At 41.6% G+C, this 230686-nt stretch carries 244 protein-coding genes, 1 tRNA gene, 1 other RNA gene, 1 pseudogene, 2 riboswitches and 7 other annotated features (2 of these 256 only partly in view); of the genes and pseudogenes, 29 read left to right on the forward strand and 218 right to left on the reverse strand.

The window, feature by feature from the left end:
• The 12 genes from NSU11_RS12285 to NSU11_RS12340 all read right to left on the reverse strand — a co-directional run.
• Positions 1-819: the 5' portion of a U32 family peptidase gene (locus tag NSU11_RS12285; RefSeq protein ID WP_056767949.1), read on the reverse strand. 450 nt of this gene lie to the left of the window's left edge; only the first 819 of its 1269 coding nucleotides appear in the window; it begins with the start codon at positions 817-819; its stop codon lies off the left edge, out of view.
• A 20-nt stretch (positions 820-839) separates the two neighbouring features.
• Complete coding sequence (locus NSU11_RS12290) at positions 840-1769, reverse strand: peptidase U32 family protein (RefSeq protein WP_056767952.1); 930 nt, start codon at positions 1767-1769, stop codon at positions 840-842.
• A complete protein-coding gene (locus NSU11_RS12295) occupies positions 1766-2431 on the reverse strand; it encodes an O-methyltransferase (protein ID WP_024423109.1) in 666 nt (221 codons plus the stop codon). The genes NSU11_RS12290 and NSU11_RS12295 overlap by 4 nt, the downstream gene beginning before the upstream one ends.
• Before the next feature lie 211 nt (positions 2432-2642).
• The gene (mltG, locus tag NSU11_RS12300) at positions 2643-3725 is read right to left on the reverse strand and encodes an endolytic transglycosylase MltG (RefSeq protein ID WP_025092416.1); all 1083 of its coding nucleotides are present in this window, start codon (positions 3723-3725) and stop codon (positions 2643-2645) included.
• 73 nt (positions 3726-3798) lie between these two features.
• The gene (locus NSU11_RS12305; RefSeq protein ID WP_149126436.1) at positions 3799-4887 is read right to left on the reverse strand and encodes an acetyl-CoA C-acyltransferase; all 1089 of its coding nucleotides are present in this window, start codon (positions 4885-4887) and stop codon (positions 3799-3801) included.
• Positions 4875-6338 carry an acyl-CoA synthetase gene (locus tag NSU11_RS12310; protein ID WP_149126435.1) on the reverse strand — a complete coding sequence of 488 codons (1464 nt, stop codon included), beginning with the start codon at positions 6336-6338 and terminating at the stop codon, positions 4875-4877. Before NSU11_RS12310 ends, NSU11_RS12305 begins: the two co-directional genes overlap by 13 nt.
• Complete coding sequence (locus NSU11_RS12315; protein WP_149126434.1) at positions 6335-6901, reverse strand: biotin transporter BioY; 567 nt, start codon at positions 6899-6901, stop codon at positions 6335-6337. The genes NSU11_RS12310 and NSU11_RS12315 overlap by 4 nt, the downstream gene beginning before the upstream one ends.
• A 154-nt stretch (positions 6902-7055) precedes the next feature.
• Complete coding sequence (locus NSU11_RS12320) at positions 7056-7337, reverse strand: DUF1292 domain-containing protein (protein WP_024423112.1); 282 nt, start codon at positions 7335-7337, stop codon at positions 7056-7058.
• 15 nt (positions 7338-7352) lie between these two features.
• Entirely contained in the window at positions 7353-7769 is a 417-nt protein-coding gene (gene ruvX, locus NSU11_RS12325; RefSeq protein ID WP_024423113.1) for a Holliday junction resolvase RuvX, read from the reverse strand.
• Between the two features lie 3 nt (positions 7770-7772).
• Positions 7773-8039, reverse strand: a complete 267-nt coding sequence (locus NSU11_RS12330; protein WP_008358522.1) for an IreB family regulatory phosphoprotein — start codon at positions 8037-8039, stop codon at positions 7773-7775.
• Positions 8040-8128: 89 nt separating this feature from the next.
• A complete protein-coding gene (gene alaS, locus NSU11_RS12335) occupies positions 8129-10765 on the reverse strand; it encodes an alanine--tRNA ligase (RefSeq protein WP_025092421.1) in 2637 nt (878 codons plus the stop codon).
• An 80-nt stretch (positions 10766-10845) separates the two neighbouring features.
• Positions 10846-11053, reverse strand: a binding site (T-box leader).
• A gap of 44 nt (positions 11054-11097) precedes the next feature.
• The gene (locus tag NSU11_RS12340) at positions 11098-12162 is read right to left on the reverse strand and encodes an AI-2E family transporter (protein ID WP_149126433.1); all 1065 of its coding nucleotides are present in this window, start codon (positions 12160-12162) and stop codon (positions 11098-11100) included.
• A gap of 230 nt (positions 12163-12392) precedes the next feature.
• Here NSU11_RS12340 and NSU11_RS12345 point away from each other — a divergent pair, with 230 nt between their 5' ends.
• The 4 genes from NSU11_RS12345 (at position 12393) to NSU11_RS12360 (ending at position 15341) form a co-directional block, all read left to right on the forward strand.
• On the forward strand, positions 12393-13121 hold the full coding sequence (locus NSU11_RS12345) for an amino acid ABC transporter ATP-binding protein (RefSeq protein ID WP_024423116.1): 729 nt from the start codon (positions 12393-12395) through the stop codon (positions 13119-13121).
• A gap of 13 nt (positions 13122-13134) precedes the next feature.
• Positions 13135-13944 carry a transporter substrate-binding domain-containing protein gene (locus tag NSU11_RS12350; protein ID WP_126681537.1) on the forward strand — a complete coding sequence of 270 codons (810 nt, stop codon included), beginning with the start codon at positions 13135-13137 and terminating at the stop codon, positions 13942-13944.
• Between the two features lie 77 nt (positions 13945-14021).
• Positions 14022-14675: an amino acid ABC transporter permease gene (locus NSU11_RS12355; RefSeq protein ID WP_024423118.1), complete on the forward strand. Its 654-nt coding sequence runs from the start codon at positions 14022-14024 to the stop codon at positions 14673-14675.
• Between the two features lie 15 nt (positions 14676-14690).
• A complete protein-coding gene (locus NSU11_RS12360; protein ID WP_056767967.1) occupies positions 14691-15341 on the forward strand; it encodes an amino acid ABC transporter permease in 651 nt (216 codons plus the stop codon).
• 110 nt (positions 15342-15451) lie between these two features.
• Here the strand turns inward: NSU11_RS12360 and NSU11_RS12365 are convergent, their stop codons facing one another.
• The 8 genes from NSU11_RS12365 to NSU11_RS12400 all read right to left on the reverse strand — a co-directional run bounded on the left by NSU11_RS12365 (position 15452) and on the right by NSU11_RS12400 (position 22349).
• Positions 15452-15583, reverse strand: a complete 132-nt coding sequence (locus tag NSU11_RS12365; RefSeq protein ID WP_003216198.1) for a YrzQ family protein — start codon at positions 15581-15583, stop codon at positions 15452-15454.
• 20 nt (positions 15584-15603) lie between these two features.
• Complete coding sequence (locus NSU11_RS12370) at positions 15604-15795, reverse strand: hypothetical protein (RefSeq protein WP_003216308.1); 192 nt, start codon at positions 15793-15795, stop codon at positions 15604-15606.
• A 13-nt stretch (positions 15796-15808) separates the two neighbouring features.
• Entirely contained in the window at positions 15809-16267 is a 459-nt protein-coding gene (locus tag NSU11_RS12375; RefSeq protein ID WP_244948480.1) for a PRC-barrel domain-containing protein, read from the reverse strand.
• 171 nt (positions 16268-16438) lie between these two features.
• A complete protein-coding gene (locus tag NSU11_RS12380) occupies positions 16439-18823 on the reverse strand; it encodes an ATP-dependent RecD-like DNA helicase (protein WP_024423121.1) in 2385 nt (794 codons plus the stop codon).
• A gap of 19 nt (positions 18824-18842) precedes the next feature.
• Positions 18843-19496, reverse strand: a complete 654-nt coding sequence (locus tag NSU11_RS12385) for a tetratricopeptide repeat protein (protein WP_025092425.1) — start codon at positions 19494-19496, stop codon at positions 18843-18845.
• 59 nt (positions 19497-19555) lie between these two features.
• The gene (mnmA, locus tag NSU11_RS12390; protein ID WP_149126430.1) at positions 19556-20674 is read right to left on the reverse strand and encodes a tRNA 2-thiouridine(34) synthase MnmA; all 1119 of its coding nucleotides are present in this window, start codon (positions 20672-20674) and stop codon (positions 19556-19558) included.
• 94 nt (positions 20675-20768) lie between these two features.
• Positions 20769-21911 (reverse strand): cysteine desulfurase family protein, encoded by a 1143-nt coding sequence (locus NSU11_RS12395; protein ID WP_044331688.1) that lies wholly within the window; start codon positions 21909-21911, stop codon positions 20769-20771.
• Between the two features lie 18 nt (positions 21912-21929).
• Positions 21930-22349 (reverse strand): Rrf2 family transcriptional regulator, encoded by a 420-nt coding sequence (locus NSU11_RS12400; protein WP_024423125.1) that lies wholly within the window; start codon positions 22347-22349, stop codon positions 21930-21932.
• Positions 22350-22557: 208 nt separating this feature from the next.
• Here NSU11_RS12400 and NSU11_RS12405 point away from each other — a divergent pair, with 208 nt between their 5' ends.
• A complete protein-coding gene (locus NSU11_RS12405; protein WP_025092426.1) occupies positions 22558-23823 on the forward strand; it encodes a replication-associated recombination protein A in 1266 nt (421 codons plus the stop codon).
• A 33-nt stretch (positions 23824-23856) separates the two neighbouring features.
• Here NSU11_RS12405 and NSU11_RS12410 read toward each other — a convergent pair whose 3' ends face one another.
• From NSU11_RS12410 to NSU11_RS12430, 5 genes are all read right to left on the reverse strand, one after another.
• A complete protein-coding gene (locus tag NSU11_RS12410; protein WP_039180291.1) occupies positions 23857-24621 on the reverse strand; it encodes a tRNA threonylcarbamoyladenosine dehydratase in 765 nt (254 codons plus the stop codon).
• A 92-nt stretch (positions 24622-24713) separates the two neighbouring features.
• A non-coding RNA gene (gene ssrS / locus NSU11_RS12415) (6S RNA) lies at positions 24714-24894 on the reverse strand.
• 77 nt (positions 24895-24971) lie between these two features.
• On the reverse strand, positions 24972-26750 hold the full coding sequence (gene aspS / locus NSU11_RS12420) for an aspartate--tRNA ligase (protein ID WP_099663571.1): 1779 nt from the start codon (positions 26748-26750) through the stop codon (positions 24972-24974).
• 18 nt (positions 26751-26768) lie between these two features.
• Entirely contained in the window at positions 26769-28043 is a 1275-nt protein-coding gene (hisS, locus tag NSU11_RS12425) for a histidine--tRNA ligase (protein WP_342493597.1), read from the reverse strand.
• Positions 28044-28116: 73 nt separating this feature from the next.
• Positions 28117-28355: a binding site (T-box leader), on the reverse strand.
• Positions 28356-28413: 58 nt separating this feature from the next.
• Positions 28414-28584 (reverse strand): YrzK family protein, encoded by a 171-nt coding sequence (locus NSU11_RS12430; RefSeq protein ID WP_003216250.1) that lies wholly within the window; start codon positions 28582-28584, stop codon positions 28414-28416.
• A 137-nt stretch (positions 28585-28721) separates the two neighbouring features.
• On the opposite strand from NSU11_RS12430, the gene NSU11_RS12435 reads away from it, so the two are divergent.
• Complete coding sequence (locus tag NSU11_RS12435) at positions 28722-30302, forward strand: SH3 domain-containing protein (protein WP_268503159.1); 1581 nt, start codon at positions 28722-28724, stop codon at positions 30300-30302.
• A 98-nt stretch (positions 30303-30400) separates the two neighbouring features.
• Here the strand turns inward: NSU11_RS12435 and dtd are convergent, their stop codons facing one another.
• From dtd to NSU11_RS12475, 8 genes are all read right to left on the reverse strand, one after another.
• Complete coding sequence (dtd, locus tag NSU11_RS12440; RefSeq protein ID WP_024423131.1) at positions 30401-30844, reverse strand: D-aminoacyl-tRNA deacylase; 444 nt, start codon at positions 30842-30844, stop codon at positions 30401-30403.
• A gap of 18 nt (positions 30845-30862) precedes the next feature.
• A complete protein-coding gene (locus tag NSU11_RS12445) occupies positions 30863-33073 on the reverse strand; it encodes a bifunctional (p)ppGpp synthetase/guanosine-3',5'-bis(diphosphate) 3'-pyrophosphohydrolase (RefSeq protein ID WP_342493598.1) in 2211 nt (736 codons plus the stop codon).
• A gap of 142 nt (positions 33074-33215) precedes the next feature.
• Positions 33216-33728, reverse strand: a complete 513-nt coding sequence (locus tag NSU11_RS12450; RefSeq protein ID WP_024423133.1) for an adenine phosphoribosyltransferase — start codon at positions 33726-33728, stop codon at positions 33216-33218.
• A 23-nt stretch (positions 33729-33751) separates the two neighbouring features.
• Entirely contained in the window at positions 33752-36076 is a 2325-nt protein-coding gene (gene recJ / locus NSU11_RS12455; protein WP_099663492.1) for a single-stranded-DNA-specific exonuclease RecJ, read from the reverse strand.
• A gap of 81 nt (positions 36077-36157) precedes the next feature.
• Positions 36158-36508 carry a lipopolysaccharide assembly protein LapA domain-containing protein gene (locus tag NSU11_RS12460; RefSeq protein WP_039180309.1) on the reverse strand — a complete coding sequence of 117 codons (351 nt, stop codon included), beginning with the start codon at positions 36506-36508 and terminating at the stop codon, positions 36158-36160.
• A gap of 101 nt (positions 36509-36609) precedes the next feature.
• Positions 36610-37098, reverse strand: a complete 489-nt coding sequence (locus tag NSU11_RS12465; protein WP_058838998.1) for a cation:proton antiporter regulatory subunit — start codon at positions 37096-37098, stop codon at positions 36610-36612.
• A 357-nt stretch (positions 37099-37455) separates the two neighbouring features.
• On the reverse strand, positions 37456-39684 hold the full coding sequence (gene secDF, locus NSU11_RS12470) for a protein translocase subunit SecDF (protein ID WP_342493599.1): 2229 nt from the start codon (positions 39682-39684) through the stop codon (positions 37456-37458).
• A 41-nt stretch (positions 39685-39725) separates the two neighbouring features.
• Complete coding sequence (locus NSU11_RS12475) at positions 39726-40022, reverse strand: post-transcriptional regulator (RefSeq protein ID WP_003216788.1); 297 nt, start codon at positions 40020-40022, stop codon at positions 39726-39728.
• A gap of 116 nt (positions 40023-40138) precedes the next feature.
• Between NSU11_RS12475 and spoVB the strand changes: the two genes are divergently transcribed.
• Positions 40139-41689, forward strand: a complete 1551-nt coding sequence (gene spoVB / locus NSU11_RS12480; RefSeq protein WP_056767987.1) for a stage V sporulation protein B — start codon at positions 40139-40141, stop codon at positions 41687-41689.
• Between the two features lies 1 nt (position 41690).
• On the opposite strand, the gene NSU11_RS12485 is transcribed toward spoVB, so the two are convergent.
• The gene (locus tag NSU11_RS12485; protein ID WP_024423139.1) at positions 41691-42353 is read right to left on the reverse strand and encodes a DUF421 domain-containing protein; all 663 of its coding nucleotides are present in this window, start codon (positions 42351-42353) and stop codon (positions 41691-41693) included.
• A 152-nt stretch (positions 42354-42505) separates the two neighbouring features.
• Here NSU11_RS12485 and NSU11_RS12490 point away from each other — a divergent pair, with 152 nt between their 5' ends.
• Entirely contained in the window at positions 42506-42883 is a 378-nt protein-coding gene (locus tag NSU11_RS12490) for a TIGR04086 family membrane protein (protein WP_024423140.1), read from the forward strand.
• Positions 42884-42931: 48 nt separating this feature from the next.
• Here the strand turns inward: NSU11_RS12490 and yajC are convergent, their stop codons facing one another.
• The 7 genes from yajC to NSU11_RS12525 all read right to left on the reverse strand — a co-directional run bounded on the left by yajC (position 42932) and on the right by NSU11_RS12525 (position 47949).
• The gene (gene yajC, locus NSU11_RS12495) at positions 42932-43198 is read right to left on the reverse strand and encodes a preprotein translocase subunit YajC (protein ID WP_008360993.1); all 267 of its coding nucleotides are present in this window, start codon (positions 43196-43198) and stop codon (positions 42932-42934) included.
• Positions 43199-43245: 47 nt separating this feature from the next.
• The gene (gene tgt / locus NSU11_RS12500) at positions 43246-44391 is read right to left on the reverse strand and encodes a tRNA guanosine(34) transglycosylase Tgt (RefSeq protein WP_025092430.1); all 1146 of its coding nucleotides are present in this window, start codon (positions 44389-44391) and stop codon (positions 43246-43248) included.
• 31 nt (positions 44392-44422) lie between these two features.
• Complete coding sequence (gene queA, locus NSU11_RS12505; RefSeq protein WP_198457059.1) at positions 44423-45451, reverse strand: tRNA preQ1(34) S-adenosylmethionine ribosyltransferase-isomerase QueA; 1029 nt, start codon at positions 45449-45451, stop codon at positions 44423-44425.
• Positions 45452-45485: 34 nt separating this feature from the next.
• Entirely contained in the window at positions 45486-45686 is a 201-nt protein-coding gene (locus NSU11_RS12510; protein WP_012010741.1) for a DUF2905 domain-containing protein, read from the reverse strand.
• The gene (ruvB, locus tag NSU11_RS12515) at positions 45679-46683 is read right to left on the reverse strand and encodes a Holliday junction branch migration DNA helicase RuvB (protein ID WP_024423143.1); all 1005 of its coding nucleotides are present in this window, start codon (positions 46681-46683) and stop codon (positions 45679-45681) included. Before ruvB ends, NSU11_RS12510 begins: the two co-directional genes overlap by 8 nt.
• A gap of 11 nt (positions 46684-46694) precedes the next feature.
• Positions 46695-47300 (reverse strand): Holliday junction branch migration protein RuvA, encoded by a 606-nt coding sequence (ruvA, locus tag NSU11_RS12520; RefSeq protein WP_024423144.1) that lies wholly within the window; start codon positions 47298-47300, stop codon positions 46695-46697.
• A 148-nt stretch (positions 47301-47448) separates the two neighbouring features.
• Positions 47449-47949 (reverse strand): intercompartmental signaling factor BofC, encoded by a 501-nt coding sequence (locus tag NSU11_RS12525; RefSeq protein WP_073979823.1) that lies wholly within the window; start codon positions 47947-47949, stop codon positions 47449-47451.
• Between the two features lie 239 nt (positions 47950-48188).
• On the opposite strand from NSU11_RS12525, the gene NSU11_RS12530 reads away from it, so the two are divergent.
• Entirely contained in the window at positions 48189-48833 is a 645-nt protein-coding gene (locus NSU11_RS12530; protein ID WP_149126424.1) for a protein kinase family protein, read from the forward strand.
• A 32-nt stretch (positions 48834-48865) separates the two neighbouring features.
• Here NSU11_RS12530 and NSU11_RS12535 read toward each other — a convergent pair whose 3' ends face one another.
• Positions 48866-49048, reverse strand: a complete 183-nt coding sequence (locus tag NSU11_RS12535; protein WP_008342761.1) for a hypothetical protein — start codon at positions 49046-49048, stop codon at positions 48866-48868.
• A 191-nt stretch (positions 49049-49239) separates the two neighbouring features.
• Here NSU11_RS12535 and NSU11_RS12540 point away from each other — a divergent pair, with 191 nt between their 5' ends.
• Positions 49240-49386, forward strand: coding sequence for a hypothetical protein (locus NSU11_RS12540; RefSeq protein WP_167364625.1), 147 nt, complete (start codon positions 49240-49242; stop codon positions 49384-49386).
• Positions 49387-49421: 35 nt separating this feature from the next.
• Here the strand turns inward: NSU11_RS12540 and thiC are convergent, their stop codons facing one another.
• A complete protein-coding gene (gene thiC, locus NSU11_RS12545; protein WP_149126423.1) occupies positions 49422-51182 on the reverse strand; it encodes a phosphomethylpyrimidine synthase ThiC in 1761 nt (586 codons plus the stop codon).
• A gap of 125 nt (positions 51183-51307) precedes the next feature.
• A riboswitch (TPP riboswitch) is annotated at positions 51308-51416 on the reverse strand.
• Positions 51417-51651: 235 nt separating this feature from the next.
• On the opposite strand from thiC, the gene NSU11_RS12550 reads away from it, so the two are divergent.
• A complete protein-coding gene (locus tag NSU11_RS12550; RefSeq protein WP_024423148.1) occupies positions 51652-52284 on the forward strand; it encodes a LysE family transporter in 633 nt (210 codons plus the stop codon).
• A 45-nt stretch (positions 52285-52329) separates the two neighbouring features.
• On the opposite strand, the gene NSU11_RS12555 is transcribed toward NSU11_RS12550, so the two are convergent.
• The 5 genes from NSU11_RS12555 to nadB form a co-directional block, all read right to left on the reverse strand.
• A complete protein-coding gene (locus NSU11_RS12555; RefSeq protein WP_024423149.1) occupies positions 52330-52947 on the reverse strand; it encodes a YhcN/YlaJ family sporulation lipoprotein in 618 nt (205 codons plus the stop codon).
• Positions 52948-53281: 334 nt separating this feature from the next.
• Positions 53282-54553: a SafA/ExsA family spore coat assembly protein gene (gene safA, locus NSU11_RS12560; RefSeq protein ID WP_149126422.1), complete on the reverse strand. Its 1272-nt coding sequence runs from the start codon at positions 54551-54553 to the stop codon at positions 53282-53284.
• A 131-nt stretch (positions 54554-54684) separates the two neighbouring features.
• Entirely contained in the window at positions 54685-55794 is a 1110-nt protein-coding gene (gene nadA, locus NSU11_RS12565) for a quinolinate synthase NadA (RefSeq protein ID WP_025092436.1), read from the reverse strand.
• Complete coding sequence (gene nadC, locus NSU11_RS12570; RefSeq protein ID WP_025092437.1) at positions 55781-56644, reverse strand: carboxylating nicotinate-nucleotide diphosphorylase; 864 nt, start codon at positions 56642-56644, stop codon at positions 55781-55783. The genes nadA and nadC overlap by 14 nt, the downstream gene beginning before the upstream one ends.
• Positions 56626-58200, reverse strand: a complete 1575-nt coding sequence (gene nadB, locus NSU11_RS12575) for an L-aspartate oxidase (RefSeq protein ID WP_149126421.1) — start codon at positions 58198-58200, stop codon at positions 56626-56628. Before nadB ends, nadC begins: the two co-directional genes overlap by 19 nt.
• Before the next feature lie 85 nt (positions 58201-58285).
• Here nadB and NSU11_RS12580 point away from each other — a divergent pair, with 85 nt between their 5' ends.
• Positions 58286-59437: an IscS subfamily cysteine desulfurase gene (locus tag NSU11_RS12580; protein ID WP_342493600.1), complete on the forward strand. Its 1152-nt coding sequence runs from the start codon at positions 58286-58288 to the stop codon at positions 59435-59437.
• A 3-nt stretch (positions 59438-59440) separates the two neighbouring features.
• Positions 59441-59983: a transcription repressor NadR gene (locus NSU11_RS12585; RefSeq protein ID WP_024423154.1), complete on the forward strand. Its 543-nt coding sequence runs from the start codon at positions 59441-59443 to the stop codon at positions 59981-59983.
• 24 nt (positions 59984-60007) lie between these two features.
• On the opposite strand, the gene pheA is transcribed toward NSU11_RS12585, so the two are convergent.
• The 20 genes from pheA to NSU11_RS12685 all read right to left on the reverse strand — a co-directional run bounded on the left by pheA (position 60008) and on the right by NSU11_RS12685 (position 78174).
• Entirely contained in the window at positions 60008-60886 is an 879-nt protein-coding gene (gene pheA / locus NSU11_RS12590) for a prephenate dehydratase (RefSeq protein ID WP_024423155.1), read from the reverse strand.
• A gap of 18 nt (positions 60887-60904) precedes the next feature.
• Complete coding sequence (locus NSU11_RS12595; protein ID WP_008342790.1) at positions 60905-61348, reverse strand: ACT domain-containing protein; 444 nt, start codon at positions 61346-61348, stop codon at positions 60905-60907.
• Between the two features lie 55 nt (positions 61349-61403).
• Entirely contained in the window at positions 61404-62690 is a 1287-nt protein-coding gene (obgE, locus tag NSU11_RS12600) for a GTPase ObgE (RefSeq protein ID WP_024423156.1), read from the reverse strand.
• A gap of 21 nt (positions 62691-62711) precedes the next feature.
• The gene (locus tag NSU11_RS12605) at positions 62712-63305 is read right to left on the reverse strand and encodes a sporulation initiation phosphotransferase B (RefSeq protein ID WP_024423157.1); all 594 of its coding nucleotides are present in this window, start codon (positions 63303-63305) and stop codon (positions 62712-62714) included.
• Positions 63306-63561: 256 nt separating this feature from the next.
• Positions 63562-63846: a 50S ribosomal protein L27 gene (gene rpmA, locus NSU11_RS12610; RefSeq protein ID WP_003216586.1), complete on the reverse strand. Its 285-nt coding sequence runs from the start codon at positions 63844-63846 to the stop codon at positions 63562-63564.
• A 12-nt stretch (positions 63847-63858) separates the two neighbouring features.
• Complete coding sequence (locus NSU11_RS12615; protein WP_034621123.1) at positions 63859-64197, reverse strand: ribosomal-processing cysteine protease Prp; 339 nt, start codon at positions 64195-64197, stop codon at positions 63859-63861.
• A gap of 14 nt (positions 64198-64211) precedes the next feature.
• Positions 64212-64520, reverse strand: coding sequence for a 50S ribosomal protein L21 (gene rplU, locus NSU11_RS12620; protein WP_003216781.1), 309 nt, complete (start codon positions 64518-64520; stop codon positions 64212-64214).
• 12 nt (positions 64521-64532) lie between these two features.
• Positions 64533-64605 (reverse strand) — a sequence feature (ribosomal protein L21 leader region).
• A gap of 66 nt (positions 64606-64671) precedes the next feature.
• Positions 64672-65541 (reverse strand): M50 family metallopeptidase, encoded by an 870-nt coding sequence (locus NSU11_RS12625; protein WP_044331558.1) that lies wholly within the window; start codon positions 65539-65541, stop codon positions 64672-64674.
• Positions 65534-66325 (reverse strand): M23 family metallopeptidase, encoded by a 792-nt coding sequence (locus NSU11_RS12630; protein ID WP_044331557.1) that lies wholly within the window; start codon positions 66323-66325, stop codon positions 65534-65536. The genes NSU11_RS12625 and NSU11_RS12630 overlap by 8 nt, the downstream gene beginning before the upstream one ends.
• Before the next feature lie 219 nt (positions 66326-66544).
• Entirely contained in the window at positions 66545-67348 is an 804-nt protein-coding gene (gene minD / locus NSU11_RS12635) for a septum site-determining protein MinD (protein ID WP_017358134.1), read from the reverse strand.
• A 2-nt stretch (positions 67349-67350) separates the two neighbouring features.
• Complete coding sequence (minC, locus tag NSU11_RS12640; protein WP_254806155.1) at positions 67351-68034, reverse strand: septum site-determining protein MinC; 684 nt, start codon at positions 68032-68034, stop codon at positions 67351-67353.
• A 54-nt stretch (positions 68035-68088) separates the two neighbouring features.
• Positions 68089-68607 (reverse strand): rod shape-determining protein MreD, encoded by a 519-nt coding sequence (gene mreD / locus NSU11_RS12645; protein ID WP_024423162.1) that lies wholly within the window; start codon positions 68605-68607, stop codon positions 68089-68091.
• On the reverse strand, positions 68604-69503 hold the full coding sequence (mreC, locus tag NSU11_RS12650; protein WP_024423163.1) for a rod shape-determining protein MreC: 900 nt from the start codon (positions 69501-69503) through the stop codon (positions 68604-68606). The genes mreD and mreC overlap by 4 nt, the downstream gene beginning before the upstream one ends.
• A 27-nt stretch (positions 69504-69530) precedes the next feature.
• Positions 69531-70550: a rod shape-determining protein gene (locus NSU11_RS12655; RefSeq protein ID WP_007501538.1), complete on the reverse strand. Its 1020-nt coding sequence runs from the start codon at positions 70548-70550 to the stop codon at positions 69531-69533.
• 89 nt (positions 70551-70639) lie between these two features.
• Entirely contained in the window at positions 70640-71314 is a 675-nt protein-coding gene (radC, locus tag NSU11_RS12660; RefSeq protein WP_044331749.1) for a DNA repair protein RadC, read from the reverse strand.
• A 47-nt stretch (positions 71315-71361) separates the two neighbouring features.
• Positions 71362-71931, reverse strand: a complete 570-nt coding sequence (locus NSU11_RS12665; RefSeq protein WP_342493601.1) for a Maf family protein — start codon at positions 71929-71931, stop codon at positions 71362-71364.
• Positions 71932-72108: 177 nt separating this feature from the next.
• A complete protein-coding gene (locus NSU11_RS12670; RefSeq protein WP_029706176.1) occupies positions 72109-73125 on the reverse strand; it encodes an SPOR domain-containing protein in 1017 nt (338 codons plus the stop codon).
• A 157-nt stretch (positions 73126-73282) separates the two neighbouring features.
• Complete coding sequence (locus NSU11_RS12675; protein WP_257802672.1) at positions 73283-74014, reverse strand: A24 family peptidase; 732 nt, start codon at positions 74012-74014, stop codon at positions 73283-73285.
• Between the two features lie 147 nt (positions 74015-74161).
• Entirely contained in the window at positions 74162-75466 is a 1305-nt protein-coding gene (locus tag NSU11_RS12680; protein WP_281237019.1) for a folylpolyglutamate synthase/dihydrofolate synthase family protein, read from the reverse strand.
• A 65-nt stretch (positions 75467-75531) separates the two neighbouring features.
• Complete coding sequence (locus NSU11_RS12685; protein WP_073206700.1) at positions 75532-78174, reverse strand: valine--tRNA ligase; 2643 nt, start codon at positions 78172-78174, stop codon at positions 75532-75534.
• A 59-nt stretch (positions 78175-78233) separates the two neighbouring features.
• Positions 78234-78463 (reverse strand) — a binding site (T-box leader).
• 168 nt (positions 78464-78631) lie between these two features.
• Between NSU11_RS12685 and NSU11_RS12690 the strand changes: the two genes are divergently transcribed.
• Positions 78632-78820: a hypothetical protein gene (locus NSU11_RS12690; RefSeq protein WP_003216497.1), complete on the forward strand. Its 189-nt coding sequence runs from the start codon at positions 78632-78634 to the stop codon at positions 78818-78820.
• A gap of 51 nt (positions 78821-78871) precedes the next feature.
• Here the strand turns inward: NSU11_RS12690 and ysxE are convergent, their stop codons facing one another.
• The 8 genes from ysxE to hemA all read right to left on the reverse strand — a co-directional run bounded on the left by ysxE (position 78872) and on the right by hemA (position 87658).
• Complete coding sequence (gene ysxE / locus NSU11_RS12695; protein ID WP_034621137.1) at positions 78872-79903, reverse strand: spore coat protein YsxE; 1032 nt, start codon at positions 79901-79903, stop codon at positions 78872-78874.
• A 37-nt stretch (positions 79904-79940) separates the two neighbouring features.
• Positions 79941-81272, reverse strand: coding sequence for a LysM peptidoglycan-binding domain-containing protein (locus tag NSU11_RS12700; RefSeq protein WP_342493602.1), 1332 nt, complete (start codon positions 81270-81272; stop codon positions 79941-79943).
• 134 nt (positions 81273-81406) lie between these two features.
• Positions 81407-82699 (reverse strand): glutamate-1-semialdehyde 2,1-aminomutase, encoded by a 1293-nt coding sequence (hemL, locus tag NSU11_RS12705; RefSeq protein ID WP_039180405.1) that lies wholly within the window; start codon positions 82697-82699, stop codon positions 81407-81409.
• Positions 82700-82726: 27 nt separating this feature from the next.
• Positions 82727-83695: a porphobilinogen synthase gene (gene hemB, locus NSU11_RS12710; RefSeq protein WP_029706177.1), complete on the reverse strand. Its 969-nt coding sequence runs from the start codon at positions 83693-83695 to the stop codon at positions 82727-82729.
• Positions 83695-84486, reverse strand: coding sequence for a uroporphyrinogen-III synthase (locus tag NSU11_RS12715; protein WP_268414792.1), 792 nt, complete (start codon positions 84484-84486; stop codon positions 83695-83697). Before NSU11_RS12715 ends, hemB begins: the two co-directional genes overlap by 1 nt.
• Positions 84483-85415: a hydroxymethylbilane synthase gene (gene hemC, locus NSU11_RS12720; RefSeq protein WP_268414794.1), complete on the reverse strand. Its 933-nt coding sequence runs from the start codon at positions 85413-85415 to the stop codon at positions 84483-84485. The genes NSU11_RS12715 and hemC overlap by 4 nt, the downstream gene beginning before the upstream one ends.
• A 37-nt stretch (positions 85416-85452) precedes the next feature.
• Positions 85453-86283: a cytochrome c biogenesis protein gene (locus NSU11_RS12725; RefSeq protein ID WP_122631802.1), complete on the reverse strand. Its 831-nt coding sequence runs from the start codon at positions 86281-86283 to the stop codon at positions 85453-85455.
• Positions 86284-86290: 7 nt separating this feature from the next.
• Positions 86291-87658 (reverse strand): glutamyl-tRNA reductase, encoded by a 1368-nt coding sequence (gene hemA, locus NSU11_RS12730; RefSeq protein WP_024427831.1) that lies wholly within the window; start codon positions 87656-87658, stop codon positions 86291-86293.
• A gap of 242 nt (positions 87659-87900) precedes the next feature.
• Here hemA and NSU11_RS12735 point away from each other — a divergent pair, with 242 nt between their 5' ends.
• Complete coding sequence (locus tag NSU11_RS12735; protein ID WP_206534411.1) at positions 87901-88386, forward strand: hypothetical protein; 486 nt, start codon at positions 87901-87903, stop codon at positions 88384-88386.
• Positions 88387-88597: 211 nt separating this feature from the next.
• Here NSU11_RS12735 and yihA read toward each other — a convergent pair whose 3' ends face one another.
• From yihA to ilvE, 14 genes are all read right to left on the reverse strand, one after another.
• Positions 88598-89185, reverse strand: a complete 588-nt coding sequence (gene yihA / locus NSU11_RS12740) for a ribosome biogenesis GTP-binding protein YihA/YsxC (protein ID WP_024423177.1) — start codon at positions 89183-89185, stop codon at positions 88598-88600.
• Positions 89182-91506, reverse strand: a complete 2325-nt coding sequence (lon, locus tag NSU11_RS12745; protein WP_044331485.1) for an endopeptidase La — start codon at positions 91504-91506, stop codon at positions 89182-89184. Before lon ends, yihA begins: the two co-directional genes overlap by 4 nt.
• Before the next feature lie 171 nt (positions 91507-91677).
• Entirely contained in the window at positions 91678-93339 is a 1662-nt protein-coding gene (gene lonB, locus NSU11_RS12750; RefSeq protein WP_073206715.1) for an ATP-dependent protease LonB, read from the reverse strand.
• A 136-nt stretch (positions 93340-93475) separates the two neighbouring features.
• Positions 93476-94741, reverse strand: a complete 1266-nt coding sequence (clpX, locus tag NSU11_RS12755; protein WP_024423180.1) for an ATP-dependent protease ATP-binding subunit ClpX — start codon at positions 94739-94741, stop codon at positions 93476-93478.
• 251 nt (positions 94742-94992) lie between these two features.
• Positions 94993-96267 carry a trigger factor gene (gene tig, locus NSU11_RS12760; protein WP_024423181.1) on the reverse strand — a complete coding sequence of 425 codons (1275 nt, stop codon included), beginning with the start codon at positions 96265-96267 and terminating at the stop codon, positions 94993-94995.
• A 240-nt stretch (positions 96268-96507) separates the two neighbouring features.
• Positions 96508-97515: a DNA damage checkpoint antagonist DdcA gene (ddcA, locus tag NSU11_RS12765; RefSeq protein WP_283859531.1), complete on the reverse strand. Its 1008-nt coding sequence runs from the start codon at positions 97513-97515 to the stop codon at positions 96508-96510.
• A 125-nt stretch (positions 97516-97640) separates the two neighbouring features.
• Positions 97641-98240, reverse strand: a complete 600-nt coding sequence (leuD, locus tag NSU11_RS12770) for a 3-isopropylmalate dehydratase small subunit (RefSeq protein ID WP_024423183.1) — start codon at positions 98238-98240, stop codon at positions 97641-97643.
• Positions 98241-98253: 13 nt separating this feature from the next.
• Positions 98254-99669 (reverse strand): 3-isopropylmalate dehydratase large subunit, encoded by a 1416-nt coding sequence (gene leuC, locus NSU11_RS12775; RefSeq protein ID WP_234107266.1) that lies wholly within the window; start codon positions 99667-99669, stop codon positions 98254-98256.
• 40 nt (positions 99670-99709) lie between these two features.
• The gene (leuB, locus tag NSU11_RS12780; RefSeq protein WP_257802677.1) at positions 99710-100807 is read right to left on the reverse strand and encodes a 3-isopropylmalate dehydrogenase; all 1098 of its coding nucleotides are present in this window, start codon (positions 100805-100807) and stop codon (positions 99710-99712) included.
• Positions 100808-100825: 18 nt separating this feature from the next.
• The gene (locus NSU11_RS12785) at positions 100826-102379 is read right to left on the reverse strand and encodes a 2-isopropylmalate synthase (RefSeq protein ID WP_024423186.1); all 1554 of its coding nucleotides are present in this window, start codon (positions 102377-102379) and stop codon (positions 100826-100828) included.
• Positions 102366-103394, reverse strand: a complete 1029-nt coding sequence (gene ilvC / locus NSU11_RS12790) for a ketol-acid reductoisomerase (protein WP_024423187.1) — start codon at positions 103392-103394, stop codon at positions 102366-102368. The genes NSU11_RS12785 and ilvC overlap by 14 nt, the downstream gene beginning before the upstream one ends.
• Before the next feature lie 18 nt (positions 103395-103412).
• On the reverse strand, positions 103413-103931 hold the full coding sequence (gene ilvN / locus NSU11_RS12795) for an acetolactate synthase small subunit (protein ID WP_007501584.1): 519 nt from the start codon (positions 103929-103931) through the stop codon (positions 103413-103415).
• Positions 103928-105652: an acetolactate synthase large subunit gene (gene ilvB / locus NSU11_RS12800; protein ID WP_339240071.1), complete on the reverse strand. Its 1725-nt coding sequence runs from the start codon at positions 105650-105652 to the stop codon at positions 103928-103930. The genes ilvN and ilvB overlap by 4 nt, the downstream gene beginning before the upstream one ends.
• A gap of 122 nt (positions 105653-105774) precedes the next feature.
• Positions 105775-106020, reverse strand: a binding site (T-box leader).
• An 8-nt stretch (positions 106021-106028) separates the two neighbouring features.
• Complete coding sequence (ilvE, locus tag NSU11_RS12805; protein ID WP_122631800.1) at positions 106029-106943, reverse strand: branched-chain-amino-acid transaminase; 915 nt, start codon at positions 106941-106943, stop codon at positions 106029-106031.
• A gap of 432 nt (positions 106944-107375) precedes the next feature.
• Here ilvE and NSU11_RS12810 point away from each other — a divergent pair, with 432 nt between their 5' ends.
• On the forward strand, positions 107376-108419 hold the full coding sequence (locus NSU11_RS12810) for a lactonase family protein (protein ID WP_095409219.1): 1044 nt from the start codon (positions 107376-107378) through the stop codon (positions 108417-108419).
• A 33-nt stretch (positions 108420-108452) separates the two neighbouring features.
• Here the strand turns inward: NSU11_RS12810 and NSU11_RS12815 are convergent, their stop codons facing one another.
• The 7 genes from NSU11_RS12815 to NSU11_RS12845 form a co-directional block, all read right to left on the reverse strand.
• The gene (locus NSU11_RS12815; RefSeq protein ID WP_339240073.1) at positions 108453-108872 is read right to left on the reverse strand and encodes a YkvA family protein; all 420 of its coding nucleotides are present in this window, start codon (positions 108870-108872) and stop codon (positions 108453-108455) included.
• A gap of 95 nt (positions 108873-108967) precedes the next feature.
• On the reverse strand, positions 108968-110134 hold the full coding sequence (gene dltD, locus NSU11_RS12820; protein ID WP_025092477.1) for a D-alanyl-lipoteichoic acid biosynthesis protein DltD: 1167 nt from the start codon (positions 110132-110134) through the stop codon (positions 108968-108970).
• The gene (gene dltC, locus NSU11_RS12825; RefSeq protein WP_024423191.1) at positions 110134-110370 is read right to left on the reverse strand and encodes a D-alanine--poly(phosphoribitol) ligase subunit 2; all 237 of its coding nucleotides are present in this window, start codon (positions 110368-110370) and stop codon (positions 110134-110136) included. The genes dltD and dltC overlap by 1 nt, the downstream gene beginning before the upstream one ends.
• A gap of 21 nt (positions 110371-110391) precedes the next feature.
• On the reverse strand, positions 110392-111576 hold the full coding sequence (dltB, locus tag NSU11_RS12830) for a D-alanyl-lipoteichoic acid biosynthesis protein DltB (RefSeq protein ID WP_024427822.1): 1185 nt from the start codon (positions 111574-111576) through the stop codon (positions 110392-110394).
• Entirely contained in the window at positions 111573-113078 is a 1506-nt protein-coding gene (gene dltA / locus NSU11_RS12835) for a D-alanine--poly(phosphoribitol) ligase subunit DltA (RefSeq protein ID WP_339240076.1), read from the reverse strand. The genes dltB and dltA overlap by 4 nt, the downstream gene beginning before the upstream one ends.
• A gap of 14 nt (positions 113079-113092) precedes the next feature.
• Positions 113093-113242 carry a teichoic acid D-Ala incorporation-associated protein DltX gene (locus NSU11_RS12840; protein WP_024427820.1) on the reverse strand — a complete coding sequence of 50 codons (150 nt, stop codon included), beginning with the start codon at positions 113240-113242 and terminating at the stop codon, positions 113093-113095.
• A 252-nt stretch (positions 113243-113494) separates the two neighbouring features.
• Complete coding sequence (locus NSU11_RS12845; RefSeq protein WP_339240078.1) at positions 113495-114787, reverse strand: kelch repeat-containing protein; 1293 nt, start codon at positions 114785-114787, stop codon at positions 113495-113497.
• A gap of 201 nt (positions 114788-114988) precedes the next feature.
• Between NSU11_RS12845 and NSU11_RS12850 the strand changes: the two genes are divergently transcribed.
• Positions 114989-116599 carry a T7SS effector LXG polymorphic toxin gene (locus NSU11_RS12850; RefSeq protein WP_339241673.1) on the forward strand — a complete coding sequence of 537 codons (1611 nt, stop codon included), beginning with the start codon at positions 114989-114991 and terminating at the stop codon, positions 116597-116599.
• A gap of 20 nt (positions 116600-116619) precedes the next feature.
• Positions 116620-117009 carry an immunity 50 family protein gene (locus NSU11_RS12855; protein ID WP_339240080.1) on the forward strand — a complete coding sequence of 130 codons (390 nt, stop codon included), beginning with the start codon at positions 116620-116622 and terminating at the stop codon, positions 117007-117009.
• A 902-nt stretch (positions 117010-117911) separates the two neighbouring features.
• On the opposite strand, the gene NSU11_RS12860 is transcribed toward NSU11_RS12855, so the two are convergent.
• From NSU11_RS12860 to NSU11_RS12875, 4 genes are all read right to left on the reverse strand, one after another.
• Positions 117912-119444: a restriction endonuclease subunit S gene (locus tag NSU11_RS12860; RefSeq protein ID WP_339240082.1), complete on the reverse strand. Its 1533-nt coding sequence runs from the start codon at positions 119442-119444 to the stop codon at positions 117912-117914.
• On the reverse strand, positions 119441-120871 hold the full coding sequence (locus NSU11_RS12865; protein WP_339240084.1) for an N-6 DNA methylase: 1431 nt from the start codon (positions 120869-120871) through the stop codon (positions 119441-119443). The genes NSU11_RS12860 and NSU11_RS12865 overlap by 4 nt, the downstream gene beginning before the upstream one ends.
• A 114-nt stretch (positions 120872-120985) precedes the next feature.
• Positions 120986-124192, reverse strand: a complete 3207-nt coding sequence (hsdR, locus tag NSU11_RS12870) for a type I restriction-modification system endonuclease (protein ID WP_339241676.1) — start codon at positions 124190-124192, stop codon at positions 120986-120988.
• A gap of 329 nt (positions 124193-124521) precedes the next feature.
• Positions 124522-124953, reverse strand: coding sequence for a DUF4241 domain-containing protein (locus NSU11_RS12875; RefSeq protein ID WP_339241678.1), 432 nt, complete (start codon positions 124951-124953; stop codon positions 124522-124524).
• 292 nt (positions 124954-125245) lie between these two features.
• Here NSU11_RS12875 and NSU11_RS12880 point away from each other — a divergent pair, with 292 nt between their 5' ends.
• Both NSU11_RS12880 and NSU11_RS12885 read left to right on the forward strand, forming a co-directional pair.
• Positions 125246-126226, forward strand: coding sequence for an SDR family oxidoreductase (locus NSU11_RS12880; RefSeq protein WP_339240086.1), 981 nt, complete (start codon positions 125246-125248; stop codon positions 126224-126226).
• An 18-nt stretch (positions 126227-126244) separates the two neighbouring features.
• Positions 126245-126409: a hypothetical protein gene (locus tag NSU11_RS12885; protein WP_186315111.1), complete on the forward strand. Its 165-nt coding sequence runs from the start codon at positions 126245-126247 to the stop codon at positions 126407-126409.
• 214 nt (positions 126410-126623) lie between these two features.
• Here NSU11_RS12885 and NSU11_RS12890 read toward each other — a convergent pair.
• The 9 genes and pseudogenes from NSU11_RS12890 to NSU11_RS12930 all read right to left on the reverse strand — a co-directional run bounded on the left by NSU11_RS12890 (position 126624) and on the right by NSU11_RS12930 (position 133073).
• Positions 126624-126697: transfer RNA gene (locus NSU11_RS12890), tRNA-Arg, on the reverse strand.
• A gap of 120 nt (positions 126698-126817) precedes the next feature.
• Entirely contained in the window at positions 126818-127342 is a 525-nt protein-coding gene (locus tag NSU11_RS12895) for a metallophosphoesterase (protein ID WP_024423201.1), read from the reverse strand.
• A gap of 14 nt (positions 127343-127356) precedes the next feature.
• On the reverse strand, positions 127357-127959 hold the full coding sequence (locus NSU11_RS12900) for an XTP/dITP diphosphatase (RefSeq protein WP_162860205.1): 603 nt from the start codon (positions 127957-127959) through the stop codon (positions 127357-127359).
• Between the two features lie 10 nt (positions 127960-127969).
• Positions 127970-128698 (reverse strand): ribonuclease PH, encoded by a 729-nt coding sequence (gene rph / locus NSU11_RS12905; RefSeq protein ID WP_024423203.1) that lies wholly within the window; start codon positions 128696-128698, stop codon positions 127970-127972.
• Positions 128699-128849: 151 nt separating this feature from the next.
• A complete protein-coding gene (locus NSU11_RS12910) occupies positions 128850-129911 on the reverse strand; it encodes a GerMN domain-containing protein (protein ID WP_024423204.1) in 1062 nt (353 codons plus the stop codon).
• A gap of 101 nt (positions 129912-130012) precedes the next feature.
• Complete coding sequence (gene racE / locus NSU11_RS12915; protein ID WP_024423205.1) at positions 130013-130828, reverse strand: glutamate racemase; 816 nt, start codon at positions 130826-130828, stop codon at positions 130013-130015.
• A 10-nt stretch (positions 130829-130838) separates the two neighbouring features.
• Positions 130839-131279 (reverse strand): MarR family transcriptional regulator, encoded by a 441-nt coding sequence (locus NSU11_RS12920; protein ID WP_024423206.1) that lies wholly within the window; start codon positions 131277-131279, stop codon positions 130839-130841.
• Positions 131280-131428: 149 nt separating this feature from the next.
• A pseudogene (gerE, locus tag NSU11_RS12925) lies at positions 131429-131515 on the reverse strand (spore germination transcription factor GerE); the annotation flags it as partial.
• 34 nt (positions 131516-131549) lie between these two features.
• Complete coding sequence (locus tag NSU11_RS12930) at positions 131550-133073, reverse strand: recombinase family protein (RefSeq protein WP_342493603.1); 1524 nt, start codon at positions 133071-133073, stop codon at positions 131550-131552.
• A gap of 147 nt (positions 133074-133220) precedes the next feature.
• Between NSU11_RS12930 and NSU11_RS12935 the strand changes: the two genes are divergently transcribed.
• Positions 133221-134195: a hypothetical protein gene (locus NSU11_RS12935; RefSeq protein ID WP_265785277.1), complete on the forward strand. Its 975-nt coding sequence runs from the start codon at positions 133221-133223 to the stop codon at positions 134193-134195.
• 75 nt (positions 134196-134270) lie between these two features.
• Positions 134271-134462 carry a hypothetical protein gene (locus NSU11_RS12940; protein ID WP_265785276.1) on the forward strand — a complete coding sequence of 64 codons (192 nt, stop codon included), beginning with the start codon at positions 134271-134273 and terminating at the stop codon, positions 134460-134462.
• 172 nt (positions 134463-134634) lie between these two features.
• On the opposite strand, the gene NSU11_RS12945 is transcribed toward NSU11_RS12940, so the two are convergent.
• From NSU11_RS12945 to NSU11_RS13215, 55 genes are all read right to left on the reverse strand, one after another.
• On the reverse strand, positions 134635-135099 hold the full coding sequence (locus tag NSU11_RS12945; protein WP_265785274.1) for a hypothetical protein: 465 nt from the start codon (positions 135097-135099) through the stop codon (positions 134635-134637).
• A 158-nt stretch (positions 135100-135257) separates the two neighbouring features.
• Entirely contained in the window at positions 135258-136079 is an 822-nt protein-coding gene (locus NSU11_RS12950) for an N-acetylmuramoyl-L-alanine amidase (protein WP_265785272.1), read from the reverse strand.
• A gap of 46 nt (positions 136080-136125) precedes the next feature.
• Positions 136126-136545 carry a phage holin family protein gene (locus tag NSU11_RS12955; RefSeq protein WP_265785270.1) on the reverse strand — a complete coding sequence of 140 codons (420 nt, stop codon included), beginning with the start codon at positions 136543-136545 and terminating at the stop codon, positions 136126-136128.
• A gap of 43 nt (positions 136546-136588) precedes the next feature.
• Positions 136589-136768 (reverse strand): XkdX family protein, encoded by a 180-nt coding sequence (locus NSU11_RS12960; RefSeq protein ID WP_059375570.1) that lies wholly within the window; start codon positions 136766-136768, stop codon positions 136589-136591.
• Complete coding sequence (locus NSU11_RS12965) at positions 136765-137064, reverse strand: hypothetical protein (RefSeq protein ID WP_265785266.1); 300 nt, start codon at positions 137062-137064, stop codon at positions 136765-136767. The genes NSU11_RS12960 and NSU11_RS12965 overlap by 4 nt, the downstream gene beginning before the upstream one ends.
• Before the next feature lie 17 nt (positions 137065-137081).
• A complete protein-coding gene (locus NSU11_RS12970) occupies positions 137082-138440 on the reverse strand; it encodes a BppU family phage baseplate upper protein (protein ID WP_342493604.1) in 1359 nt (452 codons plus the stop codon).
• Between the two features lie 13 nt (positions 138441-138453).
• Positions 138454-140328 carry a right-handed parallel beta-helix repeat-containing protein gene (locus NSU11_RS12975; RefSeq protein ID WP_342493605.1) on the reverse strand — a complete coding sequence of 625 codons (1875 nt, stop codon included), beginning with the start codon at positions 140326-140328 and terminating at the stop codon, positions 138454-138456.
• Positions 140329-140366: 38 nt separating this feature from the next.
• Entirely contained in the window at positions 140367-142106 is a 1740-nt protein-coding gene (locus NSU11_RS12980; protein ID WP_342493606.1) for a phage tail protein, read from the reverse strand.
• Positions 142107-142118: 12 nt separating this feature from the next.
• Positions 142119-142952, reverse strand: a complete 834-nt coding sequence (locus tag NSU11_RS12985; protein ID WP_265785259.1) for a phage tail domain-containing protein — start codon at positions 142950-142952, stop codon at positions 142119-142121.
• Entirely contained in the window at positions 142953-146912 is a 3960-nt protein-coding gene (locus NSU11_RS12990) for a phage tail tape measure protein (RefSeq protein WP_342493607.1), read from the reverse strand. It abuts the gene before it with no gap.
• Positions 146913-146984: 72 nt separating this feature from the next.
• On the reverse strand, positions 146985-147179 hold the full coding sequence (locus NSU11_RS12995; protein WP_060832508.1) for a hypothetical protein: 195 nt from the start codon (positions 147177-147179) through the stop codon (positions 146985-146987).
• A 2-nt stretch (positions 147180-147181) separates the two neighbouring features.
• The gene (locus NSU11_RS13000) at positions 147182-147517 is read right to left on the reverse strand and encodes a hypothetical protein (RefSeq protein ID WP_059375584.1); all 336 of its coding nucleotides are present in this window, start codon (positions 147515-147517) and stop codon (positions 147182-147184) included.
• 38 nt (positions 147518-147555) lie between these two features.
• On the reverse strand, positions 147556-148182 hold the full coding sequence (locus NSU11_RS13005) for a major tail protein (RefSeq protein ID WP_075622175.1): 627 nt from the start codon (positions 148180-148182) through the stop codon (positions 147556-147558).
• A gap of 11 nt (positions 148183-148193) precedes the next feature.
• Positions 148194-148562: a DUF3168 domain-containing protein gene (locus NSU11_RS13010; RefSeq protein WP_060832510.1), complete on the reverse strand. Its 369-nt coding sequence runs from the start codon at positions 148560-148562 to the stop codon at positions 148194-148196.
• Positions 148559-148942, reverse strand: a complete 384-nt coding sequence (locus NSU11_RS13015; protein ID WP_060832511.1) for an HK97-gp10 family putative phage morphogenesis protein — start codon at positions 148940-148942, stop codon at positions 148559-148561. The genes NSU11_RS13010 and NSU11_RS13015 overlap by 4 nt, the downstream gene beginning before the upstream one ends.
• Positions 148935-149300, reverse strand: coding sequence for a phage head closure protein (locus NSU11_RS13020; protein ID WP_265785252.1), 366 nt, complete (start codon positions 149298-149300; stop codon positions 148935-148937). The genes NSU11_RS13015 and NSU11_RS13020 overlap by 8 nt, the downstream gene beginning before the upstream one ends.
• On the reverse strand, positions 149236-149577 hold the full coding sequence (locus NSU11_RS13025; protein ID WP_322535923.1) for a head-tail connector protein: 342 nt from the start codon (positions 149575-149577) through the stop codon (positions 149236-149238). Before NSU11_RS13025 ends, NSU11_RS13020 begins: the two co-directional genes overlap by 65 nt.
• Positions 149578-149591: 14 nt before the next feature.
• Complete coding sequence (locus NSU11_RS13030) at positions 149592-149990, reverse strand: collagen-like protein (protein WP_108611788.1); 399 nt, start codon at positions 149988-149990, stop codon at positions 149592-149594.
• 24 nt (positions 149991-150014) lie between these two features.
• A complete protein-coding gene (locus NSU11_RS13035) occupies positions 150015-150311 on the reverse strand; it encodes a hypothetical protein (RefSeq protein WP_342493608.1) in 297 nt (98 codons plus the stop codon).
• Between the two features lie 20 nt (positions 150312-150331).
• Positions 150332-151519, reverse strand: a complete 1188-nt coding sequence (locus NSU11_RS13040) for a phage major capsid protein (protein WP_342493609.1) — start codon at positions 151517-151519, stop codon at positions 150332-150334.
• A gap of 40 nt (positions 151520-151559) precedes the next feature.
• A complete protein-coding gene (locus NSU11_RS13045; protein ID WP_342493610.1) occupies positions 151560-152192 on the reverse strand; it encodes an HK97 family phage prohead protease in 633 nt (210 codons plus the stop codon).
• Positions 152185-153426, reverse strand: a complete 1242-nt coding sequence (locus NSU11_RS13050; RefSeq protein ID WP_342493611.1) for a phage portal protein — start codon at positions 153424-153426, stop codon at positions 152185-152187. The genes NSU11_RS13045 and NSU11_RS13050 overlap by 8 nt, the downstream gene beginning before the upstream one ends.
• Before the next feature lie 6 nt (positions 153427-153432).
• Positions 153433-153615, reverse strand: a complete 183-nt coding sequence (locus NSU11_RS13055) for a hypothetical protein (RefSeq protein ID WP_342493612.1) — start codon at positions 153613-153615, stop codon at positions 153433-153435.
• Between the two features lie 11 nt (positions 153616-153626).
• Positions 153627-155324, reverse strand: a complete 1698-nt coding sequence (locus NSU11_RS13060; protein WP_342493613.1) for a terminase TerL endonuclease subunit — start codon at positions 155322-155324, stop codon at positions 153627-153629.
• 14 nt (positions 155325-155338) lie between these two features.
• Complete coding sequence (locus NSU11_RS13065; protein ID WP_105926201.1) at positions 155339-155845, reverse strand: phage terminase small subunit P27 family; 507 nt, start codon at positions 155843-155845, stop codon at positions 155339-155341.
• A gap of 86 nt (positions 155846-155931) precedes the next feature.
• Positions 155932-156252, reverse strand: a complete 321-nt coding sequence (locus NSU11_RS13070; protein WP_284366427.1) for a transglycosylase — start codon at positions 156250-156252, stop codon at positions 155932-155934.
• Positions 156245-156601, reverse strand: coding sequence for an HNH endonuclease signature motif containing protein (locus tag NSU11_RS13075; RefSeq protein ID WP_342493614.1), 357 nt, complete (start codon positions 156599-156601; stop codon positions 156245-156247). Before NSU11_RS13075 ends, NSU11_RS13070 begins: the two co-directional genes overlap by 8 nt.
• Complete coding sequence (locus tag NSU11_RS13080) at positions 156576-156785, reverse strand: hypothetical protein (protein WP_197202963.1); 210 nt, start codon at positions 156783-156785, stop codon at positions 156576-156578. The genes NSU11_RS13075 and NSU11_RS13080 overlap by 26 nt, the downstream gene beginning before the upstream one ends.
• Complete coding sequence (locus tag NSU11_RS13085) at positions 156782-157081, reverse strand: hypothetical protein (protein ID WP_342493615.1); 300 nt, start codon at positions 157079-157081, stop codon at positions 156782-156784. The genes NSU11_RS13080 and NSU11_RS13085 overlap by 4 nt, the downstream gene beginning before the upstream one ends.
• Positions 157082-157140: 59 nt before the next feature.
• A complete protein-coding gene (locus NSU11_RS13090; RefSeq protein WP_342493616.1) occupies positions 157141-157743 on the reverse strand; it encodes a hypothetical protein in 603 nt (200 codons plus the stop codon).
• Positions 157744-157763: 20 nt separating this feature from the next.
• Positions 157764-158198 carry a HEAT repeat domain-containing protein gene (locus NSU11_RS13095; protein ID WP_342493617.1) on the reverse strand — a complete coding sequence of 145 codons (435 nt, stop codon included), beginning with the start codon at positions 158196-158198 and terminating at the stop codon, positions 157764-157766.
• A gap of 179 nt (positions 158199-158377) precedes the next feature.
• Positions 158378-158659 (reverse strand): hypothetical protein, encoded by a 282-nt coding sequence (locus NSU11_RS13100; RefSeq protein ID WP_342493618.1) that lies wholly within the window; start codon positions 158657-158659, stop codon positions 158378-158380.
• Between the two features lie 230 nt (positions 158660-158889).
• On the reverse strand, positions 158890-159432 hold the full coding sequence (locus NSU11_RS13105) for a site-specific integrase (protein WP_111292423.1): 543 nt from the start codon (positions 159430-159432) through the stop codon (positions 158890-158892).
• A complete protein-coding gene (locus NSU11_RS13110) occupies positions 159429-159878 on the reverse strand; it encodes an ArpU family phage packaging/lysis transcriptional regulator (RefSeq protein ID WP_156060352.1) in 450 nt (149 codons plus the stop codon). Before NSU11_RS13110 ends, NSU11_RS13105 begins: the two co-directional genes overlap by 4 nt.
• Before the next feature lie 13 nt (positions 159879-159891).
• Positions 159892-160014: a hypothetical protein gene (locus NSU11_RS13115; RefSeq protein WP_260857579.1), complete on the reverse strand. Its 123-nt coding sequence runs from the start codon at positions 160012-160014 to the stop codon at positions 159892-159894.
• A gap of 123 nt (positions 160015-160137) precedes the next feature.
• Positions 160138-160671, reverse strand: a complete 534-nt coding sequence (locus tag NSU11_RS13120; RefSeq protein WP_265785218.1) for a type II toxin-antitoxin system VapC family toxin — start codon at positions 160669-160671, stop codon at positions 160138-160140.
• Positions 160664-161008 carry an STAS-like domain-containing protein gene (locus tag NSU11_RS13125; protein WP_087975740.1) on the reverse strand — a complete coding sequence of 115 codons (345 nt, stop codon included), beginning with the start codon at positions 161006-161008 and terminating at the stop codon, positions 160664-160666. Before NSU11_RS13125 ends, NSU11_RS13120 begins: the two co-directional genes overlap by 8 nt.
• Positions 161009-161031: 23 nt before the next feature.
• Positions 161032-161895: a hypothetical protein gene (locus NSU11_RS13130; protein WP_087975739.1), complete on the reverse strand. Its 864-nt coding sequence runs from the start codon at positions 161893-161895 to the stop codon at positions 161032-161034.
• Positions 161896-161913: 18 nt separating this feature from the next.
• Complete coding sequence (locus tag NSU11_RS13135; RefSeq protein WP_229137039.1) at positions 161914-162147, reverse strand: DNA-binding protein; 234 nt, start codon at positions 162145-162147, stop codon at positions 161914-161916.
• A gap of 337 nt (positions 162148-162484) precedes the next feature.
• Complete coding sequence (locus NSU11_RS13140; RefSeq protein ID WP_342493619.1) at positions 162485-163243, reverse strand: hypothetical protein; 759 nt, start codon at positions 163241-163243, stop codon at positions 162485-162487.
• Between the two features lie 196 nt (positions 163244-163439).
• Positions 163440-164135, reverse strand: coding sequence for a DNA adenine methylase (locus NSU11_RS13145; RefSeq protein WP_342493620.1), 696 nt, complete (start codon positions 164133-164135; stop codon positions 163440-163442).
• Complete coding sequence (locus tag NSU11_RS13150) at positions 164080-164247, reverse strand: DNA adenine methylase (RefSeq protein WP_342493621.1); 168 nt, start codon at positions 164245-164247, stop codon at positions 164080-164082. The genes NSU11_RS13145 and NSU11_RS13150 overlap by 56 nt, the downstream gene beginning before the upstream one ends.
• A 22-nt stretch (positions 164248-164269) precedes the next feature.
• Positions 164270-165529 (reverse strand): DNA cytosine methyltransferase, encoded by a 1260-nt coding sequence (locus NSU11_RS13155; RefSeq protein WP_342493622.1) that lies wholly within the window; start codon positions 165527-165529, stop codon positions 164270-164272.
• Complete coding sequence (locus NSU11_RS13160) at positions 165526-165774, reverse strand: hypothetical protein (RefSeq protein WP_265785209.1); 249 nt, start codon at positions 165772-165774, stop codon at positions 165526-165528. The genes NSU11_RS13155 and NSU11_RS13160 overlap by 4 nt, the downstream gene beginning before the upstream one ends.
• A 33-nt stretch (positions 165775-165807) precedes the next feature.
• On the reverse strand, positions 165808-166017 hold the full coding sequence (locus NSU11_RS13165; RefSeq protein ID WP_035701916.1) for an XtrA/YqaO family protein: 210 nt from the start codon (positions 166015-166017) through the stop codon (positions 165808-165810).
• Positions 166018-166087: 70 nt separating this feature from the next.
• Positions 166088-166261, reverse strand: a complete 174-nt coding sequence (locus NSU11_RS13170; protein WP_189310180.1) for a hypothetical protein — start codon at positions 166259-166261, stop codon at positions 166088-166090.
• Between the two features lie 15 nt (positions 166262-166276).
• A complete protein-coding gene (locus NSU11_RS13175; RefSeq protein WP_140352787.1) occupies positions 166277-166411 on the reverse strand; it encodes a BH0509 family protein in 135 nt (44 codons plus the stop codon).
• A complete protein-coding gene (locus NSU11_RS13180; RefSeq protein ID WP_189318363.1) occupies positions 166411-166551 on the reverse strand; it encodes a hypothetical protein in 141 nt (46 codons plus the stop codon). Before NSU11_RS13180 ends, NSU11_RS13175 begins: the two co-directional genes overlap by 1 nt.
• Positions 166520-167047, reverse strand: a complete 528-nt coding sequence (locus NSU11_RS13185) for a hypothetical protein (protein ID WP_087975733.1) — start codon at positions 167045-167047, stop codon at positions 166520-166522. The genes NSU11_RS13180 and NSU11_RS13185 overlap by 32 nt, the downstream gene beginning before the upstream one ends.
• Positions 167044-167199: a hypothetical protein gene (locus NSU11_RS13190; protein WP_342493623.1), complete on the reverse strand. Its 156-nt coding sequence runs from the start codon at positions 167197-167199 to the stop codon at positions 167044-167046. Before NSU11_RS13190 ends, NSU11_RS13185 begins: the two co-directional genes overlap by 4 nt.
• 84 nt (positions 167200-167283) lie before the next feature.
• Positions 167284-168147 (reverse strand): AAA family ATPase, encoded by an 864-nt coding sequence (locus tag NSU11_RS13195; protein ID WP_265785197.1) that lies wholly within the window; start codon positions 168145-168147, stop codon positions 167284-167286.
• Positions 168089-168937, reverse strand: coding sequence for a phage replisome organizer N-terminal domain-containing protein (locus NSU11_RS13200; RefSeq protein WP_265785196.1), 849 nt, complete (start codon positions 168935-168937; stop codon positions 168089-168091). The genes NSU11_RS13195 and NSU11_RS13200 overlap by 59 nt, the downstream gene beginning before the upstream one ends.
• Entirely contained in the window at positions 168930-169256 is a 327-nt protein-coding gene (locus tag NSU11_RS13205; RefSeq protein WP_106037556.1) for a hypothetical protein, read from the reverse strand. The genes NSU11_RS13200 and NSU11_RS13205 overlap by 8 nt, the downstream gene beginning before the upstream one ends.
• Before the next feature lie 67 nt (positions 169257-169323).
• Entirely contained in the window at positions 169324-169476 is a 153-nt protein-coding gene (locus tag NSU11_RS13210; RefSeq protein WP_169738191.1) for a hypothetical protein, read from the reverse strand.
• 81 nt (positions 169477-169557) lie between these two features.
• Positions 169558-169761 (reverse strand): helix-turn-helix transcriptional regulator, encoded by a 204-nt coding sequence (locus NSU11_RS13215; RefSeq protein WP_059375651.1) that lies wholly within the window; start codon positions 169759-169761, stop codon positions 169558-169560.
• Between the two features lie 192 nt (positions 169762-169953).
• On the opposite strand from NSU11_RS13215, the gene NSU11_RS13220 reads away from it, so the two are divergent.
• Positions 169954-170379 (forward strand): helix-turn-helix transcriptional regulator, encoded by a 426-nt coding sequence (locus NSU11_RS13220; RefSeq protein WP_144484897.1) that lies wholly within the window; start codon positions 169954-169956, stop codon positions 170377-170379.
• Positions 170380-170604: 225 nt separating this feature from the next.
• Here the strand turns inward: NSU11_RS13220 and NSU11_RS13225 are convergent, their stop codons facing one another.
• The 5 genes from NSU11_RS13225 to NSU11_RS13245 all read right to left on the reverse strand — a co-directional run bounded on the left by NSU11_RS13225 (position 170605) and on the right by NSU11_RS13245 (position 174736).
• On the reverse strand, positions 170605-170739 hold the full coding sequence (locus NSU11_RS13225; RefSeq protein WP_260852374.1) for a hypothetical protein: 135 nt from the start codon (positions 170737-170739) through the stop codon (positions 170605-170607).
• Positions 170740-170758: 19 nt separating this feature from the next.
• Positions 170759-171862 (reverse strand): AimR family lysis-lysogeny pheromone receptor, encoded by a 1104-nt coding sequence (locus tag NSU11_RS13230; protein ID WP_265785185.1) that lies wholly within the window; start codon positions 171860-171862, stop codon positions 170759-170761.
• A 158-nt stretch (positions 171863-172020) separates the two neighbouring features.
• Entirely contained in the window at positions 172021-172200 is a 180-nt protein-coding gene (locus tag NSU11_RS13235; protein ID WP_059374661.1) for a LuxR C-terminal-related transcriptional regulator, read from the reverse strand.
• Between the two features lie 205 nt (positions 172201-172405).
• Positions 172406-173722, reverse strand: a complete 1317-nt coding sequence (locus NSU11_RS13240; protein WP_024423207.1) for a citrate:proton symporter — start codon at positions 173720-173722, stop codon at positions 172406-172408.
• Between the two features lie 153 nt (positions 173723-173875).
• A complete protein-coding gene (locus NSU11_RS13245) occupies positions 173876-174736 on the reverse strand; it encodes a LysR family transcriptional regulator (protein WP_024423208.1) in 861 nt (286 codons plus the stop codon).
• A gap of 135 nt (positions 174737-174871) precedes the next feature.
• Here NSU11_RS13245 and NSU11_RS13250 point away from each other — a divergent pair, with 135 nt between their 5' ends.
• Positions 174872-176002 carry a PrpF domain-containing protein gene (locus tag NSU11_RS13250; protein WP_149126406.1) on the forward strand — a complete coding sequence of 377 codons (1131 nt, stop codon included), beginning with the start codon at positions 174872-174874 and terminating at the stop codon, positions 176000-176002.
• A gap of 27 nt (positions 176003-176029) precedes the next feature.
• Here NSU11_RS13250 and NSU11_RS13255 read toward each other — a convergent pair whose 3' ends face one another.
• The 5 genes from NSU11_RS13255 to NSU11_RS13275 all read right to left on the reverse strand — a co-directional run bounded on the left by NSU11_RS13255 (position 176030) and on the right by NSU11_RS13275 (position 180582).
• Complete coding sequence (locus NSU11_RS13255) at positions 176030-176749, reverse strand: biotin--[acetyl-CoA-carboxylase] ligase (RefSeq protein WP_342493624.1); 720 nt, start codon at positions 176747-176749, stop codon at positions 176030-176032.
• Positions 176750-176826: 77 nt separating this feature from the next.
• Positions 176827-177288: a thioesterase family protein gene (locus NSU11_RS13260; protein ID WP_024423210.1), complete on the reverse strand. Its 462-nt coding sequence runs from the start codon at positions 177286-177288 to the stop codon at positions 176827-176829.
• A gap of 121 nt (positions 177289-177409) precedes the next feature.
• Complete coding sequence (gene sdhB / locus NSU11_RS13265) at positions 177410-178174, reverse strand: succinate dehydrogenase iron-sulfur subunit (RefSeq protein ID WP_060596956.1); 765 nt, start codon at positions 178172-178174, stop codon at positions 177410-177412.
• Between the two features lies 1 nt (position 178175).
• Entirely contained in the window at positions 178176-179936 is a 1761-nt protein-coding gene (sdhA, locus tag NSU11_RS13270; RefSeq protein ID WP_122631787.1) for a succinate dehydrogenase flavoprotein subunit, read from the reverse strand.
• A 37-nt stretch (positions 179937-179973) separates the two neighbouring features.
• Positions 179974-180582, reverse strand: a complete 609-nt coding sequence (locus NSU11_RS13275) for a succinate dehydrogenase cytochrome b558 subunit (protein WP_024423213.1) — start codon at positions 180580-180582, stop codon at positions 179974-179976.
• 283 nt (positions 180583-180865) lie between these two features.
• Between NSU11_RS13275 and NSU11_RS13280 the strand changes: the two genes are divergently transcribed.
• On the forward strand, positions 180866-181309 hold the full coding sequence (locus NSU11_RS13280; RefSeq protein WP_024423214.1) for a YslB family protein: 444 nt from the start codon (positions 180866-180868) through the stop codon (positions 181307-181309).
• A gap of 154 nt (positions 181310-181463) precedes the next feature.
• Here NSU11_RS13280 and NSU11_RS13285 read toward each other — a convergent pair whose 3' ends face one another.
• The 15 genes from NSU11_RS13285 to zapA form a co-directional block, all read right to left on the reverse strand.
• Complete coding sequence (locus NSU11_RS13285; RefSeq protein ID WP_149126404.1) at positions 181464-182699, reverse strand: aspartate kinase; 1236 nt, start codon at positions 182697-182699, stop codon at positions 181464-181466.
• A gap of 133 nt (positions 182700-182832) precedes the next feature.
• A riboswitch (Lysine riboswitch) is annotated at positions 182833-183010 on the reverse strand.
• 61 nt (positions 183011-183071) lie between these two features.
• Positions 183072-184844 (reverse strand): excinuclease ABC subunit UvrC, encoded by a 1773-nt coding sequence (gene uvrC / locus NSU11_RS13290; RefSeq protein WP_024423216.1) that lies wholly within the window; start codon positions 184842-184844, stop codon positions 183072-183074.
• A gap of 139 nt (positions 184845-184983) precedes the next feature.
• Positions 184984-185298 (reverse strand): thioredoxin, encoded by a 315-nt coding sequence (gene trxA / locus NSU11_RS13295; RefSeq protein ID WP_007501629.1) that lies wholly within the window; start codon positions 185296-185298, stop codon positions 184984-184986.
• Between the two features lie 246 nt (positions 185299-185544).
• Entirely contained in the window at positions 185545-187023 is a 1479-nt protein-coding gene (locus tag NSU11_RS13300; RefSeq protein WP_342493625.1) for an alpha-N-arabinofuranosidase, read from the reverse strand.
• Positions 187024-187098: 75 nt separating this feature from the next.
• Positions 187099-188076, reverse strand: a complete 978-nt coding sequence (locus NSU11_RS13305; RefSeq protein WP_024423218.1) for an electron transfer flavoprotein subunit alpha/FixB family protein — start codon at positions 188074-188076, stop codon at positions 187099-187101.
• Positions 188077-188119: 43 nt separating this feature from the next.
• Positions 188120-188893, reverse strand: coding sequence for an electron transfer flavoprotein subunit beta/FixA family protein (locus tag NSU11_RS13310; RefSeq protein ID WP_024423219.1), 774 nt, complete (start codon positions 188891-188893; stop codon positions 188120-188122).
• Between the two features lie 31 nt (positions 188894-188924).
• Entirely contained in the window at positions 188925-189704 is a 780-nt protein-coding gene (locus tag NSU11_RS13315; protein ID WP_024423220.1) for an enoyl-CoA hydratase, read from the reverse strand.
• A gap of 26 nt (positions 189705-189730) precedes the next feature.
• Positions 189731-190315 carry a TetR/AcrR family transcriptional regulator gene (locus NSU11_RS13320; protein ID WP_024423221.1) on the reverse strand — a complete coding sequence of 195 codons (585 nt, stop codon included), beginning with the start codon at positions 190313-190315 and terminating at the stop codon, positions 189731-189733.
• Between the two features lie 168 nt (positions 190316-190483).
• Positions 190484-192202 carry an AMP-binding protein gene (locus tag NSU11_RS13325; RefSeq protein WP_342493626.1) on the reverse strand — a complete coding sequence of 573 codons (1719 nt, stop codon included), beginning with the start codon at positions 192200-192202 and terminating at the stop codon, positions 190484-190486.
• A gap of 99 nt (positions 192203-192301) precedes the next feature.
• Positions 192302-192757 (reverse strand): immunity 63 family protein, encoded by a 456-nt coding sequence (locus tag NSU11_RS13330; protein WP_342493627.1) that lies wholly within the window; start codon positions 192755-192757, stop codon positions 192302-192304.
• 162 nt (positions 192758-192919) lie between these two features.
• Positions 192920-193324 (reverse strand): DUF350 domain-containing protein, encoded by a 405-nt coding sequence (locus NSU11_RS13335; protein ID WP_007501637.1) that lies wholly within the window; start codon positions 193322-193324, stop codon positions 192920-192922.
• A 14-nt stretch (positions 193325-193338) separates the two neighbouring features.
• Positions 193339-195696 carry an endonuclease MutS2 gene (locus NSU11_RS13340; protein ID WP_024423224.1) on the reverse strand — a complete coding sequence of 786 codons (2358 nt, stop codon included), beginning with the start codon at positions 195694-195696 and terminating at the stop codon, positions 193339-193341.
• A gap of 21 nt (positions 195697-195717) precedes the next feature.
• Positions 195718-197430, reverse strand: coding sequence for a DNA polymerase/3'-5' exonuclease PolX (gene polX, locus NSU11_RS13345; protein WP_024423225.1), 1713 nt, complete (start codon positions 197428-197430; stop codon positions 195718-195720).
• Positions 197431-197544: 114 nt separating this feature from the next.
• Positions 197545-198078: a CvpA family protein gene (locus NSU11_RS13350; protein ID WP_024423226.1), complete on the reverse strand. Its 534-nt coding sequence runs from the start codon at positions 198076-198078 to the stop codon at positions 197545-197547.
• A 7-nt stretch (positions 198079-198085) separates the two neighbouring features.
• Positions 198086-198343, reverse strand: coding sequence for a cell division protein ZapA (gene zapA, locus NSU11_RS13355; RefSeq protein ID WP_012010831.1), 258 nt, complete (start codon positions 198341-198343; stop codon positions 198086-198088).
• A 134-nt stretch (positions 198344-198477) separates the two neighbouring features.
• On the opposite strand from zapA, the gene rnhC reads away from it, so the two are divergent.
• On the forward strand, positions 198478-199401 hold the full coding sequence (gene rnhC, locus NSU11_RS13360) for a ribonuclease HIII (protein WP_024427179.1): 924 nt from the start codon (positions 198478-198480) through the stop codon (positions 199399-199401).
• Positions 199402-199437: 36 nt separating this feature from the next.
• Here the strand turns inward: rnhC and pheT are convergent, their stop codons facing one another.
• From pheT to NSU11_RS13375, 3 genes are all read right to left on the reverse strand, one after another.
• Complete coding sequence (pheT, locus tag NSU11_RS13365; protein ID WP_025092245.1) at positions 199438-201852, reverse strand: phenylalanine--tRNA ligase subunit beta; 2415 nt, start codon at positions 201850-201852, stop codon at positions 199438-199440.
• A gap of 15 nt (positions 201853-201867) precedes the next feature.
• Complete coding sequence (gene pheS, locus NSU11_RS13370) at positions 201868-202902, reverse strand: phenylalanine--tRNA ligase subunit alpha (RefSeq protein ID WP_024426124.1); 1035 nt, start codon at positions 202900-202902, stop codon at positions 201868-201870.
• Between the two features lie 376 nt (positions 202903-203278).
• On the reverse strand, positions 203279-204022 hold the full coding sequence (locus NSU11_RS13375) for an RNA methyltransferase (protein WP_149126400.1): 744 nt from the start codon (positions 204020-204022) through the stop codon (positions 203279-203281).
• Between the two features lie 113 nt (positions 204023-204135).
• Between NSU11_RS13375 and sspI the strand changes: the two genes are divergently transcribed.
• On the forward strand, positions 204136-204357 hold the full coding sequence (sspI, locus tag NSU11_RS13380; RefSeq protein ID WP_024425725.1) for a small acid-soluble spore protein SspI: 222 nt from the start codon (positions 204136-204138) through the stop codon (positions 204355-204357).
• Between the two features lie 43 nt (positions 204358-204400).
• On the opposite strand, the gene cstA is transcribed toward sspI, so the two are convergent.
• Positions 204401-206197, reverse strand: coding sequence for a carbon starvation protein CstA (gene cstA, locus NSU11_RS13385; RefSeq protein ID WP_149126399.1), 1797 nt, complete (start codon positions 206195-206197; stop codon positions 204401-204403).
• A gap of 344 nt (positions 206198-206541) precedes the next feature.
• Complete coding sequence (locus NSU11_RS13390) at positions 206542-207627, reverse strand: M42 family metallopeptidase (protein ID WP_149126398.1); 1086 nt, start codon at positions 207625-207627, stop codon at positions 206542-206544.
• A 179-nt stretch (positions 207628-207806) separates the two neighbouring features.
• Between NSU11_RS13390 and NSU11_RS13395 the strand changes: the two genes are divergently transcribed.
• On the forward strand, positions 207807-208211 hold the full coding sequence (locus NSU11_RS13395; protein WP_024426127.1) for a hypothetical protein: 405 nt from the start codon (positions 207807-207809) through the stop codon (positions 208209-208211).
• A 17-nt stretch (positions 208212-208228) separates the two neighbouring features.
• On the opposite strand, the gene NSU11_RS13400 is transcribed toward NSU11_RS13395, so the two are convergent.
• The 8 genes from NSU11_RS13400 to NSU11_RS13435 form a co-directional block, all read right to left on the reverse strand.
• Entirely contained in the window at positions 208229-208495 is a 267-nt protein-coding gene (locus NSU11_RS13400) for a DUF1294 domain-containing protein (protein ID WP_024426128.1), read from the reverse strand.
• Positions 208496-208558: 63 nt separating this feature from the next.
• Positions 208559-208918 carry a 50S ribosomal protein L20 gene (rplT, locus tag NSU11_RS13405; RefSeq protein ID WP_007501659.1) on the reverse strand — a complete coding sequence of 120 codons (360 nt, stop codon included), beginning with the start codon at positions 208916-208918 and terminating at the stop codon, positions 208559-208561.
• 31 nt (positions 208919-208949) lie between these two features.
• The gene (gene rpmI, locus NSU11_RS13410; RefSeq protein ID WP_003216324.1) at positions 208950-209150 is read right to left on the reverse strand and encodes a 50S ribosomal protein L35; all 201 of its coding nucleotides are present in this window, start codon (positions 209148-209150) and stop codon (positions 208950-208952) included.
• A gap of 24 nt (positions 209151-209174) precedes the next feature.
• Positions 209175-209690: a translation initiation factor IF-3 gene (gene infC, locus NSU11_RS13415; RefSeq protein ID WP_024425720.1), complete on the reverse strand. Its 516-nt coding sequence runs from the start codon at positions 209688-209690 to the stop codon at positions 209175-209177.
• A 71-nt stretch (positions 209691-209761) separates the two neighbouring features.
• Positions 209762-209893, reverse strand: a sequence feature (ribosomal protein L20 leader region).
• Between the two features lie 128 nt (positions 209894-210021).
• A complete protein-coding gene (lrgB, locus tag NSU11_RS13420; protein WP_024425719.1) occupies positions 210022-210717 on the reverse strand; it encodes an antiholin-like protein LrgB in 696 nt (231 codons plus the stop codon).
• Positions 210718-210731: 14 nt separating this feature from the next.
• A complete protein-coding gene (lrgA, locus tag NSU11_RS13425; RefSeq protein WP_024425718.1) occupies positions 210732-211175 on the reverse strand; it encodes an antiholin-like murein hydrolase modulator LrgA in 444 nt (147 codons plus the stop codon).
• Positions 211176-211312: 137 nt separating this feature from the next.
• Positions 211313-212050: a LytTR family transcriptional regulator DNA-binding domain-containing protein gene (locus tag NSU11_RS13430; RefSeq protein WP_149126397.1), complete on the reverse strand. Its 738-nt coding sequence runs from the start codon at positions 212048-212050 to the stop codon at positions 211313-211315.
• Positions 212047-213804: a sensor histidine kinase gene (locus NSU11_RS13435; protein ID WP_125587147.1), complete on the reverse strand. Its 1758-nt coding sequence runs from the start codon at positions 213802-213804 to the stop codon at positions 212047-212049. The genes NSU11_RS13430 and NSU11_RS13435 overlap by 4 nt, the downstream gene beginning before the upstream one ends.
• A gap of 176 nt (positions 213805-213980) precedes the next feature.
• Between NSU11_RS13435 and NSU11_RS13440 the strand changes: the two genes are divergently transcribed.
• Positions 213981-214760 carry an HAD family hydrolase gene (locus NSU11_RS13440; protein ID WP_024426132.1) on the forward strand — a complete coding sequence of 260 codons (780 nt, stop codon included), beginning with the start codon at positions 213981-213983 and terminating at the stop codon, positions 214758-214760.
• Between the two features lie 53 nt (positions 214761-214813).
• On the opposite strand, the gene NSU11_RS13445 is transcribed toward NSU11_RS13440, so the two are convergent.
• From NSU11_RS13445 to NSU11_RS13515, 15 genes are all read right to left on the reverse strand, one after another.
• The gene (locus NSU11_RS13445; protein ID WP_149126396.1) at positions 214814-215734 is read right to left on the reverse strand and encodes a methyl-accepting chemotaxis protein; all 921 of its coding nucleotides are present in this window, start codon (positions 215732-215734) and stop codon (positions 214814-214816) included.
• A 156-nt stretch (positions 215735-215890) separates the two neighbouring features.
• Positions 215891-217831, reverse strand: coding sequence for a threonine--tRNA ligase (gene thrS, locus NSU11_RS13450; RefSeq protein WP_024426134.1), 1941 nt, complete (start codon positions 217829-217831; stop codon positions 215891-215893).
• Between the two features lie 45 nt (positions 217832-217876).
• Positions 217877-218124: a binding site (T-box leader), on the reverse strand.
• A 43-nt stretch (positions 218125-218167) separates the two neighbouring features.
• Complete coding sequence (ytxC, locus tag NSU11_RS13455; protein ID WP_024425712.1) at positions 218168-219037, reverse strand: putative sporulation protein YtxC; 870 nt, start codon at positions 219035-219037, stop codon at positions 218168-218170.
• Positions 219038-219097: 60 nt separating this feature from the next.
• Complete coding sequence (locus NSU11_RS13460) at positions 219098-219736, reverse strand: TVP38/TMEM64 family protein (protein WP_025092250.1); 639 nt, start codon at positions 219734-219736, stop codon at positions 219098-219100.
• 33 nt (positions 219737-219769) lie between these two features.
• Positions 219770-220699, reverse strand: a complete 930-nt coding sequence (dnaI, locus tag NSU11_RS13465) for a primosomal protein DnaI (RefSeq protein WP_056768137.1) — start codon at positions 220697-220699, stop codon at positions 219770-219772.
• Between the two features lie 16 nt (positions 220700-220715).
• Positions 220716-222140 carry a replication initiation and membrane attachment family protein gene (locus tag NSU11_RS13470; protein WP_024426137.1) on the reverse strand — a complete coding sequence of 475 codons (1425 nt, stop codon included), beginning with the start codon at positions 222138-222140 and terminating at the stop codon, positions 220716-220718.
• 101 nt (positions 222141-222241) lie between these two features.
• The gene (gene nrdR / locus NSU11_RS13475) at positions 222242-222700 is read right to left on the reverse strand and encodes a transcriptional regulator NrdR (protein ID WP_003216720.1); all 459 of its coding nucleotides are present in this window, start codon (positions 222698-222700) and stop codon (positions 222242-222244) included.
• 4 nt (positions 222701-222704) lie between these two features.
• Positions 222705-223091, reverse strand: a complete 387-nt coding sequence (locus NSU11_RS13480; RefSeq protein ID WP_024425708.1) for a hypothetical protein — start codon at positions 223089-223091, stop codon at positions 222705-222707.
• A gap of 183 nt (positions 223092-223274) precedes the next feature.
• Positions 223275-223655 (reverse strand): adenosylmethionine decarboxylase, encoded by a 381-nt coding sequence (gene speD / locus NSU11_RS13485; protein ID WP_003216492.1) that lies wholly within the window; start codon positions 223653-223655, stop codon positions 223275-223277.
• A 235-nt stretch (positions 223656-223890) separates the two neighbouring features.
• Complete coding sequence (locus NSU11_RS13490; RefSeq protein WP_024425707.1) at positions 223891-224913, reverse strand: glyceraldehyde-3-phosphate dehydrogenase; 1023 nt, start codon at positions 224911-224913, stop codon at positions 223891-223893.
• Between the two features lie 172 nt (positions 224914-225085).
• On the reverse strand, positions 225086-225691 hold the full coding sequence (gene coaE, locus NSU11_RS13495; RefSeq protein WP_149126395.1) for a dephospho-CoA kinase: 606 nt from the start codon (positions 225689-225691) through the stop codon (positions 225086-225088).
• A 13-nt stretch (positions 225692-225704) separates the two neighbouring features.
• Positions 225705-226337 (reverse strand): sporulation membrane protein YtaF, encoded by a 633-nt coding sequence (gene ytaF, locus NSU11_RS13500; protein WP_024425705.1) that lies wholly within the window; start codon positions 226335-226337, stop codon positions 225705-225707.
• A 174-nt stretch (positions 226338-226511) separates the two neighbouring features.
• Complete coding sequence (mutM, locus tag NSU11_RS13505) at positions 226512-227345, reverse strand: DNA-formamidopyrimidine glycosylase (RefSeq protein WP_342493628.1); 834 nt, start codon at positions 227343-227345, stop codon at positions 226512-226514.
• Positions 227346-227372: 27 nt separating this feature from the next.
• The gene (polA, locus tag NSU11_RS13510; protein ID WP_024424786.1) at positions 227373-230012 is read right to left on the reverse strand and encodes a DNA polymerase I; all 2640 of its coding nucleotides are present in this window, start codon (positions 230010-230012) and stop codon (positions 227373-227375) included.
• A 255-nt stretch (positions 230013-230267) separates the two neighbouring features.
• A protein-coding gene (locus NSU11_RS13515) for an ATP-binding protein (RefSeq protein ID WP_024424787.1) crosses the window boundary here: on the reverse strand, positions 230268-230686 show its 3' end. 1324 nt of this gene lie beyond the right edge of the window; only the last 419 of its 1743 coding nucleotides appear in the window; its start codon lies off the right edge, out of view; it ends in the stop codon at positions 230268-230270.

Genomic DNA, 230686 nt, shown 5'->3' on the forward strand with positions numbered 1-230686 from the left:
ATGAATGGATTTCATCCGTCCTTCGATTTTTAAGCTGTCAATTCCCATTTCGATCATTTGAGGAATGGATTCGACAAGCTTCAAATCTTTTGGACTCATTGCAAATGGCGCATCTTCCTCACCAAATAAAGGCGCTTCCTCAGAACCTTCTAGTTTATAAAGATCATAATCCCAGCGGCAGGACTGGCAGCAGCCTCCGCGGTTAGAATCTCTTGCCGTCATATGGTTACTGAGCACGCAGCGGCCAGAGTATGCGATACACATCGCACCGTGAATAAATGTTTCGATTTCAATATCGACCTTTTCTTTCATTTCTCTAATTTCTAACGCACTAGTTTCACGTGCGAGCACCACACGCTCAAGCCCTTCTTCCTTCCAAAACTGAACAGCTTTCCAATTTGAAAGAGACTGCTGTGTGCTTAAATGGACTTCAAGCTTCGGTGCAACACGTTTACATGTTTCAATGATCAGTGGATCAGCTACGATAATGCCTGCTACTCCAGCGCCTTCGATCCCTTGAAGGTATTCCTCCAGCCCGTCCATGTTTTCATTGTGGGCGAAGATATTTGTTGTCACATAAATGCGTGCGCCATATTTGTTTGCAAATGCGACACCTTCTGCCATTTCTTCAATTGAAAAGTTATCTGCATTTGAGCGAAGTCCAAATTCTTTCCCGCCAATAAAAACAGCGTCAGCTCCGTAATGTACAGCAATTTTCAGTTTTTCCAAGTTTCCTGCGGGTGCAAGCAGTTCTGGTTTTTTTGTAATGACACGTTTCCCATCAATCATTTCAGAAATACCATCTTTCAATAATGCCATTTCCTCTGCCTCCTCTTATCTTAATAAACCGTTTCTTTAAAGAAGAACCCTGTATCAATCGAACGATTCACTGGCTGAATCTCTTCAATCCGCTTCACCCAGTCCTCTTTCTGATCTTCATACGCGTCTTTGTCAGTCGTTAGTAAATCAATTGCTTTTCTATAAAGTGATGTCACCTCTGTCATATAAGAAAGTGACTTTAAAATTCCGTCAATTTTAAATGAGTCAATGCCTGCGTCAACAAACTCTTCTAATTCGTCAATCATACACACATCATTTGGACTCATAATATGTGTTCCGTTTGCATCCTCGAAAATAGGATATTTGTTTTGACGCTCTTGGTCATGCAGGAATAGCCCTTCCTCCATATTTCTGCCTTCGACGTCCATTTGTTTGCCCTGGTATTCAAAGTAGTTGCCGATGAGCGTACGTTTCGATTGAAACATACATGTCATGCCATGGACTTGAATTTCAATCTCCACCTCAGCATTTTCTTTGATGTCGATCACACTGTCCATATTCAGCTCTTTTGCAAGAACAGCACGCGATGCGCCTTTTCTGCCCCAGTAGTTACAAGTGTAATAGTTTGTCCCAGTCGTTTCTGTACTCCAGTGAAGATTCAGGTTCACTCCTGTTTCCTTTGCGGCCATGATCACGGCTGGGTCTCCAAAGACGACGCCGTCCACGCTTAATGAATCGAGAAAGGTTAAATAATCTCCAAGCAGCTGAACGCGGTCATTATGAAAAATCGCATTCATCGCTACATACACTTTTTTGTGATGGGCATGTGCAAGCAGAGCCGTTTGTTTCACATCTTCTCTTGAAAACTCACCTGCAAGACGAATACCGTATGTTTGTTCGCCTATTAAGAATGCATCAGCTCCTGCCTCAATTAATGGCAGTACGTCTGACACGCTGCTTGGCGTCACAAGCAATTCTGGTTTCTTCATGATTGGTCACCTCTTTTTGTACTAATGGCGATCCCGTCTCCAACTGGAATAATGCACGTTTGGAAATCAGGGTTTGACATGAGCCATTGATTGTATCGATCAATTTTTCCAATTAATTGTTTTTTTCGTTTATCTTCAATTTCTTCTTCATAATTCGTTGCCACTAAGCCTTTGAATAAGACATTGTCTGTGATAATCATTCCGTCGTGAGCGAGCATCGGTTCAAACAATTCAAAGAAACGCTTGTACTGCCCTTTTGCGGCATCAATAAAGATCACATCATAGGGCGCCATCGTTTGGACCGTTTTAGCCGATTCCATCGCATCACCAAAAAACACGTGTATTCTTTCTTTTAACTTTAATTCCTCAATGTTCCGTGTTGCTTCTTCATAGCGCTTTGCATTTCGCTCAATCGTATAAATCTCAGCGTCTGGAAGAGCTGTTGCCATTCGAATAGCGGAATAGCCAATCGCTGTCCCAACCTCCAGAATTTTCTTCGGCTGTTTCATCGAAAGCAGCTGCAATAAAAGCTCGATGCTCACCTTTTCCATAATTGGCACATGATGCTCTTTTGCATAGATCTCTAATTGAGCGATTGCATCAGGACTTGGGTGAATTAAATGTTCAATATAATCATTTATTCGATCATCTTCGATAGTCATTATTTGTCTAGCTCCTTCATGACCTGAAAAAGAAGAGTCCTGCCTATTGCAGCTCTCTTTCTCGTCAATCTTTCGTTCATCTAAGTAAAAACAACCCGATATATTTTACCACAAAGAAGGGGCAATTGCGAACCTATAAAATGGAGATTCCAACGAAAAAAACTGCAGGCAATCTCGTATTGTCTACAGTCTTTTTCGATTCACTTGTCCATTAATTGCTGCCTGTGATGTATTTCGCTTTTGCTTTATTATGCTCATTTAACGTTTTCGTAAATACGACTTCTCCATTTTTCTTCGCAAGGAAGTAAACGTAATCCGTTTTCTCTGGATGCAGTGCGGCTTTCCAAGAGGATTCACCCGCATTTGCAATAGGTCCAGGCGGCAGCCCTTTGTTGTTATACGTGTTATAAGGAGATTTCACTTTTAGGTCTTTGTAATACACACGGGATTTATGCTCACCAAGTGCATAAAGAACGGTTGGATCAGTTTGAAGCGGCATGTCTTTTTTCAACCGGTTATAGAATACACTTGAGATTTTTGCCCGATCTGTCTTTTCTGTTGCTTCCATTTCAATCAGTGAAGCCATCGTTAACACATCATGTATGGACATGTTTCTCTTTTTCATGTCTTTTTCATACGTTTTCACGTATTGATCTGTTTGTTTAATCATCGTTTCAATGATCGTTTCGAGCGATTCATCCTCACGATAAAATGGATACGTAGCAGGGAATAAATAACCCTCCAACGGATGTTTCACCTGTTTTCCATTCACTTGTGATGTCACGGTTTTCGGATATTTTTTCATTAACGTTTGAATAAAAGCAGGGTCATCCAGCTTCGCTTCAACTTCCTTCGCTGAAAAATTCGTCTGATTTGCAATAATGGCTGCAATATCAGACAGCTGTCTTCCCTCTGGAATCACAAGCTGAAAGGCGTAATCTGTCCCGCCAGATGTCAGCTTTTTGATCAGTGTGTCTGCGTCCATTGTTTGTTTTAAATGGAAATATCCCGCTTTAAAGCCGGACGCCTTTTTGTATTTTGCATAATAAGTGAAAATCGTGTCATTCGAAATGAGCCCATTTTCTTTTAAAATGCCTGCAATTTCGCGGACAGATGTCCCATTTGGAATATGAATATTAATGGTTTGTTTGCTTTTTTGATCGACCGGTCCGAGTGCTGATTTAACATATAAAAAGCCTGATAATGCTGCAATGATGATGACAGCAAGGACAGATAACAGGACGATCCCCATTTTTCTTTTGAAGAATGGTCGTTTCTTTTGTTCTGAAAACATGCATGGCCCTCCTCACATCTAGCTTTTATAGTACATGATTCGACGGAGTTCGGCAATTCCTTGCTTATGCATGTCATGACAGAACTTGACATAACACGGCTAAACCAATGCCGCCACCACTTCCAATAGCAGCCATGACATAGCTTCCATTCGGTAAGGCGCGCCCTTCATACAATAATCTCACCATCATAGCAGCTCCTGACGCGCTGTAAGGATGCCCAAGGCAAAGTGCACCGCCTCTTCTATTGATTCGATCATATGGTATCCCCAGCGTCCGGGCAATAAGTGCAGCTTTCAGCGCAAACGCTTCATTGATTTCAAATAGCGCCACTTCCTCTGCCTTGATGTTCTCTTGATGTAAAAGCTTCTTGATCGCATCAATTGGTGAAGCAGCTGGAAAATGAGGATGTATCGCTGTCACAGCACTTCCGGCATACCGTAGCATCACCTTATATCCACTTGCTTCCGCTAGCGATCTTTCCATCACAGCGACGGCGGCTGCTCCGTCTGCTTCCTTACAGCTATTGGCGGCGGTCACAGTTCCTTTTCCCGGTAAAAATACAGGCTTTGCCCGCTTGATCAGCTTTGCCATCGGTCTTATTTTAGCAGCCGCTTCATCTATGTTCATCCCGTCAATCGAAACGATTTCTTCTGAATATGTACCATGTGTGAATGCCGCTAAACTTCTTTCCCAGCTTAAAAGGGCATAGTCATCTTGTTCTTTTCTCGTGACAGAAAATGCCGACGCGGTCAGCTCTGCTGCTTCTCCCATATGCGGATCTCCTATCCGCTCCGGTGAAAAGCGTGCTCTCTCTTTCATTGGTGAGCTGGAAATGCTCTCAGTCCCGCCAGCGATATACATCGTGCCCTCCCCCGATTGAACCATGACGCAAGCTGTTCGGATCGCTTCAAGACCAGAGGCACACTGCCTGTCAATTGTCATACCAGGAACGTGTAAAGGAAGACCTGCTTCTAATGAGGACAGACGGGCCATATTTCCACCGCCTCCGACGACATTGCCTAATATGACGTCATCCGGTGTCAATATCTGAGACAAATGCTGAATAAGGGGAGCGGCTAATTGCTCTGGGCGATAATTTTTCAGCATCCCATTTTTGTCACCGAAGGGTGTTCGTTTTGCTTCTACGATCACTGCTTGCATGACAATTGCTCCTCCGCCCACTTTTTCATGCTCGCGCGGGCTATTTTTCCGCCGGATGTTTCAATCATTTGATCAATCACAAGCCATTTTTTTGGTACCTTGTAGGCCGCCAGCTTTTCTTTAACAGCTTGTCGAACCGCCTTTATTTGCGGCTCTTGCTCCAGTATGGCAACAGGGATTTCACCCCAATATGGGTCAGGAACGCCAACCACAATCGACCGTTTTACCTCTGGCTGTTCATTTAGCACACGCTCAATTTCCTCTGGGAAAATATTCAGTCCTCCATAGACAATCATGCCATTCTCACGACCGCTCATATACAGATAACCGTCTTCATCCAGCCATCCCATATCGTAAACTGTCAGCCACTCCTCCGGCGGTTTCTGCTCATGCAAGTAACCTGAAAACGTCATTGGGCTCTTTACATAAATTCTCCCTGTTTCATTTGGCTGGCAGACAGATTGATCGGGCCGCCTTACTTCTACTTGAATGGAGGAGAAAGGCCGTCCAACAGAAGAAGGTTTTTGCATAAAGTCATTTGAAGACAAATAAGAGACAAAACTTAACTCTGATGTGCCATAAAAATCAAAAAAAGTGACATGTGGATAGTTGGTGACGAGCTGTTCTTTTGAAGAGATGCTCCAATCTGCTCCCGATGACATGACAAGAAGCGGATTGTCTTCTCTAAAAGCTTCGATTTGCAGTAACGTTTCTGTCATTGTTGGGACAGTATACATCACAGTGATATCACCTGTCTCTAAGGCTTTCTTCGCTTTTACTGGCACAAATTTTTCTAAAAGCGTCACTGTGCCGCCAAAGTATAATGTACTGATGGCCCCATATAAAAAGTGAGAGGATAAGAGTGTACCTAATATAAGAGCATGATCTTGATGAGTGATTCCAAATGAAGCGGTGGTCATTCGAAAGCTCTCGATCCAAGACTGCTGACGCCTAATAAACGCTTTCGGTGAGCCTGTTGATCCTGACGTAAATCCCATATAAAAGACAGGATCCTTCTCGGTTTCGCAGCTGTTATCTGGACTGTCTGTGAGAAGGCTCATTCTTTCCTTCCATTCAGATAAAGAAAGAAACGGTATGTCTACGCTGCTTTGTTCAAATCTTTTCATCAATCGATCCTCTATAATGGCAAGATCCGCCTCACTTAACAAGAGCTTTTCAACACATTCTTCATGACTCCATCTCGGATCAAGCGGAACGGCTGTCCATCCTGCACAAGCAGCGCCCGCAAATATTTGCAAAAAAGAAGCACCATTTGATAATAAAAAAGCGATTCTTTTTTGCTGATGAGCCGTTCCTTGTAACCACTGCGCTGATCTCTGTACACGTTCGTACCAATCTTGATATGTAATGCTTTCTTGCTCATCTATGATGGCAATCTGATCTGGTTTCATTTCTGCATGTACTGCATAGCTTTCCGTTATTCTGTTCAAACTGCACGCCTCCCTTTATGCAGATCCCTTTTTCGATATGACATGGCCTGTATGATTTTGACCGTAAAGACAGCACACATTCCCGCTTTGATGAGATCACCTGGAAGATAAATCAAACTAAGGAAAGCGGCCTGCGACACCTTAATATGCATCATCATGGCTTGAAAGGGGATGCCGCACATATACAAAATCACAATACTGCAAACCACATAGATCACAAAAAGACGCAGTGCGGTTACTTTTTTCAGCCGGTTCACCCATAAGCTGATCATGAAGGCAGCAACAGGATAAGCAAGAAGAAAACCACCGCTTGGACCAAAGAAAACCCCTATCCCGCCTCTCCCGCCTGACAAAAGAGGTGCGCCTGCTGCCACAACCAAAAGAAAAAGACATAAACTGATCAGTGCTTGTTTTGGCTTTAACAGCCCCCCAGCAAGCAAAAGACCTGCGGTTTGCAATGTAATCGGTACAGGTGTAAATGTAAGTAAAATCGGCGGGATCAAGCCTAACATCCCGATGACCGCTGTCATTAACGCTATTTGCATCATATCTTGTATTTTCAATCTCCATGCCCCTCACTCAATTTATTGTTAAAAACAGAGTAAAAGGTACAATTCATTATGTCAACATAAAATAAAATTAAGTTAACATAGTGATCGTAAAAAAAGACCTGTGAAGAAAGATCAAGAAGATCTGTTCACAGGCCTTTTATTTGTTCTATTCTTCGTCTTCTTGATCTAAGAACGTATTTAACGTTTCTTCAATCATGTCCCATTCTTCATCCGTTTCAATCGGCTCTAGCTCGCCATCTTCACCGTCTTCGTTCGGTGTAAAGCTTGATGCATGAATTTCAATTTCCTCATTGTCTTGTTCAGAAATTGGGTAGTAAAGGACATAAGATTTGTTAAAATGGTCGCTTTCAAAAGTAAATAGTACTTCGCAAAGCTGTTCATTTCCATTATCATCAACGATTGTAATTTGCTTTTCTCCGTGTTCCATTTGATTCACCTCATTTTAATTTAAGCTGTCTAAATATCCTTGCAGGATCATGACAGCCGCCATTTTATCAATGACTTTTTTACGCTTTTGTCTGCTCACATCTGCAGAGATGAGCATTTTTTCCGCTGCCATTGTTGACAGACGCTCGTCCCAAAGCACAACAGGAACATTGTACGTGTTTTCTAGCACTTTCGCAAATGATTGGCTGGCTTCGCCTCTAGGACCGACCGTACCGTTCATATTTTTTGGAAAGCCAAGTACAATTTTATCCGCTCCGTATTCCGCTATGATCTCAGACAGGCGGCTGAGACCAAAGTCTCCGCCTGCTTCATCAATTTTAATTGTTTCAATCCCTTGCGCTGTCCATCCCATTTCATCACTGATCGCAACACCAAGGGTTTTCGTGCCTAAATCTAAGCCCAAAATTCTCATGTTTTACGCCTCTTTATGTGTCTCTAAGTACGATTTAACCAATTCCTCAATTAATTCGTCTCGTTCTAGTTTACGAATTAGGTTGCGTGCATCCTGATGTCTTGGAATATAAGCAGGGTCGCCTGACAGCAAGTATCCGACAATTTGATTGATCGGGTTGTATCCTTTTTCTTGGAGTGCGTCATGAACTGTAATGAGCACTTCATTCACATTGGTTTCAGCTGAATCATCAGAGAAGTTAAACTTCATTGTCTTATCAAATGAACTCACTGCTTCTTGCACCTCTCTTCCAACATTCTACTAGCAAGCTTTTTTCTAACCGCTCATCTAATACCATTATTCTACACTACATTGCCTGATTATAAAACGGATTTGACAGATTCTTCGACAGTTGCCAGTGCTTCTTCAAGCTTTTCTGGTTGTTTTCCGCCTGCTTGTGCCATGTCTGGACGTCCGCCTCCGCCTCCGCCGCAGATTTCAGCTGCTTGCTTCACAAGCTTCCCTGCATGCAGACCTTTTTCGATCACGTCTTTTGTTACTCCTGCTGAAATGTTTACTTTTCCGTTTTGAACGGCTCCAAGGACGATGACAGCTGATCCTAATTTAGCTTTTAAGTCATCAACCATTGTTCTTAAATGGTTCATGTCTTTAGCATTTACTTTTTCAGTTAATACTTTCACTCCGCCAACTTCTGTCACTTTCTCTAAAATAGAGCCAGCTTCTGCTTGGCTTAATTTCGCAAGGAGAGATTCGTTTTCTCTTTGAGCCTCTTTTAAATCTGCCTGTAATGAAGCAATCCGTTTTGGTACATCCTTCGTATTTGACTTCAGCTCACTTGCTGCCTGTTCTAAAATCGCCAGCTGGTCATTTAATTCTTCATAAGCGCCTTTACCAGTCACAGCTTCAATACGGCGTGTTCCAGCACCAATACCCGACTCAGATGCAATTTTAAACAAACCGATTTCCGCAGTGTTTTGCACGTGACAGCCGCCGCATAGCTCGATGCTGTAATCGCCCACTTGGACAACACGGACAATATCGCCATACTTCTCGCCAAAGAGCGCCATTGCACCCATTTCTTTTGCTTCAGCAATTGGTTTCAGGTCAATGGCAACAGAGATGCCTTCCCAAATTTTTTCGTTGACGATTTTTTCAATTTGAGACAATTCTTCTTTCGTCACTTGTCCAAAGTGAGAGAAATCAAAGCGAAGTCTGTTTTCATTTACCAATGAACCTGCTTGGTTTACGTGGCTTCCTAATACATCTTTGAGCGCCTGATGCAGAAGGTGTGTCGCTGTATGGTTTTTGACAATCCCTTTTCGAAGAGCTGATTCCACTTCAGCAGTGACCTCGAGACCTTTTTGAGCCGTACCGCTTACAACGACTCCTTCATGGACATGCTGACCGTTTGGCGCTTTTTTCACATCTTTGATCTCAATGATGGCTTCTGCACTTTTTAGTGTTCCTTTATCCGCTACTTGTCCGCCGCTTTCCGCATAGAAAGGTGTTTCATCTAACAAGATTTGCACCGTGTCTCCTTCATGTGCTTCCGAGACAATTTCACCATTTTGAAGCAATTCGATAATGCGAGTATCCGCAGTTAAATTTTCGTAGCCAACAAAGGTACTTTCCACTTTAATATCGCCTAATGCGCCGCCTTGAACCTGCATACTGCCGACATCTTGTCTCGCATTTCTTGCCCGTTCACGCTGCTTCTCCATTTCCGCTTGGAAGCCTTCTCGATCAACTGTCATGTTTTCATCTTCTGCGTATTCTTCTGTCAGCTCGACAGGGAATCCATACGTGTCATACAGCTTAAATACATCTTCACCTGAAATCTGTGAGCTGCCTTTGTCTCTTTCTTTTTTGATCACTTCTGACAAAATAGCTAACCCTTCGTTCAGTGTTTCGTGGAAACGTTCTTCTTCGTTTTTGATGACTTTCGCAATAAATTCTTCTTTTGCTTGTACATCTGGGTAGAAATCCTTCATGATCTCAGCAACAACTGGCACTAGATCATACATAAACGGACGGTGGATATGGATCGTTTTTGCATAACGCACAGCGCGGCGCAGCAAACGTCTTAATACATATCCGCGGCCTTCATTGGAAGGAAGCGCACCGTCACTTACAGCAAAGGCAACTGTCCGGATATGGTCAGCAATGACTTTAAATGCTGTATCTTTTTCCTTCGCCAAACCATAGCTTTCTCCAGAAATGGTTTCGACTGCACGAATAATCGGCATGAAAAGGTCTGTATCGAAGTTCGTTGGCACATTTTGAATGACAGATACCATTCGTTCAAGGCCCATCCCTGTATCAATGTTTTTCTTCGGCAGTGGAGTGTATGATCCATCTGGATTATGGTTGAATTCAGAGAACACGAGATTCCATACTTCTAGATAACGCTCGTTTTCTCCGCCTGGATATAATTCTGGATCGTTCATGTCGTCACCGTATGATTCACCGCGGTCATAGAAAATTTCTGTATTCGGTCCGCTTGGGCCCTCGCCAATATCCCAGAAGTTGCCTTCAAGACGGATAATACGTTCTTCAGGCACACCAATTTTATCTCTCCAAAGGATATATGCTTCTTCGTCCTCTGGGTGGACTGTCACAGATAACAAATTCGGATCAAAGCCAATCCACTCTTCACTTGTGAGGAATTCCCACGCCCATTCAATGGCCTCTTCTTTAAAATAATCACCAATAGAGAAGTTGCCAAGCATTTCAAAGAACGTGTGATGACGTGCTGTCTTCCCTACATTTTCAATATCATTCGTACGAATCGATTTTTGCGCGTTGCAAATACGCGGATTGTCAGGTACGACGCGGCCATCAAAGTATTTTTTTAATGTTGCCACCCCACTGTTGATCCATAAAAGTGTCGGATCGTCATGCGGTACAAGTGACGCACTCGGTTCTACAGCATGTCCTTTTTCTTTAAAAAAGTCTAAAAACATTTGACGTACTTGAGCTGAAGTTAAAGTTTTCATTCAAAAGTCCTCCCTTATCATTCATCAATCTCCACACAAACGAAAAAACATCCCGCCCTATGCAAGCACAAAACGACTTACACAGGGACGAGATGTTCTCGCGGTACCACCCTGATTATAGACAAATTCGTCTATCACCTTCACATCCGATAACGCCGGAAGAGAGCGGCAGTGTTTATCTGCACTCGGGACTAGCTTCCGTTAAAGGTCTGATAAGGCTTTTCTCAGCAAATAAAGCCTCTCTCTGCAACAGCTTTTTAACGTACTCGGGTCCGTCATTGAATTTCAATATGTATGAATCGAAATTATTATAGACAACTCGGCTCGTCTTGTCAATGAACGCTTCGTCTCATCAGGATATATTGCACAATGATCACCCTGATAATCGCAGCTGCTGGTACAGCTAAAATCATCCCAATTAAGCCAAACAGCTCCCCTCCTGCAAGCAAGACAAGCATAATGACGACAGGATGCATATGAAGACTTCGCCCTACAATGATAGGGCTGAGGACATTGCTCTCTAAAAATTGCAGCACCGCTACTGTGATCAATACGATGATGACCGATTTCACTGAGATGGTAAACGCAATAAAGATGGCAGGCACTGCGCCAATTATCGGTCCAAAATACGGAATCACGTTCGTTGCTCCTATCAGCATGCCAAGAACGAGCGGATACGGGATATGAAAAAGCCAAAGCACAATGGCTGCTGCACCCCCGATTAAAGAACAGACAAGCAGCTGCCCTCGAATATAATCACCAAGCGATTCATCCACTGCTTTCACAAAGGCATGCCCCCTTTTCCTAAATGACGGCGGCGTTAAATACCATGCCGCCCGTTTCATCGTATTCATGTCTTTTACCATATAAAAAACAAGAAAAGGAATAAGTGCTGCAACTAATGCGTAATCAAATAAAACTTTACAGCTAAGAATCATCCGCTCAGCGCTATTGGCTGCATATGTCTCCGATTGAACAATGAAGCGGTCCAAACGGTCATGAAGTCCGTCAGGCCAGTGGCTCGTATGATGATGAATATGTGATAATGCGCCATTATACGTTTCAGCGATGACAGGAATTTGTTCTGACAGCTCATTTAACTGTGCGATCATAATAGGCGCTCCTTTATATACCGCAAAACCAATCCCGCCAAAAAACAGGACATAGATGAGTAAGAGACTGACTGTTCTCGGCAGCCCTCGTGCATGCAGTCTTTCCACAATCGGATAAAGCAGATAAGAAATAAAAATAGCGATGAGAAGCGGAATGAGAACCGCCTTCAGCAATAAAAAAACAGGCATCCATAACTCGTCGAGCTGCAGAAAAATGAGCAAGGATGCAAGGACAAGCAGGACCCCTGCAGCATATATTAGAAATTGGATCGGACGTTTCTTCACCTTTTTCACCTCTTTTCTTATTGTTTAACCATCTTCTGCAATTATCCACGTAAATAAAATTTGTCCTAACTTTGTTAAAAATGAATACACATGAAACATACAGCTCCATCCAAAGTCACTGTTAGCTGTAAAATCTCGTCAGAAAATATTCCATCATTTACTTCTTTTTACACAAGTTGTGCTAGAATCCACTTTAGCTTTAGCCAATGAAACACAAGAGGAGGTTCTTCATGATCACATTCGAAGAAGTCAACAAGCATTATGGCCAGTTCCATGTACTTAAGGACATTAACCTACATATTCAAAAAGGGGAGGTTGTTGTGATCATCGGTCCTTCAGGGTCTGGTAAAAGCACGATGCTCAGGTGTATCAATCGTCTTGAAAGCATTGATGCGGGAAAAGTTCTCGTCAACCAAGTGTCTGTTCAGCATCCGAAGACCAACATCAATCTTGTCAGGCAAAATATCGGAATGGTCTTTCAGCATTTTCACCTCTATCCGCATAAGACGGTGCTTGAAAACATTATGCTTGCGCCGATGAAGGTCAAAAAAGTGAGCAAAGAAGAAGCAAAGGAAACAGCTGAATTTTATTTAAATAAAGTCGGCATTCCTGAAAAGGCAGATACCTACCCTTCACGACTCTCGGGCGGACAGCAGCAGCGCGTTGCCATTGCAAGAGGGCTTGCGATGAAGCCAGAGGTGATGCTTTTCGACGAACCGACATCTGCACTTGATCCAGAGATGATCGGCGAGGTATTAGATGTGATGAAGCAGCTGGCTCGTGAAGGCATGACCATGGTTGTCGTCACACATGAGATGGGCTTTGCCCGCGAAGTGGCTGACCGTATTGTCTTTATTGATGAAGGCAGAATTCTTGAAGAATCAACACCGGCTGCATTTTATGAAAAACCGCAAGAGAAACGTGCTCAATTATTTTTAAGCCGTATATTAAATCACTAGGGGGAATGGTTTGATGAAAAAAATGAAACGCTTTGGCCTGCTGCTCTTTATGACTTGCTGCATCGCCGCTTTGGCTGCTTGTGGATCTACTGAAAAAGGGTCAACTGATGCAAAACAAGGAAGTTCTTTAGAAACCATTAAGAAAGACAAAAAAATCATTTTCGGTGTAAAAAATGACACACGTTTATTCGGTCTAAAAAATCCGAGCAGCGGTGATATTGAAGGATTTGATATTGACATTGCAAAAGCCATCACAAAGGAAATACTCGGCGATGAAGGAAAAGCAGAATTTAAGGAAGTGACATCTAAAACAAGAATTCCTTTGCTTCAAAAAGGGGATATACATGCAATTGTTGCGACCATGACAATCACAGAAGAGCGTAAAAAAGAAGTCAATTTCTCAGATGTTTACTTTGAAGCAGGACAATCACTGCTTGTGAAAAAAGGAAGCGACATTCAATCCATTGATGATCTTAAAAAAGGAACGAAGGTGCTGGCCGTGAAAGGATCTACTTCTTCTCAAAATATCCGCGAGAAAGCACCTGAAGCATCCGTATTAGAATTTGAGAACTATCAGGAGGCTTTTACAGCATTAAAATCAAACCAAGGGCAAGTGCTGACAACTGATAATGCGATCTTATTTGGTATGGCAGATGAAGATTCAAATTATGAAGTGGTCGGCGGCACCTTTACAGATGAGCCTTATGGCATTGCTGTGAAAAAAGGAGATCAAGAATTAACAGATGCGATCAATAAAGCCTTAAAAACGTTAAAAGACAATGGAGAGTATGACAAGATTCTTAAAAAATGGATCAAAGAATAGCATTTGATTCGTCAAGATCAATGCCTCAGGTGAGCCGCTCAAAGGCTCCCCTGTTGATCAGGAAGGAAGTGAACTGATTGCTGCGGTTTTCCATTCTCACTGAAAATGTTCATCTTTATTTAGAAGGCTTTAAATATACCATTGGTGCAAGTGTCATTGCTCTGATTGGAAGCTTTTTGATCGGTACACTCATTGCCATTATGAGAATTGCGCCATTTAGGCCGCTCAACTGGTTCGGAACGGCTTATGTTGAATTTATTCGGAATATTCCGTTATTATTGATCACCTTTGTTTTCTTCTTTGGTTTACCGGTGCTGGGTATTGTAGCAGATGGCTTTACTGCCGGTACGATTGCTCTTGCCATTTATACGTCTGCCTTTATTGCTGAAGCCATTCGTGCAGGGATACAAGCTGTACCGCTTGGACAAATGGAAGCAGCCCGCGCCTCAGGTCTGTCATATGGCGGGACGATGCGGTATATCATTTTGCCGCAGGCGATTAAAATCGTCATTCCCCCTCTTGGAAATCAATTTATTAACCTTGTCAAAAACTCCTCGATTTTAGGTGTCATTGCAGGGTTTGATCTCATGTATCAAGGAGACCTCATTGCGTCTAGAACATTTGTGACGTTTGATGTCTACATCTTTGTTGCGATGTTCTATCTGCTATTAACCATTCCGCTCAGTCTAGGCGTCGGTTATTTAGAAAGAAGATTAGCAAGAAGCCACTAGAAAGGAGGAAACATCATGGATTTTATAGGTGCCTACCAGCCTGATCATCTCGCCTTTTTATTTGAAGGATTTGCTGTCACCTTAAAAGTGGCTTTTATCTCCATCATTTTGAGCTTTATCATTGGATTAGTCGTTGGCACATTACGGTTCGCTCAAATACCACTTTTATCGAAGGTACTTGCGGTAGTTGTAGAGACCATTCGAAACCTGCCGCTTTTGCTGATCATCTTTTTCACGTATTTTGCATTGCCTGAAATCGGCATCAAGCTAAGCATCACAGCCTCTGCCATTGCAGCTTTAACCGTGTTTGAATCCGCGATGCTGTCAGAAATTATTCGGAGCGGCCTTAAATCAATTGATAAGGGCCAGATTGAAGCAGCCAGATCTTCTGGTTTAACCTATATTCAAACACTGAAAATGATTATTATGCCGCAGGCTCTGCGCCGAATGGTGCCGCCAATTGTCAGTCAGTTCATATCTCTTTTGAAAGATACGTCGCTTGCCGTTGTCATTGCGCTTCCAGAATTATTACATCACGCTCAAATATTAAACGGTCAAAGTCAATCCTATTTACTGCCGATTTTCTTATTGGCAGCTATGATGTATTTTGTCGTCAATTTCAGCTTATCCATTCTTGCAAGACGATTAGAATACAGGCAGGCATAAAAAGGACATCCGCTCTTGGCGGATACCTCAGCGTATAGACCGGCTGGCTATCACGCTGAAAAAAATAAAAAACAAAGGGCTAAAATGTAGATCATTTTAGCCCTTTTTGTTTACATCATTCTCATAACACGTTTTCTTAGCTTTTTCATATCCCGCTTTGATGGCATATCATATCGGCTTGCAAAGTGATATGCGAGTGCACCTGCACCAAGCGTTAATAGTGAAGAAGTCATTTTGCCCATTCGAAATTCCCCCTTAACACTTATAGTTGAATTGAACGTTCATCGTCACTAAACAGATCATCTAAGCTGCTTAGTGTCCCGTCTTCCTCCACTTGGTGTGTAGATATTTTGCCTTTTGACAGCGTCAATTCAATAAAACAGCCCCAGCAATAATATTGATTGACCCCAATTTTTCCGATGTCTTTACATTTGCAATTTGGGCAAATGAGCATAATCAGCACCTCTTTACGTTCGGTTTAGAACCAGTGCTTCCTTTTGAACGTTCATCAAGGTTCCGGCAGCCTGCAGCTGTTTCCGAATCCCTGATAGCTCTGTAAAGAAGCCGTCCGAGAGTTCATATGCTACGATTGTGCCCGAATTTGAGCAAAAGTATACATCTTCCAAAATGCCTAAATTTTCACCATCAGGCGACTGCATCATTTTCTTCTTTAATTTCGAAAATAACAAGAATGGAGCAGAGGAATCCATGCCCACTCCCTCCTGGCGGCTGACACACAAACCTTTGTCTGTCAGCTGATCAAAAGCAGAAAATGGAACGAGTGCACAGTCTTTCTTTTTCCCCTCTAACACATATCCTCCGCAGCTGCCTCCGGCTAAAAAGCAAATATCTTTTATGGAACCAAGCGATTGGGACAGCTCATCTGTATAGATCGTCATTCCTTCAAGTTCTCGACATGTTCTCAAAATGTGCTCAACCACCTTTTGCGGAACAGTCTTATCGTGTGCGTTTGCTTCATGACTCATACGAAGAAATGGCTTCCATGAACGGAATGGGTGAAGTTCTTTTCAAGCTGAAAAGAAGACAAAGGGCTAAAATAAAAATCATTTTAGCCCTTTGTCAACAATCTGAACCTTTTACTCATGCATAAAATCAAATGGAGTGATTCCCTCCATGCCAATATTTGCGTCATGTACGCTAAACGGAAGCTCTTTTTGGAGCGCTTCAAGTTCTGCATCCATGATTTGTTCGGTTTGCACTAGCCGCATCGTTAAGGACGTTTGTCTGAGGGAATCCTCATTGTTTTTCACGCCCCACTCCAGCGCTGATTCCTCGCCGCACAGTATTAAAAACTTTTTACTGCGTGTAATGGCTGTGTACAGTAGATTCCGCCGAAGCATTCGGTAGTAGCTCCTCACGACTGGCAGCACAACAATCGGGAATTCACTTCCTTGTGATTTGTGAATGGAGCAGCAATAAGCATGTGTAAATTGATGAAAATCTTTTTTTGTAAAGGTGATTTCATTTCCATCAAAGGAGATCACAGCCATGTCTTCTTTTTCTGTATTTTCTTTTGCATAAAAAATCGAGACAATTTCACCGATATCGCCGTTAAAAATGTTGTTCTCCGGCTGATTCACAAGCTGAAGCACCTTATCACCTGTCCGGTACACCACATCACCAAACGGGATTTCCCTGCCCTTTGGTTTTTTAGGATTCAAAATGTGCTGCAGCATTTTGTTGAGCTCATTGATGCCTGCTTTTCCTTTATACATCGGTGCCAGCACTTGAATATCCTTTGCCGAAAACCCTTTTTGAGCAGCATTGCTGACAACTTTCTCAATGACTTCTTTCATTTGATCAGCTGAACACTGAATGAAGGACCGATCCTTTGAGCGTGCAGTGATATCCTTTGGCAGCACACCATTTTTCATATCATGTGCAAGTTCAACAATGGTTGAGCCGTCTGCCTGCCGGTAAATATCTGTCAGGGTAACAGCCGGCACGGCTTTTGAGGCAAGCAAATCCCGTAAAACTTGGCCTGGTCCGACAGATGGCAGCTGATGTTCATCCCCTACCATAATCACTTGGATATGATCAGGAATCGCTTTAAACAAATGATTCGCCAGCCAAATATCCAGCATACTTGATTCATCAATAATGACAAGCTTGCCTTCAATCGGCTGTTCCTCATCATGAGAGAAGCCCTCCGAACCATTCCAGCCTAGCAGCCGGTGAATGGTGACAGCTGGAAGCCCTGTTGATTCTGTCATCCGTTTAGCCGCCCGTCCAGTTGGTGCCGCAAGCACAAATGGGAAGGATTCATCTTTTTTATAATCACTCGGATCAAGAGAAACACCGTGAAGATCACTGTAAAGCTCGACAATTCCTTTAATGACCGTCGTCTTCCCTGTTCCAGGCCCGCCTGTTAAAAGCAGCATCGGGGACATGAGTGCCTTTTGAATCGCTTCCTTTTGTGTCGGTGCATATTGGACGCCTAACCGCTCCTCCAGCTCGCCAAGTGCCAGCAGGAATTCTGATTCAGGAAATTGATCTGCATATTCTGTTTGGGAGACGATTTTTTGAATGCGTTTGGCGACACTTTGCTCCGCATAAAATAAGGATGGATGATAGCAGCGGTCATCTTCAATGATCATTTCTTTTCCTTCGCCAAGTGCAATGATCTGATTGGCAACATCCATTTCAGTCACTTTGTAATCATTGCCGGTTTGGTTGAGCAGCTTGCGGGTTTCGACGATCAAATCTTTCGTTTGTATGTACGTATGACCGTCTTGTAGACTGGCTGTCTCCACTGTATATAGCAAGGCGGCGCGAATCCGTTCTGGGTCATTTCCTGAGATGCCTGTTCTAGCGCCAAGCTCATCCGCCTTAATAAACCCGATTCCCTCAACATCCTTAACGAGCTGATAGGGATTTTCCTCGATTTTCTGCAGTGTTTCACTCTCGTATACTTGGTAAATCTTCATGCTGAGCTGCGGACCAAAGCCATACTGATTCAGGCTGATCATGATTTGTTCCAGCCCTTGATGCTCCTGAAGCGCTGCGGCAAGCTTATCCGCCTTCTTTTTTGATAAGCGCGGTACATCATACAAAACAGCTGGGTCACGCATAATCTTATGAAGCGTCTGATTGCCAAGCTGTCCCACAATTTCTTCCGCCGTCTTTTTTCCTATCCCCTCAAATAAATCACTTGAGAGATAATGTATGATGCCTTGCTTCGTTGTCGGCACTTCCTTTTGAAAATGAGTGGCCTGAAACTGTTCACCAAATTTCGGATGGCTTGTCACTTTGCCATAGAAAGTGTAGGTTTCCTCCTCATGAAGTGCTGGGAAGTAGCCTGTGACAGATGCTGTTTTTTCCTCTAAGTTTTCCGATGTTTCAATGACTTTTACCTTTAACACCGAGTATAAATTACTTTCATTATGGAAAATAACGGCTTGAATGGTCCCCTTTAAAAACGGTTCGTCCTCAAGCTTCATTTGATCTGGATGTTCCTGCACAGGTCTTCCCTCCTTCCATCTATTCTGCCTCTTGAATCAGCTTTTGCGCATGTAGTGCCAGCATATGGTCAGGCTGCACGTCAATGGCTTTACCCAGCATTTCAAGTGCTTCGTCTTTTTTCTCTAAGTACGCATACGCAACCCCTAAATTATAAAAAGCATCTGCATGCTGCGGATCACGCGTGATGACTTCAGTAAAAGTTGTCACCGCTTCTTCCAGCATGTGTTCATTGGCTAAACACATGCCAAATTGGAATCTTGCTTCATTATCCTCTTCGTTTAGTTCAACGGCACGCTGAAGATATGGCATCGCAAGCTTTGGCTGCTCTAATTTGATGAGCGTCTGCCCGAGCATATAAAACAAATCACTATTTTCCATGCCGGCTTTTAGTGCTTGTTCAAAATAGTCTTTCGCTTTCATAAAGTCTTCTTTTAATGTATATACATTTCCTGCTCCATAATAGGCTGCAGCTGCGGTATGATCAAGTTCAATTGCTTTTTGAAAAAAGTTTAAAGCACGTTCAAATTCATTGATACTTGAAAGTAAGTTCGCAAAGTTAATATATGGAACCGGATCCTTCGGGCTTTCTTCGATCGCTTTTGTAAAAGCTTCAGCTGCTTTTTCGATATTCCCTTGATTCAAGGCTTCTATGCCGATTTCGTTATGATTCATTCGCTCTCTCATCCTTTCATTAAAAAACCTCAACAGCGACGTTGAGGTTTTGAAACATGCTACACATACGACAGCTTTTGACCATCTTTCAAGACATCGTCAATTGTACCGCCGCCAAGACATTCGTCGCCATCATAAAAAACAACCGCTTGTCCCGGGGTAACAGCACGAACAGGTTCATCAAAGATAACCAACGCTTCTTGCTCACCTGTCATTTTGACCTTCACATGGTGATCTTCTTGACGGTATCTGAATTTTGCTGTGCAGGTTAATTCACCGTTTTCTCCGACAATATGAGGACGAGTCCAGCTGATATTAACGGCTGAAATGCTTTCAGAGTATAAAAGTGGATTGTGGAAGCCTTGTTCAACAAACAAGATGTTTTTCTCCAAGTCTTTTCCAACGACAAACCAAGGATCACCGCTGCCGCCAATGCCAAGTCCTTGGCGCTGACCGATCGTGTAATACATCAGTCCATCGTGCTCCCCTTTTACTTCTCCGTCCATTGTCTGCATCACACCAGGCTGTGCAGGCAAATATTGACTAAGGAACGTTTTAAAGTTTCTTTCTCCGATAAAGCAGATACCAGTTGAATCTTTTTTCGCTGCTGTTGCGAGCTCTGCTTCTTTAGCTAATTCACGAACCCTTTTTTTCTCTAAATCACCAATTGGGAACATGACTTTATCAAGTTGTTCCTGAGTCAGCTGATTTAAGAAATACGTTTGGTCTTTGTTTGCATCAAGACCTCGCAGCATTTTGACTTCATCGCCTGTTCTGTCAACACGGGCATAGTGTCCTGTTGCCAAGTAATCCGCACCAAGTGAAAGTGCATGCTCAAGGAATGCCTTGAACTTAATTTCTTTGTTACACATGACATCTGGGTTTGGCGTTCTGCCCGCTTTATATTCATCAAGAAAATATTGAAACACTTTGTCCCAATATTGCTTCTCGAAATTCACTGCATAATAAGGGATTCCAATTTGGTTACATACGCGGATGACATCCTCATAGTCTTCCGTTGCTGTGCAAACACCATTTTCATCAGTGTCATCCCAGTTTTTCATAAATATGCCGATGACATCATAGCCTTGCTCCTTTAACATAAGAGCGGCAACTGATGAATCGACTCCTCCGGACATACCGACCACAACTCTTGTATCTTCTGGTCTTTTTGTCATCTTCATCAACTCCAATTTCAATGAAACAACATGCGCGTTTCGTTCTTCAGGTGCTTCGCTGTTTCATTTTTCACACACGAACAAAAGGAAGCATTTATTTGGCTAGGCGTTTGACAACAGCCGCTATCTTACGTGCCGCCTGCTTCACATGATCCTCTTCATTCCCAAGACCGAAGCTTATTCTGACTGAGGACGTCAGCTCTTTTGCTTCTTCGCCATACATGGCGCTTAACACGTGCGAAGGAAGGACAGATCCAGCCGTACATGCCGATCCGCTTGAAACAGCAATTCCTTCCATATCTAAATTCACAAGCAGCGATTCAATGGAGACGCCCGGGAAATGAACATTTAAAATGTGCGGCAATGTCTCTTTCGGATGTCCATTGATAGAGAAATTGAGAGATTCCTCTTCGAATACTTGCAGCATGGTTTCTTTGAGCTTACCATAATGCATCGCTTTTTCTCTTCTATTTTGCTTCGTTAATTGAACAGCTTCTGCAAGCCCAACAATTCCTGCCACATTTTCAGTGCCAGCACGGCGCTTTCTTTCTTGTTCGCCTCCGAATATTTGCGGAGAAAGCTTCACGCCTTCGTTTACATATAAAAAACCTGTTCCCATCGGACCATTCAGCTTATGGCCAGAAGCAGATAAAAGATCAATATGGAGATCTGCTGCATCAATGGGCACTGTGCCAAACGCCTGTACTGCGTCTGTATGAAAATGAGCCGTGTGATCACGCAGAAGTTCGCCAATGGCTTTGATTGGCTGAATCACACCTGTTTCATTATTGCCGTACATGACGGTCACAAGAATCGTATCTTCTCTCAATGCTTGTTTTAATTGATCAAGATGAATCAATCCTGTTTCGTCCACATCTAAATATGTCACTTCAAATCCTAGTTTTTCTAGGCGTTCACATGTATGCAGCACCGCATGATGCTCTGTTTTCACTGTGATGATATGTTTTCCTTCATGCTGTCTTGCCATGGCAACACCTGTAATTGCTAGGTTGTCCGCCTCGGTTCCACCGCTTGTGAGGATGATCTCCTGCGGTTTACAGTGTAATTCTCCTGCAATGACTTCTCTTGCTTCATCGAGCCACTTTCTTGCCTCGCGCCCATATGAATGAATACTAGAGGGATTGCCAAATATCTCTGTAAAGTACGGCATCATCTTGTCCACAATACGCTGATCCATCGGCGTTGTGGCCGCATGATCTAAATAGATTCGTTCCATTTCCGGTACACCTCTGATCTAAATATAGAACATATACGAGTCTTGATCCCCGTCATCTGTGTAGCTTGCCAAGTCTTCAAGAGTTGTATTGTCTAGTACGTCTTTTACTGCATCACGAATACGAATCCATAGTTCACGCTTTGCTGGTTCTTCGTTTTCGATGACTTCAACAGGACTAATGGGTCCTTCTAATACACGAATAATATCACCTGCTGTGATCTCGTTTGGTTCATGTGCAAGAACATAGCCGCCATACGCTCCGCGGATACTTTTTACAAGACGGGCATTGCGGAGTGGTGATACAAGCTGCTCTAAATAATGCTCAGACAAATCATTGTTTTGAGCGATTGATTTTAATGATGTAGGGCCTTCGCCATGTTTTTTGGCTAATTCGATCATGATCGTCAGACCGTATCTGCCTTTAGTTGATATTTTCAAGTTAAACACCTCTGCGTTTTCTATTCTATGTCATCAATTATTTTTCTGATTTCATATACGCTGATATATAGACCAAAAGCAATTATATCATACTTTCAGCCAACTTTCATTTACGGGTTCTGAGCATGATAGAAGGACGAATCCCTTTTCTATTTGAAGAAATTTCGGTACTCTATACAAACAAGACATTGCTATAGGAGAGATAATTATGAAACCTTTAGCGTACCGGATGCGCCCAAGTCATATTGAAGACATTATTGGGCAGGAGCATCTTGTTGGAGAAGGTCAAATTATTAGGCGAATGGTCGAGGCAAAACATTTATCCTCGATGATTTTATATGGACCGCCGGGCATCGGCAAAACATCGATTGCAACCGCGATTGCTGGCAGTACAAGCATTGCTTTTCGAACGCTGAATGCGGTCATTCATAACAAAAAGGATATGGAAGCTGTTGCCGCTGAAGCGAAAATGAGCGGCCAGGTGATCCTTATTTTAGACGAAGTCCACCGGCTTGATAAAGGAAAGCAGGATTTTCTTCTTCCTTATTTAGAAAATGGCATGATCATTTTAATTGGGGCAACAACGGCTAATCCCTATCATGCGATCAATCCTGCCATTCGAAGCCGGACACAAATATTCGAGCTAAAGCCGCTTGAAACAGAGCAAATCAAAGCTGCGTTAACAAGAGCCTTACAGGATGAGCATCGCGGGCTTGGCGGCTATGAGGTGACAGTGGACGATGAAGCGATGAATCATTTTGCCAATGGATGCGGAGGAGATGTGCGTTCTGCTTTAAATGCACTCGAGCTCGCTGTCTTATCGACAAAAGCTGATGAGACAGGGCATATCACAATCACTCTTGCCGCAGCAGAAGAATGTTTACAAAAAAAGAGCTTCTCACATGACAAGAATGGTGATGCTCATTATGATGTCCTCTCGGCTTTTCAAAAATCCATTAGAGGATCTGATACAGATGCGGCGCTGCATTACCTTGCCAGACTGATCGAAGCAGGAGACCTTGAAAGCATTACAAGGAGATTACTCGTGATGGCTTACGAGGACATTGGCTTAGCCAGTCCGCAGGCAGGCCCCCGCGTGTTAAGCGCAGTGCAAACAGCAGAAAGAATCGGTTTCCCAGAAGCACGAATTCCGCTGGCGAACGCAGTGATTGAGCTGTGTCTTTCTCCTAAGTCTAATTCGGCATATAAGGCGATTGATGCGGCACTTGGTGACATTCGTACAGGGAAAATTGGAGAAGTTCCAGTTCATTTAAAGGATGCTCACTACAAAGGCGCCACAGCACTCGGAAGAGGTGTCGATTACTTATACCCACATGATTACGAGAACGGCTGGGTGAAGCAGCAATATTTACCTGATCCGCTGAAAAACAAGCAATACTATGTACCGAAGCAAACCGGAAAATTTGAAGGTGCATTGAAACAGGTCTATGAAAATTTAAAACGCCAGAAATAAAAAAAGCCCCCTGCATATTAGCAGGCGGGCTGTTTATTTATCCTTCACACGTGTAATCGGAATATCCTTTAAAAGCTTCATAATGACATGACCACCCATGATCAGTCCGGCAACAGACGGAACGAACGCATTGGATGATGGCGGCATTTGCGCCTTGCGAATCTTCGCTTCATCATTTCCAACTTCTTTTCTGACATCTTCGCGAATGACAATTGGACTTTCATCAGAGAAAATGACTTCAATTCCTTTACGAATCCCTTCCTTACGCAAACGTGTTCTCACAACTTTTGCAATAGGATCGGTATGTGTTTTTGAAATATCATCAATTTTGAAGCGTGTCGGATCTGTTTTGTTCGCAGCTCCCATACTTGAAATGATGTTCACACCGCGGTTCAGACACTCTTTCATTAAATGAATTTTATAGTGAATGGTATCTGAGGCATCAATGACATAATCAAGCGGATACTCAAAAAATTGTTCGTATGTTTCCTCTGTATAAAACATTTTAAGCGCAACAACTTCACATTCTGGATTAATATCAGCGATTCTCGCCTGCATTAAGTCAACCTTTGGCTGGCCAACTGTTGATAGCAATGCTGGAAGCTGACGGTTTACATTTGTAATATCAATATCATCTTTATCAACAAGAACAATACGGCCAACGCCTGAACGAGCGAGTGCCTCTACTGCGAATGAACCAACGCCGCCCACACCAAGCACTGCAACTGTACTGTTTTTTAGTATATTTAAGCCTTCCTTGCCAATGGCAAGCTCGTTTCTTGAAAACTGATGTAACAAGTGCCTCACTCCACCTTTATTTAAAATGAATCGAAAGAATCATATCATATTCAGACTTCTCCGTCATCCTTCTCTAAAAGAAAAAAACACAAAAAAGTCCCGATGACGCCGCCAGCATTTCCTTCGTTTTGAACCCCGCACCATGCAGGTGGGTGCTTTCTTCCTGACTTTATAAGTCCTCTAATGAGGCATTTATGCAGAAAGGAAAGGCAAGCTCCCGTATAAAAAAATGTTCGGTCAAAACTAGGTAACCACCGTACGTATCAGGACTTTATTTATTGATTGATGAAAGCATATCATAGGCATATTTCTTTTTCAAGCGTTTACATACCTATAAACATGCGCCTATTTTACTGTTTTACTTTTGTTTTAATCGCTAAACTCAGCTCATCAAGCTGCGCCTCGCTCACATGGCCAGGGGCATCTGTGAGAACGCAGCTCGCACTTGCCGTTTTCGGGAATGCAATCGTATCCCTTAAGTTAGAACGGCCTGCAAGCAGCATCACTAAACGATCAAGCCCAAGCGCGATTCCGCCATGCGGAGGAACACCATGCTCGAACGCATCCAGAAGGAAGCCGAATTGTTCGTAGGCCTCTTCTTTTGAAAAACCAAGTAAGCCAAACATTTTTTCTTGAATGTCCTTTTCAAAAATACGAATAGAACCTCCGCCAAGCTCGTAGCCATTTAGCACAAGATCGTAAGCCTGTGCCTTCATATCTTCTGGGCTTGTTTCAATTAATTCAAGATCATCGCGAACCGGCATTGTGAATGGATGATGGGCAGCATAGAAGCGGCCTTCTTCTTCATCCTTTTCAAGCAGCGGCCAATCGACAACCCATAAGAAATTGAATACAGACTCATCGATCAGTTCAAGCTCTTTACCAAGTTTTAAGCGAAGTGCACCAAGTGCATCATGAACAACAGACGTCTTATCTGCGACAAAGAGTAAAAGGTCGCCTTCTTCAACTTGCAGCTGTTCTTTTAATTCAGCTTGCTTTGCATCATCAAAGAATTTAGCGATCGGACCTTTTAATTCAGTCCCTTCTGCTTTTAGCCAAGCTAGACCTTTTGCACCGTAGTTCGCTGCAAATGCACCAAGTGCATCAATGTCTTTTCTTGAATAGTTCGATGCAGCCCCTTTGACATTGATGGCTTTCACAGCTCCACCATTTTTCACAGCGCCACTAAACACTTTGAAATCGGAGTCTTTTACCGTATCTGAAATGTTAACCAGCTTCATCTCAAAACGTGTATCCGGTTTATCAGATCCATAGGAATTCATCGCTTCATCGTATGTCATACGAGGTAATGGCAATGTAAGGTCTACACCTTTGACATCTTTCATTACCTTCGCCATCATCTCTTCAGCAAGCGTCATGATGTCCTCTTGACTCATAAAGGACATTTCAATATCGACTTGTGTGAATTCCGGCTGACGGTCAGCACGCAAGTCTTCATCTCTAAAGCAGCGGGCAATTTGATAATAACGGTCCATCCCAGAAACCATCAGCAATTGTTTAAATAATTGCGGAGACTGAGGCAGTGCATAAAATTCTCCCTCGTGTACACGGCTTGGAACAAGATAGTCACGCGCACCTTCTGGCGTACTTTTCGTTAAAATTGGGGTTTCAATGTCTAGAAAGCCGTTGTCGTCTAAGAAATGGCGGAATGCTTTTGTGACTTCATGTCGCATTTTCATTGTTTCAAACATTGCAGGGCGGCGAAGATCTAGGTAACGATATTTTAAACGAACATCTTCTGATACCTCGTCTGCTTGATCTGAAATCACAAATGGAGGAGTCTTCGCTTCATTTAAAACGGTGACCGTTTCGACTTGAATTTCAATTTTGCCCGTTTTTAAATTTGGGTTGATCGTTGCTTCTTCTCTTGCGACAACCGTTCCTTTAATATCAAGGACATATTCGTTACGAATTGATTCTGCTGTCTCAAGCGCCTCTTTTGATAAGTCTGGATTGAAGACAACTTGTACAATCCCTGAACGGTCGCGCAAATCAATAAAGATTAAACCGCCTAGGTCACGCCTTTTTTGAACCCATCCTTTTAATACAACTGACTGACCGATTTGGTCTTCTGTTACTTCTCCACAATAAAAAGTTCTACCAAACACAAACATTCCACTCCTTCTTTACGCTTTCTGGTGGGCCTTCAACATTTGAATCAGCTCATCAAGCTTCACTTCAATTTGTTCACCCGTAGTTGTATCTTTCACATTCACAATTTGCTGTGCAAGTTCATCTTCACCAAGAACTGCAATAAATTTGGCTTTTAAACGATCAGCTGCTTTAAATTGTCCTTTTAGTTTCTTCCCTGTATAGTCCATTTCACTTGAGATACCTTCTTTTCTCAGACGGTTTAATAATGAAACAGAATAATCCTTCGCTTCATCTCCGAGAGCAGCAATGTATAAATCAATACCATCTTGCAGAGGAAGCTCAATTCCTTCAGCATCGATCGCTGATAGGAAACGCTCAATACTCATCGCAAATCCCATCCCTGGTGATTCAGGACCGCCAATTCCTTCAACGAGTCCATCATAACGGCCGCCGCCGGCTAATGTTGTAATCGCACCAAAGCCTTCTGCATTACTCATGATCTCAAATGCTGTGTGATTGTAGTAATCAAGACCGCGCACTAAATTTGGATCGACGACATACTCAATGCCTATATCTGATAAGTATTGTTTGACCTTTTCAAAATACGTCCGTGATTCTTCATTTAAGTAATCTTGAATGGATGGAGCTGTTGTCATCAGTTCATGATCACGATCCTTTTTACAATCAAGAATACGCAGCGGATTTTGGTGTAAACGAGTTTGACAGTCGTGACAGAATTCCTCAATTCTTGGCTCAAAGTGCTTGACCAGTGCTGTGCGGTAGTCTGCACGGCTCTCTTTGTCACCAAGGCTGTTAATGACGAGTTTTAAGTTAGAAAGGCCTGCTTTCTCATACACACTCATCGCAAGTGAAATGACCTCTGCATCAATGGCAGGATCTTTGGAACCAATCGCTTCGATTCCAAATTGATAAAATTGACGATATCTTCCTGTTTGCGGACGTTCATAGCGGAACATTGGTCCGATGTAATACAGCTTAGTTGGCTGAGCCGGCTGTGCAAACAATTTATTTTCAACATAAGAACGGACGGTTGAAGCTGTTCCCTCTGGACGGAGTGTGATGCTACGTCCTTTTTTATCTTCAAATGTGTACATCTCTTTTTGAACGATATCAGTTGATTCGCCTACTCCCCGTGCAAACAGCTCTGTATGCTCAAAAATCGGTGTGCGGATTTCTTTGTATTGAAAGGCTGCACATGTATCTCTCGCAATTTGTTCAACATACTGCCAGCGTTCTGACTCTCCAGGTAAAATATCCTGTGTGCCTCTTGGAATATTAAAACTCATTTTTCGTCCTCCTACGACCATCATTCATTTTTTATGTGGACATATAAAAAACCCCCGCCTCTACTATGTGTATAGTAGGGACGAGAGTTATACCCGTGGTGCCACCCTAGTTGGAACATGATCAAGCATGTTCCCGCTCAAATCCTTAACGCAGATTCACGTTCTCCGCCTATTGACTCATTTTTCGAGCGTTCAGCAGGAAACCTACAGAGTGTTCTTTCGTGATAAATGCCATGCGGATTCGCTTTCAGCCTAAGGCGAGTCCTCTCTGCTCACGCAATTTACCCTACTATTCTCTATCATCAGTTCCACATTTTAAATTTTCAAGTGTGTTGATTTATATTATAATAAGGTCGGTGCTGCCACTCTGTCAACCCTTGCCGTGCCTCTTTTTCTTTTCCAGCTCTTCTTTTGAGGTACATCCGTATTCAGATGCGGTTTCTTCAAGGAAGCCCGGCTGATCCATTTCGTCATGCTGCCAGCGGTCGATATCACGATGTCCATTATATTGCACTCGTCCTAATTTTCTGCTTAATCTCATGTTTGTACATCCTTTTATCACATTTTTATTTAGTATAAACAGATTGATTCATTTTTATTAGGGAAACTGCAAGGAATTCATCCACTACATAACGAATTAACATTCATCGGTTTTACAAGGGAGGGGAAAACACCGTTTTGAATCTGAAAAAACACAATCAAATGATGATGCTGCTTACTTGTTTTGTTCTCATCGCGAGTTCTTTGCCTATGACACATGCTACAGCACAAACAGATCAAGCTGTGGTCGCAACAGATGAAATCAATGTGAGAACGGGCCCTGGTTTAAGCTATGGAATCGCAGCTGTAGTAAAACGCGGCGAAAGTTATCCTATTCTCACTGAACAAGGAGAATGGGTGCAGATCCAATTATCAAACGGACAAAAAGGCTGGGTCGTCTCATGGCTGATCACCACATCATCCGGCGCTCAAAAAACAGAGAAACCAAAGGCGCAAGGTCAAAGCACGGCAGGAGACAGTACCATTACATCGACAGCTTCCGACCTTCGCATCCGGACAGGCCCTGGGACTTCCTATCAAGTGATTGGTACTTTCCCGCAAGGCGCTTCCGCTAAAAAGCTCGAGACAAGCGGCGAATGGACGAAAATTTCTTATAAACAAGCAGAAGGCTGGGTTCACTCTGATTATGTTTCAGGGGGGCAGAAAACTTCTCAATCAAGCTCCGGTGGGTCTTCTCGCTCTAACCAGACAGGCACAGTTGGCGTATCGAGCTTGAATGTGAGGCAATCCGCGGCACCAAATGCACAAGTCATCGCTTCACTTGCCCGCAACACACAGATCACCATTTTGCGAGAGCAGAACGGCTGGTATGAAATTGAGGGGAAAGGCGTAAAAGGCTGGGTTGCAAGCTATTACATTGTCACAGGCAAAGGAGCAGGCTCTGCACCTGAAAAGAGTTCATCCTCTTCGGCTTCTGAGCAAAAAGCGTACATTGTCTATGACGGCACCAACATTCGAAAAAGCGCTTCTACCTCTGCTGGGATTGCAGAAAGAGCAACAAAAGGAGCTGCCTATCACATTGTTCGGACGCAAGGTGACTGGTACGAGGTGACACTATCGAACGGCGGAACTGGCTATGTAGCGAGCTGGGTCGTTCAAACGAAGAAAAATAGCAGCGAAGCGCCAAGACCTCAGCAGGATTCATCGTCTGGGACTGGTTCTTTAAAAGGAAAAACGATTGTTCTTGACCCTGGTCACGGCGGAAAAGACAGCGGCACAATTGGCGCAGACGGTGCTTTTGAAAAGAACATCACCATCAAAACCGCCAATTTACTAGCAGGCAAATTAAGAGCTTCTGGTGCAAATGTGTATTTAACTAGAAGTGACGATACATTTATCAGCCTTCAATCGAGGGTGGCGACATCTCATTACCGAAATGCAGATGCATTTATTAGTCTTCATTATGATAGTTTTATGGACCAAAGTGTTAGAGGAAGTACTGCGTATTATTATCACGCAGCAAAAGATCAGCAATTAGCGTCAAGCGTTCATTCCGAAGTCGCAAAACGCTCTCAAATCCCTGATAAGGGTGTCAAATTCGGAGATTACTTTGTTTTAAGAGAAAATAAACGCCCTTCCCTTTTATATGAACTCGGGTATTTAAGCAATCCTCAGGAGGAAGCGATCATTTATAGCGCCTCTTACCAGGAACGAGTCACAGAAGGAATGACTGAAGGATTAAAACAATATTTCCGTTAAAAAGAAAGAGGCCTCAGCGCCTCTTTTTTTGTTTGGCCACAAAAGAAAAAGACTCTAAACAAACTCCCGCATGAGTTCATCTACAGTCTAAAGAGAATCTATTCTTTGCTGTCCATCAAGATCGTGACTGGTCCTGAATTGGTCAATGACACGTCCATCATCGCACCAAAACGGCCAGTTTCAACATGGATACCTTTTTCTCTAAGGGTTTTATTGAAACATTCGTAAAGCGAATTGGCTGCATCCGGCTTGGCGGCTTTCATAAAATTCGGCCGTCTGCCCTTTCTCGTATCACCATAAAGGGTAAATTGCGACACAGACAGAACGCTTCCTTTTATGTCCAATAATGAACGATTCATTTTCCCATTTTCATCTTCAAAAATACGTAAATGTGCAAGCTTTTCAGCTAAGTAAAGCACATCTTCTTCTGTATCTTCGTGTGTGACACCAACAAGCACCATATATCCTTCGCTTATGGCACCTGTGATCTCTTCTTCTACCTTCACAGATGCATTTGTCACACGCTGCACAACAAGCCTCATAGACGATATACTTCCTTTCTAATTCATGAATCGGCGAACAGAGTAAATGTCTTTGATTTGTTTAATGCGTTCGACTACTTTGTGCAAATGATTAATATTTTGGATAAAGATCGCCATATGGATCGTCGCCACTTTGTTACGATCAGACTTCCCAGAAACAGAGGAGATGTTCGTTTTGGTTTCGTTAACTGCTTGAAGCACCTCATTGAGTAAGCCGCGTCTATCATATCCTAATATTTCAATTTCCACATTGTATTCTTTACGATTTTGAGCAGGCTGCTCATGCTCCCACTCGACCGGAATTAACCGCTCCTGCGCTTCTCCTGTCTTCACGTTCGGACAGTCCTCACGGTGAACAGATACGCCTCGGCCCTTCGTAATAAAGCCGACAATGCTATCGCCAGGAACAGGGTTACAGCACTTAGATAAGCGGACAAGCAGGTTATCAATCCCTTTGACCCTTACGCCAGCTTCCCGTTTTTTCCCGTGATACGTCTTTGGTTCCACCGTCACTTCTTGAACGGTTTTCTCTTGCTCTTCTTGATCTCTTTGTTTTCTTTCTTTTTCCGTTAAACGATTGGCGACTTGTAGTGCAGTAATGCCGTTATATCCAACAGCTGCATACATGTCCTCTTCGTTTGAAAAATTAAATTTGTCAGCCACTTTTTGCAGGTTTTCAGCGGTCAGAATGTCTTTGACATCAAACTCAAGGTTTTTGATTTCTTTTTCCACGAGCTCTCGGCCTTTTTCGACATTTTCTTCACGGCGCTGTTTTTTGAAAAACTGTCTGATCTTGTGCTTCGCTTGGGAGGTTTGGGCAAGCTTGACCCAATCCTGACTTGGTCCATAGCTGTGCTTTGATGTCAGAATTTCAATAATGTCACCTGTTTTTAGTTTGTGATCGAGTGTGACCATTTTGCCATTGACCTTGGCACCGATCGTTTTATTCCCAATTTCCGAGTGAATCCGGTAAGAGAAGTCAATCGGAACTGAGCCTGACGGCAGTTCAATGACGTCTCCTTTTGGTGTAAACACAAACACCATATCAGAGAAGAGATCGATTTTTAATGATTCCATAAATTCTTCTGCATCTGTGGATTCGTTTTGGAATTCAAGAATTTCTCTAAACCAAGAAAGCTTCTTCTGGAAGACCGCTTCTTCCGTTGATTCTGCTGGCTCTTTACCTTCTTTATATGCCCAGTGTGCCGCAATCCCATATTCTGCAATTTCATGCATTTCCACTGTACGGATCTGAACTTCAAGCGGATCACCTTTTGGCCCAATCACCGTTGTATGAAGAGATTGGTACATGTTTGGCTTTGGCATAGCAATATAATCCTTAAATCTGCCTGGCATCGGTTTCCAGCATGTATGGATAATACCGAGCACCGCATAACAGTCTTTAATGCTGTCGACCAAAATACGAACGGCAAGCAGATCATAAATTTCATTAAACTGCTTATTTTGCAAGACCATTTTGCGATAAATGCTATAAATATGTTTTGGTCTTCCGGAAAATTCAGCCTTGATGTTCACCTCAGACACGCGGTCTTTCACTTCATTGACAACCTCGTCCAAGTATTCCTCACGTTCCGCTCGTTTACGCTTCATCAGATTCACAATTCGGTAATATTGCTGCGGATTTAAATAGCGGAGTGCCGTATCTTCAAGCTCCCACTTAATCTTTGAAATCCCTAATCTGTGCGCAAGCGGTGCAAAGATTTCAAGCGTTTCATTTGAAATTCTCCGCTGCTTTTCCTGCGGAAGATGTTTGAGCGTTCTCATGTTATGAAGACGGTCTGCCAGCTTAATCAAAATCACGCGGATATCCTGCGCCATTGCAACAAACATTTTTCGATGGTTTTCGGCCTGCTGTTCTTCTTGTGATTTATATTTAATCTTCCCGAGCTTTGTGACACCATCAACAAGCATTGCTACTTCTTCGTTAAAATGCTCTTTTAAATCCTGTAATGTCACATCTGTATCCTCAACTACATCGTGCAGGAAACCGCCTGCAATGGTTGATGGATCCATTTCAAGGTCAACAAGAATGCCCGCCACTTGAATTGGATGGATAATATAGGGCTCACCAGATTTCCGGTATTGCTCCTTGTGTGCATTTTCAGCATATTCATATGCTCGCTCTATAAATTGAATATGTTCAGCGGACAGGTATTCTCTTGCCTTGTCAATGACCTGCTGCGCCGTTAAAACTTGTTCGTTCGCCATGGAATCACCTTTTTAAATGAAAACTGTATTGTAGTTTATTATCAAGAAAAATTCGATAGATGTAAAGAGAAGAAGTCCGCTAAAAGATTTTTGATAGGAAAAAAGCACCCTTCTTACTGAGTGCTTTTTACGAAAAACTCCATTAGTATTGCATTAACGTCATGATGTCGTAGCCGTCAAGCTTCTTTCTGCCGTCCAGATACGTCAGCTCAATCAAAAATGCAATCCCTGCCACAACGCCGCCTAATTCCTCTACAAGCTTAATGGACGCTTCAATTGTTCCACCAGTTGCCAGTAAGTCATCAGTAATCAGGACACGCTGACCAGGACGAATCGCATCTTTATGAATCGTTAATACATCTTTACCATATTCCAAGCCGTAATCGACTTTAATGACTTCACGAGGAAGCTTTCCTTCTTTACGAACCGGTGCAAAACCTACACCAAGTGCGTATGCTACAGGGCAGCCAATAATGAATCCACGCGCTTCAGGTCCAACAATGAGATCAATGTCTCTTTCCTTCGCGTATTCAACGATCTGATCCGTTGCATAACGGTACACCTCGCCTTTATCCATTAACGTTGTAATATCTTTAAATTGTACACCTTCCTTTGGGTAGTCAGGTACAACTGTCACATATTGTTTTAAATCCATCTTTTCCTTTTCCTCCTCGTACGTCAAAGCACAGGTGAGACTTCGCTCATCATGCTATTCAGCCATTCCTTCAGCTCTTTAGCTGAGGAATATGTTAGTGTTTGATCGAGTTCCATCAATCGTTGTTTTGCTGTATAGGACGCTGATGCCGTTAAATCTTTTTTAGGGGCATCAAGTACTATTGACAGCACACCATTCTCTATTTTAACAAAACCGAGTTCAAAAAACACCTTTGTCATAAAAATGATTGTATCTTTTGTCCAGCCTCTATGTTTGGCAAGCTCCATTCCTTGTTCTTTGATAGGAAAACTTCCCCGTTTAAACAAGAACCCATAAAACCATTTGAATTGATCACGGCTTGGGAAAGAGGACATAAAATGATCTTCTTCTCTTTGAAAAACCGTATAAATTCTGGCAGGCTTTTGATTTTCTAAAAGCTGCTTCAGCAATTGCTCATCTGCCGGAACATCTGCAAAGACCACATACTTTCCGTGTACATCAAATGTTGATACATTTTCTGCATGAACATGATGAATGGGGATATCGACGTTTTGTTTTGTTGCTTCATCAAAACAGACAACCAAAGATTTTTCTGAATCAAGCGTCGAAACTTTCTTCTCCCAATCCTTTTTCCCGCGCAGATCAAACAGCTGCCATTCATCAACTCGTGCATCTTTTAGCATCAGCTGGGGCTTTTTCCGGTTATTCCATTCATTGACGGACATTTCTCCAATCACGGAAATGCGGCTTCCTGGAACAATTTCTTCTTTTAATTTCCCTTGGTGAAAGCCGACACAGTCAAGCAGCTTGTCTTCGTCTTTCAGAGACATTTTAATATGGTTGTGATTTGCCCCAATTGTTCGGATATCTTCAAGCTTCGCATCTTCAATCATAATGAACGGTTTTGGGTTTGACATACCAAATGGTGACAGCATCCCTGCTTCTTCAATCGCTTGAACCGTCAATTCGTCTACCTTACACACAGCATCGACCCGCTGAATGGGAATAAAATCTTCTTCCGTCAATGTTTCATTGGCATATTGATTTAATCTTTCCCTTAGTAAAGCGACATCATCCGCTCGAAGTGTCATCCCTGCTGCCATCGGATGCCCGCCGAAATGCGGCAGGATGTCGCGGCATTTGCTTAGATGGAAGAATAGATCGAAGCCAGGAATGCTCCGGGCTGATCCTTTTGCCATTTGCGTTTCTTCATCTATTCCAAGCACAATCGCCGGACGAGAAAAAGTATCCGTCAATTTAGAGGCAACAATTCCGACAACGCCCGGATTCCAGCCAGCTTTCGCTACAACGATCGCAGACTGGTCATCGCCTGCCTCTTCCACCATTTGAATGGCTTCTTCTGTGATCGTACTGACAATCTTTTGTCGTTCTTTATTCAGTTCCTGTACAAAACGAGCGAGCTCTTCTGCTTCATCCTTATCCTCAGTCATAAGAAGGTGAACAGCTGGATCTGCCTGTTCAATTCGTCCTACAGCATTCAGCCTTGGCGCAATTTGAAAGCCGACCGTTTCCTCGTTCGCTTCTTCTAAAGTGGCTCCCGCTTCTTTCAATAACGCTTTCAGCCCCGGTCTATTCGACTGACGAAGCTGCATAAGCCCTTTTTTGGCGAGCCATCTATTCTCATCATGAAGCGGTACAAGATCCGCGATTGTCCCGATTGCTGCAAGATCTAACAGCTGAACTGGCAGCTCCCCAAGAAGTGCATGCGCCACTTTAAACGCTACACCTACACCAGCAAGTTCTTTAAAGGGATACTCACAGCCTGGCTGCTTAGGATGGACAATGGCAAGTGCCTCAGGCAGCTCCTCACTTGGTTCATGGTGATCTGTAATGATCAGGTCTAGCCCTATTTCTTTTGCAATACGTGCTTCATTTACAGCAGCAATGCCTGTATCAACCGTGATGACAAGCGATGCTCCTTGCTCCTTGATATATCGAAAAGCCTGTTCATTAGGCCCATAGCCTTCTTTAAACCGATCTGGAATATAAAAGTCTACTATCGCAGACCGCTCTTTTAATGTATGTAAAAGTACAGACGTACTTGTCACACCATCTGCATCATAGTCTCCGAAGATCACAATCGATTCCTGCTCTTCGATCGCTTTGTTGATGCGCTCTACTGCTTCTTTCATTCCTTTTAATAAGAATGGATCATGAAATTCGGCTTTTTGATCAAATAAAAAAGACCTCGCCTCTTCTACTTCTTCAAGTCCTCTTTTTACGAGAAGCGATGCAGTCAGCGCTGAAATATTCAGATTTTCAGAGAGTGATTTCACTTTTTCTTCGCTTGGATGTTCATATTCCCAGCGCATTTTGGATAATAACATAAATTCACCCCTCAACCACACTATTATACTAGAGTGGCCTGAGGGGTTTCAATTTTTATTTTATGAAATTGTGCTGGAAGATTATTTTTCCTTCCGGTCAAATGATGCTGGCTGTTCTTTTAAAGGCGTAACATGCGATTTTTTTTGAAGATCTTTGTCTGCCTTTTTCGTCGAAGCAGCAGGTGCAGCAGCTGCACGCTCAGCTTTTAATGCCTTTAGTTCACGTTTCAGTTTCACAATTTGGAAGATCCCTGCAAATGCCACAATCAGTCCGCCCATTAAAACAGAACCGATAATGACGAGGATCAGCGGCCATTCAGCCGTTCCAAATAAGTAGTCTACCTCGACAGGCCGTACATTAATCACGGCAAATACTGAGACAATTAATACGAAAATAAATGCGAGTATGATGGTCCATTGTTGTTTGTTCATCTACATATCCCCCAAGCTTTTTCTTTTATTCTTCCCTTTTCACTGCCTTTTTTAAACACAGAAAAAAAGCAGCGGAAGAAAACCTATCAGCATGGGCATCATCAGCTGCTGAGTTTTTCTTTAATCAGGTTCTTTAATTCTTTTCTTTCTCCAGAAATAACAAGGGTATCCCCTTCTTCGATGATGGTATCTGGTCCTGGATTTAAAATCTTCTCGTGTGATTTTCTCATAATGGCGATGACTGTTACTTGATAGTTTTGGCGAACATTGAGTTCACCGATGCTTCTTTGAACAGCTGGTGCATTCTTTTCAATTTTAAACCATTCAATCACTAGATCATCAATGGCTACCTCTACGGTTTCAAGCGCTTTCGGCTTATAGACCATGCCGCCTAAAATAGCCGCAATTTGTCTTGCTTCTTCATCGTTTAGCAGGATACCAGAAATCGTTTCTTCGTGGTCGTCCTCCTGAAAATGATACATTTCTCTTCTGCCGTCATTATGTGTAATGATGGCAAGCTTCTCATTATTTCTTGTGATCATTTCGGCTTTATGACCGATACCTGGCAGTTCAGTTTCCCGAACCTTCATCACAGCCCCTCCAATGAATAAAGCAAAATGTCTTAAACAGACACCCGCTTTCTATACTGATCTAAACGTAAGTCATTATAGCAAAAGACCATTTTAAGATCAATGAAACCCGAAATGTTTTTTCAATAGAAAAAGACTGCCGATAAGGCAGTCTCAGATTGTTGAAAAAGGGCTAAAATGATATTTATTTTAGCCCTTTTTCTTCTTTTCAGCGTGATAGAAAACCTTTGCAGTCTAGGAAGGACGAGTACCGGAGCGGAGCGAATTTGACATTCGTGAGCACCGGCACGCAGGACTGACAAAGAATGCGAGGGTTTGTCTACACGCTGAGACTGCCGAGAAGGCAGTTTTTCTAGATTAAATATCTTGATCTGTATCTATCTTAGCTGGTTTTTTCAGCTCACGGCCTTTCCACATCAGCCAAATTTGTGCCGCGATATAAAGGGATGAATACACCCCTGTTAATAAGCCGACAAGTAAGGCGATGGAGAAGTTTGTAATCGACGCCGATCCGAAGATAAGCAGTGCGACAACAACGACAAGTACAGTCAGCACCGTATTGACAGATCGCGTAAAGGTTTGCTGTAAGCTTAAGTTCACAATGTACGATAGATCTTCAATGGTTTTCGGTTTGCGTTTCTTCATTTGCTCACGAACCCTGTCGAAGGTAACGATCGTATCGTTGATCGAGTACCCGATGACCGTGAGGATCGCGGCAATGAAGGTGACATCCACCTCTAGGCGCGTAATACTAAAGAAGGCCACGATAAAGAATGCATCATATAGCAGTGAAATAATTGCCGCAATCGCCATCTTATACTCAAATCGGACAGATACATATAAAATGATCCCGATGGAGGCAATGATGACGGCATATAGCGCATTACGTGCAAGTTCTTTTCCTACAGTCGGAGACACTGTACTTACGTTTGGCTCCGTTCCGTATTTATCTTTGAAGTAATCTTTCACTTCAGCAATCTTTTCTTTGTTCGGCACACCGACAAATCTCGCTGCTGCCTGATTCTCTTTTTGACCCGATAACACGACACTGTCTGTCTCAAGGTCAAGCTTTTTAAAGTCTTGCTCGACTTGTTCAGTTGACAGCTTGTGATCACTTTGAATATCAATTCTAGTTCCACTTGTAAAGTCAATTCCCGCATTCAGCTTGAAGATGGAAAGAACGATGATTCCCGCAATGGTGATAGTAGCTGAGAAAATCATAAATCCTTTACGTTTGCTGACGAAATCCCACTTATCAAATGGTGTTTTTGGCTCGGTGGTTTCTGTTGTCTCATGGATGTTCATAATGTCTTTTTGACGAACACCAAACCAGCCTTTTCTCCGGTCAAGATAGCGGCTTTCAACAAGAAGACCGAGAAGGAATCTTGATAGGAAAACAGCTGTGATAAAGCTTGTTAAAATCGAGAGGATGAGCATTGTTGCAAATCCTTTTACAGAGCTTGTCCCGAAGAAGAACAGCACTCCGCCGGCAATAATACTTGTTAAGTTAGCATCAAAGATCGTCGCAAATGATCTGCGGTTCCCTGATCTGAAAGCAGAACGGACTGATTTGCCGAGCTTCAGCTCTTCCTTGATCCGCTCATAAGTAATAATGTTGGCATCGACAGCCATCCCTACCCCTAAAATGAGTGCGGCAATTCCAGGCAGTGTCATAACCGCGCCCATCCAGTCAAACACTTGCAGCGTAATGTAGATATAAGCTGAAAGTGTGATGACAGCTATAAGACCAGGTAATCGGTAATAAAACAGCATGAATAAGAAGATAAATGCGATTCCTACTATTCCTGCGAACACTGTTTCGTTCAGTGCTTGTTCACCAAACTGTGCACTCACAGATGTGGAATATTTTTCTGTTAATTTCACTGGCAATGCCCCGGCATTTAAAATACTCGCAAGGTCTTTTGCCTCTTGGACAGTAAACTTTCCTTCTATTTGTACGTCACTGCTGTTAATCTCTTGATTCACATTTGGTGCAGATACATACTTGTGGTTTGATTTTGAGACTTCTTTTTTGAAGGAATCTCCTTTGTGGTAATCAAGCCAAATGACAAGCTGATTATTTGGTGCCATCGCTGCTACTTTTCTTGTGACGTCACCAAATTTTTTCGCATCCTTTAGTTTAACCGTCACAATTGGCTCATTCGTTTGACTGAATGTTTGTTTTGCACTGTTTTCGACTAGGTCAGCCCCGTTAAGGAGTTCTTTATCATTCGTATCTCTGAAGGATAGCTGCGCTTCAGTGGAAAGAATTTCCCTTGCTCTGTTTTGATCTTTTACCCCCGCAAGCTGCACGCGGATACGGTTGTTGCCTTCAATCGAGATGTTCGGCTCACTTACACCAAGCACGTTCGCTCTTCGGTTAAGAGCCTCCACAGTACTAACGAGAACACTATTTGTGATCTTGTCCTCTTTTTTCACTGGATGTACTTCATACAGGACTTCAAATCCACCCTGTAAATCCAGCCCTAGCGTCATATCTTTCGCAACAGGCTTTGTCAGTAAGCCCACGCCAGTTCCGATTAACAGAACCACTAAGAAAAACGCAAGAATGCGCCCTTTTTTCATTATGTATTTCCTCCTTAAACACCTAAATCCATTAAGATGGCTTATTTCAACAGTTCATCAAGCATATTCTTGCCATCTTCACTGTCCAAAAAAGCAGACGTTTTAAACGACTGAACGGTTGCATAGTTCATAAATTCGCCTATTTTCACAGATAAAATATCTGCAACCATTTCATGAATCGGATACTCTTGTTTTTTCTTCCACTTCTTATTCTCTAAGTATGACCATAATTCCTCTAAATCTACATCTTTATAGCCCAAAACGATGAATTCTTCAAGCTTACTGAACAGAAAAGGCTTTAAATGGTCTTTGTAAATAGCAGCTGGGTGTTGTGTCATTGCGTAGCTCCCCCTTTTCAGTTTTTTATCGAGAGACTTGTCATGCTTGGACGATATACACGCATATCTTATTGTATATGATTCTATGTCGTTTGAGAAGGCAGGTGATCTGTGATTTGACGAAGCAAACGTTTTTAAAGGGGACCATTATTTTAATTTTAGCAGGTTTTATCACGAGAATATTGGGTTTTGTCAATCGAATTGTCATTGCGAGGTTCATTGGCGAAGAAGGGGTCGGGCTTTATATGATGGCTGCACCAACCTTTTTTCTCGCCGTGACGCTCACACAATTCGGACTGCCTGTCGCCATTAGTAAGCTTGTCGCAGAAGCAGAAGCCAGGGGTGACAAACAGAAAACAAAACGTATTCTGGTCATGTCCCTTGCGATAACAGGAACACTCAGTCTGATTTTCACGCCGCTCTTTTTATGGTTTGCGCCCATCATGGCAGAAAATATGCTGACAGACCCTAGAACGGTCTATCCACTGCTGGCTATTACACCTGTCGTACCAGTCATCGCCATTTCCAGTGTGTTAAGAGGCTATTTCCAGGGCAGACAGCAAATGAGTCCGCTTGCGATGTCTCAAGTTCTGGAGCAGGTCGCAAGAATTTCTCTAGTGGCGGTATGTACAACGGCTTTCCTTCCTTACGGGATTGAATTTGCGGCAGCAGGTGCGATGGTGTCATCTGTGATTGGAGAGATGATTTCCCTTGCTTACTTACTGATCGCCTTTCGCTATAAAAAGACCATTCGTATTCGAAAACGATTTTTTAAAGCGATTCATGACGGGAAGGACACATTTAAACAGCTGATGAGCATTGCCCTGCCAACAACAGGCAGCCGTTTTATCGGGAATATTTCGTGGTTTTTAGAGCCGATCGTTGTCGCGCAAAGTCTTGCTATTGCTGGTTATGCGGCTGTAGAGGCGACAAGACAGTACGGGGAGTTGACCGGGCTTGCTCTGACCCTTTTGACACTGCCTAGTTTTATTACGTATTCACTCTCCACTGCATTAGTTCCGGCGATCAGTGAAGGAATGGAGCAAAACAAACGTAAAACGGTCGAATACCGCCTGAAGCAGGCGATGCGCCTATGTTTACTCAGCGGAGGCATTTCATGTATTATTCTTTTCGTTTACGCCGAAGATTTAACGCTCTTTATGTATGGTTCATCGCACGCGGCCATTTATGTGAAATTCATGGCGCCATTTTTCCTTCTATATTATTTTCAGGGGCCCCTTCAAGCCGTGCTTCAAGCACTCAATTTAGCTGGTGCGGCGATGACCAACAGCCTGATTGGCGCTATTGTAAAAACAGGGATGATTTTTGTTCTTGCTTCACAGCCAGGCTTTGGCATTATGGGCGCTGCACTTGCGATATTAATCGGTATCATCCTTGTCACACTGCTCCATGCGGCAACTGTTGGAAAGGTGCTGCCTATTCATTTACCATTAAAGGAATATGGACTATGCGTCCTTGTGATTATCGGTACAGGTGCTGTCAGCCTTTGGCTGAAATCTCAAGTAAATGGACTCTTTTCTGCTCCTATTGAACTTGTGACGCTCATTTTTGTTACGTGCACGCTGTATGTCATTCTATTAATCTGCCTAGGTCTAGTGAAACGAGAAGAGCTGCGCCGCATCCCGTTCATTGGGAAGCTGTTTTAGCTCATCTCTTTTTGATCACTTCATCTTTCAAATCAATATAAAATGTTTTTTGATTAAAGCTGCAGTAAGAGATTTGTTCGATATCATGATAGCCTCTTTTAGCAAGCTCATCTTTCAGCCACTGTTCATTTTGATTGATTTGCTTTAGGTGGTCATGCTGCACCACACCATCCGCAACAAGTGGAAGCTCAAGCGCTGCATGTTTGCGCTTGTTTTCTTTTTCGACGACGGCGAGCTTTCCAGACGGCTCTAAAATGGCGTAAGAGACATCCTGAATGCTGTCGATGTTATTTTCTCTTAATTGAATGAGCAGGTCATCAAAATTGTATCGCTGTTTTCTCATTGCACCTTCGTCTATTTTCCCATTGATGATAAGCAGGGCCGGTTTTCCGTCAAGAAAGCGCCGGACACCTTGAAATTTTAATGAGAGGTAGGCAAGTGTGATTTGAATGAAGGTTAACAGCAGGATTGGCCATACCGTATGTAACATGTTATCCTCTACTTCTTCTATGGCGAGAACCGCAATTTCTGCGATCATCATAAAAATGACTAGATCTAAAATGCTCAGCTCGCCAATTTCCCTTTTGCCCATTAAGCGAAATATAAACCAGATAAGAAAATATAAGATGATGGTTCTCATGGAAATGATCAAGATGTCCTGCATGTGATGTAAACCCTCCTTCTCCAACATAGCTTGTGTCAAAACACTTTATTTATGTAGAAAAGAAACGTCTGAAACATGTCTATTTTTTCTTCACTGTGAATACATTTTAGTAAAAGACAAGCTTCGTTCAATTGGAGAGGAGACGAATCTACATGCAGGAAACGAAACAAATTGGAAAAGGCATTTTATCCGGCTTAATTGCCATTTTTATCGTGATGGTTGTCACCAGTTTACTTGTGTCGCTCATGCTTACATTCACAAGTATGCAGGAATCATCATTTAAATGGATGATTATGATTTTGTCCTTTGCTGCCCTTTTATTAGGAGGCATCATTTCTGGCGGGAAAGCAAAGGAGCGCGGCTGGCTGATTGGTGCGGTCACATCTATCATTTTTTCTCTCACTGTATTTTTATTTCAATATTTGGGGTTTGGAAAAACGTTTTCACCAGAGCAGTTTATCTATCATGGAGCATTTTTAGGCATTTGTATGCTGGGGGGAATGATTGGCGTCAATCTTCGAGGCAAATAAAAAAAGAGCGGTCATATCGCTCTTTTTTTATGGCTATGTATCAGAGGATTAGCCTTTGTCAGCTAATTCTCTAATAGCACGACGATCGAAAGTTAAACGGTTGTTTTCGCTTGTTTTGATGACCACTTTTGATTCATCAATTGAGTCGATTTCACCGTGTAAACCACCGATTGTGACGATTTTATCGCCTTTTGATAAAGATTGCTGCATCTGACGCACAGCTTTCTGTTGCTTTTGCTGTGGACGGATTAACAAGAAGTAAAGCACAGCAAACATGACAACAATCATAATGATTGAACCCATACCACCATCCATTCTATTTCACCCCTTTCTAAAGCATTGTAAAGCCTTTCGTTTATGCGTTAAAAGTTTTTCGCATTCGGTTTGTTAAAGCCGTAACGCTCAAAAAACTCTTCTTTAAAATCACCTAAACGATCCTCACGGATAGCTTCTCTCACTTGCTCCATTAATTTTAACAGAAAATGAAGATTATGATAAGTTGTTAATCGAATTCCGAACGTTTCATTTGTTCGAATTAAATGTCTAATATAGGCGCGTGTATAGTTTTTACATGTATAGCAGTCGCAGTTTTCATCGATTGGTCTAAAGTCACGCTCATATTTTGCATTTTTCACAACAAGACGGCCTTCACTTGTCATTAAGGTACCGTTTCTTGCAATTCGCGTCGGCAGTACGCAATCAAACATATCTACACCGCGAATGGCGCCGTCAATTAAGGAATCTGGTGAGCCGACACCCATTAAGTACCTCGGTTTGTCTGCTGGTAAGAATGGTGTTGTAAATTCAAGTACACGATTCATCACATCTTTTGGTTCCCCTACAGATAAGCCTCCGATGGCGTAGCCTGGGAAATCAAGTGAAACAAGGTCTTTTGCACTTTGTTTTCGAAGCTCTTCGTATTCTCCGCCTTGGACAATTCCAAACAGCCCTTGATCTTCAGGACGCTGGTGCGCTGTTAGACAGCGCTCTGCCCACCTGCTTGTCCGCTCCACAGAACGTTTCATGTAATCGTACTCTGCAGGATACGGCGGGCATTCATCAAATGCCATCATAATATCAGAGCCAAGTGCATTTTGGATGTCCATCGCTTTTTCAGGAGATAGGAACAGCTTGTCTCCGTTTAAATGATTACGGAAGTGAACGCCTTCTTCTTCAATTTTTCTAAATTCACTCAATGAAAAAACTTGGAATCCGCCTGAATCAGTTAGAATGGCTCGATCCCAGTTCATAAATTTGTGCAGACCGCCTGCTTCTTTTACGATATCGTGACCTGGACGGAGCCATAAGTGGTACGTATTGCTTAAGATGATGCCTGCATCCATTGCCTTTAATTCTTCAGGCGCCATTGTCTTGACTGTAGCCAGTGTACCTACTGGCATAAATACAGGTGTTTCAAAGGAGCCGTGCGGTGTATGAACGCGGCCAAGACGTGCACCTGTTTGTTTGCATGATTTAATGAACTCATAACGTATCGGTGATTGCGACAAAAATGAGCCCTCCTGTCTTCGTTGTATAATGTTATTGAATCAGCATGGCATCGCCAAAGCTGAAGAATCGGTATTCCTCTTTCACAGCCTCATTGTACGCTTTTAGTACGTGCTCTCGTCCAGCTAATGCGCTGACAAGCATAATTAACGAGGATTTTGGCAGATGGAAATTCGTGATCATGCCATCAATTGCCTTGAATGTGTAGCCAGGGTAAATAAAGATCGACGTCCAGCCGCTTGAGGCTTTGAACGCACCATCATGTGCACTTGCAATGGTTTCAAGCGTTCTTGTCGACGTTGTGCCGACTGAAATAATCCGTCCGCCTTCATTGCGAACGCGATTAAGCGCATCAGCTGTTTCTTCATTCATTTCATAAAACTCTGCGTGCATTTCGTGTTCTTCAATACGTTCTGCACTTACCGGACGAAACGTGCCAAGCCCTACGTGCAGCGTAATGAAAGCAATGTGTACACCTTTCGCTTTCAGCGCATCCAGCAGCTCGGTTGTAAAGTGGAGACCGGCAGTTGGCGCAGCAGCGGAGCCAACCTCTTTTGAATAAACGGTTTGATAGCGTTCACGGTCGTCAAGCTGCTCTTTAATATATGGAGGCAGCGGCATTTCACCAAGGGATTCAAGCACTTCATAAAAAATGCCTGTATATTGAAACTCGACTTTTCTTCCGCCATGTTCCATTTCCTCTGTACATACAGCTTGGAGCCGTCCATCACCAAACGTGATAACCGTCCCTTTTTTCACCCGTTTGGCTGGTTTGACAAGTGTTTCCCATTTGTCTCCTTCTTCTTGTTTCAATAGAAGAAGTTCAACTTTGGCACCTGTATCCTCTTTCATCCCAAACAGACGTGCAGGCAGAACGCGCGTGTTGTTTAGAACGAGACAATCACCCTTTTGAAAATAATCGATGATTTGTGAGAATGTATCATGTGTAATCGCACCCGTTTGTTTGTTTAAGACCATCAGTCTTGATGCATCTCTTTTTTCAAGCGGCACTTGTGCAATTAATCTTTCTGGTAAATCAAAATCAAATAGTTCTAGCTTCATTTCCTTCACCTATTCTGTAGTTAACTAGTTAACGTTATTTCATCCGTCCAAAGATATTCAGTAATATGGTCAGTACGATACTAATGACAATGCATGTAATGACAGGAAAAAAGAACGTTACATTCCCTTTTTTCACAAAAATATCACCTGGAAGCTTACCAACCAATTGAAACACTAATCCTGCGGCAAAAAGGACACCACCTAAAATCATTAATATTTTAGGGAATTCAGTCACGAATCGGAACCTCCATTTGAAAATGTTCATACGCTTCTCTTGTGACGACCCGTCCTCTTGGCGTTCTTTGCAGGAAACCAATTTGCAGTAAGTACGGTTCGTACACATCTTCAATCGTATGTGATTCTTCTCCAATTGTCGCTGAGATCGTATCAAGCCCAACAGGACCGCCTCTAAATTTTTCGATCATACTTAAAAGGAGCTTATGGTCTATATGATCGAGGCCTAGCCTGTCGACTTGAAGACGCTCAAGGGCATCTTCCGCAATGTCCTGCGTAATGGCATGGTTCCCAAGCACCTGCGCAAAATCTCTTACTCTTCTGAGCAAACGATTGGCAACCCTCGGTGTTCCCCGGGAACGTCTCGCAATCTCTTCGGCAGAGCGAATGTCGATCCCAATCTCAAACAGCTCGGCTGTTCTTGCCACAATGTGAGCCAAATCTCTTTGCTCATAGTATTCCAATCTTGCATGTACCCCAAACCTATCACGAAGCGGCGCTGTTAACAGCCCGACACGAGTCGTTGCACCTACAAGCGTAAATGGCGGTAAATCAAGCCGTACAGAGCGTGCTGTATCTCCTTTTCCAATAACAATATCTAAACAAAAATCCTCCATTGCCGGGTACAGCACTTCTTCTATTGAGCGCTGCAAGCGGTGAATTTCATCAATAAACAATACATCACCTGGCTCAAGAGATGTTAAGATGGCCGCCAAATCACCAGGACGCTCAATCGCTGGTCCTGACGTTGTACGCAGCTGAACATTCATTTCATTGGCAATGATCGACGCAAGCGTTGTTTTCCCAAGTCCAGGAGGCCCATATAAAAGGACGTGATCAAGCGTTTCCTGCCGCATGCGGGCAGCTTCAATAAATACGCTGAGGTTATCCTTTACTTTTTGCTGACCGATATATTGGCTAAGTGTCTGTGGCCGCAGACTTTGCTCAATGGCTGATTCATGGTTGTCTGCTTCAGTTGAGACGAGCCGTTCATCCATGAGACATCACCCTATTTCAACATTTTTTGTAATGCTTTTTTCACATATTGATCGGTTGTAAGATTCTTTTCTTCTTTTAATAATGGAAGAACCTTTTTGATTTCACGATCACCGTATCCAAGGACACTTAAGGCTTCAAGCGCTTCATCTAATGCAGTTTGCTGCGTTTCGACCTGAATGTGGTCCTCGTGATTAAATAAGTTGCCAATCATTTCTGGCACCACATCTGCCAGTTTTCCTTTTAGATCCAGAATGATTTGACGTGCTGTTTTTTTGCCCACACCAGGGAATTTAATCAGGAAGGCTTCATCTTCACGCTCTATCGCTGAAATGACAGCGCCAGGATCACCGGAAGCAAGAATCGCGAGTGCACCCTTTGGCCCAATTCCTGTGACATTTAACAGTTTTGTGAACAGCGCTTTTTCTTCTCGTGTTTGAAAACCGTATAACGAAAAGGCGTCTTCCTTTATGTAATGATACGTATAAATCGTTTCTTGTTTATTTACTCGATAGATAAACGGGTTTGGGGTATAGACTTGATATCCCACTCCGCCGTTTTCAATGACAACATATTGCGGGCACACATAATCAATGGTCCCTTTTACAAACTCTATCACCGTTTTCACCTCTTTGACTGTTCTTCATTGTAACATAAATCGAAGAGAAAACCGCAATAAAAGTTAACATACGTTCGCTCAGTACATTTTTATGATGAAACCACGAAAAACAGCTTGCGGTCTTCACACCAGCAAGCTGTTACACGCTTTAAAACGATATTTCATTTCGATAAGGCTTCATGACTTCAAGCACATGCTCAAATTCATCCTTTGTTCGAAAAGGAATGCCTTGCTCAAGCTGCTTTTCCACATGGCTTTCTAAACGGGACGTATCAATTTGAAAAAAGAGATGAATAGGCTCCGCCCAGCCGTCAGGCCTTCCATGAAACGTAGAAATCACACCGTCCTCTGATAATCCGATATATCCATTTGCTTTACTTAATGGAGAAATATCATCAATTTGCTTTCTAAAAAGGGCAAAATCCTCTTTTTGTTCTACCAGCGTCCAGCCTTTATACTGCGCCCAGAATGTGTCTTTATCTTCTAATGATGCCCGGTGTCTTTCAATACTCACATCGCCGTCTAGATAGACTTTTTCAAGCTGGACGGTAATAGAGTTTGACTGCTTTTGCAAGTGTTCTTTTCCTTCCATATCCGCAGCGAAAAAAAGCACACTTGTCATGATAAGTCCTGTAACGAAACATTTCATCTTCACTTTCACTATTTACACCTCTTTAGAACATGAGATCGATGCATGACATATGTAGTTTGACCCATTTTTCTAAACATTAACCAAATCGATGATTCAAATGTATGTTAAGAGTCTTTCGTTGTATCCTTCATTCGTAAATGTTATGTTTTATACAATCCATTGCTTTATCGAATGACACGGTTTTTTCATCATTCGTTTTTCAGCCGCATAAACTGAAACCAAAGAAGGTGAAGTCAATGTCAGATGTCAAAAGATTAGCCGAATCGATTCAGTATCATGAAGAGAAACGTTTTCATAAGCTTTCCTATAAACCGGCAGAGCTTGAACTGTGCGGCAAAGGAAGAAGTGCCTATGTCTTTTTATACAAAAAAGACGGCAAGAAAATGGCACTAAAAGTCTTTTTCCCTTCTTATCAGCATATTGCCCGCAAAGAGGCTGCCATTTACGAAAAACTTTCTGGTTCGTCTTACTACCCTGAGATTTATGAGTCTGGGGATCAGTATATTTTAATGGAATATATTAAAGGCTACACATTCTATGAATGCCTTACAAAAGGAATTCCTATTAAAAAACAAATGATTGAACAAGTCGATGATGCGCTGGAGGAAGCGCGTGAGAAAGGATTGAATCCTTCTGATATTCATCTGCGCAATCTGATCTTAACAAAAGAAGGGCGGATCAGGGTCATTGACGTTGCCAGGTTCACGCAAACGAAAGCATGTCATCAATGGGATGATTTAAAAGCCGCTTATGCCTATTACCAAAAACCTTTTTTCCCTAAAAAAGCACCGCGTCTGTGGCTTGAAGTCATTGCTTATTTGTATAAAAAGAACTGGCTGTCCCGCGGGCAGCTTAATAATCGAAATGATTTTTCTGCATAACGAAAGCCGCTCTATCTGAGCGGCTTTCTGCGTTATTCTGTTTCTACATGGATACTATTGACGTTTAATAGGTTAATGATTTCATTATTCAGCTTAAACCAATGATTGGCTTCTTCAATTTTTTTATACACATCATAGGTAGCTGGACGTTTGAGCTCGAAATCAAGCACTTCCCCATTGTTCATATGAAATGTTACCTTAAATACTTTCATCATAAGATCACCTTCCACTCTTCTTGTTCGCTGGTCAAATAGATCAGCTCTTTTCATTCATTCTCTATTGAACTCGTTTCCCCTCCTTGTTTCCATTCAAACCCAAGAAGTTTAAATTTTGTTTAAATTCATACAAAACATCTATCTCTCAAATCTGCAAAGAAGTATATTGGTTAAAAAGGAGGCTGCCCTTGATGAAGCAGAAAAAGAAACGAACATCTCCAGAAAGAAAAACAGTCTTTTTTCATTTAACAGATGCCCTCATTCCGAGTGTGGACATGATGGCATATGCAGCAAAGGCATTTTTTCACCTTTTAAGAAAAGCCTTCTCAGCCGTTTGATAAAACCCCGCACAGCATCGTGCGAGGTTCTTTTTTTAGGGCTGATAAATTTGACTTCCCTGGCTGACAAACTCCTTCGCCTTCTTTTCCATCTCTCTTTTCACTTCTTCAGATTGATTGCGGATATCATGAGAAATTTTCATACTGCAAAACTTCGGTCCGCACATCGAGCAAAAGTGAGCGGTCTTAGCGCCTTCGGCAGGCAATGTTTCATCATGGAACGCCAAGGCTCTTTCAGGATCAAGTGACAGGTTAAATTGGTCCCGCCACCTAAATTCAAATCTCGCTTTCGATAAAGCATCATCGCGCTTTTGAGCCGCAGGATGTCCTTTTGCTAGATCAGCCGCATGTGCGGCAATTTTATAGGCGATCACGCCTTCTCTCACATCTTCTTTATTCGGCAGACCTAAATGCTCTTTTGGCGTTACATAGCATAGCATGGCTGTTCCGTACCAGCCGATCATGGCCGCACCGATGGCGGATGTAATGTGATCATACCCCGGCGCAATATCTGTTGTAAGAGGCCCTAATGTATAAAATGGGGCTTCCTTGCAAATGTCCATTTGCTTGTCCACATTCTCTTTAATTTTATCCATTGGCACATGACCGGGCCCTTCAATCATCACCTGCACATCATGTTTCCAAGCGATCTCTGTTAACTCACCTAACGTTTCCAGCTCTGCAAACTGCGCCTCATCATTGGCATCAGCAATCGAACCTGGTCTAAGTCCATCTCCAAGAGAAAAGGCGATATCATACGTTTTCATAATTTCACAAATGTCTTCAAAGTGTGTGTAAAGGAAATTCTCTTGATGATGAGCAAGACACCATCTTGCCATAATCGCACCGCCTCTTGAAACAATTCCGGTTACCCGATCGACTGTCAGCGGAATATATCTTAATAGCACGCCCGCATGAATCGTGAAATAGTCTACACCTTGCTCTGCTTGTTCAATTAATGTGTCTCTATACACTTCCCACGTCAAATCTTCTGCGACTCCATTCACTTTTTCAAGGGCCTGATAGATAGGAACGGTTCCTACTGGGACTGGGCAATTCCGAATGATCCATTCTCTCGTTGTATGAATATCCTTTCCAGTAGACAGATCCATCATTGTGTCTGCCCCCCATCTGATTGCCCACGTCATCTTTTCTACCTCTTCATTAATGGATGATGTTACAGCTGAATTGCCAATATTCGCATTGATTTTGACATGAAAATTCCTTCCGATAATCATTGGTTCACTTTCTGGATGGTTAATATTCGAAGGAATGACGGCTCTTCCGCTCGCTACTTCCTCTCTAACGAACTCAGGGCTTAGCTCTTCTCTTATTGCGATAAACTCCATTTCAGGCGTAATGATGCCTTTTTTGGCATAATGCATTTGCGTCACGCACGCTCCTTGTTTCGCGCGGAGCGGCTTATGATGAAAATCAGTTTGGACAGAATGGAAGGACTCCTTCTCCCTTGACCGATATCCGTTATCTTCCGGTTTTACATGACGCCCTTCATAGCTTTCTGTATCTCCTCTTTCTTCTATCCATGCTGCTCTAAGACGCTTTAATCCTTTTGTGACGTCAATATGAACGTTCTCATCAGTGTACGGTCCACTCGTATCGTATACACGGACTGGTTCATTTTTTATGTCGCCCGCCTCTGTCACAGTATGTGAGAGTGCAATCTCTCTTTTCGGCACTAAGATATCGGGCCTTGATCCTTTCTCATACACCTTTCGGCTGCCGTCAAAGCTGGATAATAATGATTGGTTGGATGGGACACTTTTCTTTTCCTTCATTTGCTGTTCTCTCCTTTTCTTCTTGTCACCGGACAGGATGGAATCAGCACCAGCAAAAAACCAGGCTCTATTTAAAGAACCTGGTTTCGTCGTCAGAAATAACATGCATATCATTGATAGGATACATGCATCATCTTTAACTTCCCCACGCTGGTACGAGCCAGATCAGGTCCAAAGGGTTAAGAAGTTTATGCTTCTCTCTCAGCCCATTTACGGGCACCCCTAGTCACTTTTATTGATTTCCACATCAGTGTAGCATAGAGACATCATGAAGAAAAGAAGATCCAGGAAAATAGTTCCTTTCCCCTACAAGCGTTATGGATCATGTTGATATACAGTCTTCTATACATCATCTATCTCTATCATTTCAATAAAATCTGAAATAAACATTGATCCTTTTCTCCTATTATGTATAATTAATCTAAACGGAGAATTTTTATACAATTTGTTCAAAGGAAGTTCTAGTCGATTGCAAACATTTCTCACATTTATCGTCGTAGGATTCTCAATTGCTCTGCCTGTTGGAGCAATCACGGTTGAAATGACAAAACAGGGACTCAAAAACGGATTCTTTCATGGTTTAACTGTCGGAGCAGGCGGTATGACCATAGACTTATTACTTATTTTAGCTTTATATGCTGGATTTGCTCAGTTTTTATCTTTGCCGTTTGTTCAAATCCCGCTCTGGCTGATCGGAGCTGTATTTTTAATGATTCTCGCATACGATTCCATTAAAAATGCGGATCAAGATATCCATTTAGCAGGAGAAAAGGTCAATAAATCATTCGCAAAAACATATCGAAACGGCTTGCTCGTGGCGGTATCTCCTGGAAATCTTGTGTTCTGGGTTTCTGTTTTTGGTGCTGTACTTGCGGATGCGTATACAAAAACAGATTCATCTGAATTTATGCTGGCTGCCGGCGGTATTTTGGCAGGGATTCTCCTTCATGACATCGGTCTTCTCACACTTGTATCCTTAACAAGAAAAGTGATGAATCGAACGATGATCAAGTGGACATCCATTATTGCTGGTATTTTATTACTAGGGTTTGGCTGTTATTTCTTTTACGAATTTTATATAGGCATCAAGGTTTATTTTTAAGAAAAGGCTAAAGTTCGTAATGAACTTTAGCCTTTTTGTGTCAAACTATCGGGTCATGCCTGTTTGGCCTGTTTCAAATTGCGTTCTTCTCATGTCTCTAAAGCGTGTGAATGCACCTTCATCTTTTATGACTTGGACTGCTCTTCCATCCGCATAACGAGTCGCTGCTTCTTCTACTTGTGATACGCCTTCTGACGTCAGGCGGCCATCTGATTTAATGGCAATATACACATTCTCATCCGTCACCATGACTTGAGAGTCTGCCACGTGATTCATTTTATTGATGCGGTTGGCAATTTTTCTTGAACGCTGGATGTTCTCTTGTTTATCGTAGCCTGAGAACGACATTTGGTTATGATAGTTCATATCTCCATGACTGTAGCGTCCATCTCCACCTGTGAGAGGCATTCGATCATCAGCTTGAGGACGTGTACGGTAATCAACATTTGTTGTATTTCTCCCGTTCATTCCCTCCATGAGTTCAGAAACTGGTCCTTGATGATCTTGGTTGTTGTCTTCCGCTCGTTGATTCGAATGATAACCAACCGGCTGGCCTGATTGATTATGACGTGTATCGACACCTGCGTTATTATTTGCACCACATGCCGTTAAACCAATAGGAAGAAGCACTAATGCGATTGTTTTTTGCCATTTTTGTCTCAAACGAAAAACCCCCTGTACAAATTCAATCTCATGAGCGCGAAACAGGCTCTGTTTTAGCATGTACAGTTAGGAAAAAAATCAAGCTGTCAGTTATAAACAAAAAAAGGAACGATTGAGATCGTTCCTTCTGATTGGTGACAAATGGCTAAAATGTTTTTGATTTTAGCCATTTGTCTTCTTTTCAGCGTAATAGAAAACCTTTGCAGCCCTAGGAAGGGCGAGCACCGGAACGGAGCGAATTTGACATTCGTGAGTACCGGCGCGCAGACCTGACACCGAATGCGAGGGTTTGTCTACACGCTGAAAGGAACGATTGAGATCGTTCCTTCTGTCATTAATCTTCTTCTTCTTCCTCCGGCCTTGCAAAAACGGATTGACCTGGATATGGCTGCATGTAAGGCTGAGCTGGATAAGCCCCCATTTGGCCATAAGGAACAGGATTCGGATAATGTCCCGGCCAAGGCTGATGATGCTTCATGCCATCATCGCATCCGCAATCTTCCTTGCCATATGCTGCATTTGAAACGTTTGGAAAAAAGCCTTGATTTGCGTTGGCATTTGCATTGGCGTTTGGATGCGTATGGTGATGCCAGTGATGTCCGTCGTTTGCATGGTGCTCATGATTTTCTCCGTAGTAAGCAGGCGCTTGATACGCAGGATAATAAGGATGAGCCGGGTATGGATATGGCATCATATGATGGTGATAATATGGATGGATAGGATAACATAAGCCCGATCCAGGTAAAATTGGCGATGCCGGCACCATTTGCTGCGGATATGGATATATCGCCGGCATGTAATGACCATGACCATAACCAAAATAAGGATCATATGGTTCATGATGATGATGCTGGTGATGATGCTCGTTATTTTCAGCCACTCCCCCTACCGCTGCCCCTCCCACATTTGGCATTTGCGGGAAGTTAGGAAGGTTCGGATAATTGCCATGCTCCATGTCTTTTCCCTCCTCTTTTTGATGCGGAATATGAATAAACGGATCATACCCCTTTGCCACTTCATCTTTTAGATGACCTTTATTTTCATGATGAAAATGGTCCTTGTGATCTTTATGTTCCTTATTTTCATGATGGACATGACCCTTTTGATCTTTGTGGTCTTTATTTTCATGATGAAAATGATCCTTGTGATCCTTTTTGTCATGAACATGATCTTTCTTCTCCTGAACGTGATCTTTTTTCTCGTGATGATCTTTTTTGGGAGGAGGTGTGAATGGCTGGTAGAGATTGGTCTGATAATAGTTCACATCCACTTGCGGAAAAACTGGCTGCTCGATTTTTGGCACTGGCGGTACATATGGTACCGGTTCATTTGGCTTTTCCTTCGGTTTCGTATCTTGCACTTGCACGACATCTTTTGGCTTTTCTTTCACATACGGATGTTCTTTCGTTTTTGGCATTTCTTTTGCTTTGTGATGATCTGTTTTCACAGGAACACCACTAGATGGAATTTTAATCTTCATACCCGGCATGATTAAATCAGGATTACTGAGCTGTGAATTTAGTTTTTTCAATTCTTGAAAGTCGACTCCGTATTTCTTTGAAATTTTCCAAAGGGAGTCTCCTTTTTGCACAATATGAATTTTCAACGTTTTCCCCTCCTATGCAAAACGTGAACGTAACGGTTATGTCAGAAGTACAATATGTTTCAACATAAATTTATGCCTATTTACAAGCCGATATGATAAAAACTTGTTTTCTGATAGGAGGGGCTGATTCATTATTTAATGGCGAGCATTTTCTCGAGTGCAAGCAAAGCGTCTTTCGTGATGTCTTCATTGACCTGTATCAACCCGGCCGGCTGACCCTTCTCAATGCTTTCCAGTGACCATAACAAATGAGGCAAATCAATCCGGTTCATAGTCAAACATGGACACATATCTGGGTTAAGGGATTCAATTTGTTTATCTGGGTGCTGCGCTATGATCCGTTTGACTAAATTCATCTCTGTACCAATCGCCCATTTGCTTCCTGCTGGCGCCTGTTTGATCGTATCAATAATAAATTTCGTTGAACCTGCTAGGTCAGAAGCCCTTACGACCTCATGCGTGCATTCAGGATGGACAAGAATTTGAATGTCACGGTCTTTTTTTCTCATTTCTTCTATATTCCGAACGGTAAACTTCTCATGTACGGAGCAATGGCCTTTCCATAAAATCATCTTGATCCGGGAAAGCGGCTGATCGGTGATAAGCTTTTCTTCTATCTGATCCCACACAGCCATTTCTTCTAGAGGAATCCCTAAATCAAATGCTGTATTACGCCCTAGGTGCTGATCAGGGAGAAATAGAATCCGCTCTTTTTGTGTCAGCGCCCACTCGAGTACTTTTTTAGCATTTGATGAAGTCACTGTTGCCCCGCCATGTTTGCCAACAAATGCTTTAATGTCTGCTGTTGAATTGACATACGTAAGCGGAAGTATTGTATCCCCAAACAAATTAGTGAGCTGCTCCCATGCTCTGTCTGTTTGTTTCATATTTGCCATATCTGCCATGGAACAGCCTGCCCTCATATCTGGCAATACAACGCTCTGATTCTTGTTTGACAGCATATCTGCCGTTTCTGCCATAAAATGAACACCGCAGAATACAATGTATTCAGCCTCATGATTGTCAGCCGCTATTTGTGCCAGCTGCAATGAATCTCCTGTTGCATCTGCAAATTCAATGACCTCATCCTTTTGATAATGGTGGCCTGGTATAAAAAGCTTTGAACCAAAAGCCCGCTTAATGTCTAACACTCGCTGCTTCATCTCATCATCAGAGCGGTGTTTATATTCATCTGGCATCATGACTGCATGTTGATTGGCTAATACATTAAGCATGGACATGAGTTGTTCCCCCTTTATGACTGAATTCCATATTCATACTAAAATCAAATGCTGGAGCAGAATGTGTCAGAAAACCAAGTGAAATAAGGTCGACTCCTGTCCCCCTGTAGCTTGGCAATGTCTCTAGCGTGATGCCTCCTGAAGCCTCTGTCAGAATGGACTCTGGCGTCATTTGTTTAAAACGTTTTACCTCTTCTGGAGAGCAGTTATCAAACATGATGACATCCGCTTTTGCATCAATGGCTTCTATAAGCTGCGTTTCTGATTCAATTTCCACTTCAATTTTCACCATATGACCGGCATATGCTCTTGCTTTCTCTACAGCTTCACGAATAGAACCGCATGCGGCAATATGATTATCTTTAATCATCACCCCATCCGATAAGCCAAAGCGATGATTCTTTCCTCCGCCTGTCTTCACTGCGTATTTCTCTAACATACGCAGGCCGGGTGTCGTTTTTCTCGTATCACAAATCGTAATAGACGGGTCGCCTAATCGCTGCACCGCCTCATGTGTTAAGGTTGCGATACCTGTCATTCGCTGCAAAAGATTTAAAATGACCCTCTCTCCCTTTAATAAGTCGTTGACTGGGCCCTTTATTTTCGCCAGTACAGCGCCTGAATGAATCCAATCACCTTCTTGAAAATACAGCTCCGTTTGAATCTGTTCATTCAACAGGCGGTACCCTAGATCAATCACTTGTGATCCTGCCAATACACCAGATTGTTTCGCAATGATAAAAGCTGTTCCCTTCTTGTCTCCAAAGATGGCATCTGCTGATACATCTCCAAAGCCAATATCTTCTGTGAAAAAATGAGTGAGCATTTGTTTTAACTGTAAACGTTCCATTTGGCACCGATCCTTTCATTTTTCATAATATGAATGTGACCTTTTTCATGAACAATCTGCCTGCCCCGCCACAACGCATCGCTCCGCTCTGGATAATCCATTCGATAATGGCCGCCTCTGCTTTCTGTACGGAGTAATGCAGATTTGGCAAGGCAAACCGCTAATGCCCATTGATTGCTTAATTCGATCTGTTCATTTGTGATATCCTTCACATTAATTTGCTGAAAATTGACACGCTGTAACGAATGGAGTAAAGTCTGCAAGCCTTTTTCATCTCTCACAATGGCCGCAAATGTGGTCATCCATTGTCTCAGCTGAGATGTTGAAATCATTGGGACCATCCATATTTCTTGAATTGAAAAAGGGGGACTTGTTTCTTTCTGTTTAGGCAGTTGTTCAATTCTCTGTGCCGCTTTGCTGCCTAACACGAGACCTTCCAGAAGAGAATTACTCGCCAATCGATTCGCACCGTGTAAGCCAGTACAGGCCGCTTCTCCAATGGCAAATAGCGCTGGAACAGTCGTTTCTCCATATTCATTGACGCTGATGCCGCCCATTAAAAAGTGCATACCGGGGGAAATTGGCAGCCTGCCGCTTTCCATATCGACGCCTGCACGCTGGCACATCTGAGCTATGGCCGGAAAACGAGCTGAAAAATGCGGGATATCATGGATGTTAAGATACAATTGATGACCTAATTGCTGCTCATGAAAAATAGCTCTAGCGACCACATCTCTAGGTGCTAAATCAGCTTGTGGGTGAATACCTTTCATGATCCGTCTGCCTGTTTCATCTTCTAAATAAGCTCCCTCTCCCCGTACTGCCTCTGAAATGAGGCCAACTGCTTTTCCAGCGATTGTTAAAAGAGTTGGATGGAATTGAACAAATTCGAGATCCACTAATTGTGCCCCGGCTCGATAGGCCATCATCAGTCCGTCTCCTGTTATAGAAGGATCATTTGTGTTTGTCTCATATAGGGAGCCGCAGCCGCCAGTTGATAAAACAACGGCATCTGCGGTCATCGTATGTACGTGTCCTGTCTCGTCTTTCCATACAACACCCGTACATGTCCCTTCATGAATCAATAGATCAATGACATGATGATATTCGTATAAATGAATATGTGAGCCGAGCTGACTTTTCAGAAACTGTACAAGGGTTTTACCTGATTGATCTCCTCCTGCATGCAAGATGCGATGAGTGGTATGTGCTCCCTCTTTGCCTAATTGCGGCTCTCCTGCCTCATCTTGATCAAATGGACAGCCTTCTGCTACGAGCTGCTCCACAAGGTGTTTTCCAAGTCTCACGATTTCTTGTACCGCTCTTTCATCATTGTGATCACAGCCGGCAGCTAGTGTATCTTGCACATGCTGCTCAGCTGAATCATGTGCTGAAAAGGCAGCAGCGATTCCTCCTTGTGCCAGCATGGAATTACTAGATGAACATTGTTTTTTTGTCATCATAATGACCTGGCAGCTTTTCGAAATGGTTTTTGCAAAGGAAAGCGCTGCAATGCCTGATCCCACCACAATGACTTTTTTGATTGATGACACCATTGCCCCTCCTGTCATTTACACCTGTCTTGACACATATCATTACACAACACTAAAATAAATACAAGAAAAAATTTTCACACGGGAGATGGATGGGTTGGTTTATTTAGATTACGCAGCTTCTACACCTGTTTCAGAGGAAGCGCTGCATGTTTTTGAGCAGCTAAGCAAAAATTTCTACGGAAATGCAAGCAGCCTTCATGATGCTGGGGGAAAAGCAAATGACATATTGACTTACAGCAGACAATCACTCGCTGCCATGATCGAGGGTGAACCGGATGGGATCTATTTTACAAGCGGTGGAACTGAATCCAATCTCCTTGCGATTCAATCGATCATCAATGGACTGCCAGCACATCAACAGCATGTCATCACAACTTCAGTTGAGCATCCTTCTGTTCATTATGCAGTTAGCAGCTTAGAGCGTCTTGGCGTAAAAGTCACGATCATTGAACCGAATCAGGATGGAATCATAACAAAGGACATTCTCAAAAAAGCATTATTGCCTGAAACAGGACTAGTATCTATTCAGCATGCTAATTCAGAAACAGGAATTATCCAGCCACTTGCTGAATTAGCGCCTCTTTTAAAAGAAAGGAACATTCTTTTTCATACAGATGCTGTGCAAACATTTGGAAAGATTCGTGTGTCCATCAAAGAACTTGGAGTCGATGCTGTGTCCATCTCAAGTCATAAAGTGTATGCTCCTAAAGGTGCTGGTGCCGTTTATATGGGCGCACATGTTCCTTGGAAACCTTTATATAGAGGTGCAGTTCAGGAAAATGGCTTACGTCCAGGGACAGTGAACGTTCCGTGTATCGGTGCTTTTACTGCCGCAAGTGAACAAACGATGCTTAGGCTGGATGAACAGCAAAAATTAGATAAGCAGCTGCGTGATTATTTTCTTCAGCAGTTAAAAATAAGACAGCTGCCAGTTCGTACGCTTCAGGACAATGACAATCGCCGCACGCTGCCTCATATTATTGGTTGTTTTTTTGAAGGGTTTGAAGGACAATATGTAATGTTAGCATGTAACCGGCATGGGATTTGTCTATCTACTGGAAGCGCATGTGCTTCCGGTTATCACCATCCTTCCCCTGCTGTGAAGGCATTGCGTGTATCAGATCGTGATGCCCTACAATTTATTCGACTATCATTTGGATATCAGTCATCAAAAGATGACATCGATCAGCTTTTGCATACATTTGAGCATTTGCAAAAGGAGAAGAAGGGAGCTTAGGACGTGGAGCAAGAGAGGAAACTCATTGGTGAAGAAAGAAGAAACGCCATTTTAGAGTGGCTGAAAGAAACAGACACACCGCTTACTGGAAGCTTTTTAGCTAAAAAGGCGGCTGTCTCTCGGCAAGTCATTGTACAAGATATTTCATTATTAAAAGCAAAAAACGAACCCATTATTGCCACAAGCCAAGGCTATGTGTATATGGCAGCGCAGCATGCGCCAGAAAGAGAAATTGAACAAATCATCGCCTGCAAACATGATCCTGCTCGAACAGAAGAGGAACTGACCTTGATTGTAGACTTTGGAGTGACGGTGAAAGATGTGATCATTGAGCACCCTGTTTATGGTGAACTGACGGCCTCTATTCGCGTCAGCACACGGAAACAAGTCGCTGATTTTGTCCATCATATTTCTAACACCGGCGCGTCCTACTTGTCAGAACTAACAGACGGCGTGCACCTGCATACTCTCACTTCTTACAGCCAAAAACAGCTTGACCAAGCCATTCAAGCGCTGGATGATGCTGGGTTTTTAATAAAAGACTAAAAAAATAGTGTCCTGCACGGGACACTATTTTTCATTGGTTAATTCATATGTTTGATAGCTGCCAAGCAGCTTGACCTCACAGCCAATCGCTTCTAATTCTTGAATCGCACCAGGGACGAGGACATCATCCATTTCTTTTTCAATGTCAATAATAAATAAATAATGTCCAAGGCCTGTTTTTGTCGGACGAGATTCAATTTTTGACAAGTTGAGATTCCGCCAAGAAAAAGCAGACAGCACGCGGTGCAATGCGCCTGATTGGTCATCCTTAGGCAGACTGACCACAATGGTCGTTTTTGGCTTTGATGAGAAACCAGAATTCATTGGGAACGATGCGTTAGGATCTTTATGTAAAATCACAAAGCGTGTATGGTTGTGCGGATAATCATGAATGTCTTTTTTCGCAATCGTCAAACCATACGTTTTTGCGGCAATTTCATTGGCAATAGCCCCGACAGCTTCATCTGGATGCTCACTGATGTATTTTGCTGCATAGCCTGTTGACTCCACTGGCCGATGAGGAATATGAGGATACTGCTTTTTCAGAAATTGATGACACTGGGCAATCGCGTGAGGATGCGATTGAATGACATCTAACGTCTCCCAGCTCTCCGCTCTTGATGGGTGGACAAGCAAATGCTGCCGAATTGGTGCTGTCATCTCCCCCACAATGGACAGCGCTTCTTCATGAATTAAATAATCAATCGTTAAGTTCACAGAGCCTTCGAGTGCATTTTCAAGTGGAACGACCGCCAGATCGACTTCGCCCTTTGACACAGCATCCATACATTGCGGAATCGTTGCATAGGCACGCTGCACCGCATCTTTTGGAAAACAAGAGCATACGGCCAAATGAGTAAATGTTGCCTCTGGTCCAAAATAACCTACAGTTAATTGCTTCATCTGCTATGATCTCTCCTTTTACGCCCCAGAACCTAGAATTTCGACTTTTTCGACAAATTCAAGCTTTCTTAATTGATTCATGACGGTGTTGATATCATCTGCCATACCAGCTGTACTAATCGATAGGGTAACATTCGCTCTTCCTTGCAGCGGAATCGTTTGGTGAATGGATAACACATTACAGCCAGAGTCAGCCACAATTTGAAGCAGTCTTGACAGAGCCCCAGACCGGTCTTCAAGGTGGAAAAACAATGTGATGATCTGCTCTTTCACCATTGTATAAAATGGAAAAACAGCATCTCGGTATTTATAAAAAGCACTGCGGCTTAAATCCGCTTTTTGAACAGCATCGGCAACTGAATCCGCTTTTTTGCGATCGAGAAGCTTTTTGACTTCAAGCGTTTTTCGCATCGCATCTGGAAGTACATCCTCTCTTACTAAATAGAACGTTTCTTCTTTCACCTGTTTTCTCCCCTTTTAAAAACGGGAGAGCCCATGGTCTGGACCCTCCTGTTGATCAATCAATAAATTCGAATTCAAATTCAAGCAGACGAATGATGTCGCCATCTTTTGCACCGCGCTCACGCAACGCATCATCGACACCCATTCCGCGCAGCTGTCTAGAGAATCGTTTAACAGATTCATCTCTTGAGAAGTCTGTCATCTTAAAGAGACGCTCAAGTGCTTTACCCGTTAAGACAAATGTGCCATCAGGATCTCTAGAGATCTCAAATGGTGCATCGCCTTCATCAAACCTGTACATCACGCGATTATCCGACAGCTCCTCTTCATTATAGAGCGGGAATTCCGGTGTTGTTTCAAGCTGATTGGCGATTTCAAATAAGAGCTCACGAAGCCCTTCTCTTGTGATCGCACTAATCGGGAACACTTTATAGTCATCCGTTAATTTTTCTTTAAATGCCTCTAGATTGTCAGCTGCATCTGGCATGTCCATTTTGTTCGCAACAATGATTTGCGGACGCTCAGTCAATCTCATATTGTACTGCTCAAGCTCTTCATTAATCGTCACATAGTCTTCGTATGGGTCACGCCCTTCAAGTCCAGACATATCAATGACATGGACAATGACACGTGTACGCTCAATATGACGTAAAAATTGATGACCTAAGCCAACGCCTTCGTGCGCTCCTTCGATCAGTCCTGGCAGATCCGCCATAACAAAGCTTCGGTTATCGTCTGTTTCAACAACCCCGAGGTTCGGTACAAGCGTTGTAAAATGATAATCCGCAATTTTTGGTTTCGCAGAAGAGACAATCGAGAGCAGCGTTGACTTCCCGACACTTGGGAAACCAACAAGTCCAACATCTGCAAGTACTTTTAATTCTAAGATGACGTCACGTTCTTTACCTGGCTCACCGTTTTCAGACAGCTGTGGTGCAGGGTTTGCTGGTGTTGCGAAGCGTGAATTCCCACGTCCGCCACGTCCGCCTTTGGCAATGACAGCCCGCTGCCCATGCTCTGTCAAGTCAGCTAGTACTTGTTCCGTCTCTGCATCTGTCACAACCGTACCCGGCGGAACTTTGACAATCATTTCTTCCGCATTTCGGCCATGCTGGTTTTTACTCATTCCGTGCTCGCCGCGGTCAGCCTTGAAATGGCGCTTATAACGAAAGTCCATTAACGTTCTAAGTCCTTCGTCTACTTCAAATACAACATCTGCACCATTTCCGCCGTCACCGCCTGCTGGACCGCCCTTTGGTACATATTTTTCACGACGGAACGCCACCATACCGTTTCCGCCGTCACCGCCTTTAACATACACTTTAACCTGATCTACAAACATAACTTCCTCCGTTTCTCTGCATCACATATCTCGTTCTTGCCTCAAACAAAGCTCAATCATGGACTCATGAGGCGTCACATGAAATTGCGTTATACTCATACATGGATAGTTTGCGTCATGAAACGCATTTAACGCATCCAAACTTGTTAATTTTCCTTTGAAATCAAAATATAAGATCACATCATTTTCTTCATGATCTGTTTGGAAAGTGACCGTTAAATGATTTTCAGTTTTTTGACAAACTGATTGATCGAATATCGAAAACAACTCCTGTGATACCGTTAGCAGCTGCGATTCATATGCTGATAAGTCTCGGGTTTCACCAAGCACTTCATATTCTAAGGTGATAAAATGCGACTCCCAATTAAATGTTAGAAAGTAATAGGCCAATTGGGGAATTTTTAAATTTGAGAGTTTGGATTCATGCTGTGCTTCAATGACCATTTCTTCTATAATTTCAAACACGCGGTCATATTTTTCTAATGTCAAGTTGCCTTTGATCAGCTGTAATTTATTCATCCAGTCGTGTCTTGAACGACTGAGCAGATAGATCAATTCATTTGTTAATGCAACGTGAGTTAATTTTTCATTTTCTTTACTTGGTATCTCTTCCATTATCGCACTCCCAATCGTTTGGTCTCTCTTTTAGGAGTCTTATCATCAATATGTCTCCCTGAATTATAACAGAGAAGACAGCATAGAAAAACACTAGTTATGTGAGGAAAGGTTGTTTTTTCTGATCGTATAGGAGAAAATGAGGCAAAGTCAGCAAACGTTCTTTGATATTTATGGAGTGCATCTTCTTTTATCATCTTCGGTACTGCTTGTAAAAAGTGAAAAAACTCCAGTCAATGACCGGAGTTTTTAGCAATTATTGTGCCGCAGGATATACGCTCACTTTTTTACGGTCACGACCGAAACGTTCGAATTTAACCGTTCCGTCGATTTTAGCGAAAAGAGTGTCGTCGCCTCCGCGTCCAACGTTTTCACCTGGATAGATTTTCGTTCCACGTTGACGATAAAGGATAGAACCACCAGTTACGAATTGACCATCAGCACGTTTAGCGCCTAAACGTTTAGACTCAGAGTCACGTCCGTTCTTTGTAGAACCTACCCCTTTTTTAGATGCGAAAAATTGAAGATCTAATCTAAGCATGAAGTTCACCTCCTATTTTTTTGTTGATATTCTCACATAATCGTGATAATCTCGTTCAATTGTCTCTAAGGAAACGACCATGCCTTCTAAAAGCAGCTGGGCTTTTTCAAAGGATACTGGATCTGTATCAGCCGGCAGTTCAAAAGAGAAGTAGCCGCCATCTTCACCAATATCAAGCAGTGGGTCCAATCCTGTCAGTGCAATAATTGAATTGACTGAGCCGAAAACAACAGCAGATACACCTGCACAAACGAGATCCTGACCTTTTTCAGCAAACTCGGCATGTCCAGTCATCTGAAAAGACGTAATGCTTTCATCTGCTGAAGACCGAGTAATGGTTGCTTTGATCATATCACTCACACGCCTTAAGCGTTGATTTTTTCGATAACAACTTTAGTGTAAGGTTGACGATGACCTTGTTTCTTGTGGTTGTTTTTCTTCGGTTTGTACTTGAACACAGTAATTTTCTTACCGCGACCTTGTTTTTCAACTTTAGCCGTTACTGTTGCTCCAGCAACTGAAGGGTTACCCACTTTGACAGTGTCTCCGCCGACAAACAATACGTTTTCGAAAGTTACTGTTTCACCTGCTTCAGCAGCTAGTTTTTCAACATAAACAGTTTGACCTTCTTCAACTTTTACTTGTTTACCACCAGTTTCGATAATTGCGTACATCTCTGCACCTCCTAATAAACTCAGACTCGCCGAATACAGGGGGCCATAGGCACTTTACACCTGCTCCGCGCGGTTGTAGCACGGGTGCTACATATCCATAACATTAAAAAATATATCAAACTAGACGCAGAATGTCAATGTATTTTCACCATTAGTACGGTAAAAGAAGCTCTTCCATTGAGGAAGTGGTTCTGCGATCAGAAAAATACGCATGGAGCAGTTCATTTTCATCAAGCTGGCTCATCTTCACGCCATCTCTTTCAATAATAATTGGATGCTTACAGCCCCTTTGAAATCGTGCCATCACTTCGTATACTTTCTCCTCTGCACTTGCTCTCAGCGGAATCAGTTTTTCTACCTTTTGCTCTTTTTTACCGTAATACCGTTCTAGTAAAAAGCGAACCCTGACGTAATGCCGCTGCCTATGCTCCATCACGAGTGAATAAGCTAAAAAAGTAAGCAGCACCCAGCCATTGAATTGCAGCGGTGCAAACAAAAGTAACCCTCCTGTCAATAGACCGAAAAAGACAAGTGAGCCTTTTATTGCTAGGGCATGTGCACGTTGGAAAGGGTAAAAAACAGATAAGAGCAAAAAGAATAATTTTCCGCCATCAAGCGGCCAAACGGGCAAAAGATTCACAAGGAAAATCGCCATATTATAAAAGGTAAACATCGTAAAGACGTCGTGCGATATAAGAGAAGCCTCCATGAAAAGCCATGCGATGAGCTGGAGCGGTACATGCTGAAGCGGCCCGCACAAAATGACCGCCAGCTCTTCTTTTAACGGACGGTTCCCATGTTCCTCTACTTCCACCGTTCCGCCAAATGGCAGTAAAAAAATCCGCCGAATGCGCCAATGATAATAGCAGGCAGCCGCTGCATGTCCAAGTTCATGGACACAGACGATCACGAGCAGACAAAGCAGCGGCTTGATTTGACCTGACAGAATCGCAAACGCCATCACAACCCACAGCAGCGGATGGATGTGAATTTTCGTCAGCATGAGCAGCCATCTATTCAAAGGTCATCACCTGAATAGGATCGATAAATTGTTCATTTTGCTTAATGGCAAAGTAATACGTGCCCTTCCCTTGATCATCAAGCGAAATCTGGCCAATTTTTTCACCCTTATCGACAAAATCGTATAAGGCCACATCGGCTTTCTTTAATTGACCGTACCAGCTATAGCTGTTATCTGCATGCTGCACTACAACGGTAAGCCCTGTATCGCTTTGCTTTTTCACCTCGACCACGTAGCCTTCCTTCATACTATCAATGGCTTCAGCGGATGTCTCCACTTTGACACCTGCTCCATTTTGTGTAAAGGATTCCTGCACTTTACCAGAGGCAGGAACAGCGAGTTCTTGATTCGCTTGTACGTCCTTTTGGCCATTTTTTTTCTCTGTTAAAAAAGCCAGCGGATGTCCAACTGTTTTTTCAAACCAGCGGTTAGCAGCAGCAAATTGAAAATCTTTCTCAAAAGTCTGAGTAATCATTGGCTTCAGCTGCTGAAACGGACCTGTCTGACCTTTAAATGAAATGGCTGCAATCAAAACAAGGGACGCTGATAATAAGCATTTAAGCACAAAGGTATTCGGATTAAATAAGGGATGACGGTATTTCTTTGTCTGATGAGTCGCCGGTTCATAGGAGGTCGAGCCAGAATGCTTTTCTTCCTCTGTCAGCATAACCCATGGCGGGATATCTTCTTTTTTCTTGAAAGCCGTCTTCTTAGGGGGAGCAGCTGGCTGCATCGTTTTGCGGCGCTGCGCAATTTTCTTTCGGTACTCGTCCACTCTTTTCATGAGATCACCCTTTACATACAAACAGTTTGTACATTTTATGTGACAACCCCATCTGATATGCAACAAAAAGACCGATTCTCATCGAATCGGTCTCAGCATGCAGACAAACCCTTGCATTCAGTGTCAGGTCTGCGCTCCGGTACTCACGAATGTCAAATTCGCTTCGCAAAGGCAGCCGCCTTTCCTAGACTGCAAAGGTTTTCTATCACGGTTCAGTGATTATGCTCTTACACCAAAAAATGCTTTGAGCTTTGCAAACATTCCCTTGTTTTCTTCTTCAAAAGATTGAAGCGGAACAGATTCGCCTAGTACGCGGCGGGCAATATTGCGATAGGCAATCGATACTTTGTTTTTAGCATCCATTACAATCGGTTCACCATTGTTTGAAGCCTTAATCACATCATCATCATCTGCTACAATGCCAAGTAGATCAATTGATAAATGATGTACCACTTCATCTACATCCATTGAATCGCCATTTTTCGCCATGTGTGTACGAATACGGTTGACAATCAAACGAGGCGGTTCGATATCTTCTTGTTCTAACAAACCGATGATTCGGTCCGCATCTCTTACAGCTGAGATTTCAGGCGTCGTCACGACAATGGCCTTGTCTGCACCGGATACAGCATTTTTAAAGCCTTGCTCAATTCCAGCAGGGCAATCAATGACAACATAATCAAAGTCTTGTTTCAATGATTGAATTAATTCTTTGATCTGTTCCGGCTCTACAGCCGTTTTATCACTTGTTTGAGCAGCAGGTAAAAGATACAAAAGATCCTCGAAACGCTTATCTTTTACAAGCGCTTGATGAATTTTGCATCTTCCTTCTACTACATCGACTAGATCATAAATAATGCGGTTTTCTAGCCCCATCACGACATCCAGATTCCGAAGGCCGATATCGGTATCAACTAGACACACTTTTTTCCCTTGAATTGCTAGTGCTGTGCCTAAGTTTGCAGATGTTGTTGTTTTGCCAACGCCGCCTTTTCCTGAGGTAATCACAATAGCCTCGCCCAATTTCACATTCCTCCCTCAAGCCTTGTCAGATTAGGTCTTATATGAGCCAATTGCTGCAGGCGTTCAATGATCATATTGCCATCTATATCTAAATAAGCACATTCCATTTCATTTCCATCTTCTTTTTGGTCTGGTGCACGGTTAAAAACTTGTGCGATGCGAAGCTGTGTTGGAATCATATGAGATGCCGCAATAACAGCCTGTTTGTTGCCATTACATCCAGCATGCGCCACACCTTTTAATGCGCCAAGCACAAAAATATTTCCTCCTGCGCGAATCGTTCCGCCAGGATTGACATCTCCTATTAATAAAAGATCTCCTTCGACATGCAGCACCTGTCCAGAGCGTACAATTTTTGCTACAGAAGTAATTTCAGCCTCTGCTTTTAATCGTCTCGCCTCTTCAGTTGACATGACGTCACTTTCAATGGAGTGGATGACGAGATGTTCATTTTCAGACACCGCTTCAGTCAAACGTGTCTCCTGATCCTCTGTTAAATACCGAAAACCAAGCTTAATATGCACATTGACCTTATGTCCTTCTCTTCCATCTGTATATTGCTCAAGTAATAGAACCTCTCGCAAGCCGGAAAGAAGGTCATCAAACGAACAGTCATCATTCAACTGTAATGTTAATCCGTTTTTTGTACCTTTTATCGTCACATATTGCTGTTTTTGAGTTTTCAAGATGCTCACCTCAACAACATACTCATTTCGCCGTAATTGGACAAACTCCTGCTTTTATTCGTCGATCAGTCCTTGTTTCACATGGGTGAAAAAGAGCCTAAACGGCACAACAAGTATGAGAGACGCAGCAGTATTTAAAAGAATCGTTGGAATAAAGCGTTCGATGACATACGTATTAAACGGCATAATCCCTGGTTGAATTGTCGCTTGAACGCCGTATACATAAAACTCCATCACGGAAACAGCAATAATCGACAGAAAGACAACGACTAACATATTCGTTTGCAGAACTTTAAAGGCTTTTGCTAACAAATAGCAAAGCGCCCCAAAGCCAAACATATGAACACCAAGTATGCCTGTATATGAAATATCATATAAAAGTCCAAAGATAAATCCGTAAATCACACCATATTTTTGATTCACAAAAGCAGTCATAAATACAAGTGCGAGTAAAATGAAATGAGGAGCTAAAATTTGATTCTCTGAAACAAATGGGAGCTTCACTAAATCAACAAAAATGCTGTCAAATACGAAGATAAACAACATGACGAAAGCAAGAAGGACACGTTTCACGATCCTTCCTCCTTCGTCAATTCAGATGCATCTGCTGTACTTGTGCTGCGATTCACCACAATCACGCGGTCTAAATTGTTAAGTTCAGCCGCTGGTTCTACGTAAATGATCTTTGTCAGGCCGTAATGGTCTGGCTCGATTTCACTTACCTTACCAATCGTTAAGCCTTGCGGGAATACGCCCCCTGCTCCAGATGTTTCAACAAGATCTCCTTTTTTGACATCCCCATCTGCATCAGATTTCAGAATATTCATAGTCAGCATTTTTTTCTTGCTGTCATAACCGTTAATGATTCCATTGAGTTCTTCTTTGCCCTTTTTCGCAAAAATTTTCGTTGAAATTCTATTATTTTGGTCAGTAGAGCTTAGCAATCTTACAGTCGAAGTAAAATTGTTGAGCTTATCACTTTCAATCTTCCCAATTAATGCGCCACTCTCATTAGTGACTGCCATATCTTTTTCCACGCCTTGTTTTTTCCCTTTATCAATCATCACAAAGCTATCCCAAAGAGAAGGGTTTCTTGCGATAACAGTTGATAGAATTGGCGTGTAGTCACGAATAGAGTTCACATAGCCAAGCTGTTTGCGAAGCTTTTTGTTCTCATCTTCTAGTTCTTGAAGTTTCGCCTCATACTGAGTTTGTCCATCAAGTTTTTTTCGAAGACGCTCGTTTTCATCATATGTGTTCTTTAAATCTTGTACGTTCCCATAAATACCGGCAATAAATTGTGATGGTTTATGAAAGACACCTTGAAAAAAGCCTGTCGTATCCCCCACTAATTTTTCCGGCCATGAAGCACCTCTGCCGCTTTTCACTGAAAAACCAATCATGGCCACCAGTACGATGACACAGACAAGGAGCAACATTAATCTTTTATTCATAAAAAACTGCGGCATGTCTTACACCTCTTTAATTACGCCCGATTATCGATTATCTTTTGATTTTCCTTTGAACAAATGAATATGTTCTAGTGCTTTCCCTGTCCCGATTGCCACACAGTCAAGCGGGTCTTCTGCAATAATGACTGGCATTTTCGTTTCATCGCTAATGACTTTGTCAAGATTACGCAGCAGTGCACCGCCTCCTGTTAAAACAATTCCGCGGTCCATAATATCTGCTGCGAGCTCAGGCGGGGTTTTTTCAAGAGTCATTTTCACTGCATCGACAATTGTTTCCACCGTATCGCGAAGCGCTTTTGCAATCTCTTCTGCCGTAATAGAGATTGTTTTTGGCAGACCTGTTAAAAGGTCACGTCCGCGAATGTCCATCTCATCATGTACGTCAGGCTGCGCAGAACCGATTTCCATTTTAATCGCTTCTGATGTACGATCACCGATCATTAGGTTATACGTTTTACGGATGTAGCTGCTGATCGCATCATCCATCTCATCTCCTGCCACGCGGATTGATTGTGATGTCACAATACCGCCAAGAGAAATAATCGCTACTTCTGTTGTACCGCCGCCAATATCCACAACCATACTTCCTGTTGGTTCCCATACAGGAAGGTTAGCACCGATTGCCGCAGCAAATGGTTCTTCAATAGGGTATGCGTCACGTGCACCAGCTTGTCTTGTTGCATCAATGACTGCACGCTCTTCTACAGCTGTAATACCAGATGGTACACATACCATGACGTAAGGTTTACGAGCAAAAAGCCCTTTGCCTTTTAATGCTTGATTAATGTAATATTTCATCATTGTTGCTGTCGTCTCGTAATCTGCAATGACACCGTCTTTCATTGGGCGTAGTGCCACAACATTACCAGGTGTACGGCCAATCATGTTTCTAGCATCATTTCCGACTGCCACTATAGACTTCGTATCAGTTTCCAAGGCTACGACCGAAGGTTCTCTTACAACAATGCCTTTTCCTTTAATAAAAACAAGCGTATTCGCTGTGCCAAGATCTATTCCAAGGTCTTTTGTACCAATTCCAAACATATGTATGTATCTTCCTTTCTTAAACCAAAATTCCCTTAGGGAAAAACTCATAAACTCTATTATATCGTAAAACATTGAAAAAAAAAGTGTTACAAATACCCTTTTTCCTTCAAACTCACAAATTTTTGATCACCTATGACAAGATGATCAAGCAGCTGTATTCCAATCAGCTGTCCACATTCAAAAAGTCGCTGTGTGACTTCAATATCTTCCCTGCTCGGCGTCGGATCTCCAGATGGATGGTTGTGCACACATATAAATGAAGCAGCGGACCGTTTAAAGGCCTCTTTGAAAATTTCACGCGGGTGAACGATGGATGAGTTCAAACTTCCAATAAACACGGTATGTTTATGAAGGACTTGATTTTTAGTATTGAGATAAAGACAAACGAAATTTTCCTGTTGTAAAAACCTCATATCTTCCATCACAAAGTTTGCCCCATCCTCTGGTGTGCGGATCACATAGCGGTTGTCCGTCGTTTGATGGTGTAATCTAGTGCCGAGTTCTAAAGCAGCTAAAAGAGAGACCGCCTTCGCCTTTCCAACTCCTCGAATCTTCGACATTTCTTCAATTGAGGCTTCTCTTATAGTGCGAAGACCGCCAAATGTTTGCAGAAGTCTTGCCGAAATTTGAAGAACTGATTCCTTTTTTGTGCCTGTCCTTAAAAGAATCGCAACAAGTTCATGGTTTGACAGACTGCCGGGACCATATTTAATCAATCGTTCTCTCGGCTTTTCATCTTGAGGAAAATGCTTTAGCAACATAGGGAAATCGTTCATGATGCCCACTCCTTTTAGATTCCTTCCTGTCATCAAAAAGGGGTGATTCCAAATGTTTCGAGCACTCTAACTGTTTTGGCAATAGGGAGACCTACAACGGAAAAATAATCACCATCTATTTTTTGAACAAACAGTGCACCTTTTCCTTGAATGCCATAGCTTCCCGCTTTATCAAGCGGTTCTCCCGTTTCGATATAGCGGTCTATTTCATTTTGCGTAAGTGTCCAAAACGTCACTTCTGTCTGTTCATAAAATGTTTCTTTTCTATTCTCTGATTGAACCGTGACACCCGTCAAGACTTGATGTGTCTTTCCTGACAATAATTGAAGCATTGAGGCCGCTTCTTCCTTGTCTTTTGGTTTCCCAAGACATTTGCCGTCAATTGCAACAATCGTATCTGCACCAATAATCACAGCTTCGGGATATAATCTTTGAATATCATTTGCTTTTTGTTCTGCCAACCATTGGACGTTCTCAGCAGGAGAAAGGTTTCGATTTATTTCTTCTTTTAAATCACTTGCTTGAATGTCATAAGAAAACCCTGCTAAATCAAGCAATTCTTTTCTTCTAGGTGATTGAGATGCGAGTATTAACTGGTTCATGTTTGTTCATCCTTTCAGGGTTTAGCCTAAGAAGTAAGATACCCATTCATCCTATCAAATGAACATCTTACCGACAATTGACGAAAATGCCATTTTCATGTTCCTCCATCATTATGTTGGAAGCAAAAGAAAAAAACTAGTCATTTTTTGACTAGTTTGGTTTCTTAAAATATGATTTTACGTATTTAATTGATCAAGCAGTGCCTGCTGGGATTTCCACCCGTTTTCAGCAGTAGGTTCATTTAACAGCTGCACCGCTTTCAGCAAACTGCTTTTAGCTGGTGCGTCCGTTGTTTTGGCACTTTCAAGCTCAGAGATCAGCTGCGCAACGTCCTTTTGATCCACATCATCCCCTGCAATGACCTTAGAGGATAAAACAGATGCCTTTTCTATTAAACTAGTCAGCTCCTCCGGTACTTGAAATGAGAGCTCCTTGCCTCCCCACGCCTCAAAGTGCTGATCAATCAGCTTCTTCCCAACAGCACTTGTCATGCCCTGTTCTGTCGCAAGCCCAGCAATGACATAATAGCCATCATCCATCGAGACCTTTTTCCCCGCATATCCTGCTTCTTTTAAACTGCCAACTAATTCATCTGCTCCTTTTTCAGAGGAAAACTTTCCAGCCTGTACGACATAGGTTGAAAAACTGCCAGAGGCGCTTTTTTCATCCTTATTCTCTTTTGATTCATCAGCAGTATCTGCTGGCGGCGCATCCCCGCCCGCTTTCATTGATGATTGATTTCCGGACGCTGAAACGCTGATATCTCCCCCTGATGGATTCTGAGTACCATCTTGACTTAAGCTAAGTGCAAACACACCAAGGCCTGTCCCAAGAACCACTGCAAACACAATCGTTGTCATCACTCTCTTAAACGGGCCGCGGTTTTTACCGAACTTCTGGTCAAAGGAGCCTTTTTTCTTTTGATAAGGTGTGACGACCTTTGGGTCAGAATGATAAATATGATCAGCTGCGTCATCCCACTGGAAGTCTTCTTCTTTCGGTTTAGCCGGTTCTTCCTCGGAAGCAGCTGTCTCCTGTTCTGACTGCCTTTTTTCCTCCCAATTCGAAAACGTCACTTGATCATCCTCTTGCTGTTTTGGCGGCTGGTGGTCATCTTCATGAAGCATTTCTTCTTTGCCATTAATATTGACTTTTAACCCTTGTTTTTTTGCCTGCCTTTTTTTCACTGTCATTCCCCGCTTTCTGACATTGTTTGTAAGAAAGACCTTTTTGTCCAATGAATCAGCGCGAATGTAACCCGTCCTTCTTTCTGTTTCACACTTTAACATAGCGGATAAAAAAAAGAACAAGACTTTTGTCGGCACGGAAAAAAAGTGTTCGCCAATTTTTTCAACCGATCGACCCGGCCAACGGGAGCATGACATGAGCGCCATAGAGATACAGCCAAAAAGAAAAAGAGATCGCAGGAACAAAGGGAAATGGCTCATCTAATCGAAAAGAAAAAACCTTCGCATAGACGATTCCAGCGATACACGAGAGAAAAAGAATGAGAAGGAATGGCTTTAAGCCAAAGCAAAATGCAAGCACACTGAACAGCTTCATATCAGCTCCACCCATGCTATTTGGCTTGAAACGATCTAAACTATAAAACAAGAGAAAGCAAAAAAGAAGCGAAGCCGCTCCTTCCCACCAAATAAGAAGAGGTTCAAGCGTGCGGTATATGACGAAAAGAGGGAAAAAGAAGAGAAACAGCTCGTTTGGCACCCTCATATAAAGGAGATCGCTCACGACAGCAATCACAAATAAACTACAAAGAATCACAAGAAAAAGACCTTCAAACGAAATACCAGCGATTCTATACATGAGCAAAAAAAGACTGCCTGACAGCAGCTCAATCAGTGGATATAGCATTGGCAACCGAGTGCCGCAATGTTTACAAGTCCCCCTCAATAATGCATACGAAACTAGCGGAATCATCTCGCGCAAGGAAAGCGGCTGTTTACAGGCTGTGCAGTGAGAACGAGGAAAAAGAATAGACCGCTTCAGTGGCAGCCTTTCACCGACTAGATGAAAGAATGACCCCATGGTGATGCCCGCAAGAAACACAAAAATGCCTATCATATATCGTGACCCCTTCCGAGAATAAGATAGACCGGATTTTACCATGACCGTATTCATTGTGCACATAGCAAAAATATGATTTTACTTCTCTTCTGCGTATCAAAATAAAAAAACGCAAGAGGCATTGAAGCCATTTGCGTTTTTTTGTTATCCGATCATACGATTTCTTATATCTGAAATAAAATAAAGAGAGCCAGTCACAAGAATCACCGCTGAAGGATCATCACTTTTATTCTGAATGAACTCAAGCACTGTACGAGGGTCATCATCATACGACTTTGCGTCTAACTGACTGCATACATAAAGCTTTTCAGCTGATTCGGCTCTTGGAAAATCAAATGAAACAAAATGAATAGAAGAACTGACAGCTTCAAGCTTTTGAATCATTTTCTTGTACGGCTTATCTTTTAAAGCACTAAAACATATATGCACCTGTTTACTAGAAAAATGAGCTTGTACGGTTTCAATTAAACGGTCGATCCCTTCTTCATTATGAGCGCCGTCTAAATACACTGGAGGCTGATCTTTAATCTTTTCAAATCTCCCAGCCCAAACTGCCTGCCGAATGCCTTCATATATTTGCTCTTCTGTCACGCTAATATAGCCTTCTTGCTCCAGCCATTCAATGAGTAAAACAGCAAGGGAAGCATTTTGCCTTTGATGCGTTCCAATTAATCCTGTTTCAAGCTGAGGATACTGCCTTTTTGATGTGCGTAATGTGAAACGTTCACCTGTTTCTGTCGGCTGCTGCTCATCAAAGCTGCAAGTATCATGTAAGGAAATACATTCGGCATTCTTTTCTTTTGCTGTGTTTTGAATGACAGCAAGAGCTTCAGGCTGGTGAACTGCCGTGATCATCGGAATACCCTTTTTGATAATGCCCGCTTTTTCAGCTGCAATCTGTTCAAGTGTGTCACCTAAAATGGCCATATGATCATGACCAATCGACGTAATCGCTGTTAAGATAGGCACAGCAATATTTGTAGAATCAAGCCTTCCGCCAAGCCCTGTTTCCAAGAGGACAAAGTCTACTTGGTGCACTTGAGCAAAATAAGCAAATGCACATGCTGTAATGATTTCAAATTCTGTTGCTGCGCCAAGCTCTGTTTGATCTAATTCATCAACAAGAGGCTTGATTTCATTCACCAAACTCAGCCATTCTTCATCCTCTATAGGCGCTCCGTTCACGCTGATTCTTTCATTGAACGTTAGTATAAATGGGGAGGTGAAAGTTCCGACTGAATAGCCGGCTGCCTGTAAAACAGAACGCGTAAACGCAATGGTTGATCCTTTGCCATTTGTACCTGCAACATGTACTGCTTTTATGCTTTGTTCCGGATTTCCTAGTCTGTTCATCAGCCATTTCATTCGTTCAAGACCCGGTTTTACGCCAAAGGCCAGTCTGCTGTGAATCCACTCAATCGCTTCATGGTAGGTTGTAAACAATGTCATCTCTCATTTCATACGAAATTTTCAAAAAAGACGACTCCATTTCATTAGGAGCCGTCTTTTCACTCTTATGCTTTCAGCTCTTCAATACGCTTTTGAACAGCTTCGCGTTTTGCGACATAATCACGTTCTTTCGCACGCTCTTCTTCTACGACACTTTCAGGCGCTTTTTTCATAAAGCCTTCATTGCCAAGCTTTTTCTGAACTCGTTCCACTTCTTTTGTCAGTTTATCAAGCTCTTTTTGCAGACGAGCAATTTCTTCATCTAAGTTGATTAAGCCTTCAAGCGGCAGAATGAGTTCTGCTCCAGAAATAACAGCCGTCATCGCTTTATCACTAGCTGGGACATCTGTGCCAATTTCAAGAACACTTGGGTTCGTGAATCGCTCAATATATGAACGATTTTTCTCTAAACGTTCCTGAACATCAGACGTAGATGCTTTAATGTAAAGCTCAACTTGTTTGCTCATTGGCGTGTTCACTTCACTGCGAATGTTACGAACAGAACGAATGAGTTCAACAAGCAGCTTCATATCAGCAGAAGCTTGTTCGTTGGAAAGCTCCGGCTTCACTTCAGGCCATGCCGCTACAGTAATAGACTCACCTTCATGCGGTAGATGCTGCCAGATTTCTTCTGTTAAGAACGGCATAAACGGATGTAAAAGTCTCATTGTTTGATCTAATACATACGCAAGGATCGAACGAGTCGTTTTCTTTGCTGCTTCGTCTTCACCATAAAGCGGAAGCTTCGCCATTTCAATGTACCAATCACAGAAATCATCCCAAATGAAGTTGTATAAATGTCTGCCCACTTCACCGAATTCATATTTGTCAGCAAGCTGTGTGACACTTTCAATTGTTTCATTTAAGCGTGTTAAAATCCATTGATCAGCAACTGATTTTTCTCCTGATAAATCAAGCTCATCATACGTTAAACCATCCATATTCATTAAAGCAAAACGGGATGCGTTCCAAATTTTGTTCGCAAAGTTCCAAGTGGATTCAACCTTTTCAAAGCTAAAACGAAGATCCTGGCCTGGTGAGCTTCCAGTCGCTAAGAAATATCTTAATGAATCCGCACCGTATTTGTCGATGACCTCCATTGGATCAATTCCGTTGCCAAGCGACTTACTCATTTTACGTCCTTGTTCGTCGCGGATGAGCCCATGAATGAGGACATCTTTAAACGGTTTTTCTCCTGTGAATTCAAGACCTTGGAAGATCATGCGGGATACCCAGAAGAAAATGATGTCATAGCCTGTTACAAGCAGATTGGTTGGGTAGTAGCGCTTGAAGTCTTCACTGTCTGCATCTGGCCAGCCCATTGTAGAAAACGGCCACAGCGCTGAACTAAACCATGTATCAAGTACATCGTTATCCTGTTCCCAGTTCTCAATATCTTCTGGTGCTTCAAGTCCAACGTATACTTCTTTCGTTTCTTTATGATACCAAGCCGGAATGCGGTGTCCCCACCATAGCTGACGAGAAATACACCAGTCACGGATATTTTCCATCCAATGTAAATATGTCTTTTCAAATCGGTCTGGAACAAATTGAACTTGGTCGTCCCCTTTTTGCAGATGAATGGCTTCGTCTGCCAGCGGCTGCATTTTCACAAACCATTGTGTCGATAAATACGGTTCAACGACAGCTCCACTTCGCTCACTATGACCAACTGAATGCATGTGGTCTTCAATTTTGAACAAAATGCCTTCCTCTTGTAAATCCTTCACAAGCTGTTTGCGGCATTCGAAACGGTCCATTCCTTTGTATTTCAGGGCATTCGCATTCATTGTGCCATCTTCATTCATGACAAGAATACGCTCTAGCCCGTGGCGGTTTCCAAGCTCAAAGTCATTCGGATCGTGAGCAGGTGTAATTTTCACAGCACCTGAGCCAAACTCCATATCGACATAGTCATCACCGACGATTGGGATTTCACGGCCTGTAATTGGTAAAACCACTGTTTTTCCAATCAAATGCTGATAGCGTTCGTCATCAGGGTGTACGGCTACGGCTGTATCCCCCAGCATAGTTTCAGGTCTTGTTGTCGCAATTTCAATTGAACCTGTTCCATCTGAAAGCGGATATCTCAAGTGATAAAACGCACCTTGAACATCCTTATAAATCACTTCAATATCAGAAAGTGCCGTTTTCGTTGCTGGATCCCAGTTAATGATGTACTCTCCGCGATAAATAAGCCCTTTTTCATACAATTGAACAAACACTTGGCGAACGGCTTTATTCAGACCTTCATCTAAAGTAAAACGTTCACGGGAGTAATCGAGGCCAAGTCCCATTTTCGCCCACTGGCTGCGAATAAAATCTGCATATTCTTCTTTCCACTTCCACGTTTCTTCCACAAATTTCTCCCGGCCAAGGTCATACCGGCTTACGCCTTCTTCGCGAAGCTTTGCCTCGACTTTTGCTTGAGTCGCAATACCGGCATGGTCCATACCTGGAAGCCAAAGAACGTCATAGCCCTGCATCCGTTTCATACGTGTCACGATGTCTTGGAGTGTAGAATCCCATGCATGCCCAAGGTGCAGTTTTCCTGTCACGTTTGGTGGAGGAATGACGACTGTATATGGATCTTTCGTTTTATCATTTTGTGCTTCGAAGAATTTCCCTTCAAGCCAGTACGTATAGCGGTCTTTTTCAATCGCATTCGGATCGTACTTTGTTGGCATTTCTTGATTATTTGTTCCCATTTGTGTAACCTCCACATTTTTTCGGCTGATGAAACATAAAAAAAGCCTTTCCATCCTTATAAAAGGACGAAAAAGCTTTTTCGCGGTACCACCTTTTTTCATGAGACACATACACGTGTCCCATACACTCTAAAGGATAACGGGGTTCTCCCGAATTTCTCTACTTGTTCATTCAAGAAATTAAGCTCACAGGCGACCTTCCAAACAAGTACATCCTAGGAAACCTTTCAGCTCTTGGCTTCCCTCTCTTTAGGGTCTTGCTCGTACTCTTCCTGATCCACGCTTACGATATATCACGTTCATCAGCACATACTCATCTTTTATTAATATTACTAAATGCCTTTTGTTTTCGTCAATCATCTTTTCCGCTTTTCTTCTTCTTTATACAAATTGGGCAGGCACCCTTCGCCCTTTTGCCCATATGATAATAACAAAATGAAGAAGGAGGGCGTTTGATTTGAAGAAGATCAATCCTTACACACTTCCCCCCTGGCTGAGACAAATTCGGGCAGTTGCTTCCCAAGTCGTTCTCCCGATTGCTATATTTCAAGGATTTCGTACGATCATTTTCCCTACGACATTTGACGTCCTCATTCTAGGTATTCTTATTTTTCTCGCCTGTGCCTTTCATCTTGATTGGTTTTAAAAACTCATCATTATGTACCTGCCCATATAAAGCCAACGCAGTATAACCTCGTCATTCCGCCGATGACGAGGCACTTTGTTCTTCTTCAAGCCGTCTAGCCTGCTCAATTTCGTGAATTTTCATGACGGTCGGCTCAGAATTTTTCATCTGCCAATACGCTCTTAACAGCTGCTGGCAGCTTTCCATTTCATCCTGCCCGCCTGCTTCATAGGCTTTTACTGTATCAAACAGCCCTTGCGGATAAGCGAGGTAGCTTAGGAACAAATGCAGTTCTTCCTCCCGAAGAGGGTTTCCTTTTTGATACGTATAAAACAAAGAAGTACATTCAGGACAAGACGTAGGATAGGTTTTGAAAGTCCGAAAGTAAAAGGTCAGAAGATCATAAATGGGGGAGGCTTTTTTAGACCGCTCGAAATTGGTGAAATGTCCTGTCCCTACATCATTATACAAAAAGTGATGGATCGATAGCTGCCCATGATTTAGCACAACACGCGTTGTCTCTTTGTCTTTCATTTCTTCATGCCAATCTTCTAAACGTTCAAGCGCAAATTCACTGGCAGACATCGCCTCTGAAAAATACATAGCAGCGGCCAGCTCAAATGGCGACATATACCACGTTTGTTCTGCCCGCTCTATGAATCGTTCATACATGTCTTTCTCTGTTTCCCATTTGGTCTTGATTTGTGTGTAATGCGCTTCGATCTCTTGCTCTGTGATATCCATCATGACTTCAGTCCGCTTATGAAGTCTTGCAATCTCTTGAAATAAATATTCGTGCTTATCGTCCTGCTCTTCTCTCTTTTCATTCGTCAGCCACGGCATCAGATAGTATGCATACTGGCTTTCCCGATGACTTGAGAAAAAGGAACCGCTCGTCGTCCGATAAATCGGCACAAAGGAGCGATAGCCCTTTGATTCCAGTTCAAGCATTTGTTCTGTAAATTGCATATGCCGGCTGGCTTTTACTCGCTTTAGAGCAAATACACCCTGCTTTGTATATACCTTGATGACAGCAGGACTGACAGGTTCAATATATTCAGCCTCAAGTCCGTATTCGTATAAGACAGATTGGATTTCATCCACGTTCACTCACCACATTTTCTCGGTCAGTCATCGCTTGCTATGCATTGCTTTTTTGATATTCAGGAATATAAAGAATCTGCCCTTCCTCAAGCTCCGCATCAATCGATAATGAGTTTGTGCGAAGAAGCTGCTGCACATTCAACTGATATCTCTCACAAATACGATCGACCGTATCTTCTTGCTGAACTATACATATTTTCATGCGGGAAAAATCTTCCTCCTCCTGCTTAGCGAACAGCTTTGTTAAATAAAGAGAGTTCTCACTGCCAGACGTTTCTCTCACGTCTTCTTCAAGCTCCTCTTCTTCTTGAGCTGACTCATATATTTTAGGTGCTTCCCGTTCATATAACCGCCCGAGCTGATATTCATCATCGTGCGCCTCATGCTCAGGCTCCACTTGATCAGCAGGTGATTCAAAAGCCGGATACGACTGTACCGTTTCTTCCTGCTCTTCAGCAGCTTCCGGATCCTTTCTTACTTCCACTTCAAAGAACGGCTCTTCCCGCTCCTCTTCTTCTAATAGCTTTGGCGGTTCAAAAAATGGCGGTTCCTGCACCTGAGCTTCAGGGATGGATCGATAACCAAGCGCCACAGCTTCTTCTTGATTATTCGGCTGTTCTGGCTGTTCTGGCTGTTCTGGCTCTTCAGGTTCTTCTAATTCTTCAGTTTCGTCGGACGCTTCCTCTACTTCCCTGTTCACCAATTCTATCTTAATTTCTTCTTCCTCTTCTTCTTGTACTTCCTGCACTTCCTGTTCCTCCTGCTCCGCGCGCGTATCATGTTGGAATACAGGCTGATTCTCATCATGCTCACGTTCTTCGCCTTGCAGCTCTTCTTGTTCTTCATGTTCCGGCTGCAACTGATAATCGTAGGCCATATCGCCATAATCCACTTCAGAACGATGGACAAATTCATACGGCTCCTCTACAGGCGCCGGAGGCGTTTCCTCGTTTAATAAGCCCTCAATGGCTAAATCAGCCTGAATGGTAAGCAAACGATTCTCTGTCAGCTGGTAATCAAACGCATCAATAAACACAAACACATCATTTAAATGACTAATTTTGTTCTTCGGAATGGTGATATCGACTGGAAATTGATGCAGAAGCTCCGCCGTTCCGTCTTCTCTGACCTTTACCTCATCTGCTTCCCTGTATGTTGGAAAGGAACTCAATTCACCCAATAGCTCCTCTTGATTTATGTTGTATTCTCCTGTTAGCTCGAGTGAACCTCTAATAGAAACATAATCATTCACTTCTTGAACGAGAATGTCAGGGTCGAGAGAAATTGACAGCAGCTCACTGACTTCCTGTCCGCTTTTGAAATAAATGGATTCTTCTACCGAAAACTGTAATCGATTGTTTTGAGACAAGTCGGTGTCCTCCTTTCATCTAATCCTTAAAAAATAAAATTAGATGTCAATACAGTTGTATGTGGGAGGAAGTGAAAATATGATTGGTTTTCTCCAATGCAAAAAGCCGATATGTCTCCATATCGGCTTTTGTTTTATCGACGTAGTTTTTGAAAAACCTTTTCCACTGTCTCAATCGTATATTCGATGTCTTCATCTGTATGAGCTGTTGACAGGAATAGTCCTTCAAATTGAGAAGGCGGGAGGAAGATGCCGTGATCGGCCATTTCTTTGTAAAATTCAGCGAATAAAGCAAGATCAGCTGTTTTCGCTTTGTCATAATTGATCACTTCTTCATTTGTAAAGAAGAATCCGATCATGGAACCCGCACGGTTAAACGTTAATGGAATTCCGTATGCTTTCGCCGCTTTCGAAATACCTTCTTCTAAACGGTCACCTTTTCGTTTAAACTCTTCATAAGACTCAGGTGTCAGCTGTTTTAGGGTTTCTAAGCCTGCTGTCATCGCAAGAGGGTTACCAGATAACGTTCCTGCTTGATATATTGGACCGCTTGGCGCAATTTGTCTCATAATATCCGCTCTTCCGCCATAAGCACCGACCGGAAGACCGCCGCCAATGACTTTACCAAGGCACGTCAGATCAGGTGTGATGCCAAAATAGCCTTGCGCGCAGTGATAATCCACACGGAAGCCTGTCATGACCTCATCAAAAATAAGCAATGATCCGTATTGCTCCGTGATGTCTCTTAGTCCTTGCAAGAAACCTTCTTGCGGAGGGACAACCCCCATATTTCCTGCGACCGGCTCTACAATAACACCAGCGATATCATCTCCGAATTCTTGAAAAGCAACTTGAATACTTTCTAAATCATTGTACGGCACTGTGATTGTGTTACTTGCAGTCCCTTCAGGAACACCAGGACTATCAGGCAGTCCAAGCGTTGCTACTCCAGAACCCGCTTTAATGAGCAAAGAATCACCGTGGCCATGATAGCAGCCTTCAAATTTCACAATTTTATTTCTGCCCGTAAAACCACGAGCTAGACGAAGTGCACTCATCGTCGCCTCTGTACCAGAGCTGACCATGCGAATAACTTCGATGGAAGGAACCCGTTCTGATACAAGTTTAGCTAATTCATTTTCAACTAACGTAGAAGCACCGAAGCTTGTCCCATTTTCCGCTACTCGCTGAATGCTTTCAACGACACGGTCATTCGTATGTCCTAAAATAAGCGGTCCCCATGATAAGACATAATCGATGTATTCATTTCCATCAATATCATAGATCTTGGCGCCTTTGCCTCGTTCCATAAAAATTGGGTCTGTGTTGACTGATTTAAATGCACGCACAGGGCTGTTGACACCACCAGGCATTAAATGCTGTGCTTCTTCAAATGCTTGCTTTGATTTTTCATAGCTACGTCCCATTTCAACGTCCTCCTGTCTATCCGTTCTTTATTCTGAGAGCCATTTTGCTGCATCTTTTGCATGATACGTAATGATGAGTTCTGCTCCTGCACGTTTCATGCTTGTCAGCATTTCAAGAACAAGCTCTTTTTCAGAAATCCAGCCATTTTGAGCAGCGGCTTTCACCATTGCATACTCTCCGCTCACATTGTAAGCAACAACAGGGAGTGTAAATTCATTTTTCACATCACGCATAATGTCTAAGTAAGAAAGGGATGGTTTGACAATTAAGAAGTCAGCTCCCTCTTCTACATCAGATTGCGCTTCTCTTAGTGCTTCTAAACGGTTTGCAGGGTCCATTTGATATGTTTTACGATCTCCAAACTGCGGTGTACTATGTGCCGCATCACGGAACGGACCGTAAAAAGCACTTGCATATTTCACCGCATATGACATGACAGGTACATGAATAAAGCCTGCTTCATCAAGTGCCTCACGAATGGCAACAACAAATCCGTCCATCATATTTGAAGGCGCGATGATATCTGCACCTGCACGCGCTTGGCTGACAGCAGTTTTCGCTAATAGCTGAAGAGATTCATCATTTAAGATTTCTCCATCTTCAACGATTCCGCAATGTCCGTGATCTGTATATTGGCATAAGCAAGTGTCTGCAATAACCACGAGCTCTGGGAAATGCTTTTTGATCTCAAGCGTTGCTCTTTGAACAATGCCATGATCGTGATACGCCTCACTACCTACATGATCTTTATGATCTGGCACACCAAATACAATGATTGATTTGATGCCAAGGTCCACAAGCTCTTGGACTTCTTCTTTCACAAGATCTACAGAAATGTGATATACACCTGGCATTGAAGAGACTTCTTTTCGGACATTTTCTCCCTCTACAAAAAAGATCGGGTAAATGAAATCAGATGGTCTTAAAAAGGTTTCTCTGACTAATTCTCTCATTCCTGCGCTTGTCCGCAATCTGCGGTGTCTGTTAAATTTCATCAATGGTTCAACTTCCTTTCAGATAAACGGCACATTAAATCAAGCATTCCGTCTATCGTATAAGTTTCTGGGGTTTCAGATGAAATCCCGTATTGAAGCAGTGCCTCTTTTGTCAGAGGACCGATCGTCACAAAACTGGTGTCAGATGCAGCAAGCATCGCTGCGTCTGGTTCCATCACATGCATAAAAGAATGAACAGTGGATGAGCTCGTAAATGTAATAAAATCAAATGATTGCTTCGTCATTGCCGATTTAAGAGCAGCAATTCCTTCCTCATCCTTAACTGTTTCATATAAAATCCATTCTTTTACCTCTATGCCGAGCGGAATGAGGGTCTCTTTGACCACATCTCGTGACAGATGCCCTTTTGCTACAAACACACGCTCTCCTGGGCGTACATGGTCAAGTAATGCATCTGCCAGTTCCTCCGCTATAAATCGTTCTGGCACCACATCCACCTTCAAGCCGTGCTGCTCAAGATAGGCAGAGGTTTTCTCTCCTACAGCAGCCACTTTCAAATGGGTTAAGCTCTTATGTAAATGATGGTCTTTTATGTAATTCAGAAAAAAAGACGCACCATTCACACTCGTGAAAACAAGCCAGTGGCTATTTTGTAAGTCCTTTAAAAAGGCCTGCGCTTTTTCTTTTGTGAGCGTAGCCTCAAACCGAATAAGAGAGGTTAAAACCGCATGGCCGTTCAGCGCTTCGATCTTTTGCTGAAACACGCCCGCTTGACGTTCATTTCGAGTGACAAGCACCGTCTGTCCGTGAAGCGATTTGCCTATGCTCATTGAGACAGATCCTTTTTCACCTTGTCGATCAAATCCTTTGCTCCCTTATCGGCCATCTGCTTCGCACACGCTGTTCCAATGGCTTCAGGGTCAGTGCCTGTGACGGTTTCTCGAATAATCGTGTGTCCATCAGCAGAAGCAACAAGACCTGTTAGTTCAATTTCATTATGCTCATTCATTGTTGCATAGCCAGCGATCGGCACCTGACAGCTTCCATCCATTTGTTTGAGGAAGGCTCTTTCTGCAAGGACCGTTTTCTTCGTATATTCATTCGTAAATTGGGCGAGAAGCTTAAGCAGTTCTTCATCATCCCCGCGGCACTCAATCGATAGCGCGCCTTGTCCAACGGCAGGAAGGCAAGTCTCAGGAGATAAAAATTCCGACACGACCTTTTTGCTCCATCCCATTCTGGACAGACCGGCAGCCGCTAGAATAATGGCATCATACTCTTCATTTTTCAGCTTTTCCAATCTTGTATCAATGTTTCCTCGAATCCATTTAATCTCAAGATCTGGTCTTTCCTGAAGAAGCTGGGCGCTGCGCCGTAAGCTGCTTGTTCCCACAATTGCGCCCTTAGGCAGTTCGCTGAGACTTAGATGATCCTTCGAAATAAGTGCATCCCGCACATCTTCACGCTCAGGAATACAGCCAATAACTAAACCTTCTGGAAGAGCAGCGGGCATATCCTTCATGCTGTGCACCGCCATATCGATGTCATGATTCAGCATCGCCTGCTCAATCTCTTTAACAAACAGTCCTTTTCCGCCAACCTTAGATAAAGTCACATCTAAAATTTGATCACCCTTTGTCACAATTTCTTTTATTTCAAAAGAATAAGAAGGGTTTAATTCAGACAGCTTTTGAATGACCCATTTTGTTTGTGTAATTGCCAGCTTACTTCGTCTAGAACCTACTTTAATTGTACGCAATACGTCTTCCTCCCGACAATGCCTTTAAGACTCATCATTATTGAAACCAATGAAAGGTTGATAAGCTACCAAGCAGAAAATAATTAATCATCAGCACAAGAAATGAAGCGACATTCCATAGTGCCACGATTTTGCCCTGCATATTTCTCACCAATCTGATATATAAGTAAAAGCCGTATAAAAACAGCATAATAAACGAACCAAGCACCTTTGCATCTGTCCAGTACAACGTATCATACGAAATATATGCCCATATGATGCCAAGAATTAAACTAAGCAAGAGCATAGGCACACCAATAATGTTTAATACGTACGCCATATGATCCAGCTTTGATAAGTCTTCAATTCTCAAAAGCCATTTTCCCCATTTTTTCTTTTTCAGCAAACGATATTGAAAGAGATAAAGCAGTGAAAACGCAAATGAAAGTGAAAAGGCACCGTAGGATAAAATTGCCATCGTAATATGAATCACGAGCAGTTCACTCGTCAGCTTCCCCGTTAGTTCTGCTGAATGGAGGTCAGATGGTGTAAAGGTGTGAATCGCCATCATGGAAAAACCGATCACATTTGTAAAAAAGACAATAAATTCAACGCGCAATATCTTTGTGAGCACAAGCGAAAGTGTCACAAGCACCCACGTATAAAAATATAACCCCTCTGCTACATTCAACACAGGGAATCGGTCTGTTTCCATCATAATATAGAACATGTAGACTGTTTGCAGCAGCCAGACAATAGAAAGCAACCAGAAAGCCATTTTTCCAGCCTTCCGGTTGTGTTGAAGAAAATCTATGAAATAGAACAAGACACTTAGTGCATAGATTAAGATCGTTGCTTCATTGAGTCTCGCTACAATGGATTCCATCATCGCTTAATCACTCACTGGCAACTGTAGCAAAGCCTTGTGCCATATTTGGTTTGAACAGCTGAAATGATCCTTGCTCCACCTGCATCGGCTCGACCTTTTGCTCTTCATCTTCAACCTGTAGATCAAAGATTTCTTTAAAGAGTAAAAGCTTTTCCTCTGCATTCGGCTCCGCGGCAATTTCTTTTGCCTTTAAGATAGGATCTTTCAGCATTTGGTTGATGATGCTTTTCGTATGTTTATTTAACAGCTTCATTTCACGATTTGTGAGGTTTGGAAGCTTCCGCTCAATACTCTGCATCGTATCAGCTTGAATTGTGAGTGCCTTTTCTCTAAGTGCAGAAATGACCGGAACAACACCTAACGTATTCAGCCATTGCTTAAATTCCACAATTTCTGCTTCAATCAGGAGCTCAACCTGCTCAGCCACTGCACGGCGCTCTTTTAAGTTAGCAGCCACGATGCCTTCAAGGTCATCAATGTCATACAAAAAAGCACCTTCTACTTCAGAAATAGCTGGATCTAAATCACGGGGTACAGCAATATCCACCATAAATAGAGGTCTGCCCTTCCGTTTTTTATTCGCACTTTCGACCATTTCTTTTGTAATGACAAATTGTTTCGCTCCCGTTGAGCTGATTAAAATGTCCGCTTCGGATAATGTTTTTTCTAATTGATTTAAGCTTTTAGGCTCTCCTGAAAAACGACCCGCCAATTCCTTTGCCTTCTCAAACGTTCGGTTGATGACCGTTACTTGGCCAATTCCTTGACCTTGAAGGTTTTGAGCCGCCAGTTCGCCCATTTTGCCCGCACCAAGAATCAGGACATGCTTATCAGAAAGACGTCCAAATATTTTTTTGGCAAGCTCAACAGCTGCATAGCTGACAGACACGGCATTAGACGCAATATCCGTTTCCGCATGAGAGCGCTTCGCAACGGTTACCGCCTGTTTAAATAAATAATTGAAAACGGTACCAATGGTCTTCTCCTCTTGAGCTACTTTAAAGCTGGAACGTACTTGACCGAGTATTTGCGTTTCACCAATGACCATGGAATCAAGTCCACAAGCCACACGGAATAAATGCTCAACCGCTCCATCGTTTTCATAAAACTTCAAATATGGAGAGACATCTTCCTTTTCTAAACCGAACCAATCGGCTAAAAATCTTTTTATATAAAACCGTCCAGTATGAAGCTGATCTACTACTGCGTAGATCTCTGTTCGATTACATGTTGAGATGACGATATTCTCTAGAATGCTTTTTTCTTCTTTAAGCTTGGACATCGCTGTTCCGAGCTCACTCGGTTCAAAGCTCAGCTGTTCCCGTATCTCAACAGGGGCTGTTTTATAATCTAAACCCACAACAAGAATATGCATAACTTCAGCTTGCACCCCCAACGCCCTGTCTAATTTATAATAATTACAATATAGAATTTATTATTTATAATGATTATAACATATATTCATTTTTAACTGGATAAAAATTGTGAACAGATTTCAAAAATGTTGTGATATAGTAGAAAAATGTTCGACACCAATTATGCCAGATCATCACTTCAAGCAATTTACCAGATTTGGCGCGTGCGGACAAATGATCTGCTTAAAAGAAGGTGACATCTTTGAAGAAGAAATCCATTTTGCTGCCGCTCACTTTATTGGCTGTAGCGCTATATGCCATTCTCTCAGGAGGTCAATTTGACATTTGGAAGGATCAAGAGAAATGGTATACACTTATACTGCTTTTTGGCCTCGCGTTCTTATATCAAGGAAAAAAGGAGCAAGAAAGCGCTCATGTGTTTATCGGTATGCTCATGACAGGCCTTTCGCTACACTTTATTCTACAGCCTAAATTGGACCACTGGCCAGACACATTTACAATGATTGTGTTCATCGTAGGACTTGCACTCTTTGTGAAATCATCTCAGAAAAAAGAATATCGAATTGAAAGTGTTGTGCTGATCGCACTCGGTTTGTTCCTTTATTTCTTTCAGCAAATTACAAAACAGCTAAGTTCCCTTTCGATCCCTACTTCCGGCTTTGAATTGTACTGGCCTTATGTACTGATTGCTATCAGTCTCCTCTTATTATTTTTAAAAAGGAAATAACTTATACAATAAAAAAGGCATCTGCTCATGGCAGATGCCTTCAGCGTAAAGACAAACCCTCGCATTCGGTGTCAGTCCTGCGTGCTGGTGCTCACGAATAGCAAATTCGCTCCGCGCCAGTACTCGTCCTTTCTAGACTTCAAGGGTTTTCTTATCACGCCGAAAAGAAGACAAAGATAAAAAAGCATCTGCTCATCGCAGATGCCTTTTTTTAGCCGTTTACCTTCGCAAGGATCGCATTCCAGGCTTCATCTTTTCCCTTTTTTGTTTCAGAAGAGAATAAGATGAGTTCATCTGATGGGTCAATGTCGAGCGTCTGTTTGACGACTTTCGCATGTTTTTCCCATTTACCTTTTGGAATTTTATCCGCTTTTGTTGCGATGACGATCACGGGAACTCCGTAATATTTAAGGAATTCATACATGTTCACATCATCTACTGATGGCTTATGGCGCAGGTCCACAATTTGGACGACTGCTTTTAATTCTTCACGCATTGTAATATACGTTTCGATCATTCTACCCCAGGCTTCGCGCTCTGTTTTTGATACTTTGGCAAAACCGTAGCCCGGAACGTCCACAAAATGGAGCATATCATTAATAATGTAGAAATTAAGCGTCTGGGTCTTACCTGGTTTAGAAGACGTACGCGCTAAATTTTTACGATTAATCAATGAGTTGATGAACGAGGACTTTCCAACATTTGATCGTCCAGCAAGCGCGATTTCAGGCAGTCCGCCGCTCGGGTACTGCTCTGGTTTCACCGCACTAATGACGATATCTGATTTTGTTACTTTCATCTTCCCTCTCCTACCAACGCTTTCTCAAGCACCTCATCTAAATGTGAGACCGGAATAAAGGTTAGTCCTTCTCTCACACTTTCAGGAATATCATCAATATCCTTCTCATTGTCCTTTGGAAGAATGATGGTTTTCAATCCTGCACGATGTGCGCCTAATGCTTTTTCTTTTAGTCCGCCAATCGGAAGCACTCTTCCTCTTAACGTTATCTCTCCTGTCATACCAACCTCTTTTGATACAGGACGTCCTGTGAGTGCTGATACAAGAGCCGTCGCAATGGTGATACCAGCTGATGGCCCGTCCTTTGGAACCGCACCCTCTGGAACATGGATATGAATATCGTGCTTTTCATTAAAATTAGGATCAATGTTCAGTTCATCTGCTTTGGAACGAATATAACTGAATGCCGCCTGTGCAGATTCTCTCATGACATCACCAAGCTTACCTGTTAACAAGAGCTTGCCTTTACCAGGAGAAAGTGATACCTCAATGGATAAGGTGTCTCCGCCAACTGTCGTATACGCAAGTCCTGTGACAACCCCGACTTGGTCTGTCGTTTCAGCCTGACCATAACGGTAAAGTCTTTTTCCGAGAAATTCAGATAAGTTCTTTTCCGTCACTGTGATGCGCTTGCGGTCTTCAGCCACAATCGCTCTTGCCGCTTTTCGGCAAATGGCTGCAAGCTGACGCTCTAATCCACGAACTCCTGCTTCTCTTGTGTAATAGCGAATCATATCATAAATCGCTGCTTCACGAAGCTGCAAGTTCCCTTTCTTTAATCCGTGCTCCTTTAGCTGCTTCGGCAGAAGATGATCTTTCACAATCTCTGCTTTTTCAACCTCTGTATACCCTGCAATCGTGATAATCTCCATTCTATCACGAAGTGGACCTGGAATGGTTGCTAAATTGTTGGCAGTGGCAATAAATAACACCTGTGATAAATCAAATGTCTCTTCAATATAGTGATCGCTAAAGTTGTGATTTTGCTCTGGATCCAGCACTTCAAGCATCGCAGAAGACGGATCACCTCTAAAATCAGAGGACATCTTATCGATTTCATCTAAAAGAAACACTGGATTCATTGTGCCTGCCTTACTCATCCCACGAATGATACGGCCTGGCATCGCCCCTACATATGTTCTTCTATGTCCGCGAATTTCAGATTCATCACGCACCCCGCCAAGAGAGATACGGATAAACTTTCGGTCAAGTGATTTAGCAATCGATTTGGCAAGTGACGTTTTCCCTACCCCAGGAGGTCCTGCTAAGCAAAGAATCGGTCCTTTTAATGAATTGGTCAGCTTCTGTACAGCAAGGTATTCAAGTACACGTTCTTTGACTTTTTCCAGTCCATGATGCTCATCATCTAAAATTTCACTTGCAAGCTTTAAATCTAGACGATCTTCTGTATAGATGCCCCATGGAAGATTAATCAGCCAATCAATATAATTTCGAATGACAGAGCTCTCCGCAGAGCTTGAAGGAATTTTTTCATAACGGTTCAATTCTTTTAGCGCCGTTTCACGAACAGAATCCGGCATGCTGGACTCTTCGATTTTAGACATTAATGAACTGACTTCGCCTGTTTTTCCTTCCTTGTCTCCAAGCTCCTTTTGAATGGCTTTCATTTGTTCACGCAAATAATATTCTTTTTGCGTTCGTTCCATTGAACGTTTGACGCGCTGGCCAATTTTCTTTTCAATTTCCAGCACTTCTTTTTCATTGTGGATTAAGCTGATGACACGATTCAGACGTTTTTTGACATCCACTGTTTCCAGTACTTCTTGTTTGTCCTTTAATTTGAGCGGCAGGTGAGAAGCGACGATATCTGCCATTCTCCCCGGTTCCTCAATATCCGTCACCGTTGCATATGTTTCAGCTGAGATTTTTTTTGAAATTTTTATGTACTGATCAAAGTGATCTAACAAAGTGCGCATGAGTGCTTCTGCTTCTGCGTCCTTTAACTCTTCTTCTGCCAATTCTTTAATATCGACGGACGTATAGTCCTCAAGCTCCACATATGACTCGATCTGCGCTCGATTTAAGCCTTCAACGAGTACACGAATCGTTCCATTCGGCAGCTTCAGCATTTGTTTGATTTTTGTGTAGGTGCCGACTTTGAAAATTTCCTCTTCACCTGGTTCATCTATTGAAATTTCCCGCTGTGTTGCTAGAAAAATCATATGATCGTTCATCATCGCCTGTTCTAATGCTTGAACAGACTTCTCGCGTCCAACGTCCAAATGCAAGACCATTGTTGGATAAACAAGCAAGCCTCGCAATGGGAGGAGCGGAACATTCTTTTTGATTTCATCTGCCATGTTGATTGACACCTCCGTCACTAGTATGAATCATTATAATATACCTGTTTCAGTCTTGTACAATGTAAAAGACTTGAGAAATGATGATCTTACCGTAGTATACCCTTTCTTTTTATCTTGAAAAAGAAAAAAAGATCTATTTCACTAAAAAATCCCCATATGTGATGGGGATTAAACAGATTTTCTTTTCATTTCCTCTTCTAGTCCATCTTTCTTCTCGTCTGGAGGGTTGACCAAACAGTGATCCAGCACCTCTTGGAAGTGCTTCACAGGCACAATGGTGACGCCTTCAATCTCTTTTAAGATCGACTGCTGGTTGTCATAAGGAATAATCACAGTTGTGGCACCAGCTTGTTTCGCCGCCTTAATCTTCGGTATTACACCGCCGATCGGCTTCACCTGACCCTGCAATCCGATTTCACCTGTCATTGCTGTCAGATGATCAATCGGGATTTGATGAATGGCAGAGAAAATCGCTGCCGCCATGGCAATCCCAGCAGACGGTCCATCAATAGGGGCACCGCCTGGAAAATTAATATGGATGTCATATTCATTTGTCCGTATCCCTAAGTTTCTCAGCACTGTTAATACATTTTCAACAGATCCTTTTGCCATACTTTTTCGTCGAATAGATTTAGACTGACTGCCAATGCTTTCTTCTTCTGCAATGCCTGTAATGTTGATACTTCCTTTTTCGAGTGCCTTACATATATTCACTTCAATCTCGAGCAAGGCACCGCTGTTTGGTCCGTAGACTGCCAGACCATTCACTACACCGACTTTTGGCTTTTCCGGTACTTTTTGTTCATATCTTGGTGTCAGCTGGCTTGAGTGAATGACCCACTCGACATCGGCGATCGTGATGTCTTTTCTGTTTTCCGTGACGGCCATTCCAGCGGCGATCTGCACCATATTGACTGCTTCACGGCCATTTTTCACATAAGAGGTTAACAAGTTCAGCCCTTCATCACATAATTCCTTTTGGATTTTCTGGACAGCCTTAGCAGCGACAATTTTCAGTTCATGCTGGTCAAGGTCCTTAAAGAAAATTTCTAAGCACCTCGATCGAATCGCTGGTGGAATTTCTTCAGGTGTTCTTGTCGTAGCACCAATCAATCGAAAATCAGCCGGAAGCCCATTTTGAAAAATATCATGAATGTGATTCGGAATTTGGGTGTTTTCCTCACTATAGTAAGCACTGTCTAAAAATACTTTCCGATCTTCAAGGACTTTCAGCATTTTGTTCATTTGGATCGGATGCAGTTCACCAATTTCATCGATAAACAGAACCCCGCCATGAGCATGCGTAACGGCTCCTTGTTTTGGCTGCGGAATACCTGCCTGTCCCATTGCTCCCGCCCCTTGGTAAATCGGGTCATGCACGGAGCCAATGAGTGGGTCTGCAATGCCACGTTCATCGAATCTTGCGGTTGTGGCATCGAGCTCCACAAATACCGCATCTTTCTTAAACGGTGAATCAGCATGACGTTTCGCTTCTTCCATAACAAGACGGGCAGCGGCTGTTTTTCCAACCCCCGGGGGTCCGTAGACTATGACATGCTGAGGATTTGGACCGCACAGCGCTGCTTTTAGAGCACGAATGCCGTCTTCCTGCCCTACAATATCTTGAAATCCCTTTGGCCGGACTCTCTCTGATAAAGGCTCACTCAGCTTGATTGACCGCATCTTTCTGAGCGCTTCCATTTCTTTCTTTGATTCTTTGTCTATCGTCACCTTTTGTGTACGCTGATTTCGCAGTAAGTTCCAAAAGTACAGCCCGATGACGATACCAAAGAACAGCTGTATGAATAATACGATTCCTGTCCAGCTCAATCGGTGCTCCCTCCTTCATCTATCTTATGTATTGGTTTCTGTCTGCTAGTATTTCCTAGAGCTGGACGGAATAAACACGTCTTCCACGATAAATAAAAAACTCCTGAATCAAAATGATTCAGGAGCGAGACTTCTCTTATGCAGATGTTTTAGTATCCTTGTTGACGACTGTGCCATCCTTTAACACAAGACGCGGCGGCTCACCATCAGCAACCGTTGCACCAGTGATGACACATTTTTCAATATCATCACGAGATGGAAGGTCAAACATGACATCAAGCATGATGCCTTCAATGATCGAGCGAAGACCACGAGCTCCTGTTTTACGCTCAATTGCCTTTTTCGCAATTTCGCTAAGAGCATCTTCTTCAAATTCAAGCTCTACATCGTCAAGCTCAAGCATTTTTGTATATTGCTTAACAAGCGCATTTTTAGGCTTCGTCAAGATTTCTACAAGTGCTTTTTCATCTAACGGCTCTAGGCTTGCAATAACCGGCAGACGACCGATGAATTCTGGAATTAAACCGAAGCGAAGCAAGTCTTCTGGCAGTACTTTTGATAGAAGGACTTCTTTTTCAAGATCTTCGACTTTATTTTCCGCACCGAATCCAATTACTTTTTGACCTAAGCGGCGTTTGATGATTTGCTCAATCCCGTCAAAGGCTCCTCCACAAATGAAGAGGATGTTCGTCGTATCAATTTGAATGAATTCTTGATGCGGATGCTTACGTCCACCTTGAGGCGGTACACTAGCGACTGTTCCTTCAAGAATTTTCAAAAGGGCTTGCTGGACGCCTTCCCCAGATACATCGCGAGTGATAGAAGGGTTTTCTGATTTTCTTGCTACTTTATCGATCTCATCGATGTAGATAATGCCTTTTTCCGCTTTTTCTACATCATAATCCGCTGCCTGGATCAGCTTTAGTAAAATATTCTCTACGTCTTCACCAACATAACCCGCTTCAGTTAATGATGTTGCATCTGCGATCGCAAATGGAACATTTAAAATACGTGCAAGTGTTTGAGCAAGTAATGTTTTACCGCTTCCTGTTGGTCCAATCATAGAAATATTACTTTTCGAAAGCTCAACATCATCAATCTTGCTGTTGGAATTGATCCGTTTGTAGTGGTTATACACCGCTACAGCTAAGGATTTTTTCGCATTGTCTTGTCCGATGACATATTCATCAAGAATCTCCCGAATTTCATGAGGCTTCGGAACATCCTTGAATTCAACTTCTTCCTCTGTGCCGAGCTCTTCTTCAACTATTTCCGTGCAAAGCTCGATACATTCATCACATATATATACGCCAGGTCCTGCGACCAGTTTACGCACTTGATCTTGCGTTTTTCCGCAAAACGAGCATTTTAATTGACCTTTTTCCTCGTTGAATTTAAACATTCTTTCACCCCTTATTCTTCTTCACTTGCCTGTAGCTAACAGTCAGCTACCTTTCTGGGTCCAGTATGTATGCATTTTACCATACTTTCCTAAAAGACGGTAACGATGTGTTTCTAACACTGCACATTGAGATATGTATGACAGAAAGATGCGACTTACACTATCGTTTCCAAAAGAAGCGATGATAAGTCAAAAATTGTACAAAACAAGGCACGAGTCACTCGCGCCCTGTTTTATTATTATGCACCATATTAACGGTTTTCTACAAGAAAATCAATTGCTTTACGAACTTTTAGATCTTCTTTCATTGCTTCAGTAGATCCGATCGCTTGTTTGATATTTTCAATTGGCATGTTGTATGCTTCAGCCATTTTTGAAAGTTCTTCTTCCACTTCTTCGTCAGACACTTGTAAGTTTTCTGCAGCAGCAATTGCTTCAAGTGTTAGGTTAGATTTTACGCGTTTAGCAGCATCTTCTTTCATTTGCTCTTTCAGCGCATCTTCATCTTGTCCAGAGAATTGGAAGTAAAGCTCAAGGTTCATTCCTTGCATTTGAAGACGTTGTTCGAATTCTTTCATCATGCGGTCTAGCTCAGTGTCAACCATCGCTTGTGGGATGTCAACTTCCGCATTTTCAGAAGCTTTCGCAACTAGCTCTTCACGAAGTTTTCCTTCTGCTTCGTTTTCTTTTGCTTCTTCAAGACGTTTCTTCGTTTTTTCAGTTAACTCAGCAAGCGTTTCTACTTCTTCATCAACATCTTTAGCGAACTCATCGTCAAGTGCTGGAAGTTCTTTTGCTTTGATTTCATGAATTTTCACTTTGAATACAGCTGGTTTACCTGCAAGGTCTTCAGCATGGTATTCTTCTGGGAATGTAACTTCTACGTCTTTTTCAGCGCCAGCTTCAAGACCAACTAATTGCTCTTCGAAACCAGGAATGAATGAACCAGAACCTACTTCAAGAGAGTAGTTCTCAGCTTTTCCGCCTTCGAATGCTTCTCCATCAACGAATCCTTCGAAATCAAGAACAACTGTATCGCCGTTTTCGATTGCGCCTTCTTCTTTGACAACAAGCTCAGCTTGACGGTTTTGCATGCCTTTAAGCTCTTCTTGTACATCTTCATCAGTAACAGCTGTGTCGTCTTTTTCTACGTTAAGACCTTTGTAGTCACCAAGTTTTACTTCAGGCTTCACTGTTACTTTTGCAGTGAAGATTAAGTTTTCGCCTTTTTCGATTTTCTCAACATCGATTTCAGGGCGGTCAACTGGCTCGATACCAGCTTCGTCGATTGCTTTTGGATATTCAACCGGAAGAAGAATATCTAATGCATCTTGATAAAGAGATTCTACACCAAAACGCTGCTCGAAAAGACCACGTGGTACTTTCCCTTTACGGAATCCAGGGATCGATACTTGCTTAACCACTTTCTTAAATGCATCATCAAGTGCTTTGTTAAATGTTTCAGCGTCAACTTCTACAGTTAGTACGCCTTCGTTACCTTCTTGTTTTTCCCATTTTACTGACATGTGTGTTTCCCTCCAAAAATCTATTCAGATTGTGCGTTGCTCCATTCTAAAGCATCATAAAGACTTCGTCCAATCAAAAACCACGCACTCCGCTAAGAAGCTTGCATTATGTATACAACATTTGACTTGATTATACATATCGTCTTTCAACCGTTGGAATCTGACAACTGCACTATATATGCACAAATACAACCATTATATTATAACATAACAAGTCCGTCTTTCAACTAAATCGACAAATTACAAATAAGAAATTTCTTCAATATCTTTCAGCATTGTGCAAGCTTCTCTCAGCTCTCGTTCGTTAAATTCATACAATAGATGCAATTCTTCGAGTTCAATCTCAATTCCATGCATTTCATAGCCTACTTTATGAAGTGCCGCTGCCCAAAGACTCGGATCTGTGTATTTAGGAAGAAATGGATACAACACAAATAAGTGCCGGCGCCATAACTCTTCCACGGCTTGGTAAAGGGTCGGATTCTCATTGCCGAGCGTGTCATCAAGCATACGAAGGACTTGCTGAAGGAGCGGCATCTGCTCTGGCTTTACAGCCTCAGAAGGAATAAGGGTTAAAGAATCACCGAATTTTGTCACATGAACCGGTTTTGCCACATCATGATCTGCCAGAAGCTGCAGGATCATTGATTTGACCAAAGGGTTCCCATCAGGATTTTGTAAGATTGTATTTAATAGACCCATATGCGGTGTAATATTCCGGTCTTTCAATGAATGAATGAACTGGACCTGTTCTTCCGGACGCTTCAGCATATCATCTATGTTGACCTCACTTCCGGCGTCCTCATCTTCATCTAAAATCTCTTCAGGTGAGTCGATCATTTTTCTGCTAAATTCGAGCAGCTTGTAAAAATGCTCCGCGCTTTCTGCCGGAAGATGGTTTTCCTCGAGCACAGCCTCAATCGTCTGTTTGACTTCTTCATATTCTTTCAGCTGAATGAGGATCGTCATATACACTTGGAGCACAGTGAAATAGTGGCCATATCCTTCATGCAACATTTTTTCACAAACACGCTTTGCATCCTGCAGCTCACCCAGCTCCAGAAAACAAATGGCCATTCCGAGGTGAATATCGGATTCTTCATCGTCATCGTACGATTTAGCTTCTGAAAACAAGTGAAGCGCCTCTTGATACTGCTTATCTTTTAATGCTGCCATTCCTTTTTCAATCAGTCTTTCTTTCAGACCAGGAAACAAAATGACATTATCTTTCTTCTTGTCATGCTTCATGCTTACGTTCCTTTCGGGCGCATATTTTTTATCAGTTTACCAACGAAGATTAGTAAACACAAGTAACGAGAGGTTTTCATGCAAAAAAGAAGCCGTCACACCTCGGGCGGACAGCTTCTCGTTGCTTAAGCGCGCAGCCAGCTGCTGCGCTTTTCTTCAAATGCTTGAATGTCATCTTCTAGAAGTAATGTTAATGAAATCTCATCATAACCATTTAGGAGCATTTCTCTCCAGTGAGGGTCGACTTGAAAAGGGGTGATATTCCCTTCATGATCTTCTATCTGCTGTTTTTCAAGATCAACCGTCATCTCATACCCTTTGTTCTCATATGACGCAGCGAAGGTTTTCCACACATCATAATCAAGGCGAATCGGAAGCATCCCATTTTTAAAGCAGTTTTGATGAAATATATCTGCGAATGATGGTGCGATGACAATTTTAAAGCCATAATCATCAAGCGCCCAAGGAGCATGTTCCCTAGATGATCCGCAGCCAAAGTTCTCCCCTGCGATCAAAATGGATGCTCCTTCATAGATCGGCTGATTTAGTTCGAAATCTGGATTTGGGCTGCCATCGGCTAAATAACGCCAGTCGAAAAAGGCAAAGCGGCCATATCCTGTTCGTTCGATTCTTTTTAAAAATTGTTTCGGAATAATTTGATCTGTATCTACATTGATACGGTTAAGCACAGCGGCTTTTCCTTTATGAGTGACTAAAGGCTCCATCTATGACAACTCCTTACACGACTGTTTTCTCTTGATTAAACTTCCTGACATCGACAAAGCGGCCATGTATCGCAGCCATTGCAGCCATTGCCGGGCTGACAAGATGCGTTCTCGCACCCTTCCCTTGACGCCCTTCAAAGTTACGGTTTGATGTGGACGCGCAGCGTTCGCCCTCCGGTACCACATCGTTATTCATACTAAGACACATACTGCAGCCAGATTCTCTCCATTCAAATCCTGCTTCAAGGAAGATTTCATGAAGACCTTCTTCTTCTGCTTGCAATTTGACACTTTGAGAGCCAGGCACCACAATCGCTCTGACATGATCTGCTACTTTTTGTCCTTCAATCATAGAAGCAGCTTGGCGTAAATCAGTCATTCTTGAGTTCGTACATGAGCCGATAAAGACATGCTCAATCGTAATATCTTCTATACGCTGATGCGGGTGGACACCCATGTATTCGTAAGCACGAATTGCTTCTTTTTGATCATCTTCTTGTGCAAAGTCCTCAGGTCCTGGGATTGATGCATCCACAGGCAGTACCATTCCTGGGTTAATTCCCCACGTAACCATTGGTGAAATCTTATTTCCATCTAACACAATGGTTTTATCGTAGGTTGCACCTGGATCTGTTCTAAGTTCTTCCCATTCTTTAATAGCTGCTTCGAAATCCTCGCCCTGCGGTGCATATTTGCGGCCGCGGCAATATTCAAAGGTGACTTCATCAGGTGCAATCAATCCTGCTCTCGCGCCTGCTTCAATCGACATATTACAAACAGTCATCCGCTCATCCATTGTCATGTTTCTGAATACTTCCCCAGTGTATTCAATGACATAACCTGAACCGAACTTCACGCCGTGTGCACCAATGACGGCTAAAATGACATCTTTGGCGGTTACCCCTTTTTGAAGCTTTCCGTCTACTCTAATTTCTAGCGTTTTCGGACGCTGCTGCCAAAGTGTTTGTGTAGAAAGTACATGTTCAACCTCACTTGTACCGATCCCAAAGGCAAGTGCACCAAACGCGCCGTGAGTTGATGTATGACTATCTCCACAAACGATTGTTTTCCCCGGAAGTGTCAATCCAAGCTCCGGTCCAACGACATGGACGATCCCCTGGTCAACACTGTGGAGATCAGCAAGACGAACGCCAAATTCCGCACAGTTGCGCTCTAAGGCACTCACTTGCTTTTTAGCAATCTCATCTTTAATCACAAATCGATTCACAGTTGGGATGTTGTGATCCATCGTCGCAAACGTGTTTTGAGGTCTTCTCACCTTGCGCCCTTTTTGTCTTAATCCTTCAAATGCTTGAGGTGATGTCACTTCATGCACCAAGTGCAGATCAATATATAAAAGGTCTGGTTTCCCCTCGCCGCTTTTGACTACATGCTGATCCCATATTTTTTCGATGATTGTTCGAGGCATAACCCTTTTCCTCCCTCTATCTAATTCCACAAGATTCTATTTACACAATGGTTTGCACGCGCTGCTTGAGTGCGTCTACAACCGCATTAGTGATTTCTTCAGTCGTTTGATAAGTTCCCTCTTTTGCTGCTAAATCTTTTGTTCGTTTGCCAGAGGCAAGAACAGCTTCGACAGCTTCTTCTATTGCAGCCGCTTCTTCTTCTAATGCAAAGGATGTTCTAAGCAAGCTTGCTGCTGATAAAATGGTTGCCAGAGGGTTTGCAACGTTTTGCCCCGCAATATCGGGTGCTGAACCATGAATTGGCTCATATAAATGAAGGCCAGTGCTTGATAAACTAGCAGATGGCAGCATGCCGAGTGATCCAGTAATCATAGAAGCTTCGTCACTTAAAATATCACCGAACATATTCTCCGTCACAATGACATCAAATTGAGCGGGCTTGTAAATCAGCTGCATGGCAGCATTGTCGACGAGCATATGCTCAAATTCAACTTCTGGATATTGAGCAGCAACTTCTTCTACTGCATCCCGCCATAGTTTACTAGAAGCAAGGACATTCGCTTTATCCACAGACGTCACTTTTTTCCGTCTTGTTAAGGCCATGTCGAACGCTTCTTTTAATACGCGGACAATTTCTTCCTTTGTATAAAGGAGCGTATCAACGGCAGCTTCTTTTCCTTCATCATCCGTATAGCGTTCGCTTGGTTCACCAAAATAGAGACCGCCTGTTAATTCACGAACGATGACGAAATCGACTCCATTAATATGATCCTGTTTTAACGGAGATGCCTCGCTTAAGCTATCGAACACCTTTACAGGCCGGATGTTGGCAAATAAGTCCAACTGCTTACGAATGGCGAGCAGGCCTTTTTCTGGACGAAGCTCTGGCGGGTTTTGATCCCACTTTGGTCCACCGACTGCTCCTAATAAAATCGCATCAGAGCCTTTGCATACATCTACTGTTTCCTTTGGAAGCGGGTTGTTTTTTTCATCTATTGCGATACCGCCAATAAGCGCAGTTTCGAATTCGAATTCGTGCTTAAATTGAGCCGCTGTCTCTTGAAGGACTGCGACTGCAGATGTCACGACTTCCGGTCCGATTCCATCGCCGGGCAAAAGTGCAATTTTCTTTTTCATGAGAACCTTCCTCCTTTCCTATGAAATCGCGTGATGTTTCTCAATTTCAATCAGATTTGATTTGAAGATTAAATGTCTGTTCACTGCATTGACGTAAGCTTTTGCCGATGCTTCAAGTACATCTTGCGCTACACCGCGTCCTGCTGTTTCTTTTCCTTCTATTGAAACAGTGACATATACTTCTGCTAGTGCATCTCTGCCTTTTCCATTTGATTGAATGCGGTAGTCCAGCAAATGAATTCTTTCTTCCATACAGCGCTCAAGCGTATTGTACACAGCCTCTACACTGCCTGCACCTGTAGCTGCTTCTTGGATGACTTCCTGTGTTTCTTGATTTTTCAGAGAAACCGTTGCTGTTGGCATTTGTTCTGTTCCATAGTGCACTTGCAGACTTTCAAATTCATAGCCAATTTTCCGATCTGCTACTTTTTCTTCTAATATAATAGAGATCAAGTCATCATCTGTAATTTCTTTCTTCTTCTCTGTCAAGTTCTTAAAAGTCTCAAAGAATTTATTGATTTCGTCTTCCGTTAGTTTAAAGCCTAGTGTTTTCATGCGGTCTTTAAACGCGTGTCTTCCGGAGTGTTTTCCAAGGACAAGCACATCTGTTGTCACGCCGACAAGCTCTGGAGAAATAATTTCATAGGTTGTTTTTTCTTTGAGGAAACCATCTTGGTGAATACCTGATTCATGTGCAAATGCGTTGTTTCCAACGACTGCTTTATTACGCGGCACAATCATTCCTGAGTATTTGCTCACTACATCACTTGTACGCTTAATTTCATTCAATTGAATCGTTGATTCGACCTGGTAAAAGTCTTTTCGAATATGAAGAGCTACTGCAATTTCTTCTAACGCGGCATTTCCAGCGCGCTCGCCAATTCCGTTGACAGCCGTTTCAATTTGATCTGCTCCATTTTCAATAGCAGCAAGTGAGTTTGCTACAGCCATTCCTAAATCATCGTGACAGTGAGCAGACAAGTTGACGCGGTCGATATTTGGAACGTGTTCCTTCATATATTTAAAGATGTTTCCGTACTCTTTTGGCGCTAGGTATCCAACTGTATCTGGCAAGTTAATGACACTCGCCCCAGCGTCAATGACCTTTTCTACAATTTCTGCTAAGAAAGCAAGATCTGTACGGCACGCATCTTCTGCTGACCATTGGACAACTGGAAAACGTTCTTTCGCATATTTCACCATTGCGACAGCCTGTTCTACGACTTCTTCACGTGTTTTCTTTAGTTTATGCTTCAGGTGAATATCAGAAGTGGCAATAAAGACATGAAGCCTTGGCTCCACTCCATCTTTTAATGCTTCCCATGCAGCATCAATGTCACCTTTCACACATCGTGCAAGACCAGCAACAGAACAGTTTTTAATCGTTCTTGCAATTTCTTGTACGCCTAAGAAATCCCCTCGGGATGAAGCGGGAAATCCCGCTTCAATGATATTAACCCCAAGGCGCTCAAGCTGCTTTGCAATGATTAGCTTTTCTTGTGCATTTAAGTTCACTCCTGGTGATTGCTCTCCATCCCGAAGTGTTGTGTCAAAAAAATTAATTTTCCGCACCGACGCTCACCGCTTCCTTTTTCTTTCCTTGTTTAACGAAAGGCATCATTTCACGAAGCTTTCTACCAACGATTTCAATTTGGTGCTCATTTTCATTTGCATTGATCGCATTGAAACGTGGACGATTCACTTGGTTTTCAACAATCCATTCTTTTGCAAATGTTCCGTTTTGGATATCAGTCAAAACAGCTTTCATTGATTCTTTTACTTTTGCATCCACAACGCGTGGTCCTGATACGAAGTCACCCCATTGTGCTGTATCAGAGATTGAATATCTCATGCCTTCTAATCCTTCTTCATACATAAGGTCAACGATCAATTTTAGTTCATGCAGACACTCGAAGTATGCAAGCTCTGGCTGATAACCAGCTTCTGTTAACGTTTCGAATCCTGCTTTTACTAGTGAAGTAAGGCCTCCACAAAGAACTGCCTGCTCACCGAATAGATCCGTTTCTGTTTCTTCTTTAAATGTTGTTTCAAGAACGCCCGCTCTTGCTCCGCCGATCGCTTTCGCATAAGCAAGTGCTTTGTCTTTCGCTTGGCCAGATACATCTTGATAGATAGCAAATAGGGCAGGTACACCAGCGCCTTGCTCATATGTTCTTCTCACAAGATGTCCTGGACCTTTTGGAGCTACAAGATACACATCTACGTCACTTGGAGGAACAATTTGATGGAAGTGAACGTTGAATCCGTGTGCGAATACAAGTGAGTTGCCAGCTTCTAATTGATCTTTGATTTCTTCATCATATACTTTCTTTTGCTGCTCATCTGGAAGTAGTACCATCACGACGTCTGCTTGTGCTGCTGCTTCTTTTACTGTGAATACTTGATGGCCGTCTTCTTGTGCTTTTGTATAAGATCCGCCTTTTCTTACGCCGACGATCACATCTACGCCGCTTTCTTTTAAGTTCAATGCATGTGCATGACCTTGTGAACCGTAACCAATGATTGCTACCTTTTGACCATTTAATACGTTTTCTTGAATATCACCGTTATAATATACTTTTACCATTTGACTCTCTCCTTTTGTTTAGACAATTGAAATTGTTTTATTTGTTTGCGGCTTTTGCTGATTATCTCTCGCAAAGGCCGTGGTGCCAGTTCTGGCGACTTCTTTAATGCCGTATGGCTTAAGTAATTCAATGAGTGCTTCAATTTTTGAAGACTCACCTGTCACCTGAATGACGACACTCTCTCTGCTCACATCTACAATAGAAGCTCTAAACGGTTCAATGACCCCCGTGATCTCCATTCTAGATGCTGGTGCAGATACGACTTTTATCAAAGCCAGCTCTCGCTGAACGATTGATTGGTTTGTAATGTCTGTTACTTTCAGAACATCGATTTGTTTGTTCAGCTGTTTTGTCAGCTGCTCGATGTCTTTCTCCTGGTCTACATGGACGACGAACGTGATGCGTGATACATCTTGAATCTCAGAATGGCCGACCGTAATGCTTTCAATGTTGTAGTGTCTTTTAGTAAAGAGGCCTGTGATTCTGTTCAGTACGCCTGATCGATTTAATACAGTCAACACAATAATTCTTTTCAAGGTTTCACCCCCACCATCTCATGAAGTCCTTTCCCCGGTGCTACCATCGGGAATACTTTTTCATCTCGCGCTACATTGACATCGATGAAAACAGGCTCTCTAGAGGTTAAGGCTTCTTCAAGCTTTTCTTTCGCCTCTTCGTCTGATGAGATTCTGATTCCTTTAATGCCATAAGCTTCAGATAATTTGACGAAGTCTGGCTGCTCTGAAAATTTAGAATGTGAGTAGCGTTCTTCGTAGAAAATTTCTTGCCATTGTCTTACCATTCCAAGGCTGTGATTATTGAGTACAATCACTTTGACTGGAAGGTTCAGCTCACGGATAACGGCAAGTTCTTGCAGGGTCATTTGGAAACCTCCGTCTCCTAAAATCGCCACAACAGTTGCCTCTTGATCAGCCAGCTGAGCGCCGATGGCTGCTGGTAATCCGAAGCCCATTGTGCCAAGACCTCCAGATGTGACCCACTTATCTGCATTTTCAAATGGATAGAACTGTGCCGCCCACATTTGATGCTGTCCGACATCAGTTGCGACAATGGCTTCACCTTTTGTGAATTGATGAATGTATTCAATCAGCTTTTGAGGCTTAAAGCCTTCTGCTTCGTTTTCAACGTACCAGAGTGGATATTCTTCCTTCCACTGATCTAATTGGTTTTTCCATTCGTCTGCATCTGCTTGTTTCCCGTCTTGCTTGATCAGTTCTTCAAGAACGAGCTTACTGTCGCCAACAACTGGGATATGGGTATGAATGTTCTTGCCGATTTCCGCTGGGTCAATGTCAATATGAGCGACCTTCGCATGCTTCGCAAAATGATTGAGGTTGCCTGTTACCCTGTCATCAAATCTTGCTCCGATTGAAATGAGCAGATCACATTGATGAAGAGCCATGTTCGCTGCATATGTGCCATGCATACCAGCCATCCCTAGGAAAAGAGGGTGCTTTGCCGGGAATCCGCCAAGTCCAAGCAGTGTATGAGCGACTGGGATTTGCTGCTGCTCTACATACTGTCTTAATTCTTCAGATGCTTTGCCATGAAGTACGCCAGCTCCTGCTAGAATGACTGGTTTCTTCGCTCTGCTGACAGCTTCTACTAATTTGCGAATTTGCAAATAGTTCGGCTCTACTTTTGGCTGATAACCAGGTAAATCAATTGGCTGATCATATTCAAACGTTCCTTCAATGCCTGCGACATCTTTTGGAATATCAATCAAAACTGGACCAGGTCTGCCTGTTGTTGCGATATGGAATGCCTCTTTAATGACACCCGGTAATTCCTCTGGATTTCTTACCTGGTAGCTGTGCTTTGTAATTGGCATTGTGATGCCGAGTACATCCGCTTCTTGGAATGCATCCGATCCAATGACTGACGTTGCCACCTGCCCTGTGAATACAACAAGGGGAAGTGAATCAATCATCGCATCTGCAATTCCTGTGACAAGGTTTGTCGCTCCAGGTCCTGATGTGGCAATGACCACACCCGGTTTACCAGATACTCTTGCGTATCCTTCTGCTGCGTGAATCGCTCCCTGCTCATGTCTTGGCAGGACATGAAATAAACCAGAATCGTAAATTTTATCGTAGATTGGCAAAACTGCTCCGCCCGGATAGCCGAAAATGACTTCTACTTTTTCTCTTTTGAGTGCTTCAATTAACATGAGTGCACCGTTCATCGTTTGTGGTGCTTTTGATTTTTCCGTCTCCATTTGTACATTTGTCCCCATTTGATTTCCTCCTCTTCGTCTTGCTTCAGTCAAGTCCTTTCACCCTTTTCCATTCAAGATAGAGATATGAGACCATATAAAAAAGCCTTCTCACCCCACAATGACACTACTTTTCACTAGGTCAAAGGGGCGAAAAAGCTTTGTTTTTCGCGGTACCACCCTTGTTCACGGCAATCCTGCTGCCGTCTCATGGACATCTTTCGTCCATTTTGGTAACGAGTGAGCAATGTCACTCGGTCTGCCCTACTATCATTTCAAGCAGACACTCAGAGGTGAGTTCACTTTAGAAAGTAACACCGGTTTCCAGCTAGCACCGGCTCTCTGTAGATACTGACTCTAAAGCTACTAGTCCTCTTCAACGTTTATCGATATCTATTTAACTTGCATGAATGTTTTCATCTGCAAAAACGACTTTTTCTCCCTCTTCAACTACTCGCTTACGGAATTGTTCAAGAAGTTTGTTTGTGTGGAACCCAGGTTTTCCTTCACCGATTGTACGGCCGTCAACTTTTACAACGGCGATAACTTCGGCTGCGGTTCCTGTTAGAAATACTTCTTCAGCTGTATACACATCATGTCTTGTGAATGGTTCTTCTTTCACTTCGTAGCCTAAGTCTTCTGCAATCTCCATGATGGCATTTCTTGTAATGCCTTCAAGTGCGCCAATATAACCTGGCGGTGTAAAAAGCTTACCTTTTTTATAAATAAACACATTGTCTGCAGAACCTTCCGCCACGTACCCTTGATCGTTCAGCATCAGCGCTTCACTCACACCGGCCATATGGGCTTCGATTCGGACAAGAATGTTATTCAAATAATTTAATGATTTCACTTTTGGGCTAAGGACATCTGGACGATTTCGTCTTGTTGGAACCGTCACAATATCAATACCCGTTTCATATAGGTGCTTTGGAAAAATGGCCAGCGGCTCTACAATGATCACTGTATTGGCTCTCCCGCAGTTGTTAGGATCTAACCCAAGATCACCTGCTCCTCTTGAGACGACAAGGCGGATATAGGCATCCTTTAAGCCATTCCTTTCAACTGTATGAATCATTTTTTCCGTGAGTTCCTCAAGTGAATATGGAATGTTCAGCATAATGGATCTAGCGGAATCATACAGGCGGTCTAAATGTTCTTTCATTCGAAAGATATTTCCGTTATACACGCGAATCCCTTCGAAAACACCGTCGCCATATAAGAAGCCATGATCGTAAACTGAAATTTTCGCATCCTCTTTTTTCACGAGTTCATCGTTTAAAAAGATCCACTGTTCCTTTTGGTCTTCCATTTTCAGTGAGCACCCTCTCTTTCAAACAAAAAGTAGTTGAATTTTCAGACACTTTATATTGAAGTGTCTTTCGCTTGCACTGCGTGTTTGTTTAGCTTTTGTTGAACCCATCTTACGCCGCTTTCCATACAGTGTCAACAGCATTTTTAAAATTATTAGACAATTTAGACTAATCAAAATTAAATGTATACGCTTACACCTTTGCTAGACAAGGAATGAAAAAACTTAAAATTTTTTGTATTTTTTCTTCAATTTATTTACTTTACATGAACGGTTTTCTTTTGAGAAAACTTTTGTGATATTTTTTCACAACATTTTTGATGAATATTGTGAGATTTCTTTGACTTTGTTTTTCTTTTGGCATGCCTTTCTAAAGCGTTTTCCTATGAATTTATGATAGAATGAGAGCATCTAATAGAAGGAGGGCAATACATGGCTAACATCAGAGGTTATATCGGTACGTATACAAAGGGAGACAGTAAAGGTGTTTATACGTTTACATTAAATACGGACAAGCAGCAGATTGAGCAAGTAGAAGTTGCTGCTGAACTTGAAAATCCTACATATTTAACCGTGTCAGAGGATCAAAAGTTTGTTTATGCTGTTGTGAAAAAAGGATCACAGGGCGGCCTTGCTGCGTATCAAATTGATTCAACAACAGGCAGACTTCACTTCATCAACCAAGAGCTTGCCGATGGAGCTTCTCCTTGCCACGTCAGCGTGGACAGTCAAACGAAAACGGCGTATACAGCGAACTATCATAAAGGGACAGCAGAGATGTATGAAATCGATGCTGAAAACGGCTCAGTGATCCGCACGCTCTCACAAGCGCAGCATGAAGGAACTGGCCCTAACGAAGATCGTCAGGAAAAGCCACACACCCACTTTATGGGTCTCACGCCAGATGAACAATTTGCAGTGGCTGTTGACCTTGGAACAGATGGAATTTATACGTATAAGAAAGAAGACGGCAAACTTGAGCTTGCTCATACATTCGAAACAAAGCCAGGCAGCGGACCTCGTCATATTACATTCCACCCAACGAAACCTGTGGCATATGTAATGACTGAGCTAAGCTCCGAGGTCATTGTGCTTCGTTACTTTGAGGATGGTCATTTTGAAGAGATCCAAACAATCGCGACCATTCCAAGCGATTTTACAGAGAACAATCAAGGCAGTGCCATTCATGTCTCTTCAGACGGCCAATTTGTTTATGCAGGAAATCGCGGTCATGACAGCATTGCGATTTTTAAAGCAGACGCTGACGGCCAACTAAGCCTTGTCGAGATTGCTTCTTCTGAAGGAAACTGGCCTAGAGATTTTGTGCTTGATCCAACAGAAGAATTCCTCGTCGGTTCAAACCAAGAATCTAGCAACCTTGTGTTATACAAACGCGACAAAGAAACAGGACGACTCACTGTCTTACAATCAGACATTACCGTCCCTCATCCAGTTTGCGTGAAATTTTTAGGGTAAAGAAAAAAAGCCTCCAATAACGGAGGCTTTTCTTTATGCAGATGGCATACCGCCATCCTCGAGCTTTTGATCAATCAAAGACGTATCGGTTTTTTCGCCGAACCATTTTGACAGTCTGTCTTTTGCTTTCCCTTTCACATCATCATCAATGTACATCGATACTTGAAGCAGAGCAAATGTGATGGCTCCTAAATCATCTGTATAGCCGACACCAATCAATGTATCAGGAATGAGATCAAGTGGAAGGATAAAGTAGCCGAGTGCTCCAATAATCAAGGTCTTTGCTTTGACCGGCACTTCGGGTTTTTGCAATGTATAGTAAAGTAATAGCACAGCATAGACAAGAGAGACACCAGCTTTTTGTGCCGTCTTTTTTAACTTTTCCCAAAAGGCATGATCATTAAAATGCTTCTTCGAACGCTTTAATAGTTCTTTTTTCTCAGAACGATTCATCATATCGCCTCCATCTACAGCATAGCCCTTTTCCCTTAGTTATACAAGATATCCGCTGATTCGACAAACAAAAAGCAGCAGAAAGCTGCTGCATTCTACTGCTCTTTGTAAAACTTTTCAATTGCTTTATCGATGTAAACCCATCCTTTATAAGACACATGAATCGTATCTTTAAAGAAATATGGATCGTACTCATGCTTAGTCAAATCTGCGACTTCATACCCATTATCTCGAATTTGACGATTGATTTTTTCATAATAACCTGTACGGCCTTCTTTCGGAAAACCGGTGTAATCATACCATTTTCCGTTGACAGGAATTGTCACAAACAAAGGCTTCGCCCCTGCCTGTTTTAAAATATCCAGCATGATCTGAAAATCTTTGTATTCTGGTGATTCCGCATAAGAATGGCCTTCACGGGAATCCTTCATCTTTTTCATGATCGGTTTCAGCTTGTGGTCAAACAGTTTTTGATTAATATAAAACGGGTTGTCCCCTGCTCTTTTCGCACCAAAAATGCTCGCTTCTTTTTCAAGCTCAGCCCATGTTTTTCCTTTGACTGAAGGAGACGGTTGAAGCTTGCGCTCATGCCCCGATCCAATCGTATAGTACATGTCTTTCTTTTGAAGCATGCCATAGTACATTTTCGCAATAGGAGAAATCGCGCCATAAGCGAACTTGTTCCCAGATAACTCTGCTTTAAAAAGCTCTGTAATCACCATGTCATTTTTGACTGCTTTAAACTTCATGATTCTTTTGATGAGCTCTTTTTTCACAGTTGGATCAATTTCTTTATTATAGGCGAGATTAAGTGCTTGAAGCGCTGAATAGTTAGGTGCAAAGTGATTCTCGTCAGATCCCCATTTCACAAACCACTGCGGGGACACGATAAATACAAGCTTCTTCCCTTTTAATTCATCCATATGCGCTGCAAAGTTCATCGCATGAATTAATGATTGCGATCCACCTTTTCCAATAAGATAAGGTGTAAACCCTTGAGGATTCTCATGAAAGAAATTCGAAGGGTGATATGGATCAAAACGTGATAGTTCAGAAGATCCATAGATCGGCAAATAAGTTGGATCTTTTAGCATTTCATCTTGTAAATAGAGCCCTTGGAACATCCCTGGATCTAATTCTGTGGCTGACTTTTGTAATTTGTCTTTTGGGATCAGGTGTGAGAGCCATGCATTTGGTACAAGAAGAACACCAATGAATAGAACAGCCGCTAAAATAAGCGGCCCAAAAAAACGCTTTTTCATTACTTCATCTCTGCCAGCTGCTCAGCAATATGATTCGGCGTATCCCACACATCACGATCGAATTCTGTAATCGGAACAGTAATTCCGAGTTGACTTTCAATTGCCATAAGCAGTTCTACTGTACCAAATGAATCAAGAAGACCTTCTTCAAAAATCGCAATCTCTGGATTTTCTTTCACAACGTCGTCCTGACAAACCTCTGCAATAATACCGTATACTTGATTTTTAAATTCCATAATTTTCTACTCCCTTAATCATTAATGATGAAATGGTTTTCCTGAAAAAATATAAAATCCGAAACAAATCACATGGAATGTAATAATGATCGACACAACCATTGTGACCTTATTATCCGGCCACCACTTGTGCTTTTTATTCCATTTCTCAAATAAATTGTAACCGGACATGACAACTGCATGATATAGTCCGTAAATAATATATTGAAGGGCAAGACCATGCCAAGCACCCATCAATAGAAAGAGGACAAAGTACCCAATATTTGATACAGCCATTCGGTTCTTGATCCACTTCTTTTTAGTCATAAAGAACACAAATCTCATAAACACGTAGTCTCTGAACCAGAAGGACAGGGACATATGCCAGCGATTCCAGAAGTCTTTAATGTTTCGGCTGATAAACGGTTTATTAAAGTTCTCTGGTGATTTAATGCCCATAATATAACTCACACCTACAGCAAATGCTGTATATCCAGCAAAGTCAAAGAACAAATACATGCTGTAAGCATACATATACGTTAACTGCTGAACAAAGTGACTGCTGCTAATATGATGAATATTCATCAGAATATATGTGTGAATTAGATAACCAATAATGAACTTATATAAGAAGCCAATGAAAATTTTATGAATACCGGCATATAGAAGATCACTGTATGCTTCCTTTTCAGGCGGTGTATCCATATCTTTTTCAAATCGGCGGTAACGGTCAATCGGACCTGATGAAATCGTCGGGAAAAAGACAATGAAATAGACCAAACGGTGAATCGGAATTTTCTTCTTAATCAAGCCGTCTCTTGTCTCGATAATTAACTGAACACCTTTAAATGTTAAGTACGAGATCCCCAAAAAGCTCAGCCAGTTCATTGGCGGCGGCTGGTGCGGCTGATGAGTTAAAAAGAACGGTAAAATCTTAGACAGCACAAGCGGCAAAATAGATGCCACCACTGCTGCATAGAAAACAGATGCCTGATTCGCCTTTAACCTGTATGCAAGGTACAGGCGGATGATGAAGACTTGCCACACCGTGAACAAGAAGAGCAGCAGCGCGCCATGGGCATCCTTTGAGAAAATAAGTGCCAGCGCCACAACCGTTGCAAACATGTTGTAGCCCTGCATTCTTTTGCCGCGAAGACCAAGAATGATCGTCGGCAAAAGAAGAATACCAATTAGAATGAAGAAAAAGAATGAACTAAACGGAATCATAGAAGAACCTCTTTCGCGATTCTCTTACGGTCAACCTTCCCGTTTGGCGTCATGTACAGCTGCTCAAGATAGACAAACTTTCTTGGGATCATGTACGCTGGCAGTGAATCCGCCATTTCTTTCTTAATCGCGCTTGTCAGCTGATACTCTTTTTCAAATGAATGAGCTGCTGGAACAATCGCTGCAATCAAGTACTCAACATGACCGTTTGGCTGGAATGGCACAATCACACAAGCATTGACATAGGTTGTCTCGCTTACATGATATTCAATTTCTTCAAGCTCCATCCGGTATCCATGAAGCTTAATTTGATAGTCGAGACGGCCATGGCACGTAATTAAACCATCCTGCGCCACACCTGCGTCACCTGTACGGTAAGCAGGACGTCCTTCGTATTCAAAGAACACTTTATCTGTCAAGGCTTGTTCACCTAAGTAGCCTCTCGTGACGCTTGGCCCCACGATGACAATTTCTCCTTTTTCACCATCAGGAAGTGTCTTGCCTTCTTCATCTAAAATGACGATGTCTGTATCAGGTTTGGCATAGCCGACTGGTAAAGAATCGTGCTGATCAAGAATCTCCTGCGTGACTTCAATCGATGTGATCGCAACAGTTGCTTCAGTTGGACCATACGTATTAAAGACCTGCGCCTTTGGAAAACGCTCCAGAAGTGCACTTGCTACAGCTACAGGAAGCGCCTCACCGCAGAACAAGAAAACTTTCAGCTCTGGTAAAAGCTCTCCTGTAAAGGAAGGGTCCATTAAGCACATTTGCACAAAGGATGGTGTTGATGTCCACACTTCAACGTCAGATTGACCAAGTGCTGCAAACATATCCTTTGGCTTATTGACAAGATCTTTTACTAAACAGTAAAGCGTGCCGCCTGATTGAAGCGCTGGATAGAGATCCATCACTGATAAGTCAAAAGAAAATGGTGCTTGATTTAAGAATGTGCGTCCCTCACCAATTGGGAAATCCCGGCACATCCACTCTGTAAAGCTTTCTAAATTATTGGCGGTTACCTGAACGCCCTTCGGTTTTCCGGTACTGCCAGACGTATAAATAATGTAGAAAACATCATCTTGTTGAACCCACTGCGTGGATGGCGGTGCTTCTTTTTCAAGTGCTAAAAGCGATGCCGCACTCTTCACTTCAATGTGCTCTTCTACATCTAATACATTCTGCTCATTTGCACATATCAATAGACTGGCTTTTGAGCTTTCAATGATTGAGACGATGCGCTCGACAGGTATCGAGATGTCGACCGGAATATAAGGTCTGCCTGATTTTACACTGCCTAAGAAAGAAATCAGCATCTCTGGCTCCATATGACCGTATACAATGACAGGTTCACTGCCAGTTGCAATTGCATCGATCGCACCAGCCATTTGGTCTGATAAATGCCAAAGCTCATCATATGTGATCGACGCATGTTGAGAAACAAATGCTGGCTGTGTTGGTTTCGTTTGCTGGTATTCATGAATCGTTTGTAATAGTTTCATAATTTAATCTCCAATTAAAAATCGTTGTAAATGAATGATCCCGTATTTGCTGTGTGGAATCCGTAAATAAAGAACAATAATAGCAAAATAAGTAAGTAAAAGCTTGTATATCCTATCCATTTTACAGACTTATTTTCTGATAGCTTTTTGAATAGCATATTGATAACCTCTTTTCTTTTGACACTTATAGAGACGCATGACTCAATCAAAGAGTTTCATATCAAACCATAAAATTTTTAAGAAATACTAAAAAAATGTCGAACCTTGGAACGTCTCTTTTGAGCAAAGCTGTCTTATTGTAACAAAGATTTAATACATTTGAAATGAAATCCGATCTTAAATTTGCCTTAAAATTGCTGAAAGCTGTCGAACTAACGCAAAAGCCACCTAGTTGGACTAGATGGCTTTGATGTCATTTACTTCTTATATTTATTGACTTCGAACATGAGAATGTTTTTAAACACCACATAATCCTTTTTACTTTCAAAAGGACCTTTGTTATTGTCATGCTCATCAATTTCATAAAAACCTGGTCCTTCTCCGGCATCACGCTTTTTGTACCAGGATAGGAAGGAGTTGACTTCTTTCATTGAGAGGTCATACTCTTTCTGTAAGCCATTGACCATTGTGATGATGAGAAGGGCATCGCCGTCTTCATCTGTTGTATCGTCTTTAGGCGGTGTGGTTGGTTCTGGGTCTTTGTCTCCTGGATTTGTAGAATCATCTTTTGGTGGTGTTGTCGGTTCTGGATCTTTGTCACCGGGTGTTTCTGTGTTGTTTGGAAGTTCCAGGTCTTTTAAGGAGATAGAGATGACCGATTTATAGTTTCTATCAGCTAATTGAGTAAAGTTATTGTTGGGTATTCTACCTCCTATGATATATAAAGTATCATCTATAATCACAGAAGAATGAGCAATACGCATATCGCTTTGCGGCGTATTCACATAAGATTTCTGTTCTGTATTAACGTCATAAAGATATTGATATTTTGGAGCAACTGCCGTAACTAATATATTTTCTTTATAATTAACAGCAGACAAATACTCCCCTTTAAATCCGTCTTTTTTTTCTGTCCACTTATTATTAGAAGGGTTGTATTCATAGATTATAGATTTTGTATTACCGGAAACTGCATAAAACTTCCCTTTCGAAACCACACTTGTAGCATTTTTAATTATTACACTTGGTTGTGGTTCTTTTACCCATTCGTGTGTGGTTACATTATAACTATAAAATTCATCTCCCCCACCTAGAACATAAATTTTGTTATCAATAGCTCCAGCCTGTACATTATATGCTCCTTTTAATGACTTAAACGGAACATTTTCTAACTTAGTCCATTCATCTTTTTTTGCATCATAAACTTCAAAGCTATTAAACTTTCTATCTTCAGATCCCCCTGCTATAACATAAATTTTGTTGCCAATTGTTACTGTTGCCGCCCCTCCCCTAGCAGTTGGCATTACACTTTTTTCAAACCATTTGTTCATGCTGGGATCATACATATAAGTTTGATCTGAATATCCTTTATTATAAGAACCTCCCCCTATAATATAGATGTTTCCGTCTACTACTCCTGTACTAGCACCAATTCTTGCCTCCGGTAAGTCCGCAAGCTTTTTCCATTCTGCAGTTGCAGCTTGTGCTACTTGATGTGATTGCAGAATAGCAAGTACAAACAAGATCATTACTAATAACCATTTTTTCAAGAATATCACTCCTTCAGATAGTCTTACTCTATATGTATCGGATTAAACTGTACATTTTCTACCACAAAATAGAAGTGAATTTAGAATAGTAGTGTTCTTCTCTAATTCACTTTCATATCACTCGCTACTTTTTACCTATTCATTACCTATTTTTATATTGTTAAAATAAAACATAATTATTTGAGAAGGGAGTGACTTCTTCTGGGCAAGATACTTGATGCAAAAGCACTAACCAGTGCCATGGACACAAGGGCAAAACACTACCAGGAACTCCGCGAACAAATGGTAGATTTAAAAAAGGCATTACAAGGTGTGGCCAACCTCGGTGACGACTTCACTGGGAAAGGTGCCGATAACATTAAAAGCTTTTATAAAGAGCTCGCCAGAAATGTAGACATGTTTATCAGCTTCATTGATAAGCAAAAAGCCTTTCATGAAGGTGTTTCTGGGACACTGGATGATACGAGCTTTGGCGGCGATACCTTTGTAGAAGAACACTTTTTAGACAACGCAGTACATATGGGCATCAAGAATGCCAAAAGCATTGTGAAAGATCAAAAAAAGGCACTCAAAACGATTTTTCAAGACATTGATGACCTCATTTCCCTAGAGGTATTTGATAGCCAAACCTTTGATGAAAAAATAGAAGATGCGGAAGATGAACGAAAAAAGACGGTCAAAGAACTAAGAGAGCTTGATCAAAATTTAAAAGATGAATATGCTTTGTCAGAGACGGAGCAGCAAGCTACAATGGCATTGTACGCTGAAATGATGAATGCGACAAATGACGGAAAAGCGATTTCGCCTATGAATTTTGACAAGAAAGCCTATCAAAATAGCGAAATCTACAAGGCAAAAAGCGATATTGAGAAGCAAACTGCTGAATATCTGAAAATCAAAAAAGAACAAGAAGAAGCCCGCGAAATCGCAAAGGAACAAGAAGCACTCGCCAACCGCCCTTGGTATGAAAAAGCCCTCGATTATGGTGGAAACATCGTGAATGAACTGACCGGCGTGAACGATGCAAAACGTGCCGCAACAGGCGTTGATCCAATCACAGGAGAGGAACTCACCGCAGGACAGCGAGTCGCGGCAGGCGGCATGGCAGCCGCAGGCTACATCCCAATCGTCGGCTGGGCAGGCCGCATTTTCAAAGGCGGAAAAGCAGTCTATAAAACCACCCAAGCCACATCAGCCGCAGTCAGGGCAGTCGACATTTACAAGACATCACAAAAATCCTTTGACGCCCTGAAAACATCTCAAAAAGGTTTATATGGCCTCACCGCCATCAACGGCTTCAGCGAAGCGATCACAGGCCGGGATATGTTTGGAAACAAGATCTCAAAAGAACAGCAGGAAGCGAGTATGAACGCGGCGCTTGGAATGCTTTTGCCGTTTGGACTAGATGGTGTAAATAATAAATTAAAAAATAAAGCAACACTAGACGTACAGAAAAACTTAAATAAAAACCATCATGAATCTAGAAAAGCTAGTTTAAAAGAAATTAAACGTCAATTAAATATACCAAGAACACAAAACCCTGAAAGTCAAAAGATGGTGCCCTTAACAGATAAAAATGGAAAAAGAATATTAAATGAAAAAAACCAACCAATCCTTACGAGAGAGCTTACATATGAAGTTAATGGTAAAAAGATTGTTATTCAGGATCATTCAAATGGTCACGATTTTGGAGAAGGAGGCATCGGAAACCAACCTTCACACCACAATGTAAGACCTGAACATAACACCCGCAATGGTAAAGTCGAAGGTGTAGAAGACCATTATTATTTTGAAAGAAGAAACAATAAATAACTCAAACGAGGAGTATCCAAATGATTAGAGAAGAAAAATTTATGAACCCACAAGCGATGACTCAAATTTTCGGGGGGATCCCCCATTTTAAAAATGCAGAAATCATGAATGTTGATTTAAACAGAGATGGTCCTACCCTATTTATAAGACTAATGACAAAAGACACCGTGAAGAATAAACCTAAACGTTGGGGGAATTTTGATGTTGTCTACGTTGAATTATCATTCATTGGTGTAACGGATTTAAAAATTAATCATTTAGGAAATAATAATATAATTGATCATTTTGAGATTAGCACAACAGAGAATGGAGGATTTCTAAAAATAAATTGTAAGAATCAAATGCAAATCGAAACCATATTTGATTGGGCAAGGGTTGAACAAATTTCACCGGGGCTAATTGGGTCTTAAGATAACTTGCGTTTTCATAAACTCCAAATATTTAATCCACTTTAAGAAGGACCTCTCTTTATTAAGAGAAGCCCTTCTTAAATTCATTTTCATTAGCTAATAACAATCATACAATGCTTTTTGATTATTCAACACTTCTAATAATTAATTCAAATCCCGTAGTAAAACACCTTTGAACAATTCAATAGCATTTTCCTCACCAGAATCATTCGTGCCTAGTTTCCCTTGAAATGGTCTAGACAGTATAGACTTTTTTAATGTTTTTGTGAGTTGATTTTAGCCTGACCATCCTGTTGGACTCGAGTCATAAAAGATTGCTAAAATACTTTGTTAAACAATAGGAAAAAAATAAAAAAGCCAGAAACTTTGAGTCATTAATGTTTTTAGCTTTTTAACAGTTTCAAATCATCATACGTCCCAGTAGAGATTCGAACTCCAGATCGACGGCTTAGAAGGCCGTTGCTCTATCCTGCTGAGCTACTTTATATATCGCTATTCGTTCACGTTCATGTATAACGGTCACTTTTTGAACTTAGTCCGATTGACTTTATTTCTACTATATTTACTTATTCTGTACAATTCAAGCATCCATATAGTAGAAAACAATTCTATTGAAAAGGTAAAGGCACTTTTATCAAAGAAGTGTTTCAAGATAGATAACTAAGAATGTTATCCAGCTATATGTTTTATCACTTTACCTCACTAAAACAAACCTCTTATTTGAGTCGTGTCATAAATTTTTCAAATGCAGGTTTGTGAATGTGGCTTGTTTAACCTCGACAGTAGTTTTAAAAAATACTATCAAGATTCTCCTAAAACAATCATCAGACCTCTGAAACACAACTACCAATGGGCATGTGCATCAAAAAAGAAATCCAACTAATCTGGATGCCTTCTTACAACTATTTCACCTGTTCTTGCAACACTTCTTTTAGTAATTCAACCGCACTTTCTTCACTTGGATCATTTGTTCCAAGTTCACCTCGGAATGCTTTAGAGAGAATGGATTGTTTTAACCCATCAACAGAACAAGACTTTAATATACCAACTTCATTCTCTACCTTATTGATTAAACTTTCTACAGTTTTAACGATTTCCTTTTGTTCTTCTAATGGTGGCAAATATACTAAGACCTCACGAATAGTTTCCATAGATAAACTAGGTTGAGCAGTAGCTTTCATTTTTGATTTTATATAAGCTTGTCCAAAAGGCGATTGTAAATAAAGTTCTAAATACTTTGGTAATACTGCATCCACGCTTATCTTTGCTACATTCGGCGCTAAATGCCATCTTTCTCCATTTCTGTTCGGTGCAATACATACATTTCCTGTTCCTGCCCCTATAAAAACCATAAGTATATCATCTTCTTGTACTTGAGAACGAGATAACAAATCTGATGTATCTTTATCTATATACATTATATTAGATTTTACAAATTTACCCATCTGAACGTTTTGTGCCCTTATAACAGGAACATCCCCCCCAGGCTTCAAATTAATATACTTTGTATATTCAAAACCAGCCAGTTTTGTTACATGACCCAAAAACTCAACATTTGTAACTGTCCAAGTTTCCGGTAAAAATGGTACTACTTCATCTATTATTGGTACTGTATCCATGTAAATTTTCCTCGGTTTTTTTTCTTTATTCCGCTTTGCCCTTTCGTATATCTCAGTATAAGTTTCTTTCCTTTTAAGTACAATGTTCTCTAAAAATTGCTTTACTGGTAATATGTCTTTATTATTTTGTCTCCACTTCCTAGTCAATTCCCCACGAAACGCCTTATCCAAAATAGCCGCTCGACGAAGTTCAAATGTTTCCTTCGCTTCCTCAATCAACTGCTTCGCTTCTTCAATTTTACTTAAAAGATGCTCTACTTTGTCAGCAATTCGTTTTTGTTCGTTTAAAGGAGGTAATGGCAATGCAATTTCTTTGCATTTACTACCTGAAAGCTCCTTAAATGTTGTGCCACTTGCCATAGATTCTAAATAGGTTGTGGAGAATTTTAAATACCAATATAAATATTCTGGATAATAGGCGTTACTTGGTAGAAAACTTTTAAACCCTTGATTTGTACAAATATCATTGGAAGCTATTGTAACGTATCCTATTGGTGCTCTTGATGAAAGTAACACGGTGTTACTAGGCAATATTTTAGCAGAACTGTTAGCTAGACCAACTTCAGTTATATTCCGCTTTCCTCTACTAATATACATATCTTGATATCCCGAAAGATCAGCCGGTGTTAACCATGGTATATCACCATCTTCAAAATATTCTTTTACTGTAGATTTAGGTGTTCCACCCCCTATTACATCTGTGATAGAACCAGTTTGTGTCCAAATCCAATTTTCAGGAATTCCAAACCGTTGCTTCTCTTCTGGTACTATTGCTCCTTCCAATAACTCCTCAATGGTCTTCTTTTTCTTACTCACTGTTTGACCACCTCATCCTCTTCAACAGCACGTAACTCCTCAACCACTTCATTTAATAAATTCATTGCCTGCTGAAGTTTTGCAATTGCTTCTTCTGCTGATTCAATTGGATCTGGTAAGTTGTCATAGGAAGATAATGATTCATCTGCAATCAAACCGATATCTAAACTATCCCCTTTTTTTGCAATGTCCTCTCTTGTAAACACATTCCAACGTTCATCCTCTACTTTAGAGCGATCTTCTGCTACATATGCTTTCATAAAGTTTTCAAAATGAGCCATTGTTAGCTGATTACGTTTTCCGAATGACGTCATATTAGTGCGGAGATCATATACCCAAACATCCTTTGTATTATCTTGGTCTGTTGTTCCTCTTGTAAAAAATAAGACGTTTGTTTTCACACCTTGGGCATAGAAAATCCCCGTTGGTAAGCGTAAGATTGTATGCAGATTGCATTTATTCATTAAATCACGTCGAATCTGTGCACCAACCCCGCTTTCAAACAAGACATTATCAGGTAATACAACTGCTGCCCGTGCGTGACCATCGTCTTTTAAAGCGTTATAAATTAACTGTAGAAAATTAAGCTGTTTATTGGAAGTTGCAAACGTCAGGTCATCACGGGAGACACTCTCTCCACCTTTTTTCGTCCCAAATGGTGGATTGGTTAAAATGACATCAAAGTTTTTCATCCACTTTCCATTACTAGATAACGAATCCCCTTGTTCCAGTCGCCCTTCGATATCATGAAGTAATGCATTCATTAGAGCAAGACGATGAGTCCCTGTGACGAGTTCCATTCCAGTAAACGCTTCTTTCTTTTGGAAAACGCCCAGTTGTGGATCTAAATCATAATAGTTATCTGTCTTATTTTTCAGATACTGGTCTGCCGCAATCATAAAACCAAATGTACCAGCTGCAGGGTCATTGCATCTTTCTCCAGGTTTAGGGTCAATCAGCTGCACCATTACATCAATTAATACACGCGGTGTAAAGTATTGGCCAGCACCTGATTTTGTTTCGCTTGCGTTTTTTTCTAACAAGCCTTCATATAAATTACCTAAACCTTCTTCTTTTGCGTTGTACCAATCAAGGCCATCAATGCTCTTCAGAATTTTCTCTAGGTTCTTGGGTTCAGAAATACTAGTAGCAGCATCACTGTAGATTAGACGCAGCCGCTCATTTTCACTGCTTCCTAATTCAAGTAACAATCGCTGATAAAATGTTTTGAGTTCTACCCCTTCTTTTTCTAGCAAATCATCCCATCTATATCCTTCGGGTATTACATTTTCTGTTTGTTGTTCTTTCATCATTTTTAAAAATAAAATATAGGTTAACTCCGTGACATACTGTTGATATGTAATACCGTCATCACGAAGCACATTGCATAAATTCCATAATTTTTGAACGATTTCTTGGTTATTCATCTTTTTTCCTCCTGAAAAGCTTCTAATCTATTAAATCAAATTTGATGATTTTTAGTTGAAAGCGAACCTTTTCATTATAACCCAAAAAAGTGCCTCAATGAAGAGGCACAGTCGTTAGCTGATATAAAGGTTCTCATTGATCGTATTCACAATTTGATCAATATCATCACCGAATTCACGTTTCAGTAATTTGTAGCCACCAGACGTTCTAAAAGGTTCTTCCGAGAATGCCTCTTCTGCGGTAGGCGCAAGAACAGGCACTTGAAGTAATTGCTTTTCTATTCTCTCTAACCACTTCTTTTGCCTTGGTGTCCAATCATGCAGTGAATACACTTTGTGCATTGCCTGTTTAATACGTGCTTCATGGTCAACTAGTGCTTCACCTAATGCAGCTTGACGGATAAAACTAATAATATCCGCTGCAATGTCCTCATTTTTTGTCTGTTTCCAAGCGGTTTGTAAATGAGATTGCTTAAAGCCTTTTGTTTCTAAAATCGTCATAAGTTCTCGTAAGTCTTGTCTTGTTAGATTTTTTGGTCGTGTACAGATCAGATGCAAAGCGGGAATTTCATTGATATTTTCTTGGATAAATCGAACAAAACCATCCAGATAATCTTCTGGTCGCTTGTTCCCTTCACCATACCCACGAATGACGTCTGTTACTTCATCTTCCTTATCAGATATATAACGTTTTTCACGTGTTACTTGGTACGTTTCCATGTATTCAAATAGAATATTATGTTGTGTGGCTTCTTGCGGTGAGTATGTTTGAATTTCTTTCACCCATTCATCCACATGTTTTCCATTTGATAATTCTTCAAACTTCCCCATGCCTTCTTCGTCAAATCTTTGTTTGCGACGCTGGATTTTTGCTACTAATTGATCACGATAAAACGAAGCTTCCTCATCAGTCGTCGCATTAACAAGAGAATCATACAACTCACCAATACGAAAGTTTTGTTTCTTCACAACTGGTTTCATTTCTGTATAATGTTGCAACTTGTCATATATTCCAACGGCATCGTAGATGTTAAAGTGTGTTTTCCCAATCTCTGGGCAGAGACGAGTCGCACGGCCAAGCATTTGATCATAGAGAATACGAGATTGTATTCTTCTTAAAAACACCAAATTTGTGATCGGCGGCACGTCAATACCTGTTGTGAGTAGATCAACTGTAACAACGACATTAGGTAGTCGCTCATTTTTAAACCGTGTAATGGCATCTAATGGCTTGTAGATATATCCAGTAATTTTCATAATTGCATCATCTTCAATTTCATCGCCACGTTCTTTAAATGCTTCTTTTAACAAGCGAACAACAAGATCTGCGTGTTGATCAGTAGCTGCAAAGATGAGCGTTTTTTCTTTACCTGCAGGGTCAATATAATCAACTAATTTATTTAAAACTGCACGGTTAAACGGTTCTGTAATGACTTTTTTATTAAACTGCTCCACTTCAAAGTGCACAGTATCTTCTAACTTTTCTAGTTGAATCTCCCCTTTATCAACATCATATACTTCTACTTCCTCATCTTTTTCAAAGGTGATGCCCACTTGTGAAAGTTCTGTTTTAAACAAATAAGGGGGCTCATGGTCCACTAGATATCCGTCCAACACTGCTTCGCTATATGAATATTTAAAAATTGGCATACCGAAAATGTCTGTTGTATGTAGAGCAGGTGTTGCGGTAAGCCCTAAACATGCCGCATCAAAATAATCTATAACGCGCCGATATTGACTAATATAATCATTCTGATCACGGAATTCCAATTCTTCCTCTGTCATTTCTCTATCACTTGTATATCCTCGATGCGCCTCATCTACAATGATGAAATCATATTGCCCGACGCTTGGAAGCTTTTCGCTATCGTTATAAAAAAGTCTGCGAACCATTCCCTGCACGGTTGCAATCTGCACCTTCGTTTCAACTTCCGGTGTGAGATCGCCTAATGACTTCACATCATATATATCAGCAAACGAGTAACCTTCAATTTTCGTATCTTTCAGTGAATCCTCTGTTTGTTTACCGAGTGAATTACGATCGACAAGAAAAAGAATGCGTCGACACTTTTTAGACTTAATTAAGCGATACATAAGCGCAATAGCGGTACGAGTTTTTCCAGTTCCTGTAGCCATTGCAATAAGCATTCTTCTGTTTCCTTCTTTTAACGACTTTTCTGCAGCCAGAACCGCATTCTGCTGATAGTGACGCAATCCAAACTTAGTTATATCCTCTTCTTCTAGGCGCTTATCCGCATCCTTATCATCTTGGCTAAGAAGAAGTTGTATATCTTCAGGTGAATGCCATCCTTCAAGCGGACGTGCATGTTCAAATGGTTTGCGTGAATCCCAGAACCAAATACCCGATTCCTCTTGAAGCTGTCTTAAATAAGGGCGGCCATTTGTTGCATATAAAAATGGGACTTGATAATCACCAGTTGTTGGTGTAATCTGTTCATCTTCTATTTGCACAACATTTTTCGCGTACACTTTTGTTTGACTATCTAATGCCCCAGGAATCGTTTTCTTTTCTGCTTTTGCTTCAATGAAACCAACAAGCTTGAGTCCAATAAACAATGCATAATCAACCCAGCCGCCATCGACCTTCCACTCAGCAATGGCCATATGTTTGTTTTTCTCTGGTTGCGTCCTGTTTTTTTTATAGTTTAGTAAATTCGTGTCTACTTCCCATCCAGCAGCACGTAACTTCTGATCAATGATGATACGTGTTTCATCTTCAGTCAGTTGCTGCCTGCGCATAAAGTTTTTGGACGCTTTTCTACGTTTCATTTTCTCATCTGTTTGCTCTAATTCAGCTTGATGACGAATTGCCTCTAATTCCTCTTCAAGCTGAATTACTTTCACTTCATACTCTTGTTGAAGCTGTCGTGTATCTATTCCTGTTTGTTTTTTTGGCTCTATGTACTCTGGAGCTTGAAAATTCCAATCACCGTATACCTCCATAAACCAAGTCGACAAACGAAAAGCCAAATGCAATAAAGATTTCGCTTCTTCTGTTTTTTGATAACCTGCTTCATGCATGGCCACATTCCCTTTGCGACGAAGCGTTTCAACGATATCTATTAACTCTGGTTCAAGTATTCCTTCTCGGCGTAATATATTGATGCGCTCTACTTGTTTCGTGCCATATGCTTCCTTAATATTTTCAGCGGCTAGAATAAATTTTGTTAATGTTTCGGCAAATAACCGTAGTTTCATTACTGTTGTATGTGGGTCATGATATACATTTTTCTCAGCTGTTTCTCCTAAATTGGAAAGTACTGCCCACTTCCCTTGAAAAAATGAAAAATTGCTATTCATCATTATCACCGTTTCCCAAAAGGTTTTATATGTTTATTATACTATATTTATACAAAAAATAGGTAGTCATAATACACAACTGAAAAAGTTAAGTTAATGGGGGTTTTGTTCAACAAATTTCATATCTTCAACACTTTATCTACTTCACTAGATCTCTCTACTAATAATCTATAATCAGATAACAATAAAAAAACCCATGATCTTATGGGTTTCTCATCAGTCCACTATAAGAAAATCCTTCACAATGCAAGCAGGTTCCCCGTTTGCATCCAGCCCCCAAAAGCTTGGGTACATTCCGTCACCGAAGCCTGTTGTAAACATGGCAATGTCTACCTTGTCATGAAAACGGGTGACAAGCCAGTCCCTTGTGTACTTGTAGTTTTGTTCAAGCGCTTCTGCAAATTCCTCATAAAGATAAAAATCATTGTCCTCTTTATATCTTCATCCTCATAAGCTTGAAGATATAGTGCTGCCTCCGCTTCCATAAAGCAGCCCATACCCGTATTTACACCGTAGCCAAAGATCTCGTCTTCTTTCAATTGATTGAGTTCCTGCCCTGCTCTTGTGGCAATCTCCCATTCTATTGCTTGCTCGTTTGTAAACTTGATCATTGCATAGACGACGCGTTCGTCACCACTTTCTAATCGTTTTACTAAAAGTAGAATAGGATATTTTCCTAGAGTAACTTTCCTTGTAAACGATTGGTTCCCTTCTGAAACAAAAGGATCACAGGCAACGATATGCCCGCTCGTGATCTCGATAGTGCCTTACTGTTTAGCAAATAATTGTTCACCCTCTTGATTGCTTGTCTCTCCATTTCTATATAACAAGTGTGTTGGATCGGGTGTTTGGGATTATGTACTTTTCTTACTTTTCTCTGTTTTGTTTATTATTCCCGCTTTATTTCCCCCATTTAATCTGTCCAACCTACTCATGAAAGCTTACTGAAACCCTTCAAATAACTCCCTCACAAGTTTATTCATTATTAATACTTGGATTAGCAGTAAACAACATAAATATTAAAAGGGAATAAGTACATTTGGAGGGAATTCAATGACACAAGAATCTGATGAGCGTAATTTACAACAAATAAAACAAATGCAACAGATGTTTCTAGAGAAAATGAAAACTCAACCATATCCCATGTACCCTAATTACGGAAAAATCACACGCTATGAAGAAATCCCAATTAATTTACCTGAACAACGTCAACTTCGGCATCCTGGTGTAGAAGGCTTAATGGTACCACTTCCAATTATTGAAAATACAAATTACAAAGGGAGTGGTAAGTTAGCGGGAAAAGTTGCTCTTATTACAGGAGGGGATAGCGGTATTGGTGCAGCCGTAGCCATTGCCTTCGCAAAGGAAAGTGCTGACGTTGCGATTGCATACTTAGATGAACACGAAGACGCTAATAGAACAAAAGCAAGAATTGAAGAACTTGGGCAACGTTGTTTATTGATGCCAGGAGACTTGCGAGATAAAAGGCAATGTATCACCATTGTAGAGAAAACAGTAAAAACCTTCGGACGTCTAGATATTCTATGTAACCACGTTGGTATCCAATTTCAACAACCCAGCCTGCTTGACATTACAGACGAACAATTCGATGACACCTTTAAAGTCAACATATACTCACATTTTTACACAACCAGAGCAGCGCTTCCTTACTTAAAACCAGGCAGTTCTATTATCGGTACTTCTTCAGTCGTAACGTATGTAGGTGAGCAGCAAATGATTGATTATACAGCCACAAAAGGTGCAATTGTTGGTTGGACACGTGCTTTGGCTAAAAATCTTGTAAAACAAGGAATTCGTGTAAACGCCGTTGCTCCAGGTCGAATCTGGACGCCACTCATTGCAGCAAGCTTCTCGTCAGACCAAGTGGCTGTATATGGAGCGTTTAACCCAATGGAACGAGTTGCCCATCCATTTGAACTCGCACCAACATTTGTTTATCTAGCTTCTGATGATTCACGTTTTGTTACAGGTCAAGTGCTGCATGTTGACGGTGGGGAATCCACACATTCCTAATATAAGGAGGTCATTGGATTGAGGTATGAATTTAATCCAGAAGTAGAGTTATTACTTGTGAATCATTCAATGAAAAAAGTTACTATGGTTTATATGGAGCATTCATGGCCAATGTCTGAAATTGGACGTAGACCGCCTTATTATTGCTACCCAAATTATGAACTGAATGATCCAATCATTTAAATAAATCGCAGTTATTCAGGAACGGTTAGGGCATACAAAAATGGATACAACTATGTCAATTTACGCTTCTTTGAAACAAAAACAGGGAACGGAAATACTTAAAATAAACCCGCTCTCAAAACCCTGTTTTGAAGCGAGTTACGAATTTATGTTCCAAAGAACAAAAGAGCCTGAAACCCTTTATTAAATAAGGGTTTCAGGCTCTTTTAAAGTACGTCCCAGGAGAGATTCGAACTCCCGACCGACGGCTTAGAAGGCCGTTGCTCTATCCTGCTGAGCTACTGGGACATGTTGTTATGTATTGTGCTGTGGTGTATTACCTCAGCGACAAGATTTATTATATTACTATTGTTCTTTAAAGTCAACGGTTTTTCGAAAGTTTTTTCATAAGGGGCAAATGCTGCACCCTTATGAAATACCTTCCAATGTGACAGTGTTTTCGAGGTCTTGTATGGCCTGACCTTCGTCCGTGAAAAACTGTACGTTTGCTTCGCTTCCATCTAGTGTCAGTATAGCATAGCTGCGCTCTTTTCGCACTCTTGGCAAGTGCACGCTGCCTGGGTTAATGAGGAGTTTTCCTCTTAGCAGTTCACTGCCTGGAATGTGCGAGTGGCCAAAGCAGATAATGTCTGCGCCCAGCTCTTCTGCACGGTAGTAGACTTGAAGCAAGGATTGTTTGATGCCATGCAGATGTCCGTGAGTGAGAAATAGTTTTCCGCCTCCATCAAGTGGGAGCAGGAGCTCTTCTTCAAAATCGCCCATAAAGTCACAATTTCCTTTGACGACTTTGTATCCTTCGAGTGCTGGGTGGTTCGTTTCGAGTTCTGAATCTCCGCAGTGAATCATCATGTCAACTTCAGCCTCATGCCGTTCGGCAATGGTTTGAAGTTCGTCTGTGAGTCCATGACTGTCACTAATGATGAGTATCTTCATGGCTTCATTCCCCCTTATTCATTTGCGTCTAGCAGTGATGAAAGCTTTTGAAGCGCGACCGCTCGATGGCTGATCTTGTTTTTCTCCTCTGGTGATAACTCGGCCATCGTCTGGTCTTTGTCTTTGACGATGAAAATTGGGTCGTATCCGAAGCCATTTTCGCCGATAGGTTTTTCAGCGATGAAGCCTTCTACTGATCCTTCTACCGTCTTTGTTTCTTTTCCCGGTATGCTGACAGCAAGGGCACATCTGAACCTGGCTGTGCGGTCTTCTTTTTCAATGCCTTGAAGTTCGCTCAGCACTTTTTCCACATTCTCCGCATCGTCTTTATGCTCACCTGCGTATCTCGCTGAATACACGCCAGGTTTTCCGCCCAGATAATCAATGGACAGACCGGAATCGTCTGCAATGACCATTTCACCTGCTTTGGCTTGAATGGCCTCCGCTTTGATGATGGCATTTTCTTCGAAGGTTTGTCCTGTTTCTTCAATTTCTTCAGTAAAGCCAATGTCTGCTAGTGTTTTGACCGTGAATCCTTTTGGCTCAAGAATGGCTTTGAATTCTTTCGCTTTGCCCGCATTGTGCGTTGCAATGATGGCTGTTTTCATCCTGATCAAACCCTTCTCTTTATTCGATGACTTCTCCTGTTACTGCTTTTTGCTTTTCGATTAATTCTTTGATGCCCTTTTCGGCTAAATCAAGCAGTCCGTTTAGCTGTTCTCTTGAGAATGTCGCTTCTTCGCCTGTTCCTTGAAGTTCAACAAAGCGACCAGCGCCTGTCATGATGACATTCATATCTACTTCAGCAGAAGAATCTTCTTCATAGTTTAAATCTAACAGAAGACCTTGCTGAGAATCAATTCCGACGGATATCGCCGCTAAATAATCAGTAATCGGGTTTTCTTTGATGACTCCTTCAGCTCGCAGCTTTTGAATCGCAAGTGTCATGGCAACAAAAGCACCTGTGATGGATGCTGTGCGTGTGCCGCCGTCTGCTTGAATAACATCACAATCAATCCAAATGGTGCGTTCGCCAAGCTTTTCTAAGTCAACGACTGCGCGGAGTGCTCGTCCAATTAAACGCTGAATCTCCATCGTACGTCCTGTGACTTTTCCTTTAGATGATTCTCTTATCGTTCTTTGTGCAGTTGCTCTTGGAAGCATGCTATATTCTGCTGTAATCCAGCCTTTTCCTTCTCCTCTTAAAAAAGGAGGTACGCGGTCTTCGATCGATGCGTTACAAATCACCTTCGTATTTCCCGCTGAGATTAAGACAGAGCCTTCTGGATGTGTGATGTAGCCTGTCTCTATTTCAATTTTTCTCAATTCGTCATATTGTCTTTCATCTAATCTCATGTTTTACCTCCGTTACGATATACATTCCTCGCGGGTGCCAGCGGGGTTCTCCTACTAACTTTGACAACCTCAGCTCGTTCTAATCGCTTGGAATAAAAAAGAGGCAGCGAATATGCATGCCTCTTTTTCTTCATTATATCAATGTATGACGTTAAAAACTACCTGTATTCACTTGTTCTGGTCGTGAAACCGGCTTTGTGAGCTCTGCTCCTTTTTCGTTCACAAGCTCAGCCTTGCCGTTCACCTTGACAGATACGCTTTTGACGTCCGGCAGCTCGGTTAATGTGAGCACAATGCTATCAAGAACTTTTTGTGAAATGACCTTTTTCTTTTCATCTGCACTGCCAAAAATAGATTCGTTGAAATCAAGTGTCACATGGCCATCTTTTACTTTTGGTACATCATTCAGCTTCACATCTTGATCAAAGTCTGTAAGCAGATGGCTTTTTTTGCTTGGTCCAGAGACGAGCTCATCAATCGCTGCTGTAATCGGATCATCCTCGTCTTTTGGCGCTCTTTTGGTCACTGGAACATAGTACGTCTGTTCATCAGATTCAGCTAAATAGTAAACCGTCACTGGCTTTGTCGCTGTCATATCAGCAGCAGCCTCGTGCTGGATATTAATACCGTCTTCTCTGCTTAAATCATCTGAGATAGGTGTACCGTTCACAGGCATTTCTTTTAGTTCATGTCCATTCATCTTCAATTTGACTTTGGCTATGGAATCAAACTGAGTTAACGTCCAAGTGACAGATTGCAAAATACGCTGCTCGTCTTCTTTTTTATAGTTTTTAAATTCATTTGAAAAATCGACAACCGCCGTTCCGTCTTTAATATCGACAGATACGCGCGTATCCGCTGGCAGCACTGCTCTGAAGCCATTCGGCATTAAGTTAGAAATAGGTCCCCCGTCCACGAGATATTCAAGGGTTTGTTTGGCACTTCCTTCATTTTTCGGCAGTGGAATGGATTGAGAGACGACATACCCGTTTTTATCAATTAAATATAATTCTCTCATGACCGTATCTGCCTGCTTCTCTTCTTTTCCTTCTTTGGCTGTTTGTTTATCTTCTTTATTTTCTTTCACATATGTGACGTTTTGTGGTGGATCAATCTCTGTTTTCGCTTGGTCTGTTTGAAACAATCCGCATCCTGACAAAAGCATGGCTGACGCGATACACGTAACAGCTGCTGTAGATCCTTTTTTCAGCATACTTCACCCTCCTCTAGTAGTTTGTACTACTATGTATACGAGCTCCCCCAGAGGATTAGACCCTTTTCATAAAAAAATAACCCACTTCAAATAGAAGCGGGTTATTGCTGGTAGATGTGTTCAAGTGACACGGTCTCGACCTTCCCTGGCAGGTAGCCAAACCAGTCACGAGCGATGTTTTGAAAATTTTGCTGCTGCCCTGTTGTGTAAAATGTATGGACAGGCGTTTCTTTAGAAGTATTTAAAAGCCCTTTATATGAAAGAATCGTACTTGCTTCTCTCGCTGTCTCATCTCCTGATGAAATGATGCTGACATCACTGCCCATAAAGCGCTGAATCGGCTCTTTTAAAATCGGATAGTGTGTGCAGCCAAGAATAAGAGTGTCAATTCCTGTTTCTTTCATCGGTTCAAGGGAATCTTTGACCACTGCCTCTGCTGTCTGATCTAAAAACGTACCGCTTTCCACAAATGGGACAAGGAGCGGACACGCCAGACTTTGAACCGTTAGACCTGCTTTTAGTGACAGCAGCGCTTCTTTGTATGCCTCGCTTTTGATCGTATTGATGGTGCCAATAACGCCAATATGCTGGTTGTTTGTCACCTTGATCGCTGTACGGGCACCAGGCTGAATGACGCCAATAACCGGAATATCAAGCGTTGCTTTAATTTCATCCAGTGCGATCGCCGTTGCTGTGTTGCATGCAATGACGAGCATTTTAATATGGTGGTGTTTTAGTAAGTAGTGTGCCATTTCCCACGTATATTGAAGGACTTCTTCTTCTTTCCGCGGGCCATATGGACATCGTTTTGTATCGCCTACATAAATGATTTTTTCTTTTGGCAGTTGTCTCATGATTTCCTTTGCAACGGTTAAACCGCCGACGCCGGAATCAATGACGCCGATTGGTTGATCCAACAAAATCGCCTCATTTTCTTTTCATTTGCTGCTGTAGTTTCGTTAAGGATTGGTTGAAAACGATGGCTTCTTCTTCTGAGAAAGCCCCTAGAAGTTCACTGACGTATTCTTGGCGTTTAGCAATCACTTCTTGAATGATCCGCTCGCCTTCAGGCAATAAATGAATGCGAACCACGCGGCGGTCAGATGGATCTTTCACCCGTTCGACAAGTTCACTTTTTTCCATTCTATCAATTAAATCAGTGGTTGTGCTGCAAGCCAAGTACATCTTTTGTGACAGCTCGCCTATTGTCATATCTCCGAATTCATAAAGCCACTGAAGCCCAATGAATTGTGGAGGTGTAATCGTATATTGATTGAGGATTTCTCTGCCTTTTTGCTTAATAATTGCGGCAATGTGGCGCAATGATTTTTCAATCTCTGCAACATGGCCTGATTCATTCGTTTCCATTTTATTGATACCTCACTATAGCATCTCACTTTGATTAAAACGTATATGTCTATTTTCCTCGTTTTTTAAAGAAAATGCAAGAAGAGACTCATGGAAACGATATAGAAATAACCGGTTCCTTCCCGATATGGAAGGAAAACCGGCTGACTTTAGAGCTCTAGCTCACCCATACGCAGAAGCTCGACTACGGCCTGTGAACGGCCTTTGACTCCTAGCTTTTGCATGGCATTTGTTATGCGTACCTTTTACAAACGAGTATAACTTACAGGATCATTTAAATCTATAATGAAAATTCATTTTCCCGTTTGGATGGATAACAATATGATCAATAAGCTTATCAAACACATGCTTCAAATCGTTCTCTTTGTCTTCAAGCTCTCGTAAAACCGCCTGCATTTCCATCATTGAACTTTTCTCATCATGGACCTGCTGTAAAGAAAATAAACTCTGTTCAAGCTTAACAATTTTAGCTTGAAGGTCATTTCGCTTCATTTGAAATTCTGATTTGGTAATCATTTGATCTTCTAAATAAAGTTCAAGCAACCTTTTGTTTTTCGCTTCTAGAGATTTCAACTCTGCTTTTATAGACTTTATTTGTTTTTCTTTTTGTTCAACTGCATTTTTTTTGTAGTCGTGTGATATATCCCTAGAGAATTCAATGAGATTCGCAATCACTAAATCTCGGACCTCTTCATAAGTGATGGGAACATGGTTCACACAGCCTTCGGGACCAGATCTCCTGTAATTACTGCATTTAACATATTTCCAATAAGTTTTCTCTCCGTTTTTTTTGGCTCTGCTGGTTTGGATAATGACCATATTAGATCCGCATTTCCCGCAAATAAGCAGTTGTCTAAGCTCATTCCAAGGTGTGAATTTAGTTTTTTTATTAACTGTTGGTTTATTATTTGCTTTCTCCCACTCTTCTCTTGAGACAATCGGCGGGCAAAAGTCTTCATAAACGTTCCATTTTTCAGGTGGATTTCTTATAAACTTTTTTCTGCCATCAACTTTGATCATGGTATGTCTATTAGCAATGTGCACACCACAATAAATCGGGTTTTTTAATATGGTTTGAACTGTTGTAAGCTGCCAGTTTCTTGTTGTTCTGGGAGGAGGTATTTCACCAATTTTGCACTTTTCTTGCAATGCATATGTAACTCTTTTCTGGCCTAGTCCCTCGTTATTATAAAGGTGAAAAATTAATCTTATAACTTGCGCTTCATTTTCGTTAATTACAAGGTGTTTTCCCTCTTTCATATAACCGTAGGGTATCCGACCAGAATGTTCACCACGCCTTGCTTTTGCTGCAAGTACACCACTTATATTGACTGACATAGACTTAGGTAACTGCTCCGCAAACAGAGCAGACATTTCAAATTTCATTGACGCCTTACTCTCGTAAAGGGAGTCGTAGTCTTCTTCGAGTGTAACGACACGAACCCCATTAGACACTAGAATCTCTCTGATGTATAACGCATCTTTTAAATCACGGGCAAGACGTGTGATGGACTTAAAAATCACCATTTTTATTTCTTTCTTTTCCGCCAATGAAAAAATGTATTTCATGGCTGCCCTATCTTCAAGGACGGTTCCGCTGATACCATCATCCAACAAAACAGAACGGTCATCCCATTCATAATTGTGTTGCTCGATCCAATAACGGCAAACGTCAATTTGGTTTTCTTTAGAACTTATTTGCTCATCTCGATCTGTCGAAACCCTTGTATAGACCTTATAAGGGTAATCGTCATATTTGATGATTTCGTCAACTGATTCTTTTTGGAAAGGCATATAACACACCCCAATTGTGAATTGTTCTTATTAAATTATAACATCTTAATTGTCGATTCCGTAATATTCTTAATTTGGAAAAAACAACTTTTCGTTTCATTAATATGATAGACTTATTTGGAAAATATTTGTTTTGGAGGGTCTATATTGAATCATATTAAAACTTTTCTCTTTTTGATTTTATGTGCCTTATTCTTATCTGCTTGTGGCAAAGCAGAAAACACATCCTCAAGTAACTCCAGTAAAAAAGAAGAAAGCATTGAAACTAAAGAAAAATTAAATGTAAAGATCAATTTGGATAAAGAAATCACAAACAATAAAATTATTATCATTAGTGGAAAAAGCAACTTGCCTAAAGGTACGAAATTAAGAATTCGTCTTGAACTCAAAAACTCTCATAAAAACTCAATAGTTAATTCAACTGTTCAAAAGGATGGATATTTCGAGTATAAATTCTTTAATGAAGATGACGATGTATTTGATGATGGAAAATATATTATATATGTCGAAACACTACCGGTTCTTGAACAAACTGAAGTTGTTCAAGAAATTTTTGGAGTCAATGGTTCTAACCTAACTGGTCCACAGATTAGCGGTGACTCAGAACTAAAAGCTACTGCTGAAATAAAGTTAAAAATAAACAATTCTGAAGTTATTTCTGAGGAGGAACCTTTGCCTAAAAATAAAGATGCAGAGGAAGAAAAAAATGAAGTTTATAACTCAGAAGAAGTTGAAGATAACAGTGAAGAAGATGAGTTAGATATGGTAAAAGATGATGCAGAAATAGAAATCAAAACAATTATCAAAGAGAACTATAAAACCACATCTATTGAAAAAATTGAAATTAACGAAGATATGGGTTCGAGTGAGAAGAACAAGCTAATTGCTCTTGTTTACTTGTCCTTTGATGCCTTGAACACAAGTAAGACAGCTTATAACATGGTTGAAATGTATAGTGATGACTTAGCTGCAAACATTGGCAAAGATAATGATACAGTCAATCAGATAGCTGTATTTTGGAAAGTTCCTTATATAGATGAAGATGAAACATTGGCTAAATTCTCTTACGAGCGTTCAGGAGAACATATGATAATTACTGATAAAGTATCTTCTTTAAAATGACCGACCCTTCAAGTTGAAGGGTTTTTTATTAACATTTATAATCGAACATACATTCTCATTTTAGGAGGGTAAACCGTGACAGATCTTGAAAGGAAGCTTTATCGAATTATTTATAATATGAGCCGGTTTCGCAAGAATCCTTCGATGGATGACCTTAAAAGGAAAACGGGTAAAGATGAGCTGGCAATCCGTAAGGCAGTTAAAAACCTTATCACAAGAAATGAAATTGAATGGGATAAAGAGAAGAAGGAATGGCGGTTTAAGTAAACAAAAAAAGCCGCCCAGGTGGTCGGCCAACAAGTTTCATTTGTTGATGTTTTTCTTAATGTCTTCTATCTCGTTTCTGAGGGATTTATTTTCTCGTTTGATCTTAGAAACCTCTACGACGGTTAGTAACAAAGTTGCAACTATAAGTAAAATCAAAATATACTCAAACATGTTAAATATCCATATAGTAGTCATCAAAGCCAAATGTCGCAGCAATACCTATTACCGGTACTAATGCAGCTCTGAAACCCCATCTGTGTTTTTTATAAGTTGATTTCGTCAACTGCTTGCGCTTGTAAAGTTGATTGGCGATATAGCGACCAGCAGCATATCCACTTCCCACAATTGCGGTCATCCCAGTAATTATGCCGATCACAACAAGTATAGGATTATGTACTGTGGCTTTATCTTCTTTGTCAAAAAGACTGTCGATTTTAAAGATGTCATTGTCAGTTAGTCCAAGATCTAACGCACCTTTATATAATTCAGGATCGTTTTTTGTAAATGATTCAGACGGTGTTTTTTGTTCATATTGCGGCTGATTAGCTTTTGCATCTGCAAACTCTCCAAGCGTACAGGAGATACCCAACGCAGCTACAATGGATAATGAAATTCTTGTTATCCATTTTTTATTCAAATCAAACCCTCCCCTTTTTAATCCCATCAAGCATAACTTAAAATATACAGTAATTTCCATAGTTACAAATAACCGAATAGCGAAGGTGGATTAGTAATAAAGTATGGAAATTACGACAAACAAAAAAAAGCCCCTCCAATAAGGAAAGGCTTCTCTGTTTACTTCAAGAGTGCTTCGAGTTTTGCTTTAGTCTTCGGACCATAAATGCCATCAGCCACAAGACCATGCATCATTTGGAATCGTTTGACCGCACCCGCTGTCTTTGGTCCATAGTAGCCATCAATACCGTTGTTTTTAGCTCCTTTGTCAGGATAGAAATAGAGTGCTGCTAGTGCTTCTTGGATTCTTCTTACAGCGTCCCCTTTCATCAAAGGTGCTTTTACCTTAAAGATGCCTGTTGGGAGCTTGTACACCTTCTTAGATGCTTTTTTCTTAGGTGTTGTTGCTGAGGATGTTTTCTTAGGCTCGGAAGATGAAGTTTTTCCACCAAGCGCCTTTAACTCTTTTTCAATGGCCGCTTTAAATGAGTTCCATCTACCTTCACCAAGGATACGGTGCGGACAATACTTCCCATTCCAGTCTTGATGCTTGCGTACTCGATCAACACCCCAACCACGTTCTTTGAGTAACTGCGCCACGAATTGAATGGCTAGCTTTTCCGCAGCCTTGTATCTAGCACCTCCAGACTCGCTATAACAAATTTCAATTGCAATGGACTTGCGGTTACCAGTACCATTTGTGCCATCACCTGAATGCCACGCATTGCGATCTAACGGAATAGCTTGAATCACCTCTTCATCGTCCACTGCAAAATGGTAACTCGTCGAACTTGTGTTATTGATCATATAGTTAATTTCATTTTCAGCTGCTGCGTCATTCGCTGTATTGTGGATTGTGATGTATTCTGCGTTCATTTTGTTAGGACATTTTAAACCGTATCTGCTGGATGGAACCATTTTCTTTTTTACTTTGATTGCCATTATTATCTACTCCTTAATTTGTTTTTATATAGAAAAAAGCCGCCGATTACTCAGCAGATTTCTTTTCTGACTCTTCTTTTTGGCTGTCAGACTCGATCACATGAAGACGGTCTGTAACGGAAGCCGGAATTTTCACGCCGATCTGTGCAAGGTTCTCTACGATAGACAAACCTTCATTGGCGATATAAAAAAGCACTGTCCCGAAGGTCAGCACTCCATTTAAGCCCATGATCTGATCAATGATGTTAGCCACAATCACGACAACAAAACTGAGCATTTTACGAACGTAGCCAAACCATGCTGTACGGCTGCGTAGTTTGCCAACTTTCCAAGCTTTGATGATTCCTGTTAAAACGTCGATGACACTTAGCAGCAAGAGCAAGTCCAAAAATTTCACTCCGCCGAATAGATATGTTCTTGCAAGATCCAAAGTTTCAAAGTTTATAAACACTATCGTTTCCTCCATTTCGTTAATCACCTCCTTTCGAAGGCAAAATAAAAAGCACCTGTTAAGATGCTGTTGAACCTAAATCCACTGAGACAGCAGGCTTTTCAAACTTCAAACCTGTTATCTCTTCAAACTCTTCTTTTGTAATTACTTTTAATGAAACATATTCCCTCATAATTTCCGGTGTATAAACGCCCCAATCCCAAAATACTTTTATGTCGTCCGCCGTTGGGTAGATCATGATGAGCCACCCCTCTGCATCTGCGAAACTTGCAATGTGAGTAAAGCCACTTGTTTTTTAAGCATCGTTACAGCATCTTGTGGCGGTGGATCAGGCTGCAAACTATCAATGTATTCTTGTGTTGCTGATTCAAACCACTCTTCATTTTTGGGATCGTACTTTGCAATAAATAACCCATCTGGTGGCTGTTTATCTGTATAGCCTTTGGGGATATTTTCTCCGTTTTCTACATCTACTAAAATGTCTTTCTCTGCTTGCCAAATGTAATTTTCATCATATTTATACACCCAGATCATATTCGCACCTCCCACGTTTACTTTGCTTTAAAACGGACCCCAAACGTAATAAATTCATTGGGGTTTACCGTATTAGAACAAGATTGAACACAAACTCGACCGTCAGTACCTATATAGGTTCGGTGATATTGTGGTACACCCGGTGTCCCCAAACTGGATGCTACTCCAATAAAGTGAAATGACTGCAAGGGAAAGAATCCTTCAAGTAATGTAAACGCCTCGACATCATTACCAATCACTCCACCAGTAATAGACCCGATGATCTCCACCACTCCCAAGGCATCTTTTGAGTAGCATAGCGTGTGCGGAAATCCATCTGATGATACATATTGCTTCCATCCTTTGGACAATGAAGGTTTTTTCCAAGTGACTGCAGCGTCTCCATCTGTTATGAGACGTTTCCACCCTCGAAAGCCCTGTGCATGGAATGTGCCAATCCAAGTCATATTATCAAATGATCTCGTGGCAATAACCCTTTTGTAATTAATTTCATTTTGGACATATGATGTTTCTAAAACTTCAATGTAATAGAAACTGGAATCATTCTCTACAGGCAGATTTAACAGATTTGCTCCCATATAAAAACCCGTTGGCAGTAAAAAAATATCAGTACCGTTTGGCAACCTTGCAACTTTACCGTCGTTAGGTGTAAGCTTGTGCAGCTGGCCGTTATTCCAGTTACTTTTTTCTGATTCTGTTACGTGAATCTTTTTGTTTTCAAGGTGCGGATCGACGTATTCTTTTGCCGCTTCCAGTGCCGCCGCTACTTTATCTTTTGCACCTGCAGGTGTTTCCGCGTGAGCATCCGTGTATTTTTTAGCTTCTGCAAGCGCTGCATCTGCTTTAGACTGCGCGCCTTCCTTTGTTTCGATCTCATCCAAGTCCTTAAACTTGGCCCTCAGATCATCAATCGTTTGTATAGATTCTTCGTAAAGCTCATTTATCTTTGCTCTTAACGCCTCGAACTCGTCTACATAATACTCAGTGATCGGCACAATGCCTTGATCAATGAGTGACTTTGAAATGTTAAAAGAGAACTGATGCACAGACATAGATTGATCATTTGTATAATACAAATTCAGCTCAGCTTGTACTATACCGTAGTGCTTGATCTCTTTATCTGACAAAACGTACTCGGCGTGTCCATTCACTCTATCAACTATCGTTACGTCTCGAATGAATCGGCTGCCGTCGGCCATAACTAATACAAGTTTTCCAGTGACAGCTGCTAAAGGCAACGGCACTCCTTCTTTTGTGAACTTGAAAGTTAGCCTTGCTGTCTGTCGATCCTGTGTCCAAAAATTTATGCTGGTTGATACGCTTGAACTGGTATACGCGTTTACATCAAAATCAAGTGGACCGTTTTTGCGAATCATGTTATCACCTCTCTCATGTTACATTCTCGATCGTTTTAATTGGATCGACACTATTATCTTTCAAGCTACCTTCTGCGCCAGCTCCTTTTAGTCGATTACCGAAATGCTGAATACGAGAACACTTACTAGTAAAATACATAGCGTATCTACATTTTTTTCCACGCACTTTGTTGAATCTTGCTGCTGAATCTGTGACTCCATCCATGAAGATAATTCCGTAATACGGGTTTGATGAAGAAGTCCTTTTACCTGCATTCTGAATATCGCTGAAATCAACGTTTATGTCCTCTGAATCTCCTGAAACAGAAATCCCCGAATATCCAACTTCACGTAAAGTTGTGTTTGTGACATCAATGTTCTTGCACCCTAATTCTACGCGCAAGCCGTTTCCTTCGATGTCTTGTCCGACGTTTAGATCAGCTTTGCCATTGCTGCAGCGTGTTAAGAGCACCCCATGATGCTTGATGTCTCTAAATTGATTGTGAGACACTAAAAAGCCATCCACATCCGATAAATGGATAGCATGCTTGACCTTTACGCCATTGATTTTGTTTCCTGAAACTTCAACGTCGTCAATTTTTTGAATCCCTTTACGGCCATATACCTGAATAGCATGACGCTCTTTGATATTGGTAAAAGTGTTATCTTTGACTGAAAGACGCTTTACCTTGTTGACCCTGTTCGTAGGATTGCCGTTTGCGTCTTGCGTGTAGACCGATTCTACTCTAGGGATCATTAGTCTTACACCGGATGCACAATCCTTAAATCTGTTTCGGCTTATTACAACATCTTCCCATTTGTTCCCTGAAATTGCGTACTCGGTCGTATCTTCAAAATCGTTGTTTTCGATACGAATATCAGAATACCAAAAGCCATCTGTGCTGGTGTGAGAATCTATCCCCCGTGCATATCCTTTTAAGCTTTCGGATCTGCTGAAATAGCAGTCTCGAATAGTGACATGCTTGCTGACGGTTTGGTCATAAGCACCAAAGGCGCCGAAGTTGTCCGCCGATCTCATTAAGTCCAGCTGAATCGCAGCAGAAAACCACCTGTCGCCTTTATAATCAGCGAAACCTTTAAACCAGACATTCTCTATTAATACGTGTTTATTACCTGCACAGTCAAAGGCATGACCGCCGCACACATCTTTGATCGTGATGTCCCGTATGATAATGCGCTCAGCATGTGCAAAACCTATGACTGAACATTGTTCTTTGATCTCTTCTCCTGCGCTATCAAACACCCCTTGACCGTCAATCAGTATATTTCCGTGGCCATCATATCCTTTGGTTTGGCCATCTTTGTCACCATTTACAAGCATTGATCCTACAAAGCCACGTTTAATAACGGCGCCAGCTTGTAAGGTCAAATGAGTATTTTTATATATGCGGGCTGTCTCCGTCAGCTTGTATTGTCCAGGAGGAACAACAATGTGCACAGGGTATAATTTTGCAAGACTAAGAGCTGCCTTGAATCCTGCCGTAAAACTTCCGTACTTTTTAATAAATCTTTTCAGATTCAGGGAAACGGCAGCTGCTTCTATTTCTTCTTCAAGTATTTGAAAGTCATAGTCTAATCTGTCTTTTGCTGTGGGATGAATAGATGCATCCCTAGCAACTCGAATGTCTACAACTTCCTTGACATCATTCCCGTCATGATTGAGAACAAGGTTTGTCAATCTAGCCCACATGTTGTCAATCCTGTTGGCAACAGTAAATAGACCATGCATAATCTGACTAGACAAATGAGCTTTTTTACTATCCTTGTGAGACTGTAATTCAGTTGCATTTTTATTAAGCTCATTCTCAACCATTTGCATGTCACCGCGTAACTGTGATTCATAGACTGAATTTCTTGTCGTATCATAATCCTTTTTAAGCCGGACCAATTTATTCACTCCTTTCGATTCCAAAAGAAAAAACGCTTCTAATTGAGCGTTCTCATCAATTGATCAATGTATCTTTTTTGCTGCTTAATCTGCCGCGCTTGGCTTACTTGATAATCCTGAATGTCTTTTCGGAAGTTTGCGAAAGTCATTTTAGGACTGTCATACGGGTTGAGGGGATTATAAGTGACAGACACTAGCCTTACATCGTCCTCAAACGTGATCCCGTTTGCCGTATCGGCAATGACATGGATCGTGTCTCCTTTCCAAAAATCATCTTCTATACCTTGTAGTGCTGGCTCATAGATAAACTGATACTCAGCCTCAACCACCACGTCAGGATATGGGTTCACATGCTTTTTCAAAGCAGAAACCATGTTGCTTGCTTTTTTTACTGTGTCGTCTCTTATCGGCTCTCCCCAGCGCGGCTTTCCCTCGATCAAAAATTTGTCTTCGTCAGGATGGATGTAAAGGATAGGCTGGAATTCGTATTCAGGCTCTTTCTCTTTCTCTTTTTCATCCTCCGTTTTTGTATCGGTTGACTTTGTATCACTTTTCTTAGCTTTCTTTTCTGCACCGTAACCCCATGCACGCGTTGATGTGTTTTGATCATTAATTTTCATCTTAAATCCTGGCATATTGTATCGGCTGTCAAGTGTGAAGTCTACTACCTTACCCATTTTTAAATGTACATAGATGACGTAGTTATTTACATCAAGCTCTATTTCATAATCTTCAACAATCTGATCCATTAATTCGACTCTGTTCTTTTCTCCGAAGCCGTCCTGATCTACTTCGTCAAACTCCGATAATTTTGCTTTTAGAACATATTGAAAAGGCGTACCCGCTAAGGCAAAGTCTAAAGCTTCTTTAATGTTCAGTTTCTTTGAAATTTTTTCTTCTACTCTGTCATTTACAAGAAGAACAGTATACACATGATTGGCCGTAACCTTTTTTTGAAGCACGTTTTTTCTACTCTGATCAAGCTCAATGTCTGTGATGTAATACTTTTGATGGCTGTACACTTTTTCATCTAAGTACAATATGTTCCCTGGAACAAGCAAATCAAATTCTGTTCCGTTATCCTCAGTTCGTAGAAGTGTGAAGTTGAAACTCTTCTTGCCCGTTGTATCGTCTTGCAGCTCCAACACAGCGCCAACGATTTCCACAAGCTCTTTGCCGTCTTTGGTTGAGACATGAAGCTGCCTGAAATCAATGTCAGTTGGCAGCCCGTCGTTTAATTCTACATCCTTGCCCTGATACTCTTTACTTGGATACTCAGGGCCCGTTGGTGTTTCTGGTTCACTCGGTTCTTCTGGTAGATCATCCAAATTATCATATTGTGTGAGCTTGTAAGTAAAGATGATGCTGTTTAATTTTGTTGCATAGTTTATGTCGGTAGCATATCCGGCTTTTGAAACTGCTGCAGTAGCCTTTTTATAATCTTTTTCACCTACCACATCTTTATATCGACTCAAACGAGTGTACAAGCTTCCAAGATCAGCTAAGCTCTCCGCGTATGATGGGTACTTTCTAAACTTAGCTTGTATCCTGGTGACATTCCCCTTTTTGTCTTGTTCGCTTGTCCACATGAGAACATATTTACCGTTATATGTCCCTTTGACTCCGAAGAGATTATGCGCCTTTTGAGACAGGTCGCTTTTTCCGAAACCACTTTCTAGGCACCCCTGAGCGATGACAAGGCTCGCAAGCACGTTATATTTCTTATAGACTTTCTGCGCCCCTGGAGCTAGTTTTTTTATAAAATCCGCTGCAGCCATGACATCCTCCTTTTACGGAAAATAAAATCTTGTATCAAAAACAATCTCAAAATCATTTGTATTCTGAATCTCAAACTCATTCATGCCTTTATCTAAGGACGGCAGCCTACCGGATGTTTTCAATCTTTTATTACCAACAACGGTATACTGTTTCAGGTTTCTGACCTGCTGTGACTTTTTCAGTTCGGCTTCTATTTTCAGCCTCTCATTGTTCGTGTGATTGATAATCGTTATGTTTTTTCCCTTTGCGTTTAGCAGCACGTTGTAATCATGCTGCAGTGGGTTAATAGGTAAGCCAGGATTGAAAACACTAAACCGTTTTTTGTTTTTGAATCGGTACTGGAGATCGTCGCGCCTTTGAATTCCCATTCCTGAAAACCATCTTTCATTAGAAAAGTTCTGCGCGCTTAAAGACGTGCCTTTTGACTCTGCCAGCCCTGTGATATTGTTAAAATCCACTTGGAAGGATACCTGGTTTTTTTGCTTGTCTTTGGGTATTTGAAACCCTCCGTCACACGTAACCGCAAAACGCCTCCCAGGAAGCAGATCACATGAGATGTAATACCAGAAGGGCTGAACAACAAGATCATAAAACTCATGCCTGTACTGATAAAAGTTTGCCGCGATTTTAGCATCGAGCAATATCTCAACCTTGATAGACCTTTCTTTGTACACTATGTCGCGCGGATGCTGCGTCGGTACAAGTCCGTTAAACCTGGTTAACTGTTCAAGCTCTCTATCAGTGCTAGGCGCATCAGGTGCAAAACTAAGCAACTTAAAATAGGGCAGTAACCCCGACAAAGGCTGCTCTCCTAAACCATCCCTGAAATCAAAATACAGATCCATTTATCTTTTCAGCCCTCCTTTATAGGCATTCTGCTCATATTTTTGAGCGCTCTTTTTGTCTAGAATAGATGTATCCCCTTGAGTAAAAACGATGTCTGCTAAATGCTCACCGCCAATAATGACAGGCGCAGGATGGATTCTGATTGTTTGTCCCGTAGCACTTACGCTTTCATTGTTCGTTTGTAGATTATTTGATAGAAGACTAATAAGGGCATCTAGCTTTTGGTTTAATACAGGCGTATCAATCTCATTTCTCACAGTCAGTTCAGCGCGCATCGTATTTATTTCATCTGCTGCCCCCTGGATGTTAAACGCCATTCTATTAATTTCAGATTTAAAGGACGTCATAGCACCTTGCGCCATAGCTGCAGTGCTCTTTTTCACGTCCTGCGCTTTTTCTCCAAGCCCAATGATAAACCCATCGCCAAAGTTCACACCTTCTGTAATGGTCTTCTTTGCAGGTGATTTTGATTGTATGGAATCTTTCAGCGAACGTATTGCAACTTTACCGATGGCCCATGCAGCTTTCCAAATCGTACCGCCTGTGCCCCCCATGCTACGAATACCGTTAGCAAAACCTTTAGAAAAATCGGCACCTGTGCCAGTTGTTTTCACGCTTGATAAGCCTTGTTTTCCTGATTGTGCTACGGTGCTACCCGAATTACTAGCGTTTCCGGCTTGGCTACGAATCCCCGATGCAAATTGAACGCCTGCTTTTTGTCCGCCTCCACCATCGGTTGTTTTGGCAAGCTGGGCTGTTGCTGACGCACTAACGGAAGATGCTGCAGACGTATTGGCGCCCTTTGTGCTTGTTATTCCCGCACTATGGCTTTTCCCTTTTGTCACTCCTGCTTGAGTAGATTGAGTGGTATTTTTGTCTAGGTTTGATAACGCTGTTTGGTTTACGCTGCTTGCTGCAGTGCTTGTGCTGCCTTTTGTTGAGCTTATACCTGCGCTAAATGATTGGCCTTTTTGTGAGCCGAATGTTTTAGCTCCTGCATTGCCTTCACTTAACTTTTGCCTAAGTGCTTGCTGCAGAACTGTACCACTGGTAGATACGTTAATTTTTGACGAACTGATTCCATCGCTAAATGATTGACCTTTTTCTTTCCCTGCAATTCTAGGAATGCCGTTTTCCTCTCGCAGTTTTTGATCAAGCAACTGCTTAAGGATCGTTCCACTTGCTAACGTGTTAGGTGTGGCATCTGTTAAGCCGTCCGCAAATTCATCGCCCATTTTCTTTCCCGATTCACGGGCAGATGTTGCACGGTTAAATTCATTTTCAGCATTTACAATCGCTTCGTTTGCTTTACTAGCTGATTCTTCTGCAGAAAATCCTAAACCCTCGTTAAATTCAATAAGTGCTTGTTTCGTTTTTTCTAATGCTTCTTCTTTGCTGTCTCCAAGTTTTTGTAAGAACGCTACTTGTCTTTCAGCCCATCGCACTTGGTATTTTTCTTCTTGTTCCTCTTGATTGGTGAAAATACCCATTGAATTACTTGAGTATTCTATTTGTTTTTCTAGTGCTTTTCCTGTTTCTAAATCCAGCAGTTTCCCGTCTTGAGCCATTTGATCAAATAACGCTTTTGAATTGTTTTTATACGCTTCTAGGTTCTCAGCAAGAGCCTTTTGATAATCTGCATTACTTTTAGCTTTTAGTGCTTTGTGCTGCGCTGCTGATATCGCTTCTTTTGCAAGGGCCTCGTCTAAAACTTTATTTCTGTAGTCGCGATCTTCTTTAGCAGCCTTCTGTCCCTCTTTATAAATGCCGCTGATTTGATCGTTGTAGCTTTTGGCATTTTTAAAAGAGAGTTTGTTTTGACTCTCAGAAACTCTCTGTTGGATTGCTAAAGCGTCCTTTTGATTTGCGGCAAACTTACTTGTTGACTGTTGAAAAAATGAAATTATCTCTTCAAAAGTTTTCTTTTGAGAAGCATTCATTTTCGATGTCATTAAGCCTGTTTCATCTTTCAATTTTTCTAACTGCCGCATTTTCTCGCGAACTTTTTGGACGTCTTTGTCAATGTCTCCAACCAATTGATCGGACCAATCTTCTCCGATTTTCTTTGTCTCTTTTTCCTGATCTTCAAATAGTCCTTTGAGAACTGCAATTGCATCAGTCTTAAATCCTTCTAACTCCTTAATAAGAGATGTGGACATTTTTTGATAAGTAGACAATAGATTGCTTGCCATCTTCTCGGCTTCTTTTCCTGAAACCTGTGTCAGTTGGAACATTTGTGATGTAGCTTTTTCGCGTAGATTCACATATGATTCGGCCGCTTTTTGTGTCGCTTTAGAAACACCCTCGCCATATAAAAGCGCTGCTTCTTTTGCTTCTTCTTGGCGTTTCTTTTGGTTTTTCAGCTGTTCATTATAAGCATATGTCGCTACGGCAATACCGCCTAGTAAAGCCGTTCCACCAACTATGGCAAGCCCCACTGGACCCGTAAATGCTAAGAGCGCACCAATACCCATCGTTAGCGTTGCGACTGCTGTTGTGGCGCCCAAAACACCCGTAGCAAACAACGCAGTTTTAGCAATCGTTTGAGCTGTGGCAGAATCCATTTTGTTAAACATGGAAACGATGTCTGCTCCTTTTTCAGCTAGATTTCCAAGCGCAGGAAGTAGACTTTCAGTAAGCTTAATCTTTGCCCCTTCAACTGCAGACTGGAAAGCAATGATACTGCCCCGCGCATTATCAAGCATTGTGTCAGCCATTTTTTTAGCCGCACCGTCTGATTCTTTTAGTGCTTTAGTGTTTTCTTTCAATGCCTTGCTACCCTTTTGCAATAGAACGGCCCAGTGTTTGTATGATTCAGCTCCGACAATAGTTTTTAAGGTTGCGGCTTGCTGCTCCTTCGTCATGCCCTTCATACCCTTTTCCATCTCGGCAACAACTTCCGGCATACTCTTCATGTCTCCCGCTGCATCAAAGAAAGCAAACCCTAATTTATCAATTACCTTCTGCGCCTTTCTAGCTGGTGTTGCCAGCCTGATCAAAGACGTACCAAAGGCTTGTCCTGCGATTGAACCTTGCAAACCTGCGTCACCAAACGCCATGACCGCAGCCGCTGATTCTTCTAATCCCCAACCTAGGGAATTAGCGTTAGGCGCAAGGAACTTCATTGCCTCACCCATCTGCTCCACGTTCGTGTTAGCATTAGCCGCACCATATGCAATTACGTCCGATGCGTGCCCCGCTTCCGATGCTTTCATGGCAAAAGCTTGCATCATATTAGAAGAAATGTCGGCTGCGGCGGCTAAATCCAGTTGACCTGCAGCTGCTAAATTCAGCATACCTGGCATAGCTGCATAAATATCATTCGCTTTAAATCCGGCCATCGCCAGGAAGCTTTGTGCATCTGCTGCTTGGCTGGCGGTGAAAACAGTTGTTGCTCCCAGCTCTTTTGCCTGGTTTTTCAGCTTTTCGACTTCTGCAGCTGTTCCCCCTGAAATAGCTTTAACTTTGCTCATCTGTGTTTCGAATGACATACCAACTTCTACAGCGTCTTTCAGTGGGAGGACCAAGCCAGCAAAAGCAACACCTGTAGTCATCGCTACTGAAGCACCCTTGCTTCTCATTGTGTTGCCAACTGTATTCATTCTTTGGCCCATCTTATACATAGAGGATGAAGTACGTTTTATTTCAGCTTCCATTTTCTTGATTTTATTCGTTGTCTCAGTCAACGCATTTTGCGTTTTGTTCATTTCAGCTGTTGCATAGTTCAGCCGACGGGCAAGATTTTGTGTCTCTCGCGCGTCCTTTCCCTTCTTGATGGCTGAATCCGCATAAGCTCTTTCAAGTGCTTTGACCTTCATTTTATGCTGATCTAATTGCTGTGAAAGGGTTCTGACTTTTGTTTGTGACGTTTTCAGTTCATTACCCCACACACCGACGGCAGTCCGATTCTTTTCAAATTCAGACTTTATGTTCTTCATTTGAACGGCAATTGCTTTCATTTCCCCGTTAAATTGGGACGAATTAGAATACAGCTTTACTTTAATGTCTTTGCTCAATCCCTCACCACCTTTTTACAGTCCAGGTATCTGATCAATGTATAAGGGCTTATCCGATGCTGCAGCGTTATTACTTGGCTTTTCTTTGCTCGCTTCTTTGCGCCGCGCGAGTCGTTTCAAGTGATACACAATATCCATTTCATCTATTTGGTTCTGTGAAAAGCCAATGTCCTCTAATGCGTTATACATATCAAGGACAGCATCGGACAAACTTACTCCCCCGGCTCTGCTTCCTCTGCGGTTTCTGGATTCAGGATCTTGCTCGCTTCAACGATATTTCCGATGACATAGTTTGCAGTTGCGTAGATTGTTCTATATAAAAGTCTTGAATCAATGCCTTTTTCAAATTCTTCTGCAGTGAATTTGTTTCCGAACACTTCACAGATAAACTCTGATTGTTTACTTGTATAAATCCTTTCAGGATCATTCGATTCAAGGTCTTCTGTTATTTCTGCCGCAGTCCTAAATAAAACACCCGTGATAAAGTTAGGTGTGGAAAATTTCTTTTTCTTACCGTTTAAATGCAAGGTGATTGTCAATGCTTCCATGCTATTGCCTCCCAATTACAAAATAAAAAAGAGCGTTATTAAACGCCCTTTCCGATGTCTACTGAACTTGTGGAATCCTCTGTATCTTTTCCCTTTGCAAACGACGCCCCGTCGTATACAACTTGTTTAAACCATTCATCCGGGTCAAAGCCTTCGTCGAACTCAGCTTGTGCCTTCCAACGGTTTTTCCCCTTCTTATTTTGTAAAGTCATAAAGCCTGCCTTGAATTTTGCGGTTTCAGGATCTGCTTTACCCTCTGTGGTTTTATTTTCGTTAGCCATCAGTTCAGGAAGTCCCTTTAAGAACCAGTAAAACCTATGGCCGCCCGTGGATGTTTTCGCCCTAAAGCCGAAAGCCAAGAAAATAGCCTTGTCATCAGAACTGGCAAAAGAAATCCCATTCTCGACCTTGTGTCCGAAAATCTTGTTTTGCACCTCAATAGGTAAATCCGCTAGTTCTGCTTCAAGGTCAATGTCACCCATGTTGTTAAATGAATCGAACACGCCGTTATCAGCCCAAAACTTAGACTGTTCTGATTTTGGATCGACTTTGACGTTTACAGCTCCTGGCAGTCTTTCAGGCTTTGCATATTCAAGTCCTTTGTCATCATCCTGAATAAGTTCAGCATAATGAAACATGTCTAATCCGTAGATTGTTTTCCCCATCTGTTTTCCTCCTAGAAAAATGTTTTGACGTACCTCATACCTCTGTGAAAGATTTTTGTATCTGTTTCGTAAAGGTCAACGGAATCGTATCTTCCGTAACCTAAATCTTTCATAAGACGATCTATTTGTTTCGCTATTTCTGTTTCGTTTTTCCGTGTGTCTGCTTTTGAAAATATGCTTAACTGGAATCGAACCTCACTTGCTGCGGAACGGTTGTCTCTGTACTCCTGGTCCCTATTTGTAATCTCTGAAAATACAACTCTGGGGAATGCGGCCACATCATCGGCCACAAGATTATGGAAACCACCCGTGACAAGCTGCTTTAATTCATTGTTTTTTATTAACGCTGCACTCAATTCTTTCTTTGCATCAAGACTCATTTAATAGGTGCCGTGATAATTCTTTCCATGATTTTCACAGCTTGTCCCTCCCCTTCGATCCCGCCTTTCTCGATGAATGGATGCGGCGGCATTTTAGATGTCCCCCACTCTAGAAATCGTCCTCTGTAAGCGACTTTTCTATTCGGCCCAACCGATACAAACAGTTCACCGTCTTTGGATTCTCTTGCAGTTGAAACGGTGATGTTATCGACCATGTGAGGCTGATTTTTTGAACTCTTATTCACGTTACGTTTTTGGTGCTCAGCTATTACCTCGCCGCCAGCTTTAAGAGCGACCTTTTCAGCTTTTTCCACGTCGTCACCTATCTTGTTGAAAAATCTTGTTAGATCATCAAATCCATCAATATTCATATCAGCCATTTACGCCGACCTCATTGCATGTGACTTCAAGTTGCTTCTTTTTATTTTCGATGTCGTTGAAATCCATTACATCGAAAGTGCGATATATTGGCTCTCCTGCGTCATCGGTACCCGTTCGATGAAGAATACGCATATCTTGCGTAACGTCTTCCCGGTATCTTAATGTTATTTTCTTTGGTGACTTAACGCCTAACGCACCGGCAACAAGCGTATCTGATTTTGTGCCGGAAAATCCTTCAATTGAACCCCATGTCTCAAAGACATTTTCATAGGATTCATTCCAATTCAGCTCGTCATCCTGTACCCTTTTCTTTACTTGAAAGGTTAAGCGACGATTCAACTCGCTTATCTTCTTCATCCTCTTCTGCCTCCACATAGCGAAGTTGGGTTAGTTGATCCCGAATAGTAAAAGGGATGGATGAGCCGGAAACGCCTGACTCATACACCCCTCGATTTTCGTACCAATGAGCAACAAGCATGCCTGTTACAAGCGCATACTGCTCGTTACCTTCTACATACCGCCCTATTCCATTTTTGATATATCCCTTTGCTGCAGTAATTAAGGTTTTAAGCAAGGTGTCATCTTGGTCGGTATCAACTTTTAAATATTCATCTTTCAGCATTTTTAAATCCATAGAAGACCGCCTACTTATTCAGTATTTTCTTTACCAATTTGGTCTAATCGAGACTCTAAATCAGTGATCCTTTTTTGTACCTCTGAATTGATGTTGTCCCATTTAACGCTACCTTTACCGATTGTTCGGGAGTTGACAGACCCATCGCCTAAATGGTCGTTTTTAATAGACCCCGTTTCAATTACTGCGGGATCTCCTTTGTCACCTTTTGGGCCTTGCTCTCCTGGATCGCCTTTTTCTCCTTTCGGTCCTTGAGGGCCTTGTTCACCAGGATCACCCTTTAACCCCTTCACATAAAGAGGATTTTCTTCGCTATTGTCTTTCACCGTAACTGCAGTGATAGGTTTACCATCATGGCCCGCCTCCGCGGACGTGAAGACTCCATTACTTTCGTTTAGATAATCTTTTGCCATGTTAGATCAATTCCTTTCCAATGTTTATTCTTTGTTCAGTTTGCTTTTCAGCTCTTTTATTTCGTCTTCCATTCCCTTGAGTCTAGTTTCAATAGACGAATTAAGATGCTCTGGCATTACACTTCCCGTCCCGATGTTTACCGAACGAACAGCTTTTTCAGCAAGCATTTCATGTGTCACGGTTCCTGGTGCAGTTGATCCGCCGCCACCTAGACTCACTTCCTGACCATCTTTGACGATTTTTCCACCTGCAAACTCTAAAACACCACCGATGACAGTTCGATCCCCGCCGTCAGTGGTGTAATTTTTTGTCACTCGCATGACTTATTCACCTCTTTTTTTTATTCACTAATTGACAACTGGCCGTATACTACCGCTTCTTTGTCCCAAGCCACAACGTCTTCACGTTCAATCGCTCGTACTTTCGTTGTGTTTGTCTCAAACGATCCTGCAGCAAGATTCGTATAGGCGATAGACTGTTGCTGACGATCAAATAAGATAACTGCCTCTTTTAAATCACCAACGATTACAGGTGCTTTCCCTGCTTTTGTTTTCAAAACTTTGTTTGAGATAACCACCACACGACGACCAAACAGCATTTTGTTTGTCGGCTCGGATGGAATGTCTTTGAGTAGATATTTGCCGTCCGCGTCTTTTAATTGATCAAGATAGTTGAAGCCGTCTTGATTTGTCATGATGATCGCCCCAGCAGAAATGGCAGTATCAAGCGTAACGTTTAAAGTCTTTTTGATGTCATCCAAGCCCTTAAATTCGACCTTTTTCAAACCATCAAGGATAGCCAAGATAAGAGAGTTTCTTGTTGCGACTGATTTTTTAACGAACCATTTCGCAACATACGTCATGATGGCTTGATCTGTATCCTGCAGCAATGTATTTGAAAGTGGTAAAAGCCCAGCATAGTCAGTGATTGTATATGATAGTTTTGTAAACTTAGGCTGATCTGTTTCTGGAATGTTTTCCATTTCCTCGATGTCTAGGAATGGTGTCATGTCTCCATTTTTTTCAAGCATACGACTACCTGAACGGGTTGCAACCGGCTCGACCGTGACATATTGCTCAAGTTGATGTAATTGCTCCCGCTTTAACTCTTTAATAGTTCTTGAAATATCTTCGGGGATTAGGATTCCGCCATCTTCTTCATTTTTTCCTGACATCGCTCTGAATTCAGGGTTTTCTAGGAATTCACGTTCTTCATGTGTTAAAGATTTACCTCGAAGAGACTTCATGAACAACTTGGTGAATTTCTTTTGACGTTCTTCTTTATCCCCTTCGGCTCCTTTTCGTCCCTCCGGGTTACGTTCTAGCTCCGGCACAAAATTTTCACCGCCAGGTAAATCAGGAACGTTCAGTGATCGTCCTTCTACCATCAATTCTATTTGATTCTTAAGCTCTTTCACTTCATCGAGAAGCTTGCGCGCTTCCTCTGTTTTTCCCTCTGCTAGTGCTTTATCAGCATCTTCTTTCTTTTGCGTAAACCGCTGACGCAGTTCAATTTCTTTTTTTGTCATTTTTATTTTTCCTCCTCATAGAACGGAACGCAAAAAAGCCTTATTCGGGAAGATCAAGGCTTAAAAGTTCCAATTCAATTTTTAAAATTTCATCTGTTGGTGCGCTTCGTTGATCTTTCATTTCTTCTACTTTCTCCATGCTTCGAGCACCTACCACAGCTTCGGTATCGCTATATGCAGGTGTCGTTACTAGAGAAATGTCATAAATGCGGTGAATTCTGTTTATTCTTCGTTCGTATATGTCCTCGTTTTCGTTAATTCTCCATTCGTCGGGTTCGTCCCCGTTGTAATCCAACGAAAAAGCAAAAGAACATTGATTAATAACGCCGCTGCGTATATTCTCCATGAGATCGCGGGCATATGACGTGTCTGACGGTTTAAATCTGAATTTAAGACCTATGCCATCTATTTCGAGTTCAAGCTTCCCTGACTCCCCTGAAACGGTATTTCGCGCTAGGGGAAAATCCTCTCGATGGTTAAAAAGTGCAATGACGTTTGATAGATCGGTAGATTCTAAAGCGTTCCTGCTGATAATTTCTTTGAACCAGCCCAAACGCTCGGACCATTTTTCAAACTTCAAAGCATAGCCTTCCACATATTCGGCTTGTCCTTCACCGTCGGAACGGATCTCAATTGGCGACGTGAGCAGCCGCACTTCTTTTTCTTTACTCATTCTTGCTGTCACCTCCCTTCATGGCTGAACCAGCTTTAAGCCGCTGGTATTCTTCCATAAAGTCAAGGAACACATAGTTCAAGCTAGATAGATATTTTTCGCCATGTTCGATAGGATTTCTTTCAATCAAGTCGCGAATCTCATTTTTATTTAAAAGACCCGCTTCGCTCATGGTCTTAAAATACTCTGCTTGAGTTTTACTGTCGCCGCGCAGCTCACTATCAACATTGAATTTTACATAATGGCCCGCTTTTTGATCATTGTCAGTAAATAGCTTAATATTTAATTCTTGTTCATAATTCACGATCCACGGTTGCAATGTGTTTTTTACATATTCCAAAGATTGATGCTCAATGTTTGAAAATGTGGCTTTATCAAGCTCATTGAGTTTATGCAACGGAACTTTATAAATCATGGCAATTTGTGCTTTATTGAATTTCATAGATTCTACAAACTGCGCTTCTTGCAACGGCATGGCAATAGATTGATATTCTAGTCCATTATCAATAATGGCTATGTTTTCACCCTGGTTGACCCGCAGCCATTCTTTTCTTACGTTCTCTTTTGGTTTTTCATCCAAGAAAGAAGGTACTTTTAGAATGCCTCGCGGCGTGGCTTCGTTTTTATATAGTTTTGCGTTATATTTTGTTGCAGCTGCTTGAGCGCCTATATGCTCTCTCACTACCCCAATAGGCGACTTACCGTGAATGCCATCCGTTGATAAACCTTTAAAATGAAGCACCTGGTGTTCATATAGTTCCATCGTTCTTCCGTTAACGTTGGTTTGGTACCATAGCCTCCCTGAGTCGGGATGGATGTATGCTTTAGTTGCATCCGGCCGCAACGGGTAAAGATTTTCAGGGAAACCGTGAGCCCCAAACTCAATCATCGAATAGGCATTTCCCCATGTGAGGACATGCGTCATCATCAGCTTTTTCCATACATATGCTGTCATGTACGGGTTTGGTCTTGCGTAGATCATATAGGCTGATGGATGATTAGGGTTTCTGTTGACTCCTTGACTCTCTTTTTTAAATGTGTGTATCGGTAGCTTTGCGATGTCATCTGATAGTACGTTAACACATGCGAAAATGTCTGGTTGCACAAGTGAATTGCTTTCACTGACTCTTTCACCGCTTGCCGTTTCTCGACCTCCGAATAGATTGATCAGCTGACTGAAACCGTCTAATGTTGTTGAGCCTGAACGCTTTTCAAAGAATCGGTCTATAAACATTTATTTTCACCTCTCTTTCTGCCGCGCGTGACTTGACAGCAAGTAGGCATAAAACATAAAAAATACACCCGTCAGAAATAGACCGATGTTTGTATTTATCCGATACGCTGCCAGCAGAATAAAGATGCACCCTCCGATAAACAGCAAGTCATTTAAAATCATCTTTAAAAAAACAATAAATTTTTTCACTCTCTCACTTCCTAAAAACTGAAATTTCCTGAAAAATGTTTGTTTAAGTCAACGTTTGCACCCATATCGTGATACATGGCCCTAGCAAAAGCATTCATAACGGCTGCAGCTGGATCTATTCTTTGCGGTGATTTCGCTTTGTCTAACATGATATTTTCTTGAGCGTCTTGTTTAATGATTGCGTTATTATATGCAAAAGTTAGAAGTGGATCGTTCCCATGAATGACCTTTCCCTCGTATACCTTTTGTCTGTAATCCTTTGTGGGTAAAGAAAGATGCTGAATCCTTTGCGGCAGCTCAACCATATTAAATCCCTTACTCTCAAGCCGTTGTGCAAGGTGCAGCGCATTCCATTTGTCGTAAGCAGATTCAATGACCCTTAATTTGTTGACGTGGGCAAACTCAATAATCCATCTTTCAACAAATTGATAATCAACCGCTTCCCCTGGTGTGAATGTCATCCAACCTTGATCACGCCATAAATCATAAGGCACTTTATCAGTAGCCATTTTCTCTTTTGCCTTTTCCTCTGGAATGAAGGAATGCTGGCCGACATAATAAAAACCATCAAGCACGCCAACCCACCCGACAGAAGTCAAGTCCGTTGTCATAGATAAATCTAAACCAAGATAGATCGCCATTTCTTTTAGATCAGGTATTTCACCATGACAGGCACGCCATTTAGACATTTTCATATATCCGTTGTCTTTTTGATCAACCCACCCATTCATGTTTTTTGTAAGGAAACTTCTCATCTTTTCAGGCACATCTAATGCAACTTTTAACGCTGCCCTTAGTGACTCCATCCCCTCTGGGTAAGTTGCGACTATCGGATTTGCCTTGATCCAGTTCGATTCATCCTTTATATCGTCTTGTGGATCAAGCTCACAGATCATAACAAAATAATCATCGTTTTCAATTTCAATGTCGGGATCAAGAATCTTAGAAACATACTGATACTCTTTAAAGCACGGCCCGTTTAAGTTGAAACCTGCAGTAGTAATGATAATCATCAAAGGGCTACGACGAGCGACCATACCGCTATCAATAACATCATATATTTCACTTGTTTCATGAGACATATATTCGTCGACTATCCCTAGTGATGGGTTTTTTCCGTCTCCAACCTTTCGGGCTTCACGGGATAACGGTTTGATAATTGAATTTGTCGCGTATTTCGTGACCTGCCCGTTGGCGTCTGTGTATTTCCCCTCTAAAATAGGTGCGTGCTGTAGTTGCTCAAGTATTGCTTGATAGACTTCATCCGACTGCTCCCTTGACCATCCAGCAATAAACACACGATGTTTTTCCTTAGTGGGAAAGATCTCATACGAAGCCATGATAGCCAGCAATTGTGATTTTGCGTTTTTTCTCGCTAACTGGATGTAAGCCTTTCTAAAACGCCTGGCACCATTGACCTTTTTGTAAAATCCATAGATATTAGCAGCCATGAATAGCTGAAAGTCTGTCAGTTCAATCGGCTGACCTGCCAATATGCCTTCCACATGGTTGAACTGCTTGGCCCATTCATAGAAGTCTAAAACTGATTCCGCATCAAAATAATACGGGCAGTCTTCTTCTGCTAACCGCTCTACGTCTTTAATGAACCTCTGAACAGCCCACTTGTGCTTCTTTCCTGCTTTTATTTCCCCCGTTTGGATCTTTTCGCAATATGACCATACACGCTCAATTAAAAGCTCTGCGGTCATTTCCTGCGTTAGCATTACATGCGACCTCCAAAGCGTTCTTCTTCTTTTGACTTCGGTTTCCCATCATCTTTTTTCGGAATGACAAGTTTGCAGCGAGAGGAAATGGTTAATCCTAAATCACTTGATGCTTGTCTGCATTGTTTAAACAGCTTGTCTTGATTTATGAGAAGATCACTATAAGCAGGATTCGCAATTTCAAACTTTTCACCATCTGAATTTTCGGTGAGTGCTGTAATCGGCGTATCTAATATGATTTCTGTTATTTGTAAATATTGTTTTCGAGCAAACAAAAAACGGGCAAGCGCATCAACATCTAAATTTGTCATAATTCCGATGTTTTTTAGCTCGTCCGCTATCTTTTTGAATTCTCTTTTTAAGTCTTTTGGTAAGTAAGAAGGAGCTTTCACTTTGTCATCTGGCGCCTTAATTTCCTGCTCTCTTCGCTCTTCAATCTCTTTCTTGGTAAGGTTTTTCTTCCCTTTCACTAGCAACAAGTCAACTGGTTGTCTCGGCCTTGCCATCCCCTCACCTCCTTCCGAATTTTCATTTAGGGAATTTCTCGCGATGTTGAGGGATACGCGGTCTACGGCAAATCGTTTCTAGGGATTTAAGGTAGGGGGGCTTCCATTTCCCGCCTTAGTTGATCCATGTCTTTTTGACAATCCATTTGCGCTTCTTTGATTTTCTTTTTATACATTTCGAGTAACTTCTCTGATCTCGCACTTCGAAGGACAACGAATAGCTTTCTAATTTTGCTTTGCTTACGTCTGATCACTTCGTTTGTATAGTAAGATGTGTACTCAGCTTTACACCTCGGACAAACTAGAAGATGTTGTTTAATCCCTTCGCCAATCTTTCTAATCCTAGAACAACTTTTAATAATGAATGTTGTTCCACATTGATCACACACGCATGTTTGATTATCCATTCCCAAACCCTCCATCTTCTTTAGCTGTCTTCCTACTATGACAGGACGCACACAGCGGTTGCCAGTTAGAAGAATCCCAGAATAGTTTTTTATCTCCCTTATGCGGTTTGATGTGGTCTACTACTGTGGCCGCAATACGCTTGCCTTGTAACATGCAAGACTGACACAACGGATGCTTTGCTAGATAACCTTCACGCGCTTTACGCCATCGGCTATTATACCCACGGCGTGACGATGATTCACGGAACAGATCATATGAAGGCTTCGATGTCTTATGCTGCTGGCAATATCCTTCACGCGTTAGTTGGGGACATCCTGGTTCATTACAAGGTTTCAACGGTTTCATCATAGATCGGTACTCCTGGATTTAATCCATCCAATGGGTAGGACTTGTCTATTTCAATAACTTCCAAACTCATTCCCCCATCAAGAATCATAATGCCGGTTTGAGCTGCTTTCCTAGCTTCTTCTCTCAAAATTTCCTTTGCTTCCTTTTCTAATCGGCTTTCTGTTTTAAGAACTAAAATTTTCATTTGATTTCCTCCTCATTGATATGAATTACTTCAATAGCATTTTCTTTCAACCATTGAAACTCAAAGTGTTTCACAATTGGATTTCGATAATAGCCCGGCAGTAAAATTAAAATTGTTTCGCTAGGATTTACCCCGTCTAGCTTTGCAGCATCTCTTGAAACATAGTGCGGAAATTTATATTGCGGGAATTTCTTTTTCAAATCTTGCCATAGCGCTCTTGCATGCCTTGTGTTTATGCCTACGATGAAGGTCCTTGTACGTTGTTTTGAACATCCTTTTAAGATTAAGAGTTCCAATGCTATTCCTCCATATAAAAAGCACCGCCCTATTGGACAGTGCTTCTTAATGATCAAATTTAGCCAATAATTCCATTAAATTTCTCAACTTTAATCACTGAACTTTTTTGTAAAGGAAATATGACTTCTTGTTCCTTATAAATGTTTACTGAGGTTAACTCATAATCAGGAATTTCTAATTTCATAGCATCTATAAATCCCTTAATATTTATTCCAGGGTTATCCTTAGTAGCTTTTGCTGTAATAATTGTGTAAGGTGATGAAGATTCGTTTTTAAACCAATAAATATCCTCTAGATCTTCTGCTAATGTCCATGAAACATAGTGATTATCATAAACAATTTTTTTATGATCTTTGTGAATTCTTCTTATTTCTCCGGTATATAATAAATATTTCGCAAGCTCTTTCGCAGTGCTGTCTTCACTGTTCTCCCATTCGTATAACTGTTGTATTAAATCTTTCCAGATCGCATCCGTTTTGTTTAAATCACTCCTACAATATCCCTCTTTAGAGTGATTAACCCATTCTTTAAATAACTGCTCCATTTCCATTTCCTCACCCTTATTTTTAAATCCATTATCTATCGCATAATACAATATTACAAGCCTTTTCTCGTTATGCTGCGCCAAAAATACGCCAGTTTTACGCCAACTAAAAAGCACCCCTTAGGATGCTAAATAATTCACTTTTTTACAGGGACATTTGACCATTGAGTCTGTAACCATTTTTCAAATCGACTCCCTTTATCTCCTTCATAAGTATCAAAGTGTTCTGGATATGAATCTTTAAATTTGTTTTTAAAGTCATCATATGAATGTTCAGGAGGTAGAGACGATTTAACTTTAGATAATGTCTGCTGTATATTTTTTATTAAATTGCCTTTTTTCTTTCTAGGAAGCCTCACATCTTCCCCCAATGCTTGCAATTTTCTAAAGGCTGTTTCTTGTACCTTAAACACTTTATCGGAAATCATTCTACGCCATAGTATATCTTTAGATTCACGACAATTCCAATTACCCAATTCCTCTACCGCAGCTAATCTCTCTCTCCAATCACACTTTGAGTTAGCTTTCTTTTTTAACTCTTGATAATTAGTTGGTTTTCCTTTTTGAATCATAAAATCACCTCCCAACTATTTATATCGTCTAAAAACAAGTTAATGGAACTGTTCGCAAAATTTGTCGAACAAAAACGACTTCCTTAATGGAAGCCGCTCTCAATTTATCACCTAATACCATCATAACCGCTCTCAGACAAAATGCTTTGCCAAGATCGTGCCAAAAGTGTGCCATTCATTTAGCTTTTTCTAATAGCATCAATATCTACATATTCTAATCCGTCATTCCTTTTAATGAAAATATAATTTTTAGTCCTTAAAGTTTGTACTAAACTGTTCGTTTGACTCACACCATATTTTGAATTAGATTTTTTCTTCAGATCAGATAGTTTAACATCTTTTATACTTATATCAGGATAAAAATCTTCAATTACCTCTTTAAGATTTCTCACCGAAGGTAGCATCATATCAAAAGAAGATTCTAAACGTTCCTCAGATCCTATCTTTTCATTCAGTTCCATAATAACCCATCCTTTTTTAAGATTATTATACAACTAGATTACTCATTTATCCACATTATCCACCAATTCACCATATCTAATAGTCTGTCCAACTGGATAAATCGCTGTATCTTTTGCCCCTCTTGCTTTTCAGCAATTCCCTTAAAATGAGTTGGACATTTTCTCATTATGGTTAATTGAAGAAAAAGAACGCAAAAAAAAGACCCACCTGCCATTTGAACAGATGAGTCTTATAAGCCGAAATCGTCCATTGCTTTGTCCATTGCGTCTTGTGTAATTCCAATGTATCTCAATGTAATATCAGGACTAGAATGGTTAAATATTTCTTGTAATAAGGCAACGTCTTTATGTTTTTTATAATTCCAGTAGCCAAATGTTTTTCTGAGCGTATGAGTACCTATACTATCAAGCCCGACATAGTCCGCTGCCTCTCTCATAATGTTATATGCACTGCTGCGGCTGATAGGTTTGTTGAGCCCTTCTCTACTTTTAAAAAGGTATTCTTGATCATCTTTGTCTTTGATATATTGATCTATCGCTTTTCGAAGAGTTTTGTTTATTTTGATTCTTTTTTCTTTGCCTGTCTTTTGTTCTCTTAGCGATACATATTGCTTCCTTACATCCTTCACCCTCAATTCCAGCAGATCGGATATGCGCAAACCTAAATTGATTCCAGCCACAAAAAGCAGCAAGTTCCTTTTGTTCCGCTCTCCAAGATATTTCTTTATATAATGGATCTGATCAAGATCCCTTATCGGCTGAACAAAATTCATGATTTATCCCCCTGCTTGTACACTTCTTCTCTCAAAGCAAAGGCCAGTCTATAATATGCTTTATTTTTAACACGATAATAATTCCTTTGGCTGAGACCCATTTCCGCGTAAATTTCGTAATCAAACATTTCTTCATCCTGCATATAGAGCATAACTAATATGCGCCGCTCTTTTTGCGTTAGACGATTAATGCCCCTCTCAATTCGCTTCATATATTTTTCCCGCTCAATCTCCCAATCCATTTTTTTAAGCGCTGCTTCTTCTGTTGAGGAGTGGAACTGATTTGAAAAACTCGGCGGCGTAATGGTGTATGTTGTTGTGATCTTTGGAAGAAAGTCTTCCGGCGTTTGCAACCTAAGCATTTTATATTTTCCCATCATCTTTTCCATTTTGAATCTTGTTTTTTCCTCGTCGATCTGCGGAATGTCTAAACTTGTTTGATTCATGATAATTCCCCCTTTATTTTCTGCGCATTGCCCCGCCTTTGGCTCTTTTTAACCGCTGCATGTTTTGCCCCATCAACTCTCTTAAATCTCTGTCAGTGAGCTTCTGCGTGTTCTTTTTCGGCTTTTCCTTCTTCATGGCTGCTCCTTTCCACAAAAAGAAAACGGACACCAACCAGCACCCTTAAAAGGTGTTGATCAGTGTCCGCAGGCTCTCCGTCTTGGACGTTCATTTAATTGAATTACTTTTTGAATGAAAATATCATTTTAGTGCAGTCAAAACATTAATTGTTTCAGCATTCTTAAGTATATCTCTATCATTACTCACCATTGATATTTCATATTTTTCACATAATAAAGTAAAAAACTGATCATTAAAATCAAACCCTTTATCAATTGTGAAAATATCATCTATATTTATATCATTGAATAAATCATCTAATCTATGAGAGTTTTTCAAGATTTTATTTTTAATTATCATTTGTATTTGTTCAGTCAATTCAATAAATTGTTCAGTATCTCTAAAATCTTTTTTATAATTATTATAACCTTTAGCCTCTTTAGTTATATTGTATTCCAACTTACAATAAGCATTAAAAAACTCTGATAATTGCAAAGCACATGTGTAGATTGAAGCTCCTGAGTCTAAAATTTTATAATATAACTCATTATACTTATCAACTATGTCCTCTTTGTAATTACCTATACTACAATACAAGTACATCCATACATTTGTATCTAAGAAGAATTTATCAGAATCTACCGGATTGTATTCATCAAGATTGAATTTACTCATCATCTATGACCTCGTTTATTGTTTCAGATAAATTACGATTGTTACTTATATCAATCTTCGCCCTTTCGATTACTTTGCTTAATAAGTATCTATCCATATCATCTATTTGACTTATTTTAAGATATTTATTTAACTCTTCAGACGTATAAAGTTTATATAAATTTCCTATTCCTCTATTTAAAAAGGCAGTGGTTAAATCTTCTATCCCTTCAAAACTTATTTCAATGAACTCTCTCTCTTTAAATTTTTTATTCAAAAAATTATATAAAGTCGTTCCTTTTTCGGGAGAAACAGCTATTTTAGATCCAATTACATCTTTCAATAGAATTTTACTCATATCTTTAAATTCCTCCTAGTAAATTAAAACAAAATTTCTTCTGTCATACTCAAGTTATTTTCTAAAGAAGTAATAATATTCACAACAGTCCCAGGAAAGAAATTACTCAGATACTGTTTATTGACTTGGCCTCCTACTCTCTCCCAAAAACCAAAGCCAGAGACAATTTGAAAATTTCCTGAGTTCATTTTCATAAATTCATCAATGATATGGAGGCCTATTCCACCAAGATCATCATAATTTTTAGTTGTATTTCCATATATAGTTGCCCATTCAATCGCATCATAGTCATGTATGTTTGAAAAATTATGTTTGTTTCGTACGTTATAAGCTATTGTATTACCCAAATCAGTAATTGTGAATGCTACCTTCTGATGAATATGATAGTATTGGCCACATGTATAAACCTTTTCACTTTTTGAATGAATTTTCGCATTTAAAAATACTTCATTCAAACTAGTCCTTAGGGTTTTAAGAACACTTTTAGTTATATTAATTCTAATCTTTGGTAGTACTTGTTCAGCAACATAAACTGAAAAATCGTCCTCTTGATTAGGATTAAAAACTTTATATTTAATTGTTGAATCATACACGTCGTCTCTTTCTTGTAAATTGTATTTTTTATAAAAACCATTTTTTTGGAATACATTCCTCAATGAATTGTTAACACTAACAAATTCTATATAACAATTCCTTTTAAGCATTTTTTCTATCCAAGCGCCTAAAACAGATACTAAATTTGCCTCAAACCAACGTGTTCTATTAAAAAACAATTTTATTCTTATATCATATAAAGTGTCAGTTGAATTGAACACATCGGCAAAGAAACAAAAACCCTCATAGTTATTTTCAACTTTATAAGGCACCATAATTTCTAAATTATTCATATTATCCTCACAAACAATTTATTTTTTAAGAGTTTTCATTTTCTTATTCTTATACGTTATTACATCTGCTTTTAAAAACAGACGTTCTCTATTTGTAATCTTAATTGGGGTTAGTGATTTATGATCAACTAACTGTTTTAGATTTTGTCGAGTGCAACCAAGTATTTTTATAGCTTCAGAACTATTCACAACTGCTTCGTCCATAAATGTTTTTAGTTCTGCAATATCTTTAAAGTGAAACTCATTCATCATAAATGTTCACCACCAGAATTAATTGATATAACTACTATATCACTTCTATTTACGCACGTAAATATTGGGCAACTCAAATGACAATGAACACTGACTTAAAATTTTATACCCACGCTTCGTCATGGTCCCATTTTCCCTCCTTTAAACTGTTTATAGGTGTTGCAACAGTTAAATTTGCACGCCGTTATCAGTGAGCTTCCGCTTGTTCTTTTTGGGTTTCTCCTTCTTCATGTCTGCTCCTTTCTGATAAATAGAAAACGGACACCAACCAGCACCCATAAAAGGTGTTGATCAGTGTCCGCAGGCTCTCCGTCTTGGACTTGAATTATAAATTAATTTAACAAGGTTCTGCATCAATACCAAAATCCTCTTTATCTAAATAAAGATCTATACACTCCCCAGAGTTATTTATATCGATAACCTTTTTGCAACATCGATTATTTTTTAAATCAGTAATTACCATTTGATATTTCCCAGACAGCATCGGTCCAGTATTATAATAAGAGCCTTCCGCTCCAATAATAGCAAAGCCATAGATATTATAACCTTTTGACGAATTCTCTGGATGAGGTGTTTTCCCCCATAATTTAATATCCAATTCACGAGTTTCTGAAACTCTTTTTCCGTTTTCACAAATAAAACCATTAAGATATGGAGCGAAACCTTCGAGAGGAAGCGATACTAACCCAACTTCAGGAGAATAAAGTCCACCATGAGCTGCATGAGTAAACTCATCAGCTGAAAAATCAAATCTTACCCGACCAGCTCGTGGATTTGGTTTCCATTGTGAGTTTGAAACCTCTAATTTAGGATAAATTTCAACATCTATTCTAGTAGCAAGATTAGCCCAATTGTGTACACATCCCATATCCTGATTATTAATAAATAAACCGCGCTTATGTTCCATCGTTCCATCAGTATAGGCATAACAAGTCCTGTAATAACTACCTTTTGCATCGCAACAGGAATAACAAGGATCATTAGTATCTTTACAAGGCAATCTACCGTCAATATTAACATCGACACCGATCAATGCTGCACTTCCTCGTATTCCTTCTACTCTAACGTTTAAAAATTCTGTGTCTCTTAATGGCATCTAGATACCTCTCTTCAAGTTTAAAAACACATAATTATTATTACTGACTTTAAATATTCTATACTTTCCTTCCACTTATAATACATTTATATCCTCTCAGAAGAGCCGCTAATTCAAAGAATTCACAACCAACTCGTGCCAACACTAACGGTTAAATATGTTCACTCATACCGTTTCCTCCTAAGCCGCTATGCGTTTAATCAAATAAGCTTAATTGTTTGATTTCATAGTTGAACAACAACATTTCTTCTGTGTATCTATCTTTTTCAGAACTGCCTACAACTTGTTTGTAAGCAGCAAATGTTTCTTGATGCCAATCACTATAAAGTTCTTCAATCAATGGATCCTGATAATACGAGAGAATCACTTTCCCCGATGAATTTTTCAGCAGATCAGCCAGGTCTCTGTGATCCTTCTCTGTAAAACCACCCGCATAAAATTTTTCACGGCCGACATACGGTGGATCAATATAAAATAACGTTTCTTTGCTATCGTATTTTTCGATGATTTCTCGGAAGTCTTTCTTTTCGATCATGACTCCCTGCATGCGTTTGGCGAAGTTGGCAATAGCTTCACATGCAGATAAATAGCCATTAGCAGGGTTTTGACCACTTTGTGTACTGTGCCGCCATCCGGTCTGAGGGACATTTTCTGCGTTGCCTTTGCTTATGCCAGAACGGTTCATATAAAACCACCGGACAGCACGTTCAAAGTCGTCCTTTGGATAATCTTCTGCTTTCCATTGTTCATATAGTTGTCGACTATATGGAATGGATTCACAAGCGCTTTGCATTGCCTTCGGATTCTTTCTCACTTGCATTAGAAAATTGACCACATTACCATCTATATCGTTGTATACCTCGCCCGCCCTTTGGTTTATGGGCAATAACATGAGCAGCACCACCGAATGGCTCTACATACACTTTGTGACCTGGCATTTTGTTTATGATTAATTCAGCGTACTTTGCTTTGCCGCCGAACCATATTAAAGGTGATCTAGTCATTAACCAATCCTCCTTAATCTACTTAATTTGCTTTGCTATAATATTTGTTCATATGCTCAGGTACGCACATCTCAGGGAGGTTAGCCCTCACCAGCTGCTCTGCGAATTGCGGTGGAACACTATTCCCCACCCTGCGTATTTGGTCAGATTTATTACCGATGTTGAATGTGTATCCAGGTGGGAACCCCTGCCCTGCAAATAGTTCATTTGGTTGCAACATACGCAATCCGATGTCTGCGATCCTCTTACCATTTGTGCAAACTGTTGTTAATGCGAAACGGTCTTTGGTTGTAATGGTATGCAATGGCTCGTCTAGTCGCTGGCCTACTCCTTGACCGTAATACTTAGTCAAGAAGGCAACCGTAACTAATCCAAATCTATTGCCGCCAGCTGTGATTGTGTGTAATGGACGATCAAGCGAAAGACCTCTTACCTCTTTATCTGACTGTTCAGTGTAATAGCTGATTAAGAATGCCGCTTTGCTCTTATCCGGCACCATTACAGGACTTGAATTGTTCACAATGAATTTATCAATGCCTCGTTTGATTCGTTTCATCGTATTTTCAACTAGTGGCCGTTTCCTGTTGAATATACTAGGAACCCCTATGGACCAATCTATAATTTCGTAAGACGATCGCCACGGCTTGAGCTTTCCTGTTTGAACAAGAAGACTTTTGGGATCACCATGTGTTGGCTTCGGCCATACGATTTCTTTTCCGTCACATCTTGCAACCATGAAGAACCTTTTTCGTATTGTTGGCGCTCCATAGTCGCAGGCCGTTAACTCTCTGAACTGCACTTCATATCCAAGTGATTCAAGCGTTTTGACGAATGATTGAAATGTCTGTCCTTTTTGCTCTTTGATGGGTTTACCTTCTTTAGAGATAGGACCCCAGTCTTTAAATTCCTCAACGTTCTCAAGCATGATGGCACGTGGCTTAACTGCTATCGCCCATCTGACAGCAATCCACGCAAGCCCTCTGATACTCTGTTTTACAGGCTTGCCGCCTTTTGCCTTTGAATGGTGGGTACAGTCAGGGGAAAACCATGCTAGACCAACTTTTCGCCCTTTAACTGCTTGTTTCGGATCAACATCCCACACAGATTCACAATAATGTTCCGTGTCAGGATGGTTCACCTCGTGCATTGCAATGGCAGCTGGATCGTGATTGATAGCTATATCTACTGATAAGCCTGTCGCAAGCTCGATGCCTGTGCTTGCTCCCCCGCCTCCTGCAAAGTTATCCACTATGATTTCTCTAAAAAGATCAATCTGTTTCATTGCATCAACCCAGCGACAGCAATAATCCCCATGAAAAACAGTAGAGTGAAAATGACAGGTCCGTTTGATTCCCTTTTCGCCATGACCACGTTCCCTTCGATGACTAGATCAGGACAAGATTCAGCAAGCACTGGTACGAAAAATTTAGGCACGCCTATATATTCAGCTGCATCATCAATCGTCATTGCTTTGTTTTTGCAGGCTTTGACCGCCTGGGAAAGCTCGACATGTTTAGGTAAATTCATGGTATTTCCTCCCCCGCAGGGGATAAACCCCTGCTATCGTTTAGTTTTATAACTGAAATCAAATCTAACTCTGTCAAAACTTCCTTTAATCGTTTCGATGATTGTGTGACCGTGTTCGGGAGCCTCTATGTAATGCGCTGTGTTGTTGATCCCGTCCAGCACGATCACTTGTACCTTGCCTTGTTCAACTAATGTTGTGAAAGGCTCGTTTTTTGTTAATGAGATAGTCTGCGGTCTATTCACAATCTTCACTCCAATGTGATATAATTAAGGTTCCTAAGTTTAATTACTCACATTGAACTGATGTGAATTCTTACCGCTGAGACTCGACGGATTGATCTGTGCGCTTCCAACGCCAATCTATTCGTCTGAGTCTTTTTTTATATGGTTTTGGTGGATGTTGTTGCCTATAAGCTACTAGTTCATCCTCTGACATAACCCACTCTTTCACAGGTCCTGCTTTGTATGGATTCGTTACTGTTTCCAATATGACCACCTCCTCTTATTCGTCACGCTGCGGCACGTTGAGATTATAGATTCTTTCGAGTTCTTCGTCTGATAGTTTTTCGCAATATTCACGACCAACATTAGTAAGGCTCAACCACTCGATCATTAACGCTCTATCTTCACTGCTCATTACTTGATGCCTCCTCTCTTTTTGAGATGGCGCATGGCTGTTGTCTTTAGCTGTTTCGGACACTCTTCATATCTCGCAATGACTTCCAGCTGGCGTGCTGTCGCTTTTTCAAATGGCAACAGGATGCTTTTTCTTTTCATGCTTGTACTCCTTTCCTAGCGCGCCGCCTTTACGTGGTTCGATCTTTCCTAACTCAGCTTGGTCTATAATCAGCAGCAGAATTTCAACGACATTGCGGGCCAAACGGTTTGCAATGTGTCTGATAGGCTCATGATCCTGCCACATTTGTCTAAATAAAATGATGTCTTTTTCATCCCATATGAAATCGCTGTGTGGGCAAGCGTAGTAAACCGGTTGTTGTTCGAACAGCCTGCGTAAATCTCTTTTTTTGTAGCTCATTGCGCTTTTTTTGATATATATAGGCTCATTTGCGCCGACACCGTTCGGACGCTCTTTGATCTTTCCTCGTTTGCTGAAATCAATCATCAAAAGCAATACTTCTTCTGACGGTCGGTTAAATAACTCCGCCATCTCTTCAATTGACCTGCCTTCGTACCAGTAATCCAAAAATCGTTTGAGACCAACAATCGTCCATTCAAAATTCACATGTTCTAAGATGATTCTAGTGACACTCATTTCGCAATTTCCTTTCTGCGACCGACCTCTTTGTGTACAACATGCACAGATGTCGTTAGATTCTTTTCTACGAGCCAATAAAGTGGGTTCAACCTATTCACTACTAAAATCTTCCTTTCGGCTCTTGTGGGCTTTCTACCGCCTTTTTCCATGATGGTTCCTCCTTGTGTTTTTCAGTCACTCAGACTTACTGCCAGCTGATCTATTAAACTATCAACCTTCGCATTTACACTCCCTTAGAACGGCAATACTTCTTTACGCTTGTCCGATGTGTCTTTAAAAATGATGTACTGCTGCTTTTGGGTGATTCGTGATACTAGCTTGCTGTCATACATTTGATACAGCTTTTCGCTAGTAAGGTTGGTTGTATAGATCGTCACTTTATCCTGCCGAGCAGATGTTACTTTGTAGATGAGACGATGAATGAAATCGCTGGCTTTACTATCCGAATGTTCAGACCCTGTTTCTGCACCTATGTCATCTATCACAAGATAATCGGCTTCACCCATCAACTGAGTCACATATGTTTCTGTGTACTTGCTCTCTTTGTTACTGAATGAATCTTTAATTGCCGTAGCAGCATCTTCCATATTGATAAACAAACATGATTGACCTTTGTCTTTAGGATTGTCGGGATCAGGAGGCAAATTAAGTTCTCTAAGTGCTGCATATGCAAGGTGACTCTTCCCCACTCCCGGATGGCCCTGCAAAAATATGTTGAACACCTCACCTTGTTGCAAGTGTTTAACAAGATCCATCATTCGTTTTTTATTCTTTGTCTCTTCTGGCTCAGATACATCGTAATTATCAAACGTTGCTCGTGAGATAGTTCGATCCCTGAACATACTGCGCTTTTCCAACGTGTTAAATTTTTTCTGCCGTTGGCTATATTCAATTTGATTTTCTAAGTCTTTTTGCAATTTCTTTGACTCTTCTTCCAGTTCACATCGAGGGCAAATAACTTTCCCATTCATCACCATCATTCGGACAGGTTTTACAACATCTTCACTGCCACGGGAGTATGTGTGCTTATTACAGTAATCAGAATGGAAGGTCATTTTGACGGTTGCTTCGGCTGCCAACGCCTTTATGCTGTGCACGCTTTATCACCTCATCACTGTTGTTTAAGTAACCTTCGAATTTTGTTCCGAAAATTGTTTCGGGACGAAGGAATTTACTCATGTCAGGGTTATCACGCCATTCAAAGCATTTTGCTAAGATGACCTTTTTAAAATCATCGAATCTGAATCCCTCATTCCATCTTGCTTTTATTAGTTGCTGTGTCTTTGGTGTTGTGTGACGATAATTTTTGTCAGACATTTGGTTTAGAAGATCCGTTATAAGTTTGAATGGGATTTCTGATTCATCCACAGTCGGGTTTCCCGACAATATATCTTTATTCTTCTTTCTTACTTCTTCTTTCTTACTTCTTCTTTCTTGTTCGTTACTTTGCGTTACTGTAACGTTACATGTAACATTACCGCTAGTTTCTAGAGCAAGAGCCTTCTGTTTTTCCCTATGTTTGGCTACTCTTTTCCTAGTGTCTTCCCTGATTTTATTCATCGCATCAACATTTTGATGTTTTTCCCAATTGCAAATACTTATATAGTGGTTGTCGTTAATCTCAATCATGCCGAATTGCTTAAAAGTATTGAGAGCCATTCTTACGACTCCTAAAGGTCGATTAAAAATAGCTGACAACATTTCCTCTGTGTATGGAACATTTTCGCTTAAATATATATATCCCGAGGCGTTAGTTTTACCAGCCTGAGCAAGTAATTTGACCCAGATAATTAATAGTGTGTCAGATTCAGGCATTTGCTCAATTAACTTTATTTTTTCGTCATCAAACATATTGGTGCTCAATTTCACAAACTTGATTTCAGCCATGATTTAAAGCTCCTTTTGTATTTGCTGCTATCCAAGCTTCTACCGCTTTTCGTGAATATCTTTTATGCTGACGTGGAGCACCAGGTAAACTTGTCAAATCGAGAGTCGGGAAATCTGGTCGATTAAAATAAAGCTCGTCTGCTGTAGCAGCAGTACATTTTAAAATGTTTTCATATACCTGTTTTTTTGTTAGCAGTTCATCTTTGGAAGCGATAATCATTAACATCTCTTCAATTTTTGGAATTAATGCGGCACTCACATTTGCGATAATGCTATTTGTAATTATTTCAAGATCAGAATCTTCAAATTCAAATTTCATTTCACTTTACACCTCACACCTCTTTTTATGATTAGGCTTGTCCTTCAAAAAAGGTGAAACAAAAGTTTCAAGCCTCTTTATTTTTTTTGTTCTTCTCTTTTTTTACTGGTGTGTAATAAGGTGCCACAGCCTCAGTAAAAAGTTTTTCTCTGTCTTCTGTTCCAAAGAAAACTTCTCCGAGAAACAGGTTGCTTTTTCTCTTTTGCTTTTTCTTAGCCATAAAGATCACCTCGACACATAATATGCAATGTGGACAGTAGGACTACCCTTCGAATTTTGATCACTATAGGAAGCACTCTATTTAAAAAAAATATGCCGGTGGCAAATTTAATTTTTCACTTAGTTGAACTAAAGAAGAGTGCGACGGGTTAGCTTTCCCTTTTTCCAACTTACAAACATAAGAGCTAGAAAACCCAGTAACCAAACCGAATTGGCGTTGAGTTTCATTTCTTTCTGACCTTATTTTTTTAATTTTTTCTGCAAAAGAAGCAGTTTCGCGGTTCATTGTTTTCACCCCCATACGCTTCCTTCAGGAAGCACAAGTAAAATATACCAGCCTTTAGCTTTTTGTGCAACCATTATTTTTAAATGTTTCTTATGGGAATCTACATGTTATAATTATTTTATAATTATTTGTTGCGGTGTTATTTAGTAATACACCAAAACACAGTGGCATTAAATCGAGGTGACCTTATTTATGGACAAGAAAAATGAATCAATCGGTACCAACTTAAAAAGGTTAAGAGAAGAGCACAAACCAAAACTTTCTATAAGGCGACTGGCTCAAGAAGTTGGTTTAAGTAACGGTTACTTATCAAAACTTGAAACAGGCAAAATCAAAAGCCCTTCTTTGGAAGCTTTGACAAAACTTGCAGATTTTTTTAATGTTGATCCCACTTACTTTGTGACTGATCCAAGGGACCTTGAAAAAATGGGTAAAGAAGCTGAGAAAGTAGTTTTCGCGAAAGAACTAACTCTTGAGAATATCAAAAATGCAAACATTATAGATGCAGATGGCAAACAAATAACAGATGATGAGCGTAATTTCATGCTAGATGCCCTTAAAAATTACAGAGCTTCTAAGGCTAAATTTTTAGAAGACAATTCACCTGAAGAGGATTGATTTTGATCTTCTTTTTTTGTTGCTTCTATGATCTCCATTAATTCTTCATATTTTATAGCCATTTCTCTTCCCTCCAAGGAATACTTGTTCTATGTACGGTTTTATTTAGATTGGATGTATTTAAAATAATTTCCTGTTTTCTTATTTTAAAAAAACAGGAAACTTCCCTAGAAAACACGAAAGACGATACCAGATTATAGGTAGCGTCTTTTTCACATCTTATATTTACATTCCTGGTCTTACATCTTTTGTTTCATATACTGTTTCTGGGTTGTTAGTGATAAGTGAGTGAATTTCCGAAACAACTATTGTTGCTCCTAGTGTAATTGTTAAAACAATTACATTGAAACGTTTAGTCATGTATAACACCCCCTAACTCTTAGAGTGTATACCTAAATCCAATTCTATTCAATTCATTTTTTGGGAAACTTGCCCTGAAATAATCTTTGCTTTTTGAAAAATAATGATGAGATAATAGCAATTTTTCTGATGATAATTCTTTTATTCCATCAAAAAGAAGCGCATATTTATTATACCTATCATCCTGATAAAATTTACTTAAATCCCCATCATGTTTTAATAACATGGTGAAGTCACTCACGGCAAATTCAACATTAATTCTTTTATTCCAGTATTTTTGAAGAAAAGCTATTTCTTCTTTATTCTCAATTATTTCGGCCTGTCTATCAGGGAATTTTGAATAAAGATCAATACATTTAAGATAATAAGCAATTGATTGTTCATAGGATTCTAGAAAATATGAAAGACCTAAAATATGATAAGCAGTAATGTCATGAGCTATGCTGAAATTTCTATCCAAAATTCTGTTAGCTATTTTTCTTGATTGGATTAATTCTGTTTTTTGCTTTAAGTAAATATTAACTTGAATTTCATCTAACCTAGCACTGTAAGCCATTTTTAGAAACGGATCACTAACCTGAAACAATAAGTCATTTATTTGATCAATAGTATAAATAGTTAAATCATAAAGACCATTCAAATAATAATAATAAACCTGTAAGACCTTCACCATGATTTCAGTTTCCAAAAATGTGGTCTTAAAAAATCTTAGGTTATCTATAAAAGCGTTCCTTTCAAATGTAAACCTCGACTCAATCATTAGTGAATATAAAGCACACAACTCCTGAGACTTTGGATTCCTTTTGCTTTTGTATTCTCGTGCAATCACACTTGTGTAGTCGTACAATTGTTTAGAATAGGAATATTCTAAAGCAGCAGGAACATTTTTAGAACTAATGCCTTCTTTAAAAAAATTTAAAATGAGTTCAATTTCGTTCTCTTTGTCAATGTAATTAATGATCTTATGAACTATCCAGAACGAGACATCCTTACCATTTAAAAATTTGCTTAAATAACTACTGCTTATGCCCAGCTTTGTTGCAACTTGTTTTTGACTTTCTTTAGACATTTCTATTGAGTTTCTTAAATGTGTCCGTAAGTCTTTCGCGATTGTACTTGTCATATATGATCACCTTACCATTGTTAAATTTATCATGAAGTACAAAAAAATGTTGTCGTAAATTGTCGCAGAAGTATGAATTTTTGCTCTAATAAATAAGTTAATTCAATTATAATCCTATTGTGTAACTTATTAACATACGACTTTCGGAGTTATTTAGATTAAAGGTTTAATTTGCAAAAGGTTTGCTTAGCATTCGAAATGTGATTTCGAACAGTCTTTTCGCTAATAAAAAGCTCGCTTGCAATTTCTTTTGTTGTTTTATCTTGGACGAGCAATTCGAATACTTCTCTTTCTCTTTTGGTTAATAGCGGCTTGGATTGAAACTCTTTCTCCTTCAAGTATTGTAACCCTCCTTGCTAAGGTGAGAGCTCTAGTCTCTATAGAATGGGATTCTGTATAGTCGAGATATCATATGCCGGGTGCCTGAGGTAGGTGACGTTAAAATCAAGAAATCCCGCATATCAGCGTCCAATTTCTGCGCTTTCATCCACGCAAAAAAGGACGAGTCTCCTCCCCGAGACATCGTCCTTTTTTGCGTGGTATTTAAAAGATTGAAATGGCGCCTGTTAACAATGCAATAAGTGTTGTAAAAAGGGCAGTTAACACGGTCCATAGCAGTGCATATTTTTGCAAATCACCAATATCTTTGTTCAGCATACTGACAAGCAGCAGTGTTGAAGCTACAAGCGGACTCAGTAAGTGAACAGGCTGCCCTATGATAGAGGCACGTGCAATTTCCACCGGATCAATCCCGTAAGCTGCGCCGGCTTCAGCCAAGATTGGCAGCACTCCGAAATAGTAAGCATCGTTTGAGAGCACAAATGTAAATGGCATACTCGTCAAAGCAACAATCAGCGGGAAAAATGAGCTGTAGGAATCCGGAATCATGTAAATGACCAAATTGGCAATGGACTCAACCATTTTTGTTCCAGAAAAAATCCCTGTGAAAATCCCTGCGGCAAATACAAGTGTGATAACCGTTAATGCGTTTCCTGCATGAGATAAAATTCGCTCGCGCTGATCTTCAACCTTTGGATAGTTGATCATCAGAGCGATGACAAATCCAATTAAGAAGAGTACAGGAATTGGTATGATATCCATGACGAGTGTGACCATGACAGCAACTGTAAGGAAGAAGTTAATCCAAATCAGATTCGGTCTCTTGATATCAGCTACTCCATCTTCAATTGATGCAGCCAATTCAGGAGAAATGGACGGCTCTTCTTTGTACTGAATCTCTGCAATCCCAATCCGTTTTCTTTCTTTTTTCCCAAGTACATAAGCAGTAAAAAGTATAAAAAGACCGCCTCCAACCATCGTTGGGAGTAATGGAATGAAAAATTCGCCTGCATCTAATCCAAGCGCCGCGATTGCACGAGTAGCTGGACCGCCCCATGGCGTCATTCCGCTCATAATTCCTAATGATAATAATGAAATTGTTCCTAAAATTAATGGGTTCATCCCAATTCTTAAGAAAAGTGGCAGCATAGCTGATACGGTAATCATGTACGTTGTTGTTCCATCACCATCTAATGCAACAAGCATAGACAAAATCGCTACCCCAAAAGCAATTTTGACAGGATCACCTTTTACAATACGTAGAATGAGTTTAATCAGAGGATCAAACAATCCAGCATCCAGCATGACACCGAAGAATAAAATCGCAAATAACAATAAAGCAGCTGATGGTGCAACAGTTTTCAGTCCATCAAGCATCATGTCCCCTAACCCTTTGTTAAAGCCGCCGATCAATGCAAATATGATAGGTACAACGGTTAGAGCCACCACCGGATGCATACGTTTTGTCATAATGAGAAATGTAAATGTCAAGACCATCAAGATCCCTAAAATAGCTAGCACTTTATATCCCTCCATCCTCTTCTTTACATGATCTGCAAGCGCCCCCTTGCACTTGCGATCTATATGTTAGCGCTTTCTATTTCAAGGATATAATAGCTTTTTTTATAATGAAAATATCGATTTTTTCGTATATTCAATAAATTTCTTTTATAATCAACCTTGCTGATTTCTTAAAAACTCAATGAACGCTTTCACCACAGACAAATGAAGTGAGTCTGGCTGGTACATGAGCCATGTATCTCTTAAAACAGGCTGTCCATCTTTATACGAAAGTCCTTTTACAAATAACTCATCACTTGGTCTGAGGCAAATTTCTGGGACAATGGCATATCCTAAACCATGCTTCACCATCTCTTTTGATGTATCCTGACGGTCTGTCTCCATCGTGACAAGCGGAGGCATTGTGAACGTTTCCTGCCACCATCTGTTAATCAGCCGTTTTAATGAACTGTCTGTATGATAGTCAATGAGCGGCAGATTCGGGAGATCCTTTAGCTGAATTTCTGATTTTGAAATAATGCAAAGACGCTCTTTATCAAGCAAAAAACGCTCTCCATTCCAGTCATAATCACCTCTTAAAATCCCTAAATGCACACTTGATGTTCCTAATAAATCCATTACCTTTGTGCTCCAGCCTGTGTTGACCATAAATTGAACATGTGGATACTGCTTAGAAAATTCTTTTAATATTTCTGGCAGTTTATACTGGGCAAAGTTACTTGAGACCCCTAAGCGAATCGTTCCTTTGACCTTTTTTTGCATATTGAGCATGCCATCTTTCGTTTGCTGCAGCTGTTTGAGCATGTCATTTGCGTATTTAGCCAAGTATTCGCCCTCTGATGTAAATTCAATTCCTCGTTTTCTTTTAAAGAAAAGTTTCATATCAAACTCCTCTTCAAGCTGTTTCAATCGATAGCTTAAGGCAGGCTGAGAGACAAATAATTTTTCTGCCGCTTTTGTGATGTTCTTTTCTTCATAAAGTACCTTTAAAAACCGCCAATCTTTTTCATCCATTGTATGCCCTCCTTTTTTACTAATTATAAAATATTTTTATTGATTTCTCTCAAAATAATGTATTTAACTTATTTCTTATTATACTTTACCATTTTGGTTAGATAAACAGTTAATTAAAAATTGAGGGTGAGAGTCATGAGAAAAGTTCCAATCACAATCATGCGAGGCGGTACAAGCAAAGGAGTATTCATTCACGCTGACAATGCACCATATGAACACGATGAGCTCGAGGCATTTCTATTAGACATTATGGGCAGTCCTGACCGGCTGCAGGTCGATGGGATCGGCGGCGGTAATTCTTTAACAAGTAAAGTGGCCATTATCGATAAAGCCACACGCCCGGATGTGGATGTGAACTATACATTTGCACAGGTCAGTATTAATGAGAGATATGTCGACTTTAAAGGAAACTGCGGGAACATCTCATCAGCCGTTGGACCGTATGCGATCATTAAAGGACTTGTTCAAGCAGTTGAGCCCATTACGACTGTACGTATCCTCAATACCAATACAAATAAAGTCATTACGGCAGAGGTCGAAGTTGAAAATGGAGAAGTAAAATTTGAAGGACAGGCAGAAATTCCAGGCGTAAAAGGAACTGGTTCTCCCATTTATTTATCCTTTGAGAAACCTGAAGGAGCTGTCACAGGTAAAACCTATCCGACTGGAAACAAAATTGATACGATTCAAACAAAGTTTGGGGAGATTCCAATCTCGATCGTTGACATTGCAAATCCAATTGCCTTTATTCGCGCGAAAGATATTCAATTAAAAGGAACTGAATTACCTGAAGAGTTTACAGACGAATTACTGGATGATTTAGAAGAAATTCGTTCCCTCGCTGCTGAAATGTGTCACTTTGCACCAAAAGAAATGGCCACATTACAGTCTCCAGCTGTTCCAAAGCTTGCGCTCATCAGCGAGCCTGCTGATTATGTAGATACAAATGGAATCTTGAGACGAGCAGAAGATATGGACATCATCGTTCGTATGCTATCGATGCAACGACCGCACCAAGCACTTGCCATTACCGGTTCTGTCTGCGTGACGGCCAGCTGTTTCTTGGATGGAACGCTTCCTTCTCAGCTGTTCCAAGGTCAAGATGACACCCTTCGTATTGGGCATCCTGCCGGTATTATGCAAACGGAAATTAACATCTCTCAAAATAGAGTCAAAGTCATTCGAACTGCAAGAGAAATTCTAGACGGAGTTGTTTTCACAAAACAAGACTATGTGATTCAGCCTCATATTAAAAGAGAAGCTTAAAGCAGACGAGAATATCGTCTGCTTTTTTTAATGCTGAAGCGGTGCATCGATATCTCCAGCAGAATGAGCTTTTATCTGCCCTTTCTCATCTTTGAGCTGGAGATGACCGTAGCGGTTGACTCCGTAGCAAATGCCCTCTTCCCATGTTTGTTTTTCACGGTCTAACGAAATCCGCAGCGGTTTATGAAGACGATATAACCGTTTGTTATAGAGGGAAGTGAGTGCTTCAAACCCTTCATTCTTCCAGCGTGTATGATATTTTTCAAAAGCGGCTGCAAGTTCCTTCACAAGCTGATCGGCATTCACCTCTGTAAGCTCTGATAGGCAAATGGTTTTGTACGGAACATGCTCCGGCTTTGTCTTCACATTGATGCCAACCCCGATATAAATGGCGGTACGGTCCGCTTCAATCAATGTGCCTGATACCTTTGCTTCATTGATGAGAATATCATTTGGCCATTTGATCGCCAGCTGATCCTCAGCCCTGATGAGAGGTTTGAGTACATCGTAGATCGCTAGTGCCGTCAGCGGAGCAATCGTTGACTGGGTGGAGAGTTCTTCTGGCGGCAAAACTGTCATGGTCAAAGCGACATTCCCTGCAGGTGTTTCCCACGGTCTGCCTAGCCTGCCTCTTCCTTCTGTCTGCTGATGTGCATAGACAGCAAATGAAGGTTTTTCTCCTTGCTGAATGAGCCTTTTCGCTTCATTATTTGTACTATCAATGGTGTCATATTGAAAAATCTTCATGTGTTCTCCTTTTGTTCTTCTTGATATGATCTTTTTATTATAACAAAATGAAGCTTACACGTTGCTGAGGCTGCATGCTACCCATTTCGCTGAGCTTGAAATGTCTCTTTTTCTTCCTCTGTAAATGGGACAGATGCGCCTGTTTCTTTATTAATTTGCACCATGGTGACTGAGCCTGTAAAGCATGGTTCCTGCTGCTCGTTTTCTCCTAAATAATGAAGGATAAGTGAGCTTGATCCGACTTTTTCCGGCTTTACATACACACGAAGCCGCTCCCCAATCTCCACCTGTTTGATGTAATCACATTGCAGATTTGCCACGACTGTAATCGTCTCTTTCACACGTTTCATTCGTTTATCCACAATTCCTGTTTTTTGAAAAAAGGCAATCCGTGCTTCTTCAAAATAGACAAAAGGGGTGACATTGTTCATATGGCCGAACATATCCGTTTCTGAAAAACGGACAGTCGTTTCGACATAAAATCGAAAGGATGCTCTCCATTCTTCAAATGGTTCTTCAATATATGACGGAAGTCTCACTTCATCATCTCCTTATTCATCAATAAACGCCTCTCCCATATTGGAAGAGGCGTTTATTTTGTGTTCCATCCAGCCTCTTGTAAACACTCATCATGATTGGCAAAGAGGACTGAATGTGATGTTATTCTGCGTGATCGCTTCCGAAGAAGTTACGGAAAGCTTGTAATGTTGTATCTCGGTTAAGTGCTGCAATTGACGTTGTCAGCGGGATTCCTTTCGGACAAGCCTGCACACAGTTTTGAGAGTTCCCGCAGTTCGCAAGACCGCCGTCTCCCATAATTTCTTCTAGACGGTCAGACTTATTCATCGCACCTGTCGGATGTGCGTTAAATAGACGAACTTGCGAAAGCGGAGCAGGGCCCATAAAGGAAGACTTATCATTTACGTTTGGACAAGCTTCAAGGCAGACACCACATGTCATACATTTAGAAAGCTCATACGCCCATTGACGTTTTTTCTCAGGCATTCTTGGTCCAGGTCCAAGATCATATGTGCCATCGATCGGCACCCATGCTTTTACTTTTTTCAAGGAGTTGAACATGCGGCTTCTATCAACCTGCAAGTCTCTCACGACCGGGAATGTCTTCATCGGCTGAAGACGGATCGGCTGATCTAATTGATCAATTAGTGCTGTACATGACTGGCGCGGTGTTCCATTAATAACCATGGAACAAGCTCCGCACACCTCTTCAAGACAGTTCATGTCCCAGTTGATCGCTGTTGTTTTTTCACCTTGTTTATTGACCGGGTTACGTCTAATTTCCATGAGTGCAGAAATGACGTTCATATTTGGGCGGTAAGGGATTTCGAATTCCTCATCATAAGGCTTTCCATCTGCAGTATCTTGACGTGTGATAATGAATTGAATTGTGTTTTTTTCACTCATCTTATTTCTCCACCTTTTTCTTCGAGTAATCTCGTTTACGAGGTGCAATTAACGATACATCGACGTCCTCATAGTGGAATGCAGGCTTTTGATTTTTCCCTTTGAACGTAGCCATCGTTGTTTTAAGGAATTCTTCATCGTTTCTCTCTGGGAATTCCGGTTTATAGTGTGCGCCTCGGCTTTCATTCCGGTTATATGCCCCGATCGTAATGACTCTTGCCAGCTGAAGCATGTTGTCAAGCTGACGCGTGAAGGCAGCGCCTTGGTTGCTCCATGATGCGGTATCATTGATGTTGATCTTCTTGTAGCGCTCCATTAGTTCTTCGATCTTCTCATCTGTTTTTAAGAGTTTGTCATTGTAACGAACCACTGTAACGTTATCCGTCATCCATTCTCCAAGCTCTTTATGAAGCACGTACGCATTTTCTGTTCCGTCCATGCTGAGGATGTTGTCCCATTTCTCCTGCTCTTTCTTCACGGCGCTGTCAAATAGTGCAGAAGAAAGGTCTTCTGCAGATTTTTCAAGACCGTTAATGTACTTCACCGCATTTGGTCCAGCGACCATTCCGCCGTAAATCGCAGAAAGAAGTGAGTTTGCACCAAGTCTGTTTCCGCCGTGCATTGAATAATCACATTCTCCGGCAGCGAATAGACCTTTGATATTCGTCATTTGATCATAATCGACCCATAATCCGCCCATAGAGTAATGAACAGCTGGGAAGATTTTCATCGGCAGCTTACGCGGGTCGTCACCCATGAATTTTTCATAGATTTCAATGATTCCGCCAAGCTTAATATCAAGCTCTTTTGGATCTTTGTGAGAAAGATCCAGATATACCATGTTCTCTCCGTTGATGCCAAGCTTTTGCTCGACACATACGTCAAAGATTTCACGCGTTGCGATGTCACGCGGTACAAGGTTCCCGTATGCTGGGTATTTTTCTTCAAGGAAGTACCAAGGCTTCCCGTCTTTATATGTCCAAACACGTCCGCCCTCACCACGAGCTGATTCACTCATAAGACGAAGCTTGTCATCTCCTGGGATCGCTGTCGGGTGAATTTGAATGAATTCTCCATTTGCATAATGTGCACCTTGCTGATAGACGATAGATGCTGCAGATCCAGTGTTAATCATAGAGTTTGTTGATTTACCGAAAACGATTCCAGGACCGCCTGTTGCCATGATGACTGCATCTGATCGGAAAGATTCAATTTCCATTGTCGTCAAGTTCTGCGCGACAATCCCGCGGCATACTTCCTCGTCATCTAAAACAGCGCCAAGGAATTCCCAGCCTTCATATTTCGTGACAAGTCCTGCTACTTCATAGCGGCGAACCTGCTCATCCAGTGCGTATAATAGCTGCTGGCCTGTTGTAGCTCCAGCAAACGCTGTACGGTGGTGCTGTGTTCCCCCGAAGCGGCGGAAGTCCAATAATCCCTCTGGTGTTCTATTAAACATAACACCCATACGATCAAGTAAGTGGATAATGGACGGTGCTGCTTCACACATTGCCTTTACTGGCGGCTGGTTGGCTAAGAAATCTCCGCCGTATACAGTGTCATCAAAATGCTCATAAGGTGAATCCCCTTCACCTTTTGTATTGACCGCTCCGTTGATTCCGCCCTGTGCACATACAGAATGCGAACGTTTCACAGGTACGATTGAAAATAGTTGAACAGCTGTTCCCGCTTCTGCTGCTTTAATAGTTGCCATGAGACCAGCTAAGCCGCCTCCGACAACGATGATGCTAGAATTACTCATTGTAGCCCCTCTCCCTCTTCTACTAATCTATTTCCTCTTAAACAAAAGCGAAAATTGCTCTTAGCCCTACATATGAAAGCGCTATAAATATACCTAATGTCACATATGTGGAGATTCGTTGTGAGCGTGGTGAAACGGTAATTCCCCAGCTGACAGCAAATGACCACAAGCCATTAGCAAAGTGGAAAATAGTAGATAAAACGCCGACAATATAGAAGCCTAGCATAAATGGAGAGCTTAAAATATTCGCCATCATGTCATAGTTGACTTCAGCTCCAAGCTGAGCTTGAATTCGTGTTTCCCATACGTGCCAAGAGACAAAAATCAATGTGATAATACCTGAAATCCTTTGCAATCTGAACAGCCAGTTTCTTAAGTAACTGAAGCGAGACGTGTTGTTTTGTGCCGTAAAGGCTATGTACACCCCATAAACAGCATGATAGATCAGTGGTAAGAAAATCACGAACAGCTCAAGTGCATATCTGAAAGGAAGCTGTTCCATAAAGTGTGCAGCTTTGTTAAACGCCTCTGGTCCATTTGTCGCAAAGTGGTTAACCACTAAGTGCTGTATTAAAAATAGACCGACCGGAATGACGCCAAGCAAAGAATGCAATCTCCGATAAAAAAATTCTTTGTTCCCCGACATTACTTTACCCCCTAGTAAAAAAAGTGCAATTGCTTGAAAATTGTCTTACCCCCGCTTCTTTCAATTGTAAGCACTTTATTCAAATTTATTGACAATTTCATTTTACTCCTATGTCAAAAAAGCGTCAAGAAACCGCGTACATAAATTAAAATTTTCCGAAATTTAAAAGTTTTAAATCAAAATTCGTTTTACTACAATAAGAATTTCTTAGACTTCAGGGAAAACTCTGTCATCATATGCCCACATAAGCTATAATAAATTGTTGAAAGAGGGGAGCCGTACAATGAATAAATTCGAATCTAACTTAGAACAGCTAAAAGAAATTGAAGTCAATGGATTTGCCTACGAGCTGATACGCGAAGTTCTGCTGCCTGATATTCTTGGTCAGGACCATTCATCTATGATGTATTTTGCGGGTAAACTGCTTGCTCGTAAATTTCCTCAAGAATCATGGGAGAAGATCCCCGAATTTTTCCATGATGCCGGATGGGGGACTCTCACAATGGTCCATTCGAAAAAACAGGAAATTGAGTTTGAGCTCGAAGGTCCACTAGTATCCAATCGACTCACCTATCAAAAGGAGCCATGCTTTCAGATGGAAGCGGGTTTTATTGCTGAACAAATTCAGCTTCTGAATGAGCACGTGGCTGAATCCTACGAACAAGTGAAAAAGCGTGCTGAGAAAGTCATTTTAACCGTTAAATGGGATTTAAGAGACCCTAGCTAATACTCTTGATAAAAGGCGCGGACTTCAGGTCACGCCTTTTTTATATGTCTACATCTATCATAGCATACTTAATGAATGGGTTTACGCCCGTTTCAGTCGTTTCCATATAGAAAAAAGAGGCGACCCTCTTTCATGAGATCACCTCTTTACCTTTTTAAGAATGAGCAGCGGCGCTCACCTTTGATAAATCAAACGCATCATGCAGCGCTTCAACCGCTTTGACCATATCATCACGGCCAACGACCGTTGAGACTTTGATTTCAGACGTACTGACCATTTTCACTTGAATGTCTTTTTGCGCTAACACAGCAAACATTTCAGCAGCTACCCCTGGATTTGAGACCATTCCAGATCCTACGATGGATACTTTCGCTAATTTGCTTTCTGTCTCAATCTGCTCGTAGCCAAGCGCCCCTTTATATTCTTCTAATACTTCAACTGTTTTGGACAAATCATCCGTTTTCACAGAGAAAGAGATCGACGTCTGATTGGTGCTTGTGGCAGACTGAATGATGATATCGACATTGATATTCTGTTTCGCAAGCGTCGTAAAAATGGTCGATAATGTTGTTAAACCGCTTGAAAGCCCGCACACTGTCACACGTGTAATCTGATCTTCAAATGCAATGCCTCTGACGACTAAGTTTTGTTCCATGGATGATTCCTCCTCAATTAACGTACCCGATTCATTTTCAATACTAGAACGGACTTCTAGCGGGACTTGATAATTTTTCGCAAATTCAACAGCTCTTGGATGCAGAACCCCAGCTCCTAAATTAGCCAGCTCAAGCATCTCATCGTATGAAATGCCTGCAAGTTTCCGCGCAGATGATACATAACGCGGATCTGTCGTAAACACTCCTGGTACATCAGTGTAAATATCACATTTATCAGCTTTTAGTGCGGCAGCCAGTGCCACAGCTGTTGTATCTGATCCGCCGCGGCCAAGAGTTGTGATATGTAAGTCATCTGCAATTCCTTGGAAGCCTGCCACAACAACGACTTTCCCCGCACTTAATGCCTCTTTTATTCTTGATTCATCAATGTCCACGATTCTTGCATTTCCGTGTACATGCTCTGTTTTCATACCAGCCTGCCAGCCTGTAAAAGAGATGGCATCATAGCCTCTTGCTTGGAGCGCCATCGCTAATAATGAAATGGTCACTTGCTCACCCGTTGCGAGCAGCATATCCATTTCTCTTTTGCTTGGATCGTCTGTGAGTTCTTTCGCTAGGTCTACTAGAACATCCGTTGATTTGCCCATCGCTGATACAACCACAACCACATCATGTCCTGCCTCGCGTTCAGCGATCACTCTCTCTGCGGCATTACGAATTTTTTCTGTCGACCCAACGGAAGTTCCGCCAAATTTTTGTACAATTAGTCCCATGTCTACCACCCTTTTTCAAAAGTTCACGTGTGAGAGAAGAGGCAGCTTTGGAGACTGGCCGCTCACTGCAAATAAAAAAGCAATGAGAGAACAAATCTCCCATTGCTTTAAAATCATCATTAAACGATGCAAACAATGAGATAGCCCTCCAAGAAATGAATTCTTGACAGCCCTACATTTCTTCAATGTACAGCCAGCGAATAAAATGAGTGGATTTTATTCACTTCGGCGACGCTCCCCTTTCACCCCTCTTCTTAGATCCCATCGATCTCCGAAGGCTTACTCTTGAAGTTCGCACCTCTATCTTCAACAAACAACACGTTCATTTATTAAATTAGTCACATCTTAACAGACTTTTGGTAAAAGTACAATCTATTTTTTTAATGCTTCCATTAAAAGTTCAGCCGTCTGTTTCGGAATGCCAGCCTCCTGAAAGTCTTGGATAGAGGCTTCTTTCATTTTTTTCACAGAGCCAAAATGTTTGAGGAGCTGCTTTTTACGCTTTTCTCCGATACCCGGTACATCGTCTAAAATAGACTGGAATGCATTTTTTCCGCGCAGCTGCCGGTGAAAGCTAATGGCGAACCGGTGCACTTCATCTTGAATGCGCTGCAATAAGTAAAAAGCCTGGCTATTCCGCTCCAGCGCAACAATTTCAAGTGTATCTCCCATCATGAGATTTGAAGTCCGGTGTTTTTCATCTTTTACAAGACCTGCGACTGGGACAGACAGATTCAATTCATTTTCAAGCACATCGATAGCTGCGTTGATCTGTCCTTTTCCTCCGTCAATTAAAATTAAATCTGGCAGCGGCAGTTCATCCTTTAACACGCGGGTATATCGTCTTCTAATGACTTCACGCATGGATGCATAATCATCTGGCCCTGAGACGGTTTTTATTTTGTATTTTCGGTATTCCTTTTTATAGGGCTTCCCGTCCTGAAAGACGACCATGGCAGAAACCGGGTCTGCCCCTTGAATATTGGAGTTATCAAATGCCTCGATTCTGTATGGCATATAAATATTAAGCGCATCCCCGAGCTGCTTCACCGCACCAATTGTCCGCTCTTCATCACGCTCAATGAGCGAAAATTTTTCTTTTAAAGCGATTTTGGCATTTTGATGGGCAAGTAAAAGCAGATCCTTTTTCTTTCCTTTTTTCGGCTGGTGAACGTTCGTCTCAAGCAATTGCTCAATCATCTCTTGATCAACACTGTCCGGCACCAAAATTTCCTTCGGCAGAAAATGGTTGTTCTTTTCATAAAATTGCCCCATAAACGTGAGGAACTCTTCCTCAGGGTCCTGATACATAGGGAACAAGCTGACATCACGTTCAATCAATTTCCCCTGTCTGATAAAGAAAACTTGGACACACATCCAGCCTTTATCATAGGCATAGGCAAAGACATCTCGATCTGATAAATCACTCATCGTCATTTTCTGTTTTTCCATCGTTGAGTCGATATATGCGATTTGGTCTCTTAGTTCTTTTGCCCGTTCAAACTCTAAATTTTCAGCGGCTTCCTGCATCTTTTCGGTGAGTTCTTTTTTGATTTGCTGATGTCCCCCGTTTAGAAACCTTGTGATTTCGTCCACGAGCTGCTTATTCGTTTCCTCGGAAATGTCATACACACATGGCGCAAGACATTGTCCAAGATGATAATAAAGACAGACGCGGTCAGGAAGGGTGGCGCATTTTCTCAGTGGATATAGGCGGTCGAGCAGCTTTTTTGTTTCTCGAGCTGCTTGTACGTTTGGGTATGGACCGAAATATTTTCCTTTGTCCTTTTTTACATTGCGGGTGACGATCAGCTTAGGATGGCGTTCATTCGTAATTTTTATAAAAGGATACGTCTTGTCATCCTTGAGCATGACATTGTATTTTGGGTCATATTTTTTGATTAAATTCAGTTCTAAAATAAGCGCTTCGATATTAGAAGAGGTGACAATGTATTCAAAGTCTTCAATTTCACTGACAAGCCGCTGCGTTTTGGCGTCATGTGATCCAGTGAAATAAGAGCGCACCCTGTTTTTTAAAACCTTTGCTTTTCCTACATAAATGATCGTATTTTGTCTATCTTTCATTAAGTAACAGCCTGGTTGATCCGGCAGGACTGACAGCTTTTCTTTGATTAGTTTGTTCATATTTTCATCCGTCCTTGTTTTCCTCTTTCACTCCTTCTAGTGTATCACGAACATTTGTTTTATACCATGTTGAAAGAAAAGCGGCTCTCGTCTTTACGAGAACCGCTTCAATGATTATGCCGCTTGGACATAGATCGGTTTATAGATGTTTGTTGACAAGTTCAGCAAGTGCTTCTTTTGGTTTGAAACCAACAGAAGTTTCTACAACTTCACCGTCTTTTAAAACAAGAAGTGTTGGGATACTCATAACGCCGTATTTACCAGCAGTTTCTTGGTTATCGTCTACATCAATTTTTACGATTTTCATTTTGTCGCCCATTTCTTGATCAAGTTCTTCAAGAACTGGAGCAATCATTTTACAAGGTCCACACCATGGTGCCCAAAAGTCTGCAAGAACAACACCTTCTGCAGTTTCTTGTGAAAATGTTGCGTCAGTCGCTTTTACGATTGCCATTATTCATTCCTCCAATGTAAATTATGCTTTTTAGTATAGCATCTACCAATGTGACTTGCGAATGAAATGCTTACGAATCATTTTTTAGGAAATGAATTAAAAAACAAACCGTATAATCGCACCAATAACAACAATCGCACCGATGATCATTAGAATGGTTCTAAGCATATGACATGACACCCTTTCCGCTTCATTTACAATGTATGATGCCCCAACATTCTTCTCATCAAACATCGAAATATGCAATTAAGCGAGGTCGACAGTTATCATGACCACTGACATTGGCGGCAGCTCCACCGTTAATTCGCCGGACTTTACAGTCATTTGCTGAAAGTCTTTTGGCTGAACAGAATGAGGTTCATCGAATGTATTATGGGCATTCATGCGATCGGCCGTCAGCACACGTCCAGTGACTTTCGTTTGTTCATCAATCCCTTCAATGGCAAGGGATATCTCTGTTTGTTCATGCGGATTCAAGTGACAGTAGCTAATATGCATCTTCCCTGATGAACGCGAGGCTGACACACTGACCTGAGGAATTTTTTCACCTTTTCGTTCATACGGCGGTGAAACGAACTCCACTTCAAGCGCATCTTCCTCTTGATGCACTTGAAACATGTGAAATACATGATACGTAGGTGTCAGAAGCATCTTTTCGTCCTTTGTTAATACCATCGCTTGCAGCACATTGACCGTCTGAGCAATATTTGCCATATGAATCCGCTCGCAATGGCGATGAAAAATATGAAAATGGAGGGCGGCCACAAGGGCGTCTCTTAGCGTGTTTTGCTGATATAAAAACCCAGGATTTGTTCCTGGCTCTGGGTCATACCATGTCCCCCATTCATCAATAATCATCCCGATTCGCTTGTCTGGGTCATAACGATCCATGATTTCTCCATGGTCTTCGACAAGCCGTTCCATCTCATAGGCCTTTTTCAGCGTAATAAACCATTCATCTTCATCAAATTCAGTCGCTGACCCCTTTTTCTCCCATGTACCAGGTACGGTGTAATAATGTAAACTGAGCCCATCCATCCACTGTGCAGCCCGCTCCATCAATACTTTTGTCCAATTCACGTCATTAGAGTTCGCACCGCAGGCGATTTTATAAATACGCTGCCCTGCAAATTCTCTTACGTACGTTTGATAGCGTTTATATAAATCTGCATAGTATTCAGGCGTCATATTCCCGCCGCAGCCCCAGCTTTCATTGCCTACACCAACATAGGTCAGCTTCCAAGGTTCTTGTTTTCCGTTTTTAATGCGCCAGTCTGACATAGGTGTCCCTTTTGGAAATGTCATGTATTCGACCCAATCGGCTAATTCTTGAACAGACCCGCTTCCCACATTGCCGCAAATGTATGGCTCACATTCAAGCAGCTCACACAATGTCATAAATTCATGCGTACCAAATGCATTGGATTCAACCGTACCACCCCAATGGGTATTGACCATTGGCTTTCGTTCACTGAGATCACCTACACCATTTGCCCAGTGATACTCGTCTGCGAAACAGCCCCCCGGCCACCTCAGCACCGGAATATGTAATGCTTGAAGCGCCTTCAGCACATCAGTACGAATCCCGTCAATATGGTCAATCTCTGAGTCTTTTCCTACCCAAATCCCGTCATAAATCCCTCTTCCTAAATGCTCCTGAAAGTGCCCATAAATGTGTTTAGAAATGCGTCCGATCACGTCATTGACTTTTACTGTCCCCTTCACTTGTCAACCGCTCCTTTTCTTCTTGATTACATACAAAAAAACCCAGAATACCTAGGCATTCTGAGTGTATGAGCGTTACGAGTGGATATTCATCTTTTTTAACTCTTCATTCAAAAGCGGTACCACTTCAAACAAGTCACCGACGATTCCGTAATCGGCGATTTTGAAGATTTCTGCTTCTGGGTCTTTGTTGATCGCCACAATGACTTTACTGTTAGACATTCCCGCTAAATGCTGAATCGCTCCTGATATCCCGCATGCAATATAAAGATCAGGTGTGACGACTTTTCCCGTTTGACCAATTTGCAGGGCATAATCACAGTAATCGGCGTCACAGGCGCCACGCGAGGCTCCGACTGCTGCCCCGAGCGTCTCAGCGAGTTCATTCAGCGGTTCAAAGCCTTCCTTGCTCTTAACCCCGCGTCCTCCAGCAACAATGACCTTTGCTTCCGATAAATCTACACCTTCTGACGTTTTTTTAATGACTTCCTTCACGATCGTCCGAAGGTTCTGAATATCGACAGAAACTGGTGTGACTTCTCCGCCTCGTGACGCATCCCGCTCAAATGGCGCCACGTTGTTTGGCCGGATGGTGGCTAGAAGCAGGCGGTCTGTGGAAATGACTTTTTCGAAGGCTTTTCCAGAGTAAATCGGTCTGGTGAAAACAAGATGTTCGCCGGTAACGCTTACATCGATCGCATCTGAAATCAAGCCAGTCTGGAGACGTGCGGCTATTTTCGGCGACAAGTCTTTTCCGATAGACGTATGGCCAAAGAGCACAGCATCTGGATCGACCTGATCTAATATGGCTTGAAGCGCCTGCGCAAAACCATCTGATGTATAATATGAAAGGTGCGGATGCTCCACAATCATGACATGATCTGCTCCATAGTAAAGCAGTTCATCCGCTAGGCTTTTGACGTCATCCCCTATTAACACGCCAATGACCTCACCGCCATCTGCCACTTTGTGAGCGGCAGCAATGGCTTCAAATGTCACATTTCTTAATTTACCGTCACGACTTTCTCCAAGTACAACAACTTTTTTACTCATCTTCAAGCTCCCCCTTGTTCTCGTGATATCGTAAAGTGGATGTTTAGATGACTTTTGCTTCATTTCTGAGTAGATCTGTCAGTTCTTTGACTTGATCCTGAAGCTCGCCGCTCAGCACCTTGCCACCCTCTTTTTTCTCCGGTAAGAAACGTTCAATTGTTTTGATTTTATATGGTACATCGTCTTCGTCCAGATCTAAATCATCAAGTTCCAATTCTTCTAAAGGCTTTTTCTTTGCCTTCATAATGCCTGGTAATGATGGATAGCGAGGCTCATTGAGTCCTTGCTGAGCTGTGACGACTAGCGGGAGTTCGGCAGAAATGACTTCCACATCACCCTCTGCATCTCGTTCAATCGACGCAGAGCCGCCATCAATTTGAATGCTTGTTATCGTTGTCACATATGAAAAGCCGAGTAATTCAGCAAGACGCGGGGCTACCTGTCCAGAGCCGCCGTCAATTGCTACATTCCCTGCTAAAATCAAGGAAGCCTCTTTGTCTTTTAAATAGTGATAAAGAATGGTAGAAGCTGAATATTGGTCCCACTCTTCTAAGTCATCTTCCACGTTTAATAAGACGGCCCTGTCACAACCCATTGCAAGCGCTGTTCTCAGCTGTTTCTCCGCATCCTCACCGCCTACTGTCACAACGGTCACTTCTCCCCCGTGCTCATCGCGAAGCTGAATGGCTTCTTCAATGGCATACTCGTCATAAGGATTAATAATGAACTCTGCTCCATCTTCTTGAATTGCACCAGACTGAATAGAAATTTTCTCTTCCGTGTCAAACGTACGCTTCATCAAAACAAATATATTCATTTATTTCTCCCCCTTGTGTCGTACTTATCCCTTATTCCCCTTTAAAGTTCGGTTTGCGCTTTTCGATAAAGGCCTGGATGCCTTCTTTGGCGTCATTTGATTGGAAAACCTCACCAAACTTTTTGGCTTCCAGCTTCATTCCGCCGTCATATGAATACAATTTTGTTGCGTTCAATAAATCAAGCACATATTCAAGTGATTTTGGGCTTTTCGCTGCAAATTTCCCCGCAAGTGTTTTAGCCGCTGTGAGCGCTTCTTCCTCTGTTTCTGCCAGCTTTGTAACAAGTCCGCAGGCAAATGCTTCTTCACCTGTAATCGGTTCAGCTGTTCCCATCATTTCAAGCGCTTTAGCAGAACCAACGTAGCGCGGGAGGCGCTGCGTGCCGCCGAATCCTGGAATAATGCCGAGGTTTAGTTCTGGAAGTCCAAGCTTCGCATCTTTTGTTGCGATTCGGATATCACAAGACATGGCAAGCTCAAGGCCTCCGCCTAATGCTGCCCCGTGAATCGAGGCAATGACTGGTTTTGGACACTGTTCAATCCGTTCAAAAACTTGCTGTCCTCTATCTGCGAGGCTTGCATAATCAGACTCTTCCTGTAAAGTAGTAAATTCTTTAATATCAGCACCTGCTGAGAAGAATCTGCCTTCTCCGTGAATCACAATCGCTCTTACTTCTTCATTCTGTTCTAGCTCATCGAACATGTCATTAAGCTCTGTGAGCAGCTGAGAGGATAAGGCATTTGCAGGTGGGTTCTGAATCGTGATGAGCGCTGTCTGTCCTTCATGATGTAAGCTGAGTATCTTTTCCATGTCAATCATCCTTTTTCACATTGTCTTTAGGATTGATGTATTCCGTTTAACAGCAGATCATGTACATTTTCTGCGAGTGCAGGCAGATCATACTTTTGATCATTCATGACCCATGTTGTTGCGGTTTCATCAATCGTCCCAAATACCATTTGTCTTGCTAAGCGGACATCTAAATTTTGTCTGAATTCTCCTGTTTTCTTTCCTTCTGTTAAAATCGACTCGAGCATATTTAAATACCCTTTTAGCACCTCATTGATTTTTTGCCGCAGCTCAAGGTTTGACTGCCTGAGTTCAAGCTGTGTCACAAGAGCCAAATGATGATTTTGCGCCAGCATGCGAAAATGCTCCTCAATCAACAGTAGTAGCTTTTCTTTGGCAGACGGCTTCTTTTGAATATCTGTCTCCATCCGTTCGATGAATTGTCCCATTTTTTCTTTGAACAATGAGATGAGAATATCCTCTTTGTTTTTGAAATAAAGATAAATGGTTCCGTCTGCCACCCCTGCTTGTTTCGCAATCTTTGAAACTTGTGATTGATGATAGCCGTTCTCCGCAATCACCACAACTGCTGCATCAATAATTTGCATGTACTTCGGTCTTTTCTGCTTCAATGTGCTTCGTCCCTTTCTAAATTGAATGAGCATTCATTCATAACTTTATGTTAAAAAGAAACGGGTGATTTGTCAAGTGATCTTCTTCTTTCTTTTCAACCTTTATCATACCAGAGCAGACTGTCAGCATTCAAATCATCCGGCCGCTCGACCGGATGATGAAGGTCGTTATTTCTTCAATTGATCGACAGGTGTCTCAGATGATGAAGCTTGCTTTCTTTTTTCTTCTTCAATTAATACTCTGCGCAAAATTTTTCCGACAGCCGTTTTAGGCAGTGATTCTTTAAATTCATACACGCGCGGTACTTTAAATGAAGCAATTCTCGTTCTGACAAAGCGATCGAGTTCATCCTCTGTTAAATAAGCATCCTTTTTCGGCACAACAAACGCTTTTACTGTTTCTCCTCTATAAGGATCTGGTATACCTGCGACAACGACTTCTTGTACAAGCTCATGCTCATATAGGGCTTCTTCGACCTCTCTTGGGTAAATATTATAACCGCTCGCAATAATGACATCTTTTTTCCGGTCAACGATATAGAAAAAACCGTCCTCATCCATATACCCAATATCTCCGGTGAAAAACCATCCATCCCTTAATACAGCTGCTGTCTCCTCTGGCTGATTCCAGTAGCCTTTCATAATTTGCGGCCCTTTGACGATAATTTCTCCGTGCTCATACGGCTCTTTAAGGCCACCCGTTTCCTCGCAATAAATGCCTGCGTCTGTCCCAGGCCACGGACAGCCAATGCTGCCTGTTTTATTCGCTCCCCATAAAAAGTTAGAATGGGTCACTGGTGAGGTTTCGGAAAGACCATATCCCTCTACTAAACGCCCTTCTGTTAATTTTTCGAAGTTCTGTTTGACTTCAACAGGAAGAGCCGCCGAGCCGCTTAAACATGCAGTGATGGACGACAGGTCATACTTTTCAATGTTCGGATGATGCAGCAAGGCGATATACATGGTTGGTGCACCTGGAAAGAGTGTCGGTTTCTGTTTTTCAATCGTTTTGAGGGTATCAGCTGCGTCAAATCGAGGAAGGAGAATCATTGAATGCCCTTCTTTGACAGCAAGATTTAATACGGTCGTCATTCCGTATACATGAAAAAACGGAATAATGCCGAGGATTCGTTCTTTTCCTCTTGTCGTTTTATACATCCAAGAAGCGCACATTTCAGTATTCGCTAAAATGTTTTCATGCGTAAGCATGACCCCTTTTGGTAAACCGGTCGTTCCACCTGTATATTGCAAAACAGCGACATCCTCTTTCGGTTCAATGGCAAGCGCCGGAATCTGTTCTTCTGACGATTCTTTCATGATTTGTGAGAAGTGATGAATGGTCTCACTTTTCTCTACTTGGATGACCATTTTATTTTTTCTTTTTTGGACGAGAGGAAACAGAATGTTTTTCGGAAATGGTAAATAATCCTGTAGTTTGGTGATGATCAAGTGCTCCATACTTGTCAGCGCTTTCATTTTATAGGCCTTTGGATACAATAAATCCAGTGTAATCAGCACTTTTGAGCCACTGTCCTCCATTTGATATGCCAATTCTTTCTCCGTATAAAGCGGGTTCGTTTGAACAACAATGCCGCCTGCAATTAAAACAGCATAATAAGAAATGACAGATTGAGGACAGTTTGGCAGCATGATCGCTACTCTGTCGCCTTTTTTCACGCCAATTTTCATCAGGTAACCAGCTAGTTTCAATGCTTCTTCCTGGAGCTGTTCATAGGTGATGTTTTTTCCTAGAAAATGAATGGCTGTATGCTCAGGTGCAGCCTCTGCGGAGCTGAATAAGTAAGATTGTAACGTCTCATTTGGGATGGTGAGTTCGTGGGGAATTTGATTCGGGTAATGCAGAAGCCAACGTTTATCTGACTGCATAAAAACCCTCCTTCCTGAACTTTCGTACTATTTTATTATAGCAAACTTTTCCTTAAGGCAGTTTGATTTTTTCAAATAGAGCTTGGTTCCATGCCATCTTTATTTCTTCGCTGGTGTTTCGATCGATGCTCTTTTTCCTTCATGATGCCACTGTTCATATAATCCACCAATTGCAAGGAATGACTCATTTACTCTCTCCACGATCTGTTGATGGATACTCGGGTCATTCGGTAAATGCGTCTGGATGTTGTCGACTTGATACTGCCTCATCATGTCTATGTAGACTGTAAGAAAGATCGTGTCTGCTAAAATCCAGTAAATGACTTCATCCGCCGCTTTTGTTCTTTTGTGAAGCATTTGGATTCCTCGTTCATATTGAATGAGAATATAGCCGCTCGAATCGATTTGAATATAAGGGCTCAAATCATCAAAAAATCCAGTCGTTTGAAATGGGCGTGCAATATACGGTTCATATATATCTCTTGGCAGGGATGTCATTTGGAGACATGTATCAATGCGCTTTATGAGTTCGTCTTTTTGCAGAATTTTCTTCATGTGATTCGCCGCCTTTGGGTGAGATAAAAGCTGCCAAGGAATCCCTGACAGCTTTCTCACTTTGTCTTCTTCATTTCACAGGAACATGTAAACGGCACCAATGACCGCAAAAGTGCAGGCAACTACGATTAATACTTTTGCTAGCTTTTCCATGTCGTCTCCTTAAATGCCGGCTGCTACTACGTAAGACAGCCCAACTGAAATAATGAGTGAAATAAACCCGACCGCTCTATTATCATTCTCAATCTCTTTGTCTACTTTAAATCGCGGTGTTAAAAATTCAAAAATGAAATAGCTGACAAGCAGCATCACAAAGCCGTATACGCCCCATCCAACCATTTGCAGAAGGGAATTGTGCTGTGCGATTGAATGCTGAAACACATTCGCAATCCCAAAAATCTTTCCGCCTGTTGCCATGGCAACAGCTAAGTTCCCACGCTGGATCTCTTCCCAGTTTTTATAGGAGGTAACGAGTTCAAAAATGGTTAGAAATAAGACAAGACATAGGACGGCCACGCTGTAATAGGCGGCAATTTCCACAAGTTCATTTTCCCAAAAGGCTTTCATGCGTTTTCTCCTTTTTACTTTAATTCGACGATGGTAACGCCTGATCCTCCCTCGCCTTGTTCCCCAAAACGAGCATTTTTCACACTTCGGTGCTGTTTCAGTAATTCCTGAACCCCTTTTCTAAGGGCGCCAGTTCCTTTTCCGTGAATGATTGACACTCGCGGATAACCAGCTAAGACAGCATCATCTAAATATTTCTCGACTCTGCTTAAGGCATTTTCATAACGCTCGCCCCTTAAGTCAAGCTCAAGCGATACATGATAGTCTTTTCCTTTGACTGCCGTAATGGCTTTTTCCTGCTTAAATTCAGGTGCTGATTTGATAAATTCCATATCTTTTTCTTTTACTTTCATTTTCAGAATGCCCATTTGGACACTCCATTCTTTGTCACCTGTTTGTTCAAGCAGCGTTCCTTTTTGCCCGAAGGTGAGCACTTTCACTTCGTCGCCTGATTTTAGCTGTCTTGCTGCTTTTTTCACCGGCTCTGGCTTTTTCTTCCGGTCAAACTCAGGAACTGCTTCTTCAAGACGCTTTCTCGCATCGATGAGTTCATGCTCTTTGAATGAGCGATGCTCATTTTTTATCGACCGAAGCTCTTGAATAATATCTTCTGCTTCTTTTGAGGCTTGTTCAATTTTTTCTGCCGCTTTTTGTTCAGCTTCTTCTAGCAGTTTGTCCTTTTGCTCATTCCATTCAAGAATTTGTCTCTGCAATTCTTTATGAAGCTTTTCTGCTTCTTTTCTATAGATTTCTGTCTCATGCAGCTCTTCTTCTGCTTGTTTCTTGCTGTCTTCTAATGAAGCAATCATTTGGTCTACTTCATTATGTTCGGCATGCATATCCGCTTTTGCCCGGTCAATGAGGTGATCTGGCAATCCAAGACGTTTAGAAATTTCAAATGCATTACTTCGTCCGGGCACACCGATGAGCAAGCGGTACGTTGGTGATAAGGTTTCAATGTCAAACTCCACACTCGCATTTGTGACACCTTCTCGGTTATATCCGTAAGCCTTCAGCTCAGGATAGTGAGTCGTTGCGATGACGCGTGCATTTGTTTGATGCACTTCATCTAAGATACTCATGGCCAGCGCGGCACCTTCAGCAGGGTCTGTTCCTGCCCCTAATTCATCAAATAACACGAGTGAGTTAGATGTCAAATTCTTTAAGATATCCACAATATTGACCATATGAGATGAGAACGTACTCAAGCTTTGCTCAATCGACTGTTCATCTCCAATATCAGCAAAGACTTGGTCAAACACCGCCACTTCCGATCCTTCTTCAACTGGAATATGAAGGCCTGACTGCGTCATCAGCGTCAGAAGACCAAGCGTTTTTAAGGTAACTGTCTTACCCCCTGTATTTGGGCCAGTAATGACGATGGTTGAAAAATCTTTGCCGAGCTCGATGTCATTTGCCACAACCTGATCCCTAGGCAATAGAGGATGTCTTGCCCGCTTTAAATAAATCTCCCCTTGATCGTTCACAGCAGGCTTTGTGGCTTTTTCTGCCTTTGCATATTTTGCTTTAGCAAAAATAAAATCTAACGTCTGAAGCTCCTTTACATTGTGAAGCAGTTCCTCAATGTGTTCTGACACACTCTCTGTCAGCATTTGCAGGATCTTTTCGACCTCTTGTTTTTCTTTTAAACGGGTTTGCTGCAAGGTGTTATTTAAATCCACGACCACTTGCGGCTCGATAAAAAGGGTTGCCCCAGATGATGACTGATCGTGAACAATTCCGCCGTAATTCGAGCGGTACTCCTGCTTTACCGGAATCACAAACCGATCATTACGAATAGTGACAATCGTGTCTGACAGCATTTTCGAAGCAGATTGTGAGCGAATCATGGATTCTAATTTATCACGAACTTTTGATTCAAGTGAACGTAATTGTATGCGCAATGAACGAAGTGCCGGGGTGGCATGGTCGAGAACTTCTCCATTATCACCAATACAGCTTTCGATCTCTTTTCTGACTTCAGGCAGTAAAATCAGTGTCTCTGCATATGTATGAAGTCGTGGTATGTCTACACCATCTTCATACATGGACTTGAGAAAATGCTTCATATTCTTCACAGCATATAATAGTCCTGCAATTTCCATGAGCTCAGACGGGCTTAATGTACTGCCGATTTCTGCCCGTTTGACCCCGCGTCTAATATCCGTTAGCCCGCCAAATGGCGCCGATCCCTTTAAGCGGATAACATCCTGTGCTTCTGCTACCTCTTCCAGCAAATGCTGAATGGTTTCTATATCCGTCAGCGGCGTTAAATCCTGCGCTCTTTCTTTTCCTAATGAGGATGCGGTATAGGACATGACTTTTTCTTTTACTTTATGAAATTCTAATGATGCTAACACTTTTTGTTGCAGCATGGTCCAGCCTCCTAACGACTACCTGTCACGCGTTAAAAACTTTTTGATCTCGTTTAGAGAAAAAGTATTCACGACATTTGCTTTTGGTGTCCAGCCTTTTCTTGCAGCTGTTACACCAACTTCCATATGATCCAGCATGGCGATATTGTGTGCATCTGTATTGATCATGATGTTTACACCTGCTTCGTTTGCTTTCATTAAATGCTCTGTTCTCAAATCAAGTCTTGACGGGTTGCTGTTGAGCTCTAGTGCAGTTCCCGTTTTCTTCGCAAGCTCTATAAGCTGATCTATATTTAAGGCATAGCCGTCCCGTCTGCCGATCAAACGGCCTGTTGGATGTGCAATTAAATCCACATGCTGATTCCGCAGCGCATTTTCAAGGCGCTCCATGATGACTTCCTCTGGCTGAGAAAAGCTCGAATGGATAGACGCAATCACAAAATCCATGTCTGATAAAAAGTCATCATCATAATCTAATGATCCATCCGGGAGAATATCCATTTCGACCCCTTTGAAAATGTGAAAATGCTCAAATTCTTGATTCAGCTTGTCAATTTCTTTTGCTTGCAGACGTAAACGTTCTTTTGTTAAACCGTTTGCTACTTTTAAATATTGCGAGTGGTCTGTAATCGCCATGTATTCATAGCCTTTTGCGATACAAGCCTCTGCCATTTCGCGAATAGAAAATGCGCCGTCACTCCAAGTCGAGTGCATATGAAGGTCGCCTTTAATATCTTTTAACTCTACAAATTGCATACTTTCTTTATACGTATCAATCTCCGCTCCGGTTTCACGAATTTCTGGCGGAATGAGCGGAAGTTCAAAATGCGCATAAAAAGCGGCCTCGTCTTCAAACGTTTTGACTTCTCCAGTTTCAATTGTTTCTACACCATATTCACTAATACGCTCTCCGCGTTCCTTCGCCAGCTGGCGCATGCGAATATTGTGATCTTTTGAGCCGGTGAAATGATGCAGTGTTGTGGCAAATTGATCTGTTGTCACAAGCCGGAAGTCTACACTGATCTCAAAATCAAGGGCAAGAATGACAGATACCTTCGTATCACCGCTTGCGATAACGTCTTTGACATCATCGAGTGCAACGAGCTGCTCTCTGACTTGTTCAGGATCGCTGGTTGCAATGATATAATCTAGATCTTTGACAGTTTCCCGTGCACGTCTTAAACTGCCAGCTCTTGAAAAACGAAGAATACCCTTCATCTGTTCAAGCGCATGATCAATCCGCTCTGCCACATCTAATGCAAAGCCAATTGGTAGTCGTTCTGGCTGCTTACCGGCCTCCTCAAGAGCAGCGAGAATCTTTTCTTCTGTTTTTCTACCGAAGCCTGCAAGCGCTTGTACTTTTTCCGCTTCACATGCTTCCTTTAATGACTGTGCATCATGGACTCCAAGCTCTTGATAAAGCTTAGCAATCTTCTTCCCACCAAGTCCTTGCAATTTTAAGAGCGGGACAAGTCCTTCAGGCACTTCCTTTTTTAATTGTTCGAGTGTTTCTGATTGTCCTTTTTCGATATACTCTGTGATCACAGCAAAGGTTCCTTTTCCAATGCCGGGTAATGCTAATAGATCATCTATTTGAGAAAGGCTGCGGTCGTCTTGTTCCAGTGCCGCTGCTGCTTTACGAAAGGCAGAAATTTTAAAAGGATTATCTCCTTTTAGTTCCATATATACTGCAATTGTTTCAAGAAGTTTGATAATATCTTTTTTATTCATCTCTCATCCTCCAGCCGCTTTGGCATCTTCCTATATAAATATACAAACTTTCCCTTCATCCTACAACTTTCTGTCATGGAATGAGAAAAAACTTCTCCAGGAAAGGAGAAGTTTTTAAACTCCATACGTCGACCATAGGTCTTTGACAAGACCGGACAGGTAAGGGGTGTTGTTTACGATCACATCTGCTAACATTGATTTGCTCATCATTGTTTGCAGCGCATCTACTGGAAGTAATGCAGCGACAAACAATAGAATAAACACAAATAAATAGGTTTCAAGAAATCCTAAAACACCGCCAAGCAGTTTGTTCACCTGTTTAATCACAGGTATACTTGCAATGGTTGTGAGCAATCCGCCAATGATGGCGAGCAGGATTTTGGTCAAGATAAACAGAATGATAAACGCAATGGTATTATAATAAGCTGTTTCTAGATTCCCGCTAAAGAAAGCGAGCTGCGGTTGACCGCCGCTAAAATTAGGTGCAGGAATCCACGTAAGCTGTGGTGCCAGTGACTGATAAAACATGGACGCCACTAAGATAGAAACAACAAAGCTGATCAATTTAATAAATTGAAGAATAAACCCGCGTTTTAGACCGACAAGCGTTCCCATAAGAAGCAAAAACAAAATGATGATATCGATCACGGTAATTTCATTCCTTTTCTTTTAGCTGAATCTCTAATTTTTCGTATTGCTCTTTTAATTTCAAGTAGTCGTGGACGACATTGACTGCTGTCAGTACAGCTAATTTGTTTATATCAAGGTATGGATTTTTTTCATTTATTTCTCTCATTTTATCATCAACAATTGACGCAACATGCCGCATATGCATCTTCGTTTCTTGACCGATGATCGTATAGGACTGTCCGTATATCTCAACTGTTGTTTTCGTTTTACCGCCGTCAGACAACGTTTCTCCTCCATTCCACGAGAATCCTAGTCTCTATCATAACATGTTTAGACATTGAATGGAAAGACGAGCCCTTACCTGTTATGGTACACTTTAGAAATCAATGATATCAAGGTAAAAAGGAGTTATCCACTGTGCCCCAATCCGTTTTAAAAGCAACATCAGAAGACCTCAAAAAAATGAAGAGCGCGTATGCGCACCATTTAACAGACATTTTGCCGCCAGGCGCCCTCTTTCAAGCAAAAGTCCCTGGCTGTACGATTACAGCTTATCGATCTGGGAAAGTGCTCTTTCAAGGACAAAAGGCAGAAGCTGAAGCCAGTCAATTCAGCCATTTACAAGCAGCTGATACGAAAAGTCAAAAATCACCTGCTGTCACAAAATACAGTCCGCCGCCTGGCATTGCTTCCATGTCAGTCGTCGGTTCAGATGAAGTAGGTACAGGTGATTATTTCGGACCGATCACAGTCTGTGCGGCCTATGTTGATGCCAGCCAGCTTGCTTTAATGAAAGAGCTTGGTGTAAAAGACTCAAAAGGATTAAAGGATCCGCAAATTATCAACATTGCCAAGGATCTCATCAAAACCATTCCGTTCAGCCTTCTCGTTCTTCGTAATGAAAAGTACAATACAATGCAGGAAAAGGGCATGAGTCAAGGAAAAATGAAGGCACTGCTTCATAATCAAGTCATCACCTCTGTGCTAGAAAAACTAGATGGAAAGCAGCCTGAAGCCATTTTGATTGACCAATTTGCAGAACCAGGCATTTATTTCAAGCATCTTGCTGGGAAAAGAATCATTCGGGAGCGGACGTATTTTAGTACAAAAGCAGAAGGCATCCATTTGTCAGTCGCTGCAGCTTCCATTATCGCAAGGTACGCCTTTTTAATTGAAATGGACAAATTATCACAGGCTGCAGGTTTTGACATCCCAAAAGGGGCCGGTCCTCATGTAGATAAGGCCGCCGCCAAGCTCATCAAAATGCATGGTGAAGATGCTTTACGTCAATTTACAAAGCTGCATTTTGCCAACACACAAAAAGCGAAAAAAATGCTATGAAAAAAGCTAGGGCCCATGAGGCCATAGCTTTTTTCTTTAACCGCGTAAGACGGCTTGATACGTATTTTCTAGTGCTTTCAATACTTTTGTATGAACAGCTGTGACTTCTTCCTCGGTCAACGTTTGTTCAGGGTTTAAATATTGAAGAGAGAATGCCACAGATTTTTTGCCTTCTTCCATATGTTCCCCTTCATATACATCAAATACAGATAGGTCTGTGAGTAATTGACCGCCTGCTTCATAGATCACACGCTCCAGCTGTCCGCTTGAGATATGCTGATCGACAACAAGTGCAATATCTCTTGTCACAGCAGGGAATCTCGGAATCGCTGTATATTTCATATCCTTCGTTTCAGATGTCATCACATCTGTTAAATCAAACTCGAACACATACGTTTCTTTTAAATCCAATTCTTTTTCAACGACTGGATGCAGTGCGGCAACAAAGCCAATGACTTGACCATTTAAGTGAACATCTGCTGTTCGCCCTGGGTGAAGACCCTCACGTTCTGCTTGAACATATGTGATTTGGTCTGACACACCAAGCTTTTCAAACAATCCTTCAGCAATTCCTTTCGCTACATAAAAGTCGACAGCTTTTTTCTCGCCCTGCCAAAGATTCTTATGCCATAAGCCTGTCAGCGCACCAGCGACATGTTCTTTTTCCACTGGTTTTGCCCCTTCAGCTTCTGCTAAGAACACAGAGCCCGTTTCATAAAATCCGAATGAATCAGCTTGTCTTGCCAAGTTATATGCTACAGAATCAAGTAAGTTTGGCAGAAGACTTTGTCTTAGCACACTGCGTTCCTCACTCATTGGCAGAGAAAGTCTCGTTTCATAAGCTGGATGCAGGGCAAAAGCTGTGGACTTATGCTGATTCGTCAATGAATACGTAATCGCTTGAGAAAGTCCTGCGCCCTCTAAGAAACGTCTTACCTTTCTGCGCTTTACTTGGTATGGCGTGAGACCGCCAACGGTGCCGGCTGTCGCAGGCAGTGTAGATGGAATATTATCGTAGCCGTATAATCTTGCGACTTCTTCAATGAGGTCTTCTTCAATCGTAATATCCATTCTGCGGGAAGGAACTGTTACGACAAGAACATCATTTGATTCGCCCACTGTAAAGCCTAATTTGTTGAAAATCTGAATCATATCTTCTTTTGAAATGCTCATTCCAAGCACCTTGTTCACACGCTCAGTTGATACGTGAATGACATTCATACTTGCTTCAAGGTGATTTTCCTCAACTGTACCACTTAGCACTTCACCGCCTGCATACATACTGATCAATTGAGCTGCTCTTTCTGCTGCCGGCTTCGTACGCTGCGGATCGAGCCCTTTTTCAAATCGTGTGCTTGATTCACTGCGAAGCCCTAAGTCTCTAGATGCTTGACGGACTGTTTGACCGTTGAAATATGCCGCTTCTAAAAGAATCGTCGTTGTCTCATCACGCACCTCTGATTCAAAGCCGCCCATGACGCCAGCTACCGCGTGCGCTTTCGTTCCATTCGTGATGACAAGATGCTTTGATGATAATGTACGCTCTTGCTCATCGAGTGTTTGAATGATTTCGCTGTCAGACGCTTTACGTACAACCACCTGCTTTGAACCAAAGCGGTCATAATCAAAGGCATGAAGCGGCTGGCCGTATTCAAGCAGTACAAAGTTTGTAATATCCACGACGTTGTTAATTGGACGGATGCCTGCATTCATCAATCTTGTTTGCATCCAAAGCGGTGCTGGTCCAATCTTTACATTTTTAATGATCTTCGCTGCATAAAGTGGATTCGCTTCTTGATCCTCAATTTTAACAGAAATATAGTCTGCTGCTTTTTCGGAAGAAGTGTCATGTGCTGTATCAGGAAGCTTGATGTCTCTCCCTAAAATGGCGGCAACCTCATAAGCGACACCCAGCATATTCAGGGCATCGGCACGGTTTGGTGTTAAGCCAAGCTCAAGCACCGCATCATCTAATTGAAGTGCTTGGAGGGCATCATCCCCTGGTTTCACGTCATTCGGGAAAACAAAAATCCCTTCTGCATATTCCTTTGGTACGAGCTTGCTCTCTACGCCTAATTCTTGCAGAGAACAAATCATGCCATGAGACTCTTCACCGCGCAGTTTTGCTTTTTTAATTTTAAAGTTGCCAGGAAGGACTGCACCAACCGTTGCAACGGCCACATACTGTCCTTTCTCCACATTCGGCGCCCCGCAAATAATTTGCACCGGTGCGTCTTCACCGATATCAACAAGACATTTGTTTAATTTATCCGCATTCGGATGCTGTTCACGCTCAATGACGTGTCCAACGACAACTCCTTTGATGCCTTCGCCTTTATATTCAACGGCTTCCACTTCAATTCCGCTTCTTGTGATTTTTTCTGCTAATTCAGCCGGCTTGATGCCTTCTAAATCGACATAGTCTTCTAACCATTTATATGAAACAAACATGTTGATTTCCTCCTCTTAGTCCTGCTTGAATTGCTTTGTGAATCTAATGTCATTTGTGTAGAAATGGCGAATATCATCAATGCCGTATTTCAGCATTGCAATCCGTTCCACACCCATTCCAAAAGCAAAGCCTTGGTAAGTTTCTGGATCAAATCCGCTCATTTTCAGGACATTCGGATGAACCATTCCTGCACCTAAAATCTCAATCCAGCCTGTTCCTTTACATACAGAGCAGCCCTTCCCGCCGCATTTAAAGCAAGACACATCGACTTCGACAGATGGTTCTGTGAATGGGAAAAAGCTTGGACGCAGTCTAATTTCACGATCTTCCCCAAACATTTTTCTTGCGACTGTCTCCAGCGTTCCTTTTAGATCACTCATGCTAATATTGTGATCGACGACAAGCCCTTCAATTTGCATAAATTGATGTGAATGAGTCGCGTCATCACTGTCACGTCTATATACTTTCCCAGGACAGATGATCTTCACAGGACCTTGTCCTTTATATTTCTCAAGTGTACGTGCTTGTACTGGTGATGTTTGTGTTCTCATCAGTGTATCTTCGGTAATATAGAAACTGTCCTGCATATCACGTGCCGGATGCTCCTTTGGAAGATTCAATGCTTCAAAGTTATAATAATCTGTTTCCACTTCAGGACCTTCCTCAACGGTATAGCCCATTCCGATAAATAAATCTTCAATATCTTCGACAACTATCGTTAATGGATGTCTTGCTCCCATTTTGATTGGACTTGCCGGCAAAGTAACATCGATCGTTTGAGAGGCAAGTTTTTTCTTCACTTCTTCTGCTTCCAGCTGTTCATTTTTTTCAGCAATGGCATTAGCAATCTGCTCTCTTACTTCGTTTGCGAGTGCCCCCATTTTCGGTCTTTCTTCTGCGGAAAGCTTGCCCATTCCGCGAAGTACTTCTGTAATCGGCCCTTTTTTCCCTAAGTATTGAACACGAATGTCATTAACCTCTTTGAGCGAGCTGGCTGCTTCAACCTTTGCTATCGCCTCTGTTTCAAGCTGTTTTAACGTTTCTTGCATGAGTGTGATCCTCCTTTTGATATACAAAACCGCTCGGATAAACGGCTGTTTGATCGTTTGAAGACAATAAAAAAACTCGTTCCTCCATAAAAGAAGGGACGAGTTGTGGTCGCGGTACCACCCTTGTTAAGCACAAATGCATGTGCGAATAAGCTTCATTGACATAACGGAATCAAACGAATCCGGTTCACCTTTACGCAAAACCTGCGGTCCCGGTGACAACTCCAGAGGTGAATTCTTGTTTCAGCATTCCTTAAATGCACTTTCAGTCTACGATGCATTCTCCCTAAAAGGCCGCTTCTTGAAACAATCTTCCTCTATCATGGTTTTTAAAATATTAGTTTTATTATAGTGAAAATAAACGCATGTTGCAACATTATCCACGCAAATGATAAACAAGAACAGCGGCTGCAACAGCTACATTTAATGATTCTGCCTGCCCATACATTGGTACATATAAATTTTGATCTGTCATTTGCAGAATCTCTGGATCAATACCAGCTCCTTCATTTCCAACAATTAATGCAAACGGACCTTCTACTGTTACGCTTTTATACTCTTTTGCATCTTTTAAGGCACTTCCGTATACAGGTATGCCTCGTTCTTTCAGCTCCGTGATCGCCTGTTGAAGGGTTTGCTTTAAGATAGGCAGGTGAAAATGAGACCCTTGTGCCGAACGGAGCGTTTTTCCGTTAAACGCATCAACTGTTCCTTCTCCTAAGATCACGGCATCAAGACCAGCGGCATCTGCTGTTCGAATGAGTGTGCCTAAATTCCCCGGATCCTGCACTGCGTCTAATAAAAGAAGCCGTTCAACCTTCTTTTCTTCAAAAACAGGAACTGTACAGACTGCGGCAATGTGCTGAGGCGTTTCTGTTTCTGTCATGGCAGAAAAGGCCTCTTCGCTCAGTTCATAAAGCTCAATGTCAGGCTGGATATGAGAAGGAAGCATATCGGGCGAGGTGACCATTAATTCCTTCACGATCCCGCTCTTTAATGCTTCTTCGACTAAATGTATTCCCTCCACGAGAAACAGCCCCGTTTTCGTTCGTTCTTTTTTCGTATGGAGCTTCTTCCACTGTTTAATGTTTGTGTTTTTAGCTGATTCTATATATTTCAAGCGACGTTAACTCCTTTAATTATCATGAATTTATTATATCTCATGCACACTACATAATAAACCTGTCTTTGAGACAGAATAGGGCTATTACCATCAAAAAAGGAGTGTGGGCAATGGATTTTAATTTAAGAGGCGCAGTCATTCAAAACATTACTGGCCATAATCAAGAACAGCTTGAACATACGATTTTAGATGCTATTCAAAGCGGCGAGGAAAAAATGCTGCCAGGCCTTGGCGTGTTGTTCGAAGTGCTATGGCAAGAAGCATCAGAAAACGAGAAAAATGAGATCCTTGAAACATTAGAACAAGGCTTAAAGCCTCAGCAGCAGCAATAAAAAGAAGCCGGTTTGCTTATAAAAGCAAGCCGGCCTTTTTCATTTAACCAGTGATAGGCGTTTCCATTCGAAGTGCTGGATCACGCCAGATTTCGACCCATTTTTTAATCGCAAACACAATAATCACAAAACCTAAGATTAGCATGATGATCGACAGCACCGCATTCAGCACGCTGTAACCGGATGCTTCAGGATTGAGATATACATTTGCTACCATCCAATAGCCTGCATAATTCACCGTCACATATAAGTAAGCAAGCGGAATTAAACAAGTCAGCATATATCGCCTTTTATCTGCAATTTTTAATACAACGGTTGCCCCGATGATTAACCCAACCGAGGCCATTAACTGATTTGAAACCCCAAACAGCGCCCAAATAGACCCGATGTCCCCTGAGTAAAGTAAGTATCCCCACATAAAACAAGCAAGCGCACTTGCAAACACCGAACCAGGTACCCAGTCAGTTCGTTTAAGCGGTTTATATGCTTCACCTAAGAAGTCTTGAATCAAATAGCGTGCCACACGTGTCCCCGCATCAATAGCAGTTAAAATAAAGACAGCCTCAAACATAATGACGAACTGAAAGAAGTAAGAAGCCAAATGACTAAAGAACGGAATCCCCGTAAAGATATACGCCATCCCTACCGCTAATGTTACGGCACCACCCGTTCTTCCTTCTAAGTCGAGGCCGATTTCCTTACTCAGCTGCGGAAGGTTTTCGACACTCATACCGAGAGTACGGAACACTTCTGGCGTACTGTTTATCGCAAAATAATCTCCTGGATGCAGAGCAGCAGCCGCAATTAAAGCCATAATCCCAACTAAGCATTCCACAAGCATTGCGCCAAACGCAACAGGCTTCATATCACTCCATCGGTCCAGCATCTTAGGTGTTGTCCCGGAACCAACAAATGCGTGGAAACCAGAAATAGCACCGCAAGCAATGGTAATTGAAATAAATGGCCAGACAGGACCAGCTAATACAGGTCCTCCTCCATTCACAAACTCTGTAAACGCCGGGAATTGAATAGACGGATTCACGACAAAGATTCCGGCAATCAGCGCAATGAATACACCAATTTTCATAAAACTACTTAAATAGTCCCTCGGTGCAAGCAGCAGCCAAACTGGCAGAGCCGCAGCAAAAAAGGCATAGATCGGCAGGGCAAGAGCAAGCGTTTTTGTATCAAGTGTTAAAAAATCACCTATTGCCGTTCCTTGAATATTTGGCCCAAGGAATACACCAAACATCAGCAAAATAAATCCCGCAGATGTCGCCAGCTTTAAATTGCCTGTTTTTTTATAATACAGACCAACCCCCATTGCAATCGGAATCGTGATTCCAACTGCAAATGTCCCCCAAGGGTTACGTTCTAAAGCATGAAGCACAACCATAGACAAACCTGCCATTGTGATGGTAATAATAAACAGCATCGCAAGCCCTGTACAAAACCCGGCAACAGGTCCCAGCTCTTCCTTCGCTACCTCTGATAATGATTTCCCCTTTTTTCGCATCGACGCAAATAAGACGACTAGATCATGTACAGCTCCGCCTATGACTGCACCAATTAAAAGCCAAAGGAGACCAGGTAGATATCCAAATTGAGCGGCTAAAATCGGACCCACTAACGGACCAGCTGCTGCAATCGCAGCAAAGTGATGCCCAAATGTGACCCATTTATTTGTCGGCACATAATCTTTCCCGTCCTCTAGCGTGTGAGCCGGTGTAGGATGATCATCTGTGACCTTTAATACCTTGACCATCATAAATGTGCCATAAAGACGATAGGCAATCGCTAAAATACACATAGATCCTATTACAATTGTAACCGCATTCATTTAACCATCCCCTTTGTATAAACAATTTGTTACAAATATAACATAAATTGATTGATTTTTCTTTCTTTTAAAACCAAGTTGACAAATAAGAATAATGTGTTTATTCTTAAGGTAGCTTCACCTACTTCCATAAACTCTCTTTTGACAGGGCATTCTATGGCTCTGTCCTTTTTATTGCTTTCATCTTACAAAAATAAACGCTCGATCACATGTGCCTTATTCACTAGGAAACACTCTCTTCTTTTACCAAAAACAGTTCTTTTGGCTCAACTTGAACACCGTTCATTTCCTGGGAAATTCAATAAAAAAAGCCTTTCCCCTGTACTGAGGAAAGGCATTCTTACTTAAGAACCGTACGTAATCTGTTCAACGGTTTTTTGATCAAGTCTTTTGATCACTTCTGTTAAAAGCTTCACTGCATTTTCATAATCATCTCGGTGAATCATTGCAGCATGGGTATGAATATATCTGCTCGGAATCCCGATAGATAGTGATGGAACTCCATGACCTGTTAAATGAATACCGCCAGCATCTGTCCCACCGCCAGGCATTGAGTCATATTGATAAGGAATGTTCAGCTCATCAGCTGTTTGGACAACAAAATCACGAAGTCCTTTATGAGAGACCATTGAAGCATCAAATACAACAATCGTTGGGCCTTTGCCAAGTTTGCTAGTTGCTTCTTTCTCAGTGATGCCTGGTGTATCTCCTGCTACACCTACATCAATGGCAAATCCAATATCGGGCTGAATTGTAGCCGCTGCTGTTTTGGCTCCGCGCAGGCCTACTTCCTCTTGGACAGTTGCGACGCTGTAAGCAATATTCTCATGCTGAGCATTGTGTAAGTTTTTCATGACATCAATGGCCACTGCACAGCCAATGCGGTTGTCCCATGCTTTTGCAAGGAGCATTTTTTCATCATTCATGACTGTAAACTCAAAGTAAGGAACGATTTGATCTCCAGGCAGCACGCCCCACTCCATTGCCTGTTCTTTGCTTGACGCCCCAATATCAATAAACATATCCGTAATCTCAATTGACTTTTTACGAGCTTCAGGTGACAAGACGTGTGGTGGCTTTGAACCAATTACCCCTGTGATCTCTCCCTTTTTCGTCACAATGGTGACACGCTGGGCGAGCATGACTTGTGACCACCAGCCGCCGACTGTTTGAAAACGAATGTAGCCTTTGTCATCAATTTTTGTCACCATGAATCCTACTTCATCTAAGTGACCAGCGAGCATAATTTTAGGTCCGTTTGCGTTTCCTTCCTTTTTAGCGATCAAGCTGCCAAGGCGGTCTGTAGAGACTTCATCTGCATATGATTCTATGTATGTCTGCATGACTTTTTTGACATCACGTTCATTTCCTGGAATCCCTTTTGCATCCGTTAGGTCTTTCAGCATAGTTAATGTTTGATCGAGCTTCATTCCATTTATCCTCCTTTATCTTCATGGTGCATTCTTATTATACAAAACCTCTTTCGTTCAATACGATCTTTTTATGAATATTTTTTCGTTTTACGAAATATTTTTTTAAAAAAAGTTGAAACCTTTTGGCGTTTTCATTCGTAGTACATCAGATAACGGTATTGGAGGTGCATCCTGTCATGTTTGTAATCCTCATGAGACTAGCTCTTGTTGCACTGCTTGTCTACATCTTCTACATGGCGGTAAAATTCTTCTCAAATCCGAGAAGAAAGCTGAAACAAGCACAATTAAAAGAAGGCTTTTATTTTATGGACGAACAGCAAAATGCGCGCAAAAATTTTAATTTCGTCTATAAAGGTGTCTTGTTTGAAGGGGAGAAGCATGTTCCTTCTAAGGATCATCCTCTGTTTGTCCACTCCATTTACGTTTGGACGGAGTCACCTGAGAAGCTGAGTGAATTTACATTAGAAGACTTTGAAAAACTGGAGGAAAACATTATCGAGCGTTATCCTCAAACAAAAATTGATTGGGATCAGCCTATTAAAAAAATCAAACAAAAAAAAGGAGCAGACACGCCGTCCTAATGGCGTCTGCTCCTTTTTCAAATAACTTGGATATATCCCAATAGAATCAACTGCAAAATAATTAATACAGGCATGCCGATTTGAAAGGCAGGATGCTTTGTTTTATGCCGGAAATACTGCATTCCTAGATACGATCCGGCAGCGCCAAAAAGAACCGCAGCACTCCATAAATGCGCCTCTGAAATTCTCCATTTATGTGCTTTGGCCCGGCGTTTGTCCTCACCCATGAGAAAAAAGCCGTAGCCATTCACTAAAATAAGCAGCAGGATCAAAGCCATATTCATTCATTTCACCTCACATGATGAGAAAAAAAGATCACCCCTCGAAGGAATGATCTTTTATAAAACTTACTTGTCTAGTTGTGCTTTTGCAGCATCAGCAAGCTGATTGAATGCATTTAGGTCATTCACAGCAAGGTCAGCAAGCATTTTGCGGTTTACTTCGATACCAGAAAGCTTTAAGCCATGCATTAAACGGCTGTAAGAAAGACCGTTCATACGAGCTGCAGCGTTGATACGAGTGATCCATAGTTTACGGAAGTCACGTTTTTTCTGACGACGGTCACGGAAAGCGTAGTTTCCAGATTTCATCACCTGTTGGTTTGCTACTTTGTATAATCTATGTTTTGAACCGAAATAACCTTTTGCTAATTTAAGAACCTTTTTACGACGCTGACGCGACACAGTTCCGCCTTTTACTCTTGGCATTGTAATTCCCTCCTATGATTCCTATTCCAAATTACTTGATGTTTGCAAGTTGTTGTTTGATACGTTTGAAATCTCCAGCACTTACGATTGCGCTCTTACGCAATTTACGTTTTTGCTTTGTAGATTTGTTAGCGAACAAGTGACTTGTGTACGCATGAGAACGTTTAAGTTTACCAGAACCTGTTTTTTTGAAACGTTTAGCAGATCCGCGGTGAGTTTTCATTTTTGGCATTGGATGTTTCCTCCCTCTGTTACTTTACTTTTCGACTTTTGGTGCAAGCATGAGGAACATGCTGCGTCCGTCCATCTTAGGTTTTGTTTCTACTGTTGCTACTTCAGCGCAAGCTTCAGAGAAACGGTCTAACACGCGCTGTCCGATTTCTTTATGCGTAATCGCACGGCCTTTAAAGCGGATAGAAGCTTTCACTTTATCTCCCTTTTCAAGGAATTTGATTGCATTACGGAGCTTCGTGTTAAAATCATGTTCATCGATTGTCGGGCTCAACCGAACTTCTTTTAAGCTAATGATTTTTTGATTCTTACGTGCCTCTTTTTCCTTCTTCTGCTGTTCGAATCGGAACTTACCATAGTCCATGATTCGGCAAACAGGTGGTTTTGCATTTGCAGCAACTAACACAAGGTCAAGATTAGCTTTAGCAGCAATTTCCAGAGCTTCCTGGCGGGTTTTAATCCCAAGCTGATCGCCATTTTGTCCGATCAAACGAACTTCACGCGCACGAATACCTTCATTAACTAATTGATCTTTGCTAATAGTGAGCCACCTCCATGAGATTTTGAATTGAGTTCACAATTCATTTTGACCATTTCGTTGTATGTTTTACAGGCAAACAAAAAGTGTGGGCATATAAAACACCCACACTGCGAACATTTGCATGAAAAAATAAATGTACGGTCAACCTGTCAACTACAAACATGTGTCAATCAGGTGAGAAGCGGGTGCTTCTGCTTGTGATATCTATTCAATTCGTTAACTATTCTACACAATTTTCATTTGTCCGTCAAGTAACCGAACTCTTGAAACAACTTTTTCAGTTTAACATGATGAGACGAATTGGGCAAGACTTTTTCACACCATGACGGCATCAAAGAATCAACTGCATAAAGATTGGGATGACGATAACGGTCACAACTCCTACGACTACAACGGCGATACTTGCCATCGCTGCTTCTACTTCTCCCATCTCAATTCCAACAGAAACCCCAAGCGCATGTCCTGAAGTACCAAGTGCAAGACCTTTTGCCACTGGGTTTTTAATGCGAAACAATTTTAAGAAGAAAGCACCTAGTGCATAGACAATGACTGCGTTAAATATGACCGCAAAGGCTGTGATATCTGCGATTCCGCCAATATCCTTTGCAATTGGAAGAGCAATCGCTGTTGTCGCTGCTTGTGGAAGCATGCTTTTCATCACAGCCGCATCTAAATGAATTCCTTTTGCTACGAGATATACGATCGTAATGGAACAAAGTGAACCTACAAAAATAGCAGATAAAATTTGCCACCAATATTTTTTAAGCAAGGCTCTCTGCTTATAAAGCGGGATAGCGAAAGCAATCGTTGCAGGCTCTAAGAAAAATTTGATAATCTTGCCGCCCTCATTATAATCTGCGTAGGAAAAACCGCCAACTTTCAAAAATAAAATGCCTAGTACCATCGCCACAAACAGCGGGGTGAACAAGAAGAAGCCTTTTGATTTTTTAAATAAGAATGTCCCTATTCCAAAAGCGACCAATGAGACGACAATGCCAAAATAAGGGCTCATCGTACTTGTACCCATTTTGCATCTCTCCTTTAATGCGTACTTGAAGCTGGTTTATTTGAATGAGAAGGAGCAGATTTACTCTCCTTTGTCTCTTTACGTTTCTGCGGTCTTTCTGATAATTGCATGAGAAGCTGCGAAAACAGCCCTGTCGCTGCAAGTAGCATAATGGTTGCAATGATAATGACACCGACGACTTGCACACCTACTTCTTGCATGACACCTAATGATTGAATAACGGAGATCCCAGAGGGAACAAATAGAAAGCTAATGAGTCCTGTCAATGATGTACCTAATTGCTCCACCTGCTCTAGTTTGACGATTTTCGTTGTTAACAAAACAAATAATAGAACCAAACCAATGACGGATGCGGGCATCGGAATCGGTAAATACATTGAAATGAGATTAGAAACGAACATTACGGTTGCAAAAATAAATGCTTGAGATAGAAATCCATATACTTTCGTGGCACTCATGCCCCTTCACCTCTTTCTTCGACTGCCCTCAGTATAAGGCATGAAATAAATGAATGAAGCGTTTACAATAAAACTCGCTAGATTCAATGACTGAAATGCAAAAAACGAGTATTGAAATACAAACAAAAAAAGCCCTCCTACTCTAGCAGGAGCGACTTCTTTAATTCTTTCGCATATGTACGGCTGACAGGAATGATGGACCCGTCTGTCATATGCAGATTATACGTCGAATTAAACCACGGCTGTACTTCTTTCATATGAGAGGTATTCACGATATAGCTGCGATGAACCCTCATAAAGTAAGCCTCAGGAAGTTTCTTTTCAATGACCACAAGCGGTTCTGAGACCTCATACATGTGATTTTTTGTTTTCACGACCTTTTTCCCCTCGATGAGTCCTACATACATGATCTCTTCAACTTGCAGGATCACAATTGAGTCATCGACTGAGATGGCCAATTTTTGCTGGTGGGGCGCTTTCTCATCTGACAGCTGGTGCTCTTGCGTCTCAATGGATTTCCATTTTTTAAACTTCTGGATGGTCTGCAAAAGCCGCTCTTCATCAAATGGTTTTGTTAAGTAATCAAGCGCACTTACCTCAAACGCCTTCAGCGCATATTGATCAAAGGCTGTCGCAAATACAACCGCTGGCGGATCAGACATCCGGTTGAGCCTTTTGGCAATATCAAATCCGTTCTCACCAGATAAATCAATGTCTAAAAAGAGCAGATCCGGCTTATGGTCGACCATCCGGTCAAAAGCAGATTCTATATTTTCTGCTTCCTCTATTTGAACATCCTCTTTCGTTCTTCGTAATAAGTATTTTAATTCATCTCTTGCTAACACTTCATCATCTACGATTAATACTTTCATCAACGAGAATCATCCTTTTTTACATAGTCCATCGGAATGCGAAATGAGATGTCAGTGCCTTGGTCACTATGAATGGATAAAGCGGCTTGTCTGCCAAAAATTCCTCTTAACCGCTGATCTAAATTAAAAAGGGCTGTCCCTGTTCCTTCTAGTGATTTGACAGGCGCTTTTAATAGCTGAGCCATCTTATCATCTTCAATCCCCTGTCCATTATCTGTCACTTTCATATAAACATGCCCATCTTTCATCAAAGCGGATACGATGACTTCACAATTCGTTTGATGTTTAGGAAAAGCATGTCTCACTGCGTTTTCAACAAGCACCTGAAGCACAAAGGGCGGAATCATCACCTGCTCCAGCTCCTTTTCAATTTGAAAGGTCACATGGTACTTATTTGGAAACCTTGCTTGTTCGAGTGATAAATATGCCTCCACATGCTGAATCTCTTTATGCATTGGAATCAGCAGCTGGCGGGCACCTTGCATATTTGAACGAAAATAAATACTTAGCTGCAGCAGCAGCTTCCTTGCCATCTCCACATTGGTTCTGCATAAAACAGAGATGGTATTAATGGCGTTAAATAAAAAGTGCGGGTTCACTTGTGCTTGAAGTGCTTTGATCTCTGCATCTTTTAGCAGGCGGCTTTGGGTTTCCGCCTCCCCAAGCTCAAGCTGTGTGGAAAACAGCATCGCCAAACCTTCTGCAAGCTCCTCTTCCACCCTGCTTAATCCGACCGGAGAATTGAAATACATTTTTAACGTTCCAATCGTTTGACCGTTAGAAGTGAGCGGCAGCACGATTGCGGCTTCAAGAGGGCAATGGGCGACTGAACAATTGATTTCGTCCTTCGAATGTGCCTTCATAATCTTGCCGCTCATCAATACTTGTTTCGACAGCCCCGTAATCAAGCTTTTAGATGGAATATGATGATCTGTTCCATCTCCGACATGCGCTAAAATCTTTTCTGTGTCTGTTAAGGAGACCGCATCTGTTTCAGTCAACCGATGAATGATCTCCGCCACACTTTTACATGACTGTTCATTTAACCCTTGGCGGAAAAAAGGCAGTGTTTGATCGGCGATCGAAAATACTCGATGTGTCTGCATCGCTTTTGCCTGCTCTTCTTGCCGAATGACTGACTGTAAAATAGATAAAAAGATAAAGCTGCCGATTCCATTCACAAAGATCATCGGCAAAGCGATGATACTGACAAGCCCCCATGCATCCGCAAATGGCTTTGCAAACAGAAGGATAATGATCATCTGTAATGATTCCATCGCTACACCAAAAAGAGCTGCTTGGCGAGGTGTGACCATTCGATTCCTCCGCTTAAATCTGCTGCCGACATAGCCTGCAATGACACCGGCTAAAATGGAAGAAATCGCACAGCTGAGCGCGGTGCTTCCCCCTAGGGTATAGCGATGGATTCCAGCTAAAAGCCCTGCACCAATCCCTACAAACGGCCCCCCGATCAAGCCACCCATTTCGATCCCCATAATTCTCGTATTGGCGATAGAGCTGGACGAGCCAAGATGATAAGAAAACTCATGATTCATGACAATTTGCTGCTGGATTTCAATTCCTGTGTAATTGCTGATAATACTAAAAGAAGCAAAAATGAAGACTAGGATTGCCTTTTTCCTAAATCCTTGATTATGTAGCAATAGATTGCGAAAGCCCTTCACATGGGCAAGCACAAATCCTAAAATAACGATGATCCCCACACGCTCGATCATCATGATAATTAAATGAAGCAAACCGGCCACCTCAAATGATGTATGTCATATCTATTGTCTTTCTATTCTATCATGTGCGGTCAATGATCAAATATCTCTCAAATCTTTTCTTTATTGCCCTCTTCTTCTATTGTAAAATGAACATGAGCCTGTCACTTGCAATTGAAGGTAACACATACATAACAAGGGAGAAGATCATGAAAGCCGTATTTTTCGATTTAGATGATACTTTGCTTTGGGATGAAAAAAGCATTCATACAACTTTTCAAGAAACTTGCCGGGAAGCGGAAAAGAAATATGGACTTGATCCAGAATCGTTTGAACAGATTGTACGTGAAGAAGCAAGAAAGCTGTACTCTTCCTATGAAACATATGATTATACTGTCATGATCGGCATTAATCCTTTCGAAGGACTGTGGTCGAATTTTAGTGAACCGATTAGCGAAGGCTTTCAAAAGCTGAACGCCATTGCACCAGAGTATCGTAAAAACGCTTGGACCAACGGCTTAAAGACAGCGGGAATTGACGATGAGGCATTTGGACAATATTTGGCTGATTTCTTTGCAGCAGAACGCAGAAAACGCCCATATGTCTATGAAGAAACATACCCTGTTTTAAACCGCCTGAAAGGCAGCTACGAATTGCTCCTTTTAACAAACGGAGATCCTAGCCTTCAAAAGGAGAAACTGGCAGGTGTTCCTGAGCTTGCACCTTATTTTAACGAAATCGTGATTTCAGGAGATTACGGGAAAGGCAAACCTGACCCGGGTATCTTTGAGCACTGCCTTCAGCTGTTAAACCTAACAAAAGACGAAGTGATCATGGTTGGAGATAATCCGAAAACAGATATTCTCGGCGCATCTCGCGTTGGCATCCAAACCGTTTGGATCAATCGCCATGGCAAGAAAAATGAAACAGATGTGACGCCTGATTATGAAATCAAAGACTTACATGAATTGTTTGATATATTAAAATAGAACAAAAAAACACCCTTCTCCTGACGAGATTGGGTGTTTTTGTATTTTTAGAGCTATATGATTGCCGCTAGACTTTGCGCTTGCCGGTCTAAGCCGCGTGCTGCTTCTCCTACAACGATGAATTCCTCACTTGCCTGCTTTACAAGATCCCGGTTTGTAAACACGGTTGTCTTTGCCCGGCTTGTGCCGCTGCTGACTTTCTCTACTTCTGCATGGATCGCCTTCACATATTGATCTACCTTGACGATCGCTTCTTTTGAATTTGTCGCAAGCTTTCGAATCTCTGCTGCCACTACACTAAAGCCATTTCCATAGGAACCCGCATGTGCCGCTTCTATTGCTGCATTTAAGGCGAGCAGCTGGGTTTGTGAAGAAATGCTGTTGATGGTTGCCGCAATGGAGCTGATGGACTCTACCTGCTCCGTTAATCCTTTTAACAAGCTCATATTTTGATCGGTTTCGTTTGCTATATGATCAAAGGAGGCATTGACACTTTGACTATGCTGAATGCCAACTTCTGCTCGTTCCATTAATTTCGCAGACATCTCCTTTAGGTCTTCTACGACTTGCTTCATTGTATGTTCTCTCTTCGTAATATCTGTTGCCACTTTCACAACACCCACTACAGTTCCTTCTTCATCTTGAACAGGTGAATATGTTGCTTCAAGCCATAAGCTGCTGCCATTTTTTGTGATCCGCTGCACTTTTTCCTGAAAGACTTGACCTTCTCTCAAACGCTTCCAAAACATGTGATAGCTCGTGTGTTCTATAATATGTGGAGGACAGAACTGTCTATGTTTAAGACCGATCATCTCTTCTTTAGAATATCCCATGGCTTTTGCAAAAATATCGTTCACCCATAGAACTTCACCTGTCACATTAAATTCAATCATTGCCAGCGAGTGCTCTAATGCACGAAGAACAGCTGATTGCTCCAATACATGTGACGAAAAATTGTTTGTTGTTTGCATCATCGCTTTCATTCCCCCAATTTGTCTCGAACCAATAGTACATACTTACCCTTACTTTTGTACTATCTAAACGTCTCTTTTTAGGAATTGGATCACTAGTGGAGATGTTCTCCAAAAAGAAAAAGCCAGTGATCTAAAGAGAATCACTGGCTGTGCTTATTATTTCTTTGCTTCTGCTACTGCATGTTTCACAAAGGCTTCAAGATCCATTGTTTCTGAATCTTGTTCCCCGTATTTTCTTACATTGACAGCGCCATTTTCTGCTTCTTGATCTCCGACGACAAGCATGTACGGAATCTTTTGCATTTGCGCTTCTCTAATTTTGTACCCAATTTTTTCATCGCGGCTGTCAAGCTCTACACGAAGACCTTCAAGCTGCAAACGTTCTTGTACTTTTTTCGCATAGTCTAAATGAACAGACGGTGAAACTGGGATGACTTGGAATTGTACAGGTGCCAGCCATGTTGGAAGGGCTCCTTTGTATTCTTCAATTAAGAAGGCAACGAAGCGTTCCATTGTAGAAACAACGCCTCTATGAATCACGACTGGACGATGGTGCTTTCCATCTTCTCCGATATATGTGAGATCAAAGCGTTCTGGAAGTAAGAAATCAAGCTGTACAGTGGATAATGTCTCTTCTTTTCCAAGAGCTGTCTTCACTTGTACATCAAGCTTCGGCCCATAAAATGCCGCTTCGCCTTCTGCTTCATAGTAGTCGTGACCAAGCTCGTCCATTGCATCCTTCAGCATCGATTGTGCTTTATTCCACATCGCATCGTCATCGAAATACTTCTCAGTATCTTCTGGATCACGATAAGACAAGCGGAATGTGTAGTCATTCAAGCCAAAGTCTTGATACACTTCTTCAATTAAACGAACTGTACGGATGAACTCGTCTTTGATTTGATCTGGACGAACAAAGATGTGTGCATCGTTTAATGTCATACCGCGAACACGCTGAAGGCCGGATAAGGCACCTGACATTTCATAGCGGTGCATTGTACCAAGCTCTGCAATACGAATTGGCAATTCGCGATAGCTGTGCGGCTCGTTTTTGTAAATCATCATATGGTGCGGACAGTTCATCGGACGAAGAACAAGATCTTCGTTGTCCATTTCCATTACCGGGAACATGTCTTCTTGATAATGCGCCCAGTGTCCTGATGTTTTATACAATTCAACACTTGCAAGAACTGGTGTGTACACATGTTCATAGCCAAGACGCACTTCTTTATCGACAATGTAACGCTCAATGACGCGGCGGATTGTAGCGCCTTTTGGCAGCCAAAGCGGAAGTCCTTGACCAACCTTTTGGGAATTCGCAAACAGTTTCAGCTCTTTTCCAAGCTTACGGTGATCGCGTTCTTTCGCTTCTTCCAGCAGACGTAAGTGTTCATTTAAATCTTCTTTGCTGAAGAAAGCTGTTCCGTAAATACGCTGAAGCATTTGGTTGTTACTGTCACCTCTCCAGTATGCACCGGCAAGGCTTAACAGTTTAAATTCTTTGATTTTCCCTGTAGACGGCAAGTGAATCCCGCGGCAGAGGTCAAAGAATTCACCCTGCTCATAAATCGTCACAGCTTCACCTTCTGGAATCGCCTCTAACAGCTCAAGCTTCAATTCATCACCAATCGCTTCAAAGCGCTTTTTCGCTTCTTCTCTTGATACTTCAATTCGCTCAATTGGCAAATTGCTGTTAATGATTTTCTTCATTTCTTTTTCAATCTTTGGTAAGTCTTCAGGTGTGATGGCAACATCGATGTCTACATCGTAGTAGAAGCCATTTTCGATGACAGGACCTACGCCAAACTGAACGTGATGCTCTTTTCCATACAGACGTTTGATCGCCTGCGCTAGCAAATGAGCTGTGCTGTGGCGCATAATGTCGAGTGCTTCTTCACTTTTATCTGTGATGATCTCGATTGTTCCACTTTCTAATAGCGGCGTACGCAGATCTATTTCTTTACCGTTCAATTTACCGGCAAGTGCTTTTTTCTTTAGGCCCGGGCTAATTGATGCCGCGATGTCTTCTGTTGTAGCTGTTTTGTCAAACTCCTTGACTGCTCCATCTGGAAATGTAAGTTGAATTTGTTCTGACATCTCTGGTCACTCCTTTTTTTGGCAATATAAAAACCCCGCCCCCTGGAAAGGGACGAGGTTGAATAAACGGAATCGTGGTTCCACCCTTTTTCCCGTATTTGCAGCTTGCTTTTTCATAAGCAAATACGGCTTGCGGTTCGATAACGGGAATTCCCGTCAGCCATTACTAAAAAGTTCACAGCTGATGTTCAAAGGTGGTAAAGCAAATGGTCCTCTGCTAGGAAGCTTTCAGCCGCGGCTTCCCTCTCTTTAAGCGGGTGTTCATTTGTTCATGTCCTTATCAATACGGTCTCTGTATGAAGTTACACCGTATTATAAAACGTTTTTTCGTGAAAATCAAGAAAGCTTTTCACTTTTCTTGTTGAAATGAGCATGTACAAATTGAACATTCTGCTCTTGGAATGAATGAGACGGGAACACCTCGACCCTTTCTTGAAAAATATTTTGAATGGTTTGCACCATCGAGTGACCTGTATCATTTGTAAATAGGTCAATTTTTTGCGGTGCAATGGAGACAAGCGGTGCAATCAGCTGCGAATCAATATACATTGGATGCTCTCTTACAAACTGTCTGTCTATGTATTGTTTTTGATCACGCTCAGAAGCGTAGCGAAATTCCCAAATCACCAGGCGGTCCTGATGCACAACATGTACTTTTTCGAGCCTAGGCTCTCTTGCCATCACATAGTCTCGAAGCGATTGAATGAAATTTTGATACTCTTGCTCCATTTTGTATTCTTCAATGGACACTTCAACATAGTTCTTCAGCCTTCGGTCATACTCTGACAGTCTAAATGTCATAAATGAACCAATTGAAAAAACGCCTTGCTGTAAAGAAATCGCCTCAAGCTCCTTTTTTAAAAGGGCTTCTCTTGACGGGTCTTGCTGAATGCCGGGAATATCATCTAAATCCCCGTTCATGATACTGTGTGCGATGGAAAGAATTTGGTGCTGCTCTTCAGGATCTTTAAACAAATAGGTGTTTTCAAGGATGCTGCGCATGCGCTCATTTTCTTTGCATTCCAAAAAAAAGTGAACCAATAATGGCCGCACAATGTGCTCAAGTGCTTCTTCGGATTCCTTCGCCTCTATGAGAAGCCGGTCTTTCCCTTGTTGAATTGACATGTGATGCCGACTGTCTAAGTGTTCAGCAAGATGTAAAAAAGCGGCGGTATCATATTCATCTTCAAAGATTATTTCAAGCATGTTTGTCCCCCCTAACGACATCTGTTACATATATATGGGCGGAACATAAAAAATAGACGCCTAAAATAAATCAGGCATCTTTCTTTTTAAAATGAGTGGAACAGAGATAAAGATCAAATAAATCAAACAAACAACCACTAAGGCGGCATAATTGCCGCTGACAAAGCTTGAGCCGAGAACATTTAACGCAATTGTACCCGGTATTAAGCCTAAAAAGGTGGCTGTCACAAATGCACGATAATTTGCACGTGAAGCAGCTGCCGCATAGCTGACAAAATCAAAATGAATCGGTGCAATACGCAATAACAAAATATAAAGAAATCCATGCTCCTGAATGCGGGACGTCACCGCTTTCAGCTTTCGGCTGTTTGATTCCGTTTCCTTCTTTTTCGCACGAAAGGTTGAAGCAATCATGAAAGAGCCTGTTGCCCCGGCTGTCGCTCCAATGAGGGCATAAATCGTCCCAAGGACACTGCCGAATGCCAAACCTGCCGCCAAAGAAAAGACCGTAATCGGAACAAGAACAAACGGGCGGAAAAGAGATAAGAAAAGAAAAACAAAGGGAGCCAGCATCCCAAATTGAAGCACCCAATTCTTCACATCTTTCGGCGCCAGCTGAAGATGCTGTTTATTCAGCCACCACAGCGCAGCAGCAAGAATGCCAATCCCAAGAAAAAGCAGCCATTTTCTTTTGTTCATTTCATTTGCTCCTCCTTCAGGTGACATACGCTTTTATAAATGACGGCGGTTTTCTCCTTCGAGCAACACTGGCTCTGCTAAATAGAGAATCCGTTCCATTAAACGAGCGGCTTTGACCTCTTCTTTTTCTCCCCGCTGTGAGTACGTAAAGTGATGCTTCAGCTCGTTTGGTGAGAAATTAGAAGAGAAAAATGTCGGCAGCTGCTCTGCCATACGGTATTGTAAGATCGTACCGAGCAGTTCATCCCGCACCCAGCTTGTCATCGATTCTGCCCCAATATCATCAAGCATTAAAATAGGAGTGGACTTGACCATATTCAGCTTTTCTTCTAGCGTATGATCGGCTAATGAATTTTTTAACTCTCTTACAAATTCAGGCACGTAAACAAGGAGAGATGGGTATTCTTTCTCCGCTAGCTGCTGCGCAATAGCTGCTAGTATATACGTTTTTCCTACTCCAAACTTTCCGTGTAAATACAAGCCTTTTCCTTTTCCAGTCTCATCATAGCTTTGGAGGAATTGACCTACTTTTTGAATGACCTCTTGTCTTCCCACAACGTTCAGATCAGCGAACGTCGCTTGAAGGACATTTTGCGGAATATACATGCTTTTCATCAGCTCTTGCTGTTTCTTCTGTCTATCGAGCCGCAGCTTGACTGGGCAAGGAGAATATTCAATATCAATACTCTGACCTTTGATCACAAGCTTCGGGTGATACCCATCTAAAATCGCATTAACGTCTTCGTCATCTAAGCAGTAAGAGCAGCCCTTCGACTGCTGCACATATTCAAAGAGCCGGTTCAAGCTGCGATTGATCATGTCTTCATGTATCTCTTCTTGATGCTTCTGTAAAAAAGCCTTCACATCTTCATCAGATAACACACTTTCTTTAATCTGATTGTATCTCACGCGAAAATCTACTCGTCCTTTTAGCTGTTCAAATGAACGACCGATCGGTTTCATCCCATCTCACCTCACCTTAATGTGCATTGTACTTTTTCATATTTTTAAACTGATCTAACAGTTTTTCTTTTTCTCGTTCGAGGTCTTCTGTAGACAGATTGTCCGTTTGCTCTTTTGCCGGCTGTTCTTTTGTTTCAGTTTCTTTCATCCAGTCAGGCAGTTTCTCTTCCCGGACAACTTTTCCTGTACCATATGGGCTGCGCTGCTTTTTCTGCTGCGCCCACTCTGTCATTTGTCTGTTCTCTTCTTTGGCAATTTTCATGGCAGCTGCTACGGTTTTGATTTTCTTTCTCACCCAATGAGCGGCGATTTTTTGCATATATGTTTTTGACAGCTTCATATCTGTTTTAAGTAATGTATAGTAGATGAGAACATTCATGACACCTGGCTCTAGCTGCTGCTCGAGCATGATATCTTCGACAATTCTTAAGTCGGCATACGTTGGCTCAATGCCATCTGCCATGTCTTTTAGCAGCTCTCTAGGCGAAATATGATCCAGTTTTTCAATCAATTTTGCATCTGGAGTATCAGCCGCCGGCGTCTTTGAAGCATCTTGGCGCAAGTGTCTTGGCTGTTTTTGATCAATCAGCTTTGGCTGTTCGCCTCTGTATTCAATTTGGTACCAGTCTCTTGCTGCTTTTCTCAGCTCTTCTGTTGAGATCATTTGATCCGAACCGCATGCACCTGCTACAATATTTTGCATTTGAAGCGGGGTGATGCCGTATACAACAGCTAACTTCTTAATTGTTTCTTTTACCTGCTTTGTCAAAGCCTTCCTCGGAATCATCATATCAGACATACCTGCTAATAATAGATCGAAATCAAAGGATTCGTCTGAGAGCGGTGCCGGCTGACTCGATCCAACGGTCACATATTCATAGCCTTGATCAAGCGATGACGCCTGATGAATTTCTTCTGTCATCTTGCGCTCGCCTGGCTGCAATACGTGAAAGACTTCTTCAAACGACCGTGAAATGTTCTTTGCTTCTGCAGGAACACCTGGATAGGAGAAATAATCACGCAGCTGCATATATTTTGCTTTTTCAACACGATGGTACAGCAGGACATTCAGCATACCATCTTGGAAAAACTCATCCGGTCTTAGCGGCGGTACAAGCTCATATGTAAACAGTCTGCCTTCTTCCGTTTCCTGTTCATATGTGCGGAGTAAGCCGATCGCTTCAAGCTTTAAACGTTCCTCAAAAATATCATTTAAATTCGTCTGCAGCATGACCATGAGCTGCCGATGAGGTGCAGGTTTCCCCCACATACGATTTTGTTCCAGCTCTCCCCACAGCGTCATGTATAAGCTGAAAGCGGACATACCAATAAGCGGCTGATATAAAAGAGTGATGAGCTGTCTATCGATGTCACCGAGCAATGAAGCGCTTTTGACGACATACGGATCGACGGCTAGCACTTCCTTCCAATGCTCTGTCATATGCTGATCCTCCCCATGTATTGCGATTGTTTCCATTGTACACTCTTTTTACGTTTTACGCTTTACGCAGGAAAAAGAGCATGAAGAATCTCCAGCTCTTTTTAGCGTTCTTTCTTTAATAGATCTTTTAATTCATCAATAAAGACATTGATGTCTTTAAACTGCCGGTAAACCGAGGCAAACCTGACGTAAGACACTTCATCAATTTTCGCCAGCTCGTCCATGACCATTTCACCTACAAGCTCGCTTTTCACCTCTGACATGCCTTGATTGCGCAGTTCTTTTTCGATATTAAAGCAGACATCCTCCAGTTGCTTTAAAGCGACAGGACGCTTTTCACACGCTTTGATGAGTCCTCTCAGCATTTTTTCCCGGCTGAATTCTTCTCGAATCCCTTCTTTTTTCACCACAATCAGCGGTAATTCTTCTAATTTTTCAAACGTCGTAAAGCGATATTGGCAGCTTTCGCACTCTCTTCTACGACGGATGGATTTCCCTTCATCTACTGGTCTTGAATCAAGCACCCTTGTGCCAAGGTGCTGACATGTGGGACATTTCATTTCATCAGCTCCGATCTATTCTTGGAAGTTGTTTGTCTAGTTCATCATAAAGGGACAGAACGGTCTTTTGACTATAGCCGAAATCTGTTGGCAGGGCCGTTTCTGTTGTCACATTAAAATCGACAGCTGTTTCAAAAGGACGAATTGAAATGACAGTCGCCACGAGAAAGGCTTTTTTCGGCAATCGTATGTTTGCGCTGATTTCACCTCGTTCTGCTGAAACAGATGTCACTTGATAAGAATCGCTTCGGGAAAGAATGGTTTCCACCGCTTGAAAAACTTGTGCATTCGTCGATTTGTAGTAATGGCTTTTCAGTTCTGACACTGGATGCTCGTCAGATGTTTCTGTATGGTTTGACATGAATCGTTTAAACTTTTGTCTTAAAGTCATACACGTATCCCCTTTGCCATAATGCCTCTTTCTTTATTTTATAAAAAAAACCTTTGTTTTCCTAGAACAAAAGTATAGACAAGCTGGGGAATGTTGGATTTTTTATCAAAAAAATATAAAAAGGAGCATAACACAAAGGCATTCAATGCTTTTGGCCAGCTCCCATTGCAATCTTTTTTATGTTTACAGTGCTTTGGCTTGTGCCTGTTTTACTTGTACAGGTCCCATGCCTCGAGGAATTTCGATGTTTTCTCTTGTTTCAGCACCTAATTCATCTCCGATATGATCTGCTGCAATATTCGGATCTAGGTCACCGCAAGTATAAACATCTATGCTCGCATAACCATGTTCAGGAAAGCTGTGAATTGTCAGATGAGATTCAGAAATAATGACAACTCCACTTACTCCTTGAGGTGCAAATTTGTGAAAAGCAACCTCTCTTACCTCAGCTCCTGATTTCAAAGCTGCATTTACAAACGTTTTTTCAATAAAATCCATGTCGTTCAGTTTATCACAGTCGCATCCCCATAGCTCGGAGATAACGTGACGTCCTATTGTTTCCATCATGGACCCCCCTTTAAACAAGAATGAAAGAGTGAAGTTCTAAGCAGCCGGACCGGACATATACCACGGGGGAAAGTTAGTCCTAAGAGGTCCTAACCCTTTAAGTATACCCGAATGAGTCTGCGAACAAGAAGTTCACGAAAAATAGTATACTTTGTTTAGACCCATTTTGCAAGCTGTGTTTTTAGTGGGATTTTCTCTCATTTCTTGAAAAGGGACGATCGTCTTCTTCATTTCAAACAGCAGACAGCTCTTTCATCTGTGCGCCGACAAACTTTACAAGGTCAACCACTCGGCATGAATAACCCCATTCATTGTCATACCATGCAAGAACTTTCACTTTTCTCCCTTCCATTACCATCGTTGTCAGTCCATCAACAACTGCTGAATAAGGGTTTGTGTTAAAGTCCGTAGAGACAAGCGGCTCATCTGTGTAATCTAAAATACCGGCAAGAGATGTTTTAGATGCATTCGAGAAGGCTGCATTGACTTCTTCTGCTGTCACATCTTTTTTCAAGTCAACGACAAGATCAACCATCGACACATTGGAAACTGGTACGCGAAGTGCAAGTCCATGTAATTTCCCTTTCATGTGCGGAAGCACTAAAGAAAGCGCTTTAGCGGCACCCGTCGTAGTTGGAATAATGGACTGAGCACATGCTCTCGCCCGGCGCAGATCCTTATGCGGGTTATCGATATTTTTTTGATCATTTGTATAAGCATGAACCGTTGTCATTAAACCATTGTCGATGCCAAATTCATCATCTAACAGTTTCACAACTGGTGCTAAACAGTTTGTTGTACAAGATGCGTTTGAAATAATGACGTGCTTTTCAGGATCAAGATCATCCTCATTGACACCCATCACAATCGTAATGTCTTCATTTTTACCTGGAGCTGTTAGAACGACTTTTTTCGCTCCGGCATCTATATGGCCCATCGCTTGATCTTTTGAATTAAATTTACCTGTTGCTTCAATGACGATATCAATCCCAAGCTCTCCCCATGGAAGCTGCTTTGGGTCTCTATTATTAAGCAAAAGAACTCTTTTGCCATTCACAATCAAGGCGTCATCTTCTGCTGTCACATCACATTCGTAACGTCCATGATTTGTATCATATTTAATTAAATGTGCTAGCGTTTCGGCAGGATAGCTTGCGTTCACCGCTACAATTTGAATTTGATCATCAAGCATTGCTTTTCTGAAGACCATGCGTCCAATTCTGCCAAACCCATTGATCGCTGCTTTTACCTTCATGAACAGGTCACTCCTCTATTATGTGTTATACTCAATAAATTTATTTATGAAATTAGTATATCACATTAGAATGTAATTGCCAGTATATAAACGTATATTTTCTAAAAAGGGCTGTTCTTTTCAAAGGAAATCAGAATAAAGCATAAAAAAAGAAGAGTACGTGTATGTACTCTTACTTATCTGTATGTTCCCATTCATTTAATATGTTCTGCAATTGCTTTCTAATAAACGCGAGATCTTGTGTGTTCTCTATCACATGGTCTGCTTTTTTACATTTCTCCTCAAGAGGCTGCTGAGAGTGAATACGATTCAGCGCTTCTTCCTCGCTGAGGTCATTTCGATTCATGAGCCGCGACAGCTGCAATTCAGGCGTTGTATACACCACAATGATGCGGTCGACAAGGCTTTCCAGCTGACTTTCAAATAAAAGCGGGATATCGAGGACAACGAAGGTTTCCTTCTGACTAACTCCTTCATCTCGCTGTTTGAGTATTTCTTTTCTCACTTCAGGATGAACAATTGCATTCAGCTGCTTTCTTTTCTCTTCATCAGAAAAAATGATGGCTCCAAGCTGCTGCCGGTTCAGCTCCCCATTTGGCAGAAGAACATCCTCACCAAAGGTTTGAACGATTTGTTGAAGAGCTGGTGTTCCTTTGGCAACCGCTTCTTTTGCAATGACATCTGCGTCCACGACCCTGATGCCCTGCTCTTTTATCATTTGCGAGACGGTGCTTTTTCCACTAGCAATCCCGCCTGTTAATCCAATGACAAGCGTCAATTGATTTCCTCCTTTACAGCTTCCACACCCCAATTAAAATGAGCAGAAGCCCTGGTAAGCATGCAAGTTTATCGATCCAGCGCCAATTGGCCAAGTAATGACCGGCACGGAGCCCGATACACACAAAGAGTGAGCTCATCACGGCCACAGTGATACTCATCACAATTGGAGAAAAGCCTAGAATCGCAGCGCCAATCCCTGCGCCAAATGCATCAATGGATAAAGCAATCCCAAGAAGCACCGCTTCTATTCCATTGATCGTCCCAGAACGGTCAATATCTGCACTTGTCGGCTTTCGCAAAATTTGAATGACAAGACCAAGTGACTGCACTTCCACATTAAGCAATGTCTTTTCATGAAGAAGCAAATCACGCTCTTTCGCTGGTTTGTAAAATTGATAAAGGACCCAAAGTCCAATGGCGATCAAAATGCCTCCACCAAGTTTATCTGTCACTGAGACAGGGAGGAATGTCGTCAGCAGGCTGCCAATCAGCATGGAAATGAGCAGCACAATCCCTGAACAGCATGCAATAATGACAATCGCTTTAAATGGAATCTTCATTTTACGAAGGCCATACGTAAAGCCTACAGAAAAGCTGTCAATACTGACTGCAATAGCTAAAAACAGGAGCGAAATCGAAATCATACCTGAACTCTTCCTTTCTGTTCATGCAACGATGATCAAGAGTCTCTAGGCGTCCTTAGACTCTTCTTCACTATATGAAGAGCAGGTGGGCTGTGTGTCAGTCTACACCTTGCTGAAAAATGAATGTTTTTTATCGTATGCACTACAAAAAGGAAGCATGCTGATGGCTGATTTTTATTGAGGACGTTTTTGACAGGTCACACAAAAATGAGTGCCGCGCCCTCCGACTACTGTTTTCTCAATGATGCTTCCGCATGTTTGACAAGGCTCTCCCCGCCGGTCATACACAAGAAGCTGCAGCTGAAATGTTCCAATATCACCTTGTGAATTGATATATGAGCGAATCGTGCTGCCTCCTGCATCTACCGCTACTTGAAGTGTATCGATAATATGCCTGTGAAGCACTTTACACGATTCAAGTCTGAGCTGATTCGCTTTTGTTTCTGGATGAATGCCTGCTTTAAACAAAACCTCATCTACATAAATATTACCTAGTCCCACGACAACCTTTTGATCAAGCAGCGCTGTTTTGACCACACGGGATGTTTTTTTCAATTGCTCCCATAAATATTCCGGAGTGAATTGATCATCAAAAGGCTCATATCCCAGCTGTGAGAGCGGGAGTTCCTTTTCTTCTTCACCCGGCTGAAATAAATGCATCGTGCCAAATTTACGCACATCATGATACCGAAGCTCAGTACCGTCTGTAAAAGTAAAGACGACGTGGACATGTTTATCGTATGGCTCATGCGCTTCATGTACACGGTATTTCCCTTCCATCCTTAAATGGGAGACCATCACGTAATGGTCTAAATGAAAGAGCAGGAACTTCCCTCTTCTTTCAATGGTTTGTATTGTTTCTCCTACCATCCTTCTTGCGAACTCTTCCGGCTCCCCAGGACGTTTGATGATATTTGGCCATTTGATATCGACCGTTTCAATCGTTTTTCCTTCGACTAACCGCTTGAGTGTGCGCCGGACGGTTTCAACTTCTGGTAATTCCGGCATGCTCCTCGCTCCTTTTTCTCTCTCTAATTATTTTGCGTCGTACCAAGATGGGCCTGAAGCAAAATCAACTTTTAGCGGCACATCTAGCTGAAGTGCATTTTCCATGACTTCAGGGACAATTTTTTCAAGTATGGCAATTTCTTCTTTCGGTGCTTCGAAGATCAGTTCATCGTGCACCTGTAATAAAAGATTTGCCTGCAAGTTTTCTTCTTTTAACTTTCGCGCCATATCAATCATGGCTTTTTTAATAATATCAGCTGCACTTCCTTGGATCGGTGTGTTCATGGCTGTTCGTTCAGCAAAGCTTTTGATATTAAAATTACGGCTTGTGATATCCGGGATATACCTTCTGCGTTTGAGAAGCGTCGTGACATATCCTTTTTGTTTCGCTTCCTGCACGATCTCTTCCATATAGGTTTTCACGCCTTTAAAGCTTGTTAAATAGCGTTCGATAAAGGCAGCTGCTTCTTTTCTTGTGATCCCAAGATTTTGAGATAATCCATAGTCACTGATTCCATATACAATTCCGAAGTTGACTGCCTTGGCTTGTCTTCTCATAGAGGAAGTCACTTCTTCTTCTGAGACATGGAACACGTCCATCGCTGTCTTTGTGTGAATATCCATATCTTGCGTAAACGCTTCGATCAAATTCTCGTCTTGAGAAATATGAGCGAGTACACGCAGCTCAATTTGAGAATAGTCAGCAGCAAACATGAGCCAGCCTTCTTTTGAAGGGACGAATGCTTGACGAATCTTTCGTCCTTCCTCTAAACGAATCGGGATATTTTGCAGGTTGGGATCTGTTGAGCTTAGTCTTCCTGTTTGCGTGAGCGCTTGATTAAATCGTGTATGCACTTTATGGGTATCCTTGCGCGTTACTTTCATTAAGCCTTCCACATAGGTCGATTGGAGCTTTCCAATTTGGCGGTAATGCAGAATGGACCGAATAATCTCGTGCTTATCTTCAAGCTTTTCAAGAACATCCGCAGATGTCGAGTAGCCCGTCTTTGTCTTTTTAATAATCGGCAGGCCTAATTTTTCAAAAAGAATCACGCCAAGCTGTTTAGGAGAATTGATGTTAAACGTTTCACCTGCTAAGCGGTGAATGGTTTCTTCATATTCTTTCAGCTTTTTCGTTAACTCTTCACCCATCTTTTCTAGGCGCTCAATATCTACCTTTACGCCAAGGGATTCCATTTCACCTAAGATGAGGGCAAGCGGCAGCTCTAAGTCTTCATATAGTTCATGCTGATCATTTTTTTCTAGCGCTTCAAGTGTTAAATCATGCAGAGCAGAGATCGCCGCTGCTTTTCGCCCAAGGTGTTCCTTCAGTTCATCTTCAGGTGGAATCGCCTGCTTTGCTCCTTTTCCGTACACTTTTTCATCAGAAAGAGCGATGTTAAGACCATATTCCTTCGCAACACTTGCGACGTCCTCATACGATTTCTGAGGGTTGACGACATAGGAAGCGAGCAGAACATCGTTATCGACACCTTTTAGATCGACATCATGCCATCTGAGGGCGACAACTGCTCTTTTTGAATCAAAGACCCATTTCTTCTTCGTTTCATCCTGTACCCATTGTTTAAATGCATCTGATTGAAGCGCGTCTTCTTTCGTGATAAAAAACGCACCATTTTCATTATGGATCGCAAAACCAATCAAATCTGCTTCATGATAATTATCTCCAAGCTGTTCTACCACAAGGGCGGCATGATCTGTCAGCATCTCATCCGTTACTTCGGTCATTTTTTTCACTTCTAATGCTTCTACTTCGACCTGTTCACCTGTTTCTGGTGCTTCTCCTAGACGTTCTAGCAGCGTTTGAAAGCCTAGTTCTTTATAAAGAGAGATCACTTGATCCATATGAGGACCTTCATATGCGAGATCCTTGCTTGATACATCAATTGGCGCTTCTACAAGAATCGTTGCGAGTTTTTTACTCATCACTGCCTGCTCTTTATATTCTTCAAGCTTTTCTTTGAGTTTTTTCCCGCTGACTTCGTCAATATGTTCAAGCAGGTTTTCAACCGTTTCAAACTGCTTTAACAATTTAATCGCTGTTTTTTCACCTACACCTGGCACCCCTGGGATATTATCTGAGGAATCTCCCATCAAACCTTTCATATCGATGATTTGATCTGGGCGCAGGCCATATTTCTCTTCAATATGAGCCGGTGTGTAATATTCTACTTCTGTAATGCCTTTTTTCGTAATTGCTACCGTCGTATGGTCTGTTGAGAGCTGCGTTAAGTCCTTATCTCCTGAGAAAATTTTGACTTCAAAGCCGTCTTTTTCTGCCTCCACAGCCAATGTCCCGATAATATCGTCTGCCTCGTATTGAGGAAGCTCGTACCTTTTCACCTGATAGGCATCTAATAGTTCACGGATAAACGGCATTTGTTCTGATAGCTCTGGCGGCGTTTTTTGTCTTCCGCCTTTATATTCTTTAAATGTCTCGTGGCGGAACGTTGTTTTTCCCGCATCAAATGCGACAAGCATATGGGTTGGCTTCTCGTCCTCGAGCATCTTCATTAAGATCATCGCAAAGCCATAAATGGCATTTGTATGGACGCCTTTATCATTTGATAATAGCGGCAAAGCAAAAAAGGCTCGATATGCGAGACTGTTTCCATCCACTAGTACTAATTTCTTTTTGTCTGTCATGTTTTAATCCTCCATCGGCTGAGCCATTTCAGCCGTCTCTTTCACACATTGTATCATCATTTTATCAAAGTTTATTTTGAAAAGAAAATAGTCGAACCTGCATAAAAAAAGGGACGAAAACAACAAGTGTTTTCGTCCTTACAAAATTGGCTCCTTGGATGAAGGGGTTCCTATTCATCCTACCAATGATTGTTTAACTAAACATGAATCCATTGTAAAGATCATGTAAATTTTAACGTGACTTTCCTTTTTTCCCTATTTTGATTTCAGGCTCACTGTAAAAGTCGTTCCTTTGCCTTGTTTGCTATGGACCGAAATCGTCCCTTCATGCGCCTCCACAAGGTGTTTGACAATGGCAAGACCAAGTCCTGTACCGCCTGAATTTCTACTTCTATCTTTATCAATTCGATAAAATCTCTCAAATATTCTTGGAATCTCGCTTTTCTTCATGCCGATTCCTGTATCTGCTACATCAAATTCATAGGCGCCTTTCCGCGGTCTTGCTGAAATGGTGACACTCCCTCCCTCTGGTGTATAGGTAAGGGCATTGTTCACGAGATTGAGGAAGATTTGCTTTAACCTCAGCGGATCTGCCATCACATAGACAGGCTCTTTCGGGATTCGCACTTGTAATTGAATGCCTTTTTCTGCGGCCTTTTGTTTTAAAAGGACTT

The organism is Bacillus sp. FSL R5-0712 (assembly GCF_038593285.1).
Taxonomy (GTDB): Bacteria; Bacillota; Bacilli; order Bacillales; family Bacillaceae; genus Bacillus; species Bacillus safensis.

Coding starts and splice junctions, on each gene's coding strand:
- nrdR (WP_003216720.1), bottom strand. CDS start 222,700: ATGAAATGTCCCACATGTCAGCACCTTGGCACAAGGGTGCTTGATTCA.
- ilvC (WP_024423187.1), bottom strand. CDS start 103,394: ATGGTAAAAGTATATTATAACGGTGATATTCAAGAAAACGTATTAAAT.
- NSU11_RS12965 (WP_265785266.1), bottom strand. CDS start 137,064: ATGATCTGGGTGTATAAATATGATGAAAATTACATTTGGCAAGCAGAG.
- mutM (WP_342493628.1), bottom strand. CDS start 227,345: ATGCCGGAATTACCAGAAGTTGAAACCGTCCGGCGCACACTCAAGCGG.
- dltB (WP_024427822.1), bottom strand. CDS start 111,576: ATGATTCCGTTTAGTTCATTCTTTTTCTTCATTCTAATTGGTATTCTT.
- NSU11_RS12320 (WP_024423112.1), bottom strand. CDS start 7,337: ATGGAACACGGAGAAAAGCAAATTACAATCGTTGATGATAATGGAAAT.
- NSU11_RS12810 (WP_095409219.1), top strand. CDS start 107,376: ATGGCTAACATCAGAGGTTATATCGGTACGTATACAAAGGGAGACAGT.
- NSU11_RS13280 (WP_024423214.1), top strand. CDS start 180,866: ATGAATAAATTCGAATCTAACTTAGAACAGCTAAAAGAAATTGAAGTC.
- ytxC (WP_024425712.1), bottom strand. CDS start 219,037: ATGCTTGAAATAATCTTTGAAGATGAATATGATACCGCCGCTTTTTTA.
- NSU11_RS12580 (WP_342493600.1), top strand. CDS start 58,286: ATGGATGGGTTGGTTTATTTAGATTACGCAGCTTCTACACCTGTTTCA.
- NSU11_RS13285 (WP_149126404.1), bottom strand. CDS start 182,699: ATGGGACTAATTGTACAAAAATTTGGCGGAACTTCCGTTGGGTCGACA.
- NSU11_RS13390 (WP_149126398.1), bottom strand. CDS start 207,627: ATGAAGCTCGATCAAACATTAACTATGCTGAAAGACCTAACGGATGCA.
- NSU11_RS13310 (WP_024423219.1), bottom strand. CDS start 188,893: ATGAATATATTTGTTTTGATGAAGCGTACGTTTGACACGGAAGAGAAA.
- rplT (WP_007501659.1), bottom strand. CDS start 208,918: ATGCCAAGAGTAAAAGGCGGAACTGTGTCGCGTCAGCGTCGTAAAAAG.
- NSU11_RS12855 (WP_339240080.1), top strand. CDS start 116,620: ATGATTAGAGAAGAAAAATTTATGAACCCACAAGCGATGACTCAAATT.
- yihA (WP_024423177.1), bottom strand. CDS start 89,185: ATGAAAGTAACAAAATCAGATATCGTCATTAGTGCGGTGAAACCAGAG.
- NSU11_RS13220 (WP_144484897.1), top strand. CDS start 169,954: ATGGACAAGAAAAATGAATCAATCGGTACCAACTTAAAAAGGTTAAGA.
- recJ (WP_099663492.1), bottom strand. CDS start 36,076: ATGTTATTATCCAAAATGCGCTGGGAATATGAACATCCAAGCGAAGAA.
- NSU11_RS13275 (WP_024423213.1), bottom strand. CDS start 180,582: ATGTCGGGGAACAAAGAATTTTTTTATCGGAGATTGCATTCTTTGCTT.
- NSU11_RS12540 (WP_167364625.1), top strand. CDS start 49,240: ATGAAGCAGAAAAAGAAACGAACATCTCCAGAAAGAAAAACAGTCTTT.
- NSU11_RS13330 (WP_342493627.1), bottom strand. CDS start 192,757: ATGAAGAAAATTCTGCAAAAAGACGAACTCATAAAGCGCATTGATACA.
- NSU11_RS13245 (WP_024423208.1), bottom strand. CDS start 174,736: ATGGATGAAAAAGATTGGCGGTTTTTAAAGGTACTTTATGAAGAAAAG.
- ilvB (WP_339240071.1), bottom strand. CDS start 105,652: ATGGGGACAAATGTACAAATGGAGACGGAAAAATCAAAAGCACCACAA.
- NSU11_RS13305 (WP_024423218.1), bottom strand. CDS start 188,076: ATGAGTAAAAAAGTTGTTGTACTTGGAGAAAGTCGTGACGGTAAATTA.
- NSU11_RS13255 (WP_342493624.1), bottom strand. CDS start 176,749: ATGAAGATTTTTCAATATGACACCATTGATAGTACAAATAATGAAGCG.
- NSU11_RS12365 (WP_003216198.1), bottom strand. CDS start 15,583: ATGGGCAAAATGACTTCTTCACTATTAACGCTTGGTGCAGGTGCACTC.
- polX (WP_024423225.1), bottom strand. CDS start 197,430: ATGAATAAAAAAGATATTATCAAACTTCTTGAAACAATTGCAGTATAT.
- NSU11_RS12370 (WP_003216308.1), bottom strand. CDS start 15,795: ATGCTCATTTGCCCAAATTGCAAATGTAAAGACATCGGAAAAATTGGG.
- NSU11_RS13080 (WP_197202963.1), bottom strand. CDS start 156,785: ATGAAAATTTTAGTTCTTAAAACAGAAAGCCGATTAGAAAAGGAAGCA.
- NSU11_RS12990 (WP_342493607.1), bottom strand. CDS start 146,912: ATGAAAGCAATTGCCGTTCAAATGAAGAACATAAAGTCTGAATTTGAA.
- NSU11_RS13315 (WP_024423220.1), bottom strand. CDS start 189,704: ATGGAAAAGATACTCAGCTTACATCATGAAGGACAGACAGCGCTCATC.
- clpX (WP_024423180.1), bottom strand. CDS start 94,741: ATGTTTAAATTCAACGAGGAAAAAGGTCAATTAAAATGCTCGTTTTGC.
- NSU11_RS12630 (WP_044331557.1), bottom strand. CDS start 66,325: ATGAAAAGAGTGGACGAGTACCGAAAGAAAATTGCGCAGCGCCGCAAA.
- pheS (WP_024426124.1), bottom strand. CDS start 202,902: ATGCAAGAAACGTTAAAACAGCTTGAAACAGAGGCGATAGCAAAGGTT.
- thiC (WP_149126423.1), bottom strand. CDS start 51,182: ATGAAGGAAAAGAAAAGTGTCCCATCCAACCAATCATTATTATCCAGC.
- NSU11_RS13155 (WP_342493622.1), bottom strand. CDS start 165,529: ATGAAACAGATTGATCTTTTTAGAGAAATCATAGTGGATAACTTTGCA.
- NSU11_RS12950 (WP_265785272.1), bottom strand. CDS start 136,079: ATGGCAATCAAAGTAAAAAAGAAAATGGTTCCATCCAGCAGATACGGT.
- queA (WP_198457059.1), bottom strand. CDS start 45,451: ATGAAGCTAGAACTATTTGATTTTGATTTACCAGAAAGATTAATTGCA.
- NSU11_RS12460 (WP_039180309.1), bottom strand. CDS start 36,508: ATGAACAAACAACAATGGACCATCATACTCGCATTTATTTTCGTATTA.
- sdhA (WP_122631787.1), bottom strand. CDS start 179,936: ATGAGTAATTCTAGCATCATCGTTGTCGGAGGCGGCTTAGCTGGTCTC.
- NSU11_RS13445 (WP_149126396.1), bottom strand. CDS start 215,734: ATGATGCAAACAACAAACAATTTTTCGTCACATGTATTGGAGCAATCA.
- NSU11_RS13035 (WP_342493608.1), bottom strand. CDS start 150,311: ATGCGAGTGACAAAAAATTACACCACTGACGGCGGGGATCGAACTGTC.
- NSU11_RS12985 (WP_265785259.1), bottom strand. CDS start 142,952: ATGGATCTGTATTTTGATTTCAGGGATGGTTTAGGAGAGCAGCCTTTG.
- NSU11_RS13120 (WP_265785218.1), bottom strand. CDS start 160,671: ATGAGTAAATTCAATCTTGATGAATACAATCCGGTAGATTCTGATAAA.
- NSU11_RS13490 (WP_024425707.1), bottom strand. CDS start 224,913: ATGAAGGTAAAAGCAGCGATCAATGGGTTTGGCAGAATTGGACGCATG.
- NSU11_RS12665 (WP_342493601.1), bottom strand. CDS start 71,931: ATGAACCAGTTAATACTCGCATCTCAATCACCTAGAAGAAAAGAATTG.
- NSU11_RS12430 (WP_003216250.1), bottom strand. CDS start 28,584: ATGAGATTAAGCAGAAAATTAGGACGAGTGCAATATAATGGACATCGT.
- polA (WP_024424786.1), bottom strand. CDS start 230,012: ATGACAGACAAAAAGAAATTAGTACTAGTGGATGGAAACAGTCTCGCA.
- NSU11_RS12465 (WP_058838998.1), bottom strand. CDS start 37,098: ATGAAGGTTCGGGAAACTGAACTGCCAGGTATCGGTCATAAAGCCGAA.
- NSU11_RS12655 (WP_007501538.1), bottom strand. CDS start 70,550: ATGTTTGGAATTGGTACAAAAGACCTTGGAATAGATCTTGGCACAGCG.
- NSU11_RS12345 (WP_024423116.1), top strand. CDS start 12,393: ATGATCACATTCGAAGAAGTCAACAAGCATTATGGCCAGTTCCATGTA.
- trxA (WP_007501629.1), bottom strand. CDS start 185,298: ATGGCAATCGTAAAAGCGACTGACGCAACATTTTCACAAGAAACTGCA.
- NSU11_RS13215 (WP_059375651.1), bottom strand. CDS start 169,761: ATGAACCGCGAAACTGCTTCTTTTGCAGAAAAAATTAAAAAAATAAGG.
- nadC (WP_025092437.1), bottom strand. CDS start 56,644: ATGGAACGTTTACAGTTAAAACAAATGCTCACTCATTTTTTCACAGAA.
- hisS (WP_342493597.1), bottom strand. CDS start 28,043: ATGAGTTTTAATATTCCAAGAGGCACACAGGATATTTTACCTGGAGAG.
- NSU11_RS12490 (WP_024423140.1), top strand. CDS start 42,506: ATGCAGGAAACGAAACAAATTGGAAAAGGCATTTTATCCGGCTTAATT.
- NSU11_RS13145 (WP_342493620.1), bottom strand. CDS start 164,135: ATGTTATTGCCCATAAACCAAAGGGCGGGCGAGGTATACAACGATATA.
- NSU11_RS12980 (WP_342493606.1), bottom strand. CDS start 142,106: ATGGCTGCAGCGGATTTTATAAAAAAACTAGCTCCAGGGGCGCAGAAA.
- ilvE (WP_122631800.1), bottom strand. CDS start 106,943: ATGGAAGACCAAAAGGAACAGTGGATCTTTTTAAACGATGAACTCGTG.
- mreC (WP_024423163.1), bottom strand. CDS start 69,503: ATGCCGCAGTTTTTTATGAATAAAAGATTAATGTTGCTCCTTGTCTGT.
- NSU11_RS13250 (WP_149126406.1), top strand. CDS start 174,872: ATGAGAAAAGTTCCAATCACAATCATGCGAGGCGGTACAAGCAAAGGA.
- NSU11_RS12405 (WP_025092426.1), top strand. CDS start 22,558: ATGAAACCTTTAGCGTACCGGATGCGCCCAAGTCATATTGAAGACATT.
- NSU11_RS12955 (WP_265785270.1), bottom strand. CDS start 136,545: ATGGAGGAAACGATAGTGTTTATAAACTTTGAAACTTTGGATCTTGCA.
- NSU11_RS12445 (WP_342493598.1), bottom strand. CDS start 33,073: ATGGCGAACGAACAAGTTTTAACGGCGCAGCAGGTCATTGACAAGGCA.
- NSU11_RS12865 (WP_339240084.1), bottom strand. CDS start 120,871: ATGAATAACCAAGAAATCGTTCAAAAATTATGGAATTTATGCAATGTG.
- radC (WP_044331749.1), bottom strand. CDS start 71,314: ATGTTGCTAAAGCATTTTCCTCAAGATGAAAAGCCGAGAGAACGATTG.
- NSU11_RS13020 (WP_265785252.1), bottom strand. CDS start 149,300: ATGAAGAAGATAAGCGAGTTGAATCGTCGCTTAACCTTTCAAGTAAAG.
- lrgA (WP_024425718.1), bottom strand. CDS start 211,175: ATGAGTGCCACGAAAGTATATGGATTTCTATCTCAAGCATTTATTTTT.
- NSU11_RS13160 (WP_265785209.1), bottom strand. CDS start 165,774: ATGAATTTACCTAAACATGTCGAGCTTTCCCAGGCGGTCAAAGCCTGC.
- nadA (WP_025092436.1), bottom strand. CDS start 55,794: ATGTCCATGCTTAATGTATTAGCCAATCAACATGCAGTCATGATGCCA.
- sspI (WP_024425725.1), top strand. CDS start 204,136: ATGGATTTTAATTTAAGAGGCGCAGTCATTCAAAACATTACTGGCCAT.
- dtd (WP_024423131.1), bottom strand. CDS start 30,844: ATGAGGCTTGTTGTGCAGCGTGTGACAAATGCATCTGTGAAGGTAGAA.
- NSU11_RS13005 (WP_075622175.1), bottom strand. CDS start 148,182: ATGGGGAAAACAATCTACGGATTAGACATGTTTCATTATGCTGAACTT.
- NSU11_RS13040 (WP_342493609.1), bottom strand. CDS start 151,519: ATGACAAAAAAAGAAATTGAACTGCGTCAGCGGTTTACGCAAAAGAAA.
- NSU11_RS12350 (WP_126681537.1), top strand. CDS start 13,135: ATGAAAAAAATGAAACGCTTTGGCCTGCTGCTCTTTATGACTTGCTGC.
- NSU11_RS13045 (WP_342493610.1), bottom strand. CDS start 152,192: ATGAGTAAAGAAAAAGAAGTGCGGCTGCTCACGTCGCCAATTGAGATC.
- NSU11_RS13115 (WP_260857579.1), bottom strand. CDS start 160,014: ATGAAGAAGGAAAAGCCGAAAAAGAACACGCAGAAGCTCACTGACAGA.
- NSU11_RS12895 (WP_024423201.1), bottom strand. CDS start 127,342: ATGAAGATACTCATCATTAGTGACAGTCATGGACTCACAGACGAACTT.
- leuC (WP_234107266.1), bottom strand. CDS start 99,669: ATGCCTCGAACAATCATCGAAAAAATATGGGATCAGCATGTAGTCAAA.
- mnmA (WP_149126430.1), bottom strand. CDS start 20,674: ATGACAAAAAGACCAGAAGATACAAGAGTTGTGGTCGGTATGTCCGGA.
- NSU11_RS13210 (WP_169738191.1), bottom strand. CDS start 169,476: ATGGCTAAGAAAAAGCAAAAGAGAAAAAGCAACCTGTTTCTCGGAGAA.
- uvrC (WP_024423216.1), bottom strand. CDS start 184,844: ATGAACAAACTAATCAAAGAAAAGCTGTCAGTCCTGCCGGATCAACCA.
- NSU11_RS12680 (WP_281237019.1), bottom strand. CDS start 75,466: ATGACATTGTTTACAACCTACCATGAAGCGATTGAGTGGATTCACAGC.
- NSU11_RS13010 (WP_060832510.1), bottom strand. CDS start 148,562: ATGAGTCTTGATGCAAAGAAAGAATTGAGTGCAGCGTTAATAAAAAAC.
- rplU (WP_003216781.1), bottom strand. CDS start 64,520: ATGTACGCAATTATCGAAACTGGTGGTAAACAAGTAAAAGTTGAAGAA.
- NSU11_RS12970 (WP_342493604.1), bottom strand. CDS start 138,440: ATGATTCGCAAAAACGGTCCACTTGATTTTGATGTAAACGCGTATACC.
- NSU11_RS12295 (WP_024423109.1), bottom strand. CDS start 2,431: ATGACTATCGAAGATGATCGAATAAATGATTATATTGAACATTTAATT.
- NSU11_RS12290 (WP_056767952.1), bottom strand. CDS start 1,769: ATGAAGAAACCAGAATTGCTTGTGACGCCAAGCAGCGTGTCAGACGTA.
- NSU11_RS13230 (WP_265785185.1), bottom strand. CDS start 171,862: ATGACAAGTACAATCGCGAAAGACTTACGGACACATTTAAGAAACTCA.
- NSU11_RS13400 (WP_024426128.1), bottom strand. CDS start 208,495: ATGAATATGGCTTTGATCCTGCTGCTTATTTTAGTGAATGGCTACGGC.
- hsdR (WP_339241676.1), bottom strand. CDS start 124,192: ATGAATAGCAATTTTTCATTTTTTCAAGGGAAGTGGGCAGTACTTTCC.
- ytaF (WP_024425705.1), bottom strand. CDS start 226,337: ATGATTTCGATTTCGCTCCTGTTTTTAGCTATTGCAGTCAGTATTGAC.
- lon (WP_044331485.1), bottom strand. CDS start 91,506: ATGGCAGATGAAATCAAAAAGAATGTTCCGCTCCTCCCATTGCGAGGC.
- secDF (WP_342493599.1), bottom strand. CDS start 39,684: ATGAAAAAAGGGCGCATTCTTGCGTTTTTCTTAGTGGTTCTGTTAATC.
- speD (WP_003216492.1), bottom strand. CDS start 223,655: ATGGAAACAATAGGACGTCACGTTATCTCCGAGCTATGGGGATGCGAC.
- NSU11_RS12450 (WP_024423133.1), bottom strand. CDS start 33,728: ATGGATTTAAAACAATATGTGACAGTTGTACCTGACTACCCAAAGGAA.
- NSU11_RS12920 (WP_024423206.1), bottom strand. CDS start 131,279: ATGGAAACGAATGAATCAGGCCATGTTGCAGAGATTGAAAAATCATTG.
- NSU11_RS13225 (WP_260852374.1), bottom strand. CDS start 170,739: ATGACTAAACGTTTCAATGTAATTGTTTTAACAATTACACTAGGAGCA.
- NSU11_RS13140 (WP_342493619.1), bottom strand. CDS start 163,243: ATGCCATTAAGAGACACAGAATTTTTAAACGTTAGAGTAGAAGGAATA.
- NSU11_RS12525 (WP_073979823.1), bottom strand. CDS start 47,949: ATGAAATGTTTCGTTACAGGACTTATCATGACAAGTGTGCTTTTTTTC.
- pheA (WP_024423155.1), bottom strand. CDS start 60,886: ATGAAGCAATTAACTGTAGGTTATTTTGGACCAGAGGCAACATTTACT.
- NSU11_RS13190 (WP_342493623.1), bottom strand. CDS start 167,199: ATGGAAAAAGGCGGTAGAAAGCCCACAAGAGCCGAAAGGAAGATTTTA.
- NSU11_RS12815 (WP_339240073.1), bottom strand. CDS start 108,872: ATGAATCGTTCTGAGAAAAAAGAACTATTAAAGCGTTCGAAGAAGCAT.
- lrgB (WP_024425719.1), bottom strand. CDS start 210,717: ATGGGTACAAGTACGATGAGCCCTTATTTTGGCATTGTCGTCTCATTG.
- leuD (WP_024423183.1), bottom strand. CDS start 98,240: ATGGAGCCTTTAGTCACTCATAAAGGAAAAGCCGCTGTGCTTAACCGT.
- NSU11_RS12675 (WP_257802672.1), bottom strand. CDS start 74,014: ATGATAGGCATTTTTGTGTTTCTTGCGGGCATCACCATGGGGTCATTC.
- NSU11_RS12725 (WP_122631802.1), bottom strand. CDS start 86,283: ATGATGGAATCCATTGTAGCGAGACTCAATGAAGCAACGATCTTAATC.
- mltG (WP_025092416.1), bottom strand. CDS start 3,725: ATGTTTTCAGAACAAAAGAAACGACCATTCTTCAAAAGAAAAATGGGG.
- NSU11_RS13175 (WP_140352787.1), bottom strand. CDS start 166,411: ATGAGCAGTGAAGATAGAGCGTTAATGATCGAGTGGTTGAGCCTTACT.
- NSU11_RS12615 (WP_034621123.1), bottom strand. CDS start 64,197: ATGATCAAAGCAACCATTACTCGGTCTTCAGCAGATGAAAGCATTACG.
- rpmA (WP_003216586.1), bottom strand. CDS start 63,846: ATGCTTAGATTAGATCTTCAATTTTTCGCATCTAAAAAAGGGGTAGGT.
- hemA (WP_024427831.1), bottom strand. CDS start 87,658: ATGCATATTCTTGTTGTGGGTTTAGATTATAAAACAGCCCCTGTTGAG.
- NSU11_RS13000 (WP_059375584.1), bottom strand. CDS start 147,517: ATGGAAGCATTGACAATCACCTTGCATTTAAACGGTAAGAAAAAGAAA.
- NSU11_RS12305 (WP_149126436.1), bottom strand. CDS start 4,887: ATGCAAGCAGTGATCGTAGAAGCAAAACGAACACCCTTCGGTGACAAA.
- NSU11_RS13325 (WP_342493626.1), bottom strand. CDS start 192,202: ATGCAGTCAGATAAACGTTGGCTTCTGCATTACCCGAATCAAATTCCC.
- NSU11_RS12530 (WP_149126424.1), top strand. CDS start 48,189: ATGTCAGATGTCAAAAGATTAGCCGAATCGATTCAGTATCATGAAGAG.
- nadB (WP_149126421.1), bottom strand. CDS start 58,200: ATGGTGTCATCAATCAAAAAAGTCATTGTGGTGGGATCAGGCATTGCA.
- NSU11_RS13100 (WP_342493618.1), bottom strand. CDS start 158,659: ATGGAACTGAATGAAAAGATAGGATCTGAGGAACGTTTAGAATCTTCT.
- NSU11_RS13200 (WP_265785196.1), bottom strand. CDS start 168,937: ATGGCTGAAATCAAGTTTGTGAAATTGAGCACCAATATGTTTGATGAC.
- NSU11_RS12930 (WP_342493603.1), bottom strand. CDS start 133,073: ATGCCTTTCCAAAAAGAATCAGTTGACGAAATCATCAAATATGACGAT.
- hemL (WP_039180405.1), bottom strand. CDS start 82,699: ATGGGACGTAGCTATGAAAAATCAAAGCAAGCATTTGAAGAAGCACAG.
- NSU11_RS12910 (WP_024423204.1), bottom strand. CDS start 129,911: ATGCTGAAAAAAGGATCTACAGCAGCTGTTACGTGTATCGCGTCAGCC.
- NSU11_RS13395 (WP_024426127.1), top strand. CDS start 207,807: ATGTTTGTAATCCTCATGAGACTAGCTCTTGTTGCACTGCTTGTCTAC.
- cstA (WP_149126399.1), bottom strand. CDS start 206,197: ATGAATGCGGTTACAATTGTAATAGGATCTATGTGTATTTTAGCGATT.
- yajC (WP_008360993.1), bottom strand. CDS start 43,198: ATGGATGGTGGTATGGGTTCAATCATTATGATTGTTGTCATGTTTGCT.
- NSU11_RS12535 (WP_008342761.1), bottom strand. CDS start 49,048: ATGATGAAAGTATTTAAGGTAACATTTCATATGAACAATGGGGAAGTG.
- NSU11_RS13480 (WP_024425708.1), bottom strand. CDS start 223,091: ATGACTTTAAGACAAAAGTTTAAACGATTCATGTCAAACCATACAGAA.
- NSU11_RS13150 (WP_342493621.1), bottom strand. CDS start 164,247: ATGACTAGATCACCTTTAATATGGTTCGGCGGCAAAGCAAAGTACGCT.
- NSU11_RS12485 (WP_024423139.1), bottom strand. CDS start 42,353: ATGCAGGACATCTTGATCATTTCCATGAGAACCATCATCTTATATTTT.
- NSU11_RS13335 (WP_007501637.1), bottom strand. CDS start 193,324: ATGAAAGCCTTTTGGGAAAATGAACTTGTGGAAATTGCCGCCTATTAC.
- NSU11_RS12960 (WP_059375570.1), bottom strand. CDS start 136,768: ATGATCTACCCAACGGCGGACGACATAAAAGTATTTTGGGATTGGGGC.
- NSU11_RS13105 (WP_111292423.1), bottom strand. CDS start 159,432: ATGAATTTTGTTCAGCCGATAAGGGATCTTGATCAGATCCATTATATA.
- NSU11_RS13065 (WP_105926201.1), bottom strand. CDS start 155,845: ATGGCAAGGCCGAGACAACCAGTTGACTTGTTGCTAGTGAAAGGGAAG.
- rph (WP_024423203.1), bottom strand. CDS start 128,698: ATGAGATTAGATGAAAGACAATATGACGAATTGAGAAAAATTGAAATA.
- thrS (WP_024426134.1), bottom strand. CDS start 217,831: ATGTCAGAACAAATTCAACTTACATTTCCAGATGGAGCAGTCAAGGAG.
- NSU11_RS13135 (WP_229137039.1), bottom strand. CDS start 162,147: ATGATGAATGAGTTTCACTTTAAAGATATTGCAGAACTAAAAACATTT.
- obgE (WP_024423156.1), bottom strand. CDS start 62,690: ATGTTTGTAGATCAGGTTAAAGTGTATGTTAAAGGCGGTGACGGCGGA.
- NSU11_RS12385 (WP_025092425.1), bottom strand. CDS start 19,496: ATGAATCATAACGAAATCGGCATAGAAGCCTTGAATCAAGGGAATATC.
- ruvX (WP_024423113.1), bottom strand. CDS start 7,769: ATGAGAATTTTGGGCTTAGATTTAGGCACGAAAACCCTTGGTGTTGCG.
- pheT (WP_025092245.1), bottom strand. CDS start 201,852: ATGTTTGTTTCATATAAATGGTTAGAAGACTATGTCGATTTAGAAGGC.
- NSU11_RS13205 (WP_106037556.1), bottom strand. CDS start 169,256: ATGAAATTTGAATTTGAAGATTCTGATCTTGAAATAATTACAAATAGC.
- NSU11_RS12475 (WP_003216788.1), bottom strand. CDS start 40,022: ATGACACAACACCCAGCTGCTATTTACAAAGACCATTTAAAGCCTTTT.
- hemB (WP_029706177.1), bottom strand. CDS start 83,695: ATGAAATTTAACAGACACCGCAGATTGCGGACAAGCGCAGGAATGAGA.
- NSU11_RS13070 (WP_284366427.1), bottom strand. CDS start 156,252: ATGGATAATCAAACATGCGTGTGTGATCAATGTGGAACAACATTCATT.
- NSU11_RS13015 (WP_060832511.1), bottom strand. CDS start 148,942: ATGGCTGATATGAATATTGATGGATTTGATGATCTAACAAGATTTTTC.
- dnaI (WP_056768137.1), bottom strand. CDS start 220,699: ATGAAACCGATCGGTCGTTCATTTGAACAGCTAAAAGGACGAGTAGAT.
- NSU11_RS13470 (WP_024426137.1), bottom strand. CDS start 222,140: ATGACAGAGCATTGGAAGGAAGTGCTAGCCGTCGATCCGTATGTCGTC.
- NSU11_RS13185 (WP_087975733.1), bottom strand. CDS start 167,047: ATGAGTGTCACTAGAATCATCTTAGAACATGTGAATTTTGAATGGACG.
- NSU11_RS13460 (WP_025092250.1), bottom strand. CDS start 219,736: ATGAACAAAAGAAAATGGCTGCTTTTTCTTGGGATTGGCATTCTTGCT.
- NSU11_RS13125 (WP_087975740.1), bottom strand. CDS start 161,008: ATGAGTAAAATTCTATTGAAAGATGTAATTGGATCTAAAATAGCTGTT.
- tig (WP_024423181.1), bottom strand. CDS start 96,267: ATGTCAGTAAAATGGGAAAAACAAGAAGGTAACGAAGGCGTACTAACT.
- NSU11_RS13030 (WP_108611788.1), bottom strand. CDS start 149,990: ATGGCAAAAGATTATCTAAACGAAAGTAATGGAGTCTTCACGTCCGCG.
- NSU11_RS13095 (WP_342493617.1), bottom strand. CDS start 158,198: ATGATTCAAAAAGGAAAACCAACTAATTATCAAGAGTTAAAAAAGAAA.
- NSU11_RS13130 (WP_087975739.1), bottom strand. CDS start 161,895: ATGAATAATTTAGAAATTATGGTGCCTTATAAAGTTGAAAATAACTAT.
- dltA (WP_339240076.1), bottom strand. CDS start 113,078: ATGAAACTATTACAAACGATTCATGAATACCAGCAAACGAAACCAACA.
- dltD (WP_025092477.1), bottom strand. CDS start 110,134: ATGAAAAAGCGTTTTTTTGGGCCGCTTATTTTAGCGGCTGTTCTATTC.
- NSU11_RS12605 (WP_024423157.1), bottom strand. CDS start 63,305: ATGGAAGAGATACCAAGTAAAGAAAATGAAAAATTAACTCACGTTGCA.
- alaS (WP_025092421.1), bottom strand. CDS start 10,765: ATGAAAACTTTAACTTCAGCTCAAGTACGTCAAATGTTTTTAGACTTT.
- ddcA (WP_283859531.1), bottom strand. CDS start 97,515: ATGAAGCATGACAAGAAGAAAGATAATGTCATTTTGTTTCCTGGTCTG.
- NSU11_RS12880 (WP_339240086.1), top strand. CDS start 125,246: ATGACACAAGAATCTGATGAGCGTAATTTACAACAAATAAAACAAATG.
- NSU11_RS12670 (WP_029706176.1), bottom strand. CDS start 73,125: ATGACAGTGAAAAAAAGGCAGGCAAAAAAACAAGGGTTAAAAGTCAAT.
- ruvB (WP_024423143.1), bottom strand. CDS start 46,683: ATGGATGAACGGCTCGTCTCAACTGAAGCAGACAACCATGAATCAGCC.
- NSU11_RS13060 (WP_342493613.1), bottom strand. CDS start 155,324: ATGACCGCAGAGCTTTTAATTGAGCGTGTATGGTCATATTGCGAAAAG.
- NSU11_RS12715 (WP_268414792.1), bottom strand. CDS start 84,486: ATGAGCATAGGCAAATCGCTTCACGGACAGACGGTGCTTGTCACTCGA.
- NSU11_RS13075 (WP_342493614.1), bottom strand. CDS start 156,601: ATGATGAAACCGTTGAAACCTTGTAATGAACCAGGATGTCCCCAACTA.
- sdhB (WP_060596956.1), bottom strand. CDS start 178,174: ATGAGTGAAAAAAACACAATTCAATTCATTATCACACGTCAAGATACT.
- NSU11_RS12395 (WP_044331688.1), bottom strand. CDS start 21,911: ATGGAACGAATCTATTTAGATCATGCGGCCACAACGCCGATGGATCAG.
- leuB (WP_257802677.1), bottom strand. CDS start 100,807: ATGAAAAAGAAAATTGCACTTTTGCCCGGCGATGGAATCGGACCGGAA.
- NSU11_RS13440 (WP_024426132.1), top strand. CDS start 213,981: ATGAAAGCCGTATTTTTCGATTTAGATGATACTTTGCTTTGGGATGAA.
- NSU11_RS12360 (WP_056767967.1), top strand. CDS start 14,691: ATGGATTTTATAGGTGCCTACCAGCCTGATCATCTCGCCTTTTTATTT.
- NSU11_RS13180 (WP_189318363.1), bottom strand. CDS start 166,551: ATGAAAAGAAAAAGCATCCTGTTGCCATTTGAAAAAGCGACAGCACGC.
- NSU11_RS13050 (WP_342493611.1), bottom strand. CDS start 153,426: ATGTTTATAGACCGATTCTTTGAAAAGCGTTCAGGCTCAACAACATTA.
- rpmI (WP_003216324.1), bottom strand. CDS start 209,150: ATGCCAAAAATGAAAACTCACCGCGGATCTGCTAAACGTTTCAAAAAA.
- NSU11_RS12685 (WP_073206700.1), bottom strand. CDS start 78,174: ATGGGAACAAATAATCAAGAAATGCCAACAAAGTACGATCCGAATGCG.
- NSU11_RS13025 (WP_322535923.1), bottom strand. CDS start 149,577: ATGGATTTAAAAATGCTGAAAGATGAATATTTAAAAGTTGATACCGAC.
- NSU11_RS13110 (WP_156060352.1), bottom strand. CDS start 159,878: ATGAATCAAACAAGTTTAGACATTCCGCAGATCGACGAGGAAAAAACA.
- dltC (WP_024423191.1), bottom strand. CDS start 110,370: ATGGAATTTAAAAATCAAGTATACGGTATTATTGCAGAGGTTTGTCAG.